The 220,401-nt window shown below is 64.3% G+C and carries 232 protein-coding genes, 9 tRNA genes, 1 pseudogene and 1 riboswitch (2 of these 243 running past the window's edge); of the genes and pseudogenes, 98 read left to right on the top strand and 144 right to left on the bottom strand.

The window, feature by feature from the left end; all coding sequences use genetic code 11:
* The 3 genes from ACZ48C_RS07280 to ACZ48C_RS07270 form a co-directional block, all read left to right on the top strand.
* Window positions 1–256: the 3' portion of a DUF599 domain-containing protein gene (locus ACZ48C_RS07280; protein ID WP_464782602.1), read on the top strand. The gene continues 434 nt to the left of window position 1, outside the view; the window shows 256 of its 690 coding nt (coding positions 435–690); its start codon lies off the left edge, out of view; it ends in the stop codon at window positions 254–256.
* A 73-nt stretch (window positions 257–329) separates the two neighbouring features.
* The gene (locus ACZ48C_RS07275) at window positions 330–1,364 is read left to right on the top strand and encodes an acetyltransferase domain-containing protein (RefSeq protein ID WP_464782601.1); all 1,035 of its coding nucleotides are present in this window, start codon (window positions 330–332) and stop codon (window positions 1,362–1,364) included.
* Window positions 1,365–1,368: 4 nt separating this feature from the next.
* A complete protein-coding gene (locus ACZ48C_RS07270) occupies window positions 1,369–1,842 on the top strand; it encodes a methyltransferase family protein (protein ID WP_119258270.1) in 474 nt (157 codons plus the stop codon).
* Window positions 1,843–1,854: 12 nt separating this feature from the next.
* Here ACZ48C_RS07270 and ACZ48C_RS07265 read toward each other — a convergent pair whose 3' ends face one another.
* A complete protein-coding gene (locus ACZ48C_RS07265; RefSeq protein WP_464782600.1) occupies window positions 1,855–2,241 on the bottom strand; it encodes a MerR family transcriptional regulator in 387 nt (128 codons plus the stop codon).
* A 62-nt stretch (window positions 2,242–2,303) separates the two neighbouring features.
* Window positions 2,304–3,734: a magnesium transporter gene (mgtE, locus tag ACZ48C_RS07260; RefSeq protein ID WP_318911817.1), complete on the bottom strand. Its 1,431-nt coding sequence runs from the start codon at window positions 3,732–3,734 to the stop codon at window positions 2,304–2,306.
* A 294-nt stretch (window positions 3,735–4,028) separates the two neighbouring features.
* Between mgtE and ACZ48C_RS07255 the strand changes: the two genes are divergently transcribed.
* Together ACZ48C_RS07255 and ACZ48C_RS07250 are read left to right on the top strand one after the other, a co-directional pair.
* Window positions 4,029–4,523: a peptide deformylase gene (locus ACZ48C_RS07255; protein ID WP_464782599.1), complete on the top strand. Its 495-nt coding sequence runs from the start codon at window positions 4,029–4,031 to the stop codon at window positions 4,521–4,523.
* 58 nt (window positions 4,524–4,581) lie between these two features.
* Window positions 4,582–4,815, top strand: a complete 234-nt coding sequence (locus ACZ48C_RS07250) for a DUF2171 domain-containing protein (RefSeq protein WP_424547415.1) — start codon at window positions 4,582–4,584, stop codon at window positions 4,813–4,815.
* A gap of 65 nt (window positions 4,816–4,880) precedes the next feature.
* On the opposite strand, the gene ACZ48C_RS07245 is transcribed toward ACZ48C_RS07250, so the two are convergent.
* Window positions 4,881–5,084, bottom strand: a complete 204-nt coding sequence (locus ACZ48C_RS07245) for a hypothetical protein (protein ID WP_464782598.1) — start codon at window positions 5,082–5,084, stop codon at window positions 4,881–4,883.
* A gap of 70 nt (window positions 5,085–5,154) precedes the next feature.
* Window positions 5,155–5,239 (bottom strand) — tRNA-Leu (locus ACZ48C_RS07240).
* A gap of 196 nt (window positions 5,240–5,435) precedes the next feature.
* Here ACZ48C_RS07240 and lipB point away from each other — a divergent pair.
* On the top strand, window positions 5,436–6,182 hold the full coding sequence (gene lipB / locus ACZ48C_RS07235; RefSeq protein WP_464782597.1) for a lipoyl(octanoyl) transferase LipB: 747 nt from the start codon (window positions 5,436–5,438) through the stop codon (window positions 6,180–6,182).
* A 12-nt stretch (window positions 6,183–6,194) separates the two neighbouring features.
* On the opposite strand, the gene ACZ48C_RS07230 is transcribed toward lipB, so the two are convergent.
* From ACZ48C_RS07230 to ACZ48C_RS07220, 3 genes and pseudogenes are all read right to left on the bottom strand, one after another.
* The gene (locus tag ACZ48C_RS07230; protein WP_413251143.1) at window positions 6,195–6,386 is read right to left on the bottom strand and encodes a biotin/lipoyl-containing protein; all 192 of its coding nucleotides are present in this window, start codon (window positions 6,384–6,386) and stop codon (window positions 6,195–6,197) included.
* Window positions 6,387–6,482: 96 nt separating this feature from the next.
* Window positions 6,483–8,147, bottom strand: a pseudogene (locus ACZ48C_RS07225) (acetyl-CoA carboxylase biotin carboxylase subunit); the annotation flags it as partial.
* A 76-nt stretch (window positions 8,148–8,223) separates the two neighbouring features.
* Window positions 8,224–9,129: a DMT family transporter gene (locus tag ACZ48C_RS07220; protein WP_464782783.1), complete on the bottom strand. Its 906-nt coding sequence runs from the start codon at window positions 9,127–9,129 to the stop codon at window positions 8,224–8,226.
* 201 nt (window positions 9,130–9,330) lie between these two features.
* On the opposite strand from ACZ48C_RS07220, the gene ACZ48C_RS07215 reads away from it, so the two are divergent.
* The 7 genes from ACZ48C_RS07215 (at window position 9,331) to sugE (ending at window position 13,915) form a co-directional block, all read left to right on the top strand.
* A complete protein-coding gene (locus tag ACZ48C_RS07215) occupies window positions 9,331–9,735 on the top strand; it encodes a helix-turn-helix domain-containing protein (RefSeq protein WP_119258437.1) in 405 nt (134 codons plus the stop codon).
* 84 nt (window positions 9,736–9,819) lie between these two features.
* Window positions 9,820–10,947 carry an S-(hydroxymethyl)glutathione dehydrogenase/class III alcohol dehydrogenase gene (locus ACZ48C_RS07210; RefSeq protein WP_119258278.1) on the top strand — a complete coding sequence of 376 codons (1,128 nt, stop codon included), beginning with the start codon at window positions 9,820–9,822 and terminating at the stop codon, window positions 10,945–10,947.
* Window positions 10,947–11,420, top strand: coding sequence for a GNAT family N-acetyltransferase (locus ACZ48C_RS07205; RefSeq protein ID WP_464782596.1), 474 nt, complete (start codon window positions 10,947–10,949; stop codon window positions 11,418–11,420). Before ACZ48C_RS07210 ends, ACZ48C_RS07205 begins: the two co-directional genes overlap by 1 nt.
* A gap of 39 nt (window positions 11,421–11,459) precedes the next feature.
* The gene (locus ACZ48C_RS07200; RefSeq protein WP_119258280.1) at window positions 11,460–11,939 is read left to right on the top strand and encodes a YaiI/YqxD family protein; all 480 of its coding nucleotides are present in this window, start codon (window positions 11,460–11,462) and stop codon (window positions 11,937–11,939) included.
* Window positions 11,936–12,592 carry a DUF1345 domain-containing protein gene (locus ACZ48C_RS07195; RefSeq protein ID WP_119258281.1) on the top strand — a complete coding sequence of 219 codons (657 nt, stop codon included), beginning with the start codon at window positions 11,936–11,938 and terminating at the stop codon, window positions 12,590–12,592. Before ACZ48C_RS07200 ends, ACZ48C_RS07195 begins: the two co-directional genes overlap by 4 nt.
* A gap of 18 nt (window positions 12,593–12,610) precedes the next feature.
* Entirely contained in the window at window positions 12,611–13,444 is an 834-nt protein-coding gene (gene fghA, locus ACZ48C_RS07190; RefSeq protein WP_464782595.1) for an S-formylglutathione hydrolase, read from the top strand.
* Window positions 13,445–13,600: 156 nt separating this feature from the next.
* Window positions 13,601–13,915 (top strand): quaternary ammonium compound efflux SMR transporter SugE, encoded by a 315-nt coding sequence (gene sugE / locus ACZ48C_RS07185; protein ID WP_119258283.1) that lies wholly within the window; start codon window positions 13,601–13,603, stop codon window positions 13,913–13,915.
* Here sugE and ACZ48C_RS07180 read toward each other — a convergent pair.
* The 6 genes from ACZ48C_RS07180 to ACZ48C_RS07155 all read right to left on the bottom strand — a co-directional run bounded on the left by ACZ48C_RS07180 (window position 13,912) and on the right by ACZ48C_RS07155 (window position 18,677).
* Window positions 13,912–14,298, bottom strand: coding sequence for a DoxX family protein (locus ACZ48C_RS07180; RefSeq protein ID WP_464782594.1), 387 nt, complete (start codon window positions 14,296–14,298; stop codon window positions 13,912–13,914). The two genes, sugE and ACZ48C_RS07180, sit on opposite strands and share 4 nt — an antisense overlap.
* A gap of 20 nt (window positions 14,299–14,318) precedes the next feature.
* Window positions 14,319–15,851 (bottom strand): acyl-CoA carboxylase subunit beta, encoded by a 1,533-nt coding sequence (locus ACZ48C_RS07175; RefSeq protein ID WP_424547423.1) that lies wholly within the window; start codon window positions 15,849–15,851, stop codon window positions 14,319–14,321.
* Between the two features lie 94 nt (window positions 15,852–15,945).
* Window positions 15,946–16,731: an ATP12 family chaperone protein gene (locus ACZ48C_RS07170; protein WP_464782593.1), complete on the bottom strand. Its 786-nt coding sequence runs from the start codon at window positions 16,729–16,731 to the stop codon at window positions 15,946–15,948.
* The gene (locus ACZ48C_RS07165) at window positions 16,724–17,389 is read right to left on the bottom strand and encodes an HAD-IA family hydrolase (protein ID WP_464782592.1); all 666 of its coding nucleotides are present in this window, start codon (window positions 17,387–17,389) and stop codon (window positions 16,724–16,726) included. The genes ACZ48C_RS07170 and ACZ48C_RS07165 overlap by 8 nt, the downstream gene beginning before the upstream one ends.
* Entirely contained in the window at window positions 17,389–18,384 is a 996-nt protein-coding gene (locus ACZ48C_RS07160) for an RluA family pseudouridine synthase (protein WP_464782591.1), read from the bottom strand. Before ACZ48C_RS07160 ends, ACZ48C_RS07165 begins: the two co-directional genes overlap by 1 nt.
* 56 nt (window positions 18,385–18,440) lie before the next feature.
* A complete protein-coding gene (locus tag ACZ48C_RS07155; RefSeq protein ID WP_024271053.1) occupies window positions 18,441–18,677 on the bottom strand; it encodes an Lrp/AsnC ligand binding domain-containing protein in 237 nt (78 codons plus the stop codon).
* 254 nt (window positions 18,678–18,931) lie between these two features.
* Here ACZ48C_RS07155 and ACZ48C_RS07150 point away from each other — a divergent pair, with 254 nt between their 5' ends.
* From ACZ48C_RS07150 to gcvP, 4 genes are all read left to right on the top strand, one after another.
* The gene (locus tag ACZ48C_RS07150; protein WP_318911797.1) at window positions 18,932–19,219 is read left to right on the top strand and encodes a hypothetical protein; all 288 of its coding nucleotides are present in this window, start codon (window positions 18,932–18,934) and stop codon (window positions 19,217–19,219) included.
* Window positions 19,220–19,356: 137 nt separating this feature from the next.
* Window positions 19,357–19,456: riboswitch (glycine riboswitch) on the top strand.
* A 156-nt stretch (window positions 19,457–19,612) separates the two neighbouring features.
* Window positions 19,613–20,752, top strand: coding sequence for a glycine cleavage system aminomethyltransferase GcvT (gene gcvT / locus ACZ48C_RS07145; protein ID WP_464782590.1), 1,140 nt, complete (start codon window positions 19,613–19,615; stop codon window positions 20,750–20,752).
* A gap of 39 nt (window positions 20,753–20,791) precedes the next feature.
* Window positions 20,792–21,154, top strand: a complete 363-nt coding sequence (gene gcvH, locus ACZ48C_RS07140; RefSeq protein ID WP_119258291.1) for a glycine cleavage system protein GcvH — start codon at window positions 20,792–20,794, stop codon at window positions 21,152–21,154.
* Window positions 21,154–24,015 carry an aminomethyl-transferring glycine dehydrogenase gene (gene gcvP, locus ACZ48C_RS07135; protein WP_464782589.1) on the top strand — a complete coding sequence of 954 codons (2,862 nt, stop codon included), beginning with the start codon at window positions 21,154–21,156 and terminating at the stop codon, window positions 24,013–24,015. The genes gcvH and gcvP overlap by 1 nt, the downstream gene beginning before the upstream one ends.
* Before the next feature lie 148 nt (window positions 24,016–24,163).
* Here gcvP and ACZ48C_RS07130 read toward each other — a convergent pair whose 3' ends face one another.
* The 9 genes from ACZ48C_RS07130 to ACZ48C_RS07090 form a co-directional block, all read right to left on the bottom strand.
* Window positions 24,164–24,571 (bottom strand): response regulator, encoded by a 408-nt coding sequence (locus ACZ48C_RS07130; protein WP_464782588.1) that lies wholly within the window; start codon window positions 24,569–24,571, stop codon window positions 24,164–24,166.
* Entirely contained in the window at window positions 24,547–26,421 is a 1,875-nt protein-coding gene (locus ACZ48C_RS07125; RefSeq protein WP_464782587.1) for a sensor histidine kinase, read from the bottom strand. Before ACZ48C_RS07125 ends, ACZ48C_RS07130 begins: the two co-directional genes overlap by 25 nt.
* 117 nt (window positions 26,422–26,538) lie before the next feature.
* A complete protein-coding gene (gene sufA, locus ACZ48C_RS07120) occupies window positions 26,539–26,928 on the bottom strand; it encodes a Fe-S cluster assembly scaffold SufA (RefSeq protein ID WP_464782586.1) in 390 nt (129 codons plus the stop codon).
* A gap of 79 nt (window positions 26,929–27,007) precedes the next feature.
* On the bottom strand, window positions 27,008–27,388 hold the full coding sequence (locus ACZ48C_RS07115; protein WP_119258296.1) for an SUF system Fe-S cluster assembly protein: 381 nt from the start codon (window positions 27,386–27,388) through the stop codon (window positions 27,008–27,010).
* Between the two features lie 10 nt (window positions 27,389–27,398).
* On the bottom strand, window positions 27,399–28,637 hold the full coding sequence (locus ACZ48C_RS07110; RefSeq protein ID WP_464782585.1) for a cysteine desulfurase: 1,239 nt from the start codon (window positions 28,635–28,637) through the stop codon (window positions 27,399–27,401).
* Window positions 28,638–28,652: 15 nt separating this feature from the next.
* Complete coding sequence (sufD, locus tag ACZ48C_RS07105) at window positions 28,653–29,927, bottom strand: Fe-S cluster assembly protein SufD (protein WP_464782584.1); 1,275 nt, start codon at window positions 29,925–29,927, stop codon at window positions 28,653–28,655.
* Between the two features lie 23 nt (window positions 29,928–29,950).
* Window positions 29,951–30,706 (bottom strand): Fe-S cluster assembly ATPase SufC, encoded by a 756-nt coding sequence (gene sufC / locus ACZ48C_RS07100; RefSeq protein ID WP_119258299.1) that lies wholly within the window; start codon window positions 30,704–30,706, stop codon window positions 29,951–29,953.
* A 74-nt stretch (window positions 30,707–30,780) separates the two neighbouring features.
* Window positions 30,781–32,250, bottom strand: a complete 1,470-nt coding sequence (gene sufB / locus ACZ48C_RS07095; protein WP_454632581.1) for a Fe-S cluster assembly protein SufB — start codon at window positions 32,248–32,250, stop codon at window positions 30,781–30,783.
* Window positions 32,251–32,386: 136 nt separating this feature from the next.
* The gene (locus ACZ48C_RS07090) at window positions 32,387–33,556 is read right to left on the bottom strand and encodes a cysteine desulfurase family protein (protein WP_464782583.1); all 1,170 of its coding nucleotides are present in this window, start codon (window positions 33,554–33,556) and stop codon (window positions 32,387–32,389) included.
* Window positions 33,557–33,767: 211 nt separating this feature from the next.
* On the opposite strand from ACZ48C_RS07090, the gene ACZ48C_RS07085 reads away from it, so the two are divergent.
* Window positions 33,768–34,445 carry an alpha/beta hydrolase gene (locus ACZ48C_RS07085; protein WP_119258302.1) on the top strand — a complete coding sequence of 226 codons (678 nt, stop codon included), beginning with the start codon at window positions 33,768–33,770 and terminating at the stop codon, window positions 34,443–34,445.
* A gap of 60 nt (window positions 34,446–34,505) precedes the next feature.
* Here the strand turns inward: ACZ48C_RS07085 and ACZ48C_RS07080 are convergent, their stop codons facing one another.
* Window positions 34,506–35,684, bottom strand: coding sequence for a GGDEF domain-containing protein (locus tag ACZ48C_RS07080; protein ID WP_464782582.1), 1,179 nt, complete (start codon window positions 35,682–35,684; stop codon window positions 34,506–34,508).
* Window positions 35,685–35,774: 90 nt separating this feature from the next.
* Window positions 35,775–36,908 (bottom strand): anhydro-N-acetylmuramic acid kinase, encoded by a 1,134-nt coding sequence (locus ACZ48C_RS07075; protein WP_464782581.1) that lies wholly within the window; start codon window positions 36,906–36,908, stop codon window positions 35,775–35,777.
* A 119-nt stretch (window positions 36,909–37,027) separates the two neighbouring features.
* On the opposite strand from ACZ48C_RS07075, the gene tyrS reads away from it, so the two are divergent.
* On the top strand, window positions 37,028–38,281 hold the full coding sequence (gene tyrS / locus ACZ48C_RS07070; RefSeq protein ID WP_464782580.1) for a tyrosine--tRNA ligase: 1,254 nt from the start codon (window positions 37,028–37,030) through the stop codon (window positions 38,279–38,281).
* A 46-nt stretch (window positions 38,282–38,327) separates the two neighbouring features.
* On the opposite strand, the gene ACZ48C_RS07065 is transcribed toward tyrS, so the two are convergent.
* Window positions 38,328–41,720 (bottom strand): YhdP family protein, encoded by a 3,393-nt coding sequence (locus ACZ48C_RS07065; protein ID WP_464782579.1) that lies wholly within the window; start codon window positions 41,718–41,720, stop codon window positions 38,328–38,330.
* Between the two features lie 150 nt (window positions 41,721–41,870).
* Between ACZ48C_RS07065 and ACZ48C_RS07060 the strand changes: the two genes are divergently transcribed.
* The 5 genes from ACZ48C_RS07060 (at window position 41,871) to ACZ48C_RS07040 (ending at window position 46,706) form a co-directional block, all read left to right on the top strand.
* Window positions 41,871–42,338 (top strand): peroxiredoxin, encoded by a 468-nt coding sequence (locus tag ACZ48C_RS07060; protein WP_464782578.1) that lies wholly within the window; start codon window positions 41,871–41,873, stop codon window positions 42,336–42,338.
* 22 nt (window positions 42,339–42,360) lie between these two features.
* Window positions 42,361–43,188 carry a ferritin-like domain-containing protein gene (locus tag ACZ48C_RS07055; protein ID WP_464782577.1) on the top strand — a complete coding sequence of 276 codons (828 nt, stop codon included), beginning with the start codon at window positions 42,361–42,363 and terminating at the stop codon, window positions 43,186–43,188.
* Window positions 43,189–43,286: 98 nt separating this feature from the next.
* Window positions 43,287–44,567 carry a M23 family metallopeptidase gene (locus ACZ48C_RS07050; protein WP_464782576.1) on the top strand — a complete coding sequence of 427 codons (1,281 nt, stop codon included), beginning with the start codon at window positions 43,287–43,289 and terminating at the stop codon, window positions 44,565–44,567.
* 193 nt (window positions 44,568–44,760) lie between these two features.
* Window positions 44,761–46,260, top strand: a complete 1,500-nt coding sequence (locus ACZ48C_RS07045; protein WP_119258309.1) for a DEAD/DEAH box helicase — start codon at window positions 44,761–44,763, stop codon at window positions 46,258–46,260.
* Window positions 46,261–46,268: 8 nt separating this feature from the next.
* A complete protein-coding gene (locus tag ACZ48C_RS07040; RefSeq protein ID WP_119258310.1) occupies window positions 46,269–46,706 on the top strand; it encodes an NUDIX domain-containing protein in 438 nt (145 codons plus the stop codon).
* Here ACZ48C_RS07040 and ACZ48C_RS07035 read toward each other — a convergent pair.
* From ACZ48C_RS07035 to ACZ48C_RS07005, 7 genes are all read right to left on the bottom strand, one after another.
* Window positions 46,679–46,996, bottom strand: coding sequence for a TfoX/Sxy family protein (locus ACZ48C_RS07035; RefSeq protein WP_464782575.1), 318 nt, complete (start codon window positions 46,994–46,996; stop codon window positions 46,679–46,681). The two genes, ACZ48C_RS07040 and ACZ48C_RS07035, sit on opposite strands and share 28 nt — an antisense overlap.
* A gap of 2 nt (window positions 46,997–46,998) precedes the next feature.
* Window positions 46,999–48,609, bottom strand: coding sequence for an NTP transferase domain-containing protein (locus ACZ48C_RS07030; protein ID WP_464782574.1), 1,611 nt, complete (start codon window positions 48,607–48,609; stop codon window positions 46,999–47,001).
* On the bottom strand, window positions 48,606–49,304 hold the full coding sequence (locus tag ACZ48C_RS07025; protein WP_464782573.1) for an XdhC family protein: 699 nt from the start codon (window positions 49,302–49,304) through the stop codon (window positions 48,606–48,608). Before ACZ48C_RS07025 ends, ACZ48C_RS07030 begins: the two co-directional genes overlap by 4 nt.
* Window positions 49,304–49,630 carry an XdhC family protein gene (locus ACZ48C_RS07020; RefSeq protein ID WP_119258314.1) on the bottom strand — a complete coding sequence of 109 codons (327 nt, stop codon included), beginning with the start codon at window positions 49,628–49,630 and terminating at the stop codon, window positions 49,304–49,306. Before ACZ48C_RS07020 ends, ACZ48C_RS07025 begins: the two co-directional genes overlap by 1 nt.
* A gap of 22 nt (window positions 49,631–49,652) precedes the next feature.
* Window positions 49,653–50,891: a vWA domain-containing protein gene (locus ACZ48C_RS07015; RefSeq protein WP_464782572.1), complete on the bottom strand. Its 1,239-nt coding sequence runs from the start codon at window positions 50,889–50,891 to the stop codon at window positions 49,653–49,655.
* A gap of 3 nt (window positions 50,892–50,894) precedes the next feature.
* Complete coding sequence (locus tag ACZ48C_RS07010) at window positions 50,895–51,770, bottom strand: AAA family ATPase (RefSeq protein WP_318912391.1); 876 nt, start codon at window positions 51,768–51,770, stop codon at window positions 50,895–50,897.
* A 78-nt stretch (window positions 51,771–51,848) separates the two neighbouring features.
* Complete coding sequence (locus tag ACZ48C_RS07005) at window positions 51,849–52,301, bottom strand: flavin reductase family protein (RefSeq protein WP_205536226.1); 453 nt, start codon at window positions 52,299–52,301, stop codon at window positions 51,849–51,851.
* Window positions 52,302–52,517: 216 nt separating this feature from the next.
* On the opposite strand from ACZ48C_RS07005, the gene ACZ48C_RS07000 reads away from it, so the two are divergent.
* The 5 genes from ACZ48C_RS07000 to purB all read left to right on the top strand — a co-directional run bounded on the left by ACZ48C_RS07000 (window position 52,518) and on the right by purB (window position 57,456).
* Entirely contained in the window at window positions 52,518–53,594 is a 1,077-nt protein-coding gene (locus ACZ48C_RS07000; RefSeq protein WP_464782571.1) for an ABC transporter substrate-binding protein, read from the top strand.
* Window positions 53,591–54,595 (top strand): P1 family peptidase, encoded by a 1,005-nt coding sequence (locus tag ACZ48C_RS06995; RefSeq protein WP_464782570.1) that lies wholly within the window; start codon window positions 53,591–53,593, stop codon window positions 54,593–54,595. The genes ACZ48C_RS07000 and ACZ48C_RS06995 overlap by 4 nt, the downstream gene beginning before the upstream one ends.
* A gap of 67 nt (window positions 54,596–54,662) precedes the next feature.
* Window positions 54,663–55,340 (top strand): ribulose-phosphate 3-epimerase, encoded by a 678-nt coding sequence (rpe, locus tag ACZ48C_RS06990; protein WP_464782569.1) that lies wholly within the window; start codon window positions 54,663–54,665, stop codon window positions 55,338–55,340.
* Window positions 55,337–56,068 (top strand): DUF2259 domain-containing protein, encoded by a 732-nt coding sequence (locus ACZ48C_RS06985; RefSeq protein ID WP_464782568.1) that lies wholly within the window; start codon window positions 55,337–55,339, stop codon window positions 56,066–56,068. Before rpe ends, ACZ48C_RS06985 begins: the two co-directional genes overlap by 4 nt.
* A gap of 80 nt (window positions 56,069–56,148) precedes the next feature.
* Complete coding sequence (gene purB, locus ACZ48C_RS06980; protein WP_119258321.1) at window positions 56,149–57,456, top strand: adenylosuccinate lyase; 1,308 nt, start codon at window positions 56,149–56,151, stop codon at window positions 57,454–57,456.
* A gap of 96 nt (window positions 57,457–57,552) precedes the next feature.
* Here purB and ACZ48C_RS06975 read toward each other — a convergent pair whose 3' ends face one another.
* Entirely contained in the window at window positions 57,553–58,353 is an 801-nt protein-coding gene (locus tag ACZ48C_RS06975; protein ID WP_464782567.1) for a DUF2189 domain-containing protein, read from the bottom strand.
* 170 nt (window positions 58,354–58,523) lie between these two features.
* On the opposite strand from ACZ48C_RS06975, the gene ACZ48C_RS06970 reads away from it, so the two are divergent.
* Both ACZ48C_RS06970 and ACZ48C_RS06965 read left to right on the top strand, forming a co-directional pair.
* A complete protein-coding gene (locus ACZ48C_RS06970) occupies window positions 58,524–59,084 on the top strand; it encodes an RBBP9/YdeN family alpha/beta hydrolase (protein WP_464782566.1) in 561 nt (186 codons plus the stop codon).
* A gap of 90 nt (window positions 59,085–59,174) precedes the next feature.
* The gene (locus tag ACZ48C_RS06965) at window positions 59,175–61,781 is read left to right on the top strand and encodes a sensor domain-containing protein (RefSeq protein WP_464782565.1); all 2,607 of its coding nucleotides are present in this window, start codon (window positions 59,175–59,177) and stop codon (window positions 61,779–61,781) included.
* 87 nt (window positions 61,782–61,868) lie between these two features.
* Here ACZ48C_RS06965 and ACZ48C_RS06960 read toward each other — a convergent pair whose 3' ends face one another.
* Window positions 61,869–62,189: a DUF1476 domain-containing protein gene (locus tag ACZ48C_RS06960; protein WP_119258325.1), complete on the bottom strand. Its 321-nt coding sequence runs from the start codon at window positions 62,187–62,189 to the stop codon at window positions 61,869–61,871.
* A gap of 214 nt (window positions 62,190–62,403) precedes the next feature.
* Between ACZ48C_RS06960 and purC the strand changes: the two genes are divergently transcribed.
* The 5 genes from purC (at window position 62,404) to ACZ48C_RS06935 (ending at window position 64,907) form a co-directional block, all read left to right on the top strand.
* Window positions 62,404–63,168, top strand: coding sequence for a phosphoribosylaminoimidazolesuccinocarboxamide synthase (gene purC, locus ACZ48C_RS06955; protein ID WP_119258326.1), 765 nt, complete (start codon window positions 62,404–62,406; stop codon window positions 63,166–63,168).
* Between the two features lie 28 nt (window positions 63,169–63,196).
* Entirely contained in the window at window positions 63,197–63,439 is a 243-nt protein-coding gene (purS, locus tag ACZ48C_RS06950) for a phosphoribosylformylglycinamidine synthase subunit PurS (RefSeq protein WP_318911751.1), read from the top strand.
* A gap of 20 nt (window positions 63,440–63,459) precedes the next feature.
* Complete coding sequence (locus tag ACZ48C_RS06945) at window positions 63,460–63,717, top strand: hypothetical protein (RefSeq protein WP_119258328.1); 258 nt, start codon at window positions 63,460–63,462, stop codon at window positions 63,715–63,717.
* The gene (gene purQ, locus ACZ48C_RS06940) at window positions 63,714–64,385 is read left to right on the top strand and encodes a phosphoribosylformylglycinamidine synthase subunit PurQ (protein ID WP_464782564.1); all 672 of its coding nucleotides are present in this window, start codon (window positions 63,714–63,716) and stop codon (window positions 64,383–64,385) included. The genes ACZ48C_RS06945 and purQ overlap by 4 nt, the downstream gene beginning before the upstream one ends.
* A gap of 129 nt (window positions 64,386–64,514) precedes the next feature.
* The gene (locus ACZ48C_RS06935) at window positions 64,515–64,907 is read left to right on the top strand and encodes a hypothetical protein (RefSeq protein ID WP_464782563.1); all 393 of its coding nucleotides are present in this window, start codon (window positions 64,515–64,517) and stop codon (window positions 64,905–64,907) included.
* A gap of 5 nt (window positions 64,908–64,912) precedes the next feature.
* Here the strand turns inward: ACZ48C_RS06935 and ACZ48C_RS06930 are convergent, their stop codons facing one another.
* Window positions 64,913–65,128, bottom strand: a complete 216-nt coding sequence (locus ACZ48C_RS06930) for a DUF1127 domain-containing protein (RefSeq protein WP_454632534.1) — start codon at window positions 65,126–65,128, stop codon at window positions 64,913–64,915.
* Window positions 65,129–65,223: 95 nt separating this feature from the next.
* Here ACZ48C_RS06930 and ACZ48C_RS06925 point away from each other — a divergent pair, with 95 nt between their 5' ends.
* From ACZ48C_RS06925 to ACZ48C_RS06900, 6 genes are all read left to right on the top strand, one after another.
* Window positions 65,224–66,642, top strand: coding sequence for an aminotransferase-like domain-containing protein (locus ACZ48C_RS06925; protein WP_464782562.1), 1,419 nt, complete (start codon window positions 65,224–65,226; stop codon window positions 66,640–66,642).
* A gap of 104 nt (window positions 66,643–66,746) precedes the next feature.
* Complete coding sequence (gene purL, locus ACZ48C_RS06920) at window positions 66,747–68,966, top strand: phosphoribosylformylglycinamidine synthase subunit PurL (RefSeq protein WP_464782561.1); 2,220 nt, start codon at window positions 66,747–66,749, stop codon at window positions 68,964–68,966.
* Window positions 68,967–69,178: 212 nt separating this feature from the next.
* On the top strand, window positions 69,179–69,412 hold the full coding sequence (locus tag ACZ48C_RS06915) for a BolA/IbaG family iron-sulfur metabolism protein (RefSeq protein ID WP_119258334.1): 234 nt from the start codon (window positions 69,179–69,181) through the stop codon (window positions 69,410–69,412).
* A gap of 7 nt (window positions 69,413–69,419) precedes the next feature.
* Window positions 69,420–69,665 carry a hypothetical protein gene (locus ACZ48C_RS06910; RefSeq protein ID WP_318911741.1) on the top strand — a complete coding sequence of 82 codons (246 nt, stop codon included), beginning with the start codon at window positions 69,420–69,422 and terminating at the stop codon, window positions 69,663–69,665.
* Window positions 69,666–69,835: 170 nt separating this feature from the next.
* Window positions 69,836–70,171, top strand: coding sequence for a Grx4 family monothiol glutaredoxin (grxD, locus tag ACZ48C_RS06905; protein ID WP_119258336.1), 336 nt, complete (start codon window positions 69,836–69,838; stop codon window positions 70,169–70,171).
* A gap of 125 nt (window positions 70,172–70,296) precedes the next feature.
* A complete protein-coding gene (locus tag ACZ48C_RS06900; protein WP_119258337.1) occupies window positions 70,297–71,502 on the top strand; it encodes a multidrug effflux MFS transporter in 1,206 nt (401 codons plus the stop codon).
* A 166-nt stretch (window positions 71,503–71,668) separates the two neighbouring features.
* On the opposite strand, the gene ACZ48C_RS06895 is transcribed toward ACZ48C_RS06900, so the two are convergent.
* From ACZ48C_RS06895 to ACZ48C_RS06860, 8 genes are all read right to left on the bottom strand, one after another.
* Window positions 71,669–72,487 (bottom strand): inositol monophosphatase family protein, encoded by an 819-nt coding sequence (locus ACZ48C_RS06895; protein ID WP_464782560.1) that lies wholly within the window; start codon window positions 72,485–72,487, stop codon window positions 71,669–71,671.
* Window positions 72,477–73,343 carry a tRNA 2-thiocytidine(32) synthetase TtcA gene (gene ttcA / locus ACZ48C_RS06890; protein ID WP_464782559.1) on the bottom strand — a complete coding sequence of 289 codons (867 nt, stop codon included), beginning with the start codon at window positions 73,341–73,343 and terminating at the stop codon, window positions 72,477–72,479. Before ttcA ends, ACZ48C_RS06895 begins: the two co-directional genes overlap by 11 nt.
* Before the next feature lie 31 nt (window positions 73,344–73,374).
* Window positions 73,375–74,304 carry a glutaminase gene (locus tag ACZ48C_RS06885; protein WP_464782558.1) on the bottom strand — a complete coding sequence of 310 codons (930 nt, stop codon included), beginning with the start codon at window positions 74,302–74,304 and terminating at the stop codon, window positions 73,375–73,377.
* Window positions 74,305–74,378: 74 nt separating this feature from the next.
* Complete coding sequence (rpsD, locus tag ACZ48C_RS06880; RefSeq protein ID WP_318911734.1) at window positions 74,379–74,996, bottom strand: 30S ribosomal protein S4; 618 nt, start codon at window positions 74,994–74,996, stop codon at window positions 74,379–74,381.
* A gap of 221 nt (window positions 74,997–75,217) precedes the next feature.
* Window positions 75,218–76,729 (bottom strand): helicase HerA domain-containing protein, encoded by a 1,512-nt coding sequence (locus ACZ48C_RS06875; protein ID WP_464782557.1) that lies wholly within the window; start codon window positions 76,727–76,729, stop codon window positions 75,218–75,220.
* Window positions 76,730–76,848: 119 nt separating this feature from the next.
* Window positions 76,849–77,610 carry a glutamate racemase gene (gene murI / locus ACZ48C_RS06870; RefSeq protein WP_464782782.1) on the bottom strand — a complete coding sequence of 254 codons (762 nt, stop codon included), beginning with the start codon at window positions 77,608–77,610 and terminating at the stop codon, window positions 76,849–76,851.
* A gap of 73 nt (window positions 77,611–77,683) precedes the next feature.
* Entirely contained in the window at window positions 77,684–78,517 is an 834-nt protein-coding gene (locus tag ACZ48C_RS06865; protein WP_203319048.1) for an RNA methyltransferase, read from the bottom strand.
* Between the two features lie 172 nt (window positions 78,518–78,689).
* Window positions 78,690–79,265: a hypothetical protein gene (locus ACZ48C_RS06860; protein ID WP_464782556.1), complete on the bottom strand. Its 576-nt coding sequence runs from the start codon at window positions 79,263–79,265 to the stop codon at window positions 78,690–78,692.
* Window positions 79,266–79,482: 217 nt separating this feature from the next.
* On the opposite strand from ACZ48C_RS06860, the gene ACZ48C_RS06855 reads away from it, so the two are divergent.
* Together ACZ48C_RS06855 and ACZ48C_RS06850 are read left to right on the top strand one after the other, a co-directional pair.
* Complete coding sequence (locus ACZ48C_RS06855) at window positions 79,483–80,697, top strand: NADP-dependent isocitrate dehydrogenase (RefSeq protein ID WP_119258346.1); 1,215 nt, start codon at window positions 79,483–79,485, stop codon at window positions 80,695–80,697.
* 112 nt (window positions 80,698–80,809) lie between these two features.
* Window positions 80,810–81,445: a glutathione S-transferase family protein gene (locus tag ACZ48C_RS06850; RefSeq protein WP_464782555.1), complete on the top strand. Its 636-nt coding sequence runs from the start codon at window positions 80,810–80,812 to the stop codon at window positions 81,443–81,445.
* Between the two features lie 75 nt (window positions 81,446–81,520).
* Here the strand turns inward: ACZ48C_RS06850 and tig are convergent, their stop codons facing one another.
* The 4 genes from tig to ACZ48C_RS06830 all read right to left on the bottom strand — a co-directional run bounded on the left by tig (window position 81,521) and on the right by ACZ48C_RS06830 (window position 85,092).
* The gene (tig, locus tag ACZ48C_RS06845) at window positions 81,521–82,996 is read right to left on the bottom strand and encodes a trigger factor (protein WP_119258348.1); all 1,476 of its coding nucleotides are present in this window, start codon (window positions 82,994–82,996) and stop codon (window positions 81,521–81,523) included.
* 177 nt (window positions 82,997–83,173) lie between these two features.
* Window positions 83,174–83,258 (bottom strand) — tRNA-Leu (locus tag ACZ48C_RS06840).
* 137 nt (window positions 83,259–83,395) lie between these two features.
* Window positions 83,396–83,986, bottom strand: coding sequence for a GDYXXLXY domain-containing protein (locus ACZ48C_RS06835; protein ID WP_464782554.1), 591 nt, complete (start codon window positions 83,984–83,986; stop codon window positions 83,396–83,398).
* A gap of 2 nt (window positions 83,987–83,988) precedes the next feature.
* Window positions 83,989–85,092: a DUF2157 domain-containing protein gene (locus ACZ48C_RS06830; RefSeq protein ID WP_464782553.1), complete on the bottom strand. Its 1,104-nt coding sequence runs from the start codon at window positions 85,090–85,092 to the stop codon at window positions 83,989–83,991.
* A gap of 1,062 nt (window positions 85,093–86,154) precedes the next feature.
* Here ACZ48C_RS06830 and ACZ48C_RS06825 point away from each other — a divergent pair.
* The 3 genes from ACZ48C_RS06825 to trmFO all read left to right on the top strand — a co-directional run bounded on the left by ACZ48C_RS06825 (window position 86,155) and on the right by trmFO (window position 88,351).
* Window positions 86,155–86,298 carry a DUF1127 domain-containing protein gene (locus ACZ48C_RS06825; protein ID WP_119258351.1) on the top strand — a complete coding sequence of 48 codons (144 nt, stop codon included), beginning with the start codon at window positions 86,155–86,157 and terminating at the stop codon, window positions 86,296–86,298.
* A 344-nt stretch (window positions 86,299–86,642) separates the two neighbouring features.
* Window positions 86,643–86,786 carry a DUF1127 domain-containing protein gene (locus ACZ48C_RS06820; protein ID WP_119258352.1) on the top strand — a complete coding sequence of 48 codons (144 nt, stop codon included), beginning with the start codon at window positions 86,643–86,645 and terminating at the stop codon, window positions 86,784–86,786.
* Between the two features lie 155 nt (window positions 86,787–86,941).
* On the top strand, window positions 86,942–88,351 hold the full coding sequence (trmFO, locus tag ACZ48C_RS06815) for a methylenetetrahydrofolate--tRNA-(uracil(54)-C(5))-methyltransferase (FADH(2)-oxidizing) TrmFO (protein ID WP_464782552.1): 1,410 nt from the start codon (window positions 86,942–86,944) through the stop codon (window positions 88,349–88,351).
* A gap of 10 nt (window positions 88,352–88,361) precedes the next feature.
* Here the strand turns inward: trmFO and ACZ48C_RS06810 are convergent, their stop codons facing one another.
* From ACZ48C_RS06810 to yajC, 5 genes are all read right to left on the bottom strand, one after another.
* Window positions 88,362–88,817 carry a hypothetical protein gene (locus ACZ48C_RS06810; protein WP_464782551.1) on the bottom strand — a complete coding sequence of 152 codons (456 nt, stop codon included), beginning with the start codon at window positions 88,815–88,817 and terminating at the stop codon, window positions 88,362–88,364.
* 80 nt (window positions 88,818–88,897) lie between these two features.
* The gene (locus ACZ48C_RS06805) at window positions 88,898–89,752 is read right to left on the bottom strand and encodes a phytoene/squalene synthase family protein (RefSeq protein WP_464782550.1); all 855 of its coding nucleotides are present in this window, start codon (window positions 89,750–89,752) and stop codon (window positions 88,898–88,900) included.
* Between the two features lie 20 nt (window positions 89,753–89,772).
* A complete protein-coding gene (locus ACZ48C_RS06800) occupies window positions 89,773–90,159 on the bottom strand; it encodes an Mth938-like domain-containing protein (protein WP_464782549.1) in 387 nt (128 codons plus the stop codon).
* Complete coding sequence (gene secD / locus ACZ48C_RS06795; RefSeq protein ID WP_464782548.1) at window positions 90,152–92,659, bottom strand: protein translocase subunit SecD; 2,508 nt, start codon at window positions 92,657–92,659, stop codon at window positions 90,152–90,154. The genes ACZ48C_RS06800 and secD overlap by 8 nt, the downstream gene beginning before the upstream one ends.
* A 91-nt stretch (window positions 92,660–92,750) precedes the next feature.
* Window positions 92,751–93,089, bottom strand: coding sequence for a preprotein translocase subunit YajC (gene yajC, locus ACZ48C_RS06790; RefSeq protein ID WP_119258357.1), 339 nt, complete (start codon window positions 93,087–93,089; stop codon window positions 92,751–92,753).
* A 219-nt stretch (window positions 93,090–93,308) separates the two neighbouring features.
* On the opposite strand from yajC, the gene ACZ48C_RS06785 reads away from it, so the two are divergent.
* The gene (locus ACZ48C_RS06785; RefSeq protein WP_413251142.1) at window positions 93,309–94,142 is read left to right on the top strand and encodes an ATP-binding protein; all 834 of its coding nucleotides are present in this window, start codon (window positions 93,309–93,311) and stop codon (window positions 94,140–94,142) included.
* 63 nt (window positions 94,143–94,205) lie between these two features.
* On the opposite strand, the gene ACZ48C_RS06780 is transcribed toward ACZ48C_RS06785, so the two are convergent.
* The 14 genes from ACZ48C_RS06780 to ACZ48C_RS06715 all read right to left on the bottom strand — a co-directional run bounded on the left by ACZ48C_RS06780 (window position 94,206) and on the right by ACZ48C_RS06715 (window position 110,461).
* Window positions 94,206–95,765 carry a peptidoglycan DD-metalloendopeptidase family protein gene (locus tag ACZ48C_RS06780; RefSeq protein ID WP_464782547.1) on the bottom strand — a complete coding sequence of 520 codons (1,560 nt, stop codon included), beginning with the start codon at window positions 95,763–95,765 and terminating at the stop codon, window positions 94,206–94,208.
* A gap of 152 nt (window positions 95,766–95,917) precedes the next feature.
* Window positions 95,918–96,544, bottom strand: a complete 627-nt coding sequence (locus ACZ48C_RS06775) for a biotin biosynthesis protein BioC (RefSeq protein ID WP_464782546.1) — start codon at window positions 96,542–96,544, stop codon at window positions 95,918–95,920.
* A 260-nt stretch (window positions 96,545–96,804) separates the two neighbouring features.
* Window positions 96,805–97,461, bottom strand: a complete 657-nt coding sequence (locus ACZ48C_RS06770; RefSeq protein ID WP_119258361.1) for a protein-L-isoaspartate(D-aspartate) O-methyltransferase — start codon at window positions 97,459–97,461, stop codon at window positions 96,805–96,807.
* A complete protein-coding gene (surE, locus tag ACZ48C_RS06765; RefSeq protein WP_318911709.1) occupies window positions 97,458–98,228 on the bottom strand; it encodes a 5'/3'-nucleotidase SurE in 771 nt (256 codons plus the stop codon). The genes ACZ48C_RS06770 and surE overlap by 4 nt, the downstream gene beginning before the upstream one ends.
* A gap of 13 nt (window positions 98,229–98,241) precedes the next feature.
* Complete coding sequence (gene serS, locus ACZ48C_RS06760; protein ID WP_464782545.1) at window positions 98,242–99,525, bottom strand: serine--tRNA ligase; 1,284 nt, start codon at window positions 99,523–99,525, stop codon at window positions 98,242–98,244.
* A gap of 78 nt (window positions 99,526–99,603) precedes the next feature.
* The gene (gene tatC / locus ACZ48C_RS06755; RefSeq protein WP_119258364.1) at window positions 99,604–100,434 is read right to left on the bottom strand and encodes a twin-arginine translocase subunit TatC; all 831 of its coding nucleotides are present in this window, start codon (window positions 100,432–100,434) and stop codon (window positions 99,604–99,606) included.
* On the bottom strand, window positions 100,431–101,063 hold the full coding sequence (gene tatB / locus ACZ48C_RS06750; RefSeq protein WP_464782544.1) for a Sec-independent protein translocase protein TatB: 633 nt from the start codon (window positions 101,061–101,063) through the stop codon (window positions 100,431–100,433). The genes tatC and tatB overlap by 4 nt, the downstream gene beginning before the upstream one ends.
* Window positions 101,064–101,113: 50 nt before the next feature.
* Complete coding sequence (locus ACZ48C_RS06745; protein ID WP_119258366.1) at window positions 101,114–101,311, bottom strand: twin-arginine translocase TatA/TatE family subunit; 198 nt, start codon at window positions 101,309–101,311, stop codon at window positions 101,114–101,116.
* A gap of 152 nt (window positions 101,312–101,463) precedes the next feature.
* Window positions 101,464–102,195: an SMC-Scp complex subunit ScpB gene (scpB, locus tag ACZ48C_RS06740; protein WP_119258367.1), complete on the bottom strand. Its 732-nt coding sequence runs from the start codon at window positions 102,193–102,195 to the stop codon at window positions 101,464–101,466.
* Entirely contained in the window at window positions 102,170–102,988 is an 819-nt protein-coding gene (locus ACZ48C_RS06735; RefSeq protein WP_464782543.1) for a segregation and condensation protein A, read from the bottom strand. Before ACZ48C_RS06735 ends, scpB begins: the two co-directional genes overlap by 26 nt.
* Before the next feature lie 92 nt (window positions 102,989–103,080).
* Window positions 103,081–104,100 (bottom strand): beta-N-acetylhexosaminidase, encoded by a 1,020-nt coding sequence (gene nagZ / locus ACZ48C_RS06730; RefSeq protein WP_424547475.1) that lies wholly within the window; start codon window positions 104,098–104,100, stop codon window positions 103,081–103,083.
* A 103-nt stretch (window positions 104,101–104,203) separates the two neighbouring features.
* Window positions 104,204–107,281 carry an SPOR domain-containing protein gene (locus tag ACZ48C_RS06725; RefSeq protein WP_464782542.1) on the bottom strand — a complete coding sequence of 1,026 codons (3,078 nt, stop codon included), beginning with the start codon at window positions 107,279–107,281 and terminating at the stop codon, window positions 104,204–104,206.
* A gap of 129 nt (window positions 107,282–107,410) precedes the next feature.
* Window positions 107,411–109,171, bottom strand: coding sequence for an arginine--tRNA ligase (argS, locus tag ACZ48C_RS06720; protein ID WP_464782541.1), 1,761 nt, complete (start codon window positions 109,169–109,171; stop codon window positions 107,411–107,413).
* Window positions 109,172–109,240: 69 nt separating this feature from the next.
* Window positions 109,241–110,461 (bottom strand): deoxyguanosinetriphosphate triphosphohydrolase, encoded by a 1,221-nt coding sequence (locus ACZ48C_RS06715; protein ID WP_119258371.1) that lies wholly within the window; start codon window positions 110,459–110,461, stop codon window positions 109,241–109,243.
* 219 nt (window positions 110,462–110,680) lie between these two features.
* Here ACZ48C_RS06715 and erpA point away from each other — a divergent pair, with 219 nt between their 5' ends.
* Entirely contained in the window at window positions 110,681–111,013 is a 333-nt protein-coding gene (gene erpA, locus ACZ48C_RS06710) for an iron-sulfur cluster insertion protein ErpA (RefSeq protein WP_119258372.1), read from the top strand.
* A 27-nt stretch (window positions 111,014–111,040) separates the two neighbouring features.
* Complete coding sequence (xth, locus tag ACZ48C_RS06705) at window positions 111,041–111,832, top strand: exodeoxyribonuclease III (protein ID WP_464782781.1); 792 nt, start codon at window positions 111,041–111,043, stop codon at window positions 111,830–111,832.
* 20 nt (window positions 111,833–111,852) lie between these two features.
* Here xth and exoR read toward each other — a convergent pair whose 3' ends face one another.
* The 5 genes from exoR to ACZ48C_RS06680 all read right to left on the bottom strand — a co-directional run bounded on the left by exoR (window position 111,853) and on the right by ACZ48C_RS06680 (window position 119,219).
* Complete coding sequence (gene exoR / locus ACZ48C_RS06700; protein ID WP_424547477.1) at window positions 111,853–112,656, bottom strand: exopolysaccharide production regulator ExoR; 804 nt, start codon at window positions 112,654–112,656, stop codon at window positions 111,853–111,855.
* 361 nt (window positions 112,657–113,017) lie between these two features.
* Complete coding sequence (locus tag ACZ48C_RS06695; protein ID WP_162911493.1) at window positions 113,018–114,181, bottom strand: OmpP1/FadL family transporter; 1,164 nt, start codon at window positions 114,179–114,181, stop codon at window positions 113,018–113,020.
* Window positions 114,182–114,526: 345 nt separating this feature from the next.
* Entirely contained in the window at window positions 114,527–117,454 is a 2,928-nt protein-coding gene (locus ACZ48C_RS06690; protein WP_464782540.1) for a valine--tRNA ligase, read from the bottom strand.
* A 139-nt stretch (window positions 117,455–117,593) separates the two neighbouring features.
* On the bottom strand, window positions 117,594–118,343 hold the full coding sequence (locus tag ACZ48C_RS06685; RefSeq protein WP_464782539.1) for a PopZ family protein: 750 nt from the start codon (window positions 118,341–118,343) through the stop codon (window positions 117,594–117,596).
* A gap of 225 nt (window positions 118,344–118,568) precedes the next feature.
* Complete coding sequence (locus ACZ48C_RS06680; protein ID WP_464782780.1) at window positions 118,569–119,219, bottom strand: protein-L-isoaspartate O-methyltransferase family protein; 651 nt, start codon at window positions 119,217–119,219, stop codon at window positions 118,569–118,571.
* A gap of 284 nt (window positions 119,220–119,503) precedes the next feature.
* Here ACZ48C_RS06680 and exbB point away from each other — a divergent pair, with 284 nt between their 5' ends.
* The 3 genes from exbB to ACZ48C_RS06665 all read left to right on the top strand — a co-directional run bounded on the left by exbB (window position 119,504) and on the right by ACZ48C_RS06665 (window position 121,172).
* On the top strand, window positions 119,504–120,535 hold the full coding sequence (gene exbB / locus ACZ48C_RS06675; RefSeq protein ID WP_464782538.1) for a tonB-system energizer ExbB: 1,032 nt from the start codon (window positions 119,504–119,506) through the stop codon (window positions 120,533–120,535).
* Window positions 120,536–120,539: 4 nt separating this feature from the next.
* Window positions 120,540–120,965 carry a TonB system transport protein ExbD gene (exbD, locus tag ACZ48C_RS06670; protein ID WP_464782537.1) on the top strand — a complete coding sequence of 142 codons (426 nt, stop codon included), beginning with the start codon at window positions 120,540–120,542 and terminating at the stop codon, window positions 120,963–120,965.
* Window positions 120,966–121,098: 133 nt separating this feature from the next.
* Window positions 121,099–121,172 (top strand) — tRNA-Cys (locus tag ACZ48C_RS06665).
* A gap of 87 nt (window positions 121,173–121,259) precedes the next feature.
* On the opposite strand, the gene ACZ48C_RS06660 is transcribed toward ACZ48C_RS06665, so the two are convergent.
* From ACZ48C_RS06660 to ACZ48C_RS06645, 4 genes are all read right to left on the bottom strand, one after another.
* Entirely contained in the window at window positions 121,260–121,664 is a 405-nt protein-coding gene (locus ACZ48C_RS06660; RefSeq protein ID WP_119258445.1) for a hypothetical protein, read from the bottom strand.
* Window positions 121,665–121,940: 276 nt separating this feature from the next.
* A complete protein-coding gene (locus ACZ48C_RS06655; RefSeq protein ID WP_119258378.1) occupies window positions 121,941–122,255 on the bottom strand; it encodes a hypothetical protein in 315 nt (104 codons plus the stop codon).
* Between the two features lie 163 nt (window positions 122,256–122,418).
* The gene (locus tag ACZ48C_RS06650) at window positions 122,419–122,673 is read right to left on the bottom strand and encodes a hypothetical protein (protein ID WP_464782536.1); all 255 of its coding nucleotides are present in this window, start codon (window positions 122,671–122,673) and stop codon (window positions 122,419–122,421) included.
* Window positions 122,674–122,780: 107 nt separating this feature from the next.
* A complete protein-coding gene (locus ACZ48C_RS06645; RefSeq protein ID WP_464782535.1) occupies window positions 122,781–123,713 on the bottom strand; it encodes a LysR family transcriptional regulator in 933 nt (310 codons plus the stop codon).
* Between the two features lie 83 nt (window positions 123,714–123,796).
* Between ACZ48C_RS06645 and ACZ48C_RS06640 the strand changes: the two genes are divergently transcribed.
* A complete protein-coding gene (locus ACZ48C_RS06640; RefSeq protein WP_464782534.1) occupies window positions 123,797–124,234 on the top strand; it encodes a PACE efflux transporter in 438 nt (145 codons plus the stop codon).
* Between the two features lie 138 nt (window positions 124,235–124,372).
* Window positions 124,373–124,693, top strand: a complete 321-nt coding sequence (locus ACZ48C_RS06635; protein ID WP_464782779.1) for an RcnB family protein — start codon at window positions 124,373–124,375, stop codon at window positions 124,691–124,693.
* 54 nt (window positions 124,694–124,747) lie between these two features.
* Here ACZ48C_RS06635 and ACZ48C_RS06630 read toward each other — a convergent pair whose 3' ends face one another.
* The gene (locus ACZ48C_RS06630) at window positions 124,748–125,224 is read right to left on the bottom strand and encodes a DUF2938 domain-containing protein (protein ID WP_464782533.1); all 477 of its coding nucleotides are present in this window, start codon (window positions 125,222–125,224) and stop codon (window positions 124,748–124,750) included.
* A gap of 66 nt (window positions 125,225–125,290) precedes the next feature.
* Window positions 125,291–125,575: a hypothetical protein gene (locus ACZ48C_RS06625; RefSeq protein ID WP_318911690.1), complete on the bottom strand. Its 285-nt coding sequence runs from the start codon at window positions 125,573–125,575 to the stop codon at window positions 125,291–125,293.
* 164 nt (window positions 125,576–125,739) lie between these two features.
* Here ACZ48C_RS06625 and ACZ48C_RS06620 point away from each other — a divergent pair.
* Window positions 125,740–125,814, top strand: a tRNA-Asn gene (locus tag ACZ48C_RS06620).
* A 112-nt stretch (window positions 125,815–125,926) separates the two neighbouring features.
* Here the strand turns inward: ACZ48C_RS06620 and ACZ48C_RS06615 are convergent.
* Together ACZ48C_RS06615 and ACZ48C_RS06610 are read right to left on the bottom strand one after the other, a co-directional pair.
* The gene (locus tag ACZ48C_RS06615) at window positions 125,927–126,118 is read right to left on the bottom strand and encodes a hypothetical protein (protein ID WP_424547488.1); all 192 of its coding nucleotides are present in this window, start codon (window positions 126,116–126,118) and stop codon (window positions 125,927–125,929) included.
* A 70-nt stretch (window positions 126,119–126,188) separates the two neighbouring features.
* Window positions 126,189–126,395 (bottom strand): hypothetical protein, encoded by a 207-nt coding sequence (locus ACZ48C_RS06610; protein ID WP_119258385.1) that lies wholly within the window; start codon window positions 126,393–126,395, stop codon window positions 126,189–126,191.
* Window positions 126,396–126,657: 262 nt separating this feature from the next.
* On the opposite strand from ACZ48C_RS06610, the gene ACZ48C_RS06605 reads away from it, so the two are divergent.
* The 6 genes from ACZ48C_RS06605 to ACZ48C_RS06580 all read left to right on the top strand — a co-directional run bounded on the left by ACZ48C_RS06605 (window position 126,658) and on the right by ACZ48C_RS06580 (window position 131,168).
* Entirely contained in the window at window positions 126,658–127,698 is a 1,041-nt protein-coding gene (locus ACZ48C_RS06605; RefSeq protein ID WP_464782532.1) for a cysteine synthase A, read from the top strand.
* Window positions 127,699–127,703: 5 nt separating this feature from the next.
* Entirely contained in the window at window positions 127,704–128,447 is a 744-nt protein-coding gene (locus ACZ48C_RS06600; protein ID WP_464782531.1) for an alanyl-tRNA editing protein, read from the top strand.
* Between the two features lie 12 nt (window positions 128,448–128,459).
* Window positions 128,460–129,329, top strand: a complete 870-nt coding sequence (gene sseA, locus ACZ48C_RS06595) for a 3-mercaptopyruvate sulfurtransferase (RefSeq protein ID WP_464782530.1) — start codon at window positions 128,460–128,462, stop codon at window positions 129,327–129,329.
* 2 nt (window positions 129,330–129,331) lie between these two features.
* Window positions 129,332–129,922, top strand: a complete 591-nt coding sequence (locus ACZ48C_RS06590; RefSeq protein ID WP_464782529.1) for a GNAT family N-acetyltransferase — start codon at window positions 129,332–129,334, stop codon at window positions 129,920–129,922.
* Window positions 129,923–130,018: 96 nt separating this feature from the next.
* Entirely contained in the window at window positions 130,019–130,579 is a 561-nt protein-coding gene (locus ACZ48C_RS06585; protein WP_119258390.1) for an OmpA family protein, read from the top strand.
* Between the two features lie 121 nt (window positions 130,580–130,700).
* Window positions 130,701–131,168 carry a DUF1203 domain-containing protein gene (locus tag ACZ48C_RS06580; RefSeq protein WP_464782528.1) on the top strand — a complete coding sequence of 156 codons (468 nt, stop codon included), beginning with the start codon at window positions 130,701–130,703 and terminating at the stop codon, window positions 131,166–131,168.
* Between the two features lie 200 nt (window positions 131,169–131,368).
* Here the strand turns inward: ACZ48C_RS06580 and ald are convergent, their stop codons facing one another.
* Window positions 131,369–132,487, bottom strand: a complete 1,119-nt coding sequence (ald, locus tag ACZ48C_RS06575) for an alanine dehydrogenase (RefSeq protein ID WP_424547494.1) — start codon at window positions 132,485–132,487, stop codon at window positions 131,369–131,371.
* A gap of 161 nt (window positions 132,488–132,648) precedes the next feature.
* On the opposite strand from ald, the gene ACZ48C_RS06570 reads away from it, so the two are divergent.
* A complete protein-coding gene (locus ACZ48C_RS06570) occupies window positions 132,649–133,110 on the top strand; it encodes an Lrp/AsnC family transcriptional regulator (protein WP_415214628.1) in 462 nt (153 codons plus the stop codon).
* 48 nt (window positions 133,111–133,158) lie between these two features.
* On the opposite strand, the gene ACZ48C_RS06565 is transcribed toward ACZ48C_RS06570, so the two are convergent.
* The 5 genes from ACZ48C_RS06565 to ilvA form a co-directional block, all read right to left on the bottom strand.
* Entirely contained in the window at window positions 133,159–134,166 is a 1,008-nt protein-coding gene (locus tag ACZ48C_RS06565; protein ID WP_464782527.1) for a CorA family divalent cation transporter, read from the bottom strand.
* 14 nt (window positions 134,167–134,180) lie between these two features.
* The gene (ppk2, locus tag ACZ48C_RS06560) at window positions 134,181–135,089 is read right to left on the bottom strand and encodes a polyphosphate kinase 2 (protein ID WP_318911444.1); all 909 of its coding nucleotides are present in this window, start codon (window positions 135,087–135,089) and stop codon (window positions 134,181–134,183) included.
* A 134-nt stretch (window positions 135,090–135,223) separates the two neighbouring features.
* On the bottom strand, window positions 135,224–136,504 hold the full coding sequence (locus ACZ48C_RS06555; RefSeq protein WP_464782526.1) for a GGDEF domain-containing protein: 1,281 nt from the start codon (window positions 136,502–136,504) through the stop codon (window positions 135,224–135,226).
* A gap of 144 nt (window positions 136,505–136,648) precedes the next feature.
* Window positions 136,649–136,963 (bottom strand): HlyU family transcriptional regulator, encoded by a 315-nt coding sequence (locus ACZ48C_RS06550; RefSeq protein ID WP_454632460.1) that lies wholly within the window; start codon window positions 136,961–136,963, stop codon window positions 136,649–136,651.
* A 63-nt stretch (window positions 136,964–137,026) separates the two neighbouring features.
* Window positions 137,027–138,274 (bottom strand): threonine ammonia-lyase, encoded by a 1,248-nt coding sequence (gene ilvA / locus ACZ48C_RS06545; RefSeq protein WP_464782525.1) that lies wholly within the window; start codon window positions 138,272–138,274, stop codon window positions 137,027–137,029.
* Between the two features lie 196 nt (window positions 138,275–138,470).
* Between ilvA and ACZ48C_RS06540 the strand changes: the two genes are divergently transcribed.
* The 4 genes from ACZ48C_RS06540 (at window position 138,471) to ACZ48C_RS06525 (ending at window position 142,367) form a co-directional block, all read left to right on the top strand.
* A complete protein-coding gene (locus ACZ48C_RS06540; RefSeq protein ID WP_119258399.1) occupies window positions 138,471–139,925 on the top strand; it encodes a TrkH family potassium uptake protein in 1,455 nt (484 codons plus the stop codon).
* Between the two features lie 107 nt (window positions 139,926–140,032).
* Window positions 140,033–140,590 (top strand): hypothetical protein, encoded by a 558-nt coding sequence (locus ACZ48C_RS06535; RefSeq protein WP_424547498.1) that lies wholly within the window; start codon window positions 140,033–140,035, stop codon window positions 140,588–140,590.
* Between the two features lie 125 nt (window positions 140,591–140,715).
* Entirely contained in the window at window positions 140,716–141,360 is a 645-nt protein-coding gene (locus ACZ48C_RS06530) for a DUF47 domain-containing protein (protein ID WP_424547499.1), read from the top strand.
* Window positions 141,360–142,367, top strand: coding sequence for an inorganic phosphate transporter (locus tag ACZ48C_RS06525; RefSeq protein WP_119258402.1), 1,008 nt, complete (start codon window positions 141,360–141,362; stop codon window positions 142,365–142,367). The genes ACZ48C_RS06530 and ACZ48C_RS06525 overlap by 1 nt, the downstream gene beginning before the upstream one ends.
* Window positions 142,368–142,433: 66 nt before the next feature.
* Here ACZ48C_RS06525 and ACZ48C_RS06520 read toward each other — a convergent pair whose 3' ends face one another.
* On the bottom strand, window positions 142,434–142,733 hold the full coding sequence (locus tag ACZ48C_RS06520; protein WP_162911496.1) for a hypothetical protein: 300 nt from the start codon (window positions 142,731–142,733) through the stop codon (window positions 142,434–142,436).
* A 522-nt stretch (window positions 142,734–143,255) separates the two neighbouring features.
* Here ACZ48C_RS06520 and ACZ48C_RS06515 point away from each other — a divergent pair.
* Window positions 143,256–143,340 (top strand) — tRNA-Leu (locus tag ACZ48C_RS06515).
* Between the two features lie 87 nt (window positions 143,341–143,427).
* On the opposite strand, the gene wrbA is transcribed toward ACZ48C_RS06515, so the two are convergent.
* Entirely contained in the window at window positions 143,428–144,027 is a 600-nt protein-coding gene (wrbA, locus tag ACZ48C_RS06510; protein ID WP_119258448.1) for an NAD(P)H:quinone oxidoreductase type IV, read from the bottom strand.
* 169 nt (window positions 144,028–144,196) lie between these two features.
* Here wrbA and ACZ48C_RS06505 point away from each other — a divergent pair, with 169 nt between their 5' ends.
* The 8 genes from ACZ48C_RS06505 (at window position 144,197) to ACZ48C_RS06470 (ending at window position 154,029) form a co-directional block, all read left to right on the top strand.
* Complete coding sequence (locus ACZ48C_RS06505) at window positions 144,197–144,952, top strand: competence/damage-inducible protein A (RefSeq protein WP_318911436.1); 756 nt, start codon at window positions 144,197–144,199, stop codon at window positions 144,950–144,952.
* A gap of 64 nt (window positions 144,953–145,016) precedes the next feature.
* The gene (locus tag ACZ48C_RS06500) at window positions 145,017–145,859 is read left to right on the top strand and encodes a universal stress protein (protein WP_119258404.1); all 843 of its coding nucleotides are present in this window, start codon (window positions 145,017–145,019) and stop codon (window positions 145,857–145,859) included.
* Window positions 145,860–145,973: 114 nt separating this feature from the next.
* On the top strand, window positions 145,974–146,471 hold the full coding sequence (gpt, locus tag ACZ48C_RS06495) for a xanthine phosphoribosyltransferase (RefSeq protein WP_318911435.1): 498 nt from the start codon (window positions 145,974–145,976) through the stop codon (window positions 146,469–146,471).
* 767 nt (window positions 146,472–147,238) lie between these two features.
* Window positions 147,239–151,054, top strand: a complete 3,816-nt coding sequence (locus tag ACZ48C_RS06490; protein ID WP_464782524.1) for a vitamin B12-dependent ribonucleotide reductase — start codon at window positions 147,239–147,241, stop codon at window positions 151,052–151,054.
* A gap of 311 nt (window positions 151,055–151,365) precedes the next feature.
* Window positions 151,366–152,361, top strand: coding sequence for an endonuclease/exonuclease/phosphatase family protein (locus ACZ48C_RS06485; protein WP_464782523.1), 996 nt, complete (start codon window positions 151,366–151,368; stop codon window positions 152,359–152,361).
* Between the two features lie 74 nt (window positions 152,362–152,435).
* Window positions 152,436–152,606: a hypothetical protein gene (locus ACZ48C_RS06480; RefSeq protein WP_318911432.1), complete on the top strand. Its 171-nt coding sequence runs from the start codon at window positions 152,436–152,438 to the stop codon at window positions 152,604–152,606.
* Window positions 152,607–152,615: 9 nt separating this feature from the next.
* Window positions 152,616–153,251 carry an alpha/beta hydrolase family protein gene (locus ACZ48C_RS06475; RefSeq protein ID WP_464782522.1) on the top strand — a complete coding sequence of 212 codons (636 nt, stop codon included), beginning with the start codon at window positions 152,616–152,618 and terminating at the stop codon, window positions 153,249–153,251.
* 463 nt (window positions 153,252–153,714) lie between these two features.
* Window positions 153,715–154,029: a DUF1883 domain-containing protein gene (locus ACZ48C_RS06470; protein ID WP_464782521.1), complete on the top strand. Its 315-nt coding sequence runs from the start codon at window positions 153,715–153,717 to the stop codon at window positions 154,027–154,029.
* 132 nt (window positions 154,030–154,161) lie between these two features.
* Here ACZ48C_RS06470 and ACZ48C_RS06465 read toward each other — a convergent pair whose 3' ends face one another.
* Entirely contained in the window at window positions 154,162–155,478 is a 1,317-nt protein-coding gene (locus tag ACZ48C_RS06465) for a replication-associated recombination protein A (protein ID WP_464782520.1), read from the bottom strand.
* Entirely contained in the window at window positions 155,475–156,878 is a 1,404-nt protein-coding gene (locus tag ACZ48C_RS06460; protein ID WP_413251120.1) for a DegQ family serine endoprotease, read from the bottom strand. The genes ACZ48C_RS06465 and ACZ48C_RS06460 overlap by 4 nt, the downstream gene beginning before the upstream one ends.
* Window positions 156,879–157,077: 199 nt before the next feature.
* Here ACZ48C_RS06460 and msrP point away from each other — a divergent pair, with 199 nt between their 5' ends.
* Together msrP and msrQ are read left to right on the top strand one after the other, a co-directional pair.
* Complete coding sequence (gene msrP, locus ACZ48C_RS06455) at window positions 157,078–158,019, top strand: protein-methionine-sulfoxide reductase catalytic subunit MsrP (RefSeq protein WP_119258449.1); 942 nt, start codon at window positions 157,078–157,080, stop codon at window positions 158,017–158,019.
* Complete coding sequence (msrQ, locus tag ACZ48C_RS06450) at window positions 158,019–158,663, top strand: protein-methionine-sulfoxide reductase heme-binding subunit MsrQ (protein WP_464782519.1); 645 nt, start codon at window positions 158,019–158,021, stop codon at window positions 158,661–158,663. The genes msrP and msrQ overlap by 1 nt, the downstream gene beginning before the upstream one ends.
* Before the next feature lie 58 nt (window positions 158,664–158,721).
* Here the strand turns inward: msrQ and rplQ are convergent, their stop codons facing one another.
* The 31 genes from rplQ to rpsL form a co-directional block, all read right to left on the bottom strand.
* On the bottom strand, window positions 158,722–159,147 hold the full coding sequence (rplQ, locus tag ACZ48C_RS06445; protein ID WP_119258413.1) for a 50S ribosomal protein L17: 426 nt from the start codon (window positions 159,145–159,147) through the stop codon (window positions 158,722–158,724).
* Between the two features lie 139 nt (window positions 159,148–159,286).
* Window positions 159,287–160,297, bottom strand: a complete 1,011-nt coding sequence (locus tag ACZ48C_RS06440) for a DNA-directed RNA polymerase subunit alpha (protein ID WP_119258414.1) — start codon at window positions 160,295–160,297, stop codon at window positions 159,287–159,289.
* Between the two features lie 100 nt (window positions 160,298–160,397).
* The gene (gene rpsK / locus ACZ48C_RS06435; RefSeq protein ID WP_023513823.1) at window positions 160,398–160,787 is read right to left on the bottom strand and encodes a 30S ribosomal protein S11; all 390 of its coding nucleotides are present in this window, start codon (window positions 160,785–160,787) and stop codon (window positions 160,398–160,400) included.
* Window positions 160,788–161,029: 242 nt separating this feature from the next.
* Complete coding sequence (gene rpsM, locus ACZ48C_RS06430; RefSeq protein ID WP_119258415.1) at window positions 161,030–161,398, bottom strand: 30S ribosomal protein S13; 369 nt, start codon at window positions 161,396–161,398, stop codon at window positions 161,030–161,032.
* Between the two features lie 228 nt (window positions 161,399–161,626).
* Complete coding sequence (locus ACZ48C_RS06425) at window positions 161,627–162,211, bottom strand: adenylate kinase (RefSeq protein WP_464782518.1); 585 nt, start codon at window positions 162,209–162,211, stop codon at window positions 161,627–161,629.
* Window positions 162,208–163,548 carry a preprotein translocase subunit SecY gene (gene secY, locus ACZ48C_RS06420; protein WP_119258417.1) on the bottom strand — a complete coding sequence of 447 codons (1,341 nt, stop codon included), beginning with the start codon at window positions 163,546–163,548 and terminating at the stop codon, window positions 162,208–162,210. The genes ACZ48C_RS06425 and secY overlap by 4 nt, the downstream gene beginning before the upstream one ends.
* A gap of 317 nt (window positions 163,549–163,865) precedes the next feature.
* Window positions 163,866–164,345, bottom strand: coding sequence for a 50S ribosomal protein L15 (gene rplO, locus ACZ48C_RS06415; RefSeq protein ID WP_119258418.1), 480 nt, complete (start codon window positions 164,343–164,345; stop codon window positions 163,866–163,868).
* 13 nt (window positions 164,346–164,358) lie between these two features.
* On the bottom strand, window positions 164,359–164,562 hold the full coding sequence (rpmD, locus tag ACZ48C_RS06410; protein ID WP_119258419.1) for a 50S ribosomal protein L30: 204 nt from the start codon (window positions 164,560–164,562) through the stop codon (window positions 164,359–164,361).
* A gap of 13 nt (window positions 164,563–164,575) precedes the next feature.
* Window positions 164,576–165,142, bottom strand: a complete 567-nt coding sequence (gene rpsE, locus ACZ48C_RS06405; protein WP_119258420.1) for a 30S ribosomal protein S5 — start codon at window positions 165,140–165,142, stop codon at window positions 164,576–164,578.
* A gap of 123 nt (window positions 165,143–165,265) precedes the next feature.
* Window positions 165,266–165,628 carry a 50S ribosomal protein L18 gene (gene rplR, locus ACZ48C_RS06400; protein WP_119258421.1) on the bottom strand — a complete coding sequence of 121 codons (363 nt, stop codon included), beginning with the start codon at window positions 165,626–165,628 and terminating at the stop codon, window positions 165,266–165,268.
* 12 nt (window positions 165,629–165,640) lie between these two features.
* Complete coding sequence (gene rplF / locus ACZ48C_RS06395) at window positions 165,641–166,174, bottom strand: 50S ribosomal protein L6 (protein ID WP_119258422.1); 534 nt, start codon at window positions 166,172–166,174, stop codon at window positions 165,641–165,643.
* A 42-nt stretch (window positions 166,175–166,216) separates the two neighbouring features.
* On the bottom strand, window positions 166,217–166,615 hold the full coding sequence (rpsH, locus tag ACZ48C_RS06390; protein ID WP_064329860.1) for a 30S ribosomal protein S8: 399 nt from the start codon (window positions 166,613–166,615) through the stop codon (window positions 166,217–166,219).
* Window positions 166,616–166,627: 12 nt separating this feature from the next.
* Window positions 166,628–166,933 (bottom strand): 30S ribosomal protein S14, encoded by a 306-nt coding sequence (gene rpsN, locus ACZ48C_RS06385; RefSeq protein WP_119258423.1) that lies wholly within the window; start codon window positions 166,931–166,933, stop codon window positions 166,628–166,630.
* Window positions 166,934–166,967: 34 nt separating this feature from the next.
* Window positions 166,968–167,525 (bottom strand): 50S ribosomal protein L5, encoded by a 558-nt coding sequence (rplE, locus tag ACZ48C_RS06380; RefSeq protein WP_119258424.1) that lies wholly within the window; start codon window positions 167,523–167,525, stop codon window positions 166,968–166,970.
* Window positions 167,518–167,829 carry a 50S ribosomal protein L24 gene (gene rplX / locus ACZ48C_RS06375; protein WP_024270443.1) on the bottom strand — a complete coding sequence of 104 codons (312 nt, stop codon included), beginning with the start codon at window positions 167,827–167,829 and terminating at the stop codon, window positions 167,518–167,520. Before rplX ends, rplE begins: the two co-directional genes overlap by 8 nt.
* A gap of 12 nt (window positions 167,830–167,841) precedes the next feature.
* The gene (rplN, locus tag ACZ48C_RS06370; RefSeq protein WP_119258425.1) at window positions 167,842–168,210 is read right to left on the bottom strand and encodes a 50S ribosomal protein L14; all 369 of its coding nucleotides are present in this window, start codon (window positions 168,208–168,210) and stop codon (window positions 167,842–167,844) included.
* 234 nt (window positions 168,211–168,444) lie between these two features.
* Complete coding sequence (rpsQ, locus tag ACZ48C_RS06365; protein ID WP_119258426.1) at window positions 168,445–168,681, bottom strand: 30S ribosomal protein S17; 237 nt, start codon at window positions 168,679–168,681, stop codon at window positions 168,445–168,447.
* A gap of 13 nt (window positions 168,682–168,694) precedes the next feature.
* Entirely contained in the window at window positions 168,695–168,895 is a 201-nt protein-coding gene (gene rpmC, locus ACZ48C_RS06360) for a 50S ribosomal protein L29 (protein ID WP_119258427.1), read from the bottom strand.
* A gap of 12 nt (window positions 168,896–168,907) precedes the next feature.
* Entirely contained in the window at window positions 168,908–169,321 is a 414-nt protein-coding gene (rplP, locus tag ACZ48C_RS06355; protein ID WP_119258428.1) for a 50S ribosomal protein L16, read from the bottom strand.
* Between the two features lie 38 nt (window positions 169,322–169,359).
* On the bottom strand, window positions 169,360–170,091 hold the full coding sequence (gene rpsC, locus ACZ48C_RS06350) for a 30S ribosomal protein S3 (RefSeq protein WP_064329856.1): 732 nt from the start codon (window positions 170,089–170,091) through the stop codon (window positions 169,360–169,362).
* The gene (gene rplV, locus ACZ48C_RS06345) at window positions 170,091–170,480 is read right to left on the bottom strand and encodes a 50S ribosomal protein L22 (protein WP_023514179.1); all 390 of its coding nucleotides are present in this window, start codon (window positions 170,478–170,480) and stop codon (window positions 170,091–170,093) included. Before rplV ends, rpsC begins: the two co-directional genes overlap by 1 nt.
* A gap of 2 nt (window positions 170,481–170,482) precedes the next feature.
* The gene (gene rpsS / locus ACZ48C_RS06340; RefSeq protein WP_023517272.1) at window positions 170,483–170,761 is read right to left on the bottom strand and encodes a 30S ribosomal protein S19; all 279 of its coding nucleotides are present in this window, start codon (window positions 170,759–170,761) and stop codon (window positions 170,483–170,485) included.
* Window positions 170,762–170,776: 15 nt separating this feature from the next.
* Complete coding sequence (rplB, locus tag ACZ48C_RS06335; RefSeq protein WP_119258429.1) at window positions 170,777–171,613, bottom strand: 50S ribosomal protein L2; 837 nt, start codon at window positions 171,611–171,613, stop codon at window positions 170,777–170,779.
* A 31-nt stretch (window positions 171,614–171,644) separates the two neighbouring features.
* On the bottom strand, window positions 171,645–171,938 hold the full coding sequence (locus ACZ48C_RS06330; protein WP_117372286.1) for a 50S ribosomal protein L23: 294 nt from the start codon (window positions 171,936–171,938) through the stop codon (window positions 171,645–171,647).
* On the bottom strand, window positions 171,935–172,555 hold the full coding sequence (gene rplD / locus ACZ48C_RS06325) for a 50S ribosomal protein L4 (RefSeq protein WP_119258430.1): 621 nt from the start codon (window positions 172,553–172,555) through the stop codon (window positions 171,935–171,937). Before rplD ends, ACZ48C_RS06330 begins: the two co-directional genes overlap by 4 nt.
* Before the next feature lie 12 nt (window positions 172,556–172,567).
* Window positions 172,568–173,251, bottom strand: coding sequence for a 50S ribosomal protein L3 (gene rplC / locus ACZ48C_RS06320; RefSeq protein ID WP_119258431.1), 684 nt, complete (start codon window positions 173,249–173,251; stop codon window positions 172,568–172,570).
* A 158-nt stretch (window positions 173,252–173,409) separates the two neighbouring features.
* Complete coding sequence (gene rpsJ / locus ACZ48C_RS06315; protein ID WP_003507767.1) at window positions 173,410–173,718, bottom strand: 30S ribosomal protein S10; 309 nt, start codon at window positions 173,716–173,718, stop codon at window positions 173,410–173,412.
* 188 nt (window positions 173,719–173,906) lie between these two features.
* Complete coding sequence (tuf, locus tag ACZ48C_RS06310) at window positions 173,907–175,082, bottom strand: elongation factor Tu (protein ID WP_318911422.1); 1,176 nt, start codon at window positions 175,080–175,082, stop codon at window positions 173,907–173,909.
* A 65-nt stretch (window positions 175,083–175,147) separates the two neighbouring features.
* Window positions 175,148–177,247, bottom strand: coding sequence for an elongation factor G (fusA, locus tag ACZ48C_RS06305; protein WP_119259249.1), 2,100 nt, complete (start codon window positions 177,245–177,247; stop codon window positions 175,148–175,150).
* Window positions 177,248–177,278: 31 nt separating this feature from the next.
* Window positions 177,279–177,749: a 30S ribosomal protein S7 gene (rpsG, locus tag ACZ48C_RS06300; RefSeq protein WP_069059038.1), complete on the bottom strand. Its 471-nt coding sequence runs from the start codon at window positions 177,747–177,749 to the stop codon at window positions 177,279–177,281.
* Window positions 177,750–177,804: 55 nt separating this feature from the next.
* Window positions 177,805–178,176 carry a 30S ribosomal protein S12 gene (gene rpsL, locus ACZ48C_RS06295; RefSeq protein ID WP_022719193.1) on the bottom strand — a complete coding sequence of 124 codons (372 nt, stop codon included), beginning with the start codon at window positions 178,174–178,176 and terminating at the stop codon, window positions 177,805–177,807.
* A 574-nt stretch (window positions 178,177–178,750) separates the two neighbouring features.
* Between rpsL and ACZ48C_RS06290 the strand changes: the two genes are divergently transcribed.
* Entirely contained in the window at window positions 178,751–179,047 is a 297-nt protein-coding gene (locus tag ACZ48C_RS06290) for a transcriptional regulator (protein ID WP_119259250.1), read from the top strand.
* An 18-nt stretch (window positions 179,048–179,065) separates the two neighbouring features.
* Here ACZ48C_RS06290 and ACZ48C_RS06285 read toward each other — a convergent pair whose 3' ends face one another.
* From ACZ48C_RS06285 to ACZ48C_RS06215, 15 genes are all read right to left on the bottom strand, one after another.
* Complete coding sequence (locus tag ACZ48C_RS06285) at window positions 179,066–180,115, bottom strand: cytochrome-c peroxidase (RefSeq protein WP_464782517.1); 1,050 nt, start codon at window positions 180,113–180,115, stop codon at window positions 179,066–179,068.
* 158 nt (window positions 180,116–180,273) lie between these two features.
* Complete coding sequence (rpoC, locus tag ACZ48C_RS06280) at window positions 180,274–184,485, bottom strand: DNA-directed RNA polymerase subunit beta' (RefSeq protein ID WP_119259252.1); 4,212 nt, start codon at window positions 184,483–184,485, stop codon at window positions 180,274–180,276.
* Window positions 184,486–184,642: 157 nt separating this feature from the next.
* A complete protein-coding gene (rpoB, locus tag ACZ48C_RS06275; RefSeq protein WP_119259253.1) occupies window positions 184,643–188,782 on the bottom strand; it encodes a DNA-directed RNA polymerase subunit beta in 4,140 nt (1,379 codons plus the stop codon).
* A gap of 252 nt (window positions 188,783–189,034) precedes the next feature.
* A complete protein-coding gene (gene rplL, locus ACZ48C_RS06270; RefSeq protein WP_119259254.1) occupies window positions 189,035–189,412 on the bottom strand; it encodes a 50S ribosomal protein L7/L12 in 378 nt (125 codons plus the stop codon).
* Window positions 189,413–189,472: 60 nt separating this feature from the next.
* The gene (gene rplJ, locus ACZ48C_RS06265) at window positions 189,473–189,991 is read right to left on the bottom strand and encodes a 50S ribosomal protein L10 (protein ID WP_024270435.1); all 519 of its coding nucleotides are present in this window, start codon (window positions 189,989–189,991) and stop codon (window positions 189,473–189,475) included.
* Between the two features lie 337 nt (window positions 189,992–190,328).
* Window positions 190,329–191,021, bottom strand: a complete 693-nt coding sequence (gene rplA, locus ACZ48C_RS06260; RefSeq protein WP_119259255.1) for a 50S ribosomal protein L1 — start codon at window positions 191,019–191,021, stop codon at window positions 190,329–190,331.
* 4 nt (window positions 191,022–191,025) lie between these two features.
* Entirely contained in the window at window positions 191,026–191,457 is a 432-nt protein-coding gene (gene rplK, locus ACZ48C_RS06255; RefSeq protein ID WP_119259256.1) for a 50S ribosomal protein L11, read from the bottom strand.
* A 201-nt stretch (window positions 191,458–191,658) separates the two neighbouring features.
* Window positions 191,659–192,189, bottom strand: coding sequence for a transcription termination/antitermination protein NusG (nusG, locus tag ACZ48C_RS06250; protein WP_119259257.1), 531 nt, complete (start codon window positions 192,187–192,189; stop codon window positions 191,659–191,661).
* Between the two features lie 16 nt (window positions 192,190–192,205).
* Entirely contained in the window at window positions 192,206–192,412 is a 207-nt protein-coding gene (gene secE / locus ACZ48C_RS06245) for a preprotein translocase subunit SecE (protein ID WP_119259258.1), read from the bottom strand.
* 190 nt (window positions 192,413–192,602) lie between these two features.
* Window positions 192,603–192,678 (bottom strand) — tRNA-Trp (locus ACZ48C_RS06240).
* Window positions 192,679–192,814: 136 nt separating this feature from the next.
* Window positions 192,815–193,471: a hypothetical protein gene (locus ACZ48C_RS06235; protein ID WP_464782516.1), complete on the bottom strand. Its 657-nt coding sequence runs from the start codon at window positions 193,469–193,471 to the stop codon at window positions 192,815–192,817.
* A gap of 395 nt (window positions 193,472–193,866) precedes the next feature.
* Window positions 193,867–195,042 carry an elongation factor Tu gene (gene tuf, locus ACZ48C_RS06230; protein ID WP_318911422.1) on the bottom strand — a complete coding sequence of 392 codons (1,176 nt, stop codon included), beginning with the start codon at window positions 195,040–195,042 and terminating at the stop codon, window positions 193,867–193,869.
* Window positions 195,043–195,346: 304 nt separating this feature from the next.
* Window positions 195,347–195,712: a hypothetical protein gene (locus ACZ48C_RS06225; RefSeq protein ID WP_464782515.1), complete on the bottom strand. Its 366-nt coding sequence runs from the start codon at window positions 195,710–195,712 to the stop codon at window positions 195,347–195,349.
* A 156-nt stretch (window positions 195,713–195,868) separates the two neighbouring features.
* Window positions 195,869–195,942: transfer RNA gene (locus tag ACZ48C_RS06220), tRNA-Gly, on the bottom strand.
* 26 nt (window positions 195,943–195,968) lie between these two features.
* Window positions 195,969–196,053, bottom strand: a tRNA-Tyr gene (locus ACZ48C_RS06215).
* Window positions 196,054–196,300: 247 nt separating this feature from the next.
* Here ACZ48C_RS06215 and rlmB point away from each other — a divergent pair.
* Window positions 196,301–197,176, top strand: a complete 876-nt coding sequence (rlmB, locus tag ACZ48C_RS06210) for a 23S rRNA (guanosine(2251)-2'-O)-methyltransferase RlmB (protein WP_119258793.1) — start codon at window positions 196,301–196,303, stop codon at window positions 197,174–197,176.
* A gap of 71 nt (window positions 197,177–197,247) precedes the next feature.
* Here the strand turns inward: rlmB and ACZ48C_RS06205 are convergent, their stop codons facing one another.
* On the bottom strand, window positions 197,248–197,871 hold the full coding sequence (locus tag ACZ48C_RS06205; RefSeq protein WP_119258634.1) for an FMN-dependent NADH-azoreductase: 624 nt from the start codon (window positions 197,869–197,871) through the stop codon (window positions 197,248–197,250).
* Between the two features lie 130 nt (window positions 197,872–198,001).
* Here ACZ48C_RS06205 and ACZ48C_RS06200 point away from each other — a divergent pair, with 130 nt between their 5' ends.
* The 8 genes from ACZ48C_RS06200 to ACZ48C_RS06165 all read left to right on the top strand — a co-directional run bounded on the left by ACZ48C_RS06200 (window position 198,002) and on the right by ACZ48C_RS06165 (window position 202,316).
* Window positions 198,002–198,949, top strand: a complete 948-nt coding sequence (locus ACZ48C_RS06200; RefSeq protein WP_119258635.1) for a LysR family transcriptional regulator — start codon at window positions 198,002–198,004, stop codon at window positions 198,947–198,949.
* A gap of 54 nt (window positions 198,950–199,003) precedes the next feature.
* Window positions 199,004–199,079: transfer RNA gene (locus ACZ48C_RS06195), tRNA-Thr, on the top strand.
* Between the two features lie 793 nt (window positions 199,080–199,872).
* Entirely contained in the window at window positions 199,873–199,998 is a 126-nt protein-coding gene (locus tag ACZ48C_RS06190; protein ID WP_464782514.1) for a hypothetical protein, read from the top strand.
* A gap of 91 nt (window positions 199,999–200,089) precedes the next feature.
* Complete coding sequence (locus tag ACZ48C_RS06185) at window positions 200,090–200,257, top strand: hypothetical protein (protein WP_162911516.1); 168 nt, start codon at window positions 200,090–200,092, stop codon at window positions 200,255–200,257.
* Window positions 200,254–200,442 carry a hypothetical protein gene (locus ACZ48C_RS06180; RefSeq protein WP_424546499.1) on the top strand — a complete coding sequence of 63 codons (189 nt, stop codon included), beginning with the start codon at window positions 200,254–200,256 and terminating at the stop codon, window positions 200,440–200,442. Before ACZ48C_RS06185 ends, ACZ48C_RS06180 begins: the two co-directional genes overlap by 4 nt.
* Before the next feature lie 202 nt (window positions 200,443–200,644).
* Window positions 200,645–200,836: a hypothetical protein gene (locus ACZ48C_RS06175; protein WP_318911417.1), complete on the top strand. Its 192-nt coding sequence runs from the start codon at window positions 200,645–200,647 to the stop codon at window positions 200,834–200,836.
* A gap of 210 nt (window positions 200,837–201,046) precedes the next feature.
* Window positions 201,047–201,820 (top strand): NAD kinase, encoded by a 774-nt coding sequence (locus ACZ48C_RS06170; RefSeq protein ID WP_464782513.1) that lies wholly within the window; start codon window positions 201,047–201,049, stop codon window positions 201,818–201,820.
* Window positions 201,821–201,851: 31 nt separating this feature from the next.
* Complete coding sequence (locus ACZ48C_RS06165) at window positions 201,852–202,316, top strand: hypothetical protein (RefSeq protein ID WP_464782512.1); 465 nt, start codon at window positions 201,852–201,854, stop codon at window positions 202,314–202,316.
* Window positions 202,317–202,362: 46 nt separating this feature from the next.
* Here the strand turns inward: ACZ48C_RS06165 and prfB are convergent.
* From prfB to ACZ48C_RS06150, 3 genes are all read right to left on the bottom strand, one after another.
* Window positions 202,363–203,494, bottom strand: a protein-coding gene (prfB, locus tag ACZ48C_RS06160) for a peptide chain release factor 2 (protein ID WP_119258640.1) whose coding sequence is annotated in 2 segments (ribosomal slippage) — window positions 202,363–203,424 and window positions 203,426–203,494 — 1,131 coding nt in all. Because the reading frame shifts where the segments join, the coding sequence is not laid out codon by codon here.
* 100 nt (window positions 203,495–203,594) lie between these two features.
* Window positions 203,595–206,045, bottom strand: a complete 2,451-nt coding sequence (locus ACZ48C_RS06155; protein ID WP_318911415.1) for a penicillin-binding protein 1A — start codon at window positions 206,043–206,045, stop codon at window positions 203,595–203,597.
* A 284-nt stretch (window positions 206,046–206,329) separates the two neighbouring features.
* A complete protein-coding gene (locus ACZ48C_RS06150; protein ID WP_464782511.1) occupies window positions 206,330–207,550 on the bottom strand; it encodes an N-acetylmuramoyl-L-alanine amidase in 1,221 nt (406 codons plus the stop codon).
* A gap of 652 nt (window positions 207,551–208,202) precedes the next feature.
* On the opposite strand from ACZ48C_RS06150, the gene ACZ48C_RS06145 reads away from it, so the two are divergent.
* Both ACZ48C_RS06145 and ACZ48C_RS06140 read left to right on the top strand, forming a co-directional pair.
* Window positions 208,203–211,046 (top strand): Rne/Rng family ribonuclease, encoded by a 2,844-nt coding sequence (locus tag ACZ48C_RS06145; RefSeq protein ID WP_464782510.1) that lies wholly within the window; start codon window positions 208,203–208,205, stop codon window positions 211,044–211,046.
* A 128-nt stretch (window positions 211,047–211,174) separates the two neighbouring features.
* Window positions 211,175–211,939, top strand: coding sequence for an SDR family oxidoreductase (locus tag ACZ48C_RS06140; RefSeq protein WP_464782509.1), 765 nt, complete (start codon window positions 211,175–211,177; stop codon window positions 211,937–211,939).
* A gap of 74 nt (window positions 211,940–212,013) precedes the next feature.
* Here ACZ48C_RS06140 and ACZ48C_RS06135 read toward each other — a convergent pair whose 3' ends face one another.
* Window positions 212,014–213,153 (bottom strand): pyridoxal phosphate-dependent aminotransferase, encoded by a 1,140-nt coding sequence (locus tag ACZ48C_RS06135; protein WP_464782508.1) that lies wholly within the window; start codon window positions 213,151–213,153, stop codon window positions 212,014–212,016.
* A 208-nt stretch (window positions 213,154–213,361) separates the two neighbouring features.
* On the opposite strand from ACZ48C_RS06135, the gene ACZ48C_RS06130 reads away from it, so the two are divergent.
* From ACZ48C_RS06130 to aat, 5 genes are all read left to right on the top strand, one after another.
* Window positions 213,362–214,123, top strand: a complete 762-nt coding sequence (locus tag ACZ48C_RS06130; RefSeq protein ID WP_424546606.1) for a DsbA family protein — start codon at window positions 213,362–213,364, stop codon at window positions 214,121–214,123.
* A 145-nt stretch (window positions 214,124–214,268) separates the two neighbouring features.
* Window positions 214,269–214,706, top strand: coding sequence for a type II 3-dehydroquinate dehydratase (gene aroQ, locus ACZ48C_RS06125; RefSeq protein WP_119258645.1), 438 nt, complete (start codon window positions 214,269–214,271; stop codon window positions 214,704–214,706).
* Between the two features lie 22 nt (window positions 214,707–214,728).
* Window positions 214,729–215,193 (top strand): acetyl-CoA carboxylase biotin carboxyl carrier protein, encoded by a 465-nt coding sequence (gene accB / locus ACZ48C_RS06120; protein ID WP_119258646.1) that lies wholly within the window; start codon window positions 214,729–214,731, stop codon window positions 215,191–215,193.
* A 10-nt stretch (window positions 215,194–215,203) separates the two neighbouring features.
* Window positions 215,204–216,550, top strand: a complete 1,347-nt coding sequence (accC, locus tag ACZ48C_RS06115; protein WP_318911411.1) for an acetyl-CoA carboxylase biotin carboxylase subunit — start codon at window positions 215,204–215,206, stop codon at window positions 216,548–216,550.
* A gap of 15 nt (window positions 216,551–216,565) precedes the next feature.
* Window positions 216,566–217,180 (top strand): leucyl/phenylalanyl-tRNA--protein transferase, encoded by a 615-nt coding sequence (gene aat, locus ACZ48C_RS06110; protein ID WP_318911410.1) that lies wholly within the window; start codon window positions 216,566–216,568, stop codon window positions 217,178–217,180.
* 211 nt (window positions 217,181–217,391) lie between these two features.
* Here aat and ACZ48C_RS06105 read toward each other — a convergent pair whose 3' ends face one another.
* A complete protein-coding gene (locus tag ACZ48C_RS06105; RefSeq protein WP_413251119.1) occupies window positions 217,392–217,832 on the bottom strand; it encodes a DUF2155 domain-containing protein in 441 nt (146 codons plus the stop codon).
* A gap of 76 nt (window positions 217,833–217,908) precedes the next feature.
* Window positions 217,909–218,304, bottom strand: coding sequence for an NADH:ubiquinone oxidoreductase subunit NDUFA12 (locus ACZ48C_RS06100; protein WP_318911409.1), 396 nt, complete (start codon window positions 218,302–218,304; stop codon window positions 217,909–217,911).
* Window positions 218,305–218,680: 376 nt separating this feature from the next.
* Here ACZ48C_RS06100 and ACZ48C_RS06095 point away from each other — a divergent pair, with 376 nt between their 5' ends.
* From ACZ48C_RS06095 to ACZ48C_RS06085, 3 genes are read left to right on the top strand one after another with little or no spacing between them, the layout of a single operon-like run.
* Window positions 218,681–218,926: a hypothetical protein gene (locus tag ACZ48C_RS06095; RefSeq protein ID WP_119258650.1), complete on the top strand. Its 246-nt coding sequence runs from the start codon at window positions 218,681–218,683 to the stop codon at window positions 218,924–218,926.
* Between the two features lie 38 nt (window positions 218,927–218,964).
* Complete coding sequence (locus ACZ48C_RS06090) at window positions 218,965–219,210, top strand: hypothetical protein (RefSeq protein ID WP_119258652.1); 246 nt, start codon at window positions 218,965–218,967, stop codon at window positions 219,208–219,210.
* 38 nt (window positions 219,211–219,248) lie between these two features.
* Window positions 219,249–219,494, top strand: a complete 246-nt coding sequence (locus tag ACZ48C_RS06085) for a hypothetical protein (RefSeq protein WP_119258652.1) — start codon at window positions 219,249–219,251, stop codon at window positions 219,492–219,494.
* A 119-nt stretch (window positions 219,495–219,613) separates the two neighbouring features.
* Here the strand turns inward: ACZ48C_RS06085 and ACZ48C_RS06080 are convergent, their stop codons facing one another.
* Both ACZ48C_RS06080 and gatB read right to left on the bottom strand, forming a co-directional pair.
* On the bottom strand, window positions 219,614–220,108 hold the full coding sequence (locus ACZ48C_RS06080) for a GNAT family N-acetyltransferase (RefSeq protein WP_318911408.1): 495 nt from the start codon (window positions 220,106–220,108) through the stop codon (window positions 219,614–219,616).
* Between the two features lie 4 nt (window positions 220,109–220,112).
* Window positions 220,113–220,401 carry the end of an Asp-tRNA(Asn)/Glu-tRNA(Gln) amidotransferase subunit GatB gene (gatB, locus tag ACZ48C_RS06075; RefSeq protein WP_464782507.1) on the bottom strand. The gene runs 1,214 nt beyond the window's last position, so only the last 289 of its 1,503 coding nucleotides appear in the window; its start codon lies off the right edge, out of view; the stop codon is at window positions 220,113–220,115.

Below are 220,401 nucleotides of genomic sequence, written 5' to 3'. Positions count from 1 at the left end.
GATGCCGATGAGCGGCGACATCCACAAGGACCCGGCCGGCGCCGACCTTGCCGCCGACAAGGTCATCCGCATGAACATCCTGGCCGCCAAGCACTTCAACAAGGGGCTGCGTGCGATCTTCCTGTCGATCGGCTATCTCGGCTGGTTCGTCAGCCCCTATCTCTTCATCCTGACGACGATGGGCATCATCGTCGTGCTCGTCCGCCGGCAGTTCTACTCCGAGGCGCGCCTCGGCGTGCTCGAACGCCTCGACTGATCCCTTCCCCGGCCTCCTTTCGGCCATCCGCCCGGCGCAAGCTTGGCGTGGCATATTCCCATGGACCAGAGCAATGCAGCGACCCCGAACCATGACGACGACGGTGATTGACGGCAATGTGGAAGGGGACGGCGGCGCCACGCGCCGCCTGCCGCGCATTCCGCTCATCGACCAGGCCCGCGGCGTCGCGCTGATCGCCATGGCGAGCTACCATTTCACCTGGGATCTCGGCTTCTTCGGCTATATCGAGCCGGAAACGGCCACCACCGGCGGCTGGCGTCTCTATGCGCGGCTGATCGCCGGCAGCTTCCTCTTCCTCGTCGGCTTCAGCCTCGTCCTCGGCCACCAGCGCGGCTTCCGGCTGAAGCCTTACTTCATGCGGCTCGGCAAGATCGTGCTGGCGGCGGCGGCGATCACGGTCGCCACCTGGTTTGCCTTCCCGCAGACCTTCATCTTCTTCGGCATCCTGCACGCAATCGCGGCGGCAAGCCTGATAGGGCTTCTCTTCCTGCGCCTGCCGGTCGCCGTGACCCTGCTGGCCGCCGCGGCCGTCGCCGCCGCACCGCTTTATCTTCGTGTGCCCATCTTCGATCATCCGGCGCTCTGGTGGGTTGGCCTTTCCGTCACGCCGCCGCGCTCCAACGACTATGTGCCGCTGCTGCCCTGGCTCGCCCCCGTGCTGCTCGGCATCGCGGCCGCCCGGCTCTTCGTCGCAAGCGCGCTGCCCGAGCGGCTGGCCGGTTTCGGCAATGCGTCCAGAAGCCGGTGGAAAACCCTGCTGGAGCAGGCCGGCCGCCACAGTCTCGCCATCTACCTTATCCATCAGCCGGTGCTGATCGCGCTGGTCTACGGCTTCTCGCTGGTCATGCCCGCTCCCGCGGCCGACCCGACCGTCAGCTACACGAAGAGCTGCATGCGCGCCTGCATCAACGAGCGCGACGCCGGCTTCTGCCAGAGCTTCTGCGGCTGCACGCTGGACAGGCTGATGGGCGAGAACCTCTTCGCCGACCTGAACCGCGGCGCAATCGATATTACGGACCAACGCATTGCAACGATCTCCTCGCAATGCACGGCGGATGCCGATGCGAGGAGCGAGCCCCAGGAGTAGGATCATGAACGCCTATCGCATGAAGCCACTCGCCTTTCCCTGGCCGCCGCTGATCTACGGCGCGGCCATAGCGGCGGCCTTCCTGCTCCAGGCGTATTTTCCGCTGGAGGTCGCGGAGACGAACATGTGGTATGCGTGGGTGGGCGGCGGCCTGTTCGTGGTCGCGGCCGTGGTGCTGGACGTGTGGGCGATGCGCACGCTGCTCGACTGCCACACGACCATCCTGCCGAACCGCTGCTCGACCTATCTGGTCACGTCCGGGCCCTATCGCTTCACGCGCAATCCCATCTATCTCGGCTATACGTTGACGACCGCCGGAATCGGCCTCGCCCTGCTCAATCCGTGGTGCATCGTGACGGCCATCGTCGCCGCGGCCGTGACGAGTCTCGTCGCAATCCGCCGAGAGGAGCTGCATCTCCTCTCGCGCTTCGGCATCGATTTCGAACGCTATTGCAACGGCACGGCGCGCTGGATCTGAGCGGCTGGCCCTTCAGGTACCGACGCCGATCTCGGCAAGGCGCGTGAGACAGGCTTCCTCGACATTGTCGAGTTCGGCCAGCGTCTCCTCGATGTCGCGGCGCTTCTGGCGCAACTCTTCGCGCTTCTCATTGACCTTGTTCATCAGCATCTCGAGCTGGCCGACCTCGCCCGGCGGGTCCTTGTAGACGCGGATGATGTCGCGGATTTCCGCGATGGTGAAGCCGATGCGGCGCCCGCGCAGGATTTCCTGGATGAGGCGGCGGTCCGCCGGACGGAAAAGACGCGTGCGGCCCCGGCGCTCGGGGTTGATCAGCCCCTCGTCCTCGTAGAAGCGCAGGGTGCGGGTGGAAACCCCGAATTCGCGCGTCAGCTCGGTTATGCTATAAAACTTGTCCACGCCTGCTCCGATCTCTTCTACCGGCGCATTCTATTGACTTTTACGTATAAGTCAATTTTTCCCTAGCGGATGGCGAACCACCAGGTCGCAAGGCCGAGAAACGCGAGGAAGCCGACGATGTCGGTGACGGCCGTGACGAAGACGGCCGACGACACCGCCGGGTCGGCCCCTGCCCGGTCGAGGAAGAGCGGAATGGCGATGCCGGCGAGCGCCGCCGCCGTCATGTTGATCAGCATGGCCGCGGCGATCACGCCACCGATATTGGCGTCGTGGAACCAGACCCCGGCAACGAGGCCGATCATCACGCCGAAGGCGACGCCATGCAGCAGGCCGACGCCGGCTTCGCGGCGCACGACACGCCAGGCGTTGTGAATGTCGAGATTGCGGGTGGCGAGCGCCCGCACGGTCACGGTCATGGTTTGCGATCCCGCATTGCCGCCCATGCCGGCGACGATCGGCATCAGCACGGCGAGCGCCACGATCTCCTCGATGGTCCCCTCGAACAGCGAGATCACGGAAGCGGCAAGGAAGGCGGTCAGGAGATTGACGAGCAGCCACGGCGCGCGCGAGCGAACCGTCTCGATGGTGGTGTCGGAGAGTTCTTCGTCGCCGACGCCGCCGAGGCGCATCAAGTCCTCCTCCGCTTCTTCCTGGATGACGTCGACCACGTCGTCGATGGTGAGCACGCCGACGAGCCGGCCGTTCTCGTCGACGACGGCGGCGGAGAGAAGGTCGTATTGCTCGAAGAGCTGGGCCGCCTCTTCCTGGTCCATCTCCGCCGGGATCGGATGGTTCGTTTCCCGCATGATGGCTTCGATCTTCGTGCCGCGCGGCATGCGCAGGATGCGGTCGAGATCGATGGCGCCGAGAAGGCGGAAGGTCGGGTCGATGACGAAGATCTGCGAGAAGCTTTCCGGCAGGTCGGCATCCTCGCGCAGGTAGTCGATCGTCTGCCCGACCGTCCAGAAGGGCGGCACGGCGACGAACTCGGTCTGCATGCGCCGGCCAGCCGTGCTTTCCGGATAGTCCAGAGAGCGGCGCAGGCGAATCCGTTCGGTGAACGGCAGCTTGGCGAGGATCTCGTCCTGGTCCTCCTGGTCGAGGTCTTCCAGGATGTAGACGGCGTCGTCCGAATCCATCTCGCCGAGGGCGGCGGCGATCTGCTCGTTCGGCAGGTGCTCGACGATGTCGAGGCGGATCGCCTCGTCGACTTCCGTCAGCGCGGCAAGGTCGAAGTCGGCGCCGAGCAGCGAGACGAGCTGGCGGCGCTGCTCCGGCTGGATCGCCTCCAGAAGGTCGCCCATTTCCGATTCGTGCAGCCGTGCGACATGGCGGCGCAGGAACAGAAGATCGCGGTCGGCGATGGCCGCGCCGACATGCATGAGGAAATCCGAACGGACGGAGCCGTCCTCGGCATAGATGTCCTCACCATCGAAGGTACTGTGCTCTGCCTGGCCCTCATGGATACGGTCGTCGTCGCCGGTGTCTTCCATCGGGCCGCTCCTTGTATCGGGCTCGTCAGGCCCGGCACGCGGCGCGGGCGGATAACGACAGGGATTGCTTGCAGGGTTCCTCGCAAGACGCCGTCTTTCAGGGCCTTGCCTGTTTTCTGCTAACCCAAAGCGCGCGGCCGGTCCATCGCCGAGGAGCGGCAAAAGCGGGGTCGATGCGAAAAATTCGCAACCTGTTGCAATTTCACGCAAATCGAACGATTTGGCTCGGCGGCGTTTTCCGCCCGCTACAAACGCGCTAGGAAAGCCTGTCCGATCCATCAGCCGGAGCCGTCCATGGCGATCCTTCCCATCCTGCGCTTTCCCGATCCGCGGCTGCGCCTTCCCTGCAAGCCGGTCGAAGCCTTCGACGCGCGCCTTGCCGAATGCGCGGCCGATCTGGCGGCGACGATGCGCGCGGCGCCCGGCATCGGCATCACGGCGGCGCATGTCGGCATCCTCGAGCGGCTGACGGTCATCGAGCTGGACGGCCCCGCCTCGCAGCGCGTCTATGTGAACCCGGCTGTGACGTGGTTCTCACCCGAACTTCAGCGCCATGCGGAAGGCAGCGTCTCGATGCCGGGCGTCACGGACGAGGTGGAGCGCCCTGCCCGCATCCGCCTCACCTACCAGGATCTCGCGGGAAAGACGCATTCGGAGGAAGCCGACGGCCTTCTCGCCGTCTGTCTCCAGCACGAGATCGACCAGCTCGACGGCATTTTCTGGATCGACCGCCTGTCGCGCCTCAAGCGGGAGCGGATCGTCAAGAAATTCCGCAAGGCAGGCGAATAGGGAACCAGCCGCGGCCTTCGGCGTTGAGGAAGCACCCCAACCCGAAAGGAGAAACCCGATGGTCGCAGCAACCCAGATTCGCGAACATATGGAAGTCAAGGCAGCCGACGGCCGCCATGTCGGCACGGTCGACCACATGGAAGGCGACAGCCGCATCAAGCTCACCAAGAGCGATTCCAGCGATGGTCAGCACCACCTCATTCCGCTCGACTGGGTGGACCATGTCGACGCCCATGTTCACCTGAACAAGGATGCCGACGAAGTCCGCCAGCAGTGGTCGTCGATGAACTGATCGCGAACGGCTTGAACAAGGGGCCCGCCGAAAGGCGGGTTTCTTTTTGGAAAGGCGACACCCGCTCAGTCACCGCGTGCATCGACCGCGAGCTTCGCCTCGCAACGATGCTTCTTCATGGCGGTCGAGAGGTTCCGCCGTCCCCGCTCGTCGGCATCGGCCTTCGCCGCCTCCATGTTCCGGCACCATTCGGCATCGAGAACATGCTCGGGAATGTGCGGCATGCAGGAGGCCAGCAGAAGCAGCGGGCAAAGGACAAGAAAGCGCATTCCCCAAACCTCCCCGGCCGTACACAAGGCACCGCAAAAACAAAAAACCCGGCACTAGGCCGGGTTCTTTTGGTGCGGTCGAGAAGACTCGAACTTCCACGGGTTGCCCCACAGCGACCTCAACGCTGCGCGTCTACCAATTCCGCCACGACCGCATCGTGGTAGGTGTCGTCTTGCGGCGACGGGGGTGCATGTAGCAAAAGGATTTGGGGTGCACAAGGCCGCGCGACAAGAAAAATGACGGAAAGCGAAACAATTTCAACACGACCTGTGGGAAAGCCCGGAAACCCCTGAAATCCTTGCATGATCGCCCCTATATCTGGCACAACGGAAAGCAAAAGGACGGCCATCATGCAGCGTCAGGACATTTCCATCTCCCTTCTCGCGCTCCCCGGCTCGCCGCCGGTGCGCTGGCGCATCGCAAGCGAGCTCGTTCCCTATGACGTCGCCGTCGAGACCATGGAAAACGAGGCCGCGGCCATCGCCCGCGGCGAGGCCGACGAGCTCGTCTGGCTGGTCGAGCACCCGCCGCTCTATACCGCCGGCACCAGCGCCGTTGCGGACGACCTCGTGGCGCCGGACCGGTTCCCGGTGTTTTCCACGGGCCGCGGCGGCGAATATACCTATCATGGCCCCGGCCAGCGGGTCGTCTATGTGATGCTCGACCTGAAGCGCCGCCGGCAGGACGTGCGCGCCTTCGTGGCAGCGCTGGAGGCGGTGGTGATCGATGCGCTCGATTCCATGAACATCCGCGGCGAGCGGCGCGAGGATCGCGTCGGCGTCTGGGTGCGCCGGCCGGAGCGTCCGCCGCTGCCGGACGGCTCGCCCGCCGAGGACAAGATCGCCGCCATCGGCATCCGCCTGCGCCGCTGGGTAAGCTTCCACGGCTTCTCGCTCAACGTCGATCCCGATCTCGAGCATTTTTCCGGCATCGTGCCCTGCGGCATCCGCGGCTACGGGGTCACGAGCCTCGTGGATCTCGGCCTTCCGGTGATGATGAGCGATGTGGATGTCCGCATCCGCGACTCCTTCGAGCGCGTCTTCGGCCCCACCGCCAACGAGGCGGACTGTCCGTCCGAAAGCCGTCCGCAGGCCTGACCGGTCCCGGTCTCAGGCGAATTCCATGATCACGGCGTCGACGGCGAGGCTCTCGCCGGGCTTTGCCTTGATCGAACCGACCGTCAGGTCGCGCTCGGCGCGCAGCACGTTTTCCATCTTCATGGCCTCGACCACGGCCAGCGTCTCGCCCGCCTTGACCTCCTGCCCCTCGCTGACGGCAATCGAGACGACGAGGCCCGGCATCGGGCAGAGCAGCATCTTCGAGGTATCCGGCGGCAGCTTGACCGGCATCAGCGCATCGAGTTCGGCAAGCCGCGGCGTGAAGACGCGCGTGCGCACGGAAAGCCCCTGCCAGTCGATGCGCATGCCATTGAGGAACGGGCGAAGCTGCGCGGTCACGCCGCGTCCGTCGACCGCGCCGCGCCAGACCGCCTCGCCCGGCAGCCAGTCGCTCCGCACGGCGTCGTCCGCCGTGAGTGCATGATAGGCATCGCCGATCTTCACCACCCAGTCCTTGTTCTGCCCGGTGGCCGGGCGGAGCCGGTCGAGGTGATGCGACCGCCGCTCGGCATCGACGAGATGGGCGGAAAGCGCGACCCGCGCCAGAATGCCGGCCTCCTCGGCCGTCGGCTCCATGGGGGCGAAGCCTTCCGGATATTCCTCGGCGATGAAGCCGGTGGACAGCCGCCCTTCCCGCCAGCGCGGATGGCGCATCAGCGCGGCGAGGAACGGGACATTGTGCTCGATACCGTCGACCACGAAACCGTCCAGCGCATCGCTCATCGCATCGATGGCCTGAAGGCGCGTCGGCGCGAAGGTGCAGAGCTTGGCGACCATGGGGTCGTAATACATGGAAATCTCGGCGCCCTCATAGACGCCGGTATCGTTGCGCACGACCGTATCGCCGCTCCGGCCCTCCGCCGGCGGGCGGTAGCGCGTCAGCCGGCCGATGGACGGCAGGAAGTTGCGATAGGGATCCTCGGCATAAAGGCGGCTTTCGACGGCCCAGCCGTTCAGCTTTATATCGGCCTGCGCCAGCGCCAGTTTCTCGCCGGCCGCGACGCGGATCATCTGCTCGACGAGGTCAATGCCGGTCACCAGCTCCGTCACGGGATGCTCGACCTGCAGGCGGGTGTTCATTTCGAGGAAATAGAAGTTGCGCTCGCGGTCGACGATGAATTCCACCGTGCCGGCGCTCTGGTAGTCCACCGCCCTTGCGAGCGCCACCGATTGCTCGCCCATGGCGCGCCGCGTCGCCTCGTCGAGGAAGGGCGACGGCGCCTCTTCCACGACCTTCTGGTTCCGCCGCTGGATCGAGCATTCGCGCTCGCCGAGATAGAGCGCGTTGCCATGGGCGTCGGCGAGAACCTGAATCTCGATATGGCGCGGATCGACGATGTATTTCTCGATGAAGACGCGGTCGTCGCCGAAGGAGCTCTTCGCCTCCGAGCGGGCCCGCTCGAAACCGTCGCGCACCTCCGCCTCGCTCCAGGCGATGCGCATGCCCTTGCCGCCGCCGCCGGCCGAGGCCTTGATCATCACCGGATAGCCGATCTCGCCGGCGATGCGCTCGGCATGGCCCGCATCCTCGATGACGCCGAGGAAACCCGGAACGGTCGAGACCTTCGCCGCATTGGCGAATTTCTTCGATTCGATCTTGTCGCCCATGGCGCGGATCGCCTTCGGCTTGGGGCCGATGAAGACGATGCCCTCCGCCTCCAGCGCCTCGCAGAAGCTCGCCCGCTCGGACAGGAACCCGTAACCCGGATGCACGGCCTCGGCGCCCGTCTCCTTGCAGGCGGCGATGATCTTCCCGGCGACGAGGTAGCTTTCCGCAGCAGGCGCCGGGCCGATATGCACGGCCTCGTCGGCCATCTCCACATGCAGCGCGTCGCGGTCCGCATCGGAATAGACGGCGACGGTGGCGATGCCCATCCTGCGTGCCGTCTTGATCACGCGGCAGGCGATCTCGCCGCGATTGGCAATCAGGATCTTCTTGAACATGCTTTCCTCCCGGCAGTCTGCATCGGAGTTTTAGCCATAAACGGCACGCCCGTACAACGGCAGGATGGAGCGCACTTTAGTCGAAGGCGATGTCGGCGTTCGCCTTGCGGTTCTTGTGCTCGCGCCAGATGATGAAGAGGCCCGAGGAGACGATGATGCCGATGCCGAGCCATTTGGACGGCGTCGGGAAATCCCCGAAGATCGCATAGCCGAGAATGGTCGCCGAAATGATCTCGAAATACTGGAACGGCGCCAGCAGCGAGAGCGGCGCCATGCGGAAGGCGCGCACCACCAGGATATGCGCATAGCCGGACAGCGCGCCGAGGATGAGGAGCAGCACGAGGGTGAAGAGCGACTGCGGCAGCGAGGGCGCGAAGTCGGCAACACCGGCCATATCGCCGGCGAACACCGCCGCTCCCATGAACACCATGCCGCCAAAGCCGGCGATCGTCTGCATGGTGACGGGAGAATCGGCATTGCCGATGGCGCGGTTCATGAAGAGGTAGACGGAATAGAGGAAGGCGCAGGCAACCGGCAGCAGCGCCGTCCAGCCGAAGAGAATGAAGCTCGGCTGGATGACGATAAGCGCGCCGCCGAAGCCGACGATGATGGCGAGCCACCGCCGCCAGCCCACCCGCTCGCCGAGGAACGCGGCCGACATCGCCGTCAGGATGAAGGGCTCGACGAAATAGATCGCGAAGACGTCTGCCAGCGGCATGTATTTGACCGCCGCGAAGAAGAACAGGCTCGCTGCGCCGTGGATCGCGCCGCGCAAGAGGTTCAGCCACGGGCGCTTCGGCCGCAGCATGGCGCTGCCCTGCGCGGTGAAGATCAGCGGGATCGTGCAGACGACCTGGAAGAAGAACCGGTAGAACGTCACCTGCCCCGGTGACATGCCGGCAAAGGTCGCCATGTATTTGGCGATGGCGTCCATGCACGGCAGCATCAGCATGGCGACGGCCATCAGCACGACGCCCTGCATGGTGCTGCCGCCCTCTTGATCGGTGGTGCTGCCGGCTGTGGCGTTCATGCGCATCTCCCTTGCTCGCCTCTGCATAGCGGTTTTCGGCCGGCTGGCAATGCGGAAATCTCTCTTCGCGCGGGCGGCGCAAAGCGGCGCAATTGAGGTAGAGGGCCATCCCCTCTTGCCTGTAAGCTCACGGGCGAGACAATGGAGGCCGTGATGACCTTTCCCGGCGAAAACAATACGATCCCCTTCCCTCTCGTCCGCAACGACAGCGATACGCTCGGCGGGCGCCTCTGGCGGGCGCGCGATGCGCTCGGCCTTTCCATCGAGATCATCGCAGCGCGGCTCGGCCTGCCGGAAGAGACGGTCACCGGCTGGGAGCGCGACCGGTCGGAGCCGGACAGCCGGGCGCTTTCCATGCTGGCCGGCCTGCTTGCCGTCTCCCCCGCCTGGCTCGTCGCCGGTGTCGGCACGGCGCCGGCCGTCCCCATGGACGATAATCCCGTCGAACAGCTCATGCACCAGCTCGGCGAGGTGCGTCAGCTTTTCGACAGGACGGGCAAGGCTCTCGCCGCGCTCGAAACCGAGGTCGCAAGATTGATCAAAAAAGATCAAGGCTGACTTTTTTACATTCGCCGCACTTGAGACGCCGGACCGGCTCTGCAATGGTCGGCCCGACACAGAATCCGCATAAGGGAGACGAACATGGACGTACGCGCCGCCGTTGCCGTTCAGGCCGGAAAACCGCTTGAAATCATGACCGTGCAGCTCGAGGGCCCGCGCGCCGGCGAAGTGCTTATCGAGGTGAAGGCGACGGGCATCTGCCATACCGACGATTTCACGCTGTCGGGCGCCGACCCGGAAGGCCTCTTCCCCGCGATCCTCGGCCATGAGGGTGCGGGTATCGTCGTCGATGTCGGCCCGGGCGTCACCTCGGTCAAGAAGGGCGACCACGTCATTCCGCTCTACACGCCGGAATGCCGCGAGTGCTATTCCTGTCTCTCCCGCAAGACGAACCTGTGCACCGCCATCCGTTCGACGCAGGGCCAGGGCCTGATGCCGGACGGCACGTCCCGCTTCTCCATCGGCAAGGACAAGATCCACCACTATATGGGCTGCTCGACTTTCGCGAACTACACGGTCCTGCCCGAGATCGCCGTCGCCAAGGTCAATCCGGACGCGCCCTTCGACAAGATCTGCTACATCGGCTGCGGCGTGACGACTGGCATCGGTGCGGTCATCAACACGGCCAAGGTCGAGATCGGCTCGACGGCCGTGGTCTTCGGCCTCGGCGGCATCGGCCTCAATGTGCTGCAGGGCCTGCGCCTTGCCGGCGCGGACATGATCATCGGCGTCGACATCAACCCTGACCGCAAGGAATGGGGCGAAAAATTCGGCATGACGCACTTCGTCAATCCGAAGGAAGTCGGCGAGGACATCGTGCCGTACCTCGTCAACATGACGAAGCGCAACGGCGACCTGATCGGCGGCGCGGACTACACGTTCGACTGCACGGGCAACACGAAGGTGATGCGTCAGGCGCTGGAATCGGCCCATCGCGGCTGGGGCAAGTCGGTCATCATCGGCGTTGCCGGCGCGGGGCAGGAAATCTCCACCCGTCCGTTCCAGCTCGTCACCGGCCGTCAGTGGATGGGCACGGCCTTCGGCGGCGCGCGCGGTCGCACGGACGTGCCGAAGATCGTCGACTGGTACATGGACGGCAAGATCCAGATCGACCCGATGATCACCCACACCATGCCGCTGGAAGACATCAACAAGGGCTTCGAGCTGATGCATTCCGGCGAGTCCATCCGCGGCGTCGTGGTATACTGATGCCGGCAGCCGCCTATAGCGTCGACGTGCGGAGAATGGAAACGTTCTCCGCCGCCGAGCTTTATGCCCTGCTGAAACTGCGCGTCGACGTCTTCGTCGTCGAGCAGGCCTGTCCCTATCCGGAGCTGGACGGCAAGGATGCGGACGCCCTCCATCTTCGCCTGCTGATCGACGGCGAAACCGCCGCCTATGCCCGGATCTGGCGTCCCGAGAACGCCGCGCCACGCATCGGCCGCGTCCTCGTTTCGCCGGATCATCGCGGCAAAAGGCTCGGCGAGGTCCTCATGCAGGAAGCGATCCGCGCCTGCGAGGCCCATTTTCCCGGTACGCCGATCGAGCTGTCCGCGCAGAGCTATCTGCAGCAGTTCTACCGTTCCCTCGGCTTTTCTCCGACATCGGAGGAATATGTGGAGGACGGCATCCCGCATATCGACATGCGCCGGGCCGGCGCAGGCGTTGCGCAACGCGCCTGACCGACGGCGGAGCCCCGTGTCCAAGGAAAGAACGACCGCATGAGCGAGGATCTGCCCACCATCTATGTCGACGCGGATGCCTGCCCGGTGAAGCCGGAAATCCTCAAGGTAGCGGAGCGGCATGGGCTGCCGGTGACCTTCGTCGCCAATTCGGGGCTGCGGCCGTCGCGCGATCCAATGGTGCGCAACGTCATCGTTTCCGGCGCCTTCGACGCGGCGGACGACTGGATCGCGGAAAATGTGCAGGAAGGCGATATCGTCATTACGGCCGACGTGCCGCTGGCGGGGCGCACCGTCGCCAAGGGCGCGCATGTCACCGGCCCGACCGGCCGGCTCTTCGACAAATCGAATATAGGCATGGCGAGCGCGATGCGCGACCTCGGCGCGCATCTTCGCGAGACCGGTGAGAGCAAGGGCTACAACGCCGCCTTTTCGCCGCGCGACCGCTCCGCCTTCCTCGAAACGCTCGACCGTCTCTGCCGCCGGGCGAAGAACGCGCGCACGGGGTCGCCATCATGACGGCAAAACCCGGACCCAAGGTCTATGGCCGTCACGTGCCCTTCTATGCCGGCATCGGCGCTGCCGCGCTCGGCCTTGCGGCGGCCCTCTGGCTGAAGCCGGATTTCGCCATCGCCGCCGCGGCGACGTGCTTCTTCCTCTGCTATCTCCTGCTCACGGCCTGGCGTCTGCCGCGCCTGACGGCGCGCTATCTCGAGCACTATGCGACGGATGCCGACGAGCCGGTCGCCATCATCTTCGCCGTGACCTTCGCCACGGTCGCCGTCTCGATCGGCTCGCTCTTCGTCGTCCTCAATCGCAAGCCGGCCACCGGCACCGAACTGGCGCTGGCCTTCGCCTCGGTCGCGCTCGGCTGGCTCACCATCCATACCATGGCAGCCCTTCATTACGCCCATGTGTACTGGCGGCCGGGCAGTGCCAAGACGGGCGGGGAGACCGGGCGCGGCCTCGATTTTCCCGGCGACAGCGAGCCCGGCGCCTATGATTTCCTCTATTTCGCCTTCGTCATCGGCATGACGGCGCAGACCTCGGATACCGCGATCACCTCCACGGCGATGCGCAAGGTCAACCTGCTGCATGCCGTCGTCTCGTTCTTCTTCAACACGGTGCTGGTCGCCGCCGCCGTCAACGCGGCCGTGGCGCTCGCCTCCTGAAACCGATCGGAGTTTTCCATGAAAGTGCTTTCCCAGAACACGGCCTTCGGCGGCATGCAGGGCGTCTTCACCCATGATTCGGAAGCCTGCAAAGGCGAGATGACCTTTGCCGTCTTCGTGCCGCCGCAGGCGATCCACGAGCCGCGTCCGGTGCTCTGGTATCTCTCCGGCCTCACCTGCACCCATGCCAATGTGATGGAAAAGGGCGAATATCGCCGCATGGCCGCCGAGCTCGGCCTCATCATCGTCTGCCCCGACACCAGCCCGCGCGGCAACGACGTGCCGGACGAGATGACCAACTGGCAGATGGGCAAGGGCGCCGGCTTCTATCTCGACGCCACCGAGGAGCCCTGGGCCGAGAACTTCCGGATGTACAGCTACGTCACGGAGGAGCTGCCGAACTTCCTCAGCCAGCATTTCCGTATGGACATGAGCCGCCAGGGCATCTTCGGCCATTCGATGGGCGGGCACGGCGCCATGACGATCGCGCTGAAGCACCCCGACCGCTTCAAGAGCTGCTCGGCCTTCGCACCGATCGTCGAGCCCTCCACCGCCGACTGGTCGGCCCCGGCCTTCGAGAAGTATCTCGGCGCCGACAAGGCGAAATGGCGGGAATACGACGCCTGCGCGCTGGTGGCCGACGGCGCCCGCTTCCCGGAATTCCTGATCGACCAGGGCAAGGCGGACGGCTTCCTGGAAAACGGCCTGCGGCCCTGGCTCTTCGAGGAAGCGGTCAAGGATACGGACATCAAGCTGACGCTGCGCATGCACGAGCGCTACGACCATTCCTACTACTTCATCTCGACCTTCATGGACGATCACCTGAAGTGGCACGCCGAGCGACTCGGCTGACACAGACATGGCGGGGGCGCATGGCTGACATGCCGCCCCTGCCCTTGCCCTCCCCGCATCGATAGGCAATATTCCGCGCCGGTAGACGGCTACCGCCGGAAAGATTCGGTCACAAACGCGGGGACGGCCTCGCTCCTTTGAAACGGAGTAGGCACAATGCCCTGGATCCTTCTTACCCTTGCAGGTCTCTTCGAAATCGGCTGGGCCATCGGTCTCAAATACACCGACGGCTTCACGCGGTTCGTCCCCACCGTCCTGACCGCCGCTTCCATGCTCGTCAGCATCGTGCTGCTCGGCCTTGCCGTGAAGACGCTGCCCATGGGCACGGCCTATGCCATCTGGACCGGCATCGGCACGGTCGGCACGGTCATTCTCGGCATCGTCCTCTTTGCCGAGCCGGCAACGGCCATGCGCCTCGGCTGCATCGCCCTCATCATCACCGGCATCCTCGGCCTGAAATTCGTCGCCTAACCCCGGCGGTTGTCGAGCGCGAAGGCCCCAGGTCCCGCGACTGTCAGGTAGAGGAAGACGAAGCAGAAGAGGATCGCGGCGTCACCGCGATTGTTCACCGGGAAGAAGCTCTGCGGCGCATGGGCCATGAAATAGGCGACCGCCGTGAAGCCGCAGAGCACGAAGGCCACCGGCCGGGTGAAAAGCCCCACAAGGATGAGGATACCGCCGACCACCTCGAGAATACCGGCAAGGCCGATCAGGTTCATGAGATCGCCGAACGGCTGCTCGGCGGGCGGAAAATTGAAGAACTTCTGCGTGCCGTGCTCGATGAGGAGCAGAGCGGTCATGATGCGAAGCGCGGCCAGCGCCTGCGGCCGCCAGGCGGACAAACGGTCGAACATGCGATGCACTCCCTTTCGGTTCAAAGTGGAATGTTATCGTGCTTCTTCCACGGATTTTCCAGATCCTTGTTCCGCAGCAGCCGTAGCGCCCGGGCGATGCGCTTGCGCGTCGAATGCGGCATGATCACCTCGTCGATATAGCCGCGCTCGGCCGCCACGAAGGGCGAGAGGAAGCGATCCTCGTACATCTTCGTATGCGCGGCGATCTTTTCGGGATCCTCGATGTCCTTGCGGAAGATGATCTCGACCGCGCCCTTGGCGCCCATCACGGCGATCTGCGCCGTCGGCCAGGCATAATTGATATCGCCGCGCAGGTGCTTCGACGCCATGACGTCATAGGCGCCGCCATAGGCCTTGCGCGTGATGAGCGTCACCTTCGGCACGGTCGCCTCGGCGAAGGCGAAGAGCAGCTTGGCGCCGTGCTTGATGAGGCCGCCATATTCCTGCGCCGTTCCGGGCAGGAAGCCCGGCACGTCGACGAAGGTGACGACCGGGATGCTGAAGCAGTCGCAGAAGCGCACGAAGCGCGCCGCCTTGCGGCTGGCATCCGAATCGAGGACGCCAGCCAGCACCATCGGCTGGTTGGCGACGAAACCGACCGTCGCGCCCTCGATGCGGCCGAAACCGCAGACGATATTGCGGGCGAAGCTTTCCTGTATCTCGAAGAAATCGCCCTCGTCGACAGTCTTGGCGATCAGTTCCTTGATGTCGTAGGGCTTGTTGGCATTGGCCGGCACGAGCGTGTCGAGCGAATCGTCCACCGCCTCGACCGACTGGAAGCACTCGATCTCCGGCACGGGCGAGGTGTTGGACTGCGGCAGGAAGTCGATGAGCCGGCGCACCTGCAGGAGTGCATCGACGTCGTTGTCGTAGGCGCCGTCGGCAATCGAGGATTTCGTCGTGTGGACGGAGGCGCCGCCGAGCTCTTCCGCCGTCACCGTCTCGTTGGTCACCGTCTTCACGACGTCGGGACCGGTCACGAACATGTAGGACGTGTCGCGCACCATGAAGATGAAGTCGGTCATGGCCGGCGAATAGACGTCGCCGCCGGCGCAGGGCCCCATGATCACCGAGATCTGCGGGATGACGCCGGAGGCGAGCACGTTGCGCTGGAACACCTCGGCATAGCCGCCGAGCGCGGCCACGCCCTCCTGGATGCGCGCGCCGCCCGCATCGTAGAGGCCGACGATCGGCGCTCGGTTCTTGAGCGCCATGTCCTGCACCTTCATGATCTTCTGGGCATGGGTTTCGGACAGCGAGCCGCCGAAGACGGTGAAATCCTTGGCGAAGACGAAGACGGTGCGGCCGTTGACCGTGCCCCAGCCGGTGACGACGCCGTCGCCGGCGATCTTGCTCTTCTCCATGCCGAAATCCGTCGAGCGATGCTCGACGAACATGTCGAACTCCTCGAACGAGCCCTCGTCGAGAAAGACCTCGATGCGTTCGCGGGCCGTCAGCTTGCCGCGCTTGTGTTGCGCATCGATACGCGCCTGTCCGCCGCCCATGCGGGCGCGCTCGCGCCGGACTTCGAGCTCGTGGAGAATTTCCTTCATGATCCCTCGGTTCCTCCCGTTTGTGACAACGGATTAGCATGCGGAACCGGGGGCTTGAAGGGGATCGCCCTACATAGATGGTCTTAGGGAAGGATCAGCGCGGGATATCGGCAAGCACGGCGGCGGCGACATCCATCTCCCCGCGCCGCAATTCGCGGCGGCGGAAGGCTTCCTCGTCGGTGCCCCATTGCTCGATCTGCCAGTCCTCGTCGATATGGGCGAGCGACCATACCCGGTCGGCATCGATCACGCCTTCGGCGAGCGCCAGCGCAAGAAGCGCCGAGCCCGTCAGCGTCGTCACGGTATGCAGGCAGGCAAGCGCCAGCGGGTCGCGCCAGGCGGACAGAGCGTCCGAGAAGGCGGCGATGGTCGGTGCCGGCTGTTCCTGGTGCATCACGCCCTCGACGAGGATGAAGCGCGCGCCCCTGGCGTCCGCCGCCCAGCGGAGGATCGGGTCCCAGCCATCGCGCTGACGCTCGACGAGGCCGGCCGGCGAATCCGCGCGGTAGCAGAGCATGTCCGTGCCGGCGAAGCGCACGATCTCCTCGAAGACGGCGTCGAGATTGTCCGCGACGCCGTCGACGGCCGTGTTGATAAGGCGCGTCACCGGCATCTTCGCGGGGTCGACCTCCTCGCCCTGCCCGTCCCATTCGGCGCGCAGGCGCTCGGCGATGGCGGGGGCCGGCACGGCGAGCAGCTTCTTGCCGGGCGTGCGCACGGGGCGGCCGTCGAGCAGGATGCGGTGGCCCTCGTCCGTGCTGTCGGTCGAGACCTCCTTGTAGAACCGCTTCGGCAGCGGCCGCTTCATCTGGATCTGCGCGCGGCGAACCGGATCGGGATCGCTCATCGCATCGGAAAGGTCGCTCAGAATGTCACGCATCGGAAATCTCCAGCCATTCGAGAAGGTCTGCGGGCGTACGCAGGATGTGATCCGCGCCGGCCTCGACCAGTTCGGGCACGGAGGCATAGCCCCAGGAAACGCCGATCGCCTTGGCGCCGGCCGCCTTCGCCATCTGCATATCGTAAATCGCATCGCCGATGACAACCGTATCGGCCGCATCAATGCCCGCTTCGCCGCAGCATTCCGTCACCATGGCGGGGTGCGGCTTGGAGGGGCAGTCATCCGCCGTGCGCGAGACGAAGAAGGTCTTTTCGAAGCCATGCGTGGCGCGGATGAGGTCGAGACCGCGGCGCGACTTGCCGGTGACGGCGCCGAGGAGAAGCGCGTCCTCCCGCTCCAGCCGCGCCATCATCTCGGCGATGCCGGGAAACAGCGGCTCCTGGAAGCCCGCCTCGGCGCGCACGCCGGTAAAGATCGCCTTGTAATGCGCGGTCATCGCCAGCGCCTCGTCGTCGACATGCGGCTTGCCCTGCATGCGGGCGATCGCGATGTCGAGCGTCAGGCCGATGATCGCCTTGGTCTCGGAGACGTCCGGCCGGGCATGACCGAAATCGACGAAGGTGCGCGCCATCACCTCGTGGATCAGCTTCACGCTGTCGACCAGCGTGCCGTCGCAATCGAAAAGAACGAGCCGCATCAGTCGTCTTCCCCGTCCGCCGCGCTCTGGTCGAAGCCGAAGAGGTTCCAGGTCTGCACCATGTGCGGCGGCAGCGGCGCGGTGACGCGCAGGCGCCCGCCGGAGGGATGCGGAATGTCGATGTGGCGGGCATGGAGGTGCAGGCGGTTCTGCACGCCACCCGGGAAGTTCCAGTTGGTGTCCGCATCGAAATATTTCGGGTCGCCGAGGATCGGGTGGCCGATATGAGCCGCATGGACGCGAAGCTGGTGTGTGCGGCCGGTATAGGGCTCCATCTCCAGCCAGGCGAAATTCTGCCCGGCCTGCTCTACCACGCGGTAGAAGGAAACGGCGTGATCGGCGCCATCCTCGCCGTGCCTGGCGATGCGCATGCGGTCGCCGTCCGGCGTCTGCTCCTTGACGAGCCACGTGGAGATCTTGTCCTCCCGCTTCTTCGGCACGCCCTTGACCACGGACCAGTAGGTCTTCTTGGTGTCGCGCTCGCGAAAGGCGGCGGTCAGCTTCTGCGCCGCGCCGCGCGTGCGGGCGATGACGAGGACGCCCGACGTGTCGCGGTCGAGGCGGTGCACGAGGCGCGGCTTCTCGCCCTTCTGGCTCGTCCAGGCCTCCAGCATCTTGTCGATATGCCGCGTGACGCCCGAGCCGCCCTGCACGGCGATGCCGGCCGGCTTGTTGAGCACGAAGACCTTGTCGTCCTCATGCAGCAGCATGCGGGCGAGCAGCTCGCCATCGGGAGAATGCTTGAGGTCGCGCCCGGCGATGGGGCCGGCCTTGACGCCCTTGGCGTCGATGTCCATCGGCGGGATGCGCACGGTCTGGCCCGGCTGCAGGCGCGTATCGCTCTTGGCGCGGCCGCCGTCGACGCGCACCTGGCCGGAGCGCAGCAACTTCTGGAGCGGACCGAAGCCGAGGCCCGGATAGTGGACCTTGAACCACCGGTCGAGGCGCATGCCCGCCTCGTCGTTGTCCACCTGCTTGTGTTCGATGCCTGCCATCTTCGCCTTCTTTCGTTGCGCCGCTCTTAGCGCAAGAAGGCCCGGAGGGAAACAGCCTAGAAAGCGCGGAAGGTCAGCGTCGTCAGCGAACGCACGATGCCGGGAATGGAGGCGACGTGATCGTTGATGAACTTGCCGATGTCCTCCTCGCTGTCGACATAGATCTTCAGGAGGAGATCGTAGTCGCCGCTGGTGGAATAGAGCTCCGAGATGAGTTCCGTAGCGTAAAGCGCATCGGCGACCTCGTAAGTCTTGCCCGGAGCGCATTGCAATTGCACGAAAATCGGCTTCATCGGTCCTCCCGCGCCATCGGCGGCATGCTTGTCGTCCTGGTGCCGTGTCGGGCACGCCTGCGCCCGGACCACGCGAGCCGCCGATTCCGGCGGCATCCTTGCGTCCCTTATGACGGAATTTTCACGGCAAAGGCAAGGCCGCCCGAATTTCGTACAGATCGTTAAAACTCGATGAAAATGCAACCATGGCGTTTTACATATGAGAAAGGCGCAACTGCTAGATTCGGTCAATCGACCAACCACGTTGAAACGCCATGACCCAGATCGTGACAGTCTCGCCAACCACCGCCGCCTACGCCTCGCAGGGCATGAAGATGCAGACCCGTACGGGCACGCTCTTCGAGCAGCGCATCCATCACTGGAGCGAGGATGCCAAGGTCCACGGCGATGCGCGCACGCTCGCCATGCTTAACGTCATCCAGCCTCCGGCGCTTGCCCTCGCCCTCCTCACCGCCCCGGTCAGCACGCCGCAGCTCACGGTCGCCGAGGTGCAGCGCCACTACGACGAGAATGGCGAGCCGCTCCCGGCCGAAGCGGTCTGATCTCTCCGGAAACATATTCTCCATCCTCTCAGGCCCCACCCCGGGGCCTTTTTCTTGCCCGTCGGAGCCTACGACAAAAATTTGCTCGGCAGCGACGCCGCCTCTTGCCAAAGCGCGGGCAAGGTCGTTATCTGGAGCCGACCTCGCTGGGAGAAACCGGCCGCCCCTCAGGGGATGGCCGGTGCCGAAGGAGCAACCGCCCCGGAAACTCTCAGGCAAAAGGACCAGCAAGGTGCCGTCGGAACTCTGGAGAGAAGCGCGAGAGCGCTCGCCGAAGGGATAACAATCTCAGGCGAAGGGACAGAGGGGGCTCAGGAGAACGGCGCATATGCGCCTGGATTTATGAGCCGGCGCCCGACGCAACAGGGGCGCCCAAGGACTGGAGGGCGCCTTTTGGACGGAACGTCTGAACTCAAGAAAACCCCGCTTCACGCGCTGAACCTTTCGCTCGGCGCCCGCATGGTGCCGTTCGCCGGTTACGAGATGCCGGTGCAATATGCGGCCGGCGTGATGAAGGAACACCTGCACACCCGCACCGCCGCCGGCCTTTTCGACGTGTCCCACATGGGCCAGGTCACCGTGCGCGCCCGCTCCGGCGACAATGCCGATGCGGCCCGGGCGCTCGAAACGCTGGTGCCGGTCGATATCGTCGGCCTTGGCGAAGGCCGCCAGCGCTATGCGCTCTTCACCAATGACGAAGGCGGCATCCTCGACGACCTGATGGTCGCCAACCGCGGCGACCATTTCTACGTCGTCGTCAACGCGGCCTGCAAGGATGCGGATTTCGCCCATATGCAGGCGAAGATCGGCGAGGCTTGCGAATTGACGCTGCACGACGACCGCGCGTTAGTTGCGCTTCAAGGCCCCCATGCCGAGGCAGTGCTTGCGGAACTGTGGGCCGACGTCTCCTCCATGCGCTTCATGGACGTGCGCGCCTGCGACCTGCACGATGCCGACTGCATCGTCTCGCGCTCGGGCTATACCGGCGAGGACGGTTTCGAGATTTCCATCCCGGCCGACCTTGCGGAATCTGTCTGTCGCCGCCTGCTCGACCATCCGGACGTGCTGCCGATCGGCCTTGGCGCCCGCGATTCGCTGCGCCTCGAGGCCGGGCTCTGCCTCTATGGTAACGACATCGACACCGGCACGACGCCGGTGGAGGCCGGGCTCGAATGGGCCATGCAGAAGGTTCGCCGCAAGGGCGGCGAGCGCGAAGGCGGCTTCCCCGGCGCTTCCGTCATTCTCGACCAGCTCGAAAACGGCGCCGGCCGCCGTCGTGTCGGCCTGAAGCCCGAAGGCCGTGCGCCCGTGCGCGCCGGCGCGGTACTGGCGACAGACCCAGAGGGCGCGGACGTCGTCGGCACGGTCACCTCGGGCGGCTTCGGCCCGAATGTCGATGGCCCGGTCGCCATGGGCTACGTCACCAAATCCGCCATCGCCCCCGGCACGCAGCTTTATGCAGGCGTGCGCGGAAAATTCCTGCCGGTCACCGTATCGGCCATGCCCTTCGTCAAGAACACCTTCAAACGCTGACAACAGCCGCCAACTACAACTTCATTGAGAGGAACACACATGCTGAAATTCACCGAAGAACACGAGTGGCTGAAGATCGAAGGCGGCGTTGCCACCGTCGGCATCACGACGCATGCGGCCGAACAGCTCGGCGACCTCGTCTTCGTCGAACTGCCGGAAGTCGGCGCGACCTTCTCCAAGGGCGGCGATGCATCCACGGTCGAATCCGTGAAGGCTGCTTCCGACGTCTATTGTCCGCTCGACGGCGAGATCGTCGAAGTCAACGAGGCCATCACGGCCGATCCTTCCCTCGTCAACAGCGACCCGCAGGGCGCCGGCTGGTTCTTCAAGCTGAAGCTCGCCAACCCGGCCGATGCGGATGCGCTGATGGATGAAGCCGCCTACAAGGAGCTTGTCGGCTGATGAACCTGCCCAAGGATTTCGCCTTTACCGATTACCAGCCCTACGACTTCGCCAACCGTCGCCATATCGGCCCTTCGCCGAAGGAGATGGAGGCGATGCTGAAGGTGATCGGCTATCCGAGCCTCGACGCGCTGATCGACGACACCGTGCCGAAATCGATCCGCCAGACCAAGCCGCTCGAATGGGGCGCGCCGATGACCGAGCGCGAGGCGCTCGACAAGCTGCGCGAGACCGCGAACCGCAACAGGAAGCTCGTCTCGCTGATCGGCCAGGGCTATTACGGCACAATCACGCCGCCGGTCATCCAGCGCAATATCCTGGAGAACCCCGCCTGGTACACGGCCTATACGCCGTACCAGCCGGAAATCAGCCAGGGGCGTCTCGAAGCGCTCATCAATTACCAGACCATGGTCTGCGACCTGACGGGCCTCGACGTCGCCAATGCCTCGCTGCTCGACGAGGCGACCGCCGCCGCCGAGGCGATGGCCATGGCGCAGCGCGTGGCGAAATCCAAGGCGACCGCCTTCTTCGTCGACGAGAATTGCCATCCGCAGACGATCGCGCTGCTGAAGACCCGCTCCGAGCCGCTCGGCTGGAGCATCGTCGTCGGCGATCCCTTCACCGATCTCGATCCGGTCGACGTCTTCGGCGCGATCTTCCAGTATCCCGGCACCTACGGCCATGTGCGTGACTTCACCGGCCTCATCGCCCGCCTGCACCAGACCGGCGCCATCGCCGTCATGGCGGCCGATCCGCTGGCGCTCGCGCTCCTCAAGTCGCCCGGCGACATGGATGCGGATATCGCCATCGGCTGCACCCAGCGCTTCGGCGTGCCGGTCGGCTATGGCGGCCCGCATGCGGCCTATATGGCCGTCAAGGACGCCTACAAGCGCTCCATGCCCGGCCGCCTCGTCGGCGTCTCCATCGACGCGCGCGGCAACCGCGCCTATCGTCTGTCGCTCCAGACGCGCGAGCAGCACATCCGCCGCGAGAAGGCGACGTCGAACATCTGCACCGCGCAGGTGCTGCTCGCCGTCATGGCCTCGATGTATGCCGTCTTCCACGGTCCGCAGGGCCTGAAGGCGATTGCCCAGAGCGTGCACCAGAAGACCGTGCTTCTTGCCAAGGGTCTCGAAAAGCTCGGCTATACCGTCGAGCCGGAGGTGTTCTTCGACACGATCACCGTCCATGTCGGCAAGCTGCAGGGCATCATCCTGAAGACGGCGGTCGCGGAAGGCGTGAACCTGCGCAGGATCGGCGACGACCGCATCGGCATCAGCCTCGATGAACGCTCGCGGCCGATCACGCTGGAATCCGTCTGGCGCGCCTTTGGCGGCGATTTCGAGGTATCGGCCTTCGAGCCGGACTACCGCCTGCCGAGCGACCTGCTGCGCACCAGCGAATACCTGACGCATCCGATCTTCCACATGAACCGCGCCGAAAGCGAGATGGTGCGCTACATCCGCCGGCTCTCCGACCGGGACCTCGCGCTCGACCGCGCCATGATCCCGCTCGGCTCCTGCACGATGAAGCTCAACGCCACGGCGGAGATGCTGCCGATCACCTGGCCGGAATTTTCGGAGATCCACCCCTTCGTTCCCGCCGACCAGGCGCTGGGCTACCGGCACCTGATCGAAGACCTGTCGCAGAAGCTCTGCGACATCACCGGCTATGACTCCGTCTCCATGCAGCCGAATTCCGGCGCGCAGGGCGAATATGCCGGCCTCCTGACGATCCGCGCCTACCACCTCGCCAACGGTAACACCCATCGCGACGTCTGCCTGATCCCGACCTCCGCGCACGGCACCAACCCCGCCTCCGCACAGATGGCCGGCATGCGGGTCGTCGTCGTGAAAGTGTCGGACAACGGCGACATCGACATGGAGGATTTCCGCGCGAAAGCAGAGCAGTACGCGGAAAGCCTCTCGTGCTGCATGATCACCTACCCCTCCACGCACGGCGTCTTCGAGGAGAACGTGCGCGAGGTCTGCGAGATCGTGCACAGGCACGGCGGACAGGTCTACATCGACGGCGCCAATATGAACGCCATGGTCGGTCTTGCCCGTCCCGGCGATATCGGCGGTGACGTCTCGCACCTGAACCTCCACAAGACGTTCTGCATCCCGCATGGCGGCGGCGGTCCCGGCATGGGACCGATCGGCGTCAAGGCGCATCTTGCGCCCTTCCTGCCGGCAAACCCGACGACCGCCGAATCCGGCGCCGTCTCGGCGGCGCCCTTCGGCTCGGCCTCCATCCTGCCGATCTCCTGGAGCTACTGCCTGATGATGGGCGGCGAAGGGCTGACGCAGGCGACGAAGGTGGCGATCCTCAACGCCAACTACATCGCCGCCCGGCTCAAGGGCGCCTATGACGTGCTCTACAAGTCCGCGAAGGGCCGCGTGGCGCATGAATGCATCATCGACACGCGCCCGCTCGCCGAAAGCGCCGGCGTCACCGTCGACGACGTCGCCAAGCGCCTGATCGACAGCGGCTTCCACGCCCCGACCATGAGCTGGCCGGTCGCCGGCACGCTGATGATCGAGCCGACGGAATCGGAGACCAAGGCCGAGATCGACCGCTTCTGCGAGGCGATGCTGGCGATCCGCGAGGAAGCGCGCGCCATCGAGGAAGGCCGCATGGACCCGGTCAACAACCCGCTGAAGAACGCGCCGCATACGGTGGAAGACCTTGTCGGCGAATGGGATCGCCCCTATTCGCGCGAACAGGCCTGCTACCCGCCGGGCGCCTTCCGGGTCGACAAGTACTGGTCGCCGGTCAACCGCGTGGACAATGTCTACGGCGACCGCAACCTCGTCTGCTCCTGCCCGCCGCTGGAGGATTACGCGGAAGCGGCCGAGTAAATCCCGACCTGTCTCAGGTCCGCTCACGTCTCCTTCGTCATGGTCGGGCCTGATCCGACCATGACGTTCGAGAGGAAGCGGCGTCGACATCGAACGAACCCCGGCCGATGCCATCGGCCGGGGTTTTCCATTGCGGGCAGGGATTGGATCAGGGTGCGACGGCGACGTCGACCCAGAAGCGAGTGAAGCCCTCGGCGAACTCGCGGTAGCCGCTCAGCGTCGAGGGTTTGACGGCATAGGCGTTCGCGCCGTTCTCATAGGCGCGGCTGACGTCAGCGGTGTTCGACGACGAGGAAAGCATGATGACGGGCGTCACCGCCGTGCGCGGCCGGCCGCGCAGGCGCTTGAGAAGTTCCATGCCGCTGATGCCAGGCATGTTGATGTCGAGCAGGATATAGTCGAAGGCTTCCGCATCGAGCCGGTCGCTGGCGGCCTCGGCATCGGCGGCATGGGTGATCTCGACCGGGCTTCCGGCATCGCTGAAGGCGCGCATGACGAAGCGCACGTCCACCGGATCGTCATCGACGACGATCAGCTTTCTGGCCGAACCTCCCACTGTTCGCTCCCCTTCGATTTCACGGGTTGCGGAAACGTCACGATGAAGCGTGCGCCGGGAGCATAGCTCGTGTCAAGCGCTATGACGCCGTTGTGACTCTCGACGATCCGCCGCGCCAGTGCGAGCCCGACGCCGGTGCCCTGATAGACCGTCTCGTCGCGGTGAAGCCTCTGGAAAACTTCGAAAATGCGCCCGACATGCTGCGGGTCGATGCCGATCCCGTCATCCTCCACGACAAGGTCGATCCCATCGGGCCGCTGCCTTGCATAGATGCGAACCGACGGCGCCTTGTCGGGGCGGCGGTATTTCAGCGCGTTGCCGATGAGATTCTGCGCAAGGCGCTTTAGGAGCTCGGGATCACCCATGATCTCCGGCAACGGCTCGACCTCCACCCGTCCGCCGCTCTCCTCCACATGGCCCTCCAGCAGCGCCAGCGCATCGCCCACCACGCCGGAGAGCGAGACCGGCTTCGGCGCGGCGATGCGGTAGGCGATCTGCGAGAATTCCAACAGGCTGTCGATGATGCGCCGCATGCGCGCGGAGCTCTTGCGCACATGATCGGTATAGGCCGGCAGTTCGGCGAACTCGCCGCGATGCACGTCCTCCGAGATCATCTCGGCGAACATCGAGAGATGACGCAGCGGCGCTTTCAGGTCGTGCGAGACGGTGGCGGTGAACTGGTCGAGCGCCTCGTTCTTGCGGCGCAGCTCGTTCGTCTGCGCCTCCACCCGCTGCTGCTGGCGCTTGGCCTCGGTGATGTCGCGGCCGACGCTGACCACCTCGCTGACGCCTTCCCCATCGAAGATCGCGACGGCCGTCCACAGCATCCACATCGGCTGGCCTTCGTGATCGATGCAGATTTCCAGCGTCTTCACGGGTGCGTCCCGCGTATAGGCGGCGATATCCATCAGCACGGCCGTCTGTTCCGGCGCGCAGGCAACCTCGGGAAGATACCGGCCGATCAGCGCGTCGGTGGTCGAGCCCATATGGGCGGCATATTTGTCGTTGGCGAAGCGGACGGTCAGGTTCCTGTCGAAGCGCAAGATCATGTCGGGCAGGATCTGCAGCAGGGAGAGATATTCGCGCCGCTTCTCCTCCAGCGCCGCCTCGGTGCGCTTCAGCTCCGATATGTCGATGCGCATGGCGACGATATCGCCGGTCTCGGCGACATGGCTTTCGCCGCGGATCCAGCGCCCCTTGCCGAATTCGAAGACGGCGCCGCCACCGCCGGCATCCCGGTGTTTTTCAAGGCGCTCACGCACCAGGGCCTCGGCGCCCGGCGTTCCCTCCTCGATGCCGGGGTACATTCCGGCGCGGATATTGGCGCGCACGATGCTTTCCATCGTCGCGCCGACACGCACGGCATCCCGCGCGCTCGCGCAGCGCTCCTTGTAGGAGCGGTTGAACATCACCAGCCGCTCCGCCGGATCGAAGATCGCGAAGCCCTCGGTCATGGTGTCGAGCGCGGCAGCGATACGCTGGCCGAGCAGGACCTGCTCGCCATGGCTGCCGCCGCTGAGGAGGCTGCGCAGGAGGAGCGCGTAGCGCGCCGCGCCGTCCGCTTCGTCCGGCAAAGGAATGACATGGGCCGTCGCTTCGAACAGCGAGCCGTTCTCGTGGCGGAAGGCGAAGGCATGGGCGTTCTCACGCCCTTCCGCGGCATGACGGGCAAGCAGTGTGGCGGGGTTCGCCCCATCGATAACGGCGGCAGCATCGGGCCTGCGGCCGTCGCGATTCCAGCCGAAGGCGCGGGCCGCGGCCTCGTTGTGCGAGACGACGCAGGCCCCGGCATCCACGATCAGGACGGGAAACGGCAGGTTTTCGTAAAGTGCCGCGGCAAAGCCGGTCATCGCTCGCGCCCCTCCTGGCGATCACGGCGGCACGAGCCTCTCATGCCGCGCGTCGGAGACTAGGCAAAACCGTCCGTGAAGGGAAGCTGCAAGGATTCGCAGTCGTCGGCCTGCCAGTCAGACGCGAACGGTCGGTTGGCCGGCGGCGGCGAGCGCTGCGAGATCGGCAGGCTTCAGCTCGACCGATTCGCCGCAGCCGCAGGCGGATGTCTGGTTGGGATTGTGGAAGGTGAAGCCCGAGCGCAGGGTCGTCACCTCGAAATCCATCTGCGTGCCGAGAAGATAGAGCACGGCTTCCGGCGCGATCCAGACGCGGGCACCGTTCAGCTCGATCAGGTCGTCCTTGGCATTGGGTTCGGTCACGAGGTCGACGGAATATTCCATTCCGGCGCAACCGCCCTTCTTGATACCGACGCGGATGCCCTTGGCATCGCCACCGGCATTGTCGACGATCGCGTTGACGCGGTTTGCCGCCGCATCGGTCAGTGTCATGACTGCAAAGGCCATGGGCATAATCTCCTTCGACCTAACGGGTTCAAGGCCCGATGGTTTCCGAATCTGAATCTAGTGATCGGCGGTTAAGCGATCAATACCAGCCGACCGCAACCTGCGCCTCTTCCGACATGCGGTCCGGCGTCCACGGCGGATCGAAGGTCATCTTGACCTCGACGCCGGACACGCCTTCCACGGCGCCGACGGCGTTCTCGACCCAGCCCGGCATCTCGCCGGCCACGGGGCAGCCGGGCGCTGTCAGCGTCATGTCGATCTTGACCATGCGGTCGTCTTCGATATCGATCTTGTAGATCAGACCGAGCTCGAAGATATCGGCCGGGATTTCCGGGTCATAGACCGTCTTCAGGGCGGAAATGACGTCGTCGCTGAGACGGGCCAGTTCGTCGGCCGGGATCGCCGAGTGAACGATGCCGTCGCGGACGTCGATCTTGTCTTCCGTTGCGTCGAGGGACATGGGCCTGCTCCTAGGCAAAGAACTTGCGGGCATGGTCGAGCGCATCGGCCAATGCATCGACCTCTGCACGCGTATTGTAGAGGCCGAACGATGCCCGGCATGTGGAGGTAACGCCGAAGCGTTTCAAGAGCGGCTGGGCGCAATGGGTGCCGGCGCGCACCGCGACCCCTGCCCGGTCGATCACCATCGACACGTCATGGGCATGGATGCCTTCCAGCTCGAAGGAGAAGATGGAACCCTTGCCCGGCGCGGTGCCGAAGATGCGCAGCGAATTGATCGCCGAAAGCCGCTCATGGGCATAGTCGCGCAGATCGGCTTCATGGGCGGAGATCGCCGCACGGCCGATCTTTTCCATGTAATCAAGCGCATAGCCGAGACCGATCGCCTGCACGATGGGCGGCGTGCCGGCCTCGAAGCGGTGCGGCGGATCGTTGTAGGTGACGATATCCTCGCTCACGTCGACGATCATCTCGCCGCCGCCCTGGAACGGGCGCATCTCTTTCAGGCGATCCATCTTGCCGTAGAGAACGCCGATGCCCGAGGGGCCGTAGAGCTTGTGGCCGGTCATCACGTACCAATCGCAATCGATGTCGCGCACGTCGACCGGCATGTGCACCGCGCCCTGTGAGCCGTCCACCAGAACCGGAATGCCGCGCTCGCGGGCGATGCGGCAGACTTCCTTGACCGGAACGATGGTGCCGAGCGCATTCGACATATGCGTGATGGCGATGAGCTTCGTGCGCTCCGTCAGGCACTTCTCGAACTCTTCGATCTGGAACGCGCCCGTCTCATCGACCGGCGCCCAGACGAGCTTGGCCCCCTGCCGCTCACGAATGAAATGCCACGGCACGATGTTGGAGTGATGTTCCATGATCGAAAGGACGATCTCGTCGCCCTCGCCGATCTTGGGCATGCCGTAGCCATAGGCGACCGTGTTGATCGCCTCGGTCGAGGATTTCGTGAAGACGATCTCGTCGACCGAAGACGCATTCAGGAAACGGCGCACTTTTTCGCGCGCCGCCTCATAGGCGTCCGTGGCGGCATTCGACAGGAAATGGAGGCCGCGGTGCACGTTTGCATATTCGTTGGAATAGGCATGTGCGACCGCGTCGATCACCACCTGCGGCTTCTGTGCCGAAGCGCCGTTGTCGAGATAGACCAGCGGCTTGCCATAGACCGTTTTCGACAGGATGGGGAAATCCTTGCGGATCGCCTCGACGTCGTAGGCCAGTGCGGGTGCGTGTTCCATCTCGATCGTCCTAAACTAGGCGTGCTTTTCCAGCCAGGCGGCGATGATGCCTTCCAGCGCTTCGACCAGCGGCTCGTCTTCCAGCTCCTCGACGATCTCGGCGACGAAGGCGTTGACCAGCATGGCGCGCGCCTTGTTTTCCGGGATGCCGCGCGCCATCAGGTAATAGAGCTGCGTGTGGTCGATATCGATCACGGTCGCGCCGTGGCCGCACTGCACGTCGTCGGCGAAGATTTCCAGCTCCGGCTTGGCGGAGAAGTCGGCTTCGTCGGAGAGCAACAGCGTGTTGCACGACATCTTGGCGTCGGTCTTCTGGGCATCCGGCGCAACGCGGATCTGGCCCTGGAAGACGCCGCGGGCGCGATCGAAGATCACGTTGCGGATGACTTCGCTCGACGTCGTGTTCGGCACGTCATGGCCGACCGTGAAGGTCACGTCAGTGTGCGTCTCGCCGCCAAGCAGGTTGATGCCGCGCAGCGTCAGGTCCGATCCCTCGCCCGAAACGACCACATGGATTTCCTGCCGGACGAGCTTGCCGCCGGCATTGACCACGTAAAGGCGAAGCTTCGCGTCGGTGCCGAGCGTGATGCGGATCTGGCCGAGATGGGTATCCGCCACGCCCTGCGCCTGCAGGATGATCCAGGTGATCTCCGCGCCGTCGGCAAGCGTGATGTCGCTGACCGTCGTCACGAAGGCAGCGTTCTCGCCGCCGGCGACATGGCGCTCGATGACAGTCGCCTTCGTATTGGCGCCCAAGGTTGCCGGGAAACGCGTATGCGTCTGGCCGGCGTTCTGGATCGTCTGGATTTCGAGCGGGGCTTCCAGCTCGGTACCGTCAGCCAGATCGAGCACGAAACCGTCGCGCACGAAGGCGCCGTTGATGCGGCCGATGGCATCGTCGCCGTCACGGGCGGCAAGCCCTGCAGCCGCGGTGCCGTCCACCAGCGCGTCCTTGAAAGTCCGCACCGTCACACCCTCGGCCGTCGCGCGGGCGTCGGCAAGGCCGTTTGCGACCGAAACCACGGACGAACCCTCGACCAGCGGGCCGACCTTGGCGACCGAAGCCGCCGGGTCGAAGGCCGGAACGGCGCGCAGGAGCGCCTTGAGGTCCGTATAGTGCCAGGCTTCCACGCGGCGCGTCGGAAGGCCGGCGGCCTTGAAGTCGCTGATCAGCGTGTCACGGGCGGCCAGAACCGCGCCGTCGCCCGGCAGTTCGCCGATGGCGTTGTCATAAGCTTCGCAAAGCGCGGTCTCGGCGACCGAAAGCTTCATGCCTGTCTGCATGTTCATGGGATCACTCCTTCACCGTGCCGTCAGGCGGCAGCACCGATGATGTCGGCATAGCCGTTCGCTTCCAGCTCGTGCGCCAGCGTCTTGTCGCCGGACTTGATGACCTGGCCCTTGTAGAGAACGTGGACCGTATCCGGCACGATGTAGTCGAGCAGGCGCTGGTAGTGCGTGATGACGATGACGGCGCGATCCGGCGAACGGAGCGCGTTGACGCCGTCGGCGACGATCTTCAGGGCGTCGATGTCGAGGCCGGAATCGGTCTCGTCGAGAACGCACAGCTTCGGCTCCAGCAGCGACATCTGCAGGATTTCGGCGCGCTTCTTCTCACCGCCGGAGAAACCGACGTTCAGCGGACGACGCAGCATTTCCGGTGCGATCTTCAGTTCGGCAGCGGCTTCCTTGACGCGGCGCATGAAGTCCGGCGTCGTCAGCTCGTCTTCGCCGCGCGCCTTGCGCTGCTCGTTCATCGCGACCTTGAGGAACTGCATGGTGGCGACGCCCGGGATTTCGACCGGGTACTGGAAAGCAAGGAAGATACCCTTGGAAGCACGCTCGGCCGGGTCGAGTTCGAGAATGCTCTCGCCGTTATAGAGGATGTCGCCCTCGGTAACCTCATAGTCCTCGCGGCCGGAGAGGATGTAGGAAAGCGTCGACTTGCCGGAGCCGTTCGGGCCCATGATAGCGGCAACTTCGCCGGCCTTCACGGTGAGGTTCAGGCCGCGGATGATCTCGGTGCCGTCTTCGGCGATGCGGGCGTGCAGGTTCTTGATTTCAAGCATGGACATATCCTTTTCGGACGAATTCGTTTGGCGGCGCGCGTCTTGCGCGCGCCCGGATGATCAATGGGCGAAGGTCAGCCGACCGAGCCTTCCAGCGAGATGCCGATCAGCTTCTGTGCCTCGACGGCGAATTCCATCGGCAGTTCCTGGATGACTTCCTTGACGAAGCCGTTGACGATCAGTGCGATCGCCGCTTCGGTCGGGATGCCGCGCTGCAGGCAGTAGAACAGCTGGTCCTCGGAGATCTTCGAGGTGGTCGCCTCGTGCTCGAACTGGGCCGTGGCATTCTTCGCCTCGATATAGGGCACGGTATGCGCACCGCACTTGTCGCCGATCAGCAGCGAGTCGCACTGGGTGAAGTTACGCGCGTTCTCCGCCTTGCGGTGGGCCGAAACCTGGCCGCGATAGGTGTTGTTGGAGAAGCCCGCGGAAATGCCCTTGGAGACGATGCGGCTCGACGTGTTCTTGCCGAGATGGATCATCTTCGTGCCACTATCGATCTGCTGATGGCCGTTGGAAACGGCGATCGAGTAGAACTCGCCGCGCGAACCATCGCCGCGCAGGATGCAGGACGGATACTTCCAGGTGATGGCCGAGCCGGTTTCCACCTGCGTCCACGAAATCTTCGAGTTCTTGCCGCGGCAATCGCCGCGCTTCGTCACGAAGTTGTAGATGCCGCCCTTGCCTTCCTTGTCGCCCGGATACCAGTTCTGGACGGTGGAATACTTGATCTCGGCATCGTCGAGCGCGACGAGTTCGACCACAGCGGCATGAAGCTGGTTCTCGTCACGCTGCGGCGCGGTGCAGCCTTCGAGGTAGGACACGTAAGCGCCCTCTTCCGCGATGATCAGCGTACGCTCGAACTGGCCGGTGTTCTTCTCGTTGATACGGAAGTAGGTCGACAGTTCCATCGGGCAGCGAACGCCCTTCGGCACGAAGACGAAGGAACCGTCGGTGAACACGGCCGTGTTCAGCGTGGCATAGAAATTGTCGGTCGCCGGAACGACGGAGCCGAGATATTTCTTCACGAGTTCGGGATGTTCGCGGATGGCTTCCGAGATCGACATGAAGATCACGCCGGCCTTCTTCAGCTCTTCCTTGAAAGTCGTGACAACAGACACGGAATCGAAGACGGCATCGACGGCGATCTTGGACTTTTCGACGCCGGCGAGGATTTCCTGCTCGCGCAGCGGAATGCCCAGCTTTTCGTAGGTCTTCAGCAGCTCGGGATCGACCTCGTCGAGCGACTTCGGGCCGCTCTGGTTCTTCGGAGCGGCATAGTAGTGGAGGTCGTTGAAGTCGATCTTGGGATAATCGACGCGCGCCCAGGTGGGCTCTTCCATGGTCAGCCAGCGGCGATAGGCGTCGAGGCGCCATTCGAGCATCCAGTCCGGCTCGTCCTTCTTGGCGGAGATGAAGCGGATGATGTCCTCGGAAAGACCCTTCGGGGCCTTGTCCATTTCGATCTTCGTCTCGAAGCCGTATTTGTACTGGTCGACGTCAATCTGACGGACCTGATCGATCGTTTCCTGCACCGCAGGCATATCGTTCTCCAATCTCGCCGGAGACAAGGTCCGGCAGCTTGTTAACGGGTGGCGGTCAGCCGCCGGTTATGTAAGCGCCAAAGGCGGCTTTTCCCACCCTTTGGCAAGCGAAAACTCGCGTTTCCGCAAGATTCCTTCAGGCCGCGTTCCCCGTCACGCGGCGCCGCGAGACGACGCGCGAGAAAGCGGCCAGAAACCGATCCACATCCGCCTGCGCCGATCCCGGCCCGAGCGAGACGCGAAGTCCGCCGAGCGCGGCGTCGAAGCCCATGGCCGTCAGCACATGGCTCTGGCCGACCTTGCCGGACGAGCAGGCGGAACCTGCCGAAAGCGCAATGCCTTCGAGGTCGAAGGCGATCTGCCCCGTTTCGGACTTGAGACCCGGCAGGCTGAAGAAGGACGTATTGGCGACGCGCTCACCGTCCGCGCCGTGGATGATCACGTCATTGGCCGCAAGCCGCATGCCCGCCTCCAGCGCGTCGCGCAGACCGGTGATCCGGGCATTGCGCTCAACCATGTCGGCGGTCGCCGCACGCGCCGCGGCGGCAAAGCCCGCAAGCGCGGCCGGGTTCTCCGTGCCGGAACGATGCCCCTTCTCCTGCCCGCCACCGCGGATGAGCGGCGCGGGCATCAGCACCTCGCCGCGCGAGATGAGCGCGCCGGCGCCCTTGGGACCGCCGAGCTTGTGCGAGGAGACGATGAGGAAATCGGCATCCAGCGCCTCGATATCGACCGGCATGCGGCCGACGGCCTGCACCGCATCAACGACGAGGAGACCTCCATGGCGGCGCACGATTTCCGCGGCAGCCTTCACCGGCTGGACGATGCCCGTCTCGTTGTTGGCGAGCATGACGGCAACCATCGGCAGACCCCGGGCCTTGTCATGATTCTGGAGCAGTGTTTCGAGCGCTTCCAGATCCACCACACCGGCGCGCGTGACCGGAACGGTCGTTACGTTCTCCCGCTGAAAGCGCCCGCCCTCGCGGACCGCCGGATGCTCGATCTCGGACACATAGAGATGACCGATGGCAAGCGGCGTGCGACCCATGCGGTAATCGGGCGTCAGGACAAGGTTCGCCGCCTCGGTCGCGCCGCTCGTGAAAATCACATGGGCAGGCGCTGTATTGACGAGCGCGGCAACGTCGCGGCGCGCGGCTTCCACCAGCATGCGCAGCGCCCGGCCCTCGCCGTGCACGGAAGACGGATTGCCGACCGTGTCGAGCGCGGCGATCACGGCCTCACGCGCCGCGGCCAGCAAGGGCGCGGTGGCGTTCCAGTCGAGATATGTGCGCTCAGTCTTCGTCATTCGTTATCCGTGCGTGTCCGGCAAGTTCAAGGCGGCGTGCATTTTTCTTGAAATTTCCGCCGGGCTTGCCTTATGACACCAAACTCATGGCGCCAGATGCGTCCAAACAGTTTCGAACAGTTCTAAACTAGGTTCTAGAAAAGCTGAGTGCTTTCGTCAAGACTTGACTTGACAAGAATCCGTTTCAGAACGCGAATGTGCCGGAGTAAGAATGCCCGAAATCATCTTCAACGGACCCGCCGGTCGCCTCGAGGGCCGTTACCAGCCGTCCAAGCAGAAGAACGCCCCGATCGCCATCGTGCTGCACCCGCATCCGCAGTTCGGCGGCACCATGAACAACCAGATCGTCTACCAGCTCTTCTACATGTTCCAGAAGCGCGGTTTCACGACACTCCGCTTCAACTTCCGCGGCATCGGCCGCAGCCAGGGCGAATTCGACCACGGCGCGGGCGAACTCTCCGACGCCGCCTCGGCGCTTGACTGGGTGCAGAGCCTTCATCCCGATTCCAAGAGCTGCTGGGTCGCCGGCTATTCCTTCGGCGCCTGGATCGGCATGCAGCTCCTGATGCGCCGCCCGGAAATCGAAGGCTTCATGTCGATCGCGCCGCAGCCCAACACCTACGACTTCTCGTTCCTGGCGCCCTGCCCGTCGTCCGGCCTGATCATCAATGGTGAAGCCGACAAGGTCGCACCGGAGAAGGACGTCAACGGGCTCGTCGAAAAGCTGAAGGCGCAGAAGGGTATCCTGATCACGCACAAGACCGTGCCGGGCGCCAATCACTTCTTCAACGGCCAGACCGAGACGCTGATGGCGGAATGCGAGGACTATCTCGACCGTCGTCTTGCCGGCGAACTGACGCCGGAGCCGGCCGCCAAGCGCATCCGCTGATCGGCCGCAAGCCAAAGTCATCGAGCCCGGAGGCCCCGCCTCCGGGCTTTTTCTTTATCGTCAGTTCGCCCGCTTGACGACTTCCAGCACGACGGCCGGCGGCTCGGCCTCGCGCACACAGTCGCGGCCGGCATTCTTGGCGGCGTAGAGCGCGTCATCGGCCCGGCGCATGGCGAACCGGAAGGGCTCCCGGTCGCCGATTTCGGCAACACCGAAGCTGGACGTCACCCTTATTCCGGCCGGAAGGCCCGGAATGGGCGAGACGGCCCGCGTCGCCCGCAGCGCATGGGCAAAGAGCAAGGCGGCCTCCTTGCCGGTGCGCGGCAGGAACATGAGGAACTCCTCCCCGCCGATGCGCGCGGCAAGCGCGCCCTTGGGCGCCGCTGCGCTGAGCATTTCGCCGAAAGCGCGAATGGCCGCGTCACCGCCCTGGTGGCCATGGGTATCGTTTACCGCCTTGAAGTGATCGAGGTCGCAGAGCACGATGCTGTGCGGCCCCGGGCCCGCAATCAGCGCATCGACCCGGTTGTCGAAGCCGCGGCGATTGAGCAGGCCCGAAAGCGGGTCGATCTCCGCATTGACCTTTTCGTCCGCGACGATCTCCAGCACGAGCACGCAGAGCAGCATGAGGCCGACGGCGACGATGAGCACCGCGCCCATGCTCTGCGACACGAGCGCGAACTGGCTGGCGAGGTAGTCCTTCGCCGTATTGCCCGATCCAGCAAGAACGGCGGCAAAAGCCTTGAGGAGAAAATGCGCGCTGGTGACGGCCAGCAATATGACAAGCGCCCGGTCGACGAAGGTTTTCTCCCGCGCGCGCCAGGCCGCGAAGGCGCTGAGGCCGAGCGCCACCGCAAAGGGCGTCTGGTAGGGCAGCGCGTGCTGCAGCGTGCCGCGCGGCAGATCGTAGATGAAACAGTCGACCGCGACGAAGGCGGCAAAGAGCGCGGCAAGCCCGAGCCGGCTGGTCTTCAGGCCATAAAGCTGGCCGATGCCGACGCGCAGCATGAACATGCCGCCCAGCATCGAGGCGAAGGCAAGGATCGCCCAGGGTTTCGCCGGGGGAACATAGGCGACGAGCAGTTCGAAGACGGTCGAGAGAGACGCGACGGCAAAGCAGCCGGCAAACCAGCGGGCGGCGGCCCGATTGCGGCTGCGGGCGGAAACCGCCAGGAAAAACATGCAGAAACACTGCGCGATGAGGAAGTTCACCGTCAGCAGGAAACCTGCGCCACTCATTGGCCACCTTATACAAGAACCGATGTCGCGCCGTGCGGAAACGCCCCGGTACGATCGGACGGATGCTAGAGAACGGCGACGAAAAAAGCGTTAATCGGAAGGGGCTGCTTTCCGCAACAGGCCGCCCGTCACCGGCGCCGTCACGCCCGTCGTTCCCGGGAAGGTGAGCGGCAGCCCGCGCAGCGAGCGCACGGCGAGATAGGCCCAGGCCTCCGCCTCCATGCTGTCGCCGTTGAGATCGACCGCCTCCGCGGCCACGACCGCGGCGCCCTCCGACCCGGCAAGCGCTGCAAGGTCATCCATGATGACCGGATTGAGCCGCCCGCCGCCACAGACGACATAGAGCTTCGGCCGCTCCGGCAGATGGCGGGCGGAGCGCAGGATGGCGGCGGCGGTGACATGCGCCAGCGTGCGCGCACCGTCCTCGAGGCTCGCCTCCGCGCCTTGCGGCGGGCGGAAATCGTTGCGGTCGAGCGAGCGGCGCACCATGTCGGTGAAGAAGGCGTGGCCGAGGTAGCGCTCGGCAAGACCGGCGTCCACCCTGCCCTCCGAGGCGATCATGCCGCCCTGGTCGTAGGGAATGCCGGCATGGGCCTCCACCCACTGGTCGATCAGCGTATTGCCCGGCCCGCTGTCATAGGCGACGATCTCGCTGCCGCTGCCGACGAAGGTGATGTTGGAAATGCCGCCGATATTGACGAAGACCACAGCCTCGCCGCTGGCGCGGGAAAGGCCTGCGGCAAGCGCGGCATGATAGGCCGGGATCAGCGGCGCACCCTGCCCGCCATGCGCCATGTCGTTCGCCCGCATGTCGTAGACCACGTCGATGCCGGTCTCGCGGGCCAGCAGGTCGCCGTCGCCGAGCTGCACGGTGAGGCCCTGATTCGGCCGGTGCAGCACGGTCTGGCCGTGGAAGCCTATAACGTCGACGTCATCCGGCCGCAGATCGTTCTCGGCAAGGAAGGCGCGCACCGCCTCGGCATGGCGAAGGGTCAGTTCGCGCTCGATCTCGGCCAGATCGCCCGGCCGCTCGCCGCGCTCGCCGATCATCTTGGCTGTCTCCAGCGCGCCTTGCAGCCGGCGGCGGAAGGCCACGTCGTAGGAACGCCCCATCGACGGTCCGCGCTCGACTACAGCCTCACCGTCCGTGCGCAGCAGCGCCACGTCGATGCCATCGAGGCTCGTGCCGCTCATCAAACCGATCGCCGTCCGCATGTCCTTCATCCAATCGTCTCCAGCCTCACTTTGATGCGATAAATCCACATAAAGGTGATTTTGAAGTGATAAATCCACATAAAGGTGATAAACGCCCCGCCGAAACAATCCCACCAGAGAGACAGGCCATGTCCGAATTCAAATCCGATTTCCTTCGCACGCTGAAAGAGCGCGGTTTCATCCACCAGATTTCCGATGAAACCGGCCTCGACGATCTTCTCGCCAAGGAAACCGTGACGGCCTATATCGGCTTCGATCCGACGGCGCCGAGTCTCCACGCCGGCGGGCTCATCCAGATCATGATGCTGCACTGGTTCCAGAAGACCGGCCACCGCCCGATCTCGCTGATGGGCGGCGGCACCGGCATGGTGGGCGACCCCTCCTTCAAGGACGAGGCGCGCCAGCTCCTGACGCCGGAAACGCTGAGCACCAACATCGCCGGTATCAAGAAGGTCTTCTCCAACTACCTGACCTATGGAGACGGCCCGAAGGACGCGCTGATGATCAACAATGCCGACTGGCTGCTCGGCATCAACTATCTCGAATTCCTGCGCGATGTCGGCCGGCATTTCTCGGTCAACCGGATGCTCTCCTTCGACAGCGTGAAGATGCGCCTCGAACGCGAGCAGTCGCTGTCCTTCCTCGAATTCAACTACATGATCCTGCAGGCCTACGACTTCGTGGAACTGAACAAGCGCTACGACGTGCGCCTGCAGATGGGAGGCTCCGACCAGTGGGGCAACATCGTCAACGGCATCGACCTCGGCCACCGCATGGGCACGCCGCAGCTCTACGCCCTCACCTCGCCGCTGCTGACCACCGCGTCCGGCGCCAAGATGGGCAAGTCGCTCTCCGGCGCCGTATGGCTGAACCCGGAAATGCTCTCGGCCTATGATTTCTGGCAGTACTGGCGCAACACGGAAGATGCGGACGTTCCGCGCTTCCTGAAGCTCTACACGACGCTGCCGATGGACGAAATCGCCCGCCTTTCCGCGCTCGGCGGCGCCGAGATCAACGAGGTGAAGAAGATCCTCGCGACGGAAGTGACGGCGATGCTGCATGGCCGGCAGGCCGCCGAACAGGCCGCCGAGACCGCGCGCAAGACCTTCGAGGAAGGCGCGATCGCGGAAAACCTGCCGTCGATCGACGTCGCGGCCGGTGAACTGGAAGCCGGCATCGGCCTGCTGACGCTCGTCGTCAAGGCCGGGCTTGCCGCCTCCAACGGCGAAGCGCGCCGCCATGTCCAGGGCGGCGGCGTGCGCATCAACGACACGGCCGTATCGGACGAGCGCCGCGTCATCGGCACGACGGACGTTTCCGCCGACGGCGTGATCAAGCTTTCGCTCGGCAAGAAGAAGCACATTCTCGTCCGCCCGGCCTGAGCGGCCGGAACACCTCACCATCAAGGCCGCCTCCGGGCGGCCTTTTTCATTGGAACTCGAAGATGTTGCGGAAGACGCCCGGCGCAATGATCGAGAGCGGGTTGATGATTAGGTTCGGCTTGTCGAAGGCGCCGGAGAGCTTGAAGGTAATGCCGATCAGGCCGCGGTCGTTGCCGTTGCCGAGGATGATGCCGATCAGCGGCAGTTCGGCGAACAGCCGGTTGAGGCCATAGGCCGGCATGAAGGTGCCGGTCATGTCGATCCGGCCGTTGGCGTCGCGTACGGTTCCCTGGAAGGTCGCGCCCACCGTTTCGCCGCGCACCACGCCGTTGTCGAGGGCGAGCGTACCGCCGCCGATGCGCACCTGCGCGAAGCCGCGCGAGAATTTCACCGCGCTGACGTCGATCTCGCGGCGCACGGCGTCGTTCAGGCTGCGGCCGTTCTCGCCGGCCGGGGTGGAGACGAGCGAGCGCAGCCGCTCCTCGCCGACGAGCGCGAAATTGCGGATGTCGACCGAGCCCGCCCAGCCGCCATTGGTCCGCTGGCTCAGCCGCACGTTCAAAAGACCGCCGCGCAGGTGGCCGTAGATATCTGCGAAGCGCGCGACCGCGCCGGCGTCGCCACTCGTCAACTGGATGATATCGATGGCGCCGTTATTGGCGAGCTTCACCACCACCGGCGCACCGCTCTCCGTCACGGCGGAGAGATCGACCGCTGAAATGCGATCGCCCGCCGTCGCATAGCGGAAATTGACACCGGAAAGGGTCTCACCATTGAAGCCCACCACCCGCGAGAGATTGGCCTCCACGCTGATATTCTGCTTGTCCCCGCTGTCGCTGCCACCACCCGGATTCTTCAGCCGCGCCAGCACCTGGCGCAGGTCCGCGGCCTCGCCATCGGCACGCACCTGATAGCCGGACTTGGCGCGGTCGACCTTCAGGCTGAACCGGTCGTCGGCGGACAGGCGGACAGTGGAGAAGTTCGCCGAATCCAGCGTCGTGCCGTGAAACGCGAGATCGCCCGAAACGCTGAAACCGTCGCCGGCAAAGCGGAAACCGGAAATCCGTGTCACCTTGTCGTCTGTATTCGCGGTCAACGTCACCTTGCCGCCGATGCCTGCGCCCTTCGTCCAGCCGAGCCAGGGAATGGAGATCGCGGCAGCGCCGACATCAGCCTCGACCTGGCGCGGACCGTCGCCCTCCTGTTCGAGCCGGACAGCGATATTGCCCTCGATCACGTCGTCGAGCCCCGGCAGCAGCTTGCGCCGTTCCTTGTTGCCGAGCGTCCCGGTCAGAACCGTCTTGCGCGCGATGCCCGCCTTCTTGTCGACCGGCTCGACCAGTTCGAGATTGAGCGGAACGCCGTCGATATCGGCTTTCGCATCGAGACTGGCCACCGTGGGATCGATGGCGAGCAGGCCATGCAGTCCCGTGACGTTGCGCCCGGCGATCGGCTTGCGCACGTCCACATCGTCGAGGGTCAGGGCCGCGGTCCATTGCGGCGGCGGCGGATTGTGCGCGGAAACGACCCCGAAATGCGCCTTCACCTTGGCCTTCACGTGACCGCTGAAATCCTCCGGCGCAAAGCCGGTCGCCGGCAGCGCGCGGATCGGCTTGTAGGTCACGAGTTCGGCGATGGCGTCGGCATCGCCGGAAACGTCGATGTCCATGTCCGCCATCAGCGGCTTGGTGTAATTGTCCGGCAGCACGAAGGTGCCGCCGGTCAGCGCCACCGTGCGCCCCGAGGGGAAATAGGCCGTGCCGCCGGTAATGGAGATTTCCGTGCGTGGGCCGCGCAGGCGGAATTTGCCGGACGTATCGCGCAGCGGCGGAATATCGCCCGCGATATTCATGCGGGCGCCTTCGATGTCGAAATCGATCTTCAATTCGTTCGCGTCGAGATGCATCGGCACGCCCGGCTCGCGCGGGCGACCTTCGGCAAGATAGAACTCGATGCGGCCATTCGTGATGGTGCCGCCGTAGATGTTCTTCAGAACCCAGCTGCGCGCAATCTTGCCCATCCAGAAGGGCCAGAACTGCTTGACCGCCGCGGATTGAAGCTCGCTGGCGATCATCACGAAACTCACCTCCGGCTCGCGGTCGGAAAAGCGCATCGCGAGCGAGCCGGCGACATTGCCCTTGTCGCTCGAAACGGCCATCTCGTCGAACTGCAGCTTCCTGGCCGCCGGCAGATAGGCGCCGCTTACCTTGGCGTCGAAGCGGATCGGCGCCTCGCTGGAATCGACCGGACGGCTGATCGCATTGCTGAAGACGAGGTCGATGGCAAAGCCCTTGTCCGGCTTGTCGGATACGCGGTCGAGATCGATCAGGCCACCCGTGAAGGGAAAGTGCGAGAGCCCGACGCCGGCATCCGACGAGGCGAGCTCGATGGCCCCCTTGTCGAAATTGTAGGTCGCCTGCACGGTGGACGGCCGCAGCTCGGCGGCGACGCCGTCGCCGTAGATCGCGCCGGCGGCAAGCTTCACGCCCAGCGTCAGCTGCGGCTTTGCCTGTTCGCTCTCGCGGCGCGCATGGACGGCAAGATCCACCGTCGTATCGAGGCCGGCATGCACCTCGCCGTCCGGGCTGTGGCTGAGGAAGAAGTCGCCGAGCGCGATATTGCGGATCGCCCCGTCGAGCCCCTGCACGGCCCCGTTGCCCGTCGCCGCCTTCAGGTCGATCTCCCCCTCCTTGCCCTGCAGCTCGAAGGCTCCCTCGATGGACATCACGCCGGCATCGTCGCGGGAAAACCGCAGGCTGGCGACGGAAAGCACCACGGGCTTGCCGTTCGGCCCCGCGAAGGTCGCACCGAGTTCGGAAATGCTGACGGCCTGCATCGCGTTGACGTCGATCAGGCGATTGATGCCGTCCAGCCGTTCGAAGGTGGTCTTGAGATAGTCCGGCACATCGGAAATGCGCAGCGCGGCAAGGTCGAGCGGCTTGCTCTTCGGCAAGAGCGCCGCGTTGAACATCGCGCCGTCCACATCGAGACGCGAGACCGCGACATGGCCCGTGGCAAGCGCCCAGGGATCGAGCACGATGCCGACGGATTCGGTGGTCGCCAACTCCTTGCCCGATTCGACCTCGATGATGCGCGCGTTCTCCGCCTTCAGCGCGAAGCCGTTGAGACCCGCAAGCCGCACGACCGTATGATCGACAGAAGCCCGGTAGCGCGGCCCGAGCGCCTGATTGAGCGCCGTGACGGCGCGAGCATTCAGCGCATTGTCGAAAATTCCCATCTCGACGAGGCCGATGACGACCGCGCCGAGGAACAGCACGAGCGCGACGGCCGTCGCGGCGATGCGGCAGAGAATACCCGTACGGCTCGTCTCGACGGCATGCAGGAGGATGGGCTCATGCGCCTGCGCGGACGGCAATTCATGCAGCGGAACGATGTCCTGCTTCCGGAACACGACTTTCTCGCCGCGGATTTCTCCCATCTCGCGTCTGTTTCCTTTGCCCCTCTGCGCCGCGTTATCCCATGGAATTGCCGCGCATCGCCCGCTCACCGCTGGACGATTCTGCCTGTCACTATATATGCGGGAAGCCGTGTCCCTGACTCAAAAAGCCGGCCAAAGAAAGGAAATCCCATGGCAGAACTGGTCCGAGGCGCCGACGCGCCGGATTTCGCCCTTCCGCGCGACGGTGGCGGTACAATCTCGCTTTCCGAATTCCGCGGCCGCCCGGTCGTGCTGTTCTTCTATCCGAAGGACGACACGGAAGGCTGCACGATGGAAGCGAAGGATTTCACCGCCGCAAAAGCCGATTTCGATGCGGCGGGCGTCGGGCTTATCGGCCTTTCGCCCGATCCGGTGAAGAAGCACGACCGGTTCGTCCAGAAGCACGCCCTCGCCGTGCCGCTCGCCTCCGACGAGAGCCATGAGACGCTGGAGGCCTACGGCGTGTGGAAGGAAAAGAGCATGTATGGCCGCACCTATATGGGCGTCGAGCGCACGACGGTGCTCGTCGATGCCGACGGCAGGATCGCGGATATCTGGTCGAAGGTGAAGGTCAAGGGTCATGTCGAGGCGGTGCTCGACGCTGCCAGAAAACTTTAAGAACCGGAAACAGGGCGCTGGAATGACAGACCTTCCGTATATCGAGAGCCTGCGTGGCGGGGCGACGGCGGCAATCCTTGCGGCCGACCTCGACCTGAAGACGGCGCTGGCACAGGAGACCGCCAGGCGCTGGTTCGCCCGCACGCTTTCGATGCGCTCGCCGCGCGATCCTGCGCTGCCGCTTCGGCCGGGTCGCCCGGCAAAGCCGGAGCTCATTCCGCCCAAACATATGGAGAAGCGCTCGCTGCACACGCTGAAAGGCCGCATCGCCCTTCTCCATGCCCTCGCCCATATCGAGCTCAACGCCGTGGACCTCGCGCTCGACATCGTCGCCCGCTTCACGACGGAGCGGGTTCCGCATTCCTTCTTCGACGGCTGGATGCAAGTTGCGTTCGAGGAGGCCAAGCATTTCCGGCTCGTGCGCGATCGCCTGCGCGAGCTCGGCGCGGACTATGGCGATCTCCCCGCCCATGACGGGCTCTGGCAGGCCGCGCACGACACGCGCAACGATCTGACGGCTCGCCTTGCCGTGGTGCCGCTCATCCTGGAGGCGCGCGGCCTCGACGTGACGCCGACCCTGCAGGCGAAGATGCGCGAGACGGGCGACAACGCCAGCGCCGACATCCTCGACATCATCTACAACGATGAGAAAGGCCATGTGGCCGTCGGGGCCAAATGGTTCCGCTTCCTCTGCGCCCGCGAGAAGAAGGACCCGGCCGCTGCCTTCAAGGAGCTTGTCCGCCTGAATTTCCGCAGCCCCCTGAAGCCGCCCTTCAACGATATAGCCCGCGCCGAGGCGGGATTGACGCCGTCCTTCTACCGGGCGCTCGTTTCCGTCAGCCAAAGCTGATATTCCGGGCGGAAAAGCCGTCCTGGAAAGGCTTTATTAACCCTAACAATGTGTAATTCCTCGCACGAGAACCATGAGAATCGGCCGGGGAGTTTTAGGTGGCGGAGCGTCCTGAAAACCGTGTCTTCGGAAAACGCGCGCAGCAGCATGTCGTGATCCTGGCGAGCGGCGACAAGATCCGCCACATGACCATCCGCCCCTGGATGGCCGCCGTGACGCTCTGCTTTGCCGGCATGTTCACCGTCGGCTATCTCGCCGCCACCTCCTATCTCGTCCTGCGCGACGACCTGATCGGCGCCACCATGGCGCGCCAGGCCCGCATGCAGCACGACTACGAGGACCGCATTTCCGCCCTCCGCGCCCAGGTCGACCGCGTCACCAGCCGCCAGCTCCTCGATCAGCAGGTCGTGGAGGAGAAGGTCGAGAAACTGATGCAGCAGCAGCTCGCGCTGTCCGAGCGCCACGGCAAGCTTGACGCCCTGCTGAGCCGCGCCGAAAGCAGCGGCGTCGATGGCGGCGAAACGGTGCCCCTGCCCGGCGAGAAGCCGATGACGGACGGACGCCGCGCCGATGCGGCCGGCGCGATCGAGGCCATCATGGGCATTACGCCACAGAAGACGACGCAGCTCGCCTATGCTTCCACGGGCGAATCGGTCGCCGACCACGCCGACCGCATGTTCTCGAAGGTCACGCTGTCGCTGAAGGATCTCGAGCACGAACAGCTCGGTCGCATCCAGTCGCTCACGGCCGGCGCCTCGGAAACGGCTGACGCCATCCAGAAGATCCTGCGCCGCACCGGCTTCGACATTGCCGAAGGCATCCCGACGGACGCGTCCGCCGACACGGCCATCGGCGGTCCCTTCGTCGAACCGATGAGCCCGGGCGATGCCTTCGAGGAATCGATCAGCGATCTCGACACCGCGCTGGACCGGCTCGACGCCGCCCGCCGCACCGCGCGCAAGCTACCCTTCGGCAATCCCGCGCCCGGCAGCAACATCACCAGCCGCTTCGGCAACCGTACCGATCCATTCCTCGGCCGCCTCGCCCTTCATGCCGGAATAGACTTTCGCGCCGCGACGGGCACCGAGGTCCATTGCACAGGCGCCGGCACGGTCACGGTGGCCGGCCGCACGGGCGGCTACGGCAACATGGTGGAGATCGACCACGGCAATGGCCTGACGACCCGCTACGCGCACCTTTCCCGCGTGCTCGTCAAGATCGGCGACCACGTGGAAGCCTCCGATCCGGTCGGCCTTTCCGGCACGACGGGGCGTTCCACCGGCCCGCATGTGCACTATGAAGTGCGGCGCAACGGCAAGGCCGTCGACCCGATGCGCTTCCTCACCGCAGGCATGAAGCTGACGACCTACATGGATTGACGTAGCGCAAGCCCGGGCGCTTCGGTATGACAAAATTGTCTGCCATCGGCTTCAAATCACTCGCGGATTTACCAAATTCGCTGATTTCCTTGACTTTCCGGCACTTTCGGCATATGTGCGCTGCATCCTTGCGGCTATTGCGCCGCTGAAACCCATAGCGTTCGCAAGAACCGGAACGGAAACTGTTTTCCCTTTGACCACTTTTGCTGATCTTGGCCTGAGCCCGAAAGTCCTGTCCGCCGTCACGGATGCGGGATATACGATCCCGACTCCCATCCAGGCCGGCGCCATCCCGCCGGCGCTCGCGCGGCGCGACATTCTCGGCATTGCCCAGACGGGCACCGGCAAGACCGCCTCCTTCGTCCTTCCGATGCTGACGCTGCTCGAAAAGGGCCGCGCCCGTGCCCGCATGCCGCGCACGCTCATCCTCGAACCGACGCGCGAGCTTGCCGCGCAGGTCGCTGAGAACTTCGAAAAGTACGGCAAGAATCACAAGCTCAACGTGGCGCTGCTCATCGGCGGCGTCTCCTTCGATGAGCAGGACCGCAAGCTGGAGCGCGGCGCGGACGTCCTGATCTGCACCCCCGGCCGCCTGCTCGATCATACCGAGCGCGGCAAGCTGCTGATGACCGGCGTGGAAATCCTCGTCATCGACGAAGCCGACCGCATGCTCGACATGGGCTTCATCCCGGATATCGAGCGCATCGCCAAGCTCATCCCCTTCACCCGCCAGACCCTCTTCTTCTCGGCCACCATGCCGCCGGAAATCCAGAAGCTGGCCGACCGCTTCCTGCAGAACCCGGAGCGGATCGAGGTGGCGCCGCCCTCCTCCACCGCCAAGACCGTGACGCAGCGCCTCGTCGCCACGCACGGCAAGGATTACGAGAAGCGCGCCACGCTGCGCGACCTCATCCGCGCGCAGGACGACCTGAAGAACGCCATCATCTTCTGCAACCGCAAGGTCGACGTCGCCGATCTCTTCCGCTCGCTCGACCGCCACGGCTTCTCCGTCGGCGCGCTGCATGGCGACATGGACCAGCGGGCCCGCACGACGATGCTGGCCAATTTCAAGGAAAACAAGCTCACGCTCCTCGTGGCATCCGACGTCGCCGCCCGCGGCCTCGACATTCCGGACGTGAGCCACGTCTTCAACTTCGACGTACCGATCCATGCCGAGGACTATGTCCACCGCATCGGCCGCACCGGCCGTGCCGGCCGCTCGGGCGCCGCCTTCACCCTGGTATCCAAGCGCGACGGAAAATTCGTCGATGCCATCGAAAAGCTGATCGATCAGAAGGTCGAATGGCTGAACGGCGGCATCGAGGACCTGCCGCAGCAGGCCGAGAGCGAAGAGCGCGAACGCCCCCGCGGCGGCCGCGATCGCGGCGGTCGTGACCGCGACCGCGATCGTTCCCGCGGTCGCAAGGGCGAAAGCCGTGCGGCGGAAACCCGCATCGAGACCAGCGAGACCGAAGAGAAGGTGGAAGCCGTGAAAGCTGAACGCAAGGCGGAAGGGCGGCCGCAGAATTCCGCCCGCAATCCGCGGTCCGCAAACCACGCCGCGCCGCGTCCGGCCAACGACGACAGCCGCGATCGCCGCAACCGCTATCGCCGCGACGAGGATGACGGCCCGACGCCGCTCGGCTTCGGCGACGAGGTTCCGGCCTTCATGCTGATCGCCGGCAAGGCCTGATCCGCTCCATGTCCATTCCAGGCATCGACATGCCGGGCCTCGGTTGTGGCCTGGCTGTTTTGCGTGAGGGCAAGCTTTTGCTCTATCGCCGCCTGCGTGCGCCGGAAGCCGGCTCGTGGAACATCGTCGGGGGCAAGGTCGACCACATGGAGCGCGCCGTCGACAGCGCCCGCCGCGAGGCCGAGGAGGAATCCGGCCTTTCCATCGGCGCCGTCGAGTTCCTCTGCCTTTCCGAGCAGATCATCGCGGACGAGCGCCAGCACTGGGTTTCGCTCATCTATGTGACCGAGGATTTCGCGGGCGAGGCGCGCGTCATGGAGCCGGAGAAGCTGCCGGAATTCGGCTGGTTCCCGCTCGATGCCCTGCCCTCGCCGCTCTCGCGCTTCGCCGCCGATGCCGTCAAGGCGCTCGGCGCGCGTCATTTCGCCCGCAACGCCGCCTCGTAGGCCCGGCGCACCCAGACGGCCATCTCGTCCGGATCGTCGAGGGCCTCGTCCGGGATCGACCAGTAAGGCATCTTCACCGGCTTGCCGCTCCTGCCCTCGTAGGACCATTGTCGGCTGCCGGCGGCTTCGAAATCCGGCCCGCTTTCCGCATCCGCCTTCAGGAGGATCTCGCCATCCACCTCCAGCGCCAGGATACGGCCCGCATGGTAGATGCCCTTGCCGCCGAACATGCGCCGGATCGTCACCGGCCCGAGCGCCTGGAACATTTCCTCGATCTCATCCCGATCCATCGCTAATCCCTCAGAATACCGCCCGCCGCGACCACCGCCTCCGGCGTGTCGACGTCGACATGCGCCGCCGCGCCGATCTCAACATCCACCACATCGAGCCCGGCGCTCTCGACGATATGGCGGGCGCCGACATCGCCTTCGAGTTGCAGGATGGCGGCGAAGGTGGCGCGCGGCAGCACGACGGGATTGCCGCGCTTGCCGCCCGACACCGCCCGCACGATGGCATGGCCGCCGGCCGCCGCGAAAGCGTCGAGCAGGCGGCGCACATCCGAGCCCGTGACATGCGGCATGTCGGCCAGCATCACCACGACGCCGTCGCAGCCCGGACCGAGCGCGGAGACGCCGGCGCGCAGCGAGGTCGACATGCCCTGCGCATGATCGGGATTGCGGACGATATCGATCCTGAGGCCCGCAAGCTCCGCCTCGATCTCCTCCGCCCGGTGCCCCGTCACCACGAGCACGCGCGATGGCCTTGCCGCAAGCGCCGCCTCCGCCGAGCGGCGGACGAGCGCCTTGCCTTCGAAGGCGGCGAGCAGCTTGTGGCTGCCCTGCATGCGGCTGGCGCGGCCCGCCGCCAGCACGAGCGCGGCGACGGAGAGCGGGCGCTCGGGCATGCGGATATCGCGCGGCTGGGGCCGGCTGGGAATCTCGGCCAGAAGCCCGCCGACGCCCATGCCGGTGATTTCCTGCGGGCCGGGCTTTTCGCCGGCGAAGATGCGGGCAAGCACCCAGTCGAAACCGTTCTCCTTCGGGCTGCGCGCGCAACCCGGCGCGCCGAGCACCGGCACCGACCCGATGCGCCCGAGAACGAGGAGATTGCCGGGATCGACAGGCATGCCGACATGCTCGACCACGCCGCCGGCCGCGCGGATCGCGGCGGGGATCACGTCATTGGCATCAGTCACCGCCGAGGCGCCGAAAACGACGACGACATCGTTTTCCGGCGCCGCGCGGCGAATGGCATCGGCCACCGCATCGGCCCGGTGCGGCACGCGCACCTCGTCGGTCAGCCGGCTGCCGGAGGGAGAGAGGCGTTGCTCGAAAAGCCGGCGCGTCTTGTCCATCACCGAGGGCTTGAGGGACGGCAGCTCCGTCGCGACGACGCCGACCCGATGCGCCGCGAAGGGCTTCACCTCCAGCGCCCGGCTCGACGCAAGGACGGCCGCGGCCGCGTGGACGAGCGCGCCGGGCACCGCGAGCGGAATGATCTTGACCGTCGCCACCATGTCGCCGGCCGCGACGCTGACGTGATCCGGCAGGGTGGCGAGCGTGATCGCCGGATCGATGCGGTTGAAGCGGTCGACCGCCGCACGGTCGGCAACGAAAAGGCCGTTTGCCTGCGCATGGAGATTGATGCGGCCGGTCGCCGGCGGCGTGAAGGCAAGATGATCCGGCGGGATGGCTGCGGCGATCAGCGCCGCCGCCTCGTCCTCGCCGATATCGCCCGGCTCAAGCCGCACGGCGATGACGGTCGAAATCCCCGCCCCGGCCAGCGCCGCGCGGTCCTCCTCCGTCAGGATGCGCCCCTTGTGCAGCGACAGGCCCTCCGCGCGCACGCCATGCGCCAGCCGCGCGCCGACCGCTTCCCCGACCGGCACTTCTCCGAAGATCATGGCGTGGCCTCGCGCAACGGGCGGCGGCGCAGATGTGCGACGATGTCGGCGAGGATTGCGACGGCGATCTCCGCCGGGCTCGCTGCGCCGATATCGAGGCCGATGGGCGCCGAGATCGTCGCGATTTCCGCCTCGCTGTGTCCCAGCGCTTTCAGCCGCTCGACGCGCTTGGCGTGGGTCTTCCGGCTGCCGAGGGCGCCGACATAGAAGCAGCCGGTGGAAAGGGCCTGCGACAGCGGAAAATCGTCGATCTTCGGATCGTGCGTGACGGCGACGAGCGCCGTATAGGCGTCGAGCGGACCGGTCTTCAGCACATCCTCCGGCCAGTCCGCGACGAGATCGATGCCGGCAAAGCGTTCCTCCGTGGCGAAAGCGGTGCGCGGATCGATGATCAGGACGTCGAAGCCGGTGACCTTCGCCATTTGCGCCAGCGCCTGGCTGATATGGACCGCACCGATGACGACGATGCGGGCGGGCGGCAAGTGGACATTGAGGAAGAATTTCCGCTCCTCCGCCTCCGCTACGCCTGACCTGCCGGAGCGGAAGGCGGCAGTAACGGCCTCGCCGAGCGGCCCGGCGACGGGATCGCCCTCGCGGATCACCCGGTCGCGCCCGTCGCCGAGATCCGTCAGGTGGATGACGGCGCGGCGCGCGGCGCGTTCCTTGTTCAGCTTGCGCAGGAGATAGGGATCCATCAGCCCACCCGCTCCACATAGACGCGGATGCGTCCGCCGCAGGAAAGGCCGACGCGCCACGCGGTCTCGTCGGCAACGCCGAATTCCAGCATGCGCGGCTCGCCGTCGCCTATCACCTCCATCGCCTCGCCGATGACCGCGCCCTCCACGCAGCCGCCGGAGACGGAGCCGTGGAAATTGCCCTCACCGTCGATGACGAGATGGCTGCCGACGGGGCGCGGGGCCGAGCCCCAGGTCTCGACCACGGTCGCGAGCGCCACCATGCGCCCGTCATCCATCCAGCGTTCCGCGATCGTCAGCGGATCGAGCACATCCTTCGCGTCCATTCTTTCCTCCTCCCTCATTCTCTCACGCCGCGGGCAGGAAACGGCGCGGATCGCCGGCGCCGCGCCGCACCATGCCCGAAAGCGCTGCCACCAGATCCGCCATGGCCTCCAGATTGTGCACCGGGCGCAATTCGTCCACATGCGGCAGCATCGCCCGCACCCCGCGCGCCCGTGCCTCGAACCCTTCGAAACGCAGGAGCGGGTTGAGCCAGATGAGCTGCCGACAGGAACGGTGCAAGCGGTCCATTTCCTTTTCGAGCAGTTCGATGCCCTCGCGCTCCAGCCCGTCGGTGATGAGCAGCACGACGGCGCCCTGCCCCAGCACGCGGCGCGACCAGAGCCGGTTGAAGTCCTTCAGTGTCTCGCCGATGCGCGTGCCGCCGGACCAGTCGTTCACCGACTGGCTGCACGCCTCCACGGCAAGGTCGGGATCGCGGTGGCGCATCTGGCGCGTGACATTGCTGAGCCGCGTGCCGAACAGGAAGGCGTGGACCCGGCGGGTCTCGCCGAGCGCATGCAGGAAATGCAGGAAGATGCGCGTGTACTGACTCATCGAGCCGGAAATGTCGGCGAGCACGACGAGCGGCGGATGCACCGTCTTCGGCTCGCGGTGGCGCGGCAGGATCAGAGCGCCGCCGGTGCGCATGGCATGGCGCATGGTGGCGCGGGCGTCGATGGCGACGGGACGGGTGCTGCGGCGGAAGCGGCGGGTGCGCACCTCGTCCATCGGCAGGACGAGATCGGAAATCGCCCGTTTCGCCGCCGCAAGCTCGGCGGACGTCATCTGCGCGAAATCCGTCCTGCGCAGAAGTTCGCTGCCCGAGGCGGTGAAGCGGGCGTCGAGCTCGATATCCGGCTCGTCGCGCTCCCTGCGCCGGTCCTCCTGCCCGCCGAACAAGGCGTCCGAAACGCGGGTTTCCCCGGCCTTGCGTTTTTCCCGCTCCTCGTGCCGGGTCACGACGGGCGACATCAGCGCGATCATCTTGCCGACGAGATCGCGCGAGCGCCAGAACAGGCGGAATGCCTCGTCGAAAACCGCGTCGTCCTCGTGGCGCTTGACGAGCGTCGCGTGGAGCGCGGTGTAGAATTCCTCGCGCTCGCCGATGCCGATGGCCTCCACCGCCTCGATGGCGTCTGTCACCGCCGCCGGGCCGAGGCGAAGGCCGGCCTTGCGCAGCACGCGGGCGAAATGCACGATATTGTCGGCGAGCCGCCCTTCACCGGCAGTGCCCGAATTTCCGTTGCCCACCGCCCTTGCCATCGCTCAACCCGCCGCCGCCAGACCGGCCTTCACGTCGTCGAGCAGCTTGCGGCCCTCCGCGCCCTCGATGCGGGCGATATCGTCCTGGTATTTCAGCAGCGTTCCCAGCGTGTCGGAAACCGTTTCCGGGTCCAGCGCCATCCGGTCGAGCTCGGTGAGCGCCGTCGCCCAGTCGATGGTCTCGGCAACGCCGGGATTCTTGAACAGGTCGAGCCCGCGCAGCCTCTGGACATAGGCGACGACCTGCTGTGAGAGCGTGGCATTGCAGCCCGGCACCTTGCGGCGGATGATCTCCAGCTCCTGCGCGGCGTCGGGATAATCGACCCAGTGATAGAGACAGCGCCGCTTCAGCGCGTCGTGCACCTCGCGCGTGCGGTTCGTCGTGATGATGACGATGGGCGGTTCGGCGGCGCGGATCGTGCCGAGCTCCGGCACCGTCACCTGGAAATCCGACAGCACTTCCAGCAAAAAGGCCTCGAAGGCCTCATCGGTGCGGTCGAGCTCGTCGATGAGAAAGACGGGCGCGCGGCCGTCCGGCGAGGACAGGGCCTGGAGCACCGGGCGGCGGATCAGATAGCGCTCGGAGAAGATATCGGCCTCGATGCGGCCGCGGTCGGTGGTGCCGGAGGCTTCGGCAAGGCGGATTTCCAGCATCTGCGCCGGATAGTTCCACTCATAGACCGCCGAGGAGATGTCGAGCCCCTCGTAGCATTGCAGGCGGATCAGCGGCCGGTCGAGGGCGGAGGCCAGAACCTTGGCGATCTCCGTCTTGCCGACGCCGGCCTCGCCTTCGAGGAAGAGCGGCCGCTTCATGCGCAGCGAGAGGAACAGTACGGTCGCCAGCGAACGGCCGGCAAGGTAGTTCCCCGCCGCCAGCATCTCCACGGTTTCGTCGATGCATTGCGGGATCTGTCCGCGTCGATAGGGCACGTCGTTCCTCCATTCCGGAGGATGAACTTATAGCGCGCGGTAGCCCCGGTCCATATAGAGAAGCGCCGGTTTGTGCTCACCGAAGGAGACGCCCATCACCTCTCCGATGAGCACCATATGGGTGGCCATCACCTTGAACTCGACGACCCGGCAATCGAAGGCGGCGAGCGCGTCCTTCAGAACCGGCGCGCCCGTCACCAGTTCCTGCCAGTTGCCCATGGCGAAGCGCTGTTCGGAGGTCAGCGAGGGATCGCGGCCGGAAAAGGCATTGGCAAGCTCGATCTGGTCGGCGGAAAGCGTGTTCAGCGCGAAGCGGCCGCTCTTCTCGAAGATCGCGTTCTTGGGGTTGGAAGCGTTGACGCAGGCGAGCAGCATCGGCGGATTGTCCGATACCGAGCAAGCGGCGGTGATGGTCACGCCGCGTTTCTCGCCTTCATGCGCGGTCGTCACGATCTGCACATGGCCGGCATAGCGGCTCATGGCATCCCTGTAGAGTGACGAATCCACCACCAACCTGTCCAACACGGCATTCTCCTTTGACACATGAGATACATGGCGAAAGTGAAGAAAAATGTAACCCCCGGGGCCGAAAATTCCTGTCCCACCAGAGACAAAGCGGATCCCGGAACGATAATTCCCTTTGACGCCCGGGGCCCGATCCTTACAAAGGGCGGGATCGCGATCCATGGATTGAGAATGAAGACCGCCGCCCTTGCCAGCCTCTTCGCAGCGTCCGTGCTTGCCGCCGCGCCGGCAGCCGCCGCGGGCCTCACCTTCGCCGTCGTCGCGCCGAAGGACGGGCCGCTCGCCATTCTCGGCCAGCAGGTCCGCGACGGCGCGCGCTTTGCCGCCGAGGCGAACGGCGACACGGTCGTCGAGATTGCGGAAGCCTGCGACGAGACGGACGGTGCCGGCATCGCCAAGGCAATCCTAGCGGCCGATGCGACCGCCGCCGTCGGCTTCCTCTGCTCGGAGGGGCTTGCCGCCTCGCTGCCCGCGCTCGCCGAGGCGAATGTGCCGGCCGTCACGCTTTCCGTGCGCTCCGGCATCCTCATGGAGGATGCGCTGAAGAAGAAATGGCCGCTCTTCCGCCTCGCCCCCGGCCCGAAGGCGGAAGCGGACAAGGCGGTGGAGATCATCACCCGCGACTGGAAGGCCGAATCCTTCGCCCTCATCGACGACGGCACGATCCATGCCCGCGAGCTTGTCGAGGCCGTGCGGCTGCGGCTGGAGGAGGTCGGCATGAAGGCGACCTTCGTCGATACCTATCGTCCGGCTCAGGAGCAACAGCTCGCGCTCGTCCGCCGCCTCGCCAAGACCGGCGCCACCCATGTCTTCGTCGGCGGCGACCGCACGGACGTCGCCGTCATCGCACGCGATGCGAAAGCCGAGAAGAAGCCGCTCGCGCTCCTCGGCGGCGAGGCGCTGGTCGGCGCCGATCCCGTCGTGCCGATGACGGATGGCGTGGAGGCCATCGCCCTGCCCGACTACGGGTCCCTGCCGGAGGGCGCGCCGGTCGCCGCGGCGATGGCGGAAAAGGATATCGTCGCGGAAGGCTATGTGCTGCCCGCCCACGCCGCCGTCACGGTACTGGCGACAGCTGCCGCCGGGGGCGGCGACCTCACGCAGAAGCTTGCCAAGGGCAGCTTCGCGACGGCCATCGGCACGGTCGCCTTCGGTGCCGATCACGAATTGAAGGAAAATCCCTACCGTCTGCTCGTCTGGCGCGCCGGCGCCTTCGTGCCGGTGGACAAGGCGGCGGAGAGCGAGTGATGACGCCCGGCCCGCGAAACCTCATCACCGACGTTGCGGGCCTCACGGTCGGCAACGCCACCGACCATGTCCTTCGCTCCGGCGTCACGGTCGTGCTCTGCGAAGAGCCCGCGACGGCGGCTGTGCAGGTGCTCGGCGGCGCGCCGGGCACGCGCGAGACGGATCTCCTGGAGCCGCACAACACGGTCCAGACGGTCGATGCGCTGGTGCTGTCCGGCGGCTCGGCCTTCGGCCTCGATGCCGCCTCGGGCGTGCAGGCAGGCCTGCGCGAGGCGGGACGCGGCTTTGCCGTCGGTCCCCATCGCGTGCCCATCGTCCCCGCCGCCATCCTCTTCGACCTCATGAACGGCGGCGACAAGGACTGGGGCCGCTACCCGCCCTATCGCGAACTCGGCTACCAGGCACTCGCCAATGCCGCCGGAACGTTCGAGACCGGCAGCGCCGGGGCCGGCACCGGCGCCCTGACCGCGACCTTCAAGGGTGGACTCGGCTCGGCCTCCAGCATGCTGGAGAACGGCGTCACGGTCGGCGCGCTGGTGGCGGTCAATGCGCTCGGCTCGGCCACCGTCGGCGACACCCGGCATTTCTGGGCGGCGCCCTTCGAGGAGGACGGCGAGTTCGGCGGGCTCGGCCTCCCCGCCCCGTTCCCCGCCGATGCGCGCATCCCGCGCACGAAACTGTCGCCACGGCCGGCGGGCGTGGAGAACACCACCATCGCCGTCATCGCCACGGATGCGGTGCTGACGAAGGCGGAGGCCAAGCGCCTCGCCATTGCCGCCCATGACGGCTTTGCCCGCGCGCTCTGGCCGGCGCATACACCGCTCGACGGCGATCTCGTCTTCGCTCTCGCGACCGGCAGGAGCGGCCGCGCACCGGCGGCGGAGGATTTCATCGACCTCTGCGCCGCGGCCGCCTCCACCATGGCCCGCGCCATAGCGCGCGGCGTGCACGACGCGGCGGCGATGCCGGGCGACGTGATGGCGACTTGGGCCGCACGGTAATTCGCCCGTTGTTCGGCCCTGCCGGGAATGGTATGGCGACGCCAGATTTCTCGCCCAGGAGCCTGACATGACCCTTCCCATCCGGATCGCGCCTTCCATCCTCGCCGCCGACTACGCCAAGCTGGGGCAGGAAGTGCGCGACGTCGTCGCGGCCGGGGCGGACTGGATCCATCTCGACATCATGGACGGCCATTTCGTGCCGAACATCTCCTTCGGCCCCGACGTCATCAAGGCGCTGCGCCCGCATACCGACGCCTTTTTCGACTGCCACCTGATGATCGCCCCCGCCGATCCCTATCTCGAAGCCTTCGCCAAGGCGGGCTGCGACGGCATCACGGTCCACGCCGAGGCCGGCCCGCATCTCGACCGCTCGCTTCAGGCGATCCGGGCGCTCGGCAAGCGCGCGGGCGTGGCGATCAACCCGGCGACGCCCGAAAGCGTGCTCGACTATCTCCTCGACAAGATCGACCTCGTCCTCGTGATGACCGTCAATCCCGGCTTCGGCGGCCAGAAGTTCATTCCGGCGATGGAAGAGAAGATCCGCCGTGTGCGCGCCATGATCGGCGAGCGGCCGATCGAGTTGCAGGTCGACGGCGGCATCACTGTCGATACGATCGCGCTGCCGGCCTCGGCCGGCGCCAATGTCTTCGTCGCCGGCTCCGCCATCTTCGGCGGCGGCCATGTCGAGGCCTATCGCAAGACGGTCGACACCCTGCGCGGCAATGCGGAGGGTGCGCGGGCGTGACGATCTCGGGAAGAGCGGCCATCGTCCTTGCGGCTTGCCTTTCGGCGGCGGGCGCCCAGGCGGGCGATTTTTCCACCTTCCAGTCCCTCGGCTTCTCGCCGGACGGCAAGGTCTACGCCTTCGAGGAATTCGGCGTTCAGGATGGCTCAGGCTTTCCCTATTCCAATGTCTACTTCATCGACACTGAGAAGGACTCTTATCTCCCGGGCACGCCGATCCGCGTGCGCATCGACGACGAAGCGGCCGGCATCGCCAAGGCGCGGGCGGAAAGCCGCGACAAGGCGAAGGCGCTCGCCGACCGGTACGACGTGCTGGCCAATCCCGGCGTGCTCGCCGCCTTCAACCCGATGGGGGAAGGCAATGTCGATACGAAGCGCATCGAATATCTCCAGCACGCCGTCGAACCGACGGTCGGCGGCGCCTTTGCTCTCGCCATCGAGGACATCGCCCTCGACATGACGGACCGGTGCCGCGACATCGCGCCGGACGGCATCAAGGGCTTCCGCCTCAAGCTCGTCAAGAACGACGGGGCCGTCGCCGATACGCTGGTGCACGAGGACAAGCGAGTGCCCGAGAGCCGAAACTGCGCCTTCTCCTACCAGATATCCGGCACGGTCACCTTCAACGCGTTCAATGTGAAACCGGTCCATGTCGCGCTCGTGCTGGTGCGCAGCTTCGGCTTCGAGGGCGCGGACGGCCGCTGGATCGCGGTGCCCTTCCGCCCGTAGGGCCGCCATGCGTTGAGCTTGCCGGCCATCTTTGCTAAAGCGGCGGCAATTCCCACCCTCCCAAGGAAAGTCTAGAGCCGATGATCCCTCGCTATTCCCGACCGGACATGGTCGCCATCTGGTCGCCCGAAACGAAGTTCCGCATCTGGTTCGAGATCGAGGCCTATGCCTGCGACGCGCTGGCCGAGCTCGGCGTCATCCCGAAATCCGCCGCGGAGACCATCTGGGAAAAGGGCGGCAAGGCCGAATTCGACGTCGCCCGCATCGACGAGATCGAGGCCGTCACCAAGCATGACGTCATCGCCTTCCTGACGCATCTTGCCGAGTTCGTCGGCCCGGACAGCCGCTTCGTGCACCAGGGCATGACGTCTTCGGACGTGCTCGACACAACCTTCAACATCCAGCTCGTGCGCGCCGCCGATATCCTGCTTGCCGACATGGACCGCGTGCTCGCGGCCCTCAAGGCCCGCGCCTTCGAGCACAAGGACACGATCCGCATCGGCCGCAGCCACGGCATCCATGCCGAGCCGACGACGATGGGCCTGACGCTCGCCCGCTTCTATGCCGAGATGGACCGCAACCGCGCCCGCCTCGTCGCCGCCCGCGCGGAAATCGCCACCGGCGCGATCTCCGGCGCCGTCGGCACCTTCGCCAATATCGATCCGCGCGTCGAAGAACACGTCTGCGCCAAGCTTGGCCTCGTGCCGGAGCCTGTCTCCACGCAGGTCATTCCGCGCGACCGCCATGCCATGTTCTTCGCCACGCTCGGCGTCATCGCCTCGTCCATCGAGAACGTCGCCATCGAAATCCGCCACATGCAGCGCACGGAAGTCCTGGAAGCCGAAGAGTTCTTCTCGCCGGGCCAGAAGGGCTCCTCCGCCATGCCGCACAAGCGCAACCCGGTGCTGACCGAGAACCTGACGGGCCTTGCCCGCCTCGTGCGCATGGCCGTCACGCCCGCCATGGAGAACGTGGCGCTGTGGCACGAGCGCGACATTTCCCATTCCAGCGTCGAGCGCGGCATCGGCCCGGACACGACGATCACCCTTGACTTCGCGCTGAACCGCCTTGCCGGCGTCATCGAGAAGCTGGTGATCTACCCGGAGAACATGCTGAAGAATCTCAACAAGTTCCGCGGCCTCGTTCACTCGCAGCGCGTCCTGCTTGCCCTTACGCAAGCCGGCGTCTCCCGCGAGGATGCCTACCGCCTCGTGCAGCGCAACGCCATGAAGGTGTGGGAACAGGGCAAGGACTTCCTCGAGGAGCTTCTGGCGGACGGTGAAGTGCGCGCCGCCCTTTCCGAAGAGGCGATCCGCGAAAAGTTCGACCTCGGCTACCACACCAAGCATGTCGACACGATCTTCCGCCGCGTCTTCGGCACGGTCTGAGGTCTGAAAAGGCGATGGCGCCAATGGCGCCATCGCTCCCCTCTGGCGGGCGGTCTTGCACTCTCCTCCTGGCGCTTCCGCCCGCGAAACGTTTCCCTATCCCTCGTCGACGACAATCTTCCTGTAGAGATGCCAGGTGGCATGGCCGAGGATCGGCATGATCACGGCAAGCCCGACGAAGAGCGGGATCGAGCCAATGATCAACAGCGCCGCGACGATCAGGCCCCAGCAGGCGATCGGCACGGGATTGACCAGCGTCGCGCGCAGCGACGTCTCGACGGCGGCGACGGCCCCGACGTCCCGATCGAGCAGCATCGGGAAGGCGATGACGGTGGTCGCCAGCACGACCAGCGCGAAGCAGAAACCGATGGCATTGCCGGCCAGCATCAGGAGCAGCCCGTTCTCGGAATCGAAGACGGAGGCGAGGAACAGCGCCAGCGATTGCGGCGGCTCCGGCCCGTAGAGGCTGGTATAGAGCATCTGCGCGAAGACGAGCCATGCCACGAACAGCACCATCAGCATCGCACCCAGGGCGAGGATCGACGGCAGGGCCGGCGAATGGCGAACCTCCAGCGCATGCAGCCAGGACGCATCCATGCCCCGCTCGCGCCGACGGCTGATCTCGTAGAGGCCGATGGCGAAGAACGGCCCGAGCAGCGCGAAGCCCGCCACCAGCGGAAAGATCAGCGGCAGCATGTTGGCCCCGGAACTCCAGGTGACGAGCACCACGCCGCAGATCGGATAGATGAGACTGAGGAAGACGTAATGCGACGGCTTGGCGCGAAAATCGTCGAAGCCGCGCATGAGCGCATCCCGGATATCGGTGAGGCCGATCCGCCGGATTGCCGGATGGGCGACCATCTCGCCGGGGCCGGCCATGACATGAAAGCTCGCCATGATACTCCTCCTTGCCGGTTGGAAACCGTCAATGGCGCACCAAGTGGAGGGCAATCGTCCGCCACCACGGCAGGCCGTGACTGGCATTGAAGACCGCGAATCATACACCCGGAGGGCCGATTTGTCCCGCCCCCTTGACTTCAGCACTTCGTGAACGCACATCCGGGCGCATGAAAGTCTCGGAAGCAGATATCCTCATCGTCCCCGGATACAGCAATTCCGGCCCCGACCACTGGCAGAGCCGCTGGCAATCGAAACTCTCGACGGCGCGCCGCGTGGAACAGGCCGAATGGGCAAAGCCCGTGCGCGAGGACTGGGTGCAGCGCGTGGTCGAGGACGTCGCGGCGGCCACGAAGCCCGTCGTCATCGTCGCCCATTCGCTCGGCGTCGCCAGCGCCATCCATGCCGTGCCGCATCTCGGCGACAAGGTCGTCGGCGCCTTCCTCGTCGCGCCGCCCGATGTCGCCAATCCCGATATCCGGCCGAAGCACTTCATGAGCTTCGGGCCCTATCCGCGCGATCCGCTGCCCTTCCCCTCGCTCGTCGTCGCCAGCCGCAACGATCCGTTCGGCACCTACGAACACGCCGACGACATTGCCGCCGCCTGGGGTTCGCTTCTGCTCGACGCCGGCGAATCCGGCCATATCAACGCGGAATCCGGCCACGGCCCCTGGCCGGAGGGAACGATGGTCTTCGCCCAGTTCCTCAGCCGTCTCAAGGCGCCGGCCTGACCGGCCGGGACCCTCATTTCATCATTAAGAGGAATTTCATAGAAATCCTGCACGCTGCCGGCTGTTGAGTTCATTGCAGGCGCCGCGTTTATGGCCAAACCTTCCGGTTCGACCTCCATTGCCATGCGGGAAGCGGAGCACGAATCGTTCTACCGCCGCCTGTTCGACCGTTCCGGTTTCGGCTTCGCCGCGCTCGATGGCGAAGGCCGCATCGTGGATGCGAATGCCGTGCTGCTCAGGGCGCTCGGCATTGCCTCCTTCTCCGCACTCACGACCTTCAAGGCTGCCGTCTCGCCCAAGGACCGCGCCATTCTGCCGCTCGCCATGCGCGCGCCGATGGCCGAGCAGTCGCCATGGGAAATCCGCCTCCAGCGCGCGGATGGCGCGGAATTCTGGGTTCTGGCCTCCTTCATCGCACCGCCAGTCAATCCCGGCGAAGATGCTCCGCCGGCCCTGATCGTCCAGATCGTCGACATCGACGAGCGCAAACGCAACGCGCTGGAACTGGCCGAGCGGGAAAGCCGCTGGAACCACGCGCTCGAATCCGCCGGACAGGGCGTCTGGGACCATGATTTCGCCCGCGGCGACCTGTTCTATTCCCGCCAGTGGCGCACGATCCGCGGCCTTCAGCCGGACGACCCGATCGAGGGAAACCTCGATGCGTGGATCGATTCCGTCCATCCCGACGACAGGCCCCATGTGCTCGCGCAGATCGCAAGGCAGGAGAGCGGCGAAGCGCCGTTCAACGTCTTCAGCTATCGCGAGAAGCACAAGGACGGGCGCTGGATCTGGATCGAAAGCCGTGGCGCGGTGGTCGAATACGATGACGACGGCAAACCGAGCCGCATTGCCGGCACCGACACGGACATCACCGAACGCAAGGAGGCGGAAGAGCGCCTCGCCCAGATGTCCCGCCGGCTGGAGCTGGCGCTCGACGTTTCGCGCATCGGCGTTTTCGAGGTCAATCTGCGCACGGGTGAAGTGCGCTGGGACGACCGGATGATCGAGATGTACGGGCTCACCGAGGCCCCGGACGGCACCACCTGGGAGCGCGCTGTGCATCCCGGGGACAAGCGCAAGGCCACCGCCAAGGTGCGCGACGGTATCTTCCACAGCCGGGATTTCTCCAACGAGTTCCGCATCATCCGCGGCGACGGCGAGATCCGCCACATCCGCGGGCGGGCCGCCCCCTATCTCGACGGCACCGGCGTCCCGCGCCTCATCGGCGCGAACTGGGACGTGACCGACGACGTGCTGCTGCAGGAGGAGTTGAAGCACGCCAAGGAGCTTGCCGAAGCCCATAACGACGAGCTGGAAGCGGCGCGGGCCCGCATCGAATACACCGCCCTGCACGACCACCTGACCGGGCTTCCGAACCGGCGCTACCTGGATGCGGCCATCGAGGAGGCGGCGGAGGCCGCACGCCGGTCCGGCAGCCGGCTTGCCGTGCTGCATATCGACCTCGACCGCTTCAAGGAAATCAACGACACGCTCGGCCACCTTGCCGGTGACGAAATGCTCATACACGCCGCGAAGGTACTGGGCGAACTGAAGGGAGACGGCGACTTCGTCGCGCGGATCGGCGGTGACGAATTCGTCTTCCTTTCCAGCGCCTCATCCGGGCGGAACCTCGCAGTGCTTGCCGAGGCGATCGTCGAGGCGATGCGCAAGCCCGTCACCTTCAACGGCCATATCTGCCGCTTCGGCGCCAGCGTCGGCATCGCCAGCCAGTCGGGCGCGGCCGTCGACGCCAAGCAACTCCTCGTCAATGCCGACCTTGCGCTCTACCGCGCCAAGAACCGCGGCCGCAGCCGGCACGAGTTCTTCACCAGCGATTTCCAGGCACAGATCATCGTCAAGAAGCAGACGGCCGACGATATCCTCTCCGGCATCGAGCAGCGCCGCTTCCTTCCCTGGTACCAGCCGCAATTCTCGGCCCGCACGCTGGACATGACCGGCGTCGAGACGCTGGCCCGCTGGGATCATCCGACGCGCGGCATCCTTACGCCGGATACCTTCCTGAAGATCGCCGAGGATCTCGACTGCGTGGCGATGATCGACCGCATCGTGCTGGAACGGTCGCTTGCCGATTTCGCGGAATGGCAGTCCATGGGGCTCGGCATCGGCAAGATCTCGGCGAACGTTTCCTCCAAGCGCCTGCACGACCCGGAGCTCGCCCGCTCGTTGCAGATGCTGGACATCCCTCCAAAATCGCTGTCATTCGAGCTTCTGGAATCGATCTTCCTCGATGACTGCGACCGCACGGTGCTGGAAAACCTCGCCGAGATGCGCAGGCTCGGCATCGATATCGAGATCGACGACTTCGGCACGGGACACGCCTCCATCATCAGCCTGATGAAGCTGCGTCCGCGGCGCCTGAAGATCGACCGGCAACTCGTCAAGCCGGTCGCTCGCTCGCCCGGCCAGCGCAAGCTCGTCGGCACCATCATCGAGATCGGCCGCTCGCTGAATATCGAGGTGGTGGCCGAAGGCGTCGAGACGGCCGCCCATGTCGCCGTCATGCGCGACCTCGGCTGCGATATTCTGCAGGGCTACGCCCTCGCCCGCCCGATGCCGGCATCGGCGCTCCCCGCCTTCGTGGAGCGCCAGGAATGGCGCGCGAATGCCGGCTCCGCGCGCGACCTGCAGAACGAGGTCCGCCGCGCCGTCACCCGCCAGAGCGTTTCCGGACGCTAAACCGCTTCGCGCTTTTGCTGGAAATACTCAGGAAACGCAAAAGCCGCCCGGCATGCCGGACGGCTTTCGAAAACGCGCGAGCGCCGTTCAGTTCGCTTCGAGTTGCGAAATGGCGACCGCCAGAAGCTCGATCATCTGCACGCGGATTTCATCTTCGGTGCGGGCAACGCCGGCCGCGTCGAAATCGGCCTTGACCTTGCGCACGACATCCTCGTGGCCGACTTCCTCGAAGTCCGCGGCCACGACTTCTTTGGCATAGGCTTCCGCCGCTTCGCCGGTCTTGCCGAGCAGGCCGGCAGCCCACAGGCCGACGAGCTTGTTGCGGCGCGCTTCGGCCTTGAAGCGAAGTTCCTCGTCCAGTGCAAACTTGGCCTCGAAGGCCTTTTCCCGATCTTGTATGCCGCTCATATGTGTCTCCCGTAGATTTTCTGACCCGTGAGGCCTGACGATCATAAATCAAAACCCCGGCCGATATACAAGAGGAGCTTCCGCATCCCCCGGCAAAGGCCGGAAAACGGGGGATCGGGCGTCTCGGCGATTGTGAAACCGCGGCATTTCGTTTATGGGAGCCCGAAAGAAAGACACCTGCGCGGCCCAATCGCGCCAACAAAGAGAAAACTCCATGAACCGTCGCCGCCGTATCTACGAGGGCAAGGCCAAGATTCTCTATGAGGGTCCGGAGCCGGGCACGCTGATCCAGTTCTTCAAGGACGATGCGACCGCCTTCAACAAGAAGAAGCACGATGTCATCGACGGCAAAGGCGTGCTCAACAACCGGATTTCCGAGTACCTCTTCACGCAGCTGAACAAGATGGGCATTCCCACCCATTTCATTCGCCGCCTCAACATGCGCGAGCAGTTGATCAAGGAAGTCGAGATCATCCCGCTCGAGGTCGTCGTGCGCAACGTCGCCGCCGGCTCGCTCTCCAAGCGCCTCGGCATCGAGGAAGGCACCGTCCTGCCGCGCTCGATCATCGAATTCTACTTCAAGGCCGATGCCCTGGAGGACCCGATGGTCTCCGAGGAGCATATCACGGCCTTCGGCTGGGCAAGCCCCCAGGAACTCGACGACATCATGGCGCTCGCCATTCGCGTCAACGACTTCCTCTCCGGCCTCTTCCTCGGCGTCGGCATCCAGCTCGTCGACTTCAAGATCGAATGCGGCCGCCTCTACGAGGGCGACATGATGCGCATCATCATCGCCGACGAGATCTCGCCCGACAGCTGCCGCCTCTGGGACATCGCCACCCAGGAGAAGATGGACAAGGACCGTTTCCGCCGCGACATGGGCGGCCTCGTGGAAGCCTACCAGGAAGTGGCCCGCCGCCTCGGCATCATCAACGAGAACGAGCCCGTGCGCGGCACCGGCCCGGTTCTGGTGAAGTAACACGTCTCCCAAGGATGGAACGAAAGACATGATCAAGGCACGCGTAACGGTTACGCTCAAGAACGGTGTTCTCGACCCGCAGGGCAAGGCCATCGAAGGCGCCCTCGGCAGCCTCGGCTTCGACGGCGTCGGCCAGGTCCGCCAAGGCAAGGTCTTCGACCTGGAGCTCCAGACCGCAGACCGCGCCAAGGCCGAAGCCGACCTCAAGGCCATGTGCGACAAGCTTCTGGCCAACACGGTAATCGAGAACTATACTATCGCCCTCGCCTGACGGTTGAAGGGAGATGAAGAGTGGCAGAAGTGACGAACGAGCTGCTGTACGAAGTGCTGAAAAGCATCCATTCCCGAATGGACAAACTGGATACCGGGCTTTCCGATCTTCGCAGTGAGATGATCACGATGCGGGGAGCGCTCGTGACAGTGCAGCAAGACGTTCATCACATCTATTCGCGCCTGGACCGCGTGGACCAGCGTCTCGACCGTATCGAAAACCGCCTCGAACTGCGTGAACTCGCCGAGGCCCAGGCAAGGTTTGAAGCACACCCATGAAATCCGCCGTCGTCCAACTCCCCGGCCTCAACCGCGACCGCGACATGATCGCTGCGCTGACCAAGATTTCCGGCAAGGCGCCGGTGACCGTCTGGCAGACCGAAACGGACCTGCCGGATGTCGACCTCATCGTCATTCCGGGCGGCTTCTCCTACGGCGACTATCTTCGCTGCGGCGCCATCGCCGCCCGCATGCCGATCATGCAGGCCATCAAGGCGAAGGCCGAGGCCGGCGTGAAGGTGCTGGGCGTATGCAACGGCTTCCAGATCCTGCTCGAAGCGGGCCTCCTGCCGGGCGCGCTGATGCGCAACGCCTCGCTGAAATTCGTCTGCCGCGAAGTGAAGCTGGAAGTCGCCAACGCTGACACCGACTTCACCCGCGCCTACGACAAGGGCCAGATCATCCGCTGCCCGGTCGCCCACCATGACGGCAACTATTTCGCCGACGCCGAGACGCTCACCAAGGTCGAAGGTAACGGCCAGGTCGTCTTCCGCTATGCCGAAGGCACCAACCCGAACGGTTCGATCAACGACATTGCCGGTGTGATGAACGAAAAGGGCAACGTGCTCGGCCTGATGCCGCATCCGGAAAACCTCATCGAGGCCGCCCATGGCGGTTCCGACGGCCGTGGGCTCTTCGCATCGGTTCTCGACGTCATCGCGGCCTGAGGCAACCTGACGAAACCTGCCGGACACGGGCGCCTAAAAGCCCCGATCCGCCGGCTTCATACGGTTTCGTCAGCCTCTCTTAACCGGCCCTTGCTATCAAGGCGCATGTTCGCTCCCGAAAGGTCTTCCATGCGCCCTCTCCTCTCCGCCAAGCTCCTCCTGCCGCTCGTCGCCGCTGCGGCCATGGCCAGCTGCCAGGCGAAGGCCCCGGCGCCGAAGGCCGACAATCGCGCCCTTCCGATGATGGAGCGGGTCGCGCTCGGCGCGAATAGCTGCTGGTTCAAGTCTGGCGATCCGGCCTTCAAGGCCTATCGCCTCGCGCCGGAGCTGAATTCCTTCTCCGGCCGCCCGCGCATCTTGGTCGTCCACCGCAATTCGCCGGAAGCCCGGCCGCTGCTCGTCGTGCAGGCTGAAGGAAGCCCCGCCAAGCTCGACGCGTTCGGCCCGCTGATGGGCGAAACCGTCGGTCCGCGCATCACGACCGACGTCAAGCGCTGGGCCGGCGGCGGCAAGGGCTGCTGACGGGATCAATCCCAGAAATAGGACTTTCCGGCCTCGCGCCGGGCTTCGCTGCGGGTGAGCCCGACATCGCGAAGCTGCTCGTCCGTCAGTTCCAGCAGCGCATAACGCGTGTGCCGCTTGATACGCCATGCCCGATAGACGCGCCATGCGCGACGAAGGATCACGCGGAACGCGCCGCGCGACTTTAGCTCCGTGCCAGCGTAAAATGTCTCAATTGCCATCACCGAATCTCCTGAAATGTCACCGGGAATAGTGACAATCGGCAAAGACAGAGATGAATTGACTCACAAAACGGTGCAATATAAGAATTGCCACCATGACAAATTGGCTACCCGATCTCCAGGCCTCCGACGGGCCGCTCTATGTCCGCATCGCCGACCAGATCGAGCAGGCGATCAATACCGGGGCGCTCGCCGCCGGCAGCAAGCTGCCGCCACAGCGCAACCTCGCCTATGACGTCGGCGTGACGATCGGCACGATCAGTCGCGCCTATAGCATGGTGCGCGAGCGCGGCCTCGTCAGCGGCGAGGTCGGGCGCGGAACCTATGTGCTCGGCACGGGCGCGGAGGACGAGCCGGCGCCGATCGACACGGTCAGCGCACGGCTTTCCGGCACGCGCGCCGCCAATGCCCCGCCGGGCAAGCTGCGCTTCGACACGACGGCGGCGACGGATGTCGGCCAGTCGGCCGTCATCACCGATATCCTTTCCGCCATCTGCCGCGAGCAGCCGAACGAGATCGCCAGCTACACCCGCAACTTCCCGCAGCATTGGCTGGAAGCCGGCCAGCGCTGGCTGAGACAGGGCGACTGGCAGCCGAGCCTCGACAGCATCGTGCCGACGCTGGGCGCGCATGCGGCGGTCATCGCCGCGGTTTCGGTCATCACCTCGCCCGGCGACCGCATCGCCTTCGAGCACGTCACCTATTCGCAGATCAGCCGCGGCACCGCCCTCCTCGGCCGCCAGACCGCGCTCGTCGAGTCGGATGCCGAGGGGGTCATTCCCGAAGATTTCGAGCGCGTCTGCCTGCAGCAACATCCCAAGCTCGCCTTCCTGATGTCTTCGGCGCAGAACCCGACCCTCGCCACCATGCCGGAGGAGCGCCGCCGCGCCATTGCCGCCATTGCCAGGCGGCACAATGTCTTCCTCGTGGAGGACAATCTCTACGGCGCGACGGCGGACACCGGCATTCCGCTGCTGGCGGAAATCGCGCCGGACCGCACCTTCCTCGTCGGCGGCCTGTCGAAGAGCGTCGCGGCCGGGGTGCGCGGCGGCTGGATCGCCTGCCCACCGCATCTTGCCCAGCGCGTGCGCATCGCTCACAAGATGGTCAGCGGCGGCCTGCCCTATCTGCTTGCCGAACTCGGTGCGCGGCTGGTGCTGAGCGGCATGGCGGACACCATCCGCGGCAGGGTGGCCGAGGAAGTCGGCGCCCGCGAGACCCATGCACGGGACATCTTCGCCGGGCTCGATTTCAACTCGCACCCGCGCGTGCCGTTCCTCTGGCTGAAGCTGCCCGATCCCTGGCTCGCCGGCACCTTCCGGCAGGCGGCCTTCGACGAGGATATCCTCATCGACGACGAGGACGAGTTCAAGGCCGGCCGCACCGAAAAGACCTTCTACCGGGTGCGCATCGGCCTTTCCTCGCCGGAGAACCGCGAGGACGTCGTCACCGGCCTGACGCGGCTGCGCCGCCTGCTCGCCCATGGTCCGACGGGCTACGACAGCCCGGCCTGAAAGCCGCTTTCTCATGTGGTTGGCGGTCATTTTCCTGTCGCGCTGCAGAGCAGCATGGGGTAAAGAGACCGCAATCCTGCCCTCCACCGACAAGACGAGCGACGATGACCATTTCGAACACCCGCCCGATCACCCCGGAGCTGATTGCCGCCCACGGGCTGAAGCCGGATGAATACGACCGCATCCTCTCGCTGATCGGCCGCGAGCCGACCTTCACCGAACTCGGCATCTTCTCGGCCATGTGGAACGAGCACTGCTCGTACAAGTCCTCCAAGCGCTGGCTTCGCACGCTGCCGACCAAGGGTCCGCGCGTCATCCAGGGCCCGGGCGAGAATGCCGGCGTGGTCGACATCGACGACGGCGACTGCGTGGTCTTCAAGATGGAGAGCCACAACCACCCGTCCTATATCGAGCCTTACCAGGGCGCGGCGACCGGCGTCGGCGGCATCCTGCGCGACGTCTTCACCATGGGCGCACGCCCGGTCGCGGCGATGAACGCGCTGCGCTTCGGCGAGCCGGACCATCCGAAGACCCGCCACCTCGTCTCGGGCGTCGTCGCCGGCGTCGGCGGCTACGGCAACTCCTTCGGCGTGCCGACCGTCGGCGGCGAAGTGGAATTCGACGCCCGCTACAACGGCAACATCCTCGTCAACGCCTTTGCCGCCGGCCTTGCCAAGTCCAACGCGATCTTCCTGTCCGAAGCCAAGGGCGTCGGCCTGCCGGTCGTCTATCTCGGCGCCAAGACCGGCCGCGACGGCGTCGGCGGCGCGACCATGGCCTCGGCCGAATTCGACGAATCCATCGAGGAGAAGCGCCCGACCGTCCAGGTCGGCGACCCCTTCACCGAAAAGTGCCTGCTGGAAGCCTGCCTCGAGCTGATGCAGACCGGCGCCGTCATCGCCATCCAGGACATGGGCGCGGCCGGCCTCACCTGCTCGGCCGTCGAGATGGGCGCCAAGGGTGACCTCGGCATCGAATTGAACCTCGATCTGGTTCCGGTGCGCGAAGAGCAGATGACCGCCTATGAGATGATGCTGTCGGAAAGCCAGGAGCGCATGCTCATGGTGCTCGAACCCGCCAAGGAAGAGGTCGCCAAGGCGATCTTCGTCAAGTGGGGCCTCGACTTCGCCATTGTCGGCTATACGACGGACGACCTGCGCTTCCGCATCCTGCACCAGGGCGAGGAAGTCGCCAACCTGCCGATCAAGCAGCTCGGCGACGAAGCGCCGGAATACGACCGCCCCTGGCGCGAGCCGGGCAAGCCCGCCCCGCTGCCGGCCAATCTGGTCGCCGAGCCGAACGACTACGGACAGGCCCTCCTCAAGCTCGTCGGTTCGCCGAACCAGTCGAGCCGCCGCTGGGTCTACGAGCAGTACGACACGCTGATCCAGGGCAATTCGCTGCAGATCCCGGGCGGCGACGCCGGCGTCGTGCGCGTCGAGGGCCATGCCACCAAGGCGCTCGCCTTCTCCTCCGACGTGACCCCGCGCTATGTCGAGGCCGATCCGTTCGAGGGCGGCAAGCAGGCCGTCGCCGAGTGCTGGCGCAACATCACCGCGACCGGCGCCGAGCCGCTCGCCTCTACCGATAACCTGAACTTCGGCAACCCGGAAAAGCCCGAGATCATGGGCCAGTTCGTCAAGGCCATCGAGGGCATCGGCGAAGCCTGCCGCGCGCTCGACTTCCCCATCGTCTCCGGCAACGTCTCGCTCTACAACGAGACGAACGGCATCGCGATCCTGCCGACCCCGACCATCGCCGGCGTCGGCCTGCTGCCCGACTGGTCCGTCATGGCCAAGATCGGCGGCGCGAAGGATGGCGACCACCTCCTCCTCATCGGCGTCGACGGCAGCCATCTCGGCCAGTCCGTCTATCTCCGCGACGTGCTCGGCATCGTCGACGGCCCGGCTCCGGAAGTCGACCTCTATGCGGAACGCCGCAACGGCGACTTCGTGCGCTCGGCCATCCGCAATGGCCAGGTCACGGCCTGCCACGACATCTCCTCGGGCGGCCTTGCCGTCGCGCTGGCGGAAATGGCGATGTCCTCCGGCAAGGGCGCCAGGATCGACCTTTCCGAGGCGAACGGCCCGACCCATGCGCTGCTCTTCGGCGAAGACCAGGCCCGCTACGTCATCGCCGTACCGGCCGATCTCGCCAACTTCGTCTGTGCCAATGCGGAAGGCGCGGGCGTGCCGTTCCGCCGCCTCGGCACGGTCGGCGGCGATGCGCTTTCCGTCGGCGACCTCCTGTCGCTGCCGGTCGCCAGCCTGAAAACGGCCCACGAAGGCTGGTTCCCGGCATTCATGGACGGCGAAGTCGCCTGATCGGCGGGCATCGACGCCAGGTGATTTTGCGGGCTCATGGTTCCGGCGGAACGATGGGCCCGTTTCCTTTTGCGGCGGGCTGCGATGCACAGCCTGGCCGCAGCCGCGAGCGACCGCTTTTGTAGAAGCCGGGATGGACGACCTCTGCGATTGACCTTTCCGGATGTTCGCCACTATCCTGCATGGGCAATAACGGAATCGGAGACTTCACTGTGGCAATGAGCGCCGGCGACATCGAAACCCTCATCAAGCAAGGCATTCCGGACGCCAAGGTGACGATCCGCGACCTTGCCGGCGACGGCGACCACTATGCGGCCGAAGTGGTGGCGGAAAGCTTCCGCGGCAAGAGCCGCGTGCAGCAGCACCAGATGGTCTACGAAGCGCTGAAGGGCAATATGGGCGGTGTGCTGCATGCCCTCGCCCTCCAGACCTCCGCGCCGGACTGATCCGGCCGTGGCCGACCTGATCAAGGACCTCGTCAGCGGCGTGGTGGACGCAGCCCTCAAGGAGGTGCTGAAGAAGACCGGCGTGCGGTCGGCTTCGACCCGCCGCACGCGCCGCAGGAAGGCCTCGGGCGGCCTTCTCGCCGATGTGATCGAAGCTGTGCTGAAGCCGGAGAAGAAGCCGGCGCCGCGCGCCCGCAAGCAGGTGAGCCGCCGCAGGACGGCGGCAAGCCGCAGCCCCCAGCGCAACCGCTAGCCTCGACCGACCGGGCAAAGGCGCGGCGAACGCGCAACACCCTGCGGATCGTAAGGCAGCCCCCGGCGTTTTTTCCCGGGCGCTTCTGGCAATTGTCACACGAGATTGTTATCTAGGGCGAACGGTTCATCGCATCGGCCCTTGAAGCCGATTTGCCAGGGAATATTGAAATGAGCGGCATCCACGATTTCATCGACAATGAAGTGAAGACCAACGACGTCGTCCTGTTCATGAAGGGCACGCCGGAATTCCCCCAGTGCGGGTTCTCCGGCCAGGTCGTGCAGATCCTCGACTATGTGGGTGTCGACTACAAGGGCATCAACGTGCTCGCCGACGCCGACATCCGCCAGGGCATCAAGGACTATTCCAACTGGCCGACCATCCCGCAGCTTTACGTGAAGGGTGAGTTCGTCGGCGGTTGCGACATCGTGCGCGAGATGTTCCAGTCGGGCGAGTTGCAGACCCATCTTCAGGGCCAGGGCATCGCCGTCAAGGGCGCCGCCTGACGCCTTTCCGATCTTTCGCCGGCAAGCTTTTCAAAAGGCGCCGCATCCAGCGGCGCCTTATCTCTTTCATGGAATAAATTGATATGTCTGGACTTTCCCCTGAATCGGCCCAGCGCCTGAAAGGCATGGGCAAAGTAGAATTCATCGCACTGATGGCCCTCCTGATGGCGCTCAACGCGCTCGCCATCGACATCATGCTGCCCGGTCTCCAGGAGATCGGCGCCAGCCTCGGCGTCGAGAACGAGAACCACCGGCAATATGTCATCTCGGCCTACCTGATCGGCTTTGCCTGCGCGCAGCTCTTCTACGGCCCGATCTCCGACCGTTTCGGCCGGCGCAAGCCGATGCTCTTCGGCCTTGCCATCTATGCCGTGTCGTCGCTCTTCGCGATCCTCGTGCCGAGCTTCGCCGCGCTGCTGGCGCTGCGCTTCATCCAGGGCATCGGCTCGGCCGCCACGCGCGTCATCACCGTCTCCATCGTCCGCGACGTCTTCGGCGGGCGCGCGATGGCGGAGGTCATGTCGCTCATCATGATGGTGTTCATGGTCGTTCCGGTCATGGCGCCAGGCACGGGCCAGGTCGTCATGCTTTTCGGCGAATGGCACCTGATCTTCATCTTCATGGCGGTCATGACCGTGGTCGTCGGCACGTGGATGTATATCCGCCTGCCGGAGACGCTGCATCCCGAGGACGTGCGCCCCTTCACGGCGCGCTCGATACTCGGCGGCTTCCGCATCGTTCTCACCGACCGCGTGGCGCTCTGCTACACGCTAGCGAGCACCTTCATCTTCGGCGGGCTCTTCGGCTTCATCAACTCGGCGCAGCAGATCTATGTCGGCATCTACGGGCTCGGCGTGTGGTTCCCGCTCGCCTTCGCGGGCGTCGCCGCCTTCATGGCGCTGTCGTCCTTCGTCAATTCGCGGCTCGTCGGGCGCTTCGGCATGCGGCGCCTGTCGCATGGCGCGCTGCTCGGCTTCCTGACCGTGAACACGATCTGGCTCGTCCTGACGCTGCTCTGGCCGACGCATCTGCCGTTTGCGATCTTCATCGTGATCTTCGCGCTGACGATGTTCCAGTTCGGCTGGATCGGCTCGAACTTCAACTCGCTCGCCATGGAGCCGCTCGGCCACGTCGCCGGCACGGCCTCCTCGGTGCTCGGCTTCATGGGCACGGCCGGCGGCACGGTGATCGGTGCGATCATCGGCCAGTCCTTCAACGGCACCTCGCTGCCGCTGGTCATCGGCTTCTTCACCCTCTCGGTGATCGGCCTCATCTTCGTGCTGATCGCCGAGCACGGGAAGCTGTTCCAGCCGCATAACAAGCCGGTTTGAGAAGGCGGCGGGGCTGCATGCAGTTCCGCTCCGCTTCCCAGCCTACCCTCCTCTTCGCGGCGTGGATCCTTGGATCGCGCCCGAGGATGACGGGAGGCAAGGTTTGAAGGCAAACAAAAGGCCCGGCTGCGGATGCAGCCGGGCCTTTTCATTCAATGCGCTCCGCTCAGTCGACGAAGACCTCGCGGCGAAGCATCTCCCAGCTTTCCCTGTCCGGCGCCAGCAGCAGGCCGCCCTCGACGTGATGGGGCCTGTAGGCCGAGCCGTCGAAGCGGGCGGCATAGGCGCCGGCCTCCTGGGCGATCAGCGTGCCGGCGAGATGATCCCAGGGCATCAGCTTGTTGTACATAAGGTAATGCAGGTTGCCGCCCGCGAAGGTGCGGTATTCGTGCGCGGCGCAGCGATAGTTGGAAACGAAGGCGACCTTGGCGAGGTTCGACAGGACGCGCGCCCGGCGCGCGCGGTCGAGGAAGCTGGTGGAGGCCATGCCGGTCATCGCCTCCAGCGGCGCGGCACCGCGCGTCTTCAGCCGGACCGCCGGGCGATGATCGCCCGTCTGCCAGGCACCGCTGCCCTTTTCCGCCATCACGAAATCGTCGCCCATCGGATCGTAGATGATGCCGCCCACCGTCTCGCCGCCGGAAACGATCGCCGCCATGACGCCGAAGAGCGGCACGCCGGCCGCGAAATTGAAGGTGCCGTCGATCGGATCGACGACGATGGCGAGCTCTGCATCCGCAAGCTTGCCCAGCAGCGCCGGATCGGCCGCGACCGATTCCTCGCCGACGAACAGCACGTCCGGAAACTGCGCCGTCACCTCGCGCTTGATGAAGCGCTCGGCCGCCTCGTCGGCTTCCGTCACGAGGTCGTTGGCGTCCGCCTTGGTGCGGATGTCGCCCTTGCCGAGGGCGCGGAAGCGCGGGCGGATTTCGGCCTCGGCCGCCTGCGCGAGCACGAGCGCCAGCGCATTGATGTCAATCGTCATTTTGTCTTACCGTTTCCAGGGAGGAGAAATCGAAAAGCTTCGGATCGAGGAGATGGGACGGGTTGGTGTGGCCCAGCGCCCGCAGCATGGCGTCCTTGCGGCCCGGCATGCGCGTCTCGATATCCGCCAGCATCGCCTTCATCGCATTGCGCTGGAGACCGTCCTGCGAGCCGCAGAGATCGCAGGGAATGATCGGGAAGCGCATGGCGGCGGCGAATTTCGCAAGATCGTCCTCCGCAGCATAGGCGAGCGGGCGCAGCACCATCAGATCGCCCTCGTCGTTCAAGAGCTTCGGCGGCATGGCGGCGAGCCGCCCGCCATGGAAGAAGTTCATGAAGAAGGTCTCGAGGATATCCTCGCGATGGTGGCCGAGCACCAGCGCGTCGCAGCCCTCCTCCCGGGCAATGCGATAGAGGTTGCCGCGCCGCAGCCGCGAGCAGAGCGAGCAATAGGTCGCTCCCGTCGGCACCTTCTCCTTCACGATGGAATAGGTGTCGCGATATTCGATGCGGTGCTTCATGCCGATGGATTTCAGGTATTCCGGCAGGATGTGCTTGGGAAAGTTCGGCTGGCCCTGGTCGAGGTTGCAGGCGATCAGTTCGACGGGCAGCAGGCCGCGCCATTGGAGGTCCATGAGGAGCGCCAGCAGGCCGTAGCTGTCCTTGCCGCCGGAAAGGCCGACGAGCCAGCGCTTCTGGCCCTTCAGCATGGCGAAGTCGTCCATCGCCTGCCGCACCTGGCGGAGCAGGCGCTTGCGCAGCTTGTTGAAGGAGACGCTTGACGGCGCATCGGCAAAGAGCGGATGGCGGCCATCCTCCGGTGCATCGTCTTCGATTTCGGCAAGGGCAAGGGTCATGCGCCTGCAATGCCCCGAACGGCCGGCACAATCAAGCCCCGAAGACGGACCAGCCGGTGCGCGCCGCCAGCATTTCCAGCGCCAGCGAGCCGAGCAGCGAATTGCCGTTCTCGTTGAGGCCCGGCGACCAGACCGCGACCGAGGCCTTTCCGGGCGCAACGGCGAGAATGCCACCGCCGACGCCGCTCTTGCCCGGCAGGCCGACGCGATAGGCGAAATCGCCCGAGCCGTCATAATGGCCGCAGGTCAGCATCAGGGCGTTGATGCGCCGTGCCCGAAGATGCGAGACGACCCGGTGGCCGGTCAGCGGATTGGTGCCGCTGTTGGCGAGGAACAGCCCTGCCCGCGCCAGCTGCCGGCAGCTCATCGCCAGCGCGCATTGATGGAAATAGACGCCGAGCACCAGTTCGGCCGCATGGTCCAGCTTGCCGAAGGAGCGCATGAAATTGGCGAGCGCGAAATTGCGGAAGCCCGTCGCCTGCTCCGAGCGCGCCACCGCCTGGTCGATGGTGATGTCCTCCTCGTCCGCCAGATAGCGCAGGAAGCGCACGACCTCGCCGATCGCCTCCTTCGGCGTGTGGCCGGCGAGCACGAGATCGGTGATGGCGATGGCTCCGGCATTGATGAAGGGATTGCGCGGGATGCCGGCTTCCTGTTCGAGCTGGACGATGGAATTGAAGGCCGAGCCGGAGGGCTCGCGCCCGACGCGCTTCCAGATACCCTCGCCATGCTTGCCGAGCGCCAGCGTCAGGGTGAAGACCTTTGAGATGCTCTGGATGGAAAAGGCCTCGTCCGCGTCGCCGGCAAGATGGGTTTCGCCATCGACCGTGACGACGGCCATGCCGAATTTCTGAGGGTCCACATGGGCAAGCTGCGGAATATAGTCGGCCACCTTGCCCTCGCCGCGCCGCGGCGACAGGCTCGCATGGATTTCCTCGACGATAGCCTGAAGGTCTGTCACGCGGGTACCCCCAAAAGAAAAAGCCGCCAATCTCTTGGCGGCTTTTCCAGATTGCGCAAGGCGTCTCTCGCGAATTAACGCGAGTAGAATTCGACGACCAGGTGCGGTTCCATGACGACCGCGTACGGAACGTCGGAGAGAACCGGAACGCGAACGAAGGTCGCGGTCATCTTGTTGTGGTCGGCTTCGATGTAGTCCGGAACGTCACGTTCAGCCAGGCCAACGGATTCGAGAACCGAAACCAGCTGCTTGGACTTTTCCTTGACTTCGATGACGTCGCCCGGCTTGCAGCGGTAGGAACCGATGTTGACGCGGACGCCGTTGACCTTGACGTGGCCATGGTTGACGAACTGACGGGCAGCGAAGACCGTCGGAACGAACTTGGCGCGGTAGACGATCGCGTCGAGGCGCGATTCGAGCAGGCCGATCAGGTTTTCCGGGGTGTCGCCCTTGCGGCGTTCGGCTTCGGCGAAGATCGCGCGGAACTGCTTCTCGCGGATATCGCCATAGTAGCCCTTCAGCTTCTGCTTGGCGCGGAGCTGAACACCGAAGTCCGAAAGCTTGGACTTGCGGCGCTGGCCGTGCTGGCCCGGGCCGTATTCGCGGCGGTTGACCGGGGACTTCGGACGGCCCCAGATGTTTTCGCCCATACGGCGGTCGATTTTGTACTTGGATGCAGCGCGCTTGCTCATCGCATTTCCTCTGGTTCTTGTTATGCCGTTCCGTTGCCGGACCGGCTGAAGGAAACACGCCCTCCTCTGAACCTTTTTCGGGTTCCGACAGGTTTCTCACGATCGCGACCGGAGAATCCACGGGACATGTCAAATGAAACACCGGACATTTCTGCCCGGCGTTGGCGGGGTCATTAGGCGGGTTTCAGGAAGATGTCAACGCGGAAAGCCCGGAAATCCGACTATTCGGCGGCATCGCGGTGAGAATCCGCAAGGTCCGGCCCGTTGGCGTCGCCCGGCAGCGTCTCGCAGCCGAGGTCCGGGAAGGCGACGATGCGGTGGCCGGCGAGGTCGCTGTGCACGACCACCAGCCCCTGCTCCTCGAAATAGCCGAGCAGACGGCGCGCGCGGCGGGCCGAATGGGTGCCGTAGGCGCGCGCGATCCGCGCATCCGAGGGGCAGGCAAGCCCGCGCACCGCCGCTTGCGCGACGAGCAGGAACACACCCTGCAGATCCTCGGTGACGCTGCGGGAAAGATCGAGCGCCCTGCCCCACACCTCCGTCGCCGCCGTCTCCGCATCGACGCCGGAGCGCGCAACCGCCATCTTACGCCGGAAGGCCGGCAGCGAGAGCGGCGCGCCGGGCACGCGGCGGATGCGGCAACGCACAAGGAAATCCTGGAACAGCTCGGCATCGGCGCGGAAAGCAGCCTCGGGGTTGGCGAGGATTTCGGCGAGCGCCTGATCGAGCAGGCTTTCGCGCTCCTCGGCGGAAATCTCCGGCGCGGGGGCCTTCGCCTCCGTCTGCACCGGCTCCGGCCGCGCGCGGGAGAGCTCGGCGAGGATATCCGTCGTCGGGCGCGGCGCGGGCGGCGGGCGGCGCACGAGGGGACGCGTGAATTCTTCCGGGTCCGGCGTGAAGATCAGGTCTTCCACGTCCTGCGGCGCATCCGGCAGGGGCATCAGCTTGGGGCTGGTGGAGCGGGCAGATGTCTCGACGGTGCCGATCGCCACCGGCAGTGGGCGGCGCGACAGCGCCGGGCCGAGCGCGACGAAGGAGCCGCGCGGCAGGTCGCGGAACATTTCCGCCTGCCGCCGGTCGAGGCCGAGGAGGTCGGCGGCGCGCGCCATGTCGATGTCGAGGAAGGTGCGCCCCATCAGGAAGTTGGAGGCTTCGGCCGCGACGTTCTTGGCGAGCTTGGCGAGGCGCTGCGTGGCGATGACGCCGGCAAGCCCGCGCTTGCGGCCACGGCACATCAGGTTCGTCATCGCGCCGAGCGAGAGTTTGCGCGCTTCTTCGGAGACTTCGCCGCTGACAGCGGGGGCGAAGAGCTGCGCCTCGTCGACGACCACGAGCACCGGATACCAGTAGTCGCGATCCGCATCGAACAGCGCGTTGAGGAAGATGCCGGCCGCGCGCATCTGCTCGTCGGCTTCAAGGCCCTCCAGCGAGAGCACGCAGGACACGCGATGCTGGCGGATTCGGGTGGCGATGCCGACAAGCTCCGCCTCCGTGCGCTCGCCATCGACCACCACATGACCGAAGCGGTCGGAGAGCGTGACGAAATCGCCCTCGGGATCGATGATGACCTGCTGCACCCATTGCGCGGACTGTTCGAGCAGGCGGCGCAGGAGATGCGACTTGCCCGAACCCGAATTACCCTGCACGAGCAGGCGCGTCGCCAGCAGTTCCTCGATATCGAGCCTGGCCGGTGCGCCGCCCTGCACCGTTCCCATGTCGATGCCGACCTTCATCCCGTTCCTCGTTCCTGAAAAATCCGATTCGCCCGGCCGCCTGCGGAGGGCCGGCAAGCCCTAACACGAAATCAACGCCCGTCGCGCCCGGCTTTTGAAAAACCCACAGGAATGCCGCGTCAGACGACGCGCAGCCCGAAACCCTGCATCAGCCGGCACGTCGCGAAATCCGGCCGGCAGGAGGTGAAGACGGCAATGTCCTCGCCGGGCGCGACAGTTTCCAGCGGCGGGACGAGGCGGCGGGTCTGGCGGGCGATCGCCTCGGCGGGGTCGAGCCAGTCGACCGGCCAGGGGGCGAGCTTGCGGAAGAGGTTCGCCATGAAGGGATAATGCGTGCAGGCGAGCACGACGATATCGGTCTTGCGGCCCATCTCGTCGACGAAGCAGGGAATGATCTCGCTGCGCACCGCCTGGTCGGAAAGGCTTTCGCCGCGGATATAGGCCTCGGCCATGCGGGCGAGATTTTCCGAGCCGACGAGGCGGACGTCGCACTGGCTGGCAAAGGACTGGATGAGGTCGCGCGTATAGGCGCGCTTGACCGTGCCGGGTGTCGCGAGCACCGAGACGAGACCGGAGCGCGTGCGCTCGGCGGCGGGCTTGATGGCCGGAACGGTGCCGACGAAGGGCATGTGCGGAAAGGCGGCGCGCAGGTCCGCGCCGACGAGCGTGAAGGCGGTGTTGCAGGCAATGACGCAGACTTCCGGGTCGTGCTCGTTCAGGAGCTTGCCGAAGAGCTCGACGATATGCGCCTTCAGCGCCGGCTCTTCCCAGCCGCCATAGGGAAAGCCCGCATCGTCGGCGACATAGGTGAAATGCCGCTCCGGCATCAGCACGCGCGCCTCGCGCAGCACGGTGAGGCCGCCGATACCGCTGTCGAACATCAGGATGGGTTTCGCGCCCTGTTCGATCACATTTCCGGACGAAAAACCGGTTCCCACTTTTTCTGGAACTGTTCTATTCGCTGTCACGGGGCACCTTGGGCCGGCGGTTGCGGGTGCGGTTGGGATTGGTCGCGCCGCGCGGCGATTCCCGCGTAAAGCGATCGAGGCAGGAAACGATGCCGCGCAAGACCTGGATCTCCGTGCCGGTGAAAGAAGGACGCGTCAGGATGGCGCGCAGGTTCTCCACCAGTTTGGGCTTTTTTTCGGCAGGGCGGAAGTAGCCGCGCGCATCCAGCGTCTCTTCCACGTGATCGAAGAGGCCCTGCAGTTCTTCCTTCTTGGCGGGGCGCTGCGGCAGCGCGTCGAAGGGCGTGTCCTCGACGGAGGCAAGGCCGCTCTTCATCCACTCGTAGCTCATGAGGAGCACGGCCTGGGCGAGGTTGAGCGAAGCGAAGGCCGGATTGACCGGGAAGGTCACCAGCTCATCGGCGAGCGCGATCTCCTCGTTGGTAAGGCCCGTGCGCTCGCGGCCGAAGAGGATGCCGGTCTTCTGCCCGGCCCGGAAGCGCGTGCGCAGGTCGTCCGCGGCGACGACCGGCGAGCGGACCTCCTTGTAGCCGTAGCGGTCGCGCGCCGTGGTGGCATAGACGAATTCGAGGTCGGAGACGGCCTCCTCCAGCGAGGGATAGACCTTGGCGGCCTCGATGACGTGGTCTGCCTTGCTGGCGGCGGAGATCGCCTTCTCGCTCGGCCAGCCGTCGCGCGGGTTGACAAGTCGCAGTTCCGCCAGCCCGAAATTCGCCATGGCGCGCGCTACCATGCCGATGTTCTCGCCCAGTTGCGGATGAACGAGGATGATCGCCGGTCCTTCGGCGATCAGCGTGCGTTCGCTGTTCGTGCCTGCCATACCCAAATATCCCCAGAGCATTTTCGCTTTTTTCAGAATCGCGAAAACGCTCTACCTTTTTGTTTTGCCGCATTTCCAAATGCAAAACCGCTGCACGCTTTTGCTGGAAATGCTCCAGAAATTCGGGGTCTCACTGACACAAGCGGCCCGAAATGAAAAGTACGCGCGGCACTCAGTCCGGATTTTCGGCGGCGCTGCCGGCCCCGCCGTTCGGTCCTTCCTCGGCGATCTGCTGGAGTTCCTTCTTCAAGGAAGCGCCCTCCTCGAAGCTGGTGCGCTCGATATCGTCGATGACGGCCCGGCCGTCCTCCTCGACCACCTTGAAGACCAGCTTCTCCGGCTGCCAGTCGGAGGCGCGCTCGCCGAAGCAATGGCTGTTGTCGAAGGTGACGGTGACGTCTTCCGCGCCGTTCGCCGGCTGGCCTTCGGTCGTCACGACATCCTTGAGGGCGCAGCCGTCCTGTGCGCCGATGATGGGATCGTAGTCGAAGGGCGAGCCGCCGTCCTCATAGGCGGGGTATTTCGCGGCTTCCCGGTATTTCGCAACGAAATCCTTGCTGTAGAGGCGCGTCAGGAAATCCTCGCTGAAATAATCCGTATAGGGTGCCGGATTGTCGTTGTCCGTTCCCGTATCCTGCCAGTTGCTGGTCGCCGCGGACATGATTTCGGCGACCGGCGCCTTGAAATCGGCCGCCTCGGCGGACAGGGGAAGCAGAAGGGCAAGCGCAGCCAGACCGAAACGCGACATCGCATTCTCCATTGGTGGCGGAAGGCCCGGGCAGCCCACCGCGGGCAGACCTTCCTGAGACGGAATCGTGGCAAAACTTATTCCGCCCGCCCGCGAAAATAAACCGCCTCATCCATTGGTCGGCTTTGCCTTCCCGGCCGCGAGTGCTATAGGGCCAAGCGGTTCTTTCAAGTCCACGATCCGGGGCGCCCAGCCCCTCAGAAAACACGAGGTTCCCATGGCAAAGATCAAGGTCGCCAATCCCGTCGTCGAGCTCGACGGCGACGAGATGACGCGCATCATCTGGCAGTTCATCAAGGACAAGCTGATCCACCCCTACCTTGATATCGACCTCGAATATTACGACCTCGGCATGGAGAACCGCGACGCCACCGACGACCAGGTGACGATCGACGCGGCCAACGCCATCAAGAAGCACGGCGTCGGCGTCAAGTGCGCCACCATCACGCCGGACGAAGCCCGCGTCGAGGAATTCAAGCTGAAGAAGATGTGGAAGTCGCCGAACGGCACGATCCGCAACATCCTCGGCGGCGTCATCTTCCGCGAGCCGATCATCTGCAAGAACGTGCCGCGCCTCGTTCCCGGCTGGACCAAGCCGATCATCGTCGGCCGCCACGCCTTCGGCGACCAGTACCGCGCCACCGACTTCAAGTTCCCCGGCAAGGGCAAGCTGATGATGAAGTTCATCGGCGAGGACGGCAAGGAGATCGAATACGAGGTCTATGACGCGCCGTCCGCCGGCGTCGCCATGGGCATGTACAACCTCGACGATTCGATCACCGAATTCGCCCGCGCGTCGTTCAACTACGGCCTGCAGCGCAAGGTGCCGGTGTATCTCTCCACCAAGAACACCATCCTCAAGGTCTATGACGGCCGCTTCAAGGATATCTTCCAGCAGGTCTTCGACGCCGAATTCGCCGACAAGTTCAAGGAAGCCAAGCTCTGGTACGAGCATCGCCTGATCGACGACATGGTCGCCTCGGCGCTCAAGTGGTCCGGCGGCTATGTCTGGGCCTGCAAGAACTACGACGGCGACGTGCAGTCCGACATCGTGGCCCAGGGCTTCGGCTCGCTCGGCCTGATGACCTCGGTCCTGATGACGCCGGACGGCAAGACGGTCGAGGCGGAAGCTGCGCACGGCACGGTGACGCGCCACTACCGCCAGCACCAGAAGGGCGAGGAAACCTCGACCAACTCCATCGCCTCGATCTTCGCCTGGACCCGTGGCCTCGCCCACCGCGCCAAGCTCGACGGCAATGCGGAGCTCGCCAGGTTCTCCGAGACGCTGGAACGCGTCTGCGTCGACACGGTCGAAGCCGGCTTCATGACCAAGGACCTCGCGCTCCTCATCGGCCCCGATCAGCCGTGGCTCTCCACCACCGGCTTCCTCGACAAGATCGACGAGAACCTTCGCAAGGCCATGGCCGCCTGAGCCAACCGATAGAGAAAAGCCCGGCCCCAGCGCCGGGCTTTTTCTTTGCCCAGACTTGCACGCCTCTCCTCCGGCCCTATTCTCCCGCACACCGCATGCAGAGGAGACTATCATGGCCGAGGAACTGGTACTCTACAGCAACCCCATGTCGCGCGGGCGCATCGCCCGCTGGATGCTGGAGGAGGCCGGCGCGCCCTACCGCGTCGAGTGGCTGACCTTCGAGGGTTCGATCAAGGCGCCGGACTATCTTGCGGTCAATCCCATGGGCAAGGTGCCCGCCATCCGCCACGGCGAGACGATCGTCACTGAAGCCGCCGCGATCTGCGCCTATATGGCGGATGCCTTCCCGGAAGCCGGGCTCGCTCCGCCGACGGACCGGCGCGGCGACTATTACCGCTGGCTGTTCTTCGCGGCCGGGCCGCTCGAAACGGCCGTCTCGCTCAAGGCCTTCGGCATGGAGGTGCCGCAGGAGCGCCAGCGCGCCCTCGGCTGCGGCAGCTACGGGACGGCGCTGGATACCCTCTCCTTCGCGGTCACCCGCCATCCCTACATTGCCGGCGACACGTTCACGGCCGCTGACGTCTATGTCGGCTCACATATCAGCTGGGGCCTGCAATTCGGCTCGCTGGAAGACCGGCCGGAATTCAGGGCCTATTGGGACCGCCTGAAGGACCGCCCCGCCCATATCAAGGCAACCGCCCTCGACGACGAGGAGATGCATCGCCAGCTCCAGGCGGCGAAGGGCTGATCGGGATTTTATGTTACCCGAAGCAAAAAGGCCGCCCGATGGGCGGCCTTTCCGTATGCGATGGGATGGAGCCGATTACTCGGCGTCGCCTTCGGCGGCCTTCTTCTTGGCCGGGGCCTTCTTCTTCGGAGCGGCTTCCTCGCCTTCCGCAGCTTCGGCCTTGGCGGCAGCCTTCTTCTTCGGCGCGGCCTTCTTGGCTTCCTTTTCGGAACCCTCTTCGTCGTCAGCCATCAGCTCGTCCTTGGAAACGGTCTTGTCCGTTACCTTGATCTCGCCGAGCAGGTGATCGACGACCTTCTCTTCGAAGATCGGGGCGCGCAGCGAAGCGGCGGCGCCGGGGGTCTTCTGGAAGTATTCGAGGATCTGCTTTTCCTGGCCCGGGAACTGGCGAAGCTGCTGGAAGAGCGACTGCTGCATCTCTTCGTCCGAGACCTGAACACCGGCCTTTTCGCCGATTTCCGAGAGGACGAGGCCGAGGCGGACGCGGCGTTCGGCGAGCTTGCGATATTCCTCGCGAGCGGCTTCTTCCGTCGTGTCTTCGTCAGCGAAGGTCTTGCCCGACTGAGCGAGGTCCGTGTTGATCTGGCGCCAGATGTTCTCGAACTCGGCGTCGACCAGGCGTTCCGGTGTGTCGAACTTGTACATCTCGTCGAGCTGGTCGAGGATCTGACGCTTGACCTTCTGGCGGGTGACCGAGCCGTACTGGCTTTCGATCTGGCCGCGGACGATCTCGCGCAGCTTGTCGGCCGATTCGAGGCCGAGCTTGGAAGCGAGTTCGTCGTTGATCTCGATGGCGGCGGCGGCAGCGACTTCCTTGACGTTGATGTCGAAGGTGGCTTCCTTGCCGGCAAGGTTCGCGGCCGGGTAGTCAGCCGGGAAGGTGACGGTGATGACCTTCTCGTCGCCAGCCTTCAGGCCGACGAGCTGCTCTTCGAAGCCCGGGATGAAGCGGTTGGAGCCGAGGACGAGTTCTGCGTCTTCGTCCTTGCCGCCGTCGAAGGCAACGCCGTCGACCTTGCCGAGATAGTCGATGGTGACGCGGTCGCCGTCGGCGGCCTTGCCCTTCTTCGTCTCGTAGGAACGGGCGCTTTCGGCGATCTTGAGGATCTGCTCGTCGACTTCCTTGGCGTCGATGTCGACGACTTCGCGCGTGACGGCGATGCCCGAATTATCCTTCAGCGCGATGGCCGGGATGACTTCGTAGGACAGCGTGAACTCGAAATCGGCTTCGCCGTTGAGGATCTTTTCCGCTTCGGCCTGGTCTTCGGTCATCGCGACTTCCGGCTGCGTGGCGGACTTTTCGCCGCGCTCGGAGAGAATCGCGGATGGACGGTCGCGGACGATCTCGTTGACCAGCTCGGCCATGACGGACTTGCCGTACATCTTCTTGAGATGTGCGAACGGTACCTTGCCCGGACGGAAGCCGTTGATGCGGACACGGCCCTTCACGTCTTCAAGACGCTCGTTCATCTGAGCTTCCATGTCCTTGGCCGGGATGACGACCTTGATTTCGCGCTTCAGCCCTTCAGCGAGCGTTTCGATAACCTGCATGTTCAAACCTTCATTTCGAGTTGGCGGTGCTCAAACCGGCCTTCCGGTTATGGCGAGCACCCCGCCGGTCCATTTGCCGGCAGTGGCTTTACTGAATTCGGTGGCCTTTTGGCAAGCAAAATGGCGCTCTAATGCTCCACAGGACGCGGAAACCTCCATTTCCACGTCTGGTGGCTCTGGTGCGGGTAGAGAGACTTGAACTCCCACGCCTTGCGGCACCAGAACCTAAATCTGGCGTGTCTACCAATTTCACCATACCCGCGTCTCAGAAACCGTCTTGCCACAGGGGGCAAGGCCGCTCCCGTGGCGCCTTCCGAGCGCGGCGTCTCTATATCACCCGTTTTCCGCGGATCAAAGGAAAAATGTGGCCGAAAAGCCGCTGTCCCGGCCCTTCTCGTCTCAATAGAGCGGCTCGTCGTAGACCGGCTCGCCCTTCAGGATCAGCCGGGCGATCTGCGGCGTTCCGTCCTTTGCCACGCGCGCCTCGATCTCGAGTTCCTCCGCGTTGCGGGCGCTCTCCAGCGCCCTGCCCTCGCCCTCCGGGACATAATAACGCTCGATGCCGTACTGGACGAAGAGCGTATCGGGAAGCTCGCCATCGACGGACGAGTAGATCTCGAAGGGCTGCGTGCGCAGCACGACGCTGCCTTCCTGCGGAGCGAGGCCGGCGAAACTCGCCTCCGTCGCCGCCCAGAGCCCGTCGGCGCCGGGTCTGACGCGGACGTCGAGACGCACGCGCGCGCCGCTTTGCGGAACGGCGCCGGTGACGATCGATTTCGGGATGGTCGAGATGGGATAAGAAAGCGTCACATAGTCGCCGCGCAGAAGATCGCGCGGATCGACCGGCATGGTCTTCAGGCGGATATCCGCGCCGTTGCGCAGGATGGAGGCGCGGCTCTCGACCACATAGCCGATGACGGCCGTCTGCAGCGCGGCGGCGACGATGGCGGCAACGAGCGGCGGGAGGCGGAAGAAGCGGGATTCGGTCATGGTCAGGCCTCCGCCTTCGTGCCGGCGTGGGAAAGGCGACGTTCCAGCGCGATCACCGCCCAGGCGATGAGGGCGACGACGAACCCCGCGACAAGGAAGAATCCGGACGTGCCGATGATCGAGCCGATCGTCTCGGATGCAAGATACAGTGTCTCGGCGGCGAAGACGACATAGCCGAGATAGCGCACCGCGCCGTTCTCCTTGCCGGAGAGCGCGATACCGAGAATGGCAGCGCCGAGCGTGACGATGCCGACGAAAAGCCGCTGCTCCACGCTGTCGAATTCGGAATGCAGCGCGAGAAGGCCAAGCAGCAGCACGAGATAGGCATAAAAGGCGGGCGCGGCACCGGCGCTGCGGGCAAGCGCGTGAAGCGGCGACTGCGGCAAGGCGGCGGCGAGATAGGCGACCGCGCCGAAAGCGGCAATCGCGATGGCGGCCGCCGGCGTCTCGTTCTCTCCATAGAGATAAGCGAGCCAGACGAGGAGCAGCAGATAGGCAAGATGACGGACGCGGTCGGCGCCCGTATAGCGCACGAGCAGGATGACGATCACGGCCATCAGCGGCATCAGCCAGAGCAGCACGGTATCGTCGACACTATAGGATTGCGTCCAGTCGGCCCCCGCCACGACAAAGGCGAGGAAGCCGGCGACGGCCGCGACGGCGCCGGAGCGGAAAAGCACGGCGGTAACCACCGCGCCGGCGAACCAGACGAGCGCCGCCTGGAACGCATCGCCGGACAGGTGATACATCTGCCCGACCAGCGCAATCGCGCCGCCGAAGGCGAGCGTGCCAAGGATCAGGAAGGCCCCGGCGAACCGCTCCGCCCCGCGAAGGATCAGGAGGCCGCCGGCAAGATAGGCCCCCCAGATCACCGCCACGATGCCGACGAGGCGGACAAGGCGGGGAATCGCCTCCCAGTTGGCGGCGACGAGCAGAAGCACGGCGGCGGAAACGAGAAGGGCCGCGATGATCATCAGCACACGGCCGAGACTGAAGGCGCTTTCGCGGGAATCGTATTCGCGAAGCAGGCTGCCGGCGGTCGCGGCGTCGATCAGGCCCTGCGCCGTCCAGTGTTTGAGATCGCGCTCGAGCCTGCCCCTATACATCCGCTCACCGTTCCCTTCGCTCTTCGAATTTCCATTCCTGTGCCTGAGAAACGATATAGGGCCGGCAGAAATTCGCAATCGCAGTGAAAATCCGAAAGACCGGCGATCTTTCACCTGCGACGCGAAGTCCGCCCTTCACGGTTAACCGGACATAAAGAAATCCATGGCAGATTTAGCAACAGAAAGCCCTTCGGCTTGCGACCGACGACATGCAGCTGGCGCATATCATCCATGCCCATATTGCACTGCACAAAATCGGGAATCGCAGCTATAGTGCAGACATCGGATCAGAGATGATCCAGACCGAAAATCAGGCGCCTTCGAGGCGACGGATGGACGGGGGCGGACTGGTCGAACGCCCGGCATGAAGCCTCGGACCCGATACTCCGGAAACGGAGTTCGACAGGAATTCGGAGCGACGCACTCCTCCTCCCAGCGTCCCTCCGATACGATTGGCAACACTCCTCCTCCCAGTTGCCAATCATTATTATGACGCCCGCTGGATCTCCTCCCCCAGCGGGCGTTATTTTTGCGCCCTGCGCATGGCGAGCGGCCGGAGCAGCGGCATTTTCCAGAAAAATCGTTGGGGCCAGCCCGCACGTTCGAGGCATCTGCCCAATCCTTGCGCAATGCATGCGCCGCGTGCATGGGTGCCATTCCAACCGGGCCCTACCGCGCCGCGATGGCCGGATCTATATAGTCCTCATCGGTCGGGCGACGATCTCCTCCTCCCAACGTCCCCGACAGGATTGGCGGCCTCTCCTCCTCCCAAGCTGCCAATCGAGACCAGCAACGCCCGCCGGACCTCCTCCCCCGGCGGGCGTTGCTTTTTTGCACTGCACTCACAGCTCAGCGCATAGCTTCGTTTACCTTTGTGGCGCGAGCCCGGAATTTAGCCAGAATTTGGCCGAAATTTCCGCTTGACATGCATGAAACGCATAGGTGCCGTGCTATTCCAGCGCTGTTCATTTCGGCAATGCAGCGTATATTCCATTTCATCAGATCGGGGCGGCGCCAAGGACGAGCGGCCGCCCAGCAGGAAGCCCAGAAAGGGGTAAAGACATGAACCTGGCACGCTCTTTCAACAACTGGCGCAAGTACCGTCAGACCGTCAACGAACTCGGCCGCATGACGGACCGCGAACTTCGTGACCTCGGCATCGGCCGCAGCGATATCCCGTATATCGCACGCAAGGCCGCCAACTAAGCCGGCCGATCCATCCGGATCTCATTTCGAACGCCCTTCGGCTTCCCGCCGGAGGGCGTTTTGCTTTGCACGTCTTTTTGCGCCGCACAATGTCGCTTTTTCTCATTCGCGACAAGAGAAGCGGCCCGACCTCACGGCTGCAGAAATTGCTATTTGTCTGAAATGGCGCGCTTTTCGCCTCTTCCGCATGCAGGTCCGTCAAATGCCTCTTCCGTGGCCGTCTTATTGCACAAATGCATAGCAGCTGCATTTTCTTTGCACTGCACATTGACAGGGATGTCGCCTATATAGGCGTCACGAACCGGTGAGACAGACCTCCCGGGCCACACTTCGAGGAAGAGACCATGAACCCGATCCGCATTGCAAAGAACTGGATTTCCTACCGCCGCACCCTGAACGAACTCGGCAACCTGTCGAACCACACGCTCTCGGACATCGGCCTGACCCGCTACGACATCCGCGACATCGCTTCGCGTTCGTTCCGCTAAGCATCGCTGGTTTCCGCCGCTGCGGCCGGAAACGGCGACGCGCGAGGAACGCTTCAAACGGCACCGCATGGTGCCGTTTTTGATTCCGGGCTCATGCCAAAGGCGGCTGGCGCTTTTCCTTGGAATGCGCCGGCCGCCATGGTAACGAACCGCCCATGACAAAGACCTCTTCCTTCAGCCCCATCCATGTCATCGGCGGCGGCCTCGCCGGCTCCGAAGCCGCCTGGCAGATCGCCGAAACCGGCGTTCCCGTCATCCTGCATGAAATGCGCGGCGTGCGCGGCACGGACGCCCACAAGACGGACGGCCTTGCCGAGCTCGTCTGCTCCAATTCCTTCCGCTCGGACGATGCGACCAGCAATGCCGTCGGCGTTCTGCATGCGGAGATGCGGCTTGCCGGCTCGCTGATCATGCGCTCGGCCGATGCCAACCAGGTGCCGGCCGGCGGGGCGCTTGCCGTCGACCGCGAGGGCTTTTCCGCCGCCGTGACGGCCGCGCTCGAAAGCCACCCGCTGATCACCATCACGCGCGAGGAAGTGACGGGCCTGCCGCCGGAGGACTGGGACCAGGCGATCATCGCCACAGGCCCCCTCACCGCGCCCTCGCTCGCCGAGGCCATCCAGGCGCGCACCGGCGCCGATTCGCTGGCCTTCTTCGACGCCATCGCGCCGATCATCCATACGCACAGCATCGACATGGATATCTGCTGGTACCAGTCGCGCTACGACAAGGTCGGCCCGGGCGGCACGGGCAAAGACTATATCAACTGCCCGATGGACGAGGCGCAGTACAATGCCTTCATCGACGCGCTGATCGCCGGCGACACGACCGGCTTCAAGGAATGGGAAGGCACGCCCTATTTCGATGGCTGCCTGCCGATCGAGGTGATGGCGGAGCGCGGCCGCGAGACGCTGCGCCACGGCCCGATGAAGCCCATGGGGCTCACCAATGCGCATAACCCGACCGTCAAGGCCTATGCCGTCGTGCAATTGCGCCAGGACAATGCGCTCGGCACGCTCTACAACATGGTCGGCTTCCAGACGAAGCTGAAATACGGCGCGCAGGCCGAGATCTTCCGTCTCATTCCGGGCCTGGAAAATGCGGACTTCGCCCGCCTCGGCGGCCTGCACCGCAATACCTACATCAACTCGCCGACGCTGCTCGATCCTTCGCTGGCGCTGAAGGGCCGGCCGGGCCTGCGCTTTGCCGGGCAGATCACCGGCTGCGAGGGCTATGTGGAAAGCGCCAGCATCGGTCTTCTGGCCGGCCGCTTCGCCTCCGCCGAGCGCCGCGGCGAAACGCCGTCGCTGCCGCCGGAAACGACGGCCTTCGGCGCGCTGCTGAACCATATCACCGGCGGCCACATCGTCTCCGACGACGAGCCGGGCAAACGCTCCTTCCAGCCGATGAACGTCAATTTCGGCCTGTTCCCGCCGCTGGAGCCGGGAGCGGTGACGAGACCGGAAGGCATGAAACGTTTCCGCGGCAAGGACAAGGCGCTCGCCAAGAAGCAGGCGACGGCGGCCCGGGCGCTGGAAGACTGCGCCCGCTGGCTCGGGCGCTGACTGGAAGAGACTAGGTCGGCTGTCCGGCCGTCCGGTTGTCCTGCGCAACGATGCCCGGCATGAAGCTGCCGAGCATCCAGAGCGAAACCTCGGCGGCCTGCTTCTCGTCGCGGAATTCGAACAGGCCGCCCTCGAAGGCGGCGTTGGCAAACTCGATCGTCAGGCGCTTCGGCCCGGCGCTGGCAACGCGCACGGTGCCCGGCTCGATCAGGTGGCAGGAATAGTGGTGGCCATGCGCGTGCATGCAGCCCGCCTTGCCGTCATGCAGCCTCAGGAAGACCGTGCGGCCATTGGCGGTGGTGATCACCTCGCGGATCGCCTCGCCCGGAAAGGCGCGGCCGAATTCCAGGATCGCGAGGCCAGCATTCTCCCCGGCCATTTCCGGCTCTTCGTTGCGCTTGCGGAAACGCTGACGGAAGATCAGGCCCGCCAGCAGCAGGCAGACGATGGTGACGGTCCAGAGCATCGACTCCACTCCTCCACGGAAAACGTTTCGTCGCTGTAGCCTACAAGGCTTGCGCCAGTTTTGCGTCCGTCAGGCACCGTTCAGAACGGCCCGCGGCGCAGGGCCCGCCACATCCACCATTGCCGGCGCCACTGGGGCGGCTGGAGGGAACGGTCGAGCGCTGCGGCGCCTGCCTTTTCCGCCGCCGCCAGTATAGGCGAAACGAGCGCGACCGGCAAAAAGGCCGGGCGATTGGCGGGCGACACGCCGTTTGCCGCCCGCGCCTCGGCGAGGTGGTCGCGGCCAAGGCCGACGAAGGCTTCCACCGCGCGGCCGGCGGCGGCCTTGTCGCTGCCGGCCAGAAGAGCCTCCGGCGTCAGGCCGGTCGCGGCCAGGAGATCGGCCGGCAGATAGACCTGCCCGCGCCGGCGATGGATCGGCAGCATGAGCAGAATGCCGGCGATCGTTTGCGCCACGCCGGCATGGCCGGCCGCTTCCGCCGATTTCGGCGCGTTCTGCGGATCGAGGATAAGGCTTGCGAGCTGGATCAGCGCTGATGCGGTCTCGCCGGCATAGCCTTCCAGCGAGGCGCGGCTTTCCATCGGGTCGTTGTAGAGATCGAAGATGCGCGCCTCGATCATGTCCGTCAGCACGGCGACCGGCAGGCTGTGTTCCTTGACGCAGGCCACCAGCGCCGCGGCGAGCGGATTGGCCATGGCGTCGCCCTCGGCCCCGCCTTCCAGGAGATCGCGCCACCATTGCAGGCGGATTTCGCCGGGCAGCGCCTCGCGCACCACGTCGCGCACGCGCGCGATCTCGGCGTTGAAGGCATAGAGCGCGGCAAGGCTTCCGCGCTTTTCCGGCGGAGCCAGCAGGCAGGCGAGATAGCGGTCGCGATCGGTGTCGCGAAGCGCCGCCAGGCAATGGGCATAATCGTCTTGTCTCTTGTCGGTCACGTCCGCAAACCGCCTTCGGCTCACACGGCGATGAGCGCGGCGGCAACCGCCCGGCTCTCGGCCAGCATGACGTTGAACGTGCGCACGGCCGCGCCGGTGCTCATCGGGTCGGAGCTGATCCGGCGCTCGCGCAGCGCCGCCTTGATTTCCTGCGAAAGCGGGCGGATTTCCTTGCCGGTGCCGACGAGCAGCACCTCGATCTCGCCCGCCTCGTCCAGCACGCGCTCGAGATCGGCCAGCGTCAGCGGCGTCTCTTCGGTCTTGTCCCAGCCGTGAATGCCCGAGGGCAGGCAGAGGATGGAGCCGCGATGCGACATGTCGGCAAAGCGGAAGCCGCCATTGCCATATGCGTCGATCGGCGCACGCCCGGGGAAATGCGCCTCCCGGATTTCGATGCCCTTAGCCATTGGCTCCCGTCGCTTCCGTGACCGGTCCGGCGCCCCCCTTGCCGGGGCGATAGCGCTCCGGGCGGAGACGGAACAGAATGAGGATCGGTCCGGCAATGTAGATAGAGGAAATGGTGCCGATTGCCACCCCGAAGAGCAGCGTCAGCGCGAAAGTGCGTATCGCCTCGCCGCCGAAGAAGGCGAGTGCGGCAAGCGCGATCAGCGTCGTCGCGGAGGTCAGCACCGTCCGCGACAGCGTGCGGTTGATCGCATCGTCGATGATGAGCGGCAGCGGCATGCGCTTGAAGTGCCGGAGGTTCTCGCGAATCCGGTCGTAGACGACCATCGTGTCGTTCAGCGAATAGCCGGCGACCGTCAGGAGCGCGGCCACGGCGCTGATGTTGAACTCGATATCGGCGACCGCCAGGAAGCCGAGCGTGAAGAACACGTCATGCGCCAGCGCGATCACCGCGCCGATGGCGAAGTGCCACTCGAAGCGGATCCAGATATAGGCGACGAGCGCCACGAGCCCCGCCACGAAGCCGAGCGTCGCGGTGTCGATCAGTTCGCCGGAAATCGCCGGCCCCACCACCTCGACACGGCGGAAGTCGTAGTCGTCCTCAAGCTCGCCGCGGGCGACCAGGACCGAAGTCTGCTCGGCATTCTCGCCCTCGCCCTGCGATGTCAGGCGCACGAGCGCGCGGCGGGGATCGAGGGGCGTGTCGACGCTCTGCACCGCAACGCCCGCGTCGGTGAGCCGGGCGGAGATGTCGAACGTATCGGCCGGGCCGGACTTCGCCTGGATTTCGACGGCCGCGCCGCCGGTGAAATCGATGCCGAGGCGCAGTTCGTCCATGATCAGCAGGCCGGCAATGATCAGCGAGACCGCTCCCGTTCCCAGGAAGATCACGTTGCGCACGGCCATGAAGCGCAGGTTGAGTCGGTCGAAGAGACCGCTGCGCACGCCCTTGGGCAGATGCGTCGGATGGCTGCGGCCGAGCCAGGCTCGCACCAGCCCATAGGTCAGCGTGAAGGTCGTGAAGAGCGTCGCCAGCAGCCCGACGCCGACGGCGAGCGCGAAGGCCCGGACGGGAGCCGCCGACAGCACGAAGAGCACCGCGACGGCGATCAGCATGGTAGCAGACGCGTCGAGGACCGTCGTGCGGGCGCGGCCGAAGCCGACGGTGACCGCATCGCGCAGCGAGCGGCCGCGCGTGCTCTCCTCGCGGATACGCTCGAAGATCAGCACGCTCGCATCGACCGCGAGGCCGACGGTCAGCACGATGCCGGCGATCATGGAGAGCGAGATGGGAGCCCCGACCAGCGCGAGGACCGCGAAGGTCACGAGGACGTTGAAGAACAGCGACAGCGAGGCGATGACACCGAGCACGCCGTAGAAGAACGTCATGAAGGCGACGACGGCGGCAACGGCAACGGCAAGCGCGAGCGCCACGGTGCCAAGGGACGTCGTACCGAGCGCGGGCTCGATCGAGCGTTCCTCCAGGATGGTCAACTGGGCGGGCAGCGGGCCGCTCGCCACGATGCGCGCGATATTGGCCGCTCCTTCGGCATCGAAGTCGCCGGAAAGCCGCCCGACGCCATCGTTGATGGCGCCTTGAATCTGCGAGGTGGAGATCACCTGGCCGTCGAGCAGGATGGCGATGGTGCGCCCGCTGTTGTCGCGGGTGAAGGCGGCAAGGCGATCCGCCGCATCGGCCTTCAGGACAAACTCGACGAAGGGCTCGCCATTGGCGGCGGGCTGCGCGGATGCGACGTCTACCGCCGTGAAGAGATCATCCCGCTTCAGAAGATAGCCGACCGGCGGCTCGCCGGTGGAATAGAGCACTTCGGAACCGGCCGGCGGGCCGTTCTCGATGGCGTCGTTGACCGGCATGCTGTCGTCAACGATGCGGGCGGAAAGCCGGCCAACCGTCGCCAGCATGTCCTTCACGCGCTGCGGATCGGTCAGCCCCGGCATCGAGACGACGATGCGACCGCGCTCGCCGCGCGTGACGAGAAGCGACGGAATGTGAAGGCTTTCGACCCGCCGGCGCACGGCATCGACCGCGCCGAGCGAGGCAGCGGCGACCGCGTCGTCGATGACGGAGACGGACTGCGTAATACGGAAATGGCCGGCTTCCGGCTCGCTGAGCGTGCCGAGATCGAGGCCTGTCAGGGTCTGGCGCGCAGCATCCACGCGGTCCGGCGCCGTCACGGTCACGTCGATCGCGTCGTCCGCGCCGTTGAGATCGCCATAGGGGATGCCGGCTGCGCGAAGCCCGTTGCCGACCGTCTCGATGGCGGTGCGCAGGCGCTCGGCGGCGATATCCTCGCGGGAAACGTCGAGCACCAGGCGGGAGCCGCCGGTGAGATCGAGGCCCGGCGTCAGGCGGTGGGCCGTGAGCCAGCCGGGAAGCCCGGCCGCCATGCGTGCCGGCAACACACTGGGGAGGATGACAAGAAGGCTCGCCACGAGGACGAGCCAGAGCAGTAAGGTCTTCCAGCGGGCGGATTGCTGCATCGCGATCTCGACTAAGGTCCGGCGGCAGTGCCGGCTGAAAACCAGTCGGGCCGCAAGGCCGAGGTTATCCCCGGCCGCGCGGCAGGCCAAGTCATTCCTTGACGGGTTCGCCCTTGACGCGAACTTCGCTGATGCCGCTGCGCACGACACGCAGGCGCACGCCTTCGGCGACTTCGACTTCAAGCTCGCTGTCGTCGACGACCTTGGTGACCTTGCCGACGATGCCGCCGCCGGTGACGACCTGGTCGCCGCGGCGGATGTTCTTCAGGAGCTCTTCGCGACGCTTCATGGATGCGCGCTGCGGACGGATGATGAGGAAATACATCACCACGAAGATCAGCAGGAACGGCAGGATCGACATGAGGATGTCTGCACCGCCCCCTGCCGCGCCGGGTGCCGCCGTCTGGGCGAAGGCCTCGGTAATGAACATCAGCTACTCCTTGAAATCTTGATTTTGCGCGGCCGGAGGGGCCATTTCGGTTGCCGGAATATAGGCAAGCGGGCATTGAATGCAACACACGAGACCGGGAAGCTCTCGGTTTTCAAGCACTTTCCCCCTTTTCGCGCCCCGCCGGCGCATGCTACCCGGCAATGAACCATCAGGAGAGAGACATTGCAGGAAGATCACGTCAAGCTGCTGCTGGCCGAAATGGGCCGCATCAACGCCGCACTGGAACGCCTCGCCGGCCCCGCCCCGGTCGTCAACGACTGGAATGCCGCCGACGTCTTCGTCTGGGCGCCCGCCCGCCTTCACGCGCAGCCGGTCAAGCGGCCGAACCGCATCGACATCGATCTCATCCGCGGCGTCGACCATGTGCGCGACATCCTGGTGGACAACACGGTGCGCTTCGCGCGCGGCCTGCCGGCCAACAACGTGCTGCTCTGGGGCGCGCGCGGCATGGGCAAGTCGTCGCTGGTGAAATCCGTGCATGCGCTTGCCGCGCAGGAAACGGGCAGCGGCCTGAAGCTGATCGAGGTGCACCGCGAGGACATCGCCACGCTGCCGACGCTGCTCGAGGTGCTGAAGGAAACGCCCTTCCCCGTCATCATCTTCTGCGACGACCTGTCGTTCGACCATGACGACACGTCCTACAAGTCGCTGAAGGCGGCGCTCGACGGCGGCGTGGAAGGCCGGCCGGACAATGTTCTGCTCTATGCGACCTCGAACCGGCGGCACCTCCTGCCCCGCAACATGATCGAGAACGAGCAGTCGACCGCGATCAATCCCTCCGAGGCCGTGGAGGAGAAAGTCTCGCTCTCCGACCGATTCGGCCTGTGGCTCGGCTTCTACAAGTGCAGCCAGGCCGAATATATCGAGATGATCGACGGCTATGCCGGCCATTTCGAGCTCGACCTGCCGAAGGAGCAGCTCCACGCCGAGGCGCTCGAATGGGCGACCACGCGCGGCTCGCGCTCCGGCCGTGTCGCCTGGCAATATGTCCAGGACGTCGCCGGCCGCCTCGGCAAGTCGCTCACCAAGTAGGCCGGAAACAGGAAAGGCCCGGCAAGCCGGGCCTTTGCATCCTTTTTTGTGATCCGGAACGGACTATTCCAGGAAGGTCATCGGGTTGACCGGGGTGGCGTTCTTGCGCACCTCGAAATGAACCTTCGGTCGGGTGGCGTTGCCGCTCATGCCGGAGGTGGCGACCGTCTGGCCGCGCTGGATCTTCTGGCCGCGCTGAACGTTCAGGTCGCCGGCATGGCCGTAGACCGTGACCGTGCCGTCGTCGTGGCGCACGAGGACCGCGTTGCCGAGTTCCTTCAGGCTGCTGCCGGCATAGATGACCACGCCGTTTTCGGCGGCCTTGATGGGCGTGCCTTCCGGAACGGAGATGTCGATGCCATCATTGCGGTTGCCGTCAACATTGGCGCCGTAGCCGGCGATGACCGCGCCGCGCACCGGCCAGCGATACTTGCCGATGCCGGTCGATTCGGGCGCGGCATCCGTCACGTCGGACTTCTCCGTCGCCTCGGTGACCGAAACCGTCTTCACCGGCGCCTTGTAGGCTTCCGGCTTCTTCTCGGCCGCCTCGATCTTCTTGGCGACCGGAACCGATGCGGTCACGGTCTTGTCCGTCACGGTTTCCGCGGCAGCACCGCCGGCCGGAATGACCAGCTTCTGGCCGATGCGGATGGAGGCCGTCTGCATGCCGTTCGCCTTCTTCAGCGCCTCGACGGAGACGCCGTTGCTGCGCGCGATCTTGGCGAGCGAATCGCCCGGCTGGACCTCGTAGCCGCCCTTGCCGTTGCCCTCAGTGGCATCGGCGCGGTTGGAATTGGTCTGGCCGCTTTCCGACTTCACCTTGTCACGGGTGGTGGTGCCCGGCAGGATCGCGACATTCTCGCCGTTCTTGCGCTCGGGCGACGGCAGCCTGTTGTCGACCTTGAGCGTGCTGTCGGTCGAAGCCTTGGCAACGCTTGCCGTCGTGTTGAAGGTCGGGATGACGATCCGCTGGCCGGGCTCGGCATCGGAGGCGCGCTTCAGGCCGTTGGCGGCGAGGATTTCCTTTTCCGGCACGCCGTAGCGGTTGGCGAGCGTCTTCACGCTCTCGCCCTGGCGCAGCATGACGACCGGCGCATTGTTCGTCGACCAGTTGCTCTTACCCTTCGTCGTCGCCGTGGTGAGCGTATCGACGGGCTTTGCCTTGGCGCGCGGCAGGTCCTGGCCGAGCGAGGCCTGACGTTCGGCCGAACGGCCGGCGGTCGGATCGCTCAGCTCGCCGCGCTGCACGCTCATCGGCGTCGTGGCGTAACGCGTGCCGGAGCCGCTGGTCGTGGCCGTATTGATCGGATCGTAGGAGATGTTGCCCTGGTCGGGGAACGGCTGGTTCAGCGCCTCGCCCCGCGAGCCCATCTGGCCGCCGGAGGCATATTGCTGGCCGCCGTTGCCGATATCGCCGCGCGGAACGGGATTATCGCCACCGCCGCCGAACAGCGTGCGACGCGGAACCGAACTCGTGGTCATGTTATCCTGACCGGAGCTGGAGAAGAGGCCGCCGAAGCGGCTTGCGTCCGAGCTGCACCCGGTCGCGACGCTTGCCAGCAGGGCCGCCGCCATCAGGCGGGTCGCGGTCCTACCAAAACTCGGCGATACACTCTTACGCATGAGACTAACCCAATCGGTACGCTACTTTGATGTAGACCGATTAAAGCGCGTTAGAGTTACTGCCCGGTTAAAGCCGGAGCAGTCGCAACGGGTTTTTGGTGAATTGATAACCATGGTGCCGGCGCACCATGGCAAAAGCGCGGTCGTTCCGTTCAGAAACCGGTCGCGTACATGCTGTCGGCGCGCGAGATGCGGCCGACGATGCGCGCGGCATTCTCGAAGTCGCCCTGGCTCGGATGGAAGATCGACGCGATGGGCGTCGCGCGGCGGATATCGGGTTCGGCCCCCTCCCCGACATTCTTCAGCGCGGCATCGGGCGCGGTCATGTCGAGCGCGCTCTCGTTATAGGCGATGGCGCGCAGGGCCGAGACCGCGGGCTCGCGGGTGCCGGCATAGCGGGGGCTTCGCTGGTCCTGCGACGGCATGCTGTCGAAATATTCGATATAGGCGCGGTAATAGGCCTTGCGGTCGCCCTCGTCGAGGAAATGGCCATAGGCGGCGTATTCGCGCTTTTCGAGGTCCGTCGTGTCGAGATTGTCGCGCTCGGCCTCGGTAAGGGCGGGCTGACTGTAAGTCGCCTCTTCCTTGGCGACGCTCAGCACCAGCAGCGCATCGACCGACAGGCCGACATGGGCGGACGGGTCGTAGCTGCCGCCCGCAAGCTGCGCGGTGGAGGCGGCCTCGGCATTCTCCTCGACGGCATTCCCGGCAGCCTTCGTCGCAAGATATGCGAGGCTGTCGCCGGTCGAGCCGCTGGCGATCCTGTTCGAGACGTACATTTCCCTCTCCATTGGAACGGCCGAACCAACTGGGAAACCGGCGTTCTGCGTGGAACCTTCTGCTTCGTTTCCGGGCTACGCCCCGAAGCTTGCGCGAGGCTTGCGTTTATTAACGAAAGGTTAACGCACTGAATTTTCGGCGGGATTCCCGACAGCGCAGACGCGCCATGGCGCGCTCCCGCCGGAATTTCGGCGAAAACGGCGCGGGACTCAGCGGGCAAAGGTCTGCCGGGCTCGGATAATGGGCTGGAAAACGGGGCTTAGAGCGCCTGCGCCATCTGCGGAACGATGGGCAGATAGGGCACCGCGAAGAGGTCCTCACGGTCGAAGCGGCTGCCGGTCTTGACCAGCTTGAGCATGCGGCACTCGGTATCGCTGACCATGACGGGCGCGATCAGCATGCCGCCCGAGACGAGCTGTTCGGCGAAGAAGCGCGGCAGGGCGGGAAAGGCGGCGGTGACGAGGATGCGGTCGAAGGTGCCCTCGCCCGGCATGCCGTTGCTGCCGTCGGCCTGGCGCACGATGACGTTGCGCACGCCGGCCTTTTCGATGGACTGCTGTGCATTGGTGACAAGCGTGCGGTAACGGTCGATGGTCAGTACGCGTTCCGTCAGGCGCCCCATCACAGCGGCGGTGAAGCCGCTGCCGGTGCCGAGTTCCAGCACGCGCTGGCCGGCCTTGAGGTTCAGGAGATGGAGCAGGCGGACCGCAAGGTCGATGCCTTCGATGAAGGAGCCGCAATCGAGCGGCAGGAGGCGGCTCGAATAGGCCTCGCCCGCGAATTGCGGCGGCACGAAAAGCGTGCGCGGCGTCTGTTCGACGGCCGTCAGGAGGTCGAGATTATTGATGCCCTCACCGCGCAGACGCAGGGCCAGCGCGGCAAAACCCTCCTTCTCGATCACCCGCCCCGTGTTCAATCGTCGCCCTTTCCGCCGAGCGCGCGCTTCACGCGATCCAGCACGGTATAGTCCGTGAGGTCGAGTTTCAGCGGCGTCACCGAGATCTTGTGGTTCTTCAGCGCATGAATGTCCGTGCCGGCACGGAAATCGCCCTTCCGTTCGCCGAAGCGCAGCCAGTAATAGGGAAAGCCCCGGCCGTCGGCACGCTCGTCGATCGTCAGGCCGAAATCGAGCTTGCCCTGGCTGGTCACCTCGACGCCCTGCAGCTCCTTGGGGGCGCAGTTGGGGAAGTTGAGGTTGAAGAAGGTCCAGTCCGGCAGCTCCACATCCATAAGCTGGCGGATGAGGTTGGGCGCGAAGCTTTCCGCCACTTCCCACGGCACGACGCGGCCGCCGGCATGGTTATAGGCCTGGCTCAGCGCCATGGACTTGATGCCCTGCAACGTGCCCTCGATGGCGCCGGCGATGGTGCCGGAATAGGTGACGTCGTCGGCCATGTTGGCGCCGGCATTGACGCCGGACAGCACGAGGTCGGGCTTCTCGTCGAGCACTTCGCGCACGCCCATGATGACGCAGTCCGTCGGCGTGCCGCGCAGCGCGTAGCGCTTGTCGTCGATCTTGCGCAGGCGCAGCGGCTCGGAGAGCGTCAGCGAATGGGCAAGGCCGCTCTGGTCGGTCTCGGGCGCGACGACCCAGACGTCGTCCGTCAGCTCGCGTGCGATGCGCTCGAGGACCGCAAGGCCCTCGGCATGGATACCGTCGTCATTGGTCAGAAGGATGCGCATTCCGTCTCCCGCCTCAGGCGGCCTTCTCGATCTTCCTGAGACCGCCCATATAGGGCAGCAGGGCCTCCGGCACAGTCACCGAGCCGTCGGCATTGAGGTAATTTTCCACCACCGCGATCAGCGCGCGGCCGACCGCCGTGCCCGAGCCGTTCAGCGTATGGACGAAGCGCGTCGCCTTCTCGTCCTTGCCGCGGTAGCGGGCATTCATGCGGCGCGCCTGGAAATCGCCGCAGACCGAGCAGGACGAGATTTCGCGGAACGTGTCCTGCCCCGGCAGCCAGACTTCGAGGTCATAGGTCTTGCGGGCACCGAAGCCCATGTCGCCGGTGCACAGCGTCATGACGCGGTAATGCAGGCCGAGGCGCTTCAGCACCTCTTCGGCGCAGGCCGTCATGCGCTCCAGCTCGTCGATCGAGCTGTCCGCATCGGTGATCGAGACCATCTCGCACTTCATGAACTGGTGCTGGCGCAGCATGCCGCGCGTGTCGCGGCCGGCCGAGCCCGCTTCCGAGCGGAAGCACGGCGTCAGCGCGGTGAAGCGCAGCGGCAGCTTTTCCTGGTCGAGGATTTCCTCGCGCACGAGATTGGTGAGCGAGACTTCCGCGGTCGGGATCAGCCAGCGGCCGTCCGTGGTGCGGAAGAGATCTTCGGAGAATTTCGGAAGCTGGCCGGTGCCGAACATGGCGTCGTCGCGCACGAGGAGCGGCGCGTGAACTTCCGTATAGCCGTGCTCCTGCGTGTGCATGTCGATCATGAACTGGCCGAGCGCCCGTTCGAGGCGCGCGAGCTGGCCCTTGAGCACGGTGAAGCGCGAGCCGGCGATGCGGGCGGCCGCCTCGAAATCCATCCAGCCGAGCGCTTCGCCGATCTCGTAATGTTCGAGGGGCTTGTGGCTCCAGCCGGGCTTGTCGCCCCAGCGGCGCGTCTCGGCATTGTCCTTCTCGTCGCTGCCGACCGGCACATCGTCGAGCGGGATGTTGGGAATGCGCGCGAGCGCATCGTTGAGCTCGGCGGTGACCTGGCGCTCTTCCTCCTCGGCGGTGGGAAGCTGGTCCTTGATGGCAGAGACTTCCGCCTTCAGCTTTTCGGCAAGCTCGGCGTTCTTGCTCGCCATCGCCGCGCCGATCTCCTTGGAGGCGGCGTTGCGGCGCGACTGCATGTCCTGCGCCGTCTGGATGACGCTGCGGCGCTTCTCGTCGAGGTCGATCAGCGTTCTGGCAAGGGGGCTCGCGCCGCGCTTCGCCAGGGCGGCATCGAGAGCGTCGGCGTTGTCGCGGATCCATTTGATATCAAGCATCGTCGTTCCAGGCTTTTTCCGTGGATGAAACCCGACGGCGCCCGGCAGCGACCCTGCGGCAACGCCGCAGGCGAGACCTCAATCGGCCTCGCCCGGTGTTGCAGCGACCTCGTTTTCCGCATTCTGCGCTTCCGAGGCGCGCGCCCGCTGCCGTTCGATGAGTCGGGCCGTGTAGATGGAAATCTCGTAGAGAAGGATGGCCGGCAGCGCAAGACCGATCTGGGAAACCGGATCGGGCGGCGTCAGCACCGCGGCCACGATGAAGGCGATGACGATCGCGTATTTGCGCTTGCTGACCAGCGCCTGCGTATCGATGAAGCCCGCGCGCACTAGGAGCGACGAGATGACCGGCAGCTGGAAGACGAGGCCGAAGGCGAAGATCAGCGACATGATCAGGCCGAGATATTCGGAAACCTTCGGAAGGAGCTGGATCGAGACCTGCCCCTCGCCGCCGCCCTGCTCCATGGCAAGGAAGAACCACATGACCATGGGCGTGAAGAAGAAATAGACGAGCGCCGCGCCGATGAGGAAGAGGATGGGCGAAGCGATCAGGAACGGCAGGAAGGCCGCGCGCTCGTTCTTGTAGAGGCCGGGCGCGACGAACTTGTAGATCTGCTGGGCGATCACCGGAAAGGCGATGACCAGCGCGCCGAACATGGCGACCTTGATCTGCGTGAAGAAGAATTCCTGCGGCGCCGTGTAGATCAGCTCGACATTGCGATGGGTCAGCCCCGCCCATTCCACCGCCCATTTGAAGGGCAGGACGAGCAGGTTGAAGAGCTGCTTGGCGAAATAGAAGCAGACGAGGAAGGCGATGAAGAACGCGCCGACCGCCCAGAGCAGGCGGCGGCGAAGCTCGATCAGATGCTCGATGAGCGGCTGGGGCTTGTCGTCGATGTCGCCGCTCATGCGTCGCCCTTCTTGGTCTTCGTCGTCTTCGGCTTGGCAGCTGCTTTCCGCGTGGCCGGAGCCTTGGCGGTCGCGGCCTTGCTGGCAGCCTTGGCAGCGGGCTTCACCTCGCCTTCGGCCTTGGCCGGCGCCTTGCGCGGCCTGGCCGTCTTAACGGCCGCCTCGGCGGGCTTCTTCTTTGCCGTCCTGGCGGTCGGGCCCGTCTTCAGCGGGGCTGCCGCGACCGGCTCGGCGGAGGCGGGCTTGCCCGCCTCCGACGGGACGGCGGCCGGCGTATCGGAGATGCTTGCGGCCGGGCTGGACGCCGGTGTCGACGTCGAGGAGGAGTTCACCGTCTTCTGGAGATCGGACTTGATCTCGTTGCCCATCTGCCGCAGCGGGTTGACCGCGTCGCGGATGGAGTTCAACGGATTCAGCTTCTGCGCCTCGCCGATCGTCTTCCTGACATCGTCGAGATCGGCCTCGCGCAGGGCCTCGTCGAACTGCTGGCGGAAATCGCTCGCCATGCCGCGCATCTTGGACACCATGCGGCCGAACGTCCGCAGCATCTGCGGCAGGTCCTTCGGACCCACCACGATGATCAGAACGATGGCGATGACGAGTATCTCGGTCCAGCCGACATCAAGCATAGGATATTGTCCTTAGAAGCCGCAGACCGTCATCCGCAGCCGAATAGCGGTCACTTGGCTTCGTCAGCCTTGTGCTCGACCGTCTTCGACTGGTCGGCGCTGTCCTTTTCGTCGTCGGACATGCCCTGCTTGAAATTCTTGATACCCTTGGCGACGTCGCCCATGAGTTCCGGAATCTTGCCGCGGCCGAACAGCAGCAGCACAACCACCAGAACGATCAGCCAATGCCAGATGCTGAAAGAACCCATTCCCGTAACTCCCTTAGAAACCTGAACCCCGATTTAAGACGTTCAGCCGTCTTTTTCAAATACCAGTATGTCGCGCTGGTTAGCCGAAACCGTGACGTGGCGCAATCCGGCGGCATTTCTTTCCTGCACGCGGATCCTCGCCCTCGCCTCGCCTATTCCTCTTCCTTCCCGCCCGGCGCGAGGAGACCGAGCTCCTCGAGGTCGAGCTGGGTGATCGGGTCCTCGTCCTCCGCCAACTCGTCCTCGCCAAGTGGCAGCGGCACCTGGAAATTCGACGGAATGCGGCCGGAAAGCAGGCCCGCGCCCTTCAATTCCTCCAATCCCGGCAGGTCACGCAGCTCTTCCAGGCCGAAATGATCGAGAAAATCCCGCGTCGTGCCGAAGGTCACCGGGCGGCCCGGAGAGCGGCGGCGGCCGCGAAAACGCACCCAGCCGGCTTCCATCAGAACGTCGAGCGTGCCCTTGGAGGTCTGCACGCCGCGAATATCCTCGATCTCGGCGCGCGTCACCGGCTGGTGATAGGCGATGATCGACAGCACTTCGAGCGCGGCACGCGACAATTTGCGCACCTCCGTCTCGTCGGTGCGGATGACGAAAGACAAATCCGGCGCGGTGCGGAAGGCCCAGGCATCGTCCACCGCCACGAGATTGACGCCGCGCCCGGCATAGAGCGCCTTCAGTTCGCGCATGACATGCAGCACATCCACGCCGCCCGGCAGCCGGTCGGCGATATAGGCCTCCGGCACGGGGCTCGAGGACGCGAAGACCAGCGCCTCGGCGATCCTCGCCGCCTCGTGCAGCCGGCGCGGATCGACGATCGTGCCGCCCTCGGCCTCCGGCGATGCGCCGTTCTCCTCTTCACTCACGCCCGGGGCCTCCTTCATCGTCCTCGGTTTCGCCGGCTTTCGGGCCGCGGCGAAGATAGACCGGCTGGAACACGCCGTCCTGGCGAAGCTCCAGGCGCCCTTCCCTCACCAGCTCCAGCGTCGCGGCGAAGGCGCTGGCAATGGCGGTGGTGCGCTCGGCCGGATCGGTCAGGTAGCGCAGCATGAAATGATCGAGCGCCGTCCAGTCGTCATCGAAACCGCCGATCAGCACCGACAGTATCTCGCGCGCATCGGAGAGCGACCAGACGGCGCGCTTTTCGATGGTGACCTGAGTGATGGCGTGGCGCTGGCGCAGCGACGCATAGGCATTGAGCAGATCGTAGAGCGTCGCCTCGAAGGCCGAGCGCCGGCCGGTCGGGATATGCTCCGGCATGCCGCGGGCGAAGACGTCGCGGCCGAGGCGATTGCGGTTGATGAGCCGGGTCGCGGCATCGCGCATGGCTTCGAGGCGCTTGAGGCGGAAGGCAAGGCTTGCCGCCATCTCCTCGCCCGAGGGCCCTTCGTCCTTCGCCTGCCTGGGAATAAGCAGGCGGGACTTCAGGTAGGCCAGCCATGCAGCCATGACGAGATAGTCGGCGGCAAGCTCGATGCGGATCCTGCGCGCCTTGTCGATGAAGACGAGATATTGCTCGGCCAGCGCCAGCACGGAAATGCGGGTGAGGTCCACCTTCTGCGTGCGGGCGAGATGGAGCAGGAGGTCGAGCGGGCCTTCGAAGCCGGCGAGATCGACGACGAGGCTTTCCTCCGAAAGCCCCCGCCCCCCGGCGTCGTCCTGCCAAAGGTCGTCCATCGGCGCATCCGCGCCGCGACCTTTCCTCGGCGGCTTCGACCCCGTTGCCTGCACGCTGCCTCCCGTGGGCCTCCCGTGGCCCGCCGCGGTCGTCAGGCGACCGCGATCATGGCGTTGAATTCCTCGCGCAGCGCCTGTTCGTCCGCCCCGTCGGGCATCGGGAAGCCTGCGCGTACCGCATTCGCCCGCCGCAGGCTGTCACCGGCAAGGGCGGGAACGTTTTCGGTCACCGCAACCATTTCGTCCATGATGCCATGGCAATGCAACACCATGTCGAGGCCGGCGGCGATGATTCCCCTGCTTCTTTCGGCAATATCGCCGCGAAGGGCGTTCATCGAGACGTCATCGGACATCAGGAGGCCGTCGAAGCCGATATGGCCGCGGATGATCTCCTCCACCACCTTTGCCGAAGTGGTCGCCGGATTGTCGCCATCGATGGCGGTGAAGACGATATGGGCCGACATCGCCATCAGCTCGTCCTTCATGCGCTGGAAGGGCACGAAGTCACAGGCCTCCAGCTCCTTGCGGCCCGCATGGACGACCGGCAGGTCGTGGTGCGAATCGACCATGGTGCGGCCGTGGCCCGGCATGTGCTTCATGATCGGCAGCAGGCCGCCGGCCTTGAGGCCTTCCGCCGCCGCCTTGCCCATCGCCGAGACGATCTCCGGCTCCTGCCCGTAGGCGCGGTTGCCGATGACGTCGTGCACGCCCGGCACGGCGACGTCGAGCACCGGCAGGCAATCGACATTGATGCCGAGGCGCAGAAGATCGAAGGCATGCAGACGCGACATCAGCCAGGCGGCGCGCAGGCCCCGCGCCTCGTCCGCCCGGTAGATGGCGCCGAGTGCGGCGGCATTCGGATATTGCTGGACATGCGGCGGCTTGATGCGCTGGACGCGCCCGCCCTCCTGGTCGATGAGCACCGGGATGTCGGCTCCGCCGCCGATGCTCTCGCGCATCTCGGCCGTCAGGTCCGCCACCTGCGCCGGCTCGCCGATATTGCGGCCGAAGAGGATGAAGCCCCAGGGGCGCTCGTTGCGGAAGAAGGCCTTTTCGTCGGCGGTGAGGCTCAGGCCCTTGCAGCCCGAAATGAAGGATTTCGATTCGCTCATGTCCGCAATCTTGGAATTTTCGAGGAGGAGACAGGCGTCGGCCGCCCGCGGGAATCGAAGGGGCGCGAACCATGTCCGCGCCCCTTCAGGATATCAGCCCGCCTCAGCGGGTGACGAGGCAGCTGCCGCCCGCGCTCTTGTAGCGGCTGCAGAGGGCGTTCGCGTCTTCACGCGAGCCGGCCGGAATGCGGAGGCGGTAGAAGGTACCCTTGTTGGGGATTTCCGCCTTCTTGATATCCATGCCGCGACCGCCGATGACGCTGCCGAATTTCGAGGACAGCGACTTGTAGGTCTTCTGTGCCTCGGCCTCGGAGGGAAGCGAAGCGATCTGGATGACGTAGCTGCCGGGTGCGACCTGGGTCTGTTCGACGGCCTGCTGGGTCTGCGTCGCCGAAGCGGTCTGCGTACCGGAGACGTTGCCGTTCTCGGTGACGGTGCCGACGACATTGACCGGCTGATCGACCGGGCGCGTTTCGGGGAGCGGCGTGTTGCCGGCCGTCGCGTTCGTGTCCGTCGCGCCGACCGTGGTCGTCTTGACCGTGCGCACCGGCGCCGTGTCGTCGACCTGTGCATTGGCGACTTCGGCAAGCGCCGAGCGCGGCTTGGAGTCGGATGCGGCCTGCTCGGCGCGCAGCGAGGCGTCTCCGTCGAGCGTCGCGTTGGCCGATGCGGAAGCCTCGCCCGAAGCGCCGCCGGTGGTGGCCGTCGCCTTGGCGTCGAGGTCCGTGTCGGCGACCGTATCCTCGCGGGCGACGAGCGTGCCGTCCGGCTTGACGATCATGGTCTTGACCTTGCGCGGCGAGACGAGCGGCTTGTTGCCGGTCTCGGCGTTCGCCGTTTCCGGCTCGTCGACGCCCGGCAGCAGGCGGTTCTCATCATCGGCCGCCGCCGTATCGGTGCCGTCCTCCGGGCCGTCCATCGGCAGGGCTTCCGGCGTCAGCGTGCGCTGGACGACGTCGACCGGCTCTTCCGTCGAGGTGACGAGCTGTTCCTGCTGCGGCCGGCTCGTCGTATCGCCGGCAACGCGGTCGTAGACGGCCTTGTCCTGGTTGGGAACGGTCTTGCCGCCCCTTTCCTCGGGCACGACCTTGATCGGGTCCTTGTCGGCAAGGATGACGCGCGGCTCGCCCGAGCCGCCGACCGATCCGCCCGTGAGGGCCGACCAGGCGTAGACGGCGCCGCCGCCGACCAGAAGAAGGCCGGCGATGGAGGCGGCGATCAGCATGCCGCGGCGCGGACGGGCGGTCTCCTCGTCATAGCCGTCGCCGGAATAGAGCGCCGTCGCCTGGCCGGGATCGACCGGGATCGCCATACGCTCCGGCTGGTTGAGCGAGCGGCGGAAGTCTTCCTCCAGCGCGCGCTCGAAATCGTCGACGTCGTTGATCTGCGTCGCCGGCTGGGCCGTCGCGGCGGCGACGCTCGCCTTGTTCTCCTCGGCATGGGTCTTGGCCGGCTCGTTGAAGAGCTGCGCCATTTCCGCGTCGATGTCGAAATCGTAGTCCGGCTGGAAGACCGGCGGCTTTTCCTTCTCCACGACGGGAAGCTGCGGCACGTCGAGCTCGGTGACGGGGGAAACGCCCTCGTCGGTCTCGGCGATCATCGACGGATCGAAGGGCAGCGTGCCGTCGCTCAACTCGGCGGTCACCGGCTGCGGCTTGGTGAAGGTGGAGACGGGCACCGCGACGACGGGCTCGCGCCGGACGGGCGTCTCGACCGGTGCCGGCCTTGCAACCTCTACCTTCACTTCGGCGGGCTTGGCCACCGGCTTCACCGGCTCCTCGTCCAGCGAAAAATCGGAGATATCGAGATCGATATCCGAGAGGTCGAATTCCATGTTCTCGAAATCGAGTTCGGGCTCGGAGGCAACCGGCGTCGGGACGGCGGCCGGCTCACGGCGTGCCTCGAAGACGGGCGTCTCGACAGCCTGGACCGGGGCCTTCACAGGCTCGACGAAGGGGGTCGCCACCGTCTCGGCGACGGGATCGCGATGCACAGTCGGCGTGGCGCGGCCGAAAATGGCCGAAATATTCGCCGGCGTATTGCTGCGCGCGGCGGCAGCGGCGATAACGGCGGCGCCGGCCGCGGCCGTTTCCGCGGACAGCGGCGAGCGGGCTTCCGGCATGGGGAAACGCTCGATTTCGGCGAGCAGCGCGTCACCATCGTAATTGCCGGACGTCGCCACGGATTCCACCTGATAGGCGGGCGCCTGGAAAACCGGCTCGACGTCATCGACCTGCCATTGCGCCTCGGCCGCAGCCGCCGCGCGGGCGCGGTCCTCACGCGTCTCGAACGGCATTTCGGCGACGAAATGCGGCTCCTCGCCGGCATAGGCCGCCGGCTCGGCATGGAACGGCTCGGCCTGCTCGATCACGGGATCGACCGGCATCCGGCTGTCGAAGACGGGCTCGACATGGGTGGCGACCGGCAGGGGTTCGATGAAAGCGGTCTCCGGCTCGTACGGGGGCTCATCGGCAAAGCTGTCGCCGATCGACAGTTCCAGCTCACGCTCCAGATCGAGCCCGGCAGAGCCCTCGTCCGCCGTCAGCGGCTGCAGGCCGAGGAATTCCGGCTGGCGATCCTCGACAGGAGAGAATTCGGACAATTGCGGTTCGGCGGCCGGCTCATGATAGGCAGGTTCCTGGCGGGCCGGCTCTTCGAAGCGCGGCTCGAAGCGGTCGGCGAAGGCATGGGCGGTATGGGTCGTCGCCTCGGCCTCGACGGTCGGAACCTCGTGGACATAGGTCTCCAACTCATCGGCGAGAGACAGTGCCGGATCTTCGGCGAACTGCGGTTCCGGCTCGACGGGCTGCTCGACGGCAAGGGGCTCTTCCGCGAAGGAAGGCTCGACGGGTCTATCGAAGGCCGGTTCGCGATAATAGGGCTCACTGGCGGCAAAGTCCCGGCTCGGCACCTCGTCGATAAACGAGGCGCGGTCTTCCATGGCGGGGGCCGGCTCTTCGAACACGGGCTCGACATGGCGCACCACCGGCTGGGCGGCGGGGACCGGATCGGCGACGGGCGTCGGCGCGTCATATTGCTCGAAGGCGCGCAGAAGCTCGTCCTCAAGGGCGAGGACGGGATTTTCATGCCGCGGCGCCGCCTGGGCGGCGTCGGGGAAGGTTTTGCTGACACCCTGCACAGGATGCGGCTCGAAGTTGACGAGGCGGGCAAGCTCGCTCAACGGATCATCTTCTGCCAAGAGATCCGTGTCAGCGGTTCCGCTTCGCGCGAAGTTCTTGTCTGCCATACTGCTTCCCACTCACAAGCTACAAAGACGCGTTTGCCAGCTTATTGTGGGCAAATGGTGACGTTATCGCATTTCATCCGGTGCTGCGGTGCCTGTAATGGACAGGCCCGACTTAAGAACAGACGCGACAGCGTGCACCAGCCCAAGTCTGGCGATACTCAATTCTCTATTTTTATCGTTAACAAACCGTAATTCCGGCTGTTCCTTACCTTTGTTCCAGTGCGCATGGAACGCGCTGGCAAGATCATAGAGATAAAACGCGATGCGGTGGGGCTCCTGCGCAAGTGCTGCGCCTTCGACCACGCGGGGATATTCCGCCAGCTTGGCGAGAAGCTGCAACTCACTGGAATCCGAGATGTTTCCGGCGATCGCGCCGGCCAGATCGAGCGAGGCTATATCGAGACCCGGGAAAGCTTCGGCGGCCTGCCGGAACACCGACATGCAACGAGCATGGGCATACTGCACATAGAAGACCGGATTGTCCTTGGACTGCTCCGTCACCTTGGCGAAGTCGAAGTCGAGCGGCTCGCTGTTCTTGCGGTAGAGCATCATGAAGCGCACCGAATCGCGGCCGACTTCCTCGACCACGTCACGCAGCGTGACGAAATCGCCCGAACGCTTCGACATCTTCACCGGCTCGCCGTTACGGTAGAGCTTGACGAGCTGGCACAGCAGCACGGTCAGCTTGGCCTTACCTTCGGAGACGGCGCGAGCGACGGCCTCCAGACGCTTGACGTAGCCGCCATGGTCGGCGCCGAGCACATAGATCATCTCTTCGAAACCGCGATCGAACTTGTCCTTGAAGTAGGCAACGTCGGCGGCGAAGTAAGTATAGGAACCATCCGACTTGATCAGCGGGCGGTCGATATCGTCGCCAACTTCCGTCGAGCGGAAGAGCGTCTGCTCGCGGTCTTCCCAGTCTTCCGGAAGCTGCCCCTTCGGCGGCGGCAGCACGCCCTTGTAGACATGACCCTTGAAGGTGAGATCGTTGATGGCGGTGCGGATCGGCGCGCCGTTTCCGGCATGCAGCGAACGCTCCGAGAAGAAGACATCGTGATGCACGTTGAGGGCTGCGAGGTCCTCGCGGATCATCGCCATCATCATCGCGATGGTCTTTTCCTTGACGATCGGCATCCACTGATGCTCGGGCATGGCGCGCAGCGACGTACCGTGCTCGGCAGCCAGCGCCTCACCGACGGGAACCAGATAGTCGCCCGGATAGAGGCCCGACGGAATTTCGCCGATCGCCTCGCCCAGCGCCTCGCGGTACCGCAGGAAGGCCGAGCGCGCCAGCACGTCGATCTGCGAGCCGGCGTCGTTGATGTAATATTCCTTGGTGACGTCATAGCCGGCAAAGCCGAGCAGGTTGGCAAGCGCATCGCCCACCACCGCGCCACGGCAATGGCCGACATGCATCGGCCCCGTGGGATTGGCCGAGACATATTCGACATTGACCTTGCGGCCGGCGCCGAGCGAACCGCGGCCGTAATCCGTGCCGGCCGCGATCACGGCGGCAAGCAGCTTCTGCCAGTAGGGAACGGAAAGGCGGACGTTGATGAAGCCCGGGCCCGCCACGCTGACATCGGCGACCTCGGGATCGTTCTTCAGCTCGGCGACGATGAGGTCGGCGAGCGCCCGCGGATTGAGGCCGAGCGGCTTGGCAAGAACCATCGCCGCATTGGTCGCGACATCGCCATGGCTCTGGTCGCGCGGCGGTTCGACGCTGATTCGACCGAAATCGAGCTCGGATCGCTTTTCGCACACGATCTCGAGACCTTCGAGCACGGTTTTGATTCTGCTGTCGAAATCAGTAAAAAGGTTCATCTCGTCCATCCACGCGCAGCGGCGCCCTGCGGGGGCCAGGCCTGCGAAGAAGTTCAGGTGGGCGGGTGACTATCGCAATTCCGGGGTATGGTCAAACAGCCGCCGGTGCGTGTCTATCGCGTAATTGTCGGTCATTCCGGCGAGATAATCGCCGACATGACGGGCACGGGCCGATTCCGGCATGGTCGCGATACGGTCCACCCAATAATGCCCCTGCATGAGCTGCGGGTCGTCCATATAGGCGTGGTAGAGGTCCGTCAGGATCGAGGCGGCGTTGGCGCGCACGCGCATCACTTCCGGGTGGCGGTAGATGCGGGAGAACAGCAGTTTCTTGATCTGCCGGTCCGTCACCGCCATCTCCTCGGAGAAGGTCGCGAGGCAGCGATGGGCCTTGCGCACGTCGTCGGCGCTTTCAGGGCGCTCGTCGTGAATCGCCTGCTGGGCGTAGCCGATGACGTCCTCCACCATGGCGGTGATCTGGCGGCGCATGATCTCGTGGGTGAAGCGCGGTTCTTCCAGCCCCGGATAACGGTCGTGCACTTCCTTCATCAGCCGCGCGAGGAACGGCACCTCCTCCAGCATCTCGAATTCGAGATAGCCGGAGCGCAGACCGTCGTCGATATCATGGGTGTTGTAGGCGATGTCGTCGGCAATCGCCGCCACCTGCGCCTCCAGACTGGCGAAGCTCGAAAGCTCCAGATCGTGCACGGCGCAATATTCGAGGATCGGGCGCGGCACGTCGTCGCCATGCGTGCACTCCCCTGTCGGGCCGATCAGCGGGCCGTTGTGCTTGACGAGGCCTTCGAGGCTTTCCCAGGTGAGGTTGAGGCCGTCGAAATCGGCATAGCGGCGCTCCAGCTTGGTGACGATGCGCAGCGACTGGGCATTGTGGTCGAAACCGCCGAAGGGTTCCAGCACCTCGTGCAGCGCATCCTCGCCGGTATGGCCGAAGGGCGTGTGGCCGAAATCGTGCACCAGCGCGACGCCTTCGGCGAGGTCCTCGTCGAGCTTCAGGGCGCGGGCCAGCGCGCGGGCGATCTGCGCGACCTCGATCGTGTGGGTCAGCCGGGTGCGATAGTGGTCGCCGTCGGCGGCGATGAAGACCTGCGTCTTGTGCTTGAGGCGGCGAAAGGCGGTGGTGTGGACGATGCGGTCGCGGTCGCGCTGGAAATCCGAGCGCGTCGGGCTTTCCGGCTCGGGAAAGAGCCGCCCGCGGGTCGCCCAGGGGTCGGAAGCGTAGATGGCGCGCTGTCCCGCGCCGAAACCGAGCGCATATCTGTCAAACGTCATTCGTCACCTGCATTCACGCCGCCCATTGACGCGACCTCAATGCCTTCATACCTATAGTGTGCATAGCGGCAAGTCCGGCTGCAAGCTGCGCTTGAAAGACAAGTCTTTTCAGAGATTTGCTTCAGGCATCGTGTGACAGCAGGACCGTTCGGCATCCCATTTGCCGGCCGTGTGAGACAAGCGATTCTCTCCGGATCTTGACCCCGGCAGGAGGCAGACATGACCGACAAGCTCGTAACCCTATCCGACGCCGCGGCACGGCGCATCGCCTCGATCCTCGGCTCGTCGCCGGAAAAGCAGGCGCTGCGCGTTTCCGTCGAAGGCGGCGGCTGCTCCGGCTTTTCCTACAAGTTCGACCTTGTCGAGGACCAGCAGGATGACGACCTGGTGCTCGAAAAGGACGATGCGAAAGTGCTGATCGACCAGCTTTCCCTCGTCTACATGGACGGATCCGAGATCGACTTCGTCGACAACCTGCTCGGCCAGTCCTTCCAGATCAAGAACCCGAACGCCGTCGCAAGCTGCGGCTGCGGCACCAGTTTCTCGATCTAAACCAACCCAACAGGAACCCGCATGCCGATCAAGATTGCCACCTGGAACATCAACGGCGTGCGGGCACGCATCGACAACCTCCTCGCCTGGCTCAGGGAATCGGCCCCGGACATCGTCGCGCTGCAGGAAATCAAGACCGTCGACGAGAGCTTTCCGCGTAGCGAGATCGAAGCGCTCGGCTATCACGTCGAGACGCATGGCCAGAAGGGTTTCAACGGCGTCGCTCTCCTCTCGAAAATCCGCCCCGACGAGGTGAACCGCGGCCTTCCCGGCGGCGACGGCGACGAACAGGCGCGCTTCATCGAAGGCGTGTTCTCCGTCGAAGGCCGCGCGATCCGCGTCTGCTCGATCTACCTGCCGAACGGCAATCCGGCGGACGATCCGGTGAAATATCCCTACAAGCTCGCCTGGATGGACCGGCTCGTCGCCTTTGCCGAGAACCGGCTGGCGCTGGAGGAGCCGCTGGTGCTTGCCGGCGACTACAATGTCATTCCCGAGCCGCACGATTGCTGGGACGTCAAGGTCTGGGAGCGGGACGCCCTCTACCTGCCCGCAACCCGGCAGGCCTTCCGGCGGCTGGAAAACCTCGGCCTCACCGATGCGGTGCGCGCCACGTCCGACGGCGTGCCGCTCTATACGTTCTGGGATTACCAAGGCGGATGCTGGCCGAAGAATTTCGGCATCCGCATCGATCATCTCATGCTGTCGGCGGAAGCCTCGGACCGCCTCATCTCGACGGCCGTCGAAAAGCATGTGCGCAACTGGGAAAAGCCGTCCGACCACGTGCCGGTCGTGGCGCTGCTGGATTTTGCCGCCTAGCTTTTCGCGGCGAGGCGCGCTTATTCGTTGGGATTGAAGCGGATGCTCTGCGCGAGCGCGACGCCCTTGCGGCGGTCCTCCTCGCTTGCGACGGAGAAGGCCTCTTCCTGATTGGCCTGCAGCCAGGCACAGTCCTTGGGCAGACAATGGTCGAGGGCCGCGGTCATCATGGCAAGGCCGCGGGCGGTATCGCCTTCCTGGAAGATGATGTTGCCGAAGAGGCCCATGGCGCCGGCATGGCCGTTGTTGCGGGCGCGGTTCAGCCATTTCTTGGCCTGATGGACGCTGACCGAACCGCCCTCGCCCGTCAGCATCATGCGGCCGAGCTGGAACTGCGCTTCCGGAATGCCGAAGGCGGAAGCCGCCTGGAAATAGAGCTGGCGCGCCTGCGAGAGGTCGATCTTGACCGGACTGTCGGGAATGCCGCGGCGGTAGTAGCTGGCAAGCGCGATCAGCGCATTGGCGAAATAGCCGGTGTCTTCCGAGCCCGGCTCGACGCCGGCCTGCGCGATCTCGCTGTAGATCTTGAAGGCTTCGAGGTCGTTCTCCGGCACGCCGTCGCCGTCGGCATACATGTTGGCGAGCGCCCAGCGCGAACCGGTATGGCCCTTTTCCGCCGCGTAGCGGTAGGCCTCGACGGCGTCGCCCTTGCGACCTTCCTTGTAGGAGAAGAAACCGAATTTGAAGAGGTCGAAGGGGCCGCTTTCCTTGCTGACGCCGGCCTGGGGGTCGAATGCGAGGGCCTGTGGCGCCACCCAGGAGGACAGCGAGAGGCAAAGGCCCATTACCAGTACTTTCATCGGCAACAACTCGGACTTGGGCATCACTTCAACAATTCCGCGCCTCGCCTTCCTGTCCGTGCCGAACCGGAAATGCACGGGTCTCGTGCGGCTTCCCGGCAGTTTCGGCGACAATGACATCGGCTGGCTCATGGTTTCCCTTGGCGCGGTTCCACGCGTCTACATGCCCCTATCGCTGCGCCCCGTTTGTGGCGGGAAATGGACATTTCGTCGCTTGCCCATGGGTGTAGCAAACTCTGGAAAAAAATGTGTTGCGATTCCGTCACATATTTTCAGAGGTCGCTACGGTTTCCCCATGAGAGGTGACCGGCAGCAACGGAACATTAACCAAGAAAAAGGGCCCGGCTATGACGCCGAGCCCGATTCCGGATCGAAAACCGCCGGTTCAGAACGAGATCTTGTAAGACCCCGTCACGCCATAGGCCCAGCCGCCGCCGCCGGTGGCATTGAACGCAGCGCCTTGGGTTGTCGACTGACTTCCAGTCGACATGTGGGTAACGCCCGCCCCAAAGCGCAAATCGCCAGGGCCAACTTTAGCCAGAACGCCGGCGCCGAGCGTGACTGAATCTTCGTGGATATCAGCGCCCGTGCTGACGCCACTGTCCCACGTCAAATTGATCGTACCGGTCAGCTTTTCATTGAACACATGGGCAACACCAGCTTGAACGGTCCAACCGTCTTTCCAATTGTAAACGTCTTTCTTATCGCTTCCACCAATTCTGTAGTTGAGTGCATCCAGAACGCTCCAGTCGGTCCACTTAGCCGAACCATAGACGAGCCAACCAGGAGCGACGCCGGTCTGAGCCGAAAGCTTCAAAGACTGAGGCATCGTCCCGTAGCCGGATGCTGAATAAGAGCCAACAGGCAGCGGCGGCAAGACAGAATCTGAAACATCTAGATATCCCTCATCCGATTGGTGCTTGACCTGCGAGCGATACATCAGCGATACGCGCAGAGCGTATTCCGTAATCTCATATGCGGCGCCAATTCTGTATCCGTACGCGGCGTTATCTTCTATATGTAGCTTGGCATTCAGTAGGGCCGGCGCAGGACTTTCAGCAGTCGCATCATATGTAAAATCTTGAATGAATACGCCACCAAGAAGATGCAACTTTCCGGCACCGACATCGAGCTTCACATCGCAAGTCGTACCAAACTCGTTCGTTTCAAAGCCTTTGTCGCTGTACCGTTTACTTGGGTCCGCAATTTTTGACCGCGCGTCAGGCCCATAAGTCGCATCCGCGCCAAACGGTTGAGTATAGGTCAGTGCACACGCGAAATTCTCTGAAATTCCAATTTTTGCGGCAACGCTCGGAATCCAGTAATCGTTCGAATAGACCCCGTCATGGTTCGCTGTCCCGCCCGTCGTCTTGAACGTCCGGCGCGGGGAAACGTAGGTCGCGCCGGCGCGGAAGATGAAGTCGCCGCTTTCGAACAGGATGTCGGTGTCGGCCTCGCCGCGGCTGTAGCCGCCGGCTTCGGCCGTGCTTGCCAGCGCGGCCAGCGCCACGGCGGCGAGAATTCCATTCTTGAAGATCTTACCGATCATCCATGCTCCCCCAAATGTCCCTGACGGCCTCTCCACCGCCATTTCGCAGCTGACTATCGAAGAGGAGTGCGGGCTTGGCAAATCCCAGTTTTTGCCTGTGATTCTCATATGCCGCTCGCAAAATTACGTAAGATTTTTTTGAAGCCCCTCAGCAATTCGAGGCTTCGAAATAATGTTCCAAGAATCATTTAAAAATCGCTAAAATATAGATGAACGTTTCAACGCCACTTCAGCATGTCACTTTTCGGACACATCGGGGAATTTGCATCCGCGACCCCTGAACGAAAAAACCGCGCCGTGTGAACGGCGCGGTTTTTCAGGGTTTTGCAACGACGGGCTGTAGAATCAGCCTGCTTCGCTGACGCGCGTCAAAGCCACGGAAAGGCTGGCAAGCTGCTGCTCCAGCTCGGTGAAGCGCTCGCGCTCGGCCTCGACCACTTCGGGCTTGGCATTGGCGACGAACTTCTCGTTCGAGAGCTTGCCCTGAATGCGACCGGCTTCGGCCTTCGCCTTGTCGATCGCCTTTTCCAGGCGGGCCTTTTCGGCGGCCAGGTCGATCAGTTTGCCGAGCGGCAGGCAGACGGTCGCCTCGCCGACGACGATCTGGGCCGCGCCCTTGGGCGCCGCCTCCTCGAGGCGGATGTCCTCCACGCGGGCGAGACGGCGGATGGCCGAGTCATGCGTGGCGAGCCGCGCCTTGGTCAGCGCGCCGGCGCCGACGACGACCAGCGGCGCCGTTGCGCTCGGCGGCACGTTCATCTCGGCGCGGACCGAGCGGATGCCGGAGACGAGATCGACCAGCCAGTTGATCTCGTCGGCTGCCGCCTCGTCCGCATAGGCGGGCGCCGGCCATTCGGCATGGCAGATCATGCTCTCGCGCGTTACGCCCTCGCCCGCCGTGTGCGCCCAGAGCTCTTCCGTCATGAAGGGCATGAACGGGTGCAGGAGCTTGTAGGTCTCCTCCAGCACATAGGCCGCGCAAGCCTGCGATTCCGCCTTGGCCGCTTCGTCCTCGCCACTGAAGACGGGCTTCAGCAGTTCCAGATACCAATCGCAGAACTGGTTCCAGATGAAGCGGTAGAGCGTGCCGGCCGCGTCGTTGAAGCGGTAGGTCTCGATTGCCTCGGTAACGTCGCGCGCCGTGCGGGCAAGCTCCGTCAGGATCCAGCGATTGATCGTCAGCGAGGCCGTTTCCGGCACGAAATGCGGATCGGTCTTCACGCCGTTCATCTCGGCAAAGCGCGTGGCGTTCCACAGCTTGGTGCCGAAGTTGCGGTAACCGGCAATGCGCGCCGGGTCGAGCTTCACGTCGCGGCCCTGCGCGGCCATGATGGCCAGCGTGAAGCGCAGCGCGTCCGCACCGTATTCGTCGATCAGCTCGAGCGGGTCGATGACGTTGCCCTTGGACTTCGACATCTTCTGCCCGTTCTTGTCGCGCACCAGCGCGTGGACATAGACGGTGTGGAACGGCTCGACCGGGTTGCCGAACTCGTCCTTCATGAAGTGCAGGCCCATCATCATCATGCGGGCGACCCAGAAGAAGATGATGTCGAAACCGGTGACGAGAACGTCGGTCTGGTAATATTTCTCCAGTTCCTTCGTCTGCTCCGGCCAGCCGAGCGTCGAGAACGGCCAGAGCGCGGAGGAGAACCAGGTGTCGAGCACGTCCTCGTCACGCGTCAGGATCTCGCCCGGCGCAAAATTCTCCAGCTTCTCCTCGACCCAGGCCTTCCACGGGCCTTCATGGGCGATGTAGTGCTGGATGGCGGCGTGCAGTGCCTCTTCCTCGGTCTTTTCGACGAAGACCTGACCGTCCGGGCCGTACCAGGCCGGAATCTGGTGACCCCACCAGAGCTGGCGGGAGATGCACCAGGGCTCGATGTTCTCCATCCACTCGAAATAGGTCTTTTCCCAGTTCTTCGGAACGAAGTTGGTGCGGCCCTCGCGGACGGAGGCGATGGCGGGCTTGGCCAGCGTCGCGGCATCGGCGAACCACTGATCGGTCAGCATTGGCTCGATGACGACGCCGGAACGGTCGCCGAAGGGCTGCATGACCTTCTTGTTCTCGACATAAGGGACGTCGTTGCCCTCGGCGTCCTTGACGGTGACGGCAAGGCCTTCAGCATTGATCGCCTCGACGATGCGCTTGCGCGCCTCGTAGCGGTCGAGGCCGCGATATTCGTCCGGGACGAGATTGATGTCGTCGACTTCCGCCTCGCTCGGAACGTCGCCGGACTTGGCGATCTCCAGCGCCTGCGCCGCATAGACAGCATAGGGCTCGCCGTCGGCACGCATGGAAGCCTGCGTGTCCATCAGCCGGTAGAGCGGGATATTGTTGCGGCGGGCGACCTGATAGTCGTTGAAGTCGTGCGCGCCGGTGATCTTCACCGCACCGGAGCCGAAATCCTTCTCCGGATATTCGTCGGTGATGATCGGGATCAGGCGGCGGTGCTCCTTGGGGCCGACCGGAATCTCGCAGAGCTTGCCGACGATGGGCGCATAGCGCTCGTCGGACGGATGGACGGCGACCGCGCCGTCGCCCAGCATCGTCTCGGGACGGGTGGTGGCGATGGAAATGTAGTCGCGCTCTTCCTGGAAGACGACGTTGCCGTCGGCGTCCTTCTCGACATAGGTATAGGTGGCGCCGCCGGCCAGCGGATACTTGAAGTGCCACATATGGCCGTCGACTTCCCGGTTCTCGACCTCGAGGTCGGAAATCGCCGTCTCGAATTTCGGGTCCCAGTTGACCAGTCGCTTGCCGCGATAGATCAGGCCTTCCTTGTAGAGCGAGACGAAGACTTCCAGGACGGCGGCGGAAAGCCCCTCGTCCATGGTGAAGCGCTCGCGCGACCAGTCGCAGGACGCGCCGAGGCGCTTCAGCTGGTTGAAGATCAGGCCGCCCGATTCCGCCTTCCACTCCCAGACCTTCTCGACGAAGGCCTCGCGGCCCATCTCGCGGCGGCCCGGAAGCTTCTCGGCGGCGAGCTTGCGCTCGACGACCATCTGGGTCGCGATGCCGGCATGGTCCATGCCCGGCTGCCACAACACGTCCTTGCCGCGCATGCGCTCGAAGCGGACCATGATGTCCTGCAGCGTGTTGTTGAGGGCATGGCCCATATGCAGCGAGCCCGTCACGTTCGGCGGCGGAATCACGATGGTGAAGGTCTCGGCGCCGGGCTTTGCGCCCTCGCCGGCGCGGAAAGCATCCGCATCTTCCCACATCTTGGCAATTCGCGGCTCGACCGCTGCGGAATCATAGTTCTTTTCAAGCATTTTCGTGCGTGGCCTGCTGTTTGTCGGTGGGTTTTGTAAACCGGATGGCCGGCATGAAGTCAACAATATCAGAAGAAAAGCCGCGCCGGGGGTTCGGCGCGGCTCAAATCGTCTTTTCGGTGAAGAAAAGCGGCGGCGATCAGCGGCGGGGGCCGCGCGCCACCCGCTCGATCTCCTCGCGCACCAGCCGCTCCACGAGGGTCGGCAGGTTGTCGTCGAGCCATTCCTGCAGCATCGGGCGCAGCATCTCCTCGGCGATCTCGTCGAAGGAGCGGCGCGGGCCGGCATCGAGGGCTTCCGCCAGCGCGCCGAAGGACTGGGCGACACGCTCGCCGACGGCCGGCGACACGAGCGCGGCGATATCCCGGCCGGGTGCTGCGTCCTCGGTGTGAATCTCCACCGCCGGGGCGAAGGCCTCGATGCGTTCCTCAACCGGCTCGATCTTCTCGGCAGGCTGCGGCGCAGGCGCATCATGGCTTGCCGTCGCGGCCATGCGCGCGGTCATCAGCGGATTCTGCTCGCGGGCGATGGCCGGGACCGGCTCGATCGGCAGGGTTTCGGCCGTCTCGCGGTTAGCGGCGACATGGCGCTCTGAGGCGGCGCGCACGCGCGCGGCGACATCGGCCAGCGACATGGCCGGCTGCGCGCCCTGCTCCGGCCGATGGATCGGCTGGACGATGGCGGAATGCTGCTCCTCGGCATGGAAGCGGTCGACCACGACGGGGCTGTCCAGCAGGCTCGAATGGCTCTCGGTGGTGATGTCGAAGCCGTCGTCCTCGCCGGCATCGTGGGCCAGGTCCGGCTGCGCTTCGTTGTTCTCGATGATCTTGCGGATGGACGCCAGGATTTCATCCATGGACGGTTCACGCGCTACATTCGGCTGAGCCATTTCTATCCCCGTTCTCTGCGGCGTCCGCGACCTGCCGCAGGAGGCGTGCCGGACATGCCGAAGACCCTAGGCGAGTTCGGCGGCGAACTAAATCGCTGCGAATCAAGTGTTATAAGTGATGCACAGATTTGTTTGGCCTGCCAAGGCCCGGGCCGGCCCCGCAAAAAAACAAAGGCCCGCCGGACGAGCGGCGGGCCTTTCGATATCCGTCCCTTTCGGGAAAGCTCAGAAGACGAATTCCTTCGCCTTGCGGAAGCCGGGAAGCGGCTTGACGGCGGTGTTGAAGACGTTGCGCTCGGCAACCCGGCCGCTTTCCTTGATATAGAGGCGTGCCTGCGAGGCGTTGCCGTAGCCCTCGACGACGACGAGGCGACCGCCGTCACGCAGCTGGGCGAAAAGCGGCTCGGTGACATATTCGACGGCGCCGTGCACGAAGATCACGTCATAGGGCGCTTCCGGCGCATAGCCGGCTTCCAGGTCGCCGGTCACCACCGCGACATTGTCGAAGCCGAGGCGGGCGAGCGTTTCCGTTGCCGTCGCGGCAAGGTCCGCATCGCTTTCCAGCGCGACGACGGAGCTGCCGAGCCTGGAAAGGACGGCCGAGGCGTAGCCGGTGCCGCAGCCGACTTCCAGCACGACGTCGGCCGCCGCGATATCTGCAAGCTGGATCAGCTTTGCGAGCGGCGACGGCTCCATGAGATAACGGCCGGGCGCAAGCTGGATGTCGTTGTCGATATAGGCGAGCGGCCTTGCCGCCGCCGGCACGAACTCTTCCCGCGGCACGGTGAGGAAGGCGTCGAGCACCTCGTGCGACGTCACATCCGTCGTACGGATCTGGTTGTCCACCATCTTCGTGCGCGCTGCATTGTAGTCAATCATCTCTGGCCCTTAAGAATGAACGGCGAAGACCGGCGCAAAGGCCCGGCCCGCGCCGGATGCGTTGCAATTCTCATAGTGCGGTTTCGGGGCGGGTGTCCATAGGCAGCGGGCCGCTCGGCGCAAAAACAGCACCCTTCGCCAACCTGACCTTATCATGAATAAATTACTCAACATATTATTGCCTGCCATATGCATAATGTCGTATTGAGCACTCAGGTTTTAGCGGCCCTCACCGGCCGCGCCCGCCCGATTCCCGGAGCGGGCTTCGCTTGAATTGAGACATGCAAGAGGAATACGCCGTGCTCAAACGGTCTCGACTGCACTTCGCGATCATCCTGATGGCACTCGCCATGCCGCACGCCGTTTCGGCACAGAGCCAGGAGACGCCGTCGGCCCAGACGGATGCCGGACAATCCACCGGCGCCACGACGACGACCACCACGACGGACACGACGTCCCGGCCGGCAGCGGTGGAGAACACCACGCCGAACCAGGCGGCCGGAACCGGGGCCGACGCCGCGCAGGACGACGAGGACGCGACCGAGCTCGACGTCGTCGACGACGCGGAAGGCGCCCGCCAGGCCGGCCTGCCGCACGACCTTTCACCCTGGGGCATGTTCATGGCGGCCGATATCGTCGTCAAGGGCGTGATGACGGGTCTTGCCTTCGCCTCGGTCGTGACCTGGACCGTGCTGCTCGTCAAGCTCGCCGAGCTCGGTGCCGCCCAGCGCTCGGCCCGCAGCGCCGTGCGCCAGCTCATTGCCGCCCGCGGGCTGGAGGACGGCGAACAGGCGCTCGGCCGCAACCGCGGCGTCGCCGCGCGCATGACCCGCGCCGCCCGCGAGGAGATGGAGGCTTCCGAGCCCGTGCTCGATCACGTCTCCGACGGCGGCGTGAAGGAGCGCATCGCCTCCCGCCTCGCCCGCATGGAAGTGCATGCCGGCCGCCGCATCGCCAAGGGCACCGGGCTTCTGGCCACCATCGGCTCCACGGCGCCCTTCGTCGGCCTCTTCGGCACGGTCTGGGGCATCATGAACTCGTTCATCGGCATCTCGAAGGCGCAGACCACGAACCTCGCCATCGTCGCGCCCGGCATCGCCGAGGCGCTGCTGGCGACTGCCATCGGCCTCGTCGCCGCCATCCCGGCCGTCGTGATCTACAACTTCCTCGCCCGCGCCATCACCGGCTACCGCCAGCAGCTTGCCGACGCCTCAGCCGCCATCGAGCGCCTTGCGAGCCGCGACCTCGACATGCGCCGTGCCCAGCGCCAGCCCGCGCAGCGCAGCGCCACCTCCTTCGTGAAGGTCGGGTAACGCCATGGCCAGCAAGATCAGGGAAGGCGGCGACGACCTCGAGGAGAACAGCGAAATCAACGTGACGCCATTCATCGACGTCATGCTGGTGCTGCTCATCATCTTCATGGTGGCCGCCCCGCTCGCCACCGTCGACATCAATGTCGACCTGCCCTCCTCTGTCGCCCAGCCGACGCCGCGCGAGGACAAGCCGGTCTTCATGACGCTGAAGAAGGACCTCACGGTCTCCATCGGCAACGGCGAGATCGCGCGCGACAATTTCGGCCCCGAGATCGACGCCGTGACGGAAGGCAACAAGGATGCGCGCATCCTGCTGCGCGCCGACAAGGCCGTCGACTACGGCAGCGTCATGGACGTGATGAACCTCTTGCGCGGCGCCGGCTATGCCAAGATCGCCCTTGTCGGCCTCGAAGGCGCATCGGCGCAATGACCCGGAACGGCGCGCTTTACGGCGCGCCTTCCGCCGCTTCCAAAAAAAGCTTGGCATTCGGCATGAATGCCTCTTGCACCCTGTCTAAATTCGTTCTAAACGCCCGGCACCACTCGCTTTATAGCAAACGGACGGCCTCGTGGCGGAGTGGTTACGCAGAGGACTGCAAATCCTTGCACCCCGGTTCGATTCCGGGCGAGGCCTCCACTCTCTCTTCAAATCGACGCTCAAGCAATTGAATCGACTTTCGATTTTCGGGAGTGGGCAACTCACGCCCGGCGAGCCCTCAAAAAATCAGGCAAGCGTTCGCTTGGGGAGAACGGTCGACTTCGGCTCCTTGCCATAGACCACCGCCGCGAACATCAGTACGCCGACGAAGACCACCAGCGAACTGACCGCCGCCACCGGCTCGGCCGCGTCGTAGCCGAGATAGAGGACGTAGAGCGAAGGCGCGAGCACGGCTATGCCGGCCGTGTAGATCAGATACTGCAGATGCGCGAAACGCGTCTCGGCCTTGGCCGGATTGAAGGCATAATAGGTGCCGAACAGGGCCATCGTCACCCAGCCGAGAAGGTTTGCATGGGTATGGGCGGCAATGACATTGTGATTGCCGGAGATCGCCATCTGCAGGCCCATGGCGATGCCCACGATCAGAAAGACGATGGCTGTCTTGAAGAATAAGCGAGAAAGCTGCGGCATGACGTTCCCCCGACTCGAACAGCGCCCCATCGACGTGCGCGGGATATTACACCGAATCCTTATCATTTGATAGATTACTAATATTCGAACCGTGCGTTGTGTCGAGGGCCCATGTCTCGACAGGGCTTGCGGATACGCAGTTCGACGTGACCACCCTTCCCTTCTCCCCGCCGGGGAGAAGGGAAATGGGGAATGGTTTCGTTCATATTCGGCAGGCTTGCCGCGGAAGACAGTCCGGAAAGGCTGGCGGCAGAATGCCGGCGCGGCTTCGACCGCCTATTCCGGCTCGTTCGTCGGCCGGACGAGAGAGATGACGCGCGGCTTGGAGGGGGCGTCGAGCCATTCCATCCATTTTTCCCTGTCCTCGATCGTGTCGAAGAAGCGCCACACCTTGAAGCCCTCGCTCGTGGCTTCCAGCATCTCGTCGAGGGAAACGAGTTCGAGGGGCAGCGTCACTTCCGTACCCTCGTAGCGGACGAGATAGACGCCCGGTGCGGCCAGCCGAACCACCTGACCGCTGCCATAACTGCCATCCGGATTGTCAGCGGTGAAATACGTTCCGCTCAACGTGTCGGGTTCGCTGGTATTCATGGATATTCGATGCCCTTTCGACAATTCATTCAAGCGCGCTGGCCCTGCCCACTGACGGGCGGCGGCGGCGCAGCTTCAGAGTATCCGGTCGGTCAGGCAGGACGCAAGCCGGCTTCCTGCGGCGGCCGGGGATACGCCCGCCCTCCTCCTCATGCCCTGCCGTTCAGCCCTTCAGGCCCGGCACCGCCTTTGCGCGCCGGTGAAAATCCACGCGGACCACATTGGGCGCCTGCCCGGCGGCAAAAGCGCTCGGCGGTGCCGAACCGACGGCCGGGATGTCGACCCCGCTCGCGGCTTCGTTTCCCGCCTGCATCTCCTTCAGCTTGCGGTACATCTGCACGACAAGCTTCTTGTAGAAGGCGATGATCTGCTGGTGCTCGCATCGCCGGATATAGAGTTCGTCGAACCGCTGACTCATCTTCCTCACGCCTCCGCTCTTGCAGGGATGGAATTCGTGAGAATTTCAACGGTTCCTAAAACGCTGGCCTTATGGCTAACGATTCGTGACCGACCGCGCCAGAACGGTCACAGGACGGTGAAGATGTCGGGGCCCTTCGGAATTTCTTCTCCATCGTCGATCTGGATTTCGAGCGCCGCGAACTGCTCGCGCAGCCATTTGGCCGCGGGCCCCGCGGGGCGCTGCTTGTTCCAGATGAGTTCGAGCGCAACCGGATGCGCCCCTTCGTCGAACTGGAGCGGCGGCGTCGCGAGTTCCGTGGCGAGCGGCGAATTGCCGAGAATATGCGCGGGGATCAGCGCCCAGCCGATCCCCCGGTGCAGAATCTGCAGGATCACCCAATGGCTCTCGACCCACCAGACTTCCGCGGCAACGCGCAGCCGATGGGTCTCCGCGCCGTCGCTGCGTTTGGCCACCATGATCTGGCGGTGGCGGCGAAGCTCCTCCCAGGTCACGGCGCCATCCGCCAGCGGGTGGTTGCGGCCGCAGACGAGAAGAAGCGGTACCCAGCCGATGGTGTGGAAGCCGAGCGTCGGCGGCAGGTCGTCTTCCCGCCACATCACGCCGAGATCGACCTTGCCCTCCAGAACGAGCCCGGCGACATCGCGGGTGGAGGGAAAGAGCAATTCGAGCTCGACATGGGGAAAGCGCCGCGCGAAGGCGGCAAAAAGCGCGCCGATGGCCGGCTCGGGATAGAATTCGTCGACCGCCACGGCCAGGCGCGTTTCGACATGCTCCTCGAAGCTGCGCGCCACGCCGATCAGGTGCTCGCGGCGGTCGAGGATGAGCCTTGCCTCGGGGAGCAGGCGCCTGCCCGCCTCCGTAAGCGTCGGATTGCGCGTGGCGCGGCTGAAGAGTTTTACGCCGATATCGTCCTCCAGCGAGGAGACCAGCAGGCTCACCGCCGACTGCGCCTTGCGCAAATGCCGGGCGGCGGCGGAGAACGAACCCTGTTCGGCGGCAGCGACAAAGGCGTCGAGCTGGTCGAGTGAGACGGTCATCTATCCGTATTCCAGATGGTATCTAACTTTTCCATCCACGAATATCAGATAGAAGTAAGCGCAACAACGAACGAGGACATGAAATGCGCAGCTTCAGCGACCGGGTCCGTCACGCGGTCTTGTTCGAACTCATCGGCCTTGCGATCTTCACGCCGGGCGCGGCTCTGCTGTTCGACCAGCCGATGAGCCATATGGGCGTGATCGGGATCGTCTCCGCCACGGCGGCGACCATCTGGAACTTCGTCTTCAACCTGGCCTTCGACAGGACCATGCTGCGCCTTCGCGGCAGCGTGCAGAAGACGATGGCGATCCGCGTGCTTCACACAGGGCTTTTCGAGGCCGGACTGATCGTCCTCCTCATCCCGTTCATCGCGTGGTATCTCGGCATCAGCCTCCTCACGGCGCTGCTGCTCGATATATCGGTGGTTGCCTTCTACCTGGTCTATGCCTTCGTCTTCAACATCGCCTACGACCGGGCCTTCCCCATCGAAACCGCTCCGCTGCCGCGCGTATCCGCGTGAGGCAGCGGGCCTGCCTTCAAATTGCCACAGGCGTTAAGGGACTGTTTTCATTACAGCATTGTAATCTTTCATTCAGTTTTCGTTCATCGATCCGGACATAGGGTCCTCTCACCGACAACAAGGAGCCCAACGATGAAAATCTTCACCCGCACCCTTCTCGCCGCCGTCGCCCTTTCCTTTGCCGCCGCGCCGATGGCGCAGGCCCAGCAGTATGGCGGGCACGACCGCAAGCCCGGCCACTCCTCCTCCTGGGACAAGAAGCAGCAATACAAGAAGCGCCACAACTGGCGTAAGGGCGAACGTTATTCCGACTGGAAGCGCCGTCCGCCGGTTCGTGACTACCACCGCTACGGCCTGCGCAAGCCCGCCCGCGGCCAGCAGTGGGTGAAGGTGGACAACAGCTACCTCCTGATGAGCGTCGCCACCGGCCTCATCCTCGGCGTCGCAGCCGCCCGTTAAGAACAAAACGCCACCGCAGCCTTCGCCGCGGTGGCGTTTTTCCTTGCCCAGCAATCAGCGAAGAAGCAGCGCCGTGCCGTAAAGCCCAAGGGCGAAGACCGTGTGCGCGACGAGATTGAGCGCCCGCACCGTATTGGCATTCGGCAGTTTCGAGGCGGCGACGCCGATGCCGAGGCCGGGCTGCAGCAGGAACCAGCCGGCACCGACGGTCACGATGCCGAGAATCCATGCCGGCAGGAAGGTGGGCGCCGCGAACCAGCCTGCCCCCATGACCAAAGCCAGAATGACCCCATAGAGAATGCCGACGGCATAGTGGCCGATCCAGCCGAGCGCCAGTTCGCCGGCATAGGGCTCGGCCTTGCCGATATCGTCATGAAAGACGGTTCCGTTCTTCAAATGCCAGAACCATCGGCCGACCGGCGCCCAGTTCGGCCGCCCCTGGCGGAAGACCTTCCACAGGACGACAGCCCAGGCGTCCATCAGCACCGTCGCGCCGACCCCGATCGCGACACCCTTCAAAAGCAATTCCATGCAATTCCCCTCACCCGCAGATATTCAACGGGTTAGAGCAGGTCCGCCGGCCGGAGGCAACGGCGTTCAGCGCGTATTGCGCCGGGCCTTGCGGCTTGCCCACCACACGGCAAGGCGGCGGCGCTGGCGGCGCACGAAGTGGGAATCGTGCGAAAGCACCAGCAGGCCGAGCGGAACCATCCAGAAACCGAGCACCGGCAGAAAGCCGAGCAGGCCGCCGCAGACGAGAAGGACGCCGATCGTGGTGCGCAGCCAGCGCGATTCCGGCAGTTTCATGCGGAAGGCGCCGACCACGATCTCCCGGGTGCGCGGGTCTATCCCGAAATGCGTCTTGGTTTTCTTTGCCGCCATTCCCTGCCCGTTTCGCTGCAAAGCCCGGTTTTCCAGGGCTCTTCCTCTTCCCAGTTGGAGACTTCTCCACAATCAATCAAGTCCGATGCATTTTTTTGTCAAAAAGCGCTTGGCAAATCGATCAGGCATTTGTATTACGCGCTCACTCCGCAGCGAGCGGATGATCCCTGGTAGCTCAGCGGTAGAGCATTCGACTGTTAATCGACAGGTCGCCGGTTCGAATCCGGCCCGGGGAGCCAGTTTCTAGAAGGGCTGCGCTGAATAGCGCGGCCCTTCTGCTTTTCAGCGCCGCGCACGCAAAAGGGCCGCCGCTCGGCAACCCCTCTTTCATCTTTATCGATCTGGAAATCGCTAGTGCCGGCTTGCCGGCGGGCGCTTCGTGTTCATCTGCAATTCGTGACGGGTGGCGAAGCGGCCGAAGAGGAGGAGGAGCTTGCGTTCTTCTGCCTTGTCGAGCCCGTTCTTGCGGCAATGCTCGAGCACATCGAGAACGTGGCGGGTCTGCCGCAGGCTGAACTGACGATTGTCGATGTGATGGGTCATGGCGGGCTCCTCCGTGCAAAGCGGAAGAGAAACACGCCGGGCCGCGCTTTGTTCCCGGCGTGCGATACGGTCAGGGCACGAGGCCGGCGCCGGTCTGGCCAGCGGTGCGCGCGGCGCCGTAGTCGCGCTCGTGGGCCGTGCGACGGAAGGCCTGGCTGCGCTCGCGCGGGCGGGCGGAGGGATCGCTCAGCGGCGTTCCCATCACCCCGTCCGCATAGGTGCCGGTGGCGATGTCATCGTCGTCGGTAGGGGTGGCCTGAAAAAGTCCGAAAAGCATCGTGGTACCTCCAGTGTCGTCTCAAACGGGCGGCAGGCCTTTCCGTTCCGCCGCTCGCCGATAGACGCAAAATTAACCATGTTTGCTAACAGGACGTTAAAGCCCGCGCGCTTTCGGCCGGCCTGCGGCAGGAAGCCCCTGCCGGAAGAAAAAATCCCTAGCAATCTCCGCCTGACAGGAACACCATTCCTTGCAAAGCCGGCCGCAGCGGCCGAAAAGACGACACCAATCCGGATTTGCAACGCGCGAGGCTCGATTTCCCATGTCCATTCTTCCGTCCGTTCTTGATGCAATCGGCAACACGCCGCTGATCCGCCTCAAGGGCGCCTCGGAAGCGACGGGCTGCGAGATCCTCGGCAAGGCGGAATTCCTCAATCCCGGCCAGTCGGTGAAGGACCGCGCCGCCCTCTCCATCATCCGCGCGGCGGAGCGCTCGGGCGCGCTGCGGCCCGGCGGCGTCATCGTCGAGGGCACGGCGGGCAATACCGGCATCGGCCTTGCGCTGGTGGCGCAGGCGCTCGGCTATCGCACCGTCATCGTCATTCCCGAGACGCAGAGCCAGGAGAAGAAGGACGCGCTGCGCCTACTCGGCGCCGAGCTCGTCGAGGTTCCCGCCGTCCCCTACAAGAACCCGAACAACTATGTGAAGCTTTCCGGCCGCCTCGCCGAGCAGCTTGCTCAAACCGAGCCGAACGGCGCGATCTGGGCAAACCAGTTCGACAATGTCGCCAACCGCGACGCCCATATCGAGACGACCGCGCCGGAAATCTGGCGCGACACGAACGGCAAGGTGGACGGCTTCGTCTCCGCCGTCGGCTCGGGCGGGACGCTTGCCGGCGTCGCGGCCGGCCTTCGCGCCAGGAATCCCAATATCAAGATCGCCCTTGCCGATCCGGATGGCGCAGCGCTCCATAACTTTTATGAGCACGGTGAATTGAAATCCTCCGGCAGCTCGATCACCGAAGGTATCGGCCAGGGCCGCATCACCGCCAATCTCGAAGGTTTTACGCCGGACTATTCCTACAACATCCCGGATTCGGAGGCCGTTCCGCTGGTCTTCGACCTCATCGAGAACGAGGGCATCGCCGTCGGCGGCTCCTCGGGCATCAACATCGCGGGGGCGATCCGCCTTGCGAAGGACCTCGGCCCCGGCCACACGATCGTGACGATCCTCTGCGACTATGCTAACCGCTATCAGTCCAAACTCTTCAACCCGGACTTCCTCGATTCGAAGGGCCTGCCGGTTCCAGGCTGGCTGAAGGCGAAATCGGGGATCAAGGTCCCCTACCAGCCGGTCGAATAGGTATCATGTCCCTTCCCACCACCGCCCTCTTCCGCGACGATTTCTATCTTTCGACGAACGAGGCGGTGGTGACGGCGGTGCACGAGGACGGCGGCATCGAGCTGGACCAGACCTGTTTCTACGCGACGTCGGGCGGCCAGCCCGGCGACACGGGCTTCCTGGAGCGCGCCGACGGCAGCCGCATCGCGCTCGGCCCGGCGGTGACGGGCGCGACCAAGGAGATCATCATCCACCGGCCGCTGGAAGGCGAGGCACCGCCCATCGTCGGCGAGACGGTCGTCGCCCATATCGACTGGGCGCGCCGCTACCGGCTGATGCGCATGCACACGGCCTGCCATCTCCTTTCCGTCGTCTGCCCCTACCCCATCACGGGCGCTGCCGTCGGCGAGGAGGACAGCCGCGTCGACTTCGACATGACGGAGACCATCGACAAGGACGAGGTGACGGCGAAGCTGATGAAGCTGGTCGAGGAGAACCACCCGATCTTCGTCCAGTGGATCACCGACGCGGAGCTGGCGGCCAATCCCGGCATAGTCAAATCCAAGAACGTGCGTCCGCCCATGGGCCTCGGCCGCGTCAGCCTCGTCTGCATCGGCGAGAATTCCGCCGTCGACAGCCAGCCCTGCGGCGGCACCCATGTTTCCGAAACGCAGGAAGTGGGCGCGATCCACATCGCCAAGATAGAGAAGAAGGGCAAGGAGAACCGCCGGTTCCGCATCCGCTTCGGCGCGCCGGCCTCCGAAGCCTGAAGGGAGAGAAACATGTCCAACGAAAAGAGCAGGTTCGTCGTTTCGGCGGATTGGGTGGAAAAGCAGCTCGGCGCGCCGGAATTCCGTATCGTCGACGCCTCCTGGTATCTTCCCGCGCAGAACCGCAACGGCGCGGCCGAATATGCTGGCGGGCACATTCCCGGCGCGGTCTTCTTCGACCAGGACGTCATCGCCGTTCATTCCAGCAGCCTGCCGCATATGGTTCCCGCGCCGGACGTCTTCGCGGCCGAAGTCGGCAAGCTCGGCATTTCCGATACGGACACGATCGTCGTCTACGACGGCCCCGGCATCTTCACCGCGCCGCGCGTCTGGTGGCTGTTCCGCACGATGGGCGCGAAGAACGTCTTCGTCATGGACGGCGGCATCGACGGCTGGAAGAAGGAAGGACGGCCGCTGGAGACCGACCTGCCGGAGCCCGCACCCGCCACCTTCCATACCAATTTCAATCCCTATGCCGTGACCTCCTTCGAGGAAATGCGCGGCATCGTCTCGACCGGCTCGAAGCAGATCGCCGATGCGCGCGGCGCCGGCCGCTTCACCGGCGAGGAAGCGGAGCCCCGCGCCGGCATGCGCTCCGGCCATATGCCGGGTGCAAGGAGCATGCCCTCCGGCACCTTCTCCGAGGGCGGGAAATTCAAGGATCTCGCCAGCCTCCGCCGGCATTTCGAGGCGTCGGGCATCGATCTCTCCAGGCCGGTCGTCACGAGCTGCGGCTCCGGCATCACCGCGGCGATCATCACGCTGGCGCTGCATTCGCTCGGTCACGAGGAAAACACGCTCTATGACGGCTCGTGGACGGAATGGGGCGGGCGAGAGGATACGCCCGTCGTCACCGGGCCCGCTGTCACCGGCAAGGACTGACCATGGCGAAGAAGGCCCAGTCCGCGCCGATATCCGTCACCATCACCGCGCTCGAAATGACCGCGCCGCCGAAGCAGAGCCTGCCGGTGCCGGTCAACGTGCAGACGGCCATCCTCGGCGCGCCGGACATTCCGCTCGCCTTCTACCGCTTCCTCTACCGGCAGGTGGGTAGCCGCTGGCACTGGGTCGACCGGCTGCGCATGGACGACGGGACGCTGGCCGCCACGCTGCACGACAAGCGCAACAGCGTGAGCGTGCTCTATGTCGACGGCGCGCCGGCCGGCTTCTTCGAGCTGCTGCGGATCGACGACGACACGGTCGAGCTCTCCCATTTCGGCCTCTTCGAGCGGGCGCTGGGGCACGGCATCGGCAAATGGTTCCTGCTCCAGACGCTGTACGCCGCCTGGGCGCTCGGGCCGAAGCGGGTCGTCGTCACCACCAACAGCCTCGACCATCCGCGCGCCCTGCAGCTCTACCAGATGTTCGGCTTCTCGCCGGTCGGCACGATGGAGGCGGAGGTCACGCCGCTTTCCGATGCCGAGCTTCTGGCACTCGCCAAGCGCGACTGTCTGATGCCGGCCGAGCGGCGTTAATCACCCTGAACGGTGCCTAACCGGCCGGTTCATCTTTCCTTCAGGTCATCCGTGGCACTTTCCGCCCGAAAGACGAAACCGAAGGAGACACCGTCCATGCAACGCCGCGCCTTTCTGACCGCGTTTGCCGCAACCCTCGCCGCGCCGGCCTTCTCGGGCCTTGCCCTGGCACAGGAAACGCCGTCCGAGGACATGATCCTGCGCCGCCTCGACGCCGCGCCCGCCCGCCGCATGCGCGAGGACGAACGCGTGACCGTGCGCGAGTTCAAGCGCCGCGCGGACCTGCGCCGCGCCGCGCCGTCCATCGATATCCAGTCGATCAATTTCGAGTTCGCCTCGGCCGAAATCCCGCGCTCGGAATATCGCAAGGTGCGCCAGATCGCCCGCGCCATGGAGCAGATCCTGCGTCGCCGCCGCCGCGCCGTCTTCCTCATCGAGGGCCACACGGATGCCGTCGGCTCGGCCTCGTCCAACCAGATCCTCTCCGAGCGCCGCGCAGATTCGCTGAAATGGGTGCTGGTGCGCGAATTCGGCCTGCCCTCCCGCGCGCTGGAAACCGTCGGCTATGGCGAGGAATACCTGCTGGTGCCGACCGAGCGCGAGGAATGGCGCAACCGCCGCGTCACGCTCCGCCGCATCGACGAATTCGTGCGCTGATCGCCCGACCGCCCATTCTCACCGCCGGCCTCGCGCCGGCGGTTTCGATTCCGGGCAGGAAACGGGTGTCGGGCCGGCGGGATTGTATGGATGCTCTCCGCATCAAACGGAGAGCACCACCATGACCATTCGCTTCCTGCCCATGCCCACCGAAACTGCGAACATCTACTGGAGCGGCGGCCCTGATGCCTATAGCATGACGCCCGAGCGCCATGTGTCCGACGGCGACGGCGTGCCCTGCCGGCATTGCCTGCGGCTCGTCGGCGCCGGAGTGCCCTATCTCACCCTCGCCCACCGCCCCTTCCCGGCTCTCCAGCCCTATGCCGAAACCGGGCCGGTCTTCATCCACGCCGGACCGTGCAAGGCCCATGAACCGTCGGAAGCGATGCCGCCGATGCTGACGAGCCGCGATTATATCGTGCGGGGCTATTCGGCGGAAAACCGCATCCTCTACGGCACCGGCGCCGTGGTGCCGAATGCCGATATTCCGGCCTACGCGGAAACTTTGCTTGCGCGCGAGGATGTCGCCTACCTGCACATCCGCTCGGCCCGCAACAATTGCTACCAGTGCCGCGTGGAGCGCGTATGAGAAAGGCCCGGATCGCTCCGGGCCTCGCAGGCGATTGACAAAGCCTCTCACCCCTCCTTCGTCATGGCCGGGCTCGACCCGACCATCCCTGCTCCGGTTGACGCGTGGACCCTCGGGTCTAGCCCGAGGATGACGCGGCGTGTGGGGCGGATGTTCCGGCAGGTCGGGCCCGGACCTTCCGGGCCCTTCCGCCGATACCCTCAAGCCACGTTCAACACCGCCTCCGGCGCGAAGGACTCGTAGCCGAGCGCTTCCGCGACAGCGCGATTCGTCACGCGGCCCTTGTGCACGTTGAGGCCGGCGCGCAGGTGCCGGTCCTCGGCAATGGCCTTCAGGCCCTTGTCGGCGAGCTGGAGGCCGTAGTGGAGGGTCGCGTTGTTGAGGGCGTGGGCCGACGTGACCGGCACGGCGCCCGGCATGTTGGCGACGCAATAGTGCACCACGCCGTCGACCTCGAAGGTCGGGTCGGAATGGGTCGTCGCGTGGGACGTCTCGAAGCAGCCGCCCTGGTCGATGGCAACGTCGACGATGACCGCGCCCTTCTTCATGCCCGAGAGCATTTCGCGGGTGACGAGCTTCGGCGCGGCGGCACCGGGGATGAGCACGGCGCCGATGACGAGATCGGCGGAGAAGACCTCCTCCTCCAGCGCGTCGATGGTCGAGTAGCGCGTATGGACGCGGCCGCCGAAGAGATCGTCGAGCTGGCGAAGGCGCGGGATCGAGCGGTCGAGGATCGCGACATCCGCGCCGAGGCCGGCCGCCATCTTCGCCGCATGCAGTCCGACGACGCCGCCGCCGACGATGGCGACCTTGGCCGGAGGCACGCCCGGCACGCCGCCGAGCAGGATGCCGCGCCCGCCATTGGCCTTCTGCAGCGCCGTGGCGCCGGCCTGGATGGAGAGGCGCCCGGCGACTTCCGACATCGGCGCGAGCAGCGGCAGGCCGCCGCGGTCGTCCGTCACCGTCTCATAGGCGATGGCGGTGACGCCCGAGCCGAGGAGGCCCTTGGTCTGTTCCGGGTCGGGAGCGAGGTGGAGGTAGGTGTAGAGAATTTGTCCGTCGCGGAGCTGCGCCCATTCGGCGGGCTGCGGTTCCTTGACCTTCACCACCATGTCGGACTTCTGGAAAATGTCCGCGGCAGTGGGCACGATCTTCGCGCCGGCGGCGCGATAGGCGTCATCGTCTGCGCCGATGCCGGCGCCGGCCCTGGTCTCGACGATCACCTCGTGACCGTGGGCGACGTATTCCCGCACGGCACCGGGCGTCAGACCGACCCGATATTCATGATTCTTGATTTCCTTCGGACAACCGACACGCATGCGCGTTCCTTTCCCAGTGATGTTCCCGTTGTTGCCGCCGCGTTCGGCGGGGACATCATGGAAGCAGAGGATGCGTGCAATGTCCTTGCAAAGCCCCTTGGCGAAACGGCCTCCTTTCGAATATTCTTCGAATATCAGCGGAATTTTCGGAGAAAATTCGAATGGCGCAACGGGATGCTATCGATGCTGCGATCCTGAAGGCAGTTCAGCAGAACGGGCGAATCTCCAATGCCGAGCTTGCCGAGCGCGTCGGGCTCTCGCCATCGGCCTGTTCGCGTCGTCTGGATATCCTGGAAAAGTCCGGCATCATCAACGGATACCATGCCCGCGTCTCGCCCAAGGCGCTCGACTACAAGATGATCGCCATCGTGCATATCTCGCTCTCCGGCCAGTTCGCCAAGACGCTGGCGGAATTCGAGGCGGCGGTGAAACTCTGTCCGAACGTGCTGGTCTGCTACCTGATGTCGGGCGAATACGACTACATACTGCGCGTCGCCGCCAAGGACCTCGAGGACTACGAGCGCATCCACCGCGACTGGCTCTCCGCCCTGCCCCATGTGGTGAAGATCAATTCCAGCTTCGCGCTGCGCGAGATCATCGACCGGCCGAATGTCGGGGTTTGAGCAATCCCGGCAAAAGTGTGAAGCGGTTTTGCGTCCGGGATTGCGCAGTCAAAACCGCAGGCTGATGCCCGCGCGGCGCAAGAGCCAGTAGAACAGTGCGGTCGCGGCGATGCCGAGCATCATCGCCCAGAAGAAGCCGGAGCTGCCTTCGCTGAGCGGAAGGCCGCCGGTATTCATGCCGAAGACGCCGACGACCAGCGTGCCGGGCAGAAGCAGCGCGCTCATGATGGCCATGGCCCTCAGGCTCCGGTTGGATTCGTCCGCGAGCTCCGCCGCCATTTCCTCCTGAAGCAGCCTTGCCCGGTCGTTGACCATCACGATTTCGCGGTCGAGCCGTTCCAGCCGCATGGAGAGGCGCCCGAGCACCGCATGGGCATGCTCGGAAAGCGTCCAATCCTCCCGGTCCTCCTCCTCGAACAGCGCCACCATGCCGGCGACGGGCCGGTGCAGCGACACCGCGAGGCGGCGCACTTCCTTGAGGCTGCGGCGTTCGTCGCTGAGGCGTTCCGTCACCAGCCGGTCTTCCACGGCGTCGAGAAGCGCCGCCGCCTCCTTAAGGCGGATGGCCGTGTTCTTGCAGAAGGCGGTGACGATGGCCTCGAAGACCTCATAGGCGGTCGCCGGGCAGAACCCGTCGGCGAAAGCGCGGCGCACGCGGTTCACCGCTTCGACGGGATGGCGGCGGCCGGTGACGAGCAGGCGCTCGGTCAGGGCGAAGTGCAGCCGGCCGATGGTGGTGGAGGTGCGTTCCATGTCCTGCTGGAGATCGGCGACGACGCCGTGGGTCGTTCCCGCCTCGCAGCCGAGGACGAGGCTTTCGTCATTGCCCTCGAGGATGGCGCGCGCCGCGGCGGGCAGCCGGCACCTCGCCGCCAGCCAGCCCTGCATGCGCTGGTCGACGAGATCGACATGCAGCCACACCCAACCGTCCTCGGCGGCAAGCGCCGCATCGAGCTCCGACGGCGCGACCGGCACGACCGGGCCGCCGGGACCGGCCCGGTAGGCGCCGACGAGCCCCGGCGTCAGTCCTCTTTCCCTCTGGTCCAGCAGGTTCAAGGGAAGATCCGGCGTCAGTAGACGTCCGGCACGTACATTTCGTCCGGCGGCTCATGCCGGATATAGTCGTCGTGGCGCACGCGCTCCGGCAGTTCGATGGCCGCCTTCGGCACGTCCTCGTAGGGGATCTGCGTCAGGAGATGGGCGATGCAGTTGAGGCGCGCCTTCTTCTTGTCAACGGCCTCGACGATCCACCAGGGCGCTTCAGGAATATGGGTGCGTTCCAGCATCTCTTCCTTCGCCTTGGTATAGTCCTCCCAGTGGACGCGGCTTTCGAGGTCCATCGGGGAGAGTTTCCACTGCTTCAGCGGATCGTGGATGCGCATGCGGAAGCGGAATTCCTGCTCCTCGTCGGTGATCGAGAACCAGTATTTGACGAGCACGATGCCGGAGCGCACGAGCATGCGCTCGAATTCCGGCACCGAGCGGAAGAATTCCTCCAGCTCGTCCGGCGTGCAGAAGCCCATGACGCGCTCGACACCGGCGCGGTTGTACCAGGAGCGGTCGAAGAGCACCATTTCACCGGCCGACGGCAGGTGCGGCACGTAGCGCTGGAAATACCATTGATGGCGCTCGCGCTCGGTCGGCGCCGGCAGGGCGACGACGCGGCAGACGCGCGGATTGAGGCGCTGGGTGACGCGCTTGATGGCGCCGCCCTTGCCGGCCGAATCGCGGCCCTCGAACAGGACCACGACCTTCAGCTTCTTGTGGTGCACCCAGTCCTGCAGTTTCACCAGCTCGTGCTGGAGGCGGAACAGCTCGCGGAAATAGATGCGGCGCTCCAGCGTCTGGACGGGCGCCTCGGACATGCCCTCGGCGATGAGGTCGTCCAGCCGCTCCTCCTCGATCTGCATTTCCAGCTCCTCGTCGAAGCTGTCGGCGATCTCCGCCTTGATGCGGTTCAGATGATGGTCGTCGAACATGAGCAATATCCGTCGATGAGGGAGGTGAAAGGCCGTTGCCGTCGGGAGGCGCCATGCGCAATCAAGCCATGGCGCCGCCTGCTCCTATAGGAAGCCTTCATGAACCTTTTGTGACGGAAAGCGGGTCGGAAACCTCAGGCTTCGAGGCCGGACGAGGCTGCGAGCGCGGCGGTGGAGATCACCCGGTTCCGGCCGGCATTCTTGGCGGCATAGAGCCGCGCATCGGCCGCCGAGAGAAGAGCGTTCAGCGTGGTGCCGTCGCTGTAGCTGTTGGCGACGCCGATGCTGACCGTCACGGATATGCCGTCCGGCCGGCGGACCTCGTCCTCCACCATGCGGCGCAGGGCCTCGGCACGGTCCGTCCCGACATCCGGCGTGATGTCCTCCGACAGGATGACGAATTCCTCGCCGCCGAAGCGGAAGACCTTGTCATTGCCGCGCATCGCCCGCTGCAGGCAGGTTGCGACGGTCTTCAGCACCTCGTCGCCGGCAAGATGGCCGAACCGGTCGTTGACGTCCTTGAAGTGATCGGCATCGATGATCATCAGCGCCATCGGCTTGCCGGCCGCCAGCATGGCGGAAAGCAGGCGCGGCGCCTCGAATTCCAGCCGGCTGCGGTCGTAGACGCCGGTCAGCGCATCGCGGCCCGAGCGATCGAGCAGGTCCTCGTAGCGCTCGCGGAAGGTCAGGTCGGCAAAGATGTCGGAAATCGGCCGCGGCGAGACCGGAATGGCCGAGATGCGCGAATAATGCAGATAGACCGTCATCATGACCGCATAGGCGCAGGCCGCCATCATCTTGGCGATCCAGCCGCCCCAGAACACCTCGATCGGCGCGTTATTGAGAAAATGCAGCGCCGCGTAGAAGCCCACCTGGTCGAATGTCAGCACGATGACGCCTGACACGAAGAAGCGCGTGGCCGTGCTCTTCTTGAACACTCGCCCCAGCCGCTCGTAGAGCAGGATGATGCCGAGCGAATCGAGATAGAGCAGCGTCGTGCCAAGCAGCATCAGCCAGCCCATCTCGTCGATGAAGGCAAGGTCGGCGACGCGGCCGGGCACCGCCCCCACCGTCTGGTGATGGCGCAGGAAGAAGCCGAGACCGACCGTCAGGAAGTTGCCGGCGAGCAGGCCGTAGATCGGCGCGCGCACGACCGCGGCGTCCTCCTTCACGTAAAGAAGGAGAATCATCATCAGCTTGCCGGAGAAAAGAACCGAGGATCCGGGCGAGATGACGCCGAAGGGCAGTTCGATATAGAAGACCGCCGCAAGATAGGTCTCGAGAAAGTGCATCACCCCGAGTGCCGCGACGAAGACGCCGATGCCGATCTGGTGGCGCAGGTGCAGAAGGCCCACCATGAAGACGAAATAAAACCCGGCCTCGATGAGAAGCAGGATCAGGTTTTCAGTTCCCATGGGCAATCCGCAGATTTTCGACTTTCCCCGCCAGTATAGCGGGAGAGTCACAACAAGTCGTTTCCTGCGGATACAGGCAATCGCGCCGGTTCTCCAGCGCGTTCGCGTCATTTTGTATGATTTATTTGTGACTGTCCGCCCGGATCAGACCGGCCGGCTCTCCTCGCCATCGCCGAAAAGCGAGGAACCATGCTGGTCGGCGATCTGCCTTGCCTTGCGGAAGGTCGAGGCGACCGTATCGTCCCGCGAGGAAAACAGGTCGGCGCGGATGAAGGTGCGCACCAGCACGCGCTCGCCGTCCCGCTTTTCTATGCGGCCGGCAAGACGGAACTGGCCGCCCTCCGCAATGGGGGCCGCGACGAGGAGAAGGTCGTTATAGGCCTCGGTTTCCTCGGCGACCTTCGCCGGAGTAGCCGAGTCGCCGCCGCGACCGAAGAGTTTTGAAAAGAACGATGCCATGGCCGATTGCTAGCACAGGCGGAAGCGCGCTCCAAGAGGAACGCGCCGCCGGCTCCCGTTTCCTTAGATGATGAGGTTTGCGAGAATCTCGTTCTCGGTGATGTCCTGGTAGCGCATGCCCGCAGTATCGAAGGCCTTGCGCAGCGCGACGAAGTTCTCCGGCGCCTTCGTCTCGATGCCGATAAGGATCGAGCCGAAGTTGCGGGCGGACTTCTTGAGATACTCGAAGCGGGCGATGTCGTCGTCCGGGCCGAGCAGGTTGAGGAAATCGCGCAGCGCGCCCGGACGCTGGGCAAGGCGCAGGATGAAGTATTTCTTCAGTCCCGCATGGCGCATGGCGCGCTCCTTGACGTCCGGCAGGCGCTCGAAGTCGAAATTGCCGCCGGAGACGACGGCGACGACCGTCTTGCCCGCCAGCGCCTCGCGGCCGAGCGCCTCCAGCGCCGTCAGCGACAGCGCGCCGGCCGGCTCCAGCACCACGCCCTCGACATTCAGCATGTCGATCATCGTCACGCAGATCGCGTTTTCCGAAAGCAGCATGACCTGGTCGGCGGAGAAGCGGCTGAGCGCGGCGAAATTGAGCGCACCGATCTGCCCGACCGCAGCGCCGTCGACGAAATTGTCCACTTGGTCGAGCGTCACCACCGTGCCGCTTTCGAGGCTTCGCTTCAGGCTCGGCGCGCCGGCCGGCTCGCAGAAGACGAAGCTCGACGGGCCGATCGTGCCTTCGAGATAGCCGGTGACGCCCGAGGCGAGGCCGCCGCCGCCGACCGGAAGGGCGACGATATCCGGCAGCTTGCCCTCGCCGAGCTGGGCGAGGATTTCCGCCGCAACGGTCGCCTGCCCCTCGATGATGTCCGCATGGTCGAAGGGCGGCACCATCTGCGCGCCGGTCGCTTCCGCATGGTCACGGGCGGCCTTGTAGCACTGGTCGAAGAAGTCGCCGACCAGCCTGATCGTCACGAACTCGCCGCCGAAGATGCGCGTCTTGTCGATCTTCTGCTGCGGCGTCGTCACCGGCATGAAGACCACGCCCGGCACGCCGAAATGCTTGCAGACGAAAGCGAAGCCCTGCGCATGATTGCCGGCCGAGGCGCAGACGAAGCTGCGCGCGCCGTCCGGCTTCGCCAGGACCTTGCGGAAGAAGTTGAAGGCGCCCCGAATCTTGTAGGAGCGCACCGGCGAGAGGTCCTCGCGCTTCAGGTAGATTTCCGCGCCGTAGCGGGCGGAAAGATGTTCGTTGAGCTGGAGCGGTGTTTCGGGAAAGAGCCCGCGCAAAGCTTCGCAGGCTGCGTCGACGTCCGGTTTCATGCCGTTCGATGCCATCCTTGAGTTTGGACAATGCAAAGGCTATAGCATCGTGCAGAAGAGTGGACAGCGGTTTTCGGCAAAAAAACGACGCGGAAAACAAAAAGTTGCCTATCGCAGCGACGGGCACGGCCCGCCCCGGCCGCGCGGCCTTTCGAGACCAGACCTTGAGCCCAGCCGGCATGCAGGACGACCACCGTTGAACGCCACGATTTTCCGGTCCGCCATCCATATCGCAGCCATCAGCGGCATCTACCTTTCCGTGGCGATGCTGATTCCGGCCTTCATCGACATCTATTACGGCCATCGGGACTGGGAGATATTCCTGCTTTCGGCCTTCATGACCGGCGGCCTGTCGCTGGCGACGGCGGCGGCGACCCGCGCCGGCCCGCCGCCCTTCAACAAGCGCATGGGCTTCCTCGTCGTCAACATGCTGTGGATCTCGGGCTGCTTCATCGGCGCGATCCCGCTGTGGCTTTCCTCGATGAAGCTGACCTTCGCGCAGGCCCTCTTCGAATCGGTCTCGGCGATCAGCACGACCGGCTCGACCGTCATCGTCGGCCTCGACAACGCCCCGCCCGGCATCCTGATGTGGCGCTCGCTGCTGCACTGGCTCGGCGGCGTCGGGATCCTGGCGCTCGGCCTCTTCATCATGCCGTATCTGCGCGTCGGCGGCATGTCGTTCTTCAAGCTCGAATCGTCCGACACCGCCGACAAGCCCTTCGCCCGCATCGCCAGCTACACCCGCGCCTTCCTCGCCATCTATGTCGCGATCACCATCATCTGCGCCGTCACCTATGCGGCGCTCGGCATGAGCCGCTTCGACGCGGTGAACCACGCCATGTCGACGGTCGCGACAGGCGGGCTTTCGACTCACGACGCCTCCTTCGGCTACTACAAGAGCCTGCCGCTGCTGTGGGCCGGCACTTTCTTCATGACGCTGAGCAGCCTGCCCTTCTCGGTGCTGATCCTCTTCGTCGTGCGCCAGCGGCTCGATGCCTGGCGTGACCCGCAGATCCGCGTCTTCCTCGGCTATCTCGTGCTCTTCTCCGTCGCGGCCAGCATCTATCTGCGCCTGCAGAACGGGGTCAATTTCCACGAGGCGCTGGCCCATTCCTTCTTCACCGTCTCCTCGATCATCTCGACGACGGGCTTTGCCAGCGACGACTATACGAGATGGGGCCACTTCATCGTGGCGCTCGCCTTCGTCGCCACCTTCCTCGGCGGCTGTTCGGGCTCGACGGCGGGCGGCCTCAAGGCCTACCGCCTCATCATCCTCTTCAACTCCATCCGCACCGGCCTCTACCGCCTCATCTATCCCGACGGCATCCATGCCGTGCGCTACGGCTCGATGACGGTCGATGCCGACCTGCAGCGCAACGTCTTCCTGTTCTTCATCACCTATGTCGCGATCTCCGCCATCGGAGCGATCCTGCTCGGCCTGATGGGCTACGACGTGCTGACCGCCGTCTCGGCGGCGGCGACCTCGCTTTCCAACGTGGGACCGGGCGTCACGCCGGAGATCGGCCCCGCCGGCTCCTTCACGGTGTTCCACGACGCGGCGCTCTACGTGCTCTCCTTCCTCATGCTGCTCGGGCGTCTCGAAATCCTCACCGTGCTGGTCATCCTGACACCGCTCTTCTGGAAGAGCTGACGAGAGCCCCGGACAAAGCGCCGGCATCCTTGACTGTTGCCGCGCTTCTTCGCATCCTGCCCGCAATCCGGCTGGAGGAAGACTGAATGTCCGTGTGGAAGTCCCTGATGCGTTTGACCTTTGTCGCCGCGCTCGCGCCGACGCTCGCGCTTGCCGGCCCCCTCGCGGACGCCGCGAAGAAGGCGGAGGAGCAGGCCGCCGCCGGCGATACGGTCGGCGCGCACAACACGATCCGCGACGCCTATGGCGCGTTTGCCGCGACGCTCCCCTTCTCCATCGGCAAGGCGATCTTCGTCGCCGCGCCGCCGCAGGGCTATGGCATGTATGCCACCCGGCCCGATTCCAGCTTCAAGGCGGGCGAGGCGCTGATCTCCTATGTCGAGCCGGTCGGCCTCACCTGGCGCGCCGCCGATGGTGGCCTCCTGGAATCGCATTTCACCGTCGACCTCGAACTGCTCGATCCCAAAGGGACGAAACTTGCCGAGCAGAAGGCCTTCGGCTCCTTCGACTTCAAGGGCAGCGTGCGCAACCAGGAAGTCTTCGCCAAGCTGACGCTCAATCTCACGAGCCCGCCGGCCGGCGATTACGTGCTGCGCTACCGCTTCCGCGACAGCGCCAGCGGCGCGGTCGCCATCAGCGAGCAACCCTTCAAGATCGTGCCCTGAGCGGGTGCGCGTCCCGTTTACCGCAGTGCAAGAGAAATTGTGACAAGGCCGAATCAACGCTTTCCAGCGCGTTGACGGTCAATTATGACAGCCGCATGACAACCCCAGCCATGTAAGGGGCATCCATGCTTTCGCTGTTTCGCAAACTCATGCCGCGCGAAGACCGTTTCTTCGATCTCTTCGAGCAGCATTCCCGCACTGTCGTCGGCGCCGCCGAATCGCTCCGCACGCTGCTTGCCGGCGGCCCGGACATGGAAAAGCACTGCGACCGGATCGTCGAACTGGAAAACCAGGCCGACGAGATCACCCATGAAGTTCTGCAAGCGGTGCGCCGCAGCTTCATCACGCCCTTCGACCGCGGCGACATCAAGGACCTGATCCAGTCGATGGACGATGCCATCGACATGATGCACAAGACGGTCAAGACCATCCGCCTCTACGAGCAGACGAGCTTCCAGCCCGGCATGCAGGAAATGGGCGAGACCGTCGTCAAGGCCGCCCATCTCATCGCCGAGGCGATCCCGCTGCTCGACAAGATCGGCGTGCATGCCGGCCGCCTCGGCACCATCGCGGAAGAGATCACCCGCGTCGAGGGCCGCTCCGACGAATTGCACGACCGCGGCCTGAAGGACCTCTTCAAGGAATTCGGCAAGACCGATCCGATGGCCTATATCATCGGCAGCGAGATCTACGGGGAACTCGAGAAGGTCGTCGACCGCTTCGAGGACGTCGCCAATGAAATCAGCGGTATCGTGATCGAGAACGTCTGATGGACGCCACGCTCGCCCTTCCGCTGCTGGTCGGCCTCGTCGGCATCGCGCTCGTCTTCGATTTCCTGAACGGCCTGCACGACGCGGCGAATTCCATCGCCACGATCGTCTCCACCCGCGTGCTGCGCCCGCAATACGCCGTCCTGTGGGCAGCCTTCTTCAACTTCATCGCCTTCCTGTTCTTCGGCCTGCATGTCGCCGAGACGCTGGGCAAGGGCATCATCGATCCCTCCATCGTCAGCCCGCTGGTCATCTTCTCGGCGCTGATGGGGGCGATCATCTGGAACGTCGTCACCTGGGTCTTCGGCATCCCGTCGAGCTCCTCGCATGCGCTGATCGGCGGCCTCGTCGGCGCGGGCCTCGCCAAGACCGGCTTCGACGCCGTCGTGTGGAGCGGGCTCATCAAGACGGCGAGCGCCATCTTCCTGTCGCCGGCCATCGGCTTCTTCCTGGCGCTGATCCTCATCCTGATCGTCTCGTGGATATTCGTGCGCCAGACGCCCTTTGCCGTCGACCGCACCTTCCGCGTCATGCAGTTCCTGTCCGCCTCGCTCTATTCGCTCGGCCACGGCGGCAACGACGCGCAGAAGACCATGGGCATCATCGCCGTGCTGCTCTATTCGCAGGGCTATCTCGGCGGCGACTTCTACGTGCCCTTCTGGGTGGTGATCACCTGCCAGTCCGCCATGGCGCTCGGCACGCTGATGGGCGGCTGGCGCATCGTGCACACGATGGGCTCGAAGATCACTCGCCTCAACCCGATGCAGGGCTTCTGCGCCGAAACCGGCGGCGCGATCACCCTCTTCGCCGCGACATGGCTCGGCATTCCGGTCTCCACGACCCACACGATCACCGGCGCCATCATCGGCGTCGGCGCCGCCCGCCGCGTCTCGGCCGTCCGCTGGGGCATCGCCGGCAACATCGTCATCGCCTGGATCGTCACCCTGCCCTCGGCGGCAGCGATCTCGGCGCTGTTCTACTTCGCGGTGAACGCGGTTTCGGGCTGACGGCGAAGAAATGAGGGCTGTCGCTATCGCGGCAGCCCTGTTTCGATCTATCCCCTGAGCCGCTGCTCAGTCGACATAGTTGGCGAATACGCCGAAACCACTGGAAAAGCAGCTGCCGCCACTCATCCATGTCGAGCTCTGGCCCGGCCCCACGCGAAGCGTCGCGCTGGCACCGAGCGCCAATGCCAACCGTGCCTCCACCAGCCTCGAGCCGATATTGCGTACCGAGCAGCAACTTCCGCACGTCACTTCAACGTCCTTCGCGGCAGTTCCCGCTACTCCACCGAGCACCTGTGCGGACGAGACGGCTGGAAAGACCAGAGATATTGCAGACACCAGAAGAATTGCAGGCATTTTTCGATGCATTTTTCTCTCCTATGGTTTGATACAATCGTCATTCTTGAGCCATGCAGCCCGCACCGAAGGTCCGTTATTCGTAACATTCCTGTATATTACGGTGGCATAGCCTGAATCGCTGAAGCAGACATCTATGCCGCGCGTGTATTGGCCCCCAATGACGGTGAAGTTTCCTTTATCCGTCCTGCACACCTCGTCGTAGATGTTTATGACCCGCGTATCCCCCCTGAAAATGAAACTCCCATCAATGCAAATTGACCCTGCATGAGCGGTGCCTCCAACAAACATGGCGAGGCAGAATGCAATTTTTGATTTCATAACCCCCTCCATTTCAGCACCTTAAAGTTATATTTATTTCAGTTGCAATTCAATAATAAAGCAACTTTAGAATGCATATTCGTGAATTTTCCCTGCAACCGCCCTTTGAAGGCTGACATCCGCAAGGGAAGCCAACTCGGATATGCCTGTAGGAAATGTTTTATGCCTCGCGCTCTTGACTGCTTCGCCCCGGCAATCGAAAACGCGCGGGAAGCGGGCGTGGCGAAACTGGTAGACGCAAGGGACTTAAAATCCCTCGGCCTTGGCTGTGCGGGTTCGATCCCCGCCGCCCGCACCAGCATTCTTCCGGAATCACGGCAAACAAAAAGGGTGCGGCCCCTGACGCTGGCCGCACCCTCTTTTTCAGTGACGTTTCAGGAGAACGTCAGGCCGAAAGCTTTGCCGCGATCTTGGCGACATGCGCGCCCTGGAAGCGGGCGGCTTCGAGTTCGACTTCCGAAGGTTGGCGCGAGCCGTCGCCGTCGGTGATCGTCGAGGCGCCGTAGGGCGAGCCGCCCTTGACGGCATCGACGCCCATCTGGCCCTGGAAGGCATAGGGCAGGCCGACGACGGCAAGACCGTGGTGCAGCAGCGTGGGGATGAAGCCGAGGATGGTGGATTCCTGGCCGCCGTGCTGGGTCGCCGAGGAGGTGAAGACCGAGCCGACCTTGCCGACCAGCTTGCCCTGCGCCCACAGGCCGCCGGTCTGGTCCCAGAAATTGCGCATCTGCGAGGCGACCGTGCCGAAGCGCGTGCCGGCGCCGACGATGATGGCGTCGTAGTTTTCGAGCTCGGCCACGGTGGCGATCTCGGCCTTCTGGTCCATCTTGTAGTAGGAAGCCTTGGCAACCTCTTCCGGAACCAGTTCCGGAACGCGCTTGACGGTCACGTCGGCACCGGCCGACTTCGCGCCTTCTGCCGCAGCATAGGCCATGGCTTCGATGTGCCCGTAGGCCGAATAGTAAAGAACCAGAACTTTCGCCATTGTCGTCTCCTGTCTTGCGATGCCTTTCCGCTTGATCGCGGCGTCGGCTTGGATGTAGCACTTCAAGGTGGCGGCCACCCAGAAGCTGCCCGGTCGACAGACTGTTCACCCTCCATTGACAATGCCGCCGCATCGGTCGGCAATATTGTCCGAAGTCCAGAGAGCGCCTATGAGTTCCAGCCCCGCCGCCACCGCCGCCATGCTCGCCATCGGCGACGAACTCCTTTCCGGGCGCACCAAGGACAAGAATATCGGCCAGCTCGCCGACATGCTCTTCCTCGCCGGCATCGACCTCAAGGAAGTGCGCATCGTCGGCGACGACGAAGACGCGATCGTCGAGGCGCTGAATGCGCTGCGCGCGCGCCATACCTATGTCTTCACCTCCGGCGGCATCGGCCCGACCCATGACGACATCACCGCGGATGCCGTTTCCAAGGCGTTCGGCGTGCCGTGCCTGCATGATCCGCTCGCGATGGAACTGCTCGGCGCGATGTATGCGCGGCGCGGCGTCGAGTTCAACGAGGCCCGCAAGCGCATGGCGCGCATGCCCGAGGGCTCCGTCCATATCGAGAATGCCGTTTCCACGGCGCCGGGCTTCCATATCGGCAATGTCTATGTGATGGCCGGCGTGCCGCAGGTCTTCACCGCGATGCTCGGCACCGTCGTGCCGAAGCTCGAGGGTGGGCGGCCCATGCTCCAGCGTTCCGTCGCCTCGCCCTTCGGCGAGGGCGATATCGGCAGCGCACTCGCCGAGATCCAGAAGAACCACCCGGAGACCAGCATCGGCTCCTATCCGCGCTTTTCGGAAAACCGCTTCTCGACGGAAATCGTCATCCGCAGCCGCGAGGAATCTCCGGCGCTTGCGGCCGAACGTGATATACTTGCGATGATTGCAGAAATCGCCGCGGCCAAGGCGGGCGTTTGATCCCGATCAAGGTTATGGCGTTTCGGCAGGCGCAAGGTTCGTGTGGACCAGACAGGAGGCCGAAATGAGCTACAAGACCATCGTGGCGGTGCTGAGCGCCGCGGAGGATGCCGGCAAGGTGACGGACCACGCGCTTGCACTCGCGCGCCGCACCGGCGGGCATGTCGTCGGCATTCACGCGGAATCACCGGTCGTGGTCACGTTGATCGCGCCCATGGAATATCCCGACCCGAGCGCCGTCCTCGACCTGCAGGAACGCGCCCGCCGGCAATCGCGCGAGGTCGAGCAGGCCTTCCGCTCGCGCTGCGAGCGCGACGACATCTCCTATGAATGGCGCCTCTTCACCGGCACCGCCGGCTATGCCTCGGCCGGCGTCATCGACAGCGCGCGCGGCGCCGACATCGTCATCGCCGGGCAGTTCGACCCGGACGCCGACGGCCCGGCGCAGGAGGATATCGAAGACCTGCTCTACGAGAGCGGGCGCCCGGTCTACCTCGTCTCCAATGCGCCGGCCGGTCCCGAACCGATCGACCGGGTGCTGCTCGCCTGGAACGGCTCGAAGGAATCGGCGCGCGCCGCCTTCGACGCCCTGCCCTTCCTGACGGCGGCGAAGGAGGTCGAGATCTTCACCGTCGATCCGCCGGAAAACTCCATGCAGTCGCGCGAGTTCTGCGGCGCCGAACTTGCGGCGACGCTCGCCCGGCACGGCATCAAGACCACCGTCGCCTCGCGCGGATCGGAGCGGCATTCCGTCGCCGAGACCGTCAACCACCGTGCGACGGAGATCGGCGCAGGCCTCATCGTCATGGGCGCCTACAGCCATTCGCGGCTGCGCCAGCGCCTCTTCGGCGGCGTCACCAGCGCCATGATGCGCCACGCCCGCGTGCCGGTGCTGATGTCCCGCTGAGGCGGACTTGGCTGTGGATCGCCCGGCCTGCATGGCCGGGCGGCGATTTCCTTGAGCGGCGACTTGCATTAGAGAGAAGGAATCTTCTTTTTTTCCGCCTATCAGGAGCCCGTCATGTCGCTGCCCGACAAAGCCTTCCCCGTTTCCTGGGATCAGTTTCACCGCGACGCGCGCGCGCTCGCCTGGCGGCTGGCGGACGGCGACCGCGAATGGAAGGCGATCGTCTGCATCACCCGCGGCGGCCTCGTGCCGGCGGCGGTCATCTCGCGCGAACTGAACATCCGCCTGATCGAGACGGTCTGCGTCGCCTCCTACCACGACTATGTCTCGCAGGGCGACATGCACGTCCTCAAGGGAATCTCGCCGGAGCTCACCGAGCAGGGCGGCGAAGGCATTCTCATCGTCGACGACCTGACGGATACCGGCAAGACCGCCGCGCAGGTCCGCGCCATGCTGCCAAAGGCGCATTTCGCCGCCGTCTACGCCAAGCCCAAGGGCCGTCCGCTGGTCGACACCTTCGTCACCGAAGTCAGCCAGGACACCTGGATCTATTTCCCCTGGGACATGGGCTTCACCTACCAGGAGCCGATCGCCAAGGGCAGCCGCGGCTGATAGCGGCGGCGTCTCGCCTGCCCTGTGCGCCGGTGTTTCTTTCGCGCCAGAGTCCTCGCCTTTTCCAGTCGTTTTCCGGGCGTTTCCGCCCGGGAAGCTGCAGCCTTGCGGCCGCTAAAAAGGGCCGCCAGCGAGTCGGGTTGACGACAGGGAGAATCACTTTATCCACGGATCACAACTCTTCGGGGATGACTATTCCCTGATGTCGGGATGTCGAAAAATCCCTTCTTTTCACCCATGATTTTTTTTGCTTTTCCACAGAGGCATGTCACGCCGCCTCACCTTTCGGCCGGAACCTGCTGATTTTTCAGGCCTTGCGCGATGTCCCCATTTTCCACAGCCCACAGGCACAAGATATAGAGTTCAAACTTCATTCACAAACCAGCCCTTGACGAGAATCGGGCTGATGAGGTTAATGAATTCCAAGTTGCGGCGGCGACTGGACCGTAAAGTTACGAGGTCGGTTCCCATCACGAAATCGCGTTTCCTGCGCATGCGGCGGGGCGGATGATCCGCTCACCGCAAGGGTGCTTCCGCGCCCGGTTTTTTGATGCGCCTTCGCGCCCGCAGGGTCTGGAATAAACTATCTGTTAATACTATATTTAGTGTTTGCAGCCAAACTCAGCACAAGATACAGGACATCCGAGATCGATCGGGTTTCCCGCAAGGATTGGAAGATCGGGGCTGGCTGCAAGGGCATTGCGGCCGGACGGGGTTAATTGCGCCCTGTTTTCAAGGACAGGATGCGGCAGCAGAGGACAACGGAAATGCGCATAGAACGTCGCTTCACAAAACCTGGTCAGTCGGCCTATGCGGAGATCGAATTCCGCAAGGCCACCAGCGAGATCAAGAACCCGGACGGCTCCATCGTCTTCCGCCTGGCCGATATCGACGTGCCGGCGCAGTTCTCCCAGGTCGCCGCCGACATCCTCGCGCAGAAATACTTCCGCAAGGCCGGCGTGCCGGCGCGGCTGAAGAAGGTCGAGGAGAACGATGTTCCCTCCTTCCTGTGGCGCTCCGTGCCCGATACCGAAGCCCTGAAGGCGCTGCCGGAAAACGAGCGCTTCGGTTCTGAAACCGATGCCCGCCAGGTCTTCGACCGTCTTGCCGGCACCTGGACCTACTGGGGCTGGAAGGGCAAGTATTTCGCTTCCGAGGAAGACGCTGCCGCCTTCAAGGACGAACTCGCCTATATGCTCGCCACGCAGCGCGTCGCCCCGAACTCGCCGCAGTGGTTCAACACGGGCCTGCACTGGGCCTATGGCATCGACGGTCCCGGCCAGGGACATTTCTATGTCGACCCCTTCACCGGCAAGCTGACCAAGTCCAGGTCGGCCTACGAGCATCCCCAGCCGCATGCCTGCTTCATCCAGTCCGTAGAGGACGATCTCGTCAACGAGAACGGCATCATGGACCTGTGGGTGCGTGAAGCGCGCCTCTTCAAATACGGCTCCGGCACCGGCTCCAACTTCTCGCATCTGCGCGGCGAAGGCGAAAAGCTTTCGGGCGGCGGCCGCTCCTCCGGCCTGATGAGCTTCCTGAAGATCGGCGACCGCGCGGCCGGCGCCATCAAGTCGGGCGGCACGACGCGCCGCGCGGCCAAGATGGTCGTGGTCGACATCGACCATCCGGATATCGAGGACTACATCAACTGGAAGGTCAAGGAAGAGCAGAAGGTGGCGGCGCTCGTCACCGGCTCGAAGATCGTCGCCGGCCACCTCAAGGCCATCATGAAGGCCTGCGTCAATTGCTCGGCCGAAGGCGAGCGCTGCTACGACCCCGCCGAGAACCCGGCCCTCAAGCGCGAGATCCGCGCCGCCAAGAAGAGCCAGGTTCCGGAAAACTACATCAAGCGCGTCGTCCAGTTCGCCAGGCAGGGCTACAAGGACATCGAGTTCAAGACCTATGACACGGACTGGGATTCGGAAGCCTATCTCACCGTTTCCGGCCAGAACTCCAACAACTCCGTCTCGCTGAAGGACGACTTCCTGCGCGCCGTCGAGAATGACGGGGAATGGCACCTGACCGCCCGCAAGGACGGCAAGGTCATGAAGACGCTGAAGGCGCGCGACCTGTGGGAATCGATCTCCTACGCCGCCTGGGCGTCGGCCGATCCGGGCCTGCACTTCAACACGACGATGAACGACTGGCACACCTGCCCGGCTGCCGGCCCCATCCGCGCGTCGAACCCGTGCTCGGAATACATGTTCCTCGACGACACGGCCTGCAACCTCGCCTCGCTGAACCTCCTGCAGTTCAAGGACGCCGCGACGAAGAAGATCAACATCGCCGACTACGAACATGCCGTGCGCCTGTGGACCATCGTGCTCGAAGTCTCGGTCATGATGGCGCAGTTCCCCTCGCGCCAGATCGCCGAGCTCTCCTACGAATACCGCACGCTCGGCCTCGGCTATGCCAATATCGGCGGCCTGCTGATGTCCTCGGGCATCCCGTATGATTCGGCAGAAGGCCGCGCCATCGCCGGTGCGCTGACCGCCATCATGACGGGCGTCGCCTATGCGACCTCGGCCGAGATGGCCGGCGAGCTCGGCCCGTTCCCGGGCTTTGCGCCGAACCGCGACAACATGCTGCGCGTCATGCGTAACCACCGCCGCGCCGCCTATGGCGAGACGGCGGGCTATGAGGCGCTGTCGGTCAACCCGGTCGCCCTCATCCATGACGAATGCTCCGATCCGGCCCTGGTCGCCCATGCCACCGCGGCCTGGGACAAGGCCGTGGCGCTCGGCGAGAAGCACGGCTACCGCAACGCCCAGACGACCGTCATCGCGCCGACCGGCACGATCGGCCTCGTCATGGACTGCGACACGACCGGCATCGAGCCCGACTTCGCCCTGGTGAAGTTCAAGAAGCTCGCCGGCGGCGGCTACTTCAAGATCATCAACCGCGCCGTGCCGGAAGCGCTGCGCACGCTCGGCTATTCGGAAAGCCAGATCGCCGAGATCGAGGCCTATGCCGTCGGCCATGGCAACATGAACCAGGCGCCGGCCATCAACCCGTCGACGCTGAAGGCCAAGGGCTTCACCGACGAGAAGATCGAAGCCGTCAATTCCGGCCTCAAGTCCGCCTTCGACATCAAGTTCGCCTTCAACCAGTGGACGCTCGGCGCCGACTTCCTGAAGGAGACGCTGAAGGTCACGGACGAGCAGCTTTCGGACATGTCCTTCAACCTGCTGGAGCATGTCGGCTTCACGAGGAAGGACATCGAGGCGGCGAACATCCACGTTTGCGGCGCGATGACGCTGGAAGGCGCACCCTTCCTCAAGGCCGAGCACCTGCCGGTCTTCGATTGTGCCAACCCGTGCGGCAAGATCGGCAAGCGCTACCTTTCGGTCGAAAGCCATATCCGCATGATGGCGGCGGCCCAGCCGTTCATCTCGGGCGCCATTTCCAAGACGATCAACATGCCGAACGAGGCGACCGTCGAGGATTGCAAGAACGCCTACATGCTCTCCTGGAAGCTCGCGCTGAAGGCCAACGCCCTTTACCGCGACGGCTCCAAGCTTTCGCAGCCGCTCAACGCCTCGCTGATCGAGGATGAGGAGGACGAGGACGACGCCGTCGAGGCGCTGGTCGCCGCACCCGCCGCCGCCCAGGCCGTGCAGGTCACGGAAAAGATCGTCGAGCGGATCGTCGAGCGCCTGGTGCGCGACCGCGAGAAGCTGCCGAACCGCCGCCAGGGCTACACCCAGAAGGCCGTCATCGGCGGGCACAAGGTCTACCTGCGTACCGGCGAATTCGGCGACGGCCGCCTCGGCGAGATCTTCATCGACATGCACAAGGAAGGCGCCGCCTTCCGTGCGATGATGAACAACTTCGCCATCGCCATCTCGCTCGGCCTGCAGTACGGCGTGCCGCTCGAAGAATATGTGGAGGCCTTCACCTTCACCAAGTTCGAGCCGGCCGGCATGGTCATCGGCAACGACGCGATCAAGAACGCCACGTCGATCCTCGACTACGTCTTCCGCGAGCTTGCCGTCTCCTATCTCGGCCGCCACGACCTTGCCCATGTCGACACGTCCGACTTCGGCAACACGGCGCTCGGCAAGGGCATCCAGGAAGGCAAGACGAACCTGATCTCGACCGGCTGGACGCGCGGCCACAAGCCGACCCTCGTCCAGGGCGGACAGAGCGAGCGCTCGCTTTCCGAGCCGAAGGGTGCAGCCACCGCCGCGCCCGCCAAGGCAGCCTCGACCGGCAACGTCACCTCCTTTGCCGGCAGCGCCGCCCGCAAGCTGGAGCCGGCAACCGCCGTCGCCACCTCTGAAATCGTCGCCTTCAAGCGCGACTACGAGGAGCGCGCCGCCGAATTGGCCGAGGAGATCGCCGAAGAAGTGGCGGACGAAGCGCCCGAAAGCGTGACCGCCCTCTTCTCCGACAAGGCCGCCGCCGAAGCCGCCAGCGCCAAGGCCGAAGCCAAGAAGCTGGAAGCCGAACGCCGCATGCGCTCCATCGCGCAGGGCTACACCGGCAACATGTGCTCCGAGTGCCAGAACTTCACCATGGTGCGCAACGGCACCTGCGAGAAGTGCGACACCTGCGGCGCGACGAGCGGCTGCAGCTAAGCGGCCAGGGCCGACCTGATAAACGAAAACCCGGGGAGCGATCCCCGGGTTTTCCGTTTCAATGCCACTCACGGCTCAAGGCCGAGGGTTCACGCGGCACGGAACGCCCTTACCTTTCTGGCAAATACGCGCCCATTTTCCCGCCCCCGGCCGATGGCAGCGGCAAACCCGGCCGAAACCGACGAACTGCGGCAGGCAACTTTCCCGCCACACCGCAATGCATTGCAGCCTCGGCATGCACACGGTACATGCAAACCTCCCGTTACGGGAATCGACCTGAACCGAATCCCGTGATGCAGAAGGAACAGTCGATGCAGACAACGCCGCGCCGGGGGCTGGTCGCCCTTGCCTATCGCGTCCTCATCCTGCCGGGCGTCATCGCCTATCTCTTCGCCGTCAGCGTCGTGGTGCTTGCCGCCGACCGGTTCTGGCTCGTCGATCTCCTCACCTTCGCCTGGCCCTATGTGGTGACCATCGGCGCCCTCTTCCTCGTCGGCGCCCTGGTGACGCGGCGGCTGAAGGCGATCGCGATGGCGCTGCTCGGCATCGGCGTCGCGCTCATTCCCGCCTTCGACGTGCCGACCGCCCGCCCCGCCCGCGACGGCGGCGGAGGGCTCAAGGTCCTCACGGCCAATCTGTTCGTCGGAAATGTCGAGGGGCCCGCCGGCTTCATCGAGATCCTGCGCCGGGAAAAGCCCGACATCGTGGTTCTGGAGGAAACGACCCGCGCCTGGGACGAGGCGCTTTCGGCCGCCGGGCTCTACCCTTACCAGAGCAGCGCGGAAAGCCGCGCACGCGACAGCCTGAAGGTCTTTTCCCGCCTGCCGATCCGCGCCGAGACCGAGCTGAAGCGCGCCTTCACCGAGGAGCGCGCCTACAAGCAGCCGCTGCGTCTCGAGCTAGACCTCGGCGGAAAACCGCTCTTCCTCTACGCCTTCCATCCCGAAACGCCGCGCCGGCCCTGGCAGTGGCGCGACCGCAACGCCTATCTTTCCGCCGCCGCCGATGCGGTAAAGGGCGATCTCGAAAAGGGGCCGGTCATCGTCGCCGGCGACTGGAACACGCCCACCTGGTCGCCGTTCTTCCGCGGCTTCCTGCGACAGGCCGGCCTGGCCTCCACCGCGGGCGGCTGGCTGCAGCCGGTGACGCGCTTCAGCATGAAGCTCGACGCCCTCGCCTATATCGGCGCCTCGATCGACCATATCGTCGTATCGCCGGATATTTCCGTGCGGGCGCATCGCATCGGCCCGGCCTTCGGCTCGAACCACCTGCCGGTCATCGCCGAGCTTTCACTGCCGGAGAGCTAGGGCACTTTCGCTGCCAACCCTTCGCCCCCGCCGCAAAACACGCTATCCTGTGAACACGACCGAAGGAGATGACCATGGCGACGGAAAAGGACAGCCCCAAGGCTTCGCTGGAAAAGGAACAGGCCCGCCAGAAGGAAAAGAGCCTCAAGGCCGAGCAGGACGACTATCTGGAAGAAGCGCTGGAGGAGACCTTTCCGGCCAGCGACCCGATCGCGCCCGGCGACGTCAGGGACCACGCGAAGTAAGATGGCCGCATGAGCCTGCCCTTCCTCTTCACCGGCCCGCAGGATGCGCCCGCCACTCTGCTGCTTGCCCATGGCAGCGGCGCGCCGATGGATTCGCCGGCGATGAATGCGGCGGCGACGGCGCTGGCGGCCGAGGGCCTGCGCGTCGCCCGCTTCGAGTTCTCCTACATGGCGGCGCGGCGCACGGAGGGCAGCCGCAGGCCGCCGCCGAAGGCCGAGACCCTGAACCCGGAATTTTGCGCCGCCGTCACCGAGCTCGGCACCAAGGGCAAGCTCGTCATCGGCGGCAAGTCGATGGGCGGGCGCGTCGCCAGCATGGTGGCGGACGGGCTTTACGCCGAAGGCCGCATCGCCGGCCTCCTCTGCCTCGGCTATCCCTTCCACCCGCCGGAAAAGCCGGCGCAGCTTCGCACCGCGCATCTGACGGCGCTTCGCGTGCCGACGCTGATCTGCCAGGGAACGCGCGATCCCTTCGGCACGAGCGAGGAGGTTCCGGCCTATGGCCTGCCGGAGCGCATCCGCTTCCTGTGGCTCGAGGACGGCGACCATGACCTCAAGCCCCGCAAGAGCATTTCCGGCTTCTCCGCCGCCGACCACCTCGCCACCATGGCGAAGACGGTGAAGGCCTGGACGGAAACGCTCTGAGCTGTTCCGCGGGAAACAGCGCGCCAATCCAGCCCATGCGACATTTCCGCTACCGGATGGCTCTGGCCATCCGCGCAAAACGCGTCCGCGTCTGCCACCGAGCGAGCCGCCGATATGGGTCGATCGGCCGTGCCCCGCCGGCAGACGGCCTCACGGGCGCGGCGAAGCCCGGATGCACCTCTCCGCATCCGGGCTTCGCCCTTTGCGGAGATTTCGCCCGCCAATCTCCCCGGCCTCGGCCACCGTGTTAGATTCGCTTTCGCAATGACGGCTCTTTGACATCGGCATTCTCATCCAACGCGCCTGCGACTTTGAATCAAGTCGCTGCCGATTTGAATCCGCTTTCCAGGACAACCGTTTGAATATGCGTCACTATTGCCAGGGAGCCGCATCGCCTGCGAGAAGGGAACGTTAACCGGCGCATGCCATCATATCTGCGCTATCCCAGATATCCGGGCGATCCATGGCGCACAGCTTTTCCTATACGCATTACGACCTCGACATGCAGCGCAGCGGCACGGTGATCGAGATCACGCTTTCGGCCGTCGCCAATGTGCGCCTGATGAGCCATGCCAATTTCGATCTTTTCAGGAATGCTCGCCAGCACAAGTTCCTCGGCGGCGTTGCAAAGCAATCGCCGATCCGGCTGAAGATCCCGCAAAGCGGCCACTGGCATGTGGTGGTGGACATGGAGGGCCTTCCCGGCAAGGCGGAATCCTCGATCAAGCTGGCGCCGCAGGCGCCGCAAAAGCCGGCGCCCCGCTTCGGCGCCGCCTAGGGCCGATCGACATTCAGTTCAGGCTGAGCCGAAAATGGTGCTTTTCCGGGATCCGGAGCGCAGCGTACTTTCCGTACGTGAGCACCGGAAGCCCAAAAGTTGCAGGCCTGCTGGACTGAATGGCGATCTGTCCTAGCCGTTCCCGGCCTTCTCCCGGCGCAGCTTCGCCCACCATTCCAGCCGCTTGCGCAGCTCCCGCTCGAAGCCGCGCTCCGGCGGATCGTAGAAGGTGCGGCGGCCCATCTTCTCCGGGAAATAATCCTGACCGGAAAAGGCCTCCGGCTCGTCATGGTCGTAGCGGTAGCCTTCGCCATAGCCCTCGCCCTTCATCAGCTTGGTCGGGGCGTTGAGGATGTGCTTGGGCGGCAGCAGGGAGCCGTTTTCCTTCGCCGCGCGCATGGCGGACTTGTAGGCGGTGTAGACGGCGTTGGATTTCGGGGCGGTGGCGAGATAGATACAGGCCTGCGCCAGCGCCAGCTCGCCTTCCGGCGAGCCAAGGAAATCGTAGGCGTCCTTCGCCGCATTGCAGACGACGAGCGCCTGCGGATCGGCAAGACCGATATCCTCCACCGCCATGCGCACCATGCGGCGGCAGAGGAACAGCGGGTCCTCGCCAGCATCCAACATGCGGGTGAGATAGTAGAGCGCCGCATCGGGGTCCGAGCCGCGCACGGCCTTGTGCAGGGCGGAGATGAGGTTGTAGTGGCCGTCCTGCGACTTGTCGTAGACCGGCGCGCGGCGCTGGACGATGCGGAAGAGATCGTCCTGGCCGAAGGCCTCGCCGGAGCGCGCCGCCCGCCACACTTCCTCGGCCAGCGTCAGCACCGCCCGCCCGTCGCCGTCGGCCATGCGCAGCAGCGAGGCGCGTGCCTCTCCGTCGAGCGGCAACGGCTTTTCCTCGATGGCCTCGGCGCGCTTCAGCAGCTCTTCCAGGCTCTGCTCGTCATGCGGCTTGAAGGTCAGAACGCGGGCGCGCGAGAGAAGAGCGGCATTGAGCTCGAAGGACGGGTTTTCCGTCGTCGCGCCGACAAGCACGATGGTGCCGTCCTCCATGACCGGCAGGAAACTGTCCTGCTGGGCGCGGTTGAAGCGATGGATCTCGTCGACGAAAAGCAGGGTCTGGCGGCCGCCCATGCGGCGCAGGCGCGCGGCCTCGAAGACCTTCTTGAGATCGGCGACGCCGGAGAAGATCGCCGAGATCTGCTCGAAGGCAAGGCCCGTCTCGCCGGAAAGCAGGCGCGCGACCGTCGTCTTGCCGGTGCCCGGCGGGCCCCAGAAGATCATCGAGCCGAGCGAACCCGCCTCGATCATGCGCGAGAGCACACCATCCGGACCGGTCAGGTGCTCCTGACCGGAGACCTCGCCCAGCGTGCGGGGGCGCAGGCGGTCGGCCAGGGGCCGTTTTGCCGCCATTTCCTCCGGTTCACGCGGGGCGAAGAGGTCGCTCATCGGAAGAACTGGCGGATGCGCTGGCCGTCGCGCTCGATCTCGACGCGCCAGATGGACGGATCCTCGCCGACGAGCGCGGCGAGCTTCTCGGTGGTGGTGACGGGCGTGCCGTTCAGCTCGATGACGATGTCGCGCGGCTGAAGTCCGATGCGCGCGGCGGGCGAGCCGCGGTTGATCTCGGTGATCACCACGCCGGTGGTCGTCTTGTTGGTCGGCATGCGCAGCTCCTCGGCGACGCGCGGCGAGAGGTTCGCGACGACCGCGCCGGAGAAGGGATTGCGGCCCTCGATCAGCCGCTCGTCACGCGGCGTCGTCTCGGGCGCGCGGTCGAGGGAAAGCGTCAGCTCCTGCTCCTTGCCGTCGGCGATGACGGTGATGCGGGCCGTGCCGCCGATGCCGACGGTGGTGAGGCGATAGCCCAGCGCATCGGGATGCTCGACCGGGATGCCGTTGACGGCGGTGACGACCTGTCCGGCCTTCATGCCGGCCTTTTCCGCCGGACTGCCGGGCTGGACCTGCGAAATGAGCGCGCCACGGGCGCGGTCGAGACCGAGGGCGTCGGCAACTTCCGAGGTCACCGGATCGAAAGTCGCGCCGATGAAGGGGCGATCGAAGGTGGCGTTGCCGTTCTCGGCGCTGGCGACGAAGGTCTTCACGAGATTGGCGGGAATGGCGAAGCCGACGCCGTTCGAGCCGCCGCCGCGCGAGAAGATGGCGGTGTTGATGCCGATCAGCTCACCGTTCATGTTGATGAGGCCGCCGCCGGAATTACCGGGATTGATCGCGGCGTCCGTCTGGATGAAGAAGCCGAAATCGCCCGAGCGCACCTGGTTGCGGGCAAGCGCCGAGACGATGCCGCTCGTCACCGTCTGGCCGACGCCGAAGGGATTGCCGATGGCCAGCACCAGATCGCCGACCTGGACAGCATCGCTGTCCCCGAGCGGCAGGGTGGCGAAATCGGCATCCGACTTGATCTTCAGCACGGCGAGGTCGACGCGCTCGTCCTTGAGCACGACGGTGCTCTCGAATTCGCGGCCGTCGGCAAGCGCGACCTTGATGTCGCTCGCGCCCTCGATGACGTGGTTGTTGGTCACCACGAAGCCCTTGGCGCCGACAATGACGCCCGAGCCGAGGGAGGACTGTTTCTCGCTGCGGTTCGGCATGCGCTGGCCGAAGAATTCCTCGAAGAAGGGGTCGCCCTCGAAGATCGAGCGGCGCTCGACGACGCGCTCGGCATAGACGTTGACGACGGCATTCTCGACCTGCTTGACGAGCGGCGCGAAGGAGAGCTGCATCTCCGTGCGCGATTGGGGCACGGTTCGCTCCTGGGCCGTTGCGGGTGTCACCAGCGCCAGCGCCATGACAACGGGGGCGGCAAGCAGGATGCGGGCTTTCAGCATGGACGAGTCTCCTTCGTTTCCACGTCACGATCAGATAGGATTTCGCAGGAAAAAAGGCAAACCGCGCAGGTCTTTTCATGCGCCGACGCTCACGCGGCGCGCACGAAAAAGTGGTTGCCGCAAATCTTCCCCGCCGTTGAAACAACATGGGAGTTCTTTACGTAGGTATCAGGCAAGCAACCGAATGGATCGAGCCGCCATGACCCTCTATCGCCCGCCCCGCATCAATGCCTCCGAGATCACGCCGGAAAGCTGTTTCTTCAACCGGCGCTCTTTTCTCGCCGCGGCCGCCGGCGGCATGCTGGCAGCCGCCGGAACGCCCGCCTTCGCCGAAGCGCTGAAGGCGTCGAAGAGCGCCTATACCGTCGACGAGAAGCTGACGCCGGAAAAGGACGTGACCAGCTACAACAATTTCTATGAATTCGGCATGGGCAAGGGCGACCCGCAGGCGAATTCGGAGAAATTCAAGCCGACGCCCTGGACCATCAAGGTCGGCGGCCTCGTCGGCAAGCCGAAGGAATTCGGGCTGGAGGAGCTGCTGGCCATGCCGCTCGAGGACCGGGTCTACCGCATGCGCTGCGTGGAAGCCTGGTCGATGGTGATCCCCTGGGTCGGTTTTCCGCTCGCAGCACTCCTCGACAAGGTCGAGCCGCTCGGCGATGCGAAATACGTCGCCTTCGAAACGGTCGTCCGGCCGAAGGAGATGCCCGGTCAGTCCGGTTTCTTCCAGTCCCTGCCCTGGCCCTATGTCGAGGGCCTGAGGCTCGACGAGGCGCGCCATCCGCTGGCGATCCTCTCCGTCGGTGTCTACGGCAAGACGCTGCCGAACCAGAACGGCGCGCCGGTCCGGCTCGTCGTGCCGTGGAAATACGGCTTCAAGGGCATCAAGTCGATCGTGAAGATCACCCTCACCGACAAGCAGCCGCCCTCGACCTGGAATATTTCCGCACCCGAGGAATATGGTTTCTACGCCAACGTCAATCCGGAGGTCGATCACCCGCGCTGGAGCCAGGCGAGCGAGAACCGCATCGGCGAAGGCGGCTTCTTCGGCGCCAACAGGCGCCCGACCCTGCCCTTCAACGGCTATGCGGACGAGGTAGCGAGCCTCTATGCCGGCATGGACCTCAGGGCCAATTACTGATGGCTCTGCTGCCCGCCCTGCCCCGCAAGTACCACACCGCATCAATCTGGCTGCTCTATGCCGCCGGGCTTGCGCCTGCGGCCTACGGCTTCTGGCTCGGGGCGACGGGCGGGCTTCCGGGCAATCCGGTGAAGGAATTCGAGCACCTGCTGGGGCTCTGGGCGCTGCGGTTCCTCGTCGCCACGCTCGCAATCACGCCGCTGCGCGACCTTGCCGGCATCAACTGGATCCGCTATCGGCGCGCCCTCGGGCTGCTCGCCTTCTGGTATGTGCTGATGCACTTCCTGACCTATATGGTGCTCGACCAGTACCTGAATTTCCAGGCGATCCTGGTCGATATCGCCAAGCGGCCCTTCATCACCATCGGCATGGCGGCCTTCGTGTTCCTGATCCCGCTGGCGCTGACCTCCAACAATTGGTCGATCCGCCGGCTGGGGCCGCGCTGGGTGAAGCTGCACCGGCTCGTCTACATCATTGCCGCCGCAGGCGCGCTGCACTTCGCCATGTCCGTCAAGGTCGTGGGTCTGGAGCCGTGGACCTATATCGGCCTCGTCGCGCTGCTGCTTGCCTGGCGCCTCGTGCGAACGCCCTTCAATCGCTGGAAGCGCGGGACGGGCGGACGGCCGCAATTCAACAGGGCATAACAGCAAAAGGCCGGAAGATCGCTCTTCCGGCCTTTTGCTGTTTTCGTATCCCGAAGGATCAGGCTGCTTCGGCAGCAGCTTCTTCAGCGGCTACGCGGGCCTTGTCGGCAGCGCCCTTGGCATCGACGTCGCGGTCGACGAACTCGATGACTGCGAGCGGGGCGTTGTCGCCGTGGCGGAAGCCGGCCTTCATGATGCGCAGGTAGCCACCGTTACGGTTAGCGTAGCGGCTTGCGATCGCGTCGAAGAGCTTCGAAACGACAGCAACGTCGCGGATCTGCGAGATCGCCTGGCGACGGGCGTGCAGGTCGCCGCGCTTGCCGAGGGTGACGAGCTTCTCGACGATCGGGCGGATTTCCTTCGCCTTCGGCAGCGTCGTTACGATCTGCTCATGCTGGATGAGCGAGGCAGCCATGTTGGCGAACATCGCCTTGCGGTGGCTTGCGGTACGGTTGAGTTTGCGACCCGAATTCTGGTGGCGCATCTCGATTCTCCTTCACATGCAGGCAGTCGCCTGCCGTTTGATGGTGGCGCATGTCCGTCCCGCCTTGCGGGACAAAGGGACATGCGCAGTTCATAGATGCTAAGGCCAGCTTTGCGCGCCCCGAGGGGCGCGTGCGGCCTTAGTACTGGTCTTCGTAGCGCTTGGCGAGATCTTCGATGTTCTCCGGCGGCCATGCGGGCACTTCCATGCCGAGGTGCAGGCCCATGGAAGCGAGAACTTCCTTGATCTCGTTGAGCGACTTGCGACCAAAATTCGGAGTGCGAAGCATTTCGGCTTCGGTCTTCTGAATGAGATCGCCGATATAGACGATGTTGTCGTTCTTCAGGCAGTTCGCCGAACGGACGGAAAGTTCCAGTTCGTCGACCTTCTTGAGGAGCGCCGGGTTGAACGCCAGTTCCGTGACCGATTCTTCCTCGGCTTCCTTCTGCGGTTCGTCGAAGTTGACGAAGACCGAGAGCTGGTCCTGAAGAATGCGGGCCGCGAACGCGATCGCATCTTCGCCCGTGACGGAACCGTCGGTCTCGATGGTCATCGTCAGCTTGTCGTAGTCGAGAACCTGGCCTTCACGGGTGTTTTCCACCTTGTAGGACACTTTCTTGACCGGCGAGTAGAGGCTGTCGACCGGGATGAGGCCGATCGGTGCGTCTTCGGAGCGGTTGCGGTCGGCCGGGACATAGCCCTTGCCGTTGTTGACCGTGAACTCCATGCGGATTTCCGCGCCCTCGTCGAGGGTGCAGATGACGTGGTCGGGGTTCAGGATCTCGATGTCGCCGACCGTCTGGATGTCACCCGCCGTTACGACGCCCGGACCCTGCTTGCGCACGACCATACGCTTGGAATCGTCGCCATCCATCTTGATGGCGATTTCCTTGATGTTGAGCACGATGTCCGTCACATCTTCCCGGACGCCCGGGATGGAGGAGAACTCGTGCAGGACGCCGTCGATCTGCACGGCGGTAACAGCCGCACCGCGCAGCGACGACAGGAGCACGCGACGCAGCGCGTTGCCGAGCGTCAGGCCGAAGCCACGCTCCAGCGGCTCGGCAACAAGGCTTGCCTTGGTGCGGCCGGAGGAGGTGAATTCCACCTTGTTCGGCTTGATCAGTTCCTGCCAGTTTTTCTGGATCATGTGTTTTGCCTTCCGTTCGCCGCCACCATCCAATCGTGACGGCCGAGCCCTGAAGTACCGCGGAAGCCGGATGGCCTCCACGGTTGTTTGAAGTCGATGATCAGACGCGGCGCTTCTTGCGCGGACGGCAACCGTTGTGCGGGATCGGGGTCACGTCGCGGATGGACGTGATCATGAAGCCGGCAGCCTGGAGGGCGCGCAGAGCCGATTCACGGCCGGAACCCGGACCGCAGACTTCGACTTCCAGCGACTTCATGCCGTGTTCCTGGGCCTTCTTGGCGCAGTCTTCGGCAGCGATCTGGGCAGCGAACGGGGTCGACTTGCGCGAACCCTTGAAGCCCTTTGCACCGGCGGACGACCAGGCAATCGCGTTGCCCTGTGCGTCGGTGATGGTGATCATCGTGTTGTTGAACGAAGAATTGACGTGAGCAACACCCGAGGTGATGTTCTTGCGTTCGCGACGGCGGACGCGTGCGGCTTCCTTGGCCATGGATAGTCCTTTCGTTGATCTCGACACCGCCGTAATTCCAGCGGCTCCACCGGGCGGGGTCGAAACCCTGCCCTGAACAGTATTTGCAGACATGCCCGAAGGCTCAGGTCTGCGGCGATATCGTCACTGCCGTAGTACCAGCAGCTCCACCGACCGGGATCCCGACAAAGGACAAGACCCCGCTCGAAACTCAAAAGAGGCCGGCGCGAAGCGCCAGCCTCCCGTTCCCCGTTTCCGGGAAATTACTTCTTCTTGCCTGCGATGGCCTTGGCCGGACCCTTGCGGGTACGGGCGTTGGTGTGCGTGCGCTGGCCGCGAACCGGGAGGCTACGACGGTGACGCAGGCCACGGTAGCAACCGAGGTCCATGAGACGCTTGATGTTCATCGAGGTTTCGCGACGCAGGTCGCCTTCGACCTGGTAGTCGCGGTCGATGGCTTCACGGATCTGCAGGATTTCTGCGTCCGTGAGCTGATGCACGCGACGATCAGCCGGGATGCCGACCTTCTCGATGATTTCCTGTGCAAACTTCGGGCCGATCCCGTGAATGTAACGGAGCGCGATTACGACGCGCTTCGCGGTCGGGATGTTGACGCCAGCGATACGTGCCACGCCTGTTCTCCTTGCTTCCAGTTGCCATCCGGCAAGTGGTCTTCTTCATTCGATACGGCCACGAAAGCCGCTGCTCAATCTGATGTTCGGGACATGTCGAAAACGACCGTACCCGGACTTCGTTCTTCGAAATCCGCGCCGATCGCAATGGTATGTCGCGAGTTGGCGCTGTCTTAAGGGGAATCGGCCGAAAAAGTCAACTCCCCGGCCGTCCTTTTTAACCTGATATCAGGCGTTCTCGAGGATTCCCGCGATCTGCGCGGTCACCTTGTCGACATCGGCCATGCCGTCGACCGTCTGAAGCTTGCCCGTCGAAGCATAGTAGCTCGACAGCGGCGCGGTCTTCTCACGGTACTCCGTGAGGCGACGCTTGAAGGCTTCCGGATTGTCGTCGGAGCGAACCGTGCCGCCGGCGGCAATGGTTTCGGCTACGCGATTCTCCATGCGCTTGACCAGCGCATCTTCGTCCACCTTCAGCTCGATGACCGCATCGAGCGCGATACCCTTGCCGGCGAGGATCCCGTCGAGGGCTTCCGCCTGGGGAACCGTGCGCGGGTAACCGTCGAGGATGAAGCCCTTGGCACAATCCGGCGAATCGATGCGGTCGGAAACGATCTCGTTGACGATCGCGTCGGAGACGAGCTGGCCGGCATCCATGACGGCCTTGGCGCGCTTGCCGACATCCGTTCCGGCGGCGACGGCCGCGCGCAGCATGTCACCCGTGGAAAGCTGCGGAATGCCGTGCCTTTCCGTCAGGAGCTTGGCTTGAGTCCCCTTGCCAGCGCCGGGCGGTCCCAGAAAAATCAGTCTCATCGTCCCCTCTTTCCTCCACGCAGCTTCGACTTCTTGATCAGCCCCTCATACTGCTGGGCGATCAGGTGGCCCTGTATCTGTGCTACAGTATCCAGGGTCACGCTGACAACAATCAAAAGCGACGTACCACCAAGGTAGAATGGCACCCCGGTCTGCGCGATCAGGATTTCGGGAAGGATACAGACGAACATCAGGTAAATGGCGCCGACGACCGTGATGCGGGTCAGCACGTAGTCGATATATTCGGCGGTGCGCTCGCCCGGACGGATGCCCGGAATGAAGCCGCCGTGCTTCTTCAGATTGTCGGCCGTGTCCTTCGGATTGAAGACGATGGCCGTGTAGAAGAAGGCGAAGAAGGCGATCATGGCGGCGTAGAGCACCATGTAGAGCGGCTTGCCGTGGCCGAGCGAGGCGATGATCGTCGTCGCCCAGTTCGGCATCGCAGCCGTATTCGAGAAGCCCGCGACCGTTGCCGGCAGCAGCAGCAGCGAGGAGGCGAAGATCGCCGGGATGACGCCCGAGGTGTTCAGCTTCAGCGGCAGGTGCGAGGTATCGCCTTGGAACATGCGGTTGCCGACCTGGCGTTTCGGATACTGGATCAGCAGGCGGCGCTGGGCGCGCTCGACGAAGACGATGAGCGCGATGACGCAGACCGCCATGACGACGACCGCAAGCACGACGCCGATGGAAAGCTGGCCGGTCCGGCCGAGTTCCAGCGTGTTGCCGAGGGCGCGCGGCAGGGCCGCCACGATGCCGGCGAAGATGATCAGCGAAATGCCGTTGCCGATGCCGCGCGAGGTGATCTGCTCACCGAGCCACATCAGGAACATGGTGCCGCCGAGCAGCGAGATGACGGTGGATATGCGGAAGAACCAGCCCGGATCGTTGACCAGCCCTGCCCCGCTCTCAAGGCCCACCGCGATGCCGTAGGCCTGCAGCGTGCCGAGCAGCACCGTGCCGTAGCGGGTGTACTGGTTGATGATCTTGCGGCCCTGCTCGCCTTCCTTCTTCAGCTGCTCCAGCGAGGGAACGACCGAAGTCATCAGCTGCACGATGATCGACGCGGAAATGTACGGCATGATGCCGAGCGCGAAGATCGCCATGCGCTCGACGGCGCCGCCGGAGAACATGTTGAAGAGGCCGAGAATACCGCCCGACTGGCCGCGGAAGGCCTGTGCGAAGGCTTCGGCGTTGAGGCCCGGCAGGGGAATATGGGTGCCGAGCCGATAGACGATCAGCGCGCCCAGCGTGAACCAGAGGCGCTTCTTCAGGTCTTCCGCCTTGGCGAAAGTCGAGAAGTTGAGGTTAGAGGCAAGTTGTTCCGCTGCCGAAGCCATGCATTTCTCCGCGAAGCCGATCCGGCGGCGGTAACGCCCGGCCAGGTCCGGATTGGCTGATCCGTTGGCATTCGCGCCCGGCCCTCCCCGGACCGATCGCCAATGCTGAAATTCGTCGTGCCTGCCTGCGCCGTTGCGGCGAAGCGGGCGGATGGAGCCTAAACCGGTTGAAACGCGGATTGTCAAGCAATCCCGGCCTCACCCTGGCTTTTATTCCGGATAACGATGGGGACGAGAATCCCGACGGTCGTTGTGAGGCTCACATATGGGAGCAAAATCGCCCGGTGTGAAGCACACCGGGCGACTATTTTGTCGAATTATTCCGCGGCTTCCGCTGCTGCGGCCAGCAGCTTCACCGAGCCGCCGGCCTTTTCGATCTTCTCGACCGCAGGCTTGGAGGCGCCGGCGACCTCGAAGGCGACCTTGGCCTTCAGTTCGCCGTCGGCGAGGATGCGCACGCCGTCCTTTTCGCGGCGGATGACGCCGGCAGCCTTGAGAGCGGCTGCGTCAACGGTCGCCTTGGCATCGAGCTTGCCGGCATCGATTGCCTTCTGGACGCGGTCCAGGGAAACGATGACGAAGTCGGATGCGAAGATGTTGTTGAAGCCGCGCTTCGGCAGGCGACGGTAGATGGGCATCTGACCGCCTTCGAAGCCGTTGATGGCGACGCCCGAACGAGCCTTCTGACCCTTGACACCGCGACCACCGGTCTTGCCCTTGCCGGAGCCGATACCGCGACCGAGGCGCTTGCGGCCCTTCGAAGAACCTTCGTTGTCCTTGATTTCGTTAAGCTTCATGATCTCTACTCCCTCACTTCTCGTCGACGACGCGAACGAGGTGCTGGACGGCACGGATCATGCCGCGGACAGACGGGGTGTCTTCCAGCGTGCGAACCCGGTGCATCTTGTTGAGGCCCAGGCCGACGAGCGTTGCGCGCTGTACGGCCGGACGGCGGATGGGGCTGCCGATCTGCTCGACAGTCACCGTCTTCTTGGCGGTTTCTTTCTTAGCCATGGATCAGTGCTCCTTATTCTTCAGCAGCAACGCCAGCCGACTGACGACGAGCCTGCAGCGTGGCGTACTTCATGCCGCGCTGAGCTGCGATGTCCTTCGGGTGCATCTGGCTCTTGAGAGCGTCGAACGTCGCACGGATCATGTTGTACGGGTTCGAGGAACCGGTCGACTTGGCGACGACATCGTGAACGCCGAGCGTTTCGAAGACGGCGCGCATCGGACCACCGGCGATGATACCGGTACCGGCCTTGGCCGAACGAAGCAGAACCTTGCCGGCGCCGTGGCGGCCGTGCACGTCGTGGTGCAGCGTGCGGCCCGAGCGCAGCGGAACGAAGATGAGGTCGCGCTTGGCGGCTTCGGTGGCCTTCCGGATCGCTTCCGGAACTTCACGAGCCTTGCCATGGCCGAAGCCTACGCGGCCCTTCTGGTCGCCGACGACGACGAGAGCTGCAAAACCGAAACGACGGCCGCCCTTGACGACCTTCGCGACGCGGTTGATCGCGACGAGCTTATCGACAAACTCGCTGTCGCGCTCTTCGCGGTTCTGGCGGTCATCGCGACCGCGCTTTTCCTGTGCCATTGTCCTTTTCCTTTTTCTTTTCCGGGTGCAATCGGCAGATTGACGAAAGTCGCCTCCATTTCAGGAATGGAAGCGACCAATACCCTGAGCTGGTCGGCGGGCGCCGGAGCGCCCGACCGAAGATCAGAAGTTCAGACCACCTTCACGGGCTGCGTCGGCAAGAGCCTTGACGCGGCCGTGATAGAGGAAGGCGCCACGGTCGAAGACGACGTCCTTGACGCCGGCCTTGACTGCGCGCTCGGCAATGAGCTTGCCGACGGCAGCGGCTGCTGCCGTGTCGGCGCCCGTCTTCAGCGACGAACGCAGATCGGTGTCGAGCGTCGAAGCGGCGGCAAGGGTCTTGCCGGCCACGTCGTCGATGACCTGTACGTAGATGTTCTTCGACGAGCGATGAACCGACAGGCGCGGACGGCCGTTGGCGACCGCCTTGATGGAACGGCGCACGCGGTTGGCGCGGCGCACGAGAGCTTCTTTAGTGCTAGCCATTTCGCGTGATCCTTACTTCTTCTTGCCTTCCTTGCGGACGATGCGTTCTTCCGCATACTTGACGCCCTTGCCCTTGTAGGGCTCGGGGCCACGGTATTCGCGGATTTCCGCAGCGACCTGGCCGACCTGCTGCTTGCTGATGCCGGTGACGATGATTTCGGTCGGCTTCGGAACAGCGATCGTGATGCCTTCCGGCGTCTGGTAGACGACGTCGTGGCTGAAACCGAGGGCCAGCTGCAGGTTCTTGCCCTGCATGGAGGCGCGGTAGCCGACGCCGTTGATTTCGAGCTTGCGCTCGTAACCGTCCTTCACGCCCTTGAAGATGCCTTCGATCATCGTGCGGGACATGCCCCACTTCGAACGCGCATCCTTGGACTGGTTGACCGGCTGAACGACAACGGCGTTGTCTTCGAGCTTGACCGAAACTTCGTCATTGGCGACGAAGAACAGTTCGCCCTTCGGGCCCTTGGCGGTAACCTTCTGACCGTCGACGGTCGCGGTGACACCAGCGGGAACCGGAACGGGCTTCTTACCGATACGAGACATTGTTTTATCCTGTCTGTTCGTTATGGAGATCCCTGCCCTGTCTTAGAAGACAGAGCAAAGAATCTCGCCACCAACGTTCTGTTCGCGTGCCTGGTGATCGGCCATCACGCCCTTCGGGGTCGAAAGGATGGTGATGCCGAGGCCGTTCGCGACCTGCGGAATGGACTTTACCGAGACATAGACCCGGCGGCCCGGCTTGGAGACGCGGTCGATCTTGCGGATCACCGATGCGCCTTCGTAGTACTTGAGTTCGATGTTCAGCTCGGCCTTGCCGTTGCCGAATTCGACTTCGGAGTATCCGCGGATGTAGCCTTCAGCCTGAAGAACATCCAGAACGCGAGCGCGCAGCTTGGAAGCCGGCGTGGAAACGCTCGACTTGCGGCGTGCGGCGCCGTTGCGGATACGGGTGAGCATATCGCCCAGGGGATCAGTCATTGCCATGTACCCGTCTCCTTACCAGCTCGACTTGACGATGCCCGGCACCTTGCCGAGATTGCCCAGTTCGCGAAGCGCAATACGCGACATCTTGAGTTTGCGATAGAAAGCGCGCGGACGGCCCGTGACTTCGCAACGGTTGCGAATGCGGGTCTTGGAGCCATTGCGCGGCATTTCGGCAAGCTTCAGGGTTGCCTTGAAGCGCTCTTCGATCGGAAGAGACTGGTTCATGATGACCGCCTTGAGAGCGGCGCGCTTGGAAGCCTGGCTGGCGACAAGCTTGCGGCGACGGTTATTCTTTTCTACTGCGCTGGTTTTAGCCATAACAGTTATCCTTCTTTACGCTTGTCGTTACGGGTCAGGCGCGGAACGGGAAGTTGAACTCTTTCAGAAGAGCCCGTGCTTCGTCGTCCGTCTTTGCCGTCGTGCAAACGATGATGTCCATGCCCCACATCTGATCAACCTTGTCGTAGTTGATCTCAGGGAACACAATGTGCTCCTTGACGCCCATGGCGAAGTTGCCACGGCCATCGAAGGACTTCGGGTTCAGACCACGGAAGTCGCGTACGCGGGGCAGCGCGATGTTCACGAGGCGATCCAGAAATTCATACATGCGGGCGCCGCGCAGGGTGACCTTCGCGCCGATCGGCATGCCTTCACGGACCTTGAAGCCCGCGATGGAGTTGCGGGCGCGCGTGATGACCGGCTTCTGGCCGGAGATCGCTGCGAGGTCGGCAGCTGCAACGGTGGGCTTCTTGGAGTCCGCCGTGGCTTCGCCTACGCCCATGTTGATGACGATCTTGTCGAGACGCGGAATCTGCATCTCGTTGGCGAAGGAGAACTGCTCCTGAAGCGCCTTGCGGATACGCTCGACGTATTCCTTCTTGAGGCGCGGCTCATACTTGGTGTCAGCCATCGATCGACACTCCCGAACGCTTTGCTACACGAACCTTCTTGTCGCCCTCGACCTTGAAACCGACGCGGGTCGGCTTGCCGTCCTTGGGGTCGGCGATCGCGATGTTCGACAGATGGATCGAAGCTTCCTTGGTGATGATGCCGGCTTCCTGGGTCTGGGTCTGGCGCTGGTGACGCTTCACCAGGTTGATACCCTTGACGACCGCACGGTCTTCCTTCGGCATGACCTGAACGACTTCACCGGTACGGCCCTTGTCCTTGCCGGTGAGTACGACGACCTTGTCGCCTTTACGAATCTTTTGCATAGCCATCGCTCCTTAGAGTACTTCGGGAGCCAGCGAGATGATCTTCATGTGGTTCTTGGCGCGAAGTTCGCGCGGAACCGGTCCGAAGATACGGGTGCCGATCGGCTCTTTCTTGTTGTCGATCAGGACAGCGGCGTTGCTGTCGAAACGAATGACGCTGCCGTCGGCGCGACGGATGTCCTTGGCGGTGCGTACGACGACCGCCTTCATCACGTCACCCTTCTTCACGCGGCCGCGCGGGATGGCTTCCTTGATCGAGACGACGATAATGTCGCCGACCGAAGCGTACTTGCGCTTGGAGCCGCCCAGCACCTTGATGCACATGACACGACGTGCGCCGGAATTATCCGCGACGTCGAGGTTAGTCTGCATCTGAATCATGTCAGGTCGCCTTCTTGTTTTACCGGACCGGTTGGGTGTTAGCCCCCTGTTCCAGCTTATGGAAATTCATGTTTTCGCGCGGGATGGTGTGTTGCCAGGGTGGTTTCCCTTCGGCGAACCGACGGACCTTCCGTGCGCTCAAAGCAAAAGAACGCTCGCGATTCCGAGCGTCCTTGCGCTGCTTCATACAGATTTCCGCGCCAGACGCAAGGGCCTGGCGCAAAATCCGATGATTTAAGCCTGGGCCGATACGACGGTCCAGCGCTTGTCCTTGGAGATCGGTGCACATTCCTGGATGGAAACGACATCGCCGACCTTGTACTGGTTGGTCTCGTCATGCGCCTTGTACTTCTTCGACCGGCGAACGGTCTTCTGAAGCAGCGGGTGGGCAAAACGGCGCTCGACGCGGACGACAACGGTCTTGTCGTTCTTGTCGCTGACTACGGTGCCCTGCAGAATGCGTTTCGGCATATTTTTCTGGTCCTTAGGCCTTGGCTTCTGCCGCCTTCTGGCGGGCAATGGTCTTGACGCGCGCGATGTCCTTACGGACTTCGTTGATACGCGAGGTCTTTTCAAGCTGGCCGGTGGCCTTCTGGAAGCGCAGGTTGAACTGCTCTTTCTTCAGCTTGGCAAGCTCGTCGTTGAGCTGGTCGGCGCTGAGCGCCCGGACGTCTGCGGCTTTCATCGCTCTCGCTCCTTACTCTGCAATGCGCTGTACGAAGCGCGTCTTGACCGAGAGCTTGGCCGAGCCGAGGCGAAGCGCTTCACGCGCGATTTCCTCGGAAACGCCGTCGATCTCGAACATCATACGGCCGGGCTTGACCTTGGCTGCCCAGTATTCGACCGAACCCTTACCCTTACCCATGCGGACTTCCGTGGGCTTCGCGGTAACCGGGGTGTCGGGGAACACGCGGATCCACACACGGCCGGCACGCTTCATGTAACGGGTGATCGCGCGGCGAGCCGCTTCGATCTCGCGAGCGTTCACGCGGTTCGGTTCCTGAGCCTTCAAGCCGAACTCGCCGAAGGCGAGCTCGGAGCCGCCCTTGGCGACACCCTTGATGCGGCCCTTGAACTGCTTGCGGTACTTGGTACGCTTTGGCTGCAACATTTTTTTACTTCTCCGATATTGGCTGCCAAACGCGACTGTTACGCGTTTTCACGACGACGGTCGCCGCGATCGCCGCGTTCACGGCTTGCGGGACCCTGGCTGTCACTTTCGCTGGCGCGACGCTCAGAGGCCATCGGGTCGTGCTCAAGGATTTCGCCCTTGAAGATCCAGACCTTGATGCCGCAGATGCCGAATGCGGTTTCGGCTTCAGCCGTACCGTAGTCGATGTCTGCACGCAGCGTGTGAAGCGGAACGCGACCTTCGCGGTACCATTCCGTACGGGCGATTTCCGCACCGCCGAGACGGCCGGCGCAGGTGATCTTGATGCCTTCGGCGCCAAGACGCATGGCCGACTGAACGGCGCGCTTCATCGCACGGCGGAAGGCCACGCGGCGCTCGAGCTGCTGGGCGATCGACTGAGCGACCAGCGTTGCGTCGACTTCCGGCTTGCGCACTTCAACGATGTTGAGGTGCGTTTCGGAATTCGTCATCTCGGAAAGCTTCTTGCGGAGCTTCTCGATGTCCGCGCCCTTCTTGCCGATGATCAGACCCGGGCGAGCCGAGTGGATCGTGACGCGGCACTTCTTGTGCGGGCGCTCGATGACGACCTTGGCGATACCGGCCTGCTTCAGCTCGTCCTGTACGAACTTGCGGATCTTCAGGTCTTCGTGGAGCAGCTGGCCGTATTCGGCGTTGTCGGCGAACCAACGGCTGTCCCAGGTACGGTTGATGCCGAGGCGGAAACCGATCGGATTAATCTTCTGGCCCATTATGCGGCCTCCCCTTTGGCTTCGACTTCACGGACGACGATCGTCAGATGCGAGAAAGGCTTCTCGATCCGCGATGCACGGCCGCGGCCACGAGCGGCAAAGCGCTTCATGACAATCGACTTGCCGACATAGGCCTCAGCGACGATCAGCGAATCGACGTCGAGGTCGTGGTTGTTTTCTGCGTTGGCGATCGCGGACTCGAGAGTCTTCTTGACCGTCTCGGCGCTACGCTTGCGCGAGAACTCGAGCTCGGCGAGAGCGCGGTCCACCTTCTTGCCGCGGATGAGCGCAGCAAGCAGGTTGAGCTTCTGGGGGCTGACGCGGATCGTGCGCGCGATAGCCTGCGCCTCGTTATCCTTCAGCCGACGTTCGGCTTTAGCCTTACCCATCGTTACTTCCTCTTCGCCTTCTTGTCCGCGCCGTGACCGTAGTAGGTCCGCGTCGGAGCGAATTCACCAAACTTGTGGCCGACCATGTCTTCGTTGACGGCCACCGGGATGTGCTTGCTGCCGTTGTAGACACCGAAGGTGAGACCTACGAACTGCGGCAGGATCGTGGAGCGACGGCTCCAGATCTTGATTACTTCGCTGCGACCGCCTTCACGAACCTTCTCAGCCTTCTTGAGAAGATAGCCGTCAACAAACGGGCCTTTCCATACTGAACGAGCCATTCCTGACTACCTCTCTTACTTCTTCTTCAAGTGGCGCGAGCGCATGATGAACTTGTCCGTGGACTTGTTCGAACGGGTACGCTTGCCCTTGGTCGGCTTGCCCCACGGGGATACCGGATGACGGCCACCGGAGGTGCGGCCTTCACCACCGCCGTGCGGGTGGTCGACCGGGTTCATGACGACACCGCGGTTATGCGGGGTCTTGCCGCGCCAGCGGGTGCGACCGGCCTTGCCGTCGTTGATGTTGCCGTGGTCCGGGTTGGATACGGCGCCGATCGTTGCGAGGCAGGACGCGTGAACCAGGCGCTGTTCGCCCGAGTTCAGGCGAAGGATCGCCATGCCCTGGTCGCGGCCGACGAGCTGGACGAACGTGCCGGCGGAGCGGGCGATCTGGCCGCCCTTGCCCGGCTTCATTTCGACGTTGTGAACGATCGAGCCGACCGGGATGTACTGCAGCGGCATGGTGTTGCCGGGCTTGACGTCAACGGCCTTGTCGGACGCGATGACCTTGTCGCCGGCTGCCAGGCGCTGCGGAGCCAGGATGTAGGCCTGCTCGCCGTCGGGGTAGCTCACCAGAGCGATGAACGCCGTACGGTTCGGGTCGTACTCCAGACGCTCGACCGTGCCCTCGACGTCGAACTTGCGACGCTTGAAGTCGATGAGACGGTAGGTGCGCTTGTGACCGCCGCCGATGAAGCGGGCGGTGATGCGGCCGAGGTTGTTACGACCGCCGCTCTTGGAGAGACCTTCGGTCAGAGCCTTGACGGGCTTGCCCTTGTAAAGGCCCGACCGGTCGACGATGACCAGCTGACGCTGGCTCGGAGTGGTCGGATTGAAGTGTTTCAATGCCATTTTCTTGTTTCCCTTTTAGCCGACTGCCCGATTAGAGCCCGGTGGAGACGTCGATGGACTGACCGTCAGCGAGCGTGACGATAGCCTTCTTGACATCTCCCTGCCGGCCGGCGAAGCCGCGGAAACGCTTTACCTTGCCCTTGCGGACGAGCGTGTTCACAGCCGTGACCTTGACGCCGAAGAGTGCTTCGACCGCAGCCTTGATTTCAGGCTTGGAGGCACGCTTGGCAACGTTGAAGACGATCTGGTTGTTTTCGGATACCAGCGTCGACTTTTCGGTGATCGAAGGAGATACGATCACATCGTAGTGGCGAAGATCCGTCATTTGAACCGCTCCTCGAGGGCTTCTACAGCAGCCTTGGAGAGCACGAGCTTGCCGCGGCGCAGAATGTCGTAAACATTGATACCCTGGATCGGCAGGACATCCACGTTCGGGATGTTGCGCGCTGCGAGCTTGAAGTTGCCGTCAAGTTCAGCGCCGCCGATGAAGAGGGCATTGGTGAGGCCGAGCGAAGCGAATGCGCCGGCCAGAGCCTTCGTCTTTGCTTCTGCAGCAACGAGATCATCGATGATGATGACGTCGTCAGCCTTGATCTTGGCCGAGAGGGCGTGACGCAGGCCGAGCGCGCGAACCTGCTTGGGCAGGTCGTGGGCGTGGCTGCGGGATACCGGGCCGTGAGCCTTGGCACCGCCGCGGAACTGCGGAGCGCGAGCCGAATGGTGACGAGCGCGGCCCGTACCCTTCTGCTTGTACATCTTCGAGCCGGTGCGAGCGACTTCGCCGCGGGTCAGCGACTGGTGCGTGCCCTGCTGCTTCTTGGCGAGCTGCCAGCGGATGACGCGGGCAATGATGTCTTCGCGCGGCTCGAGGCCGAAGATCGCGTCGGAGAGGGAGACCTTGCCGGCGTCCTTCCCGTCGAGGGTCGTGACTTTGAGATCCATGATCAGGCTCCCTTACTTGGCTGCGGCGCGCACGGCGGCCGGACGCGGAGCGTCTGCCGGGGTGCCGGACTTGACGGCGTCACGAACGACGATCCAGGCGCCCTTGGAGCCCGGGACTGCGCCCTTGACGAGGATGAGACCGCGCTCTTCGTCGGTGGAGACGACTTCGAGGTTCTGGGTGGTGACGCGCGTCTGGCCCATGTGACCAGCCATGCGCTTGCCCTTCCAGACCTTGCCCGGGTCCTGGTTGTTACCCGTCGAACCGTGCGAGCGGTGCGAAACGGAAACGCCGTGCGTTGCACGAAGGCCGCCGAAGTTGTGGCGCTTCATGGCACCGGCGAAACCCTTACCGATCGTGGTGCCGGTAACGTCGACGAGCTGGCCGGCGACGAAATGGCTGGCGGTGAGTTCCGCGCCGATCTCGATGAGGTTGTCTTCCGAAACGCGGAACTCGACGAGCTTGGCCTTCGGCTCGACGCTTGCAGCGGCGAACTGGCCGCGCAGCGCCTTTGCCGTGTTCTTCACCTTGGAAGAGCCGGCGCCGAGCTGAACAGCCGTGTAGCCGTTCTTGTCCTGCGTACGCTGGGCAACGACCTGGACGTTGTCCAGTCGCAATACTGTTACCGGGATGTGCTCACCTGCGTCATTATAGACGCGAGTCATCCCTACTTTCTGTGCAATCACACCTGAACGCATGGTTCAATCCTCTTAGAAGTCCTGGCGGGATCGTGACGTCCCGTCATGCCTCTTGGTTTAAGGATTCCACTCGGGCTCGAAGGCCGTCGGGTTTCCCGTTTTTAGAAGACGTCGGCTTTCGCCACGTACCTTCCTTGTTATTCGGCTTGCGCCAGGACTTAGAGCTTGATCTCTACGTCCACACCGGCCGCAAGATCGAGCTTCATAAGAGCATCGACCGTCTGCGGCGTCGGATCTACGATGTCGAGCAGGCGCTTGTGGGTGCGCATCTCGAACTGTTCACGGCTCTTCTTGTCAACGTGGGGCGAACGGTTGACCGTGAACTTTTCAATACGGGTCGGGAGAGGAACGGGGCCGCGGACGCTTGCGCCGGTACGCTTTGCCGTCGACACGATTTCACGCGTGGAGGCATCAAGGATCCGGTGGTCAAACGCCTTGAGGCGGATGCGGATGTTCTGGCCGTTCATACGACTTTTCCTTAGTTCGTTATCCGCGCGATTCTCTTGGGGAATGCGCTTTTTTGATTCTGGCGCTTCCCATAAAGGAAGGCGCACGAAAACACAATGCCGAAAGGCCAGTCCGCTAAATTATCAAAGACCGGAGGGGCAGGATGCGATCCTGCCCTTCCTATTTCAGCGGCCTGAAGCCTTAAGACTTACTCGACGATCGAGGCGACGATGCCGGCGCCGACGGTACGGCCGCCTTCGCGGATAGCGAAGCGCAGCTTTTCTTCCATCGCGATCGGAACGATCAGCTCGACGTCAACCGTCACGTTGTCGCCCGGCATGACCATTTCCGTGCCTTCCGGAAGCGTCACGATGCCCGTGACGTCCGTCGTGCGGAAGTAGAACTGCGGACGGTAGTTCGTGAAGAACGGCGTATGACGGCCGCCTTCTTCCTTCGTCAGGATGTAGGCTTCGGCCTTGAACTTCTTGTGCGGCTTGACCGAACCCGGCTTGCACAGGATCTGGCCACGCTCGACGCCGTCACGGTTCACACCACGCAGCAGCGCACCGATGTTGTCGCCGGCCTGGCCCTGGTCGAGCAGCTTGCGGAACATTTCAACGCCCGTGCAGGTCGTCTTCGTCGTCGGACGGATGCCGACGATCTCGATTTCCTCACCGACCTTGACGATGCCGCGCTCGACGCGACCGGTCACGACCGTACCACGGCCCGAGATCGAGAACACGTCTTCGATCGGCATCAGGAAGGGCTGGTCGATCGGACGTTCCGGGGTCGGGATGTAGTCGTCGACAGCGGCCATCAGGGCGCGGATCGCGTCTTCGCCGATTTCCTTGTTCGAGTCTTCCAGGGCGGCAAGAGCCGAGCCCTTGACGATCGGAATGTCGTCGCCCGGGAATTCGTAGGACGACAGCAGTTCGCGAACTTCCAGCTCGACGAGCTCGAGAAGCTCGGCGTCGTCGACCTGGTCGACCTTGTTGAGGAACACGACGATCGCCGGAACGCCGACCTGACGGGCGAGCAGGATGTGCTCGCGGGTCTGCGGCATCGGGCCGTCGGCAGCCGAGACGACGAGGATCGCGCCGTCCATCTGGGCAGCACCGGTGATCATGTTCTTGACGTAGTCGGCGTGGCCGGGGCAGTCGACGTGCGCGTAGTGACGGTTGGCCGTCTCATACTCGACGTGCGCCGTCGAGATGGTGATGCCGCGGGCCTTTTCTTCCGGAGCAGCGTCGATCTGGTCGTACGCCTTGAACTCGCCGAAGTACTTCGTGATCGCTGCAGTCGTCGACGTCTTGCCATGGTCAACGTGGCCGATCGTGCCGATGTTTACGTGAGGCTTGTTGCGCTCAAACTTACCTTTTGCCATTTCCGGCTCTCCGTTCCTGATCCCCGAAGGGAAATTCGTTCAAAACTTTAAGGGGGATACCCCGGTCACTTCTGACCGGAGTACTTTGCCTGGATTTCCTGTGCGACGTTCGACGGAACCGGCGCGTAATGGTCGAAGACCATCGAGTACTGGGCGCGGCCCTGCGACATGGAGCGCAGGTTGTCGACGTACTTGAACATGTTCGCCAGCGGCACATGGGCGGAGATCACGACGGCGATGCCGCGCGATTCCTGGCCCTGGATCTGGCCACGGCGGGAGTTCAGGTCGCCGATGACGTCGCCGACATAGTCTTCCGGCGTCACGACTTCGACCTTCATCATCGGCTCCAGGAGCTGGGCGCCGGCTTCGCGGGATGCTTCACGGAAGCAGGCACGCGATGCGATTTCGAAGGCGAGGACCGAGGAGTCGACGTCGTGGAAGGCGCCGTCGATGAGCGTCGCCTTGACGCCGAGCATCGGGAAGCCTGCGAGCGGACCCGAAGACAGAACGCTTTCGATACCCTTCTGAACGCCCGGGATGTATTCCTTCGGAACAGCACCGCCGACGATCTTGGATTCGAAGACGAAATCTTCGCCATCCGGGTTCGGTTCGAAGACGAGCTTCACGCGGGCGAACTGGCCGGTACCACCGGTCTGCTTCTTGTGCGTGTAGTCCTTCTCGGTCTTGCGCGTGATCGTCTCACGGTAAGCAACCTGCGGAGCGCCGACATTGGCTTCGACCTTGAACTCGCGACGCATGCGGTCGACGATGATGTCGAGGTGAAGTTCGCCCATGCCTGCGATGATCGTCTGGCCGGACTCTTCGTCGGTCTTGACGCGGAAGGACGGGTCTTCGGCGGCCAGGCGGTTCAGGGCGAGGCCCATCTTTTCCTGGTCGTTCTTCGTCTTCGGCTCGATGGCGATCTGGATAACCGGTTCCGGGAATTCCATGCGCTCGAGGATGACCGGCTTGAGCGGATCGCAGAGCGTGTCGCCCGTCGTCGTGTCCTTGAGGCCGGCGAGAGCAACGATGTCGCCTGCGAAGGCTTCTTCGATGTCTTCACGCGAGTTGGAGTGCATCTGAAGCATACGGCCGACGCGCTCGCGCTTGTCCTTGACCGTGTTCATGACGGACGTGCCCTTTTCGAGCTTGCCCGAGTAGATGCGAGCGAAGGTCAGCGAACCGACGAAGGGGTCGTTCATGATCTTGAACGCGAGCATGGAGAGCGGCTCGGCGTCATCGGCGTGACGCTCGATCTCGGCTTCCGTCTTCACGTCGATGCCCTTGATCGCCGGGATATCGATCGGCGACGGCAGGAAGTCGACGACGGCGTCGAGAAGCGGCTGAACGCCCTTGTTCTTGAACGCGGTACCGCAATAGACCGGGTGGAACTTCACGTCGATCGTGCCGCGGCGAACGAGTTCGCGGATCTTGTCGTTGTCCGGGTAGTTACCTTCGAGATAGGCTTCCATCGCGGCTTCGTCGACTTCGACGACGGTCTCGATGAGCTTCTCGCGGTATTCCTCGGCCTTTTCCTTCAGGTCTTCCGGGATCTCGACGACGTCCCACTGTGCGCCGAGCGATTCGTCGCGCCAGATGAGAGCGTTCATCTCGATCAGGTCGATGACGCCCTTGAACTCGGTCTCGGCGCCGATCGGCAGCTGCATGGCGACCGGGATCGCACCGAGGCGCGACTTGATCATGTCAAGGCAGCGGTAGAAGTCAGCGCCGGTCTTGTCCATCTTGTTGCAGAAGATCATGCGCGGAACATGATACTTCTCGGCCTGACGCCAGACGGTTTCCGTCTGCGGCTCAACGCCGGCGTTGGAGTCGAGCAGCGCGATGGCGCCGTCGAGAACGCGCAGCGAACGCTCGACTTCGATGGTGAAGTCGACGTGGCCGGGGGTGTCGATGATGTTGAAGCGGCGAGCCTTGCCGTCACGGCCCTTCCAGAAGGTCGTGGTGGCAGCGGACGTGATGGTGATGCCGCGCTCCTGCTCCTGCTCCATCCAGTCCATCGTCGACGCGCCGTCGTGGGTCTCGCCGATCTTGTGGTTCTTACCGGTGTAGTACAGGATACGCTCGGTCGTCGTGGTCTTGCCGGCGTCGATGTGCGCCATGATACCGAAGTTGCGGTAGTCTTCGATTTTATATTCGCGAGCCATCTGGGACTCCTTTCGAGACGTCTAGTTTCGGTTACCAGCGGTAGTGCGAGAATGCACGGTTGGCGTCAGCCATCTTGTGCGTGTCTTCGCGCTTCTTGACGGCGCTGCCGCGGTTGTTCGCTGCGTCCATGAGTTCGCCGGAGAGGCGCTCGACCATGGTCGTTTCGTTACGCTTGCGGGCAGCGGCAATCAGCCAGCGGATAGCCAGAGCCTGACGGCGCTCCGGACGAACGTCGACCGGAACCTGGTAGGTCGCACCGCCGACGCGACGCGAGCGCACTTCGACGTGCGGCGCGACGTTGTCGAGAGCCGAATGGAAAACCGTCACCGGATCCTGCTTGGCCTTGCCCTGCACGACATCGAAGGCGCCGTAAACGATCGTTTCGGCGACGGACTTCTTGCCGTCCAGCATGATGGCGTTCATGAACTTGGTGACTACGAGGTCGCCGAACTTCGGGTCCGGGTTGATCTCGCGCTTTTCTGCTCTATGGCGACGGGACATACTTTTCGTCTTTCTTCAAAAGGTTCCGACCAGCGAAATGGCGCCGGTTACTGTATTATTTCGGACGCTTCGCGCCGTACTTGGAGCGGCGCTGCTTGCGGTTCTTGACGCCCTGGGTGTCGAGAACGCCGCGGATGATGTGGTAGCGCACGCCCGGAAGGTCCTTTACGCGGCCGCCACGGATCATGACGACAGAGTGTTCCTGCAGGTTGTGGCCTTCGCCCGGGATGTAGCCGATGACTTCGAAGCCATTGGTCAGGCGGATCTTGGCGACCTTACGCAGAGCCGAGTTCGGCTTCTTCGGGGTCGTCGTGTAGACGCGGGTGCAAACGCCGCGCTTCTGGGGGTTTTCCTGCAGAGCAGGAACCTTGTTGCGCTTTACCGACGCCTGGCGCGGCTTGCGGATCAACTGGTTTACGGTAGGCATATAACCATCCCTTGCAAATCTAGTCTCGTTACCCTTGCGGGCGGATAAATCGTCACCCTCACGGGCGAGTCCATGGCCACACGCGTGTTCATGCGCAATAAAAGGCCAATCCGCCTCTAGCGGATGACCTCATTAGGCAGAGGACGCGCTATAACCGCGTCATGCGTGCAGCATTCATGTTCTCAACGTGCGTCGAGCCCTGTTTGAGGCGAACTTCAGAACGAGTCATTCCGAACCAGCCAGCCTCACATAGGCTCTGATGGCGTGCGGAATACTGACTAAAGGGCGAAAGGTCAAGGGGCGGCGCTAAAGAATCCCGGGAGCGGATGGCTGACCCGCCTGAAAAGCAGGGCTTCAAGCCCCTGCCCTGCGCCGTTTCGACGGCTCCCTGAGCCCGGCAGCCTTCGCAGGCGAACATTAAGAAAGCATGAAGACGGAATCAACCGGAAAGAGTCGGCGGGACGCTCACCGATTCCCTTTCCGCTCTTTTGGAAGCAGCGGCGATTTTGCGTTTGGGTCCTGCCGCCCTACCCTTTATAGAACGAGCACAACCCGATCCCGAAAGGAGCCCGCCATGGCGTCAGACGCCGACAACGACAACAGCACGCTCGAGGAGCCGATGGTCTTCATCATCATCGGCAAGGCCTATGAGCGCGAGGGCGACGAGGGCATCGACATCCACGTCATGCTGCGTGCGCCCGACGACGACACCGCCGTACGCGAGGCGCTGAACGCGCTTTCGGAGGAAGGCTTCCTCGAGGCAGACCTCGACCAGATCGGCACGCTGACCGGCGAGCCCGAGGAAGAGCCGCACGCCTCCGCCTACAAGGGCGCCCTCGAAGGGGAAGTGGCGATCATCCGCTTCGCGTGACGACCGCCACCCCGTCGCCTACTTGACTTCGCCGCTCGGCAGGGGCGTATCGCCCGTCTCTGCCGGCAGCACCGGATAGACCACTTCAGGCATGCGCCCTTCCAGCGAACCGAGGAAGGCGACGATGCGGTCGACTTCCGTCTCCGACAGGTCCTCGCCGAGTTGCGAGGTGCCCATAATGGCCACGGCCTGCCTCAGGTTCCATACCTTGCCCGAATGGAAGTACGGCGCCGTCAGCGTGACGTTGCGCAGCGGCGCGGCGCGGAAGACGTAGGAATCGTCCGCCGTCGCCGTCACCGCGAAGCGGCCCTTGTCGTTCTCCGGCAGGACTTCCGAACCGGGCTTCTCGATCAGGCCGAACGGATAGTAGCCGTTACCGCCGATATTGATGCCGCTGTGACAGGAGGCGCAGCCCTTGTCCATGAAGAGCGCGAGCCCCTCCTTCTGCTCCGCGGTCATCGCGCCGTCGTCGCCGTTGAGATAGGCGTCGAACGGCGCCGGCGTGATCAGCGTCGCCTCGAAGGCCTCAATGGCCTTGGCCATGTTGTCGAAGGTCACGGGATCGGCCTCGCCCGGGAAGGCGGCCTTGAACCAGTCGACATATTTCGGCATCGACTTCAGCGTCGCGACGACCTGGGCCGGCGTGTTCGCCATCTCGACTCCGGCCTGGATCGGCCCCTTGGCCTGCGCCTTCAGGTCTTCCGCCCGGCCATCCCAGAACTGCGCCTCGTTGAAGACCGCGTTCAGGGCGGTCGGCGAGTTGCGCGGCCCCTTCTGCCAGCCGTGGCCGATCGACGTTTCGAGGTTGTCGTCGCCGCCGGTCGCCAGGTTGTGACAGGAATTGCACGAGAAGACGCCCGAGGCCGACAGCCGCGGATCGAAGAACAGAGCCTTGCCGAGGTCGATCTTCTCCTTCGTGATGGGATTGTCGTTGACCGCCGGATAGGTCGACGGCAGGGGCTTGAAGATGTCGAGCGCCGTCGCGCGCAGATCGGCCGGAACCGGATCGGCGGCAAAGGCCACGGTCGCGATGACCGTCGCGGCCACAGTCGCCAGCAGGAATTTCATGGCTACCTCCATTCGTTGGGATACGAATGGACTTTAGAACCGCTCCAAACTGAGCGATTGCGCCAGATCAAACCGCCCTCGCCTGTCCTTGCGCATAAACAAAAGGCCGCCCGAAATATTTCGGGCGGCCTTTTCATTCGTCAAAAGAGCGGCAGCGCTTACTCGGCTGCGGCGCCTTCGCCGCCGGCGAGGTCCGCCAGCATCGGGGTCGCGACGCCAGCGCCGGTCGACTTGCGGCGCTCGTCGAGAATCATCTCGTCGCGGGCCGTCGCGATGCGGCGGATCTGGGTCATGGTGCCACCGGTACCGGCCGGGATGAGGCGGCCGACGATGACGTTCTCCTTGAGGCCCTGCAGGCCATCGGTCTTGCCGGCGATCGCAGCTTCCGTGAGGACCTTGGTGGTCTCCTGGAACGAAGCGGCCGAGATGAACGACGGGGTCTGCAGCGACGCCTTGGTGATACCGAGAAGGACAGGCTCGCCGTAAGCCGGCTTCTTGCCTTCCTCGATCAGGGCGTCGTTGACGTCTTCCAGCTCGATGCGGTCGATGTTGTCGCCGACAATGTACGTCGAGTCGCCGGCATCCGTGATCTCGACCTTCTGCAGCATCTGGCGAACGATCACCTCGATGTGCTTGTCGTTGATCACAACGCCCTGCAGTCGGTAGACTTCCTGGATTTCGTTCACGAGGTAGGAAGCGAGTGCTTCCACGCCCTTGATCGCCAGGATGTCGTGCGGCGCGGGGTTACCGTCGAGGATGTAGTCACCCTTTTCGATATAGTCGCCGTCCTGAAGGTGGAAGGGCTTGCCCTTCGGGATCAGGTACTCGACCGGCTCGACACCGTCTTCCGCCGGCTCGATCATCACGCGACGCTTGTTCTTGTAGTCGCGGCCGAAGCGGACGGTACCATCGATCTCAGCGATGATGGCGTGGTCCTTCGGACGACGGGCCTCGAACAGTTCGGCAACGCGCGGCAGACCGCCGGTGATGTCCTTGGTCTTGGCGCTTTCCAGCGGCGAGCGGGCAAGAACGTCACCCTGGGAGACCTTCTGGCCCGGCTCGACCGAAAGGATCGCGTCGACCGAGAGCATGAAGCGGGCTTCACCACCACGGGACAGCTTGGCGACAGCGCCGCTCTTGTCCTTGATGACGATGGCCGGCTTCAGGTCCGTACCGCGCGGCGTCGAGCGCCAGTCGATGACCGAACGCTTGGTGATGCCGGTGGATTCGTCGGTCGTTTCCAGAACCGAGATACCGTCGACGACGTCTTCGAAGTGAACCGTACCTTCCACTTCCGTCATCATCGGACGGGTGTAGGGGTCCCACTCGGCGAGACGCTGGCCGCGCTTCACCTTGTCGCCGTCATCGACGAAGATCTTCGAACCGTAAGCGACGCGCTGCGCGGAACGCTCGACACCACGCTCGTCGAGGATGGTGATCGCCATGTTGCGGCCCATCGCGACGAGTGCGCCGTCGGAGTTGCGCAGCATGTTGCGGTTCTTGATCTGCACCGTGCCTTCATACGAGGCTTCCAGGAACGACTGGTCGACCACGGTCGCCGTGCCGCCAAGGTGGAAGGTACGCATGGTGAGCTGGGTGCCCGGTTCACCGATCGACTGAGCCGCGATGACGCCCACGGCTTCGCCCATGTTGACGGGCGTGCCGCGTGCAAGGTCGCGACCGTAGCAGACGCCGCAGACGCCGGTCTGGATTTCGCAGGTCAGCGCCGAGCGGATGCGGATCGACTGGATGCCGGCCTTCTCGATCTCGACGACATCGGCCTCGAGGATCATCTTGCCGGCATCGACGATGCGCTCACCCGTGACCGGATGATCGATGTCGTCCAGGGCCGTACGGCCGAGAACGCGGGTGCCGATGGAAGCCACGACCTGGCCGGCGTCGACGATCGCCGTCATCGTGAGGCCCTTGTCGGTGCCGCAGTCGACATGCGTGACGATGCAATCCTGCGCGACGTCGACGAGACGGCGGGTCAGGTAACCGGAGTTCGCGGTCTTCAAGGCGGTGTCTGCCAGACCCTTACGGGCGCCGTGCGTCGAGTTGAAGTACTCGTTCACGGTCAGGCCTTCCTTGAAGTTCGAGATGATCGGCGTTTCGATGATCTCGCCCGACGGCTTGGCCATGAGGCCGCGCATGCCGCCCAGCTGGCGCATCTGGTTCGGAGAACCGCGGGCGCCCGAGTGGGACATCATGTAGATCGCGTTCATCGGCTTCTGGCGACCGGTTTCCGGGTCGAACTCGACGGCCTTGATGCGGGCCATCATGTCCTCGGCAACCTTTTCGGTCGCCTTGCCCCAGGCGTCGACGACCTTGTTGTACTTCTCGCCCTGAGTGATCAGGCCGTCGTTGTACTGCTGCTCGTATTCCTTGACCAGGTTTTCGGTGTCACCGACGATCTTCACCTTGCTGTCCGGAATGACCATGTCGTCCTTGCCGAACGAGATGCCGGCGCGGCAGGCATGGCTGAAGCCGAGCTGCATGATGCGGTCGCAGAAGATGACCGTGTCCTTCTGGCCGCAATGGCGGTAGACCGTGTCGATCATCTTGGAGATGTTCTTCTTGGTCATTTCCTGGTTGCAGATGTCGAACGGGATATTGCCGTTCTTCGGCAGCAGTTCGCCGATGATCATGCGGCCGGGCGTCGTCTCGTAGATCTTCGTGTACGGCTTGCCGTCGGCATCGACCGACTTGTAGCGGCCACGGATCTTCGCGTGCAGCGTGACGACCTTGTTTTCCAGAGCGTGGTGCAGTTCGCCCATGTCGGAGAAGGCCATGCCTTCGCCCGGCTCGTTCTGGTTCTGGATCGACAGATAGTAGAGGCCGAGAACCATGTCCTGCGAGGGAACGATGATCGGTGCGCCGTTGGCCGGGTGCAGGATGTTGTTCGTCGACATCATGAGCACGCGCGCTTCAAGCTGGGCTTCCAGCGAGAGCGGGACGTGGACGGCCATCTGGTCGCCGTCGAAGTCGGCGTTGAAGGCCGTGCAGACGAGCGGGTGCAGCTGGATGGCCTTGCCTTCGACCAGGATCGGTTCGAAGGCCTGGATGCCCAGGCGGTGCAGCGTCGGTGCGCGGTTCAGGAGAACCGGATGCTCGCGGATGACCTCATCGAGGATATCCCAGACTTCCGGCTTTTCCTTTTCGACGAGCTTCTTGGCCTGCTTGACGGTCGAGGAGAAACCCTTCGCGTCGAGGCGGGCGTAGATGAACGGCTTGAACAGCTCGAGCGCCATCTTCTTCGGCAGGCCGCACTGGTGCAGCTTGAGTTCCGGACCCGTCACGATGACCGAACGGCCGGAATAGTCGACGCGCTTGCCGAGCAGGTTCTGGCGGAAGCGGCCCTGCTTGCCCTTGAGCATGTCGGACAGCGACTTCAAGGGCCTCTTGTTGGCGCCCGTGATGACGCGGCCGCGGCGGCCGTTGTCGAACAGGGCGTCAACCGATTCCTGAAGCATGCGCTTCTCGTTGCGGATGATGATGCCCGGTGCGCGCAGCTCGATGAGGCGCTTCAGACGGTTATTACGGTTGATGACGCGGCGATAGAGATCGTTGAGGTCCGACGTCGCGAAGCGGCCGCCGTCCAGCGGAACCAGCGGGCGCAGGTCGGGCGGGATCACCGGAACGACCTTCATGATCATCCATTCCGGGCGGTTGCCGGATTCCATGAAGTTCTCGACGATCTTCAGGCGCTTCATCAGCTTCTTCTGCTTCAGGTCCGACGTGGTGTCGGCCAGATCAGAACGAAGGTCGCCGGCGATCTTCTCGAGGTTCATCGAGGCGAGCATCTCGTAGATGGCCTCGGCGCCGATCATCGCCGTGAACTGGTCTTCACCATATTCATCGACGGCGATCATGTATTCTTCTTCGGAAAGAAGCTGGTTTTCCTTGAGCGCGGTCAGGCCCGGCTCCGTCACGATGTAGTTCTCGAAATAGAGAACGCGCTCGACATCCTTGAGGGTCATGTCGAGGAGCGTGGCGATGCGCGAGGGCAGCGACTTCAGGAACCAGATGTGGGCGACGGGCGCGGCGAGCTCGATATGGCCCATGCGCTCGCGGCGAACGCGCGACAGCGTGACTTCGACGCCGCACTTTTCGCAGATGATGCCCTTGTACTTCATGCGCTTGTACTTGCCGCACAGGCACTCGTAGTCCTTGATCGGGCCAAAGATGCGCGCGCAGAAGAGACCGTCGCGTTCCGGCTTGAACGTGCGGTAGTTGATCGTTTCCGGCTTCTTGATCTCGCCATACGACCAGGAAAGGATCTTTTCCGGAGACGCGATCGAAATACGGATGGAGTCGAACGTCTGCGCAGGCACCTGCGGGTTGAAAAGGTTCATGACCTCTTGGTTCATGCCTATCTCCTTCGTGGGCCAGTGGCCCTCTGCTTAGCAGTCAATTGCGGCGATACCCGGGTGCCGCAAGACTGCCTGAAACGGATGAGCCGCCCCTGCCCGACCGGGCCGAGGCGGTAACGGTGCGCGCCTTGAGGCGCGCACCGGATCATCAGGCTTATTCCGCCGCGTCGGGAAGCTGGCCGGCTTCCGCAGCAGGATCGACCTTCGAGTTCTCGAGTTCGACCGACAGACCGAGCGAGCGCATTTCCTTGACGAGAACGTTGAAGCTCTCCGGAATGCCCGCCTCGAACGTGTCGTCGCCACGCACGATCGCCTCGTACACCTTGGTGCGGCCCGCGACGTCGTCCGACTTCACGGTCAGCATTTCCTGCAGCGTGTAGGCGGCGCCGTAGGCTTCGAGCGCCCAGACCTCCATTTCCCCGAAGCGCTGGCCGCCGAACTGCGCCTTGCCGCCCAGCGGCTGCTGGGTAACGAGCGAGTACGGGCCGATCGAACGGGCGTGGATCTTGTCGTCCACGAGGTGGTTCAGCTTGATCATGTACATGTAGCCGACGGTGACCTGGCGGTCGAAGGCTTCGCCCGTACGGCCGTCGTAGAGAACCGACTGACCGGACGAGGCAAGACCTGCGCGCTCCAGCATGCCGGCGACGTCGGGCTCGTGCGCACCGTCGAAGACCGGGGTTGCGATGGAGACGCCCTTGCGGGACTGCTCGGCAAGCTTGACCAGGGCATCGTCGTCGAAGTGAGCGACTTCGTCCTTGGCTTCGCTCTCGTAGACTTCCGTCAGCTCGCGCTTCAGGTCCGAGATGTCCATGGTCTTGCGATACTCGTCGAGCAGCTCGCCGATCTTCTTGCCCATGCCGGCGCAAGCCCATGCGAGGTGCGTTTCGAGGATCTGGCCGACGTTCATGCGCGAAGGCACGCCCAGCGGGTTCAAGCAGATGTCGACATGCGTACCGTCTTCGAGGAACGGCATGTCCTCGATCGGCAGGATGCGCGAGACGACGCCCTTGTTGCCGTGACGGCCGGCCATCTTGTCGCCCGGCTGGATCTTGCGCTTCACAGCGACGAAGACCTTGACCATCTTCATGACGCCCGGAGGCATTTCGTCGCCGCGCTGGACCTTCTCGACCTTGTCCATGAAGCGCTGTTCAAGGCGCGACTTGGATTCGTCGTACTGGCCGCGGAGGGCTTCGATCTCGCCCTGGACCTTCTCGTCCTCGACGGCGAACATCCACCACTGCGAGCGGGGATATTCGGAGACGACGGCGTTCGACAGCTCGGTGCCCTTCTTGAAGGACTTCGGGCCGGCGACGGCGACGTGACCGCGCAGCATGTCGATCAGACGGCCGTAAACGTTACGGTCGAGGATCGCCTGCTCGTCGTCACGGTCCTTCGCAAGACGCTCGATCTCTTCACGCTCGATCGCCATCGCGCGTTCGTCCTTCTCCACGCCGTGGCGGTTGAAGACGCGAACTTCGACGACCGTGCCGAAGGTGCCGGGCGGCATGCGCATGGAGGTGTCGCGAACGTCGGAAGCCTTTTCACCGAAGATGGCGCGCAGGAGCTTTTCTTCCGGCGTCATCGGGCTTTCGCCCTTCGGGGTGATCTTGCCGACCAGGATGTCGCCCGGCTGAACCTCTGCGCCGATGTAAACGATACCGGCTTCGTCGAGGTTCTTCAGCGCTTCTTCCGAGACGTTCGGAATGTCGCGCGTGATTTCTTCCGGACCCAGCTTGGTGTCGCGGGCCATGACTTCGAATTCCTCGATATGGATCGAGGTGAACACGTCGTCGGAGACGATGCGTTCGGACATCAGGATCGAGTCTTCGTAGTTGTAGCCGTTCCACGGCATGAACGCGACGAGCGCGTTGCGGCCGAGCGCGAGGTCGCCGAGGTCGGTCGACGGACCGTCCGCGATGATGTCGCCCTTGTTCAGAACGTCGCCGACGGCGACCAGCGGGCGCTGGTTGACGCAGGTGTTCTGGTTGGAACGCTGGAACTTCTGCAGACGGTAGATATCGACGCCCGACTTCGACGGATCGAGGTCTTCGGTGGCGCGGATAACGATACGGGTCGCGTCGACCTGATCGACGACGCCGCCGCGGCGGGCCGCGATGGCGGCGCCCGAGTCACGGGCGACGACCGGCTCCATGCCGGTGCCGACGAACGGGGCTTCCGCACGCAGGAGCGGCACGGCCTGACGCTGCATGTTCGAACCCATGAGCGCGCGGTTGGCGTCGTCGTTCTCGAGGAACGGAATGAGCGCCGCCGCGACCGAAACAAGCTGCTTCGGCGAAACGTCCATGAGGTTGATCTGGTCGCGCGGGGCGAGCATGACTTCGCCGGCGTGACGGCAGACGACGAACTCTTCAGCGAAGGAGTTGTCGGCTTCGAGCACCGAGTTGGCCTGGGCGACGTGGTACTTGGCCTCTTCCATTGCGGAGAGGTAGACCACGTCCGTCGTGACCTTGCCGTCGACGATCTTGCGGTACGGGCTTTCGATGAAGCCGTACTTGTTGACGCGGGCGAAGGTCGCGAGCGAGTTGATCAGACCGATGTTCGGGCCTTCCGGCGTTTCGATCGGGCAGATACGGCCGTAATGGGTCGGATGAACGTCGCGGACTTCAAAGCCAGCGCGCTCGCGGGTCAGACCACCCGGGCCAAGAGCCGAAAGACGGCGCTTGTGGGTGATTTCCGAAAGCGGGTTCACCTGGTCCATGAACTGCGAGAGCTGCGAGGAACCGAAGAATTCACGAACGGCTGCGGCTGCAGGCTTCGCGTTAATCAGGTCCTGCGGCATGACCGTGTCGATCTCGATCGAGGACATGCGTTCCTTGATCGCGCGCTCCATGCGGAGCAGGCCGAGACGGTACTGGTTCTCCATCAGTTCGCCGACAGAGCGGACGCGACGGTTGCCGAGGTTGTCGATGTCGTCGATCTCGCCCTTGCCGTCGCGCAGTTCGACCAGCATCTTCACGACGGCAAGGATGTCTTCCTTGCGCAGCGTGCGGACCGTGTCGGCGACGTCGAGGTCGAGGCGCATGTTCATCTTCACGCGGCCGACGGCGGAGAGGTCGTAACGCTCCGCATCGAAGAACAGCGTGTTGAACATGGCTTCGGCCGAATCCATGGTCGGCGGTTCACCCGGACGCATGACGCGGTAGATGTCGAACAGAGCGTCCTGACGGTTCTCGTTCTTGTCTGCCGAAAGCGTGTTGCGGATGTAGGCGCCGACATTGATGTGGTCGATGTCGAGAACCGGAATCTCGTCGAAACCGGCCGACAGGATGACCGGCAGGGTCTTCTCGTCGATTTCGTCGCCGGCTTCCAGGTAGATCTCGCCCGTGCTGTAGTTGACGACGTCTTCAGCGAGGTAGTTGCCGTAGAGGTCTTCGTCGGTCGCCTTGAGGGCCTTGAGGCCCTTTTCGGAGAGCGAGCGCAGCAGGCGCGGGGTCAGCTTCTTGCCGATCTCCACGACCACTTCACCCGTGTCGGCGTCGATCATGTCCGCGACGGCCTTCTGGCCCTTCAGCGCGTCGGGATTGAACGGCACGCGCCAGCCTTCGCCGTCGCGCTGGTAGAGCGACTTCGTGTAGAAGGTCGACAGGATTTCTTCGCCGTCCATGCCGAGAGCCATGAGCAGCGACGTGACGGGGATCTTGCGGCGGCGGTCGATGCGCGCATGCACGATGTCCTTGGCGTCGAACTCGATGTCGAGCCAGGAACCGCGATACGGGATGACGCGGGCGGCGAAGAGCAGCTTGCCGGAAGAATGGCTCTTGCCCTTGTCGTGGTCGAAGAACACGCCCGGCGAACGGTGCATCTGGGAAACGATGACGCGCTCGGTGCCGTTGACGATGAACGTGCCGTTGTCGGTCATGAGCGGCATGTCGCCCATGTAGACGTTCTGTTCCTTGATGTCCTTGATCGACTTGGCGCCCGTATCCTCGTCGATATCGAACACGATGAGGCGCAGCGTCACCTTGAGGGGCGCTGCGTAGGTCAGGTCACGTTGGCGGCATTCCTCGACGTCGAACTTCGGCTGTTCGAATTCGTAGGAGACGAATTCGAGCATGGAAGCGCCGGAGAAGTCCGTGATCGGGAAAACCGACTTGAAAACGGCCTGAAGGCCCTCGTCCGGACGACCGCCGGCGGGCTCTTCAACCATCAGGAATTGATCATAAGACGCCTTCTGAACCTCGATGAGGTTCGGCATTTCAGCGACTTCGGGGATTTTACCAAAAAACTTGCGTACGCGCCTACGACCGTTAAACGAAAGGGTCTGAGCCATCGTCGCTCCTTCAAATTTGCATCCGGGCCTGCAACGGACGGGGTTCGCTGGCCAGTCGATCCCGTCGACCAATGGGTTGGTTCAAACTCGTCTTTCTGCCGGTTGACGGGCCGGATTGCCCAATCTTGCGGTGAAGACCATCCTCTTGAAGAACCCATTACCCAAAAGCCGTTTTTGCGGCTTTTGGGTAATCAGTTCAGCGGAAAGGACCAATGGGAGAGGGTCGAAACCCTCTCCCACCGTATTCCGGTATTACTTGACGTCGACCTTGGCGCCGGCGTCCTCAAGCTTCTTCTTGAGGTCAGCGGCTTCAGCCTTGGAAACGGCTTCCTTGACCGGCTTCGGAGCGCCTTCGACCAGGTCCTTGGCTTCCTTGAGGCCGAGGCCGGTGATGCCGCGGACTTCCTTGATGACGTTGATCTTGTTGGCGCCAGCGTCAACGAGGATAACGTCGAACTCGGTCTTTTCTTCTTCGGCAGCAGCCGGAGCAGCAGCGCCGCCAGCAGCAGCAACAGCTACGGGAGCTGCAGCCGAAACGCCCCACTTCTCTTCGAGAAGCTTGGAAAGCTCAGCGGCTTCCAGGACGGTCAGGGCGGACAGGTCTTCAACGATCTTTGCGAGATCAGCCATTTTCGTATTTCCTTTTGTTCGGTTCGAACTGGGTTGTTTGATTTACAGCGAAAAACCGCCTTACGCGGCTTCGTCCTTCTTGGCGTAGGCTGCGAACACGCGGGCAAGCTGGCTTGCCGGTGCTGCAACGACCGTGGCGACGCGCGTTGCCGGGGCTGCAATGAGGCCCAGGAGCTTTGCACGAAGCTCGTCGAGCGAAGGCAGGGTCGCAAGCGACTTGACTGCTTCTGCGTCGAGTGTGGTCGCACCCATGGCACCACCGAGAACAACGAGCTTGTCGTTGGTCTTGGCGAAATCCATGGCTACCTTCGGAGCGATCATCGGATCATTTGCGTATGCAATGAGCGTCTGACCCTGGAAGAGATCAGACATCCCTTCCGACTCCGTACCCTGAAGGGCAATTTTGGCCAGGCGGTTCTTCGCGACTTTGACGGTACCGCCAGCTGCACGCATCTTCGTACGAAGATCGTTCATCTGTGCAACGGTGATGCCGGCATAGCGGGCCACGACAACCGAACCGGAAGCCTTGAAGACTTCATTCAGCTCCGTGACGAATTCGCGTTTTTCCGCTCTTTCCACTGCCTATCTCCAGTAGACAGGGCCATGACTTCTCACGGACCCTGCCGGGTTTGCCTTTGCCGCTAGAGATCATCTCAAAAAGCTGATCCCGAGCGACGCTCGAGGATCCTGTCCCCCCGCGCTCGGCCAAAGGCCGCGACACAGGCAAGGTAGGTTCGAACCGAATTCCGCGTCATCCGACGCTGAGTGAAATCCAGGTCTCACCCGTCTCATGCAGGCAACGTGATTAAGGCCTAACCACCTGCAATCTCGGACAGGAGTTCCGGGTTACCCCGGAAATCCCCGGCCGGATGGGCCGGGAATTCTGTTGCGGTCCGGCAAGCCGGACCGGAATAGATCAGGCGACGGTCGCCGGGTCGATCTTCACGCCCGGGCCCATCGTCGAAGAGATGGCAACGCGCTTGACGTAGTTGCCCTTGGCGCCAGCCGGCTTCGCCTTGATGACGGCGTCGGCGAAAGCCTTGATGTTCTCTTCCAGAGCCTTGGCGTCGAAGGAAGCCTTGCCGATGCCGGCATGGATGATACCAGCCTTCTCGACGCGGAACTCGACAGCGCCGCCCTTGGATGCCTTGACGGCGCCCGTGACGTCCATGGTGACGGTGCCGACCTTCGGGTTCGGCATCATGCCGCGCGGGCCGAGAACCTTACCGAGGCGGCCGACGAGCGGCATCATGTCCGGGGTCGCGATGCAGCGATCGAAGTCGATCTTGCCGCCCTGGACGATTTCGAGCAGGTCTTCCGCACCGACGATGTCGGCGCCGGCAGCCTTGGCTTCATCGGCCTTGGCACCGCGAGCGAAGACGGCGACGCGAACGTCGCGGCCCGTGCCGTTCGGCAGGTTGACCACGCCGCGGACCATCTGGTCAGCGTGGCGCGGGTCGACGCCGAGGTTCATGGCGACTTCGACGGTTTCGTCGAACTTGGCGACGGCACGCTCCTTGACGAGAGCGATTGCGTCCGACAGGGCAACGAGCTTGGTCGGGTCGATGCCTTCACGGATCTTCTGGAGACGCTTTGCAATCTTGGCCATGGTCTTAACCTACCACTTCCAGGCCCATGGCGCGGGCAGAGCCCTCGACCATTGCCATCGCGCCTTCGATATCGGCGGCGTTGAGATCCTTCATCTTGGCTTCGGCGATCGACTTGATCTGAGCCTTGGTGAGCTTGCCGATGGACGCGCCCTTGCCGGGGGTCTTCGAGCCGGACTGGATCTTGGCTTCCTTCTTGAGGAAATAGGTCACCGGCGGCTGCTTCATCACAAACGTGAAGGACTTGTCCTGGTAGTAGGTGATGACGACCGGGATCGGCATACCCTTTTCCATTTCCTGCGTCGCCGCGTTGAACGACTTGCAGAATTCCATGATGTTAATGCCACGCTGACCAAGCGCCGGGCCGATCGGCGGGGACGGGTTCGCCGATCCTGCCTTGACCTGAAGCTTGAGCTGGCCTGCAACTTTCTTAGCCATTTTCTCTGCCTTTCAGAATGCGGCCGGTTGCCCGGCCCTCGATGCCGGCCCGAAGACCGGCGGCTGCGGTTGCGTGGTGCGGTCCGGGCGCCCGGCTAAAGGCCGCCTTCCCTTCCACGCGATTGGCGGAAACCTCCGCCACCAACCCTCAGAATGAGGATTGGATTTTCGAACGAGCAGCGCCCGAAAGCGCCGCCGAAATCAGATTTTCTCGACCTGGGCGTATTCCAGCTCGACCGGGGTGGCGCGACCGAAGATCGACACTTCCACCTTGAGGCGCGAACGCTCCTCGTCGACGTCCTGGACGATACCGTTGAACGAAGCGAACGGACCGTCGGAAACGCGAACCTGCTCGCCGATCTCGAAGGAAACCGAGGGCTTCGGACGATCGACGCCGTCCTGGACCTGCGACAGGATGCGCTCGGCCTCGCTGTCCGGGATCGGAACCGGCTTGTTGTCGGAACCGAGGAAGCCCGTGACCTTCGGCGTATTCTTGATGAGGTGGTACGCCTCGTCCGTCAGGTTCGCCCGCACCAGCACGTAGCCGGGGAAGAACTTGCGCTCGGAGTCGACCTTGCGGCCGCGACGCACCTCGACGACCTTCTCGGTCGGCACGAGGATCTTTTCGAAGAGGTGATCGAGACCCTTCTGGCGGGCCTTGTTCTCGATATCCTCAGCGACCTTCTTCTCGAAATTCGAATAGGCGTGGACGATGTACCAACGCGAAGCCATGTTCATCTCCAACCGATCAGGCGCCAACGCCGGCGCCGAGGACGAGGCCAACCAGCCAGCCCATCAACTGGTCCGCAGCGAAGAAAAACACCGCGGCAAGGAAGACCATGACGAAGACCATGACGGTCGAGATCATCGTCTCGCGCCGCGAGGGCCAAGTCACTTTCGCCGTCTCGGAGCGTACCTGCTGCAGAAACGCAATCGGATTCGTTTTCGATGCCATTGAATGTCCACGCCATTACGGCGCGTAAAGCTGAACTCTCAGCCCCACGCACCGCGTGTCTGTTTAGCCCTACATAAAGCCCGATTCCCTTTTTCACAAGAGGCAAGCGGGCTTTTCGCGAATTTCGGCGGAAAACACCGCCGCACCATCGCTGCCGTCGCTGCAAGTGGTCCGCGCTGTCCGGCAGGAATGGCAGGGGCAGAGGGGCTCGAACCCCCGACCTGCGGTTTTGGAGACCGCCGCTCTACCAACTGAGCTATACCCCTATGTGCTTGCCGTATCGGGGCGAAACGCCTCTCGCCGGCAAGGCATGGCGTCTTTACGGCGCGCGGGCGGACTTGGCAAGCCCGAAGACGAGATTTTTTCACAGCTTAGGCGTCCTGCCGCCCTCCCCGCCGACCTTCACCAGGTCACGCGGAACCGCGCGCGCAGCGCACCCGTCAGCTCCGCCTCCTGCCGGCGTACCGAGGCGGCGAGGTTGAGGTTGTCGAAGAGCCGCTGCTCGACGGAAAGCTCCGTTGAGACATCCTGCCGGCCGCTCGCCGCGCTGCCGGAGGCGATGAAGGCGGTCCCCGTCGCAAGGGCCTGGATCTCCGCCCGCTGCGTCATGCGGAAAGCACCGTGCTCGCCGCGCCGCACGGCCGCATCCGCGGAGAAGGATGGCGCGAGAACGACGTCGATGGAGCGCGACGCCATCCAGCGCCGCGTCACGCCGATCCTGCCCGACACGCGCCCCGTCAGGGGATTGTAGCCGGCCGCCGCGCTACGTTCGGCACCGGAGCGCCCCTGCCCCGCCATCTCCGCCCAGAGCCGCGCATTATCGCGCGTGTTGCGGATGCGCCCGCCCGGCGATGCGCTAACCGAGAAATCGACGCCGGCGCTCAGCGGATTGCCCGCCGCCGTCTTGGCGCCCGTCCTCAGCCGGTAGGCATAGGGCGAGACCTTCGTCGGCGACCAGATCACCAGCGAATCGCCCGCCGCCGCCGGGCCTGCCGGCAGGATCGCGAGAATCGTCGAAACGGCGAGCGCTGCGCGCGCTACGCGGACAAGAGCCTTCATGGAGCAACGGCCTGTTCGTTGTTACCGTGATGCACGCGGCATGCCTCGTGCCCGCCACATGCAAAGGCGCCTCCACAACAGCGAATCTGAAGAATCCGGGGACGCCGGGCCATGGCGCACTTCGCGCCGGCCGAGCCGCTTCAAGCGACGCGGGAAACCTACTCTTTCCCGGCTGCCCTCTCCATCCCCAGAACTGGCGAGTTATGCCCGGGGGCTAAAAAAGAACCTTTAAACGGAAAAAGCCCCGCGGTTTCCCGCGGGGCTCTCATCAGGTCAAGGACCCGAAGTTACTCGACGATCGAGGCGACGATGCCGGCGCCACGTGCAAATCGCGCTTGCGCGCCATTTGCACATCTTTAATGCCGTCGGCAAGCTTACGGCATCGTCTCCGATCGTTACTCGACGATCGAAGCGACGATGCCGGCGCCGACGGTACGGCCGCCTTCGCGGATGGCGAAACGCAGCTTTTCTTCCATCGCGATCGGAACGATCAGCTCGACGTCAACCGTTACGTTGTCGCCCGGCATGACCATTTCCGTGCCTTCCGGAAGCGTCACGATGCCCGTGACGTCCGTCGTGCGGAAGTAGAACTGCGGACGGTAGTTCGTGAAGAACGGCGTATGACGGCCGCCTTCTTCCTTCGTCAGGATGTAGGCTTCGGCCTTGAACTTCTTGTGCGGCTTGACCGAACCCGGCTTGCACAGGATCTGGCCACGCTCGACGCCGTCACGGTTCACACCGCGCAGCAGCGCACCGATGTTGTCGCCGGCCTGGCCCTGGTCGAGCAGCTTGCGGAACATTTCAACGCCCGTGCAGGTCGTCTTCGTCGTCGGACGGATGCCGACGATCTCGATTTCCTCACCGACCTTGACGATGCCGCGCTCGACGCGACCGGTCACGACCGTACCGCGGCCCGAGATCGAGAACACGTCTTCGATCGGCATCAGGAAGGGCTGGTCGATCGGACGTTCCGGGGTCGGGATGTAGTCGTCGACAGCGGCCATCAGGGCGCGGATCGCGTCTTCGCCGATTTCCTTGTTCGAGTCTTCCAGGGCGGCAAGAGCCGAGCCCTTGACGATCGGAATGTCGTCGCCCGGGAATTCGTAGGACGACAGCAGTTCGCGAACTTCCAGCTCGACGAGCTCGAGAAGCTCGGCGTCATCGACCTGGTCGACCTTGTTGAGGAACACGACGATGGCCGGAACGCCAACCTGACGGGCGAGCAGGATGTGCTCGCGGGTCTGCGGCATCGGGCCGTCGGCAGCCGAGACGACGAGGATCGCGCCGTCCATCTGGGCAGCACCGGTGATCATGTTCTTGACGTAGTCGGCGTGGCCGGGGCAGTCGACGTGCGCGTAGTGACGGTTGGCCGTCTCATATTCGACGTGTGCCGTCGAGATGGTGATGCCGCGGGCCTTTTCTTCCGGAGCAGCGTCGATCTGGTCGTACGCCTTGAACTCGCCGAAGTACTTCGTGATCGCTGCAGTCGTCGACGTCTTGCCATGGTCAACGTGGCCGATCGTGCCGATGTTTACGTGAGGCTTGTTGCGCTCAAACTTACCTTTTGCCATGTCTTTTTCCTACTGAACGAAAGTTGGGCTAACCGGCCCGTCCGGTTTGGCAGGCGTTTAAGGCTTTCGCAACGAATGCGCAAGCCTTAAATGCACAGCGAAAACTGCGGGAAAGGAGCTTGGGAAAGCCGGATTTGCCTTAGATCGGCATGCCGAATCGCTTTTTCAAGGCAAAGCGTTATGCCGAAACGCCGGCGCGCGGCGTCTCGGACATGGGGCAGGACATAATGGACGACGCACCCCGCCTCCCTTCGGCCGGCAAGGTACCCGTAACCCTGTCTTCAAGTCGGCCTTATCGCCGCCGCTAGATCTCGATCCCGGCTTTCCGGCAGAAATTCATCGTCAGCGCGGCTTTTCCTTCATCGCTGCCGACCCCGGTCACGGCGAAGGACGACTTCGGCGAGACGGTCAGGACGCCCATGAAGGGGAAGGCGCCGACATAGCCGCACACATTGATCACGCCATCGGGGCGGCGCGTCGCCTTCATCCGGTCGAGTTTGGCCGATCCCAGATCCTTGAGGGAACTTCGCACACCCGTCTCGACGACCTTCACGTCCGCCTGCGTCAGCGTGTAGGCGCTCGCCGAGGGCGCCGTTTCCTTTTGGGCGGTCTGACCGCAGCCCGCAAGGGCTGCCGCCACGGCGACAACAACGTAGGATTTCACATTCATGATGCTTCCCCCATCGCTCGCAAGGATCATGAGCCCAATCGGGGAAAGAGTCGAGTCGATCCTGCACGCCTGAATTTGCGGCCGGAAGAAGGAAGAAGGGAATGGGCAACAGGAGGTGCCCGAAAGACGCCCTCAACCTGCAAATGCCTGAAAATCTGGAGCGGGTAGCGGGAATCGAACCCGCGTATTCAGCTTGGAAGGCTGCTGCTCTACCATTGAGCTATACCCGCGGGGGTCTTGATCCGAAGCAACGGAATGGTGGAGGGAGTTGGATTTGAACCAACGTAGGCTGAGCCAACGGATTTACAGTCCGTCCCCTTTAACCACTCGGGCATCCCTCCATATTCCGTCGGGATCAAGCGACCAGTCTCGACCGTTCGGCAGTGCCTTGCGGCGGCGCCTTCGATCTGGCGCGGTATATGACGGGCACAATTCATCCTGTCAACACGACGTCACGGAAAAAATTGCGAAAAATGTCGTCGTCCCCATGCGGGGCGTCCAGGCGCCCGCAATTGCTTCCTGCCCGATTTTTCGCGCGCCTTGCAAAACCGCTGCACACTTTTGCGCGACATGCATTATAGAAGCGGCATGAGTAAAGACGATACCGGCGGCAAGTCCGCAAAAGACACCCATTATGCCAAGCTCCGCCGGGCGCATCGCGACCAGCGGCGCGAGCGCGGCGAGATCCCAACGCCGAAGGACGACCGCCGCCGCCGGCAGGCCGAAGGCTGGAAGCCGCCGGCCGTCGCGCCGGATCAGGTCCTCCTCTATGGCCTGCACACGGTGCGCGCGGCGCTCGACAATCCCGAGCGCCGGATCATCAAGCTTTCCGTCAGCCAGAACGCCGCCCAGCGGCTGGAGCTGCCGGACCTCTCCACCCTGCCCTATCCCGTCGAGACGGTGCTTCCCTCCGATCTCGACAAGGTGCTCGGGCCGGAAGCCATCCACCAGGGCGTGATGCTGGAAACGCGGCCGCTTCCGGTGCGCCGGCTGGAGGCGCTGAAGGATTCGCCGCTTCTCCTCGTGCTCGATCAGGTCACCGATCCGCACAATGTCGGCGCCATCATGCGCTCGGCCGTCGCCTTCAATGCCGGCGCCGTCATCACCACGCAGCGCCACTCCCCGACGGAATCCGGCGTGCTGGCGAAAACCGCCTCCGGCGCGCTGGAGCTCATTCCCTATATCCAGATCACCAATCTCTCGGATGCGCTGGAAGAGCTGCACAAGCTCGGCTTCCTGACCGTCGGCCTCGATTCGGAAGGCCCCGCCCCGTTGGAGGGCACGCTTTCCGGCCAGCGCATCGCGCTCGTCATGGGCTCGGAGGGCAAGGGCCTGCGGCAGAAGACGCGCGCGACCTGCAAGGCCCTCGCCCGCCTCGACATGCCCGGCGCCATCAAGTCGCTCAACGTGTCGAATGCGGCCGCCATCGCGCTCTACGCCTCGCATCGCCACCTGTTCGGCTGAACCGGTATTCCTGAATGCGCAAAGGCCCGCCGGTGAAAGCCGGCGGGCCTTTGCGTTGAAACCGGTATCTCTTAGCTTGCGAGCCTCAGGTTGCCGCGGCCGGAAATGACGCGCTCGGCTTCCGAAATGGCTTCGACCTTCGAATCGGCGCTGAGGTTCAGGCCCTCGGCGCGAACGATTTCGATATCCGTGATACCGAAGAAGCCGAGCACGGTCTTCAGGTAGCTTTCCTGATGGTCCATGACCGCAGCCGGACCGGCGCTGTAGTGACCGCCGCGGGTGGAAACGATGATGACCTTCTTGCCCTTGGCAAGGCCTTCCGGGCCTTCCGCCGTGTAGCGGAACGTCTTGCCGGCAACGGCGACGCGGTCGATCCAAGCCTTGAGCTGGCTCGGCAGGGAGAAATTGTACATCGGCACGCCAAGGACGATGGTATCGGCGGCGAGGAACTCGTCCAGCACGACCTTGCTCTCCTCGACCTCCGCGGCGACCTGCGCGTCGACCTCTTCCGGCTTGGCGTTGGCGGCCATCAGGTGGGCGCCGGAAAGATGCGGCAGCGGATTGGCGACGAGGTCGCGATAGGTGACGGTCGCGCCGGGCTGGTCGGCCTCGATCTGAGCGGCGACGGCAGCGGTCAGGCGGCGGGATACGGAATGGTCTCCGAGAATGCCGGAGTCGATATGGAGGACGTTCATGGGTCAGCACCTTTGCTTGAAATTCGATGTAACCCATATGCCCCGAAAACAATCACGCGATTAGACAGCAAAAATCCAATTGACTGTTTCAAATGAGAAACAATAATCGGGCAATGACCGGAGAAACGCCATGCAGGACCTGAACGATCTCGCGCTTTACGCCGCCGTGGTGCGACACAAGGGCTTCACGGCGGCGGCCAATGCCCTGTCGGTGCCGAAATCGAAGATCAGCAAGCGCATCGCCGCGCTGGAGGAGCAGCTTGGCGTGCGGCTCATCGAGCGTTCCACGCGAAAACTCTCCATCACCGATATAGGCCAGTCCTTCTACGAGCGCTGCGAGGCGGTGCTGTCCGGCGTCGAGGCGGCCGAGGCCGTGGTCGCCGTCGCGAAGGCCGAGCCTGCGGGCACGGTGCGCCTGTCGATGCCGCCCGGCTTTGCGCCCGTCGTCGCCGATATCCTGCCGGGCTTCATGAAGCGCTATCCGCTGGTGCGCCTTTCGATCCTGACGACGGGGCGGCCGGTCGATCTCATCGAGGAGCGGATCGACGTGGCGCTGCGCGTGCGCGACAGCTACGACACCGACCAGTCGCTGATCGTGCGGCGCTTCGGCGGCACGCGCCGTTATCTCGCCGCAAGCCCGCGCTTCCTGGAGCGCCACGGTCCCATCGACCTCGACACGATCGGCCGCGTGCCGACCCTTTCCATGCAGGAGAACAATCCGCGCGCCATCTGGACGCTGTTCCACACAAACGGCGAGGTGCACGACGTCTCCCACTCGCCGGTGCTGACCTGCTCGGATTTCAGCGTGCTGGAACGGGCGACGATCGAGGGGATCGGCCTCGGGCTGTTGCCGGACATGATCGTCGAGCGCGGTTTTCGCACGGGCCTGCTGACGCCGGTGCTGCCGGACTGGACGAGCGCGGAATCGGCCGTCCACGCCGTCTTCACCTCGCGCCACGGCATGCTGCCCGCCGTGCGCGCCCTCATCGACCACCTCGCCGAAAACCTGCCGCGCTCCATGCAGCGCTGCCAGGAAATCGTGCCCCAGGCCGCCTCCGGCGGCGACTGGTCGATCTGAAACGGCCCTTTGCCCTTTACAGCGGCGGAGAATATGCTAACTCCCTCGCAGAGCGCCCTTATAGCTCAGTTGGTAGAGCACCTGATTTGTAATCAGGGGGTCCCGGGTTCGAGTCCTGGTGGGGGCACCACTTGTTTCTCTAAATCAATATTTTAGAGGTAATTCCGCAGTTCGCGGTGCGGCATTCAAATATATGTCCGCGATTCCCTATTCCGCACGCCCGATAACGAAGGGCCGTGAACAGGTACCGGTCCGGGGAACAACATCGAGCTTGTCTCCGATCTTGTAACCATAACTCGTTGCGCCAATACCAACGACGACCCGACATACCACGCTCGTTCCCTTGGGTGTCCGTCGCGTGAATGAAAGTTCCGCGACGCTCACGGTGGAACCGCGAGACCTCGCTTCTTCCCAAACGTCCTCTATCGTCGCAACGACATGCTCCGCGTGCTTCACACGCCAAAAATATGCCCCTGCAAAGCCGGCAAAAAGGACAGCCGAACCAACCGTTGAGACAATCAGACTGGAAGGGTATCCCGGTCTATTCCAACAAGGAACGGCAATGCGTGAACAACTCCGCTGACAACCCTCCCGAGCGTAGCCAAAGCCGGGCGGATTTCAACCCTTTGCGGAGCTCACCTTCTAGCGCTATCAGCACAGTTTCCGGCTCGCTGCTGGCCAAGAAGGGATCGGCAGGCATTCCGGGCTGGAAACGGTAGCGACCTCCGGGCTGCATCAATTTCCGCTCGATGGTTCCACGGTCGATTGTTTTCCTTCCGTTAAGCATTTTCCATCCAATCAATTAGTAAGATCTAAAATTAAATGGACTTCGCGCGTGGGAGGCCCCACCATGCGCCACGGGCCGGCCACATAGTCCGGACAGACCGTTTCGTCAGCGCATTCCTCTCGTTCCCGGGGTGCCCATGAGATACGTCATCGCCATCTTCGTCTTCGCCTGCGTCCTCGTCTGGGACTTCACGCAAAATCGTGGCGCCTACACACAGCAGGCCGTGCAGGACGCCGCCCATTTCGTTCGCACCACGCTTTGAGGCTCCCTTCTCTTCCGATTGCCCTGCCGTCCTCGTCTCTTGACCTTTGTCGAAAAATAGAACATAACAAGAACATTCGGAGGATACGACGATGCGGAACGATACGCTCGAACGTGGAAATGCCATCCTGGAAGCCTGTCGGTCACTGCGGGAGCGGCAGATGCAGAACCGTCTCGAACTCCAGCGCAAGGCCGCGGCCGTCGCCAAGCCGCTCTACGTGCTGAAGAGCAAGAAGCAGTTGGAGCTGCGGCTGCAATGACCGTGCAGCAATCACCCGCCGGGCGCGAGGAGGCGGCCGAAATCCTCGCGCTTCACAACGGAAACGCGCTGGAAGCGCTGCGCACGATGATCGCCGAGCGCGATGCCGTCGAGGAGCGGCTGGCCATTGCGACGATGATCATGACACGCCGTTGCGACAGCCCGCGACACGGCCGGGGTGGCTAGGATTTCCGGGACATGCCGCGAACGGGCGCCCCCTGCCGGAGATCGCGCGTCCGGCAGGCAGCTCCGCCGGCAGCGGCGCATTGCCGTGCGCCCTCACCTGTCCTATAGGCGTCTGTAGCTTGAACTCGGCGCCTTGGGGCGCCTGCCCTGCAATCGCTGCCGCTGACGGCATGATGCAGAGCGATCATACGGAGGAACGGACGTGGCGGCAGACAAGGAACCGGTTTCCAAGGTCACAGTGGAGAAGGACGCCAAGGGGCGTTATTTCTTCGCGTTGACCTTTCGCGGCGTCACCTATCCGGTGAACGGTCCCTTCGCCAATCCGCTCCAGGCCGCTGCTGCTGGACAGACCATGCTAAAGCGTCTCGAGGCGCAGGCAGGCGGAAAATCCTGAGTGCGGCCTGCCGGCGGCACCCTTCCCCGGTATCCCTGTCATATTTTTCAGATGCGCATACCGTAAAGGCATGCGACAAAGGCCGGCCCGGGCAATTCCGGCAGGCGTGCGAGGCGCGTCTGCGGGAGAATCGCGCGGGCACAGGGAACTGTGGCTTGGAAAGCGGGCGACGCCCGGACGAGGCTTTGCAGCGAGGATGCGGATCAGGGCATGACGCGTAATTTCACCTCCTTCTCCTTCGTGGCCTCGCAGGCCCCCGAAGCACAGGAAGCGCGCGACGAGCTGATCGCCATCTACGGCAATACGGACCCGGAAGAGGCCGACGTGATCGTGGCGCTCGGCGGCGACGGCTTCATGCTGCAGACGCTGCACACGACGATGAATTCCGGCAAGCCCGTCTACGGCATGAACCGCGGCTCGGTCGGTTTCCTGATGAACCGCTTCGACACGAAGGACCTTGCGGGGCGCATCGACGGTGCGGTGGAGAACGCCTTCCGCCCGCTGGAGATGACGACCGGCGATGCGAGCGGCCAGGAGCGCCGGGCGCTCGCCATCAACGAGGTGTATCTCTTCCGCCAGTCCTACCAGGCCGCCAAGCTGCGCGTCAGCATCGACGGGCGCATGCGGCTGGAGGAGCTGATCTGCGACGGCCTCCTTCTGGCGACGCCGGCGGGCTCGACGGCCTACAACCTTTCCGCCCACGGCCCGATCCTGCCGCTGGAAGCGCCGCTCCTCGCCATGACGCCCGTCAGCGCCTTCCGGCCCCGCCGCTGGCGCGGCGCGCTGCTGCCCAACAAGGTGACGGTGGATATCGAGGTACTGGAGGCGGAAAAGCGCCCGGTCAACGCGGTCGCCGACAATACCGAGGTCAAATCCGTGACGACGGTGCGCATCGCCGAATCGATCGGCCTTTCCGCGCGCATCCTCTCCGATCCGGATCATTCCTGGTCCGACCGGATTCTCGCCGAACAATTCGATTACTGACGGTGCGACAGCATCAGGACAGGAGTTCGCCATGAGACGGCACCGGCTCGCCAGCGCCTTCGCCTTCCTCCTCCTCACCGGCTCCGCCGCCTTCGCCGCGGACGAGACGCCCGTACCGGAAACCGTCACCTTCGTCGTGAGCACCGGCTTCTGGGAAGAGCCCGCCGAGGATGCCGCGGAGGGTGCGATGCGCCGCGGCTATTACAAGCTCGCCGCCGTGCGCCAGCCGGACGGCACGGCGCAGGTCCATCTCCAGCAGATCGAGGCGACCGGTGACGGCCCGAAGATCGCCTCCTCCACGGTCCTCGAGGAATTCTCGGCGCTGAAGCCCTATGTGACCGACATCCGCCCGGAAAACTCCTCCGGCATCACCGCCGAGCCCGGCCTCTTCGCCACCGTCTACCTGAAGACCGATCCCAAGGCCGCCGAGCCCGAAAGCTGGACCGTGCTGATCGACGATCTCGGCGAGATCAAGGTCGAGCGCGCGACGAACTGAAAACGGGCGCCGAAGCGCCCGTTTTCCATGTCATGTCCGGCAGATATCAGTTCAGGTCGTCGACGACCGCGTCCGCACCGCCATTGACGCGGTGGGCGAGCGCGGCTTCCATGAACTCGTCGATCTTGCCGTCGAGCACATCCGACGGAGCCGAACTTTCGACGCCGGTCCTGAGGTCCTTGACGAGCTGGTAGGGCTGCAGGACGTAGGAGCGGATCTGGTGGCCCCAGCCGATATCCGTCTTGGAGGCGGATTCGGCATTGGCGGCGTCCTCGCGCTTCTTCAGCTCCGCCTCGTAGAGACGGGCGCGCAGCATGTCCCACGCCTTGGCGCGGTTCTTGTGCTGCGAGCGTTCCTGCTGGCAGGCCACCACGATGCCGGTCGGGATATGCGTGATGCGCACGGCCGAGTCGGTCGTGTTGACGTGCTGGCCGCCGGCGCCCGACGAACGGTAGGTATCGATGCGGCAGTCGCTCTCGTTCACCTCGATGTTGATCGTGTCGTCGACGACCGGGTAGACCCAGATCGACGAGAACGAGGTGTGGCGCCGCGCATTGCTATCGTAGGGCGAGATGCGCACCAGGCGGTGCACGCCCGATTCGGTCTTGAGCCAGCCATAGGCATTGTGGCCCTTGACGAGCATGGTCGCGGACTTGATGCCGGCCTCTTCGCCGTCGTGGATTTCCAGCAGCTCGACCTTGTAGCCGGAGCGTTCCGCCCAGCGGGTGTACATGCGCAGGAGCATGTTCGCCCAGTCCTGGCTTTCCGTGCCGCCGGCGCCCGAATGCACTTCGAGATAGGTGTCGTTGCCGTCCGCCTCGCCCGAAAGCATGGCCTCGACCTGCTTGCGCGCGGCCTCGGTCTTCAGCACCTTCAGCGCGTCCTCGGCGTCCTTGACGATCGAAGCGTCGCCCTCTTCCTCGCCGAGCTCGATCAGCTCGACATTGTCCCGGAGCTGCTGCTCGATGGCCTTCACGGCGTTGATGCCCTCGTCAAGCTGCTGGCGCTCGCGCATCAGCTTCTGGGCTTCCTGGGCATCGTTCCAGAGGCTGGGATCCTCTGCCTTGTTGTTCAACCAGTCCAGTCGTCTTACCGCCTGATCCCAGTCAAAGATGCCTCCTCAGCAGGCTTATGGCCTGCTTGATTTCGTCGACGATATTCTCGATTTCCGCGCGCATGTCCGTTTCTTCGATGCTTCAGGTTTCGGTGGCCCCGAAATAGAGAGGGCGGGCGCGGATGTAAAGCCCCGCGCCCGCCCTCGCAACTGGATCGGCTGGATCAGAACAGGCCGCCGCTGCCGCCCGTCACCGCCTGGTTGGCCTGCGGCGAGCTCTTCAGAATCTCGTCGGGCGTCGCATATTCGTCGCCGCCGATGACGGAGAAGACATCGGCCGGGCCGGTGCCGGGCTTGAAGGCTTCCATGATCGTGTCCGGGTCGCCCTCATAGGCCTGCATGCCGGTCTTGCGGTTGACGGCGATGAACTTCATGCCTTCCGGCACGATGAACTTCGTCGGGCGAGTGCCCTGGACGGCAGCCTGCATGAATTCGTTGAAGATCGGCGCGGAGAGCGAGCCGCCGGTGCCGCCGCGGCCGAGCGGAGCCGGGCTGTCGAAGCCGATATAGAGGCCGGCCACGAGGTCCGGCGTATAGCCGACGAACCAGGCGTCCTTCTCGTCGTTGGTCGTGCCCGTCTTGCCGGCCGTCGGGCGGTCGAGCTTGATCTTGCCGGCTGCGGTGCCGCGCGTGACGACGCCTTCCATCATGGATGTGATCTGGTAGGCGGTCATCGGGTCGAGCACCTGCTCGCGATTATCGACCAGTTCCGGCTCGGCCTGGTTTTCCCAATCGCTGGCGTTGCAGTTCTCGCAGGTGCGCTCCTCGTGGCGGAAGATCGTCTTGCCGTAGCGGTCCTGGATGCGGTCGATCAGCGAAGGCTTGATCTGCTTGCCGCCATTGGCGAGCACGGCATAGGCCGAGACCATGCGCATCACGGTCGTCTCGCCCGAGCCGAGCGACATGGCGAGAACGGGGAGCATCTTGTCGTAGATGCCGAAGCGCTCGGCATATTCGGCGACGAGGTTCATGCCCATGTCATTGGCGAGGCGAACGGTCATCAGGTTGCGCGAGCGCTCGATGCCGAGGCGCAGCGTCGAGGGGCCGGCCGAGCCGCCGCCGTAGTTCTGCGGGCGCCAGACCTGGCCACCCGAGACCATCTCGAAGGGCGCGTCGAGGATCACCGAGGCCGGCGTATAGCCGTTGTCGAGCGCGGCGGCGTAGACGAAGGGCTTGAAGGACGAGCCCGGCTGGCGCATCGCCTGCGTCGCGCGGTTGAATTCCGACTGGCCGTAGGAGAAGCCGCCGACCATGGCGAGCACGCGGCCGGTGTGCGGATCCATGGCGACGAGGCCACCCTGAACCTTCGGCGGCTGGCGCAGGCGGTAGGAATTGCCAGTCTCGGTCGGCTCGACATAGACGACGTCGCCGACTTCGAGGACCCCTGTCGGGGACTTCGCCGTCTTGCGGTCGCCCTTGGCGGAGCGATAGGCCCAGCTCATGTTCTTGGCCTCTATGCGGCCGGTCACGCGCTCGGCGACGACCTTGCCGGACGCCTCCTTGCTCGGCTGCAGGCCGATATCGGCGCCGCCGTCATCGACGGCGAGGACCACCGCGAGCTTCCATTCCGGCACGTCGGAGAAGGCGTCGACCTTGGCGAGCGCCGGCCCCCAGTCGCCGCCGACCTCGATGGTCTTGACGGGACCATGGAAGCCGCGGCGCTCGTCATAGCTCAGCAGGCCGTGCTGCAGCGCCTTGCGGGCCGCGACCTGGATGCGCGGGTCGAGCGAGGTGCGGACCGAAAGGCCGCCTTCATAAAGGGCGTTGTCGCCGTAGCGATCGATGATCTGGCGGCGGACTTCCTCCGAGAAATAGTCGGAGGCGAAGAGATAGGTGCCGCGGTGGCGCGGCGTGACGCCGAGCGGCTGGGCCTTGGCTTCCGCGCCGTCGCTCTGCGTGACGTAGCCGTTCTCGACCATGCGGTCGATCACCCAGTTGCGGCGCTCCAGCGCGGCGTCCGGATGGCGGAAGGGATGGTAGTTCGACGGGCCCTTCGGCAGGGAGGCGAGATAGGCGCTCTCGGCGATGGTCAGCTCGGTGACGGACTTGTCGAAATAGGTGAGCGCCGCGCCGGCGATGCCGTAGGAATTCAGGCCGAAGAAGATCTCGTTGAGGTAGAGTTCGAGAATGCGATCCTTGGAATAAGCCTGCTCGATGCGGAAGGAGAGGATCGCCTCCTTGACCTTGCGGTCCATGGTCTGGTCGGAGGACAGGAGGAAGTTCTTGGCGACCTGCTGCGTGATGGTGGAGGCGCCGACCGGGCGGCGGCCGGAGCCCATGTTCTGCACGTTGACCACGATCGCGCGGAAGAGGCCGGTCACGTCGACGCCGGGATGCTGGTAGAAGTTCTTGTCTTCCGCCGAGAGGAAGGCAGCCTTCACGCGGTCGGGGATCGCCTGGATCGGCAGGTAGAGGCGGCGCTCGCGGGCATATTCGGCCATCAGCGCGCCGTTGCCGGCATGAACGCGGGTCGTCACCGGCGGGGCGTAATTGTTCAAGACCTCATAATCGGGAAGATCCTTGGCCACACTTGCGAGATAGAGGGCGACCGCCCCCGCCACGCCGAGAAAGAACACGGCGCCAATCCCGAAGAAATATCCAATCAGTCTGATCATGAGCCAGTTACCGATGCCTTATGTCTTATAATGTCATCGGGCGATCCTGCCGCCCGGCCGAGCCGCCCCGGCCTCTTGTGCCGCGCCTTGCCTGTCGAAGACGAGTCGTCCCCATTTTTCCCGATCCCGTCTAGCGATCGGAATGTGAGGAAAATAGGGCTTACAGCATGCGTCGGGCCTTCGCCACCGCACAATGGCGGCCGCTGTCACTTTTCCGGCACAGGCCCATGCGGGCGAAAGTAGCATGCCTGCCCGCCCGCGTCTCGGCTATCCGCCGGCCAGGCTTAACCGCCGTTCGCGACGACGGTCGCCCGGTATTCCTCCACCGCGTTGGCGATAAGACCCGCCACCTTCTTCTGCCAGGCCGGATCGACCAGCAATTGCTCGTCCTCCTTGTTCGACAGGAAGCCGAGCTCCAGCAGGATCGAAGGCACGTCAGGCGCGGTCAGCACGCGGAAGCCGGCATGGCGGTGCGGATTGTTGATCAGCAGCACCTCGTCCTTGAACTTGCCGACGACGCTCTCGGCGAGATTGATGGAGAAGGCCTGCGTCTCGCGGCGGGTGAGGTCCAGCAGGATGTCGGCCACCTCGGCCGGCTCGTCCACGAAGGCGATGCCGGCGATCTGGTCGGAGAGGTTCTCGCGCTCGGCAAGGCTTGCGGCGAGGCTGTCGGAGGCCTTGTCGGAGATCGTGTAGACTGTCGCGCCGCGGATATCCTTCTGCTTCAGCGTATCGGCATGGATGGAGATGAGGAGATTCGCGCCCTCGCTGCGGGCAAGCTGCACGCGCTGGGAGAGCGACAGGAACTCGTCCTTGTCGCGCGTCAGGATGGCGCGTGTGCCGGGCAGCTTGTTCAGCGCCTCGGCAAGCTGATGGGCGAAGGCCAGCGTGACGTTCTTCTCTTCCGTCTTTGTATTGGCCCCGCGCGCGCCGTTGTCGATGCCGCCGTGGCCGGCATCGACCGCGATGACGAAGGGGCCATCCGCCTTGCCGCCCGGCAGAATGACCGAAGGCTGCTCGCCGGCGGGGGCGGAAGCCGGCTGCCAGCTCTGCTTTTCCATCTGGCCCTGGAAGACCTCCCCGGTGACGATCGCCGTGTCGATGACGAGCCGGTAGCTCGCGGCCCCCTGCTCTTCCTGCACTTCCGCCAGCACCACGCCGACGGGGCGCGAGGCGGTCAGCACGATACGGGAGCGGCCCTCTGCCATGGTGCCGTAACGGATGTCGGAGAAGATGCCGCGCGCCTCCAGCTCGTCCGCCTTGATGCCGAAATCGGTCTCCGGCAGGTCGATCAGGACACGGTAGGGATTGGCGACATAGTGGACCTTGAAGTCCGGCTTGCGGTCGAAATCGATGATGAGGCGCGTGCGGGCGTCATCGCCGGCGATGCGGGCGCCGAAAGCCAGCAGCGGCGCGGCGGAGGCCGGTGCGGCAAGTGCCGGCGACAGGATCGCAAGGCAGAGGGCAGCGGCAAGCGCGCCCGCCGCACGGCGGAAGAAACTCATTGTCGGAAGGTTCGGCATCACCACCTGCAGTCCGTTCAAACGCGTGAAAACCGCGCGATGCGGCGCTGGACAAGGCCTATAGATGCCCCCATATGGTTAACCGAAGCTTGCCGCGCACACCCGTCGGCGGGTTCACGCACAGATCACGGCAAATCGATCAAGATTATGACGCTTTTGGCTTTTCCCTTGCCATTGTGACATATCCGCCATAAAAGCAAAATCAGGGAAAAAGAATTGACGGGATAGAATCGCTTAGAGCAGGCAGCCACTCCTTCGGGATCTTGGCGCCGAACCGGGCCTTCATCCGCCGTCGCGCTGCTTTTTCCCGGCCGATTAGATCGCGTAAACCGGCGGTGGCCGGAACAGTCAAGGTGGATTTCCACCGCACGCCCTTACCAAAGGGCATTTCATCGGACCGAACAGGTCTATGGCACTGGCATTCTCGTTGGACGTTGATGTTGTCACGGCGGATTTTATCAGAGGGTAACCGGCATCGGGGCGCATGCGTTCCGGCCTCCCTCCGTCCGCTTACCCCTCACCGGGGCCCGACGGGAACTTACTTATCCGGCGCATCCCTCTCCTCCCCCGGCCCATCCCTTTCAGGGATCGGCTCGCCGCCAGGATTGCGGCTGCGCCGAGGAGTTCAAATTACATGGCAGAGAAAATGCTTATCGACGCGTCTCACGCTGAGGAGACGCGGGTTGTCGTCGTACGCGGGAACCGCATAGAAGAATTCGACTTCGAATCCGAACACAAGAAGCAGATCCGCGGCAATATCTACCTTGCCAAGGTCACGCGCGTCGAACCGTCGCTCCAGGCGGCCTTCGTCGATTACGGCGGCAACCGCCACGGCTTCCTGGCCTTCGCCGAAATCCACCCGGATTACTACCAGATCCCCCTCGCCGACCGTCAGGCTCTCCTGAAGGCCGAGGCCGAGGAACATCGCCGCGACGACGATATCGAGCCGATCGAGACGGGCACGCGCGCCTCCGAGGAGAGCGAAGCACCGGCCGAGGTTGAGGCCGTCGAAGAGACCGTAGCCGAAGCCCCGGCCGAGCCGGAAGTCGCCGAAGCCTCCGCCGATCTTGCCGCCGAGGAAGCGCCGGCCGAAAAGCCGAAGAAGCCCCGCCGCACCCGCAAGGCCAAGACGAAGACCGAAGAAGAAGCACCGGCCGCCGAGGAAGCCGCCGCTCCCAGCGAGGGCAGCGACGACGAGACGCCCGGCGGCGCGATGGCCATGGCCGTCGATACCGACGAGATCTCCGAGCCGGCCGAGCGCAAGCGCGGCCGTCGCCGCCGCGATGACGACGATGACGACGATCACAACGGCGAGGAAAAGGAAGTCATCGAATCCGTTGGCGCCGAAGACGCCATGGAAGAGGTGCCGGACCGTGTGCAGCGCAAGCCGCGCAAGCAGTACCGCATCCAGGAAGTCATCAAGCGTCGCCAGATCCTGCTCGTGCAGGTCGCCAAGGAAGAGCGCGGCAACAAGGGCGCGGCTCTCACCACGTACCTGTCGCTCGCCGGCCGCTACTCCGTCCTGATGCCGAACACGGCGCGCGGCGGCGGCATTTCCCGCAAGATCACCAACCTGCAGGACCGCAAGCGCCTGAAGGAGATCGCCCGCGACCTCGAGGTTCCGCAGGGCATGGGCGTGATTCTCCGCACCGCCGGCGCGAACCGCACCCGCGTCGAAGTCAAGCGCGACTTCGAATACCTGATGCGCCTGTGGGAGAACGTCCGCACGCTGACGCTCGCCTCCACCGCCCCCTGCCTTGTCTATGAGGAAGGCTCGCTCATCAAGCGCTCGATCCGCGACCTCTACAACAAGGACATCAGCGAGATCGTCGTTGCCGGCGAGGAAGGCTACCGCGAAGCGAAAGCCTTCATGAAGATGCTGATGCCGAGCCACGCGAAGGTCGTCCAGCCCTACCGCGACGTGCATCCGATCTTCTCGCGCTCGGGCATCGAAGCCCAGCTCGACCGCATGCTGCAGCCGCAGGTGACGCTGAAGTCCGGTGGCTACATCATCATCAACCAGACCGAGGCGCTCGTCTCGATCGACGTCAACTCCGGCCGCTCGACGCGCGAGCACTCCATCGAAGAGACCGCGCTCCAGACGAACCTCGAAGCCGCCGAGGAAGTGGCGCGCCAGCTTCGCCTGCGCGACCTTGCCGGCCTCGTCGTCATCGACTTCATCGACATGGAGGAGAAGCGCAACAACCGGGCCGTCGAGAAGCGTCTGAAGGACCATCTCAAGAACGACCGGGCGCGCATCCAGGTCGGCCGCATCTCGCATTTCGGCCTGCTCGAAATGTCGCGCCAGCGCATCCGCGCCTCGGTTCTCGAATCGACCATGCAGACCTGCCCGCACTGCAACGGCACGGGCCATATCCGCTCGCAGTCCTCGGTCGCGCTGCATGTCCTGCGCGGCATCGAGGAATATCTCCTCAAGAACACGACGCACGACATCACCGTCCGCACCACGCCGGACATCGCGCTCTACCTGCTCAACCACAAGCGCGGCACGATCATCGACTATGAGGCCCGCTTCGGCGTCGCCATCATCATCGAGGCGGATGCCCATGTCGGCGCGCAGCACTTCGCGATCGACCGCGGCGAGCCCGTCGAGAACCCGGTCAAGATCGAACAGCTCCTGCATTTCGAGCCGGAGCCGGAAGAAGACGACGTCGTGATCGAGGACGAGATCGACGAAGAGGAAGAAGACGCACGTCCCGCCGCCGCGGGCCAGGCTTCGCCGTCCGCCTCCTCCGACGAGAACGGCCGCAACAAGCGCAAGCGCCGCCGCCGCCGTCGCGGCCGTGGCCGCGAGAATGGCGAAGGCACCGATACGGCCTCCTTCGGCGGCGAACAGGCCGGCGACGAGGACGTCCTCGACGATGACGAGGCGGAAGGCGACGACGGCCAGGAAACCGCACAGGCCGATGCCGACGATTCGTCCGAGACGCGCCGCAAGCGCCGCCGCCGCGGCAAGCGCGGTGGCCGCCGCAACCGCCCCGAAGACGGTGTGGAAGCAGCAGCCGATGGCGACGACGCCGAAGGTGATGGCGAAAGCGACGAGGACGCGTCGGAAGATGCCGTCGCTGTCGAGGCCGAGGTAGACGTCGCCGCCGAGGAAGCGCCGGCCGAGCCGGTTGCCGAAGAGGCGCCCGCCAAGCCGAAGCGCGCGCGCCGCAGCCGCGCCAAGGCCGCAGCCGAAACGCCGGCCGACGAAGCCGCCCGTAGCGAGGTCGAGGCGCAGCCCGCGCCGGTTCCGGCCGAGCCGGCAGCCGAAGCCACGCCGGTCGAACCGGAAGTCGAGACGGCCGCCGCCGATCTTGCCGAGCCGGCGAAGCCGGTCCGCGCGAACCGCGACATCAGCAACATCGCCTCCGAACCGGTGGTGAAGTCTTCCACCGCCAAGGAAGGCGCGCAGGAAGACGAGTCCGAAAAGCCCAAGAAGGGCGGCTGGTGGCAACGCCGCGGCTTCTTCTAAGTGGCTGCCTGCATTACGGAATTGAAGAGGCCCGGTGAAAACCGGGCCTTTTTCTTGCGCGGGAATCGGGTGGCTGCGCCCTCCTCCTTCTGCGACATCGCTGTCGCCAGAACCAACAGGAGTTCCCCATGACACGCCTCGACGACAAGGTCGCCATCATCACCGGCGCAAGCTCCGGCATCGGCCGGGCCGCCGCGCTGCTTTTCGCCCGGCAGGGTGCGAAGGTCGTGCTTTCGGCGCGCGGACGCGAACGGCTGGAAGCGGTCGCCGACGAAATCCGCGCGGCCGGCGGTTCGGTCGCAGCCATTGCCGGCGATGTGAGCGAGGAAGCGCATCACGAAGCGCTGGTCGATGCCGCGCGGACGGAATTCGGCGGGCTCGACATCGCCTTCAACAATGCCGGCACGACGGGGCCCGTCGGCGCCCTGCCCGCGCTTTCCATGACGGAATGGCAGAAGGTGCTCGACGTCAACCTGACGAGCGGCTTCCTGGCCGCGAAGTACCAGCTTCCCGCCCTGGAGGCGCGCGGCGGCGGCAGCCTCGTCTTCACCTCCACCTTCGTCGGCTATACGGCGGGCTTTCCGGGGCTGGCTGCCTATGCCGCCTCGAAGTCCGGCCTCATCGGCCTCGTGCAGGTGCTCGCCTCGGAATATGGCCGCAAGGGTATCCGCGTGAATGCGCTGCTGCCCGGCGCGACGGATACGCCCATGGGCCGCGAAGTGGCCAATACGCCCGAGGCGCTGCAATTCGTCGCCGGCCTCAACGCCTTCAAGCGCATTGCCGCGCCGGAAGAAATCGCGGAAGCGGCGCTGTTCCTCTGCTCGCCGGCCTCCAGCTTCACGACCGGCACGGCGATGCTTGTCGACGGCGGCGTGTCGATCAACCGCGTCTGAGAAAATGATTCAGGTGCCTGAAAGATCGAATCCGCTTGCGGGCGCAAGCCGTTGAAGCGGAATCGCTTTCAGCCTCACGCGAGCCAGCGCGCGAGGCGGTCGACCGCCTCGCTCATCTCCTCGAAGGAGCCGGCATAGGAAAAGCGCATGGTGTGGTGGCCGTCGCGCGGATCGAAGTCGATGCCGGGCGTCGCGGCCACATCCGTCTCGGCCAGCATGCGGCGGGCGAAGGCCATGCTGTCATTGGTGAAGCGGCTGACATCGACATAGGCATAGAAGGCGCCGTCCATCGGCGAGGCGATGGAGAAGCCGAGCTGCGGCAGGCGCTCGACGAGGAAATCGCGGTTCACGCGATAGGCGTCGCGATAGACGTTCAGTTCCGCCTCCGCGCCGAGCGCGGCTTCCGCCGCGATCTGCGACAGTTCCGGCGCGGAGATGTAGAGGCTCTGCGCGATGCGCTCGACCGGGCGTACCAGCTTTTCCGGCAGCACCATCCAGCCGATCCGCCAGCCGGTCATGCAATAGTATTTCGAGAAGGAGTTGATGATCACCGCCTCCTCGCCGAATTCCAGCGCCGTCGCCTCTTCGCCGACGAAGGTGAGGCCGTGATAGATCTCGTCCGAGATGAAGGCGATGCCGTTGTCCCGGCAATAGGCGGACAAAGCCGCGAGATTGGCGCGGCCGGTCACCGTGCCTGTCGGATTGGCCGGGCTGGCCAGCAGCACGCCGTCGATGCGACCCGCCGCTTCCAGCGCCTCGGGCGTCAGCGTGAAACCGTTCTCGGCGCTCACCTCAATCTCCACCGTCTCGATGCCGAGCGCGGCGAGGATGTTGCGATAGGCCGGATAGCCGGGCCGCGCGATGGCGACGCGGTCGCCGGCATCGAACAGCGCGAGGAAGGCGAGGTTGAAGCCGGCGGAGGAGCCCGTGGTGATGGCGATGCGGCCGGGATCGACCGTAACGCCGTGGCGGGTCCGGTAGAAATCCGCAATGGCCTGCCGCAGCGAAAGAAGGCCCAGCGCGTCCGTATAACCGATGCGGCCGATCTCCAGCGCACGGCGCGCAGTCTCGCGGGCGGCCTGCGGCGCGGGGTGGACGGGCTGGCCGACGGCCATCGAGATCACCGGCCGGCCGGCCGCGCGGCGCTTCGTCGCCTCGGCGAGCACGTCCATGGCGTGAAAGGGTTCGACTGCACCGCGGCGGGAGAGTTTCATGGGTTTTGCTTCCGGTTGGTGGGATGCGGCCTTCCTGCCGCAAGATGCCGGCCTTCACAATCCCGCGAGGGCCGAAAATCCGCCGCTTTTGCCCTATCGTTTGCATGCCGCCCGCCATAAGGTCGTTGAAAGCGCTGCGCAGCGCATTGACGCGCGGGTGCCGCCAATGGCACTTCTCCGGCGCATCAAGGACGAGGACAGGACAGACATGACATTCCAGACGAAGCTCGCGGCCACCGTCGCTCTCACCATCGCGGTCGCAGCCCCCCTTCCCGCTCTCGCCCTCGACGACGCGCAGAAGAAGGAGATGGGCGAGTTCATCAAGGAATATCTCGTCGAGAACCCCGAAATCCTGCTCGATGTGCAAGAGGCCCTGCAGAAGAAGCAGGAAGCGCAGCAGCAGGCCAAGGCCCAGTCCGCCATCACCGACAACGAGAAGGCGATTTTCTCCTCGCCCTACGACATCGCGCTCGGCAATCCGAAGGGCGACGTCACCATCGTCGAGTTCTTCGACTACAATTGCGGCTACTGCAAGCGCGCCCTCTCCGACATGGACGAGCTGCTGAAGGAGGACAAGAACATCCGCTTCGTCCTCAAGGAACTGCCGATCCTCGGCCCCGATTCGCTTGCCGCCCACAAGGTGAGCGCCGCCTTCCGCGATCTCGCGCCGGAAAAGTACGGCGAATTCCACCGTGCCTTGCTCGGCGGCGAAGGCCGCGCGACGGAGGAGAGCGCCATTGCGCTTGCTGCCAGCATGGGCGTTCCGGAAGCCGATATCCGCAAGACCATGACCGAAAAGCCGCATGACGACGCGGTGCGCCAGGCCTATTCGCTGGCCAACGACCTCGGCATCACGGGCACGCCCTCCTACGTGCTCGGCCAGGAAATGGTGTTCGGCGCGGTCGGCGTGGATGACCTGAAGGAAAAGATCGCCAATGTCCGCGCCTGCGGCAAGGCGAACTGCTCGTAAGCGCCATTTTCTCGCCATGCTGGCCGTGTTGAGCCTTTGGCTTGTGGACACGCCCTTTCGACCGGCAAAGCCCCTTCCCTTGGGGCTTTCCTCACGCAAACCGCCGGTCTATAGGTAAATCTCTATCCAGCATGCGGAATTGCGAATGGCTTTACCCCTTTTCGTGCTCAACGGCCCCAACCTGAACGCACTCGGCAAACGCGAGCCCGGTATCTATGGCGGCCAGACGCTCGCCGATATCGAGGCTCTCTGCAAGGCCGAGGGCGAGACGCTGGGCTTTGCCGTCGATTTCCGCCAGTCCAACCATGAAGGCGATCTGGTCGACTGGATCCATGAGGCCGGCGATGTCGCTGCCGGCGTCGCCATCAACGCCGGTGCCTATACCCACACCTCGATCGCGCTGCACGACGCCATCCGCGCCGTGAAGGTCCCGGTCGTCGAACTGCACCTTTCCAACGTGCATGCCCGCGAGGAATTCCGCCACAAATCGATGATTGCGCCCGCCGTGAAGGGCGTCATCTGCGGTTTCGGTGCGCATAGCTATGTCCTCGCGCTCCATGCGCTGTCATCCATCACGAAATAAGAAGAACCAGAGGCTCACTTCCATGGCTGAAAAGAAACACGGCATCGATCAGGCTCTGATCCGCGATCTCGCCAACATCCTCAACGAGACGGACCTGACGGAGATCGAAGTGGAGCAGGACGACCTGCGCATCCGCGTCTCGCGCGCCGGCACGCCGCAATATGTCCAGGCGCCGATCGCCGCCCCCGTTGCCGCCAGCGCAGCGCCCGCACCGGTCGCCGCAGCAGCCGCGCCCGCCGATGCCCGCAGCAACAAGAACGCCGTGACCGCGCCGATGGTGGGCACCGCCTACCTTTCGCCCGCCCCGGGCGCCCGCCCCTTCATCGAGGTCGGCGCGAGCGTCAAGGAAGGCCAGACCATCCTCATCATCGAAGCCATGAAGACGATGAACCAGATCCCCGCGCCGCGCTCGGGCAAGGTCACCGAAATCCTCGTCTCGGATGCAAGCCCGGTCGAATATGGCGAACCGCTGATCGTCATCGAATAAGGCGGATCCCATGATCTCCAAAGTCCTCATTGCCAACCGCGGCGAAATCGCCCTTCGCGTCCTCCGGGCGTGCAAGGAGCTGGGCATCGCCACGGTCGCGGTGCATTCGACGGCCGATGCCGACGCCATGCATGTGCGCCTTGCCGACGAGAGCGTGTGCATCGGCCCGCCCCCGTCGCGCGAAAGCTACCTGAACATCCACCAGATCGTCGCAGCCTGCGAGATCACCGGCGCAGACGCCGTGCATCCGGGCTACGGCTTCCTGTCGGAAAACGCCAAGTTCGCGGAAATCCTCGACGCGCACGGCATCACCTTCATCGGCCCGACGGCGGAGCATATCCGCATCATGGGCGACAAGATCACCGCCAAGCAGACGGCGCAGGAACTCGGCATTCCCGTCGTTCCCGGCTCCGACGGCGAGGTGAAGCCGGAGAACGCGCTGGAAGTCGCCCGCCAGATCGGCTTCCCTGTGCTCATCAAGGCTACCGCCGGCGGCGGCGGACGCGGCATGAAGGTCGCCAAGACCGAGGCCGATCTTGAGGAAGCGGTCTCGACCGCTCGTTCCGAGGCGCTTGCCGCCTTCGGCAACGACGCCGTCTACATGGAAAAGTACCTCGGCAAGCCGCGCCACATCGAAATCCAGGTCGTCGGCGACGGCATGGGCAACGCGGTTCACCTCGGCGAGCGCGACTGCTCGCTGCAGCGCCGCCACCAGAAGGTCTGGGAAGAAGCCAATTCCCCTGCCCTCAATGTCGAGCAGCGCATGAAGATCGGCCAGATCTGCGCCGACGCCATGAAGAAGCTGAAATACCGCGGCGCCGGCACGGTCGAGTTCCTCTACGAGAACGGCGAGTTCTATTTCATCGAGATGAACACGCGTCTTCAGGTGGAGCATCCGATCACCGAGGCGATCACCGGCATCGACCTCGTGCACGAGCAGATCCGCGTCGCTTCCGGCGCCGGTCTTTCGGTCAGCCAGGAAGACATCGTCTTCTCAGGCCATGCCATCGAGTGCCGTATCAATGCCGAAGACCCGCGTACCTTCGTTCCCTCGCCAGGCACGATCACGCATTTCCATGCGCCGGGCGGTCTGGGTGTTCGCGTCGATTCGGGCGCCTATCAGGGCTACAAGATCCCGCCCTACTACGACAGCCTGATCGGCAAGCTGATCGTGCATGGCCGCACCCGCGTCGAATGCATGATGCGCCTGCGCCGCGTTCTGGACGAGTTCGTCATCGACGGCATCAAGACGACGCTGCCGCTCTTCCAGGACCTGATCGGCAATCAGGACATCGCCAACGGCGACTATGACATCCACTGGCTGGAAAACTACCTGGCCAGCAAGACCGACGCCTGAGGGGCGTCGGCTCTGATGGCAGGGCGTCGCAGAAAGCACCCGGAGATCACCCCGGAACTGCTGCTGCGCGCCTATTCCATCGGGCTTTTCCCGATGGCCGATTCGGCAGACGACCCGGAGCTCTTCTGGGTCGAGCCGGATATGCGGGGCGTCATCCCCCTCGACGGATTCCACGTCTCGCGCAGCCTCGCCAAGACGATCCGCAAGACCCCCTTCGACATCCGTTTCGATACCGCCTTCGACGCTGTCGTCGCCGCCTGCGCCGAGGCCGCGCCCGACCGGCCCTCCACCTGGATCAACGCCAAGATCAAGTCGCTCTACGGCACCCTGCACCGCATGGGCCATGCGCATTGCGTGGAGGCATGGGAGGGCGACCAGCTCGTCGGCGGCCTCTATGGCGTCTCGCTGGGTGCGGCCTTCTTCGGGGAGAGCATGTTCTCACGCCGCACGGATGCCTCGAAGGTTTGCCTCGTGGCGCTGGTGGAGCGGCTGAAGGCGAACGGCTTCCGCCTGCTCGACACGCAGTTCACCACGGAGCACCTCAAGACGTTCGGCGCGATCGACGTGCCGAAGATCGAGTATGAGGACATGCTGGCGAACGCGCTGGCCTCGCCGCACCTGCCGTTCTGACCGCCCCTCATCCGGCCTGCCGGCCACCTTCTCCTTGGCTGCGGGGCGAAGGAAATTTGCGGGTCCGGTTTCCCACTTCCATTGCCGTCATTGCTCTACAAGAAAGCGTCCGTTGAACTGGAAACAGTGCGGCATATCCCTTCGCCCCGCAGCCAAGGAGAAGGTGGCCGGCAGGCCGGATGAGGGGCGATGCGGCCGAAGCGGCCCCGGCCTACTTGCCATCCGGCGGCGGGACGTCCGACTTCGTCTTGCACTCGGTGAGCCAGACGTCATAGACGGGGTGCTCCACCGCGTTGAGGCCTGGGCTGTCAGCGAACATCCAGCCGGTGAAGATGCGGCGAATCTTGCGGTCGAGGGTGATCTCGTCGACCTCGACGAAGGAGGTGATCTTCTGCGCTTCCGTATCGTCGCGGCTGTAGCAGACCTTCGGCGTCACCTGGAGCGCGCCGAACTGCACGGTCTCGCCGATATAGACGTCGAAGCTGGTGATGCGGCCGGTGATCTTGTCGATGCCGGAAAATGTGGCGACGGGGTTTTCGATACGCGCGGCGCTGGCCGCGACGGGCGCCATGGCGAGACCTGCGGTCGCCGCTGCAAGCGCGACCGAAAGGAACCGCCCTGCGGCGCCTGCCCGTGAAAACCCTGCTGTCATCGATGCCGTCTCCTGCGATCCGAACCGGCCGCCGCCGGTCGCTTCGAGCTACCGGCGAAATGTGGCCAAATCGGTATCAGTTGCCCGGCGTCCAGGCGTCGTAGTCGCCCGTCACGCGCGGACGCTCGCCGGCAGCGGCAAGCGAGCCCGGCGGACGATAGGCCTGCGAGGTGCCGGTCGGATTCGGACGGTGCGACTTCTGCCACTCGCGCGCCTTGTATTCCTCGTCAGCCGGGGAAACGTCGGTGCGGTGGTGCATCCAGCCGTGCCAGCCGGCCGGGATGGCGGAGGCGTCGGCATAGCCGTTATAGATCACCCAGCGGCGCGTGCGGCCTTCGGAATCCTTGCCGCCCTGATAGTAGACGTTGCCGAATTCGTCCTGGCCGACCCGGGTGCCGAAGCGCCAGGTATGGAAACGGGTGCCGATCGTCTGACCGTTCCACCAGGTGAAAATCTGCTTGAGAAGGTTCATGGGCTGGCGTCCTTGGCAGGGCCATGCCGGAAGCGCGGCCCGCGACTGATATTTCCTCAGCTTATGGCGCGCCATAGCCGAAATGTCCAGCGATTCCGACGGCTTCCCACCTGCCTTTTCGACGCGCCCGCCGTCGCAGCCGACGCCCGTCCTTCGGGTCGTTTACAGGCAGCCGAGAGATGTCGGAATGCCTGCAGCGCTTTTCAAGGGCAATCGCGTTTTCGTGATAAACAATTGAAATGCCGTTCTTTTTTTATGAACACAGCGGTCATAATTTTTGTACTAGTAACCATTTAATGAGGGCCCTACATGTTAATCATCGAAGCGGACATCATGTCGCTTCGGCAAGCTCAACGAAGCAAACAAGGTGATTAACATGAAAAAGATCGCTCTTTCCGTCGCCGCCCTCGCTCTTCTCGCAGCAGGCTCGGCATCGGCCGCATCCGTCAGCGGCATCGTGCAGGACTACAATGCCCGCACCGGCGTCATCTCCTTCCAGGACGGCAAGACCGTCACCCTGCCGAACAGCGTTCCGGTTCCGGCAAACCTCGCTTCCGGCACGTCCGTCAGCGTCCTGCTCAACTCGGACAACAACCAGCCCCGCGCCGTTCTGACCCGCTGAGCCCTCCCAAGCACAACACAGCAAAAAGGAAACTGAAAATGAAAACGATCGCTCTCTCCGTCGCAGCCCTCGCCCTCCTCGCAGCAGGCTCGGCTTCGGCCGCATCCGTCAGCGGCATCGTGCAGGACTACAATGCCCGCACCGGCGTCATCTCCTTCCAGGACGGCAAGACCGTGACCCTGCCGAACAGCGTTCCGGTCCCTGCAAACCTCGCTTCCGGCACGTCCGTCAGCGTCCTGCTCAACTCGGACAACAACCAGCCCCGCGCCGTTCTGACCCGCTGAGCCCTCCCAAGCACAACACAGCAAAAAGGAAACTGAAAATGAAAACGATCGCTCTCTCCGTCGCAGCCCTCGCCCTCCTCGCAGCAGGCTCGGCCTCGGCCGCATCCGTCAGCGGCATCGTGCAGGACTACAATGCCCGCACCGGCGTCATCTCCTTCCAGGACGGCAAGACCGTCACCCTGCCGAACAGCGTTCCGGTTCCGGCAAACCTCGCTTCCGGCACGTCCGTCAGCGTCCTGCTCAACTCGGACAACAATCAGCCCCGCGCTGTTCTGACCCGCTGATATCTCGAAATATCGCTACTTTGCAGAAGCGGCCCGCCACCCGAAAGGACGGCGGGCCTTCGTGTATCTGACGCCCGGACGATCCGACGAAAGCCGGCGGCCGCCTTGCCGAAACCGCCCTAGAAGTCGAGCCGTTTTTCCAGAACGAGCGCGGGAAGTCCCAGCGCGCCGCCTTCCGTCGCTTCGCCGATCTTTTCGAAGCCCAGCCGCTCATAGAATGAAATGGCAGCGCCGTTGCGCGGCTCGACATGAAGCCGCATGTATTCGGCATCGGGAAAGCAGGTTTCGAGCTCGGCGAACATGTCGCGGCCGATGCCCTGGCGCTGATAGCGCGGCAACACGTAGAGCTGGCGCAGGAAGGCCGTCTTCGGCCGGTCCTTCGACATGGCAACATAGCCCATGCCGGCCAGTTCCCTGCCGTTGTCTGCGACGACGAACTCGCTGTCCTTGCGTTCCAGCTTGGCCTTGAGCGCCGGCACGGAATGCCAGTGCGCGGTGATCTCGCTCACCTTGTCGGCACCGTAGAGCGCGTCATAGGTCGCATGCCACGTCTCGGCCAGAAGCGCGCTGACCTTCGCCAGATCGCGCTCGGAGGCCGTGCGGACGAAAAACACCGGATTATTCCTCGATGCCGAGCTTGGCCTTGACCAGCGCCTGCACGGCCTGCGGATTGGCCTTGCCGCCCGTCGCCTTCATGACCTGGCCGACGAACCAGCCGGCGAGCGTCGGCTTGGCCTTGACCTTCTCGACCTGATCCGGGTTCGCGGCGATGATCTCGTCGACGGCCTTCTCGATGGCGCCGGTATCGGTCACCTGCTTGAGGCCGCGCGCCTCGACGATCTCGGCCGGGTTGCCGCCCTCGTTCCAGACGATCTCGAAGAGGTCCTTGGCGATCTTGCCGGAGATG

It is taken from the genome of Shinella sp. 1A1 (assembly GCF_055379515.1).
The sequence above is the reverse complement of the archived record's forward strand: the minus strand, read 5'-3'. Positions and strand labels throughout refer to the sequence as shown.

Coding starts and splice junctions, on each gene's coding strand:
- msrP (WP_119258449.1), top strand. CDS start 157,078: ATGACCCTCTATCGCCCGCCCCGCATCAATGCCTCCGAGATCACGCCG.
- ACZ48C_RS06695 (WP_162911493.1), bottom strand. CDS start 114,181: ATGATCGGTAAGATCTTCAAGAATGGAATTCTCGCCGCCGTGGCGCTG.
- rplP (WP_119258428.1), bottom strand. CDS start 169,321: ATGTTGCAGCCAAAGCGTACCAAGTACCGCAAGCAGTTCAAGGGCCGC.
- rplX (WP_024270443.1), bottom strand. CDS start 167,829: ATGCAAAAGATTCGTAAAGGCGACAAGGTCGTCGTACTCACCGGCAAG.
- ACZ48C_RS06425 (WP_464782518.1), bottom strand. CDS start 162,211: ATGAGACTGATTTTTCTGGGACCGCCCGGCGCTGGCAAGGGGACTCAA.
- ACZ48C_RS06590 (WP_464782529.1), top strand. CDS start 129,332: ATGGCGAAGAAGGCCCAGTCCGCGCCGATATCCGTCACCATCACCGCG.
- ACZ48C_RS06850 (WP_464782555.1), top strand. CDS start 80,810: ATGGCCGAGGAACTGGTACTCTACAGCAACCCCATGTCGCGCGGGCGC.
- ACZ48C_RS06960 (WP_119258325.1), bottom strand. CDS start 62,189: ATGAGCGGCATACAAGATCGGGAAAAGGCCTTCGAGGCCAAGTTTGCA.
- fusA (WP_119259249.1), bottom strand. CDS start 177,247: ATGGCTCGCGAATATAAAATCGAAGACTACCGCAACTTCGGTATCATG.
- ACZ48C_RS06645 (WP_464782535.1), bottom strand. CDS start 123,713: ATGACCGTCTCACTCGACCAGCTCGACGCCTTTGTCGCTGCCGCCGAA.
- ACZ48C_RS06225 (WP_464782515.1), bottom strand. CDS start 195,712: ATGAATGTGAAATCCTACGTTGTTGTCGCCGTGGCGGCAGCCCTTGCG.
- rplR (WP_119258421.1), bottom strand. CDS start 165,628: ATGGCTAGCACTAAAGAAGCTCTCGTGCGCCGCGCCAACCGCGTGCGC.
- ACZ48C_RS07015 (WP_464782572.1), bottom strand. CDS start 50,891: ATGGCAAGGGCGGTGGGCAACGGAAATTCGGGCACTGCCGGTGAAGGG.
- sugE (WP_119258283.1), top strand. CDS start 13,601: ATGCCCTGGATCCTTCTTACCCTTGCAGGTCTCTTCGAAATCGGCTGG.
- rpsH (WP_064329860.1), bottom strand. CDS start 166,615: ATGGCAATGACTGATCCCCTGGGCGATATGCTCACCCGTATCCGCAAC.
- ACZ48C_RS07175 (WP_424547423.1), bottom strand. CDS start 15,851: ATGAAGGAAATTCTCCACGAGCTCGAAGTCCGGCGCGAGCGCGCCCGC.
- scpB (WP_119258367.1), bottom strand. CDS start 102,195: ATGAAGGAGGCCCCGGGCGTGAGTGAAGAGGAGAACGGCGCATCGCCG.
- exoR (WP_424547477.1), bottom strand. CDS start 112,656: ATGCCCAAGTCCGAGTTGTTGCCGATGAAAGTACTGGTAATGGGCCTT.
- ACZ48C_RS06775 (WP_464782546.1), bottom strand. CDS start 96,544: ATGTACGTCTCGAACAGGATCGCCAGCGGCTCGACCGGCGACAGCCTC.
- ACZ48C_RS06470 (WP_464782521.1), top strand. CDS start 153,715: ATGGCGCACAGCTTTTCCTATACGCATTACGACCTCGACATGCAGCGC.
- yajC (WP_119258357.1), bottom strand. CDS start 93,089: ATGTTCATTACCGAGGCCTTCGCCCAGACGGCGGCACCCGGCGCGGCA.
- purC (WP_119258326.1), top strand. CDS start 62,404: ATGAACCGTCGCCGCCGTATCTACGAGGGCAAGGCCAAGATTCTCTAT.
- rpmD (WP_119258419.1), bottom strand. CDS start 164,562: ATGGCTAAGAAAGAAACCGCCAAGAAGACGGTGACTGTCGAGCAGATC.
- ACZ48C_RS07030 (WP_464782574.1), bottom strand. CDS start 48,609: ATGATCTTCGGAGAAGTGCCGGTCGGGGAAGCGGTCGGCGCGCGGCTG.
- rplA (WP_119259255.1), bottom strand. CDS start 191,021: ATGGCCAAGATTGCAAAGCGTCTCCAGAAGATCCGTGAAGGCATCGAC.
- ACZ48C_RS07230 (WP_413251143.1), bottom strand. CDS start 6,386: ATGCCGGGCCTCGTCGTCTCGATTGCCGTCAGCGAGGGGCAGGAGGTC.
- ACZ48C_RS06965 (WP_464782565.1), top strand. CDS start 59,175: ATGGCCAAACCTTCCGGTTCGACCTCCATTGCCATGCGGGAAGCGGAG.
- ACZ48C_RS07010 (WP_318912391.1), bottom strand. CDS start 51,770: ATGCTGGCGGCGGGGAACTACCTTGCCGGCCGTTCGCTGGCGACCGTA.
- ACZ48C_RS07040 (WP_119258310.1), top strand. CDS start 46,269: ATGTCCATTCCAGGCATCGACATGCCGGGCCTCGGTTGTGGCCTGGCT.
- exbD (WP_464782537.1), top strand. CDS start 120,540: ATGGCCAGCAAGATCAGGGAAGGCGGCGACGACCTCGAGGAGAACAGC.
- ACZ48C_RS06165 (WP_464782512.1), top strand. CDS start 201,852: ATGAGACGGCACCGGCTCGCCAGCGCCTTCGCCTTCCTCCTCCTCACC.
- ACZ48C_RS06970 (WP_464782566.1), top strand. CDS start 58,524: ATGAAAGTCTCGGAAGCAGATATCCTCATCGTCCCCGGATACAGCAAT.
- rpsK (WP_023513823.1), bottom strand. CDS start 160,787: ATGGCCAAGGAAGCCGCACGCGTCCGCCGTCGCGAACGCAAGAACATC.
- ACZ48C_RS06555 (WP_464782526.1), bottom strand. CDS start 136,504: ATGGGAACTGAAAACCTGATCCTGCTTCTCATCGAGGCCGGGTTTTAT.
- purQ (WP_464782564.1), top strand. CDS start 63,714: ATGAAATCCGCCGTCGTCCAACTCCCCGGCCTCAACCGCGACCGCGAC.
- ACZ48C_RS07055 (WP_464782577.1), top strand. CDS start 42,361: ATGACAGACCTTCCGTATATCGAGAGCCTGCGTGGCGGGGCGACGGCG.
- gcvH (WP_119258291.1), top strand. CDS start 20,792: ATGCTGAAATTCACCGAAGAACACGAGTGGCTGAAGATCGAAGGCGGC.
- ilvA (WP_464782525.1), bottom strand. CDS start 138,274: ATGAAACCGGACGTCGACGCAGCCTGCGAAGCTTTGCGCGGGCTCTTT.
- ACZ48C_RS06855 (WP_119258346.1), top strand. CDS start 79,483: ATGGCAAAGATCAAGGTCGCCAATCCCGTCGTCGAGCTCGACGGCGAC.
- ACZ48C_RS07020 (WP_119258314.1), bottom strand. CDS start 49,630: ATGGACGCGAAGGATGTGCTCGATCCGCTGACGATCGCGGAACGCTGG.
- ACZ48C_RS06875 (WP_464782557.1), bottom strand. CDS start 76,729: ATGAAGGTCGGCATCGACATGGGAACGGTGCAGGGCGGCGCACCGGCC.
- ACZ48C_RS07000 (WP_464782571.1), top strand. CDS start 52,518: ATGAAGACCGCCGCCCTTGCCAGCCTCTTCGCAGCGTCCGTGCTTGCC.
- ACZ48C_RS07160 (WP_464782591.1), bottom strand. CDS start 18,384: ATGGCAGGCATCGAACACAAGCAGGTGGACAACGACGAGGCGGGCATG.
- rplN (WP_119258425.1), bottom strand. CDS start 168,210: ATGATTCAGATGCAGACTAACCTCGACGTCGCGGATAATTCCGGCGCA.
- ACZ48C_RS07255 (WP_464782599.1), top strand. CDS start 4,029: ATGGCGATCCTTCCCATCCTGCGCTTTCCCGATCCGCGGCTGCGCCTT.
- ACZ48C_RS07165 (WP_464782592.1), bottom strand. CDS start 17,389: ATGCGGCTCGTTCTTTTCGATTGCGACGGCACGCTGGTCGACAGCGTG.
- ACZ48C_RS06485 (WP_464782523.1), top strand. CDS start 151,366: ATGCAGACAACGCCGCGCCGGGGGCTGGTCGCCCTTGCCTATCGCGTC.
- rpsC (WP_064329856.1), bottom strand. CDS start 170,091: ATGGGCCAGAAGATTAATCCGATCGGTTTCCGCCTCGGCATCAACCGT.
- ACZ48C_RS06685 (WP_464782539.1), bottom strand. CDS start 118,343: ATGGCTCAGCCGAATGTAGCGCGTGAACCGTCCATGGATGAAATCCTG.
- rplB (WP_119258429.1), bottom strand. CDS start 171,613: ATGGCATTGAAACACTTCAATCCGACCACTCCGAGCCAGCGTCAGCTG.
- ACZ48C_RS06525 (WP_119258402.1), top strand. CDS start 141,360: ATGGACGCCACGCTCGCCCTTCCGCTGCTGGTCGGCCTCGTCGGCATC.
- ACZ48C_RS07125 (WP_464782587.1), bottom strand. CDS start 26,421: ATGACCGGCTTTGCCGCGGCACTTTACGAAAACCTGCCGTTTCCCGTC.
- ACZ48C_RS07150 (WP_318911797.1), top strand. CDS start 18,932: ATGACCCAGATCGTGACAGTCTCGCCAACCACCGCCGCCTACGCCTCG.
- ACZ48C_RS07180 (WP_464782594.1), bottom strand. CDS start 14,298: ATGTTCGACCGTTTGTCCGCCTGGCGGCCGCAGGCGCTGGCCGCGCTT.
- ACZ48C_RS07110 (WP_464782585.1), bottom strand. CDS start 28,637: ATGGAACACGCACCCGCACTGGCCTACGACGTCGAGGCGATCCGCAAG.
- ACZ48C_RS07080 (WP_464782582.1), bottom strand. CDS start 35,684: ATGAGTGGCGCAGGTTTCCTGCTGACGGTGAACTTCCTCATCGCGCAG.
- aat (WP_318911410.1), top strand. CDS start 216,566: ATGGCAGGGCGTCGCAGAAAGCACCCGGAGATCACCCCGGAACTGCTG.
- ACZ48C_RS06650 (WP_464782536.1), bottom strand. CDS start 122,673: ATGAGTCAGCGGTTCGACGAACTCTATATCCGGCGATGCGAGCACCAG.
- sseA (WP_464782530.1), top strand. CDS start 128,460: ATGTCCAACGAAAAGAGCAGGTTCGTCGTTTCGGCGGATTGGGTGGAA.
- ACZ48C_RS07005 (WP_205536226.1), bottom strand. CDS start 52,301: ATGAGCCGCTATGCCGGCCATGTGCAGATCGTGACGACCGCGCATGAA.
- ACZ48C_RS06930 (WP_454632534.1), bottom strand. CDS start 65,128: ATGGCAATTGAGACATTTTACGCTGGCACGGAGCTAAAGTCGCGCGGC.
- ACZ48C_RS06520 (WP_162911496.1), bottom strand. CDS start 142,733: ATGCATCGAAAAATGCCTGCAATTCTTCTGGTGTCTGCAATATCTCTG.
- rplV (WP_023514179.1), bottom strand. CDS start 170,480: ATGGGTAAGGCTAAAGCCGAACGTCGGCTGAAGGATAACGAGGCGCAG.
- wrbA (WP_119258448.1), bottom strand. CDS start 144,027: ATGGCGAAAGTTCTGGTTCTTTACTATTCGGCCTACGGGCACATCGAA.
- ACZ48C_RS06925 (WP_464782562.1), top strand. CDS start 65,224: ATGACAAATTGGCTACCCGATCTCCAGGCCTCCGACGGGCCGCTCTAT.
- fghA (WP_464782595.1), top strand. CDS start 12,611: ATGAAAGTGCTTTCCCAGAACACGGCCTTCGGCGGCATGCAGGGCGTC.
- ACZ48C_RS07025 (WP_464782573.1), bottom strand. CDS start 49,304: ATGGATCCCTATCTCCTGCGCAAGCTGAACAAGGAACGCGCCGCGCGC.
- ACZ48C_RS06100 (WP_318911409.1), bottom strand. CDS start 218,304: ATGAACCTTCTCAAGCAGATTTTCACCTGGTGGAACGGTCAGACGATC.
- grxD (WP_119258336.1), top strand. CDS start 69,836: ATGAGCGGCATCCACGATTTCATCGACAATGAAGTGAAGACCAACGAC.
- argS (WP_464782541.1), bottom strand. CDS start 109,171: ATGAACCTTTTTACTGATTTCGACAGCAGAATCAAAACCGTGCTCGAA.
- ACZ48C_RS07250 (WP_424547415.1), top strand. CDS start 4,582: ATGGTCGCAGCAACCCAGATTCGCGAACATATGGAAGTCAAGGCAGCC.
- rpoC (WP_119259252.1), bottom strand. CDS start 184,485: ATGAACCAAGAGGTCATGAACCTTTTCAACCCGCAGGTGCCTGCGCAG.
- ACZ48C_RS07275 (WP_464782601.1), top strand. CDS start 330: ATGCAGCGACCCCGAACCATGACGACGACGGTGATTGACGGCAATGTG.
- ACZ48C_RS06500 (WP_119258404.1), top strand. CDS start 145,017: ATGAGCTACAAGACCATCGTGGCGGTGCTGAGCGCCGCGGAGGATGCC.
- ACZ48C_RS06200 (WP_119258635.1), top strand. CDS start 198,002: ATGCAGGACCTGAACGATCTCGCGCTTTACGCCGCCGTGGTGCGACAC.
- ACZ48C_RS06600 (WP_464782531.1), top strand. CDS start 127,704: ATGTCCCTTCCCACCACCGCCCTCTTCCGCGACGATTTCTATCTTTCG.
- ACZ48C_RS06860 (WP_464782556.1), bottom strand. CDS start 79,265: ATGTCGCGTTTCGGTCTGGCTGCGCTTGCCCTTCTGCTTCCCCTGTCC.
- ttcA (WP_464782559.1), bottom strand. CDS start 73,343: ATGACCCTTGCCCTTGCCGAAATCGAAGACGATGCACCGGAGGATGGC.
- rpsG (WP_069059038.1), bottom strand. CDS start 177,749: ATGTCCCGTCGCCATAGAGCAGAAAAGCGCGAGATCAACCCGGACCCG.
- ACZ48C_RS06205 (WP_119258634.1), bottom strand. CDS start 197,871: ATGAACGTCCTCCATATCGACTCCGGCATTCTCGGAGACCATTCCGTA.
- ACZ48C_RS06090 (WP_119258652.1), top strand. CDS start 218,965: ATGAAAACGATCGCTCTCTCCGTCGCAGCCCTCGCCCTCCTCGCAGCA.
- ACZ48C_RS06285 (WP_464782517.1), bottom strand. CDS start 180,115: ATGAAATTCCTGCTGGCGACTGTGGCCGCGACGGTCATCGCGACCGTG.
- ACZ48C_RS06465 (WP_464782520.1), bottom strand. CDS start 155,478: ATGAGCGACCTCTTCGCCCCGCGTGAACCGGAGGAAATGGCGGCAAAA.
- ACZ48C_RS06605 (WP_464782532.1), top strand. CDS start 126,658: ATGTCCATTCTTCCGTCCGTTCTTGATGCAATCGGCAACACGCCGCTG.
- mgtE (WP_318911817.1), bottom strand. CDS start 3,734: ATGGAAGACACCGGCGACGACGACCGTATCCATGAGGGCCAGGCAGAG.
- lipB (WP_464782597.1), top strand. CDS start 5,436: ATGCAGCGTCAGGACATTTCCATCTCCCTTCTCGCGCTCCCCGGCTCG.
- ACZ48C_RS06460 (WP_413251120.1), bottom strand. CDS start 156,878: ATGCTGAAAGCCCGCATCCTGCTTGCCGCCCCCGTTGTCATGGCGCTG.
- ACZ48C_RS06535 (WP_424547498.1), top strand. CDS start 140,033: ATGCGTTTGACCTTTGTCGCCGCGCTCGCGCCGACGCTCGCGCTTGCC.
- ACZ48C_RS06895 (WP_464782560.1), bottom strand. CDS start 72,487: ATGACGATTGACATCAATGCGCTGGCGCTCGTGCTCGCGCAGGCGGCC.
- ACZ48C_RS06640 (WP_464782534.1), top strand. CDS start 123,797: ATGCGCAGCTTCAGCGACCGGGTCCGTCACGCGGTCTTGTTCGAACTC.
- rpoB (WP_119259253.1), bottom strand. CDS start 188,782: ATGGCTCAGACCCTTTCGTTTAACGGTCGTAGGCGCGTACGCAAGTTT.
- ACZ48C_RS06785 (WP_413251142.1), top strand. CDS start 93,309: ATGGGCCGCATCAACGCCGCACTGGAACGCCTCGCCGGCCCCGCCCCG.
- ACZ48C_RS07090 (WP_464782583.1), bottom strand. CDS start 33,556: ATGACGAAGACTGAGCGCACATATCTCGACTGGAACGCCACCGCGCCC.
- ACZ48C_RS06130 (WP_424546606.1), top strand. CDS start 213,362: ATGACATTCCAGACGAAGCTCGCGGCCACCGTCGCTCTCACCATCGCG.
- ACZ48C_RS06585 (WP_119258390.1), top strand. CDS start 130,019: ATGCAACGCCGCGCCTTTCTGACCGCGTTTGCCGCAACCCTCGCCGCG.
- ACZ48C_RS06975 (WP_464782567.1), bottom strand. CDS start 58,353: ATGGCGAGCTTTCATGTCATGGCCGGCCCCGGCGAGATGGTCGCCCAT.
- ACZ48C_RS06570 (WP_415214628.1), top strand. CDS start 132,649: ATGGCGCAACGGGATGCTATCGATGCTGCGATCCTGAAGGCAGTTCAG.
- ACZ48C_RS06865 (WP_203319048.1), bottom strand. CDS start 78,517: ATGGCAGGCACGAACAGCGAACGCACGCTGATCGCCGAAGGACCGGCG.
- ppk2 (WP_318911444.1), bottom strand. CDS start 135,089: ATGTTCGACGACCATCATCTGAACCGCATCAAGGCGGAGATCGCCGAC.
- ACZ48C_RS06820 (WP_119258352.1), top strand. CDS start 86,643: ATGAACCCGATCCGCATTGCAAAGAACTGGATTTCCTACCGCCGCACC.
- gcvP (WP_464782589.1), top strand. CDS start 21,154: ATGAACCTGCCCAAGGATTTCGCCTTTACCGATTACCAGCCCTACGAC.
- ACZ48C_RS06690 (WP_464782540.1), bottom strand. CDS start 117,454: ATGCTTGAAAAGAACTATGATTCCGCAGCGGTCGAGCCGCGAATTGCC.
- rplD (WP_119258430.1), bottom strand. CDS start 172,555: ATGGATCTCAAAGTCACGACCCTCGACGGGAAGGACGCCGGCAAGGTC.
- ACZ48C_RS06290 (WP_119259250.1), top strand. CDS start 178,751: ATGGCGTCAGACGCCGACAACGACAACAGCACGCTCGAGGAGCCGATG.
- sufB (WP_454632581.1), bottom strand. CDS start 32,250: ATGCCTGCGGTGCAGGAAACGATCGATCAGGTCCGTCAGATTGACGTC.
- rpmC (WP_119258427.1), bottom strand. CDS start 168,895: ATGAAAGCCGCAGACGTCCGGGCGCTCAGCGCCGACCAGCTCAACGAC.
- rpsJ (WP_003507767.1), bottom strand. CDS start 173,718: ATGAACGGCCAGAACATCCGCATCCGCCTCAAGGCGTTTGACCACCGG.
- ACZ48C_RS07205 (WP_464782596.1), top strand. CDS start 10,947: ATGCCGGCAGCCGCCTATAGCGTCGACGTGCGGAGAATGGAAACGTTC.
- ACZ48C_RS06150 (WP_464782511.1), bottom strand. CDS start 207,550: ATGAGTTTCTTCCGCCGTGCGGCGGGCGCGCTTGCCGCTGCCCTCTGC.
- ACZ48C_RS07270 (WP_119258270.1), top strand. CDS start 1,369: ATGAACGCCTATCGCATGAAGCCACTCGCCTTTCCCTGGCCGCCGCTG.
- ACZ48C_RS07065 (WP_464782579.1), bottom strand. CDS start 41,720: ATGGGAGAAATCCGCGGCGAGAAAGTCGTGTTCCGGAAGCAGGACATC.
- rplQ (WP_119258413.1), bottom strand. CDS start 159,147: ATGCGCCACCAGAATTCGGGTCGCAAACTCAACCGTACCGCAAGCCAC.
- purS (WP_318911751.1), top strand. CDS start 63,197: ATGATCAAGGCACGCGTAACGGTTACGCTCAAGAACGGTGTTCTCGAC.
- ACZ48C_RS06830 (WP_464782553.1), bottom strand. CDS start 85,092: ATGTATAGGGGCAGGCTCGAGCGCGATCTCAAACACTGGACGGCGCAG.
- ACZ48C_RS07060 (WP_464782578.1), top strand. CDS start 41,871: ATGGCAGAACTGGTCCGAGGCGCCGACGCGCCGGATTTCGCCCTTCCG.
- ACZ48C_RS06105 (WP_413251119.1), bottom strand. CDS start 217,832: ATGACAGCAGGGTTTTCACGGGCAGGCGCCGCAGGGCGGTTCCTTTCG.
- rplE (WP_119258424.1), bottom strand. CDS start 167,525: ATGGCTGACACCAAGTATGAGCCGCGCCTCAAGAAGGAATACGTCGAG.
- rplK (WP_119259256.1), bottom strand. CDS start 191,457: ATGGCTAAGAAAGTTGCAGGCCAGCTCAAGCTTCAGGTCAAGGCAGGA.
- rplO (WP_119258418.1), bottom strand. CDS start 164,345: ATGAAGCTTAACGAAATCAAGGACAACGAAGGTTCTTCGAAGGGCCGC.
- rpsD (WP_318911734.1), bottom strand. CDS start 74,996: ATGAGCAAGCGCGCTGCATCCAAGTACAAAATCGACCGCCGTATGGGC.
- rplL (WP_119259254.1), bottom strand. CDS start 189,412: ATGGCTGATCTCGCAAAGATCGTTGAAGACCTGTCCGCCCTGACCGTC.
- secE (WP_119259258.1), bottom strand. CDS start 192,412: ATGGCATCGAAAACGAATCCGATTGCGTTTCTGCAGCAGGTACGCTCC.
- surE (WP_318911709.1), bottom strand. CDS start 98,228: ATGCGCATCCTTCTGACCAATGACGACGGTATCCATGCCGAGGGCCTT.
- ACZ48C_RS06625 (WP_318911690.1), bottom strand. CDS start 125,575: ATGGCGGCAAAGAAAACCAAGACGCATTTCGGGATAGACCCGCGCACC.
- purB (WP_119258321.1), top strand. CDS start 56,149: ATGATCCCTCGCTATTCCCGACCGGACATGGTCGCCATCTGGTCGCCC.
- sufA (WP_464782586.1), bottom strand. CDS start 26,928: ATGGCCTTTGCAGTCATGACACTGACCGATGCGGCGGCAAACCGCGTC.
- ACZ48C_RS06550 (WP_454632460.1), bottom strand. CDS start 136,963: ATGGCATCGTTCTTTTCAAAACTCTTCGGTCGCGGCGGCGACTCGGCT.
- ACZ48C_RS07215 (WP_119258437.1), top strand. CDS start 9,331: ATGACCTTTCCCGGCGAAAACAATACGATCCCCTTCCCTCTCGTCCGC.
- ACZ48C_RS06835 (WP_464782554.1), bottom strand. CDS start 83,986: ATGACCGAATCCCGCTTCTTCCGCCTCCCGCCGCTCGTTGCCGCCATC.
- ACZ48C_RS07115 (WP_119258296.1), bottom strand. CDS start 27,388: ATGTCCCTCGACGCAACGGAAGACAAGATCGACGTCCGCGACGGCATC.
- serS (WP_464782545.1), bottom strand. CDS start 99,525: ATGCTTGATATCAAATGGATCCGCGACAACGCCGACGCTCTCGATGCC.
- ACZ48C_RS06715 (WP_119258371.1), bottom strand. CDS start 110,461: ATGACGTTTGACAGATATGCGCTCGGTTTCGGCGCGGGACAGCGCGCC.
- ACZ48C_RS06235 (WP_464782516.1), bottom strand. CDS start 193,471: ATGAAGGCTCTTGTCCGCGTAGCGCGCGCAGCGCTCGCCGTTTCGACG.
- ACZ48C_RS06180 (WP_424546499.1), top strand. CDS start 200,254: ATGACCGTGCAGCAATCACCCGCCGGGCGCGAGGAGGCGGCCGAAATC.
- tig (WP_119258348.1), bottom strand. CDS start 82,996: ATGCAGGTTATCGAAACGCTCGCTGAAGGGCTGAAGCGCGAAATCAAG.
- ACZ48C_RS06480 (WP_318911432.1), top strand. CDS start 152,436: ATGGCGACGGAAAAGGACAGCCCCAAGGCTTCGCTGGAAAAGGAACAG.
- ACZ48C_RS06745 (WP_119258366.1), bottom strand. CDS start 101,311: ATGGGTTCTTTCAGCATCTGGCATTGGCTGATCGTTCTGGTGGTTGTG.
- ACZ48C_RS06660 (WP_119258445.1), bottom strand. CDS start 121,664: ATGCCGCAGCTTTCTCGCTTATTCTTCAAGACAGCCATCGTCTTTCTG.
- ACZ48C_RS06935 (WP_464782563.1), top strand. CDS start 64,515: ATGCGCCCTCTCCTCTCCGCCAAGCTCCTCCTGCCGCTCGTCGCCGCT.
- rpsS (WP_023517272.1), bottom strand. CDS start 170,761: ATGGCTCGTTCAGTATGGAAAGGCCCGTTTGTTGACGGCTATCTTCTC.
- ACZ48C_RS07195 (WP_119258281.1), top strand. CDS start 11,936: ATGACGGCAAAACCCGGACCCAAGGTCTATGGCCGTCACGTGCCCTTC.
- nusG (WP_119259257.1), bottom strand. CDS start 192,189: ATGGCTTCGCGTTGGTACATCGTCCACGCCTATTCGAATTTCGAGAAG.
- ACZ48C_RS06800 (WP_464782549.1), bottom strand. CDS start 90,159: ATGGCTAAGGGCATCGAAATCCGGGAGGCGCATTTCCCCGGGCGTGCG.
- ACZ48C_RS06185 (WP_162911516.1), top strand. CDS start 200,090: ATGCGGAACGATACGCTCGAACGTGGAAATGCCATCCTGGAAGCCTGT.
- tuf (WP_318911422.1), bottom strand. CDS start 195,042: ATGGCAAAAGGTAAGTTTGAGCGCAACAAGCCTCACGTAAACATCGGC.
- ACZ48C_RS07075 (WP_464782581.1), bottom strand. CDS start 36,908: ATGAAGGACATGCGGACGGCGATCGGTTTGATGAGCGGCACGAGCCTC.
- ACZ48C_RS06655 (WP_119258378.1), bottom strand. CDS start 122,255: ATGAATACCAGCGAACCCGACACGTTGAGCGGAACGTATTTCACCGCT.
- ACZ48C_RS06530 (WP_424547499.1), top strand. CDS start 140,716: ATGCTTTCGCTGTTTCGCAAACTCATGCCGCGCGAAGACCGTTTCTTC.
- ACZ48C_RS06190 (WP_464782514.1), top strand. CDS start 199,873: ATGAGATACGTCATCGCCATCTTCGTCTTCGCCTGCGTCCTCGTCTGG.
- rplC (WP_119258431.1), bottom strand. CDS start 173,251: ATGCGTTCAGGTGTGATTGCACAGAAAGTAGGGATGACTCGCGTCTAT.
- ACZ48C_RS06140 (WP_464782509.1), top strand. CDS start 211,175: ATGACACGCCTCGACGACAAGGTCGCCATCATCACCGGCGCAAGCTCC.
- ACZ48C_RS06900 (WP_119258337.1), top strand. CDS start 70,297: ATGGGCAAAGTAGAATTCATCGCACTGATGGCCCTCCTGATGGCGCTC.
- ACZ48C_RS06440 (WP_119258414.1), bottom strand. CDS start 160,297: ATGATCCAGAAAAACTGGCAGGAACTGATCAAGCCGAACAAGGTGGAA.
- tyrS (WP_464782580.1), top strand. CDS start 37,028: ATGTCCGAATTCAAATCCGATTTCCTTCGCACGCTGAAAGAGCGCGGT.
- ald (WP_424547494.1), bottom strand. CDS start 132,487: ATGCGTGTCGGTTGTCCGAAGGAAATCAAGAATCATGAATATCGGGTC.
- rpsL (WP_022719193.1), bottom strand. CDS start 178,176: ATGCCTACCGTAAACCAGTTGATCCGCAAGCCGCGCCAGGCGTCGGTA.
- ACZ48C_RS06095 (WP_119258650.1), top strand. CDS start 218,681: ATGAAAAAGATCGCTCTTTCCGTCGCCGCCCTCGCTCTTCTCGCAGCA.
- sufC (WP_119258299.1), bottom strand. CDS start 30,706: ATGCTTGAAATCAAGAACCTGCACGCCCGCATCGCCGAAGACGGCACC.
- tatB (WP_464782544.1), bottom strand. CDS start 101,063: ATGCTTGATGTCGGCTGGACCGAGATACTCGTCATCGCCATCGTTCTG.
- rlmB (WP_119258793.1), top strand. CDS start 196,301: ATGAGTAAAGACGATACCGGCGGCAAGTCCGCAAAAGACACCCATTAT.
- sufD (WP_464782584.1), bottom strand. CDS start 29,927: ATGAACATGCAGACAGGCATGAAGCTTTCGGTCGCCGAGACCGCGCTT.
- aroQ (WP_119258645.1), top strand. CDS start 214,269: ATGGCTTTACCCCTTTTCGTGCTCAACGGCCCCAACCTGAACGCACTC.
- purL (WP_464782561.1), top strand. CDS start 66,747: ATGACCATTTCGAACACCCGCCCGATCACCCCGGAGCTGATTGCCGCC.
- secY (WP_119258417.1), bottom strand. CDS start 163,548: ATGGCTTCGGCAGCGGAACAACTTGCCTCTAACCTCAACTTCTCGACT.
- accB (WP_119258646.1), top strand. CDS start 214,729: ATGGCTGAAAAGAAACACGGCATCGATCAGGCTCTGATCCGCGATCTC.
- murI (WP_464782782.1), bottom strand. CDS start 77,610: ATGTTCGACAGCGGTATCGGCGGCCTCACCGTGCTGCGCGAGGCGCGC.
- ACZ48C_RS07220 (WP_464782783.1), bottom strand. CDS start 9,129: ATGCAGGGCGTCGTGCTGATGGCCGTCGCCATGCTGATGCTGCCGTGC.
- ACZ48C_RS06085 (WP_119258652.1), top strand. CDS start 219,249: ATGAAAACGATCGCTCTCTCCGTCGCAGCCCTCGCCCTCCTCGCAGCA.
- ACZ48C_RS06810 (WP_464782551.1), bottom strand. CDS start 88,817: ATGCTCTGGACCGTCACCATCGTCTGCCTGCTGCTGGCGGGCCTGATC.
- ACZ48C_RS07245 (WP_464782598.1), bottom strand. CDS start 5,084: ATGCGCTTTCTTGTCCTTTGCCCGCTGCTTCTGCTGGCCTCCTGCATG.
- erpA (WP_119258372.1), top strand. CDS start 110,681: ATGACCGACAAGCTCGTAACCCTATCCGACGCCGCGGCACGGCGCATC.
- ACZ48C_RS06135 (WP_464782508.1), bottom strand. CDS start 213,153: ATGAAACTCTCCCGCCGCGGTGCAGTCGAACCCTTTCACGCCATGGAC.
- ACZ48C_RS06330 (WP_117372286.1), bottom strand. CDS start 171,938: ATGACGGATCTTCGCCACTACGATGTGATCGTATCTCCTTCGATCACC.
- trmFO (WP_464782552.1), top strand. CDS start 86,942: ATGACAAAGACCTCTTCCTTCAGCCCCATCCATGTCATCGGCGGCGGC.
- ACZ48C_RS07035 (WP_464782575.1), bottom strand. CDS start 46,996: ATGGATCGGGATGAGATCGAGGAAATGTTCCAGGCGCTCGGGCCGGTG.
- ACZ48C_RS06580 (WP_464782528.1), top strand. CDS start 130,701: ATGACCATTCGCTTCCTGCCCATGCCCACCGAAACTGCGAACATCTAC.
- tuf (WP_318911422.1), bottom strand. CDS start 175,082: ATGGCAAAAGGTAAGTTTGAGCGCAACAAGCCTCACGTAAACATCGGC.
- rpe (WP_464782569.1), top strand. CDS start 54,663: ATGACCCTTCCCATCCGGATCGCGCCTTCCATCCTCGCCGCCGACTAC.
- ACZ48C_RS06490 (WP_464782524.1), top strand. CDS start 147,239: ATGCGCATAGAACGTCGCTTCACAAAACCTGGTCAGTCGGCCTATGCG.
- ACZ48C_RS06145 (WP_464782510.1), top strand. CDS start 208,203: ATGGCAGAGAAAATGCTTATCGACGCGTCTCACGCTGAGGAGACGCGG.
- ACZ48C_RS06610 (WP_119258385.1), bottom strand. CDS start 126,395: ATGCTTTTCGGACTTTTTCAGGCCACCCCTACCGACGACGATGACATC.
- ACZ48C_RS06155 (WP_318911415.1), bottom strand. CDS start 206,045: ATGATCAGACTGATTGGATATTTCTTCGGGATTGGCGCCGTGTTCTTT.
- accC (WP_318911411.1), top strand. CDS start 215,204: ATGATCTCCAAAGTCCTCATTGCCAACCGCGGCGAAATCGCCCTTCGC.
- ACZ48C_RS06735 (WP_464782543.1), bottom strand. CDS start 102,988: ATGGACGACCTTTGGCAGGACGACGCCGGGGGGCGGGGGCTTTCGGAG.
- rplF (WP_119258422.1), bottom strand. CDS start 166,174: ATGTCTCGTATCGGTAAGAAGCCCGTTCCGGTTCCCGCTGGTGTCACC.
- ACZ48C_RS06505 (WP_318911436.1), top strand. CDS start 144,197: ATGAGTTCCAGCCCCGCCGCCACCGCCGCCATGCTCGCCATCGGCGAC.
- ACZ48C_RS07200 (WP_119258280.1), top strand. CDS start 11,460: ATGAGCGAGGATCTGCCCACCATCTATGTCGACGCGGATGCCTGCCCG.
- ACZ48C_RS06615 (WP_424547488.1), bottom strand. CDS start 126,118: ATGACCCATCACATCGACAATCGTCAGTTCAGCCTGCGGCAGACCCGC.
- tatC (WP_119258364.1), bottom strand. CDS start 100,434: ATGAGCGGCGACATCGACGACAAGCCCCAGCCGCTCATCGAGCATCTG.
- ACZ48C_RS07170 (WP_464782593.1), bottom strand. CDS start 16,731: ATGCGTGACATTCTGAGCGACCTTTCCGATGCGATGAGCGATCCCGAT.
- ACZ48C_RS06630 (WP_464782533.1), bottom strand. CDS start 125,224: ATGGAATTGCTTTTGAAGGGTGTCGCGATCGGGGTCGGCGCGACGGTG.
- ACZ48C_RS06170 (WP_464782513.1), top strand. CDS start 201,047: ATGACGCGTAATTTCACCTCCTTCTCCTTCGTGGCCTCGCAGGCCCCC.
- exbB (WP_464782538.1), top strand. CDS start 119,504: ATGCAAGAGGAATACGCCGTGCTCAAACGGTCTCGACTGCACTTCGCG.
- nagZ (WP_424547475.1), bottom strand. CDS start 104,100: ATGAGCGAATCGAAATCCTTCATTTCGGGCTGCAAGGGCCTGAGCCTC.
- msrQ (WP_464782519.1), top strand. CDS start 158,019: ATGGCTCTGCTGCCCGCCCTGCCCCGCAAGTACCACACCGCATCAATC.
- rpsE (WP_119258420.1), bottom strand. CDS start 165,142: ATGGCACAGGAAAAGCGCGGTCGCGATGACCGCCAGAACCGCGAAGAG.
- ACZ48C_RS06780 (WP_464782547.1), bottom strand. CDS start 95,765: ATGCGTAAGAGTGTATCGCCGAGTTTTGGTAGGACCGCGACCCGCCTG.
- rpsN (WP_119258423.1), bottom strand. CDS start 166,933: ATGGCTAAAACCAGCGCAGTAGAAAAGAATAACCGTCGCCGCAAGCTT.
- ACZ48C_RS06825 (WP_119258351.1), top strand. CDS start 86,155: ATGAACCTGGCACGCTCTTTCAACAACTGGCGCAAGTACCGTCAGACC.
- ACZ48C_RS07155 (WP_024271053.1), bottom strand. CDS start 18,677: ATGAAGCCGATTTTCGTGCAATTGCAATGCGCTCCGGGCAAGACTTAC.
- gpt (WP_318911435.1), top strand. CDS start 145,974: ATGTCGCTGCCCGACAAAGCCTTCCCCGTTTCCTGGGATCAGTTTCAC.
- rpsQ (WP_119258426.1), bottom strand. CDS start 168,681: ATGCCGAAACGCATTCTGCAGGGCACCGTAGTCAGCGACAAGAACGAC.
- ACZ48C_RS07210 (WP_119258278.1), top strand. CDS start 9,820: ATGGACGTACGCGCCGCCGTTGCCGTTCAGGCCGGAAAACCGCTTGAA.
- secD (WP_464782548.1), bottom strand. CDS start 92,659: ATGCAGCAATCCGCCCGCTGGAAGACCTTACTGCTCTGGCTCGTCCTC.
- ACZ48C_RS07085 (WP_119258302.1), top strand. CDS start 33,768: ATGCCCGAAATCATCTTCAACGGACCCGCCGGTCGCCTCGAGGGCCGT.
- ACZ48C_RS06475 (WP_464782522.1), top strand. CDS start 152,616: ATGAGCCTGCCCTTCCTCTTCACCGGCCCGCAGGATGCGCCCGCCACT.